Here is a 220,813-nt window from a genome sequence, read left to right as displayed (position 1 = left end):
GCACGGGCGACGTGCTGGCGGGCGCCATCGCCGCGATGCTGGCCCAGTCGAGCGTGGATGCGCTGGGCGCCGCCAGCGCGGGCGTGTGGTTGCACGGCACGGCGGCGCGCATGCTCGACCGATGCTTCCTCGCCGACGAACTGGCGGACGCGCTCGCGCTTGCCTATGAGCGCGCACGATGAGCGATGACGAGATGATCGTGCGCGTCGCCGCACGGGGCGACGGGGTGACTGCGGACGGGCGGCATGCCGCGTTGGCGGCACCCGGAGACCGGCTGCGGATCGACGGCAGCATCGAGCGCGGGCCGCGCCATGTCGAGCCGCCGTGCCGCCATTTCCCCGAATGCGGCGGGTGCCAGCTCCAGCATCTCGACGACGCAGCCTATGCCGAGTTTCTGACGATGCGGATCGCGGGGGCGCTGGCGCAGCATGGGCTGACCGCCGAGGTGCGCGCGCCGATCCTCTCGCCGCCGCGGACCCGCCGCCGCGCCGCGCTGCATGCCGAGCGGCGCGGGCGGCAGGTTCATCTGGGCTTTACCGAACAGGCGAGCCACCGGCTGATCGACCTGCAGCAATGCGAGGTGCTCGACCCCTGGCTGTTCGCGCTGCTCCAGCCGCTGCGCGGGCTGCTGGCGTCGCACCTGCCCGCCAGCCGTCGGGTCAATGTGCATATGGCGCTGACCGATCAGGGGCCGGACATCCTGGTCGAGGGACTGGTGACCGACAGCCTGAAGGCGGTCGAGGCGGTGACCGCGTTCGCCATGCGCCATGCGCTTGGGCGGCTGAGCGTCGACGACGGGCTGGGGCCCGAGGCGCGGTGGGAACCCGACCCGGTGACGGTCACCTTTGGCGGGGTGGCGGTGCCGTTTCCGCCCGCAAGCTTCCTGCAGGCGACCCCCGAGGGGGAGGCGGCACTGGTGGCCGCGGTGCGCGAGGCGGTGGGCGGCGCGACGACGATCGCCGACCTGTTCGCCGGCCTCGGCACGTTCACATTTGCGATGGCACCGACCGCCAAGGTCTATGCCGGCGAGGGCGCGCGCGATGCGATCCTCTCGCTCAAGGCGGCCGCCGGGCGCGCGCAGCGACAGATATTCGCCGAGCATCGCGACCTGTTCCGCCGGCCGCTGACCGCGAAGGAGCTCGACCTGTTCGATGCGGTGATCCTCGATCCGCCGCGCGCCGGGGCGAAGGAACAGGCGGTCGAGCTGGCCGCGAGCAAGGCACCGGTGATCGCCTATGTCTCGTGCAACCCGGCGACCTTTGCGCGCGATGCGGAGACGCTGGTCAAGGGCGGCTACAAGCTCGACTGGGTGCAGCCGGTGGGGCAGTTCCGCTGGTCGACCCATGCCGAGCTGGCGGCGCGGTTCAGCCGCTAGGGTAGTCGGCCTTCACGAAGTACAGCCCGTCCGACGGGGCGTTGAGTCCCAACCGTGCGCGGTCTTTCGCTTCCAGCGCATCGCGCAGGTCGTCGGCGCTCCACCGGCCGCGCCCGACCATCGACAGGCATCCGACCATCGAGCGCACCTGATGGTGGAGGAACGAGCGCGCCGAGGCGTGGATCGCGATCTCGTCTCCTTCCCGTACCACATCGAGTCGGTCGAGCGATTTGAGCGGACTCGCGGACTGGCAATGCACCGATCGGAAGGTGGTGAAGTCGTGCGTCCCGACAAGGATCTGCGCGGCTTCGTGCATCGCATCCGCGTCGAGCGGATGGGGGACGCGCCATTTCAGCCCCTTGTCGAAGGTCAGCGGGGCGCGGCGGGAAACGATGCGATAGACATAATGGCGCGCGATGCACGAGAAACGCGCATGCCAGTCGTCCGGCACCACCGCGCACGCCAGGATCGCGACGGGGACGTTGCGCAGATGGGCGTTGAGCGCCTCCATCAACCGGAACGGGGCGATGTCCTTCTCGATCTCGGTATGCGCGCGCATGCCGAGTGCATGGACCCCGGCATCCGTCCGCCCGGCGGCGTGGACCAGCGCATCCTCGCCGGTGATGCCGTGCAGCGCATCCTCGATCGCCCCCTGCACGCTGGGGCCGTGGTCCTGATATTGCCAGCCCATGAAGGGGCGGCCGTCATATTCGATGGTCAGCGCGAAGCGGGTCACAGTTGCGTGCCCGGCGGGATCGGGAAGCCATTGAGCAGTTCGTGGGTGGTCACGACGCCGCGCCCGGCCCGCTGGACGCGGGTGGGGCGGATCGCGCCCGTGGCGCAGGCGATGGTGAGCTCTCCATCCACGACCACGCCGCCATCCCCGCTTTCGCTGGAGTCTTTTGCAGCAAGCTGGTCGCTACCACTCGAAAGACCCCAGCTTTCGCTGGGGTGACGGATGGATGCGTCCAGCACCCGGATGCGCTCGCCGCCATGTTCGAACCACGCGCCCGGCGGGTTGAAGGCGCGGATCTGGCGCTCGACCTGCTCGGCGGGCTGGGTAAAATCGAGCCGGGTTTCGGCCTTGTCGATCTTGGAGGCGTAGGTAACGCCGTCCTCGCGCTGTGTCACGGGTGGATGCGCCTCAGGGTCAGCCAGCACCCGCACCATCAGCCGGGCGCCGATCGCCGCCAGCTCGGCGGTCAGTTCGCCTGCCGTCTTGCCATCGACCGGCGTGCGTCCCTCCAGCCGCACCGGGCCGGTGTCGAGGCCGGCCTCCATCTGCATGATCCCGACGCCGGTTTCTCTGTCGCCCGCAAGGATTGCGCGCTGGATCGGCGCGGCGCCGCGCCAGCGGGGGAGGAGCGAGGCATGGACGTTGAGGCAGCCAAGGCGCGGCGCCTCCAGCACGCTCACCGGGAGGATCAGGCCATAGGCGGCGACCACGGCGACATCGGCATCCAGCGCGGCGAAGGCAGCGACTGCCTCCGGCTCCTTCCTGAACGACAGCGGGGTGCGCACGTCGATGCCCAGGTCGTGGGCGCGGGCATGGACGGGGGAAGGGGTCAGCGCCTTGCCGCGCCGCCCGCCGGGACGCGGCGGCTGGCTGTATGCCGCGACGATCGTGTGGCCCGCTTGGACCAGCGCGTCGAGAGTCGGCACCGCGAATTCGGGGGTCCCCATGAAGATGATCCGCATGGAACGCGCGTGTAGTGCCGATGGGCGGGCTTGGGAATGCCGCGTGCGGTCGACTCACGCGGATGCGGCGCGCGTTGCGCGCAGGGTCAGCAGGATCCCGAACCCGATCTCGATCCCCGCGAACCAGAAGGGCAGCGGCATCAGCGGCAGCGGATGGAAGACGGCGAGCGTGCCGGCACCGGTCAGCAGCGCGGCCAGCAGCCAATAGGTGCGGTCGCCATAGGCCGTGTTGAACGCGGCATAATGCGTCCCCACCGCGATCGCCGCGACGGGAAGGGCGAGATCGGGGCGCGATTCGAGCAGCAGCCAGGCGGCGAACAGTCCGCCGATCATCGCCACGGTGCTTTCGAGCGCGACCACCGGCAGCCGGTTGCCGGCGGCTTCGCCCGCGCGGCGGAACAATGTCGTGACGGCAAGCTTGCTCAGCGGAAAGATCAGCATGCCAGCGAAGAACAGCACGGCGAACGCCACGCGAGTTCCGCTGTGCGCCTCGACCAACCCGGCCGCCAGCCAGACGAACCCCGAAACGATCGCGCCCGGCCCACCACCGACATAGGCACGCCGTACATCGGCCTGTGCTTCGCTCAACTTCATCGACCGGTCCTCGCTGCTGGAGTGTGTTGCTCAACTATAACAGCATATATCTGCGATGTCCGCACTGTTTTCTTTGGCGGCGGTCCGCCCTATCTCCCGGGCATGGCATCGCCCGAGATCGAAACCCTGACACAGGCGCTGTCGCGCCTCCCCGGCCTAGGCCCGCGATCGGCGCGGCGCGCGGTGCTGCATCTGCTCAAGAAGCGCGAGACCGCGCTCGACCCGCTGCTGCGCGCGTTGGAGGCGGTGAGCGCGCGGCTGGCGACCTGCGCGATCTGCGGCAATGTCGACACGTCTGATCCGTGCGCGATCTGTGCCGATCCGCGCCGGGATACGCGCCAGCTGTGCGTGGTCGAGGAAGTGGCGGACCTGTGGGCGCTGGAGCGGTCGCGGCTGTTCCCGGGGAAATTCCATGTGCTGGGCGGGAAGCTGTCGGCGCTCGATGGCGTGCGGCCCGAGGATCTGGCGATCGACAGCCTCGTCAGCCGCATCGCGGCGGGCGGCGTGGACGAGGTGGTGCTGGCGATGAATGCGACGCTGGAGGGGCAGACCACCGCGCATTACATCGCCGAGCGGCTGGAGAGCTATCCGGTGCGGCTCACGCAGCTGGCGCACGGCCTGCCGGTGGGGGGCGAGCTCGACTATCTCGACGAGGGGACGCTGGCGCAAGCGCTGCGCGCGCGGCGGCCGGTGGCTTGATCCAATCTTGCGACGGCCCCGCCGATTGACTAAATTGGGGGCATGGCCATTCTCCCGATCCTCGAAGTTCCCGATCCGCGTCTCAAGACCGTCTCCACCCCCGTCGAGAAGGTCGATGACGATCTGCGCGCGCTGATCGCCGACATGTTCGAGACGATGTACGCCGCGCCCGGCATCGGCCTTGCCGCGATCCAGGTGGGGGTGCCAAAGCGCGTGCTGGTCATGGACCTGCAGGAGGAAGAGGACGAGGACGGCAAGCCGATCAAGGCGCCGCGCGTCTTCATCAACCCCGAGATCCTCGACCCCGCCGAGGAGATGAACACCTATACCGAGGGGTGCCTGTCGGTGCCGGACCAGTTCGCGGATGTCGACCGGCCCGCGACCTGCCGCGTCAAGTGGCTGGACGAGCATGGCGCGGCGCATGACGAGGTTTTCACCGGGCTGCTCGCGACGTGCATCCAGCATGAGATGGATCATCTCGAGGGGATCGTGTTCCTCGACCACCTGTCGCGGCTGAAGCGCCAGATGATCATGAAGAAGCTGGACAAGGCGCGGCGTCTGGCGGCTTGAGGGTTTTGTTACTCGGGGTGAGGTTCCCGGGGTGACGGGATGTCAGGCGGACCACCCGCCGTTCGACAGCGCTGCGATGCGCGCTTTGGCGGCGCGATACTCGGTGTCTAGCCGATCCACGAATTCGGACACGGGCTGAACCGCGTGCACCGCGCCGATGCCCTGGCCCGAGCCCCAGATGTCGCGCCACGCCTTCGCCTTGCTATTCCCGCCGGAGCCGAAGTTCATCTTGCTCGGATCGCTTTCGGGCAGGTTGTCGGGATCGAGCCCGGCCGCTTCGATCGAGCGGCGCAGATAGTTGCCGTGCACGCCGGTGAACAGGTTGGTGTAGACGATGTCCGATGCGCCGCTTTCGACGATGCCCTGCTTGTAGCTCGCTTCGGCATTGGCCTCCGCCGTCGCGATGAAGGGTGAGCCGATATAGGCGAGGTCGGCGCCCATTGCCTGCGCTGCGAGGATCGCGCCGCCATTGGCGATCGATCCCGACAGGATGATCGGGCCGTCGAACCAGGCGCGGGTTTCCTGGACGAAGGCGAAGGGGCTGAGCTGGCCGGCATGGCCGCCGGCGCCGGTGCAGACGAGGATCAGGCCGTCCGCGCCCTTTTCGACAGCCTTGTGCGCGAAACGGTCGTTGATGACGTCGTGGAGCGCGATGCCGCCCCAGCCGTGGACGGCGTGGTTGACCTGTTCCTGCGCGCCGAGCGAGGTGATCACGATCGGCACCTGCCACTTGGCGCAGGTGGTCAGGTCGGCCTCGAGCCGGTCGTTGGAGCGGTGGACGATCTGGTTGACCGCATAGGGCGCGGCGGGACGGTCGGGATTGTCGCGGTTCCACGCAGCCAGTTCCTCGGTGATCTGGTGCAGCCATTCGTCGAGCTGGCTCTGCGGCCGCGCATTGAGCGCCGGAAACGAGCCGACGATGCCGGCCTTGCACTGGGCGATGACCAGTTCGGGACCGGAGACGATGAAGAGCGGCGACCCGATGACGGGCAGGCGCAGGCGATCGAAGAGAGCGGGCAGTGCCATACCCGTTTCATAGACGAACCGAATTACCTGTCCAGATGCTTTACGTAAACGGCAAGCGCTGCCGTACCCAAACCTCGAATCAATCGATCCGGCGCAGCCCGTCGCGAAAGCGCTGCTGGCGCTCTGCATAATTCTGCGCGGATAGCAGCAGCCCTGCGCGGGTGGTGTCGTCGATCTCGCGCACCGCGCGCGCGGGGCTGCCGATGATCAGGCTGCCCGGGGGGAATAGCTTGCCTTCGGTGACGAGGGCGCCGGCCCCGATCAGGCAATCCGCACCGATGACCGCGCGATTGAGGATGACCGCGCCCATGCCGACGAGCACGCGATCGCCCAATGTGCAGCCGTGCAGGATGGCGTGGTGTCCGATCGTGCAATCCTCACCGACCGTCAGCGGTGCGCCGGGGTCGGAGTGGAGCATCGCCCCTTCCTGGACGTTGCTGCGCGCGCCGAGACTGATCGGCGTGTTGTCGGCGCGGATCACGGCACCGAACCACACGCTTGCCCCCGCGGCGATGCGCGCGTCGCCGATCACGTCGGCGCTCGGCGCGATCCAGGCGTCTGCGGCGATTGCCGGTTCGGCGTTCTCGAAGGCATAGACAGGCATGTCGATCTCCCTGACGCACAGTGTCACAAGTGAAACAAAGTTGTACGGACGCGGAACGTCCAGCCTTCTCAACCGTATATCGCCTGACTCGGTAATGCCGAGGCTGAATACGGGAGACGGCAAATGATCAACCTTATCATTCTTCTTGTGGTGGGCGGTGTCCTTGGCTGGCTGGCCAGCATCGTGATGCGGACCGACGCCCAGCAGGGCATTTTCCTCAACATCGTGGTCGGCATCGTCGGCGCGCTGCTGGCAGGCCTGCTGATTACCCCGCTGATCGGCGGTTCTTCGATTACCCAGGGTTCGTTCAGCGCGACCTCGCTGCTGATCTCGTTCCTGGGCGCGGTCGTGTTGCTTGCGATCGTGAACCTGGTTCGTCGCGGTTCGGTTCGCTAAGCACCGACCGGGACATTGGTTCCCAAGCCCTCACGGGGTGGCCGATCGGCCGCCCCGTTTTTTTTATGTGACCGGCAGGTCGGGGATATGCACGCCGAACGCAAGCGCCAAGGATACGGCGCCGAACAGGACCGCCAGCGTCGAGGACATCGAGAACAGCCCCCAACCGACGACGGTCACCATGGCCGGGTTGGGCCGCGCCATGCGACGATTCTGCTCCGCCACCATCAGGACGAAGGCCGACAACAGTCCGTAGAGAAACACCGTGAATTCGATCATGTGCGATAGTCCCGCCCCCAGGAAATCGCGGTCGATGCTACCGGCCAAAAGTTAACCATTCAATGCCGGACGGTAGGTGTTTGCCGCAGTGCAGCGTGCATTCATCGCAACGCTCGACCCCTGTTCAACTTGAAAGTCGGTTCAGGTTCGCTTGACCGCACGACACCGCTGCGACTATCGCGCCGCCCAAGGACGAGAGGAGAGAATCGCAGCGATGAAGAAGCTCTATCCGAACGCCGAGGCTGCCCTGCAGGGGTTGCTCCACGATGGAATGCTGATCTGCGCGGGCGGGTTCGGCCTGTGCGGCATTCCCGAGCGACTGATCGACGCGATCGAGGCGTCGGGCGTCAAGGACCTGACGATCGCCAGCAACAATGCCGGAATCGATGGCGAAGGCCTGGGTAAGCTGCTGCGCAGCCGCCAGGTGCGCAAGATGATCTCCTCCTATGTCGGCGAGAACAAGGAGTTCGAGCGGCAGTATCTGTCGGGCGAACTCGAGGTCGAATTCTGCCCGCAGGGCACGCTGGCCGAGCGCTGCCGCGCGGGCGGCGCCGGCATCCCCGGTTTCTACACCAAGACCGGGGTCGGGACGAAGGTGGCCGAGGGCAAGGAAGTGAAGATGTTCGATGGCGAGGAATATATCCTCGAACGCGGCATCCGCGCCGACCTGTCGATCATCAAGGGCTGGAAAGCCGATGAGGCGGGCAACCTCATCTTTCGCAAGACCGCGCGCAACTTCAACCAGCCGATGGCGACTGCCGGCCAGGTCTGCGTCGCCGAGGTCGAGGAGGTGGTCCCGGTCGGCACGCTCGACCCCGATCAGATTCATCTGCCCGGCATCTATGTGAAGCGGATGATCATCGGCGCGCCGTACGACAAGAAGATCGAGTTCCGCACCGTCCGGCAGCGCGCCGAAACCGTCGCCGCGTGACGCGGGCGGGCGCCATTGCGGCGCTGACCGCGGCGTCGCTCCTGACCGGGGGCTGCGCGGCGGCGGCGATCCCGGTGCTGGCAGGCGGAATGATCGCCCGGGGCAAGTCCGATGGCGGCGACAAGCCGGCGGAAGCCGCGCAGCAAGCGGTGCCGCGCCAAAGCGCCCAAAAAGCCCCCGAGGCGCGTGCCGAGGATCCGCCGCTCGCGACCGAACGCGCGCAGGCGATGATGCGCAGTGCGGAAGAGGGCGGCGTTGTGCCCGTCGAGGGTATGACTGCGCCGGGCGGCGTGACCGCGCCCGAAGTCGCTGATGCCCCGGCGGCCGGAGCGGGCGAGGCGGCTGCCCTCAGCCTGCAAGCCTATCAGACGCTGTGGACCCATGTCGCGGCGCAGGTCGCGGTGCGGAAGGCGGGGGGCACGCCGCGATCGGTGGTGCTGGCCGCGGGGGCGCGGCTCGACGCGCCGCGCTACGTGGACTGCGGGACCAAGTCGCTCGCGATCCTGTTCGATCTCGATGAAAATGCCGAGGGAAGCGATCCCGAGGCACGCTGGCGCCGCTGGAACGGCGACGGCACCGATCTGGTCGTGGCGGTGCCCGGCGCGGTCGAGGGGGTGGAAGCGGTTCGGCGCGAGGGCGTGCAGGCGATCTTTACCAGCGCCCGCGCGCGCAGCGGTGCGGCAGGCGTGTCCGCGCTGATCGCCAGACTGGGGCTGGGCGATACGGTAGCGGGAAAGACGCTATTCCTGCGCGGGGGCGAGCCGCCGATCTCGGGCGATCAGATGCGCCGCACGATCGCGGCGAGCTATTGCGTGATCGCGATCGTCGGGGACTCGCTAGGCGAGTTCAGCGACGCGTTCGACGCCGCCGGCGACGCCGCCCGCCGTCCCACCGCCGCGACCGAAACGATGGTCGCCCCGCTGTGGGGCGCGGGCTGGTTTCTGCTGCCCAATCCGGTTCGCAGCACCGCGAAGTCGGGATCGACGCGATGACCCACCCGAATGCACTGGACCTGTCACAGGGCGATGTGCTGACCGGCGAGTCGCATGAAGTGATGCGCGTGTGGGTCACGAACGGAGCCGGAAGCAGCGTCTGGATCGACGCGCGGCTTCTGGAAGACCCGAAAATCTTCGGATATCTGATGTCCGACACCATCCGCCACGCCGCGCGCGCCTATGCCACCACCTGGGGCAAGGACGAGCGTGTGATGCTGGAACAGATCGTCGCTGGCCTCAGCGAAGAGCTTCGCCATCAGGAAGGCGAGATCACCACCATCCAAGAGGGGAGCCTCGATTAATGCCCTGGACCCGCGACGAAATGGCCGCGCGCGCCGCGAAGGAACTCAAGGACGGGTTTTACGTCAATCTCGGCATCGGTATTCCGACGCTGGTTGCGAACCATATCCCCGAGGGGGTCGAGGTCACGCTGCAGTCGGAAAACGGCATGCTGGGCATCGGGCCGTTCCCGTTCGAGGGCGAGGAGGACCCAGACCTGATCAACGCCGGCAAGCAGACGATCAGCGAGCTGCCGCAATCGGTCTATTTCAGCAGCGCGGACAGCTTTGCGATGATCCGCGGCGGGCATATCGACCTTACCGTGCTGGGCGCGATGGAGATCAGCCAGACCGGCGACATCGCCAACTGGATGATTCCGGGCAAGATGATCAAGGGCATGGGCGGCGCGATGGATCTGGTCGCCGGGGTCAAGAAGATCATCGTCGTGATGGAGCATAGCTCGAAGAACGGCGACCCCAAGTTCATCCCGGAATGTTCGTTGCCGCTTACAGGCAAGAATGTGGTCGACATGATCATCACCGACCTGGCGGTATTCCAGCGGCCCGATCACGCGTCGCCGTTCCGCCTGATCGAATTGGCGCCGGGCGTGACCGAGGAAGAGGTCGCCGCCAAGACGACGGCGCAGTATGAGGTGGCGCTGGCGACGGCCTGACCCCGGGCGCCTAACCGCCCGGCTGCGCCGCCTGTCGGAACAGCGCGGCGGCGATCAGGTACAGCGTGGCGAAGAAGACCGTCACGCCGATCGGGAATCCGCGTCCGGTCAGCCAGATGAACAGCATCACGCCGACCTGCACCAGTGCGGCGAGCGCAGCCGCGCGGGCCAGTGCCCGCGGGCGGAAGGCACCGACGATGCCGCCGCCAATGACCGCGAGCGGGGCGATGAAGAAGAGTGCATTCACGGGATTGTTCTCGTTCCCGACGATCCCGACCGCGAGGTTGATCCAGATGGTGAGGAATCCCGCCGCGAGCGCGAGCGCGACGCCTGCGCGATACGCGGTGTTCGGGAAGGCCCGTACTGCCAGTTCCATCGCCAGGCCGACGCTGCCCAGCATCAGAGCGGCGACGACGAAGTCGCCCGGCGACCAGTGCACTTCGCCGGTAAATTGCATCGCGATGGCGGGCGCGATCAGCAGCGCGGCGATGGTTCCCCATCCCAGCAGCCGCAGACGGCTGCGCCACAGATATTCACTCTTCGCTTGTTCGGTCACGTGCTTGTCTCCATGCTTTTGTCGATGTGCGTCCCTTCGCGTGTGAGCGGGGTGAGCGACATGAGCGGAAACTGAGGCTTTGCTGAAATCGTCCATGGAACCCGATTGCTATCGTTTCGACGCGTTCGAACTCGACCGGGTCGAGCGCCAGTTGCGACGGGGCGGGGACGTGCTGGCGCTCAACGCCCGCTATCTCGACGCGCTGATCCTGTTGGTGCGCGAGCGCGGGGGGCTCGTCACCAAGGACCGGTTCATGGACGAGGTGTGGCGCGGGGTGCCGGTGACCGACGAAGCGCTGACGCAATGTATCCGCACGCTGCGCCGCGTGCTGGGGGACGAGGCGGGGGCGCCACGGTTCATCGCAACGGTGCCGAAATATGGCTATCGCTTCGTCGCGCCGGTCGCGGGAGAGGGTGTCGCGCCGCCTGCCGGTCCGGCTTCGGAAGCCGCGCGGTCGCTGCTGTGGCGGCTGGGCGCGGGCGGGACGCGCGGCGCGATCGGCGCCGGCCTGGCGGGCGGGTTGATTTATGGTATTCTGGGCGCGTCGCTGGCGTCACCGGCGGAGAGTGGCGCGCTCTCGATCGTCCTGGTGCTGATGGCGATCACGGTCGGCATCGCCGCGATCGGCGGGAGCGCGGTCGCGTTTGGTGTCGCGGCGGGCGTACGGCGCGGTGGTGAAGGATCGCCGCTCGCACTCGTCGGGGGCGCTGGTGCCGGATTGGCGGTCGGCGCCCTCGCCAAGTTGCTCGGGATCGACGCCTTCACGCTGCTGCTGGGCCGCTCGCCGCAAGGGATCACCGGCGGGCCGGAGGGACTGGCGTTGGGGGGCGCGGTCGGGCTGGCATGGTATCTCGCGGTGCGCGTTCGAACGGGCGATGTTCGCGGCGCGGCGATCATCGGGATGGTGTGCGGGGCGCTAGCCGGCCTGGTCATCGCCGTGCTGGGCGGGCGGTTGCTCGCCGGAAGCCTCGACGTGCTGACCCAGGCGGCGGACGGGGCGCGGCTCGACCTGGGCCGGATCGGGGCGTTGCTGGGCGAGCGCGGGTTCGGGCTGCGCAGTCGCGTGCTGACCAGCGTTCTGGAGGGCGGATTGTTCGGCGGGCTGACCGTGGCCGGGCTGTGGCGGGGGCGCGAAGAGGCTTCGCGCACCCCGGCCGAGCGCTAGGGCGTCATCGCGCGGCTTGGATCACGCCGCCTTGCGCCGCTCGGCCATTTCCTCGTTGAGCATTTCCGCCAGCAGGAATGCCAGCTCGATGCTCTGGCCCGCATTGAGGCGCGGGTCGCAATGGGTGTGGTAGCGGTCGGCGAGGTCGTGCTCGCTGACGTCGATCATGCCGCCGGTGCATTCGGTGACGTTCTGGCCGGTCATCTCGGCATGGATGCCGCCGGCATAGGTCCCCTCCGCGCGGTGCACGGCGAAGAAGCCGCGTACCTCGTCGAGGATGCGATCGAACGGGCGCGTCTTATAGCCATTGGCCGCCTTGACGACGTTGCCGTGCATCGGATCGCAGCTCCACACGACCGGATGCCCCTCGCGCTTCACCGCACGGACCAGCTTGGGCAGGCCGTCCTCGATCTTGTCATGACCGTAGCGGGTGATGAGGGTGATGCGGCCGGGCGTACGCGTCGGGTTGAGCGTGTCGAGCAGGCGCAGCAGCGCGTCCGGCTCGAGGCTGGGGCCGCATTTCATGCCGATCGGATTGCCGATGCCGCGCAGAAATTCGACATGGGCGGAGCCGTCGAACCGCGTGCGGTCGCCGATCCACAGGAAATGCGCGCTGGTGTCGTACCAGTCCCCGGTGAGACTGTCCTGCCGCGTGAGTGCCTGCTCATAGGGGAGCAACAGCGCCTCGTGGCTGGTGTAGAAGTCGGTGCGCTTGAGTTGGGGCACGGTGTCGGGGTTGATCCCGCAGGCTTCCATGAACTCGAGCGATTCGCCGATGCGGTCGGCTACGGCCTCGAAGCGCTTGGACCAGGGGCTGCGGCCCATGAAGTCGAGCGTCCACTTATGCACCTGGTGCAGGTTGGCATAGCCGCCGCTGGCAAAGGCGCGGAGCAGGTTCAGCGTCGCCGCCGACTGGGTATAGCCCCGGATCAGGCGCTGGGGGTCGGGGATGCGCGCTTCGGGGGTGAAGGCGATGTCGTTGACGATGTCGCCGCGATAGCTGGGCAGTTCGACGCCGTCGATCGTCTCGGTCGGAGCCGAACGGGGCTTGGCGAACTGCCCGGCCATGCGGCCCAGCTTCACCGTCGGGAGCTTTGACGCGAAGGTGAGCACGACGGCCATCTGGAGGATGACGCGGAAGGTGTCGCGGATGTTGTTGGGGTGGAACTCGGCAAAGCTCTCGGCGCAGTCGCCGCCCTGAAGCAGGAACGCCTCGCCGCGCGACACGCGGGCGAGTTCCTGGGTCAGCGCGCGCGCCTCGCCCGCGAAGACGAGCGGGGGGAAGCTGGCGAGCTGATCGGTCGCGGCACGCAGTGCGGTATCGTCGGGGTAAACGGGCAACTGGCGCGCCTCGGCCCGGGTCCAGCTGTCGGGGCTCCAGTCCATGGCCTGCTCCACATTGCGGACATGGACGTACCAGTCCTGATGATGCGCGATCCCGTTCGCGGCGATCTGATTGAGCACGCCGGGGGAGGCGCGCTTGCCGTCTTCTTCCCAGCCCTGAACCGTCGACCCGGGCGTGTCGAACCAGGCGCCGAATGCGGCACGGGACATGGAGCGTTCCTCGCGGAAGCGGCGGATCTTGGAACCGGCTAACGTCGTCATGGGGCGGCCTTACCCCCGTCGGGTAAATCGATGCAAGCCTGAATTTCACCCTGTCGGGGTAAATCCAATGTTTGGCGGGCGCTACGGTTCATTCGGGCTTCATCCGCGGCGGTGTGATACCCATATTCGCCCGGAGGAGTTGCGTATGTCCCGCCTGTTGATGCTTGTCTTGCTCGCTGCCGTGCCCGCCGCGGCGCAGGATGCCCCCGACGGCGAGCCGGATGCGCTGCCGCAGCGGGTGCGCAGCGTGCTTTTGTATGGCGAGGATACATGTCCGAAGCCGACCAGCCCGGACGAGGTCGTGGTATGTGCCAAAGTCGGGGAATCGCCGTTTCGCATTCCCAAATCGCTGCGAAAGAGCGAGCCGGGGCCGGGTGGGACGAGCTGGGTGCGGCGTGCCGAACTCGTCGACGAAGTCAACCGCGCGACCCTGCCGGGTGCGTGCAACCCGATCGGCAGCTTTGGCCAGAGCGGATGTACGCTGCAGATGATCCAGCGCTGGAAAGCCGAGCAGCGTGAGAAAAAGGCCGAGGAAGCCGCAATCCCCGGCGGCGAGGACTAAGCGCCGGCAGCGGACTGCCGGCGCTTTCCCCCGTCAGAATTTGCGACTGACCCGCAGGCCGATGCGCCGCGGCGGCGCGACGAACGTGCCATAGGTGCGGACATAGACCGGATCGCCATTCGCGTCGGCGACCGACTGGTCGAACAGCGGCGTGCCGCGAACCCCGGTCTCGGCATATTCGTTGAACAGATTCTCGCCATAGACGGTGAACTTCCAGCCGCCCTTTTCGAGGCGAAGCTGGGCTTGGTGCATATCGAATCCCGGAAGCGTGAGCCCGCCTGCACGGCCGCCGGTGCGGGAGAGCACGTCGCTCTGAAGATAGACGCCATATGCCGCACCCAGCGTCCAGTCGCCGCTGAGCGGGGTTTCATAGTCGATGAAGAAGCTGCCTTGATGCTCCGGGCTGCCGGGCAGGCGATCGCCCTTCTGGCCATCGACATAGACGGTGGAGAAGCCGGGCGGGGTCAGGATCTGCAGCAGGTTGGGCGAGAGTTCGGTTAGTTCGGCATTGGTGTAGGAATAGGTCGCGCGGATCGACAGACCCTCGGCAAGCCGGGCGGAGCCGTAGAGTTCCACGCCGCGTGACCGTGCGCCGGCTCCGTTGATGATGATCGGGCTGAGCCCCACCTGCGACGCGGCGGCGACCTGCGGCCCTTCCCAGTCGATATAGTAGACCGCGCCGTTGAGCGTGACGCGCTTGTCGAGGAACTGCGTCTTGAAGCCGATTTCGTAATTGTTGGTCTTGTCGGCGGTGTAGAACAGCTCGTTGGGCTGTGCGCACACCGTCTGCGAGCCCGAGGGCGGGACCTCGCACGCTTCGAGACCGTTCGAGTTGCCGATGCGGTAGCCCTGGCTGAACGTTGCATAGACCATGATGCTGGGCGTGAACTTGTACGATGTGTTCGCCTTGAACAGGAAGCCGTTGTCCTTTTGTCCGCCCGGCGTGAAATCGAGGTCGATGCTGTAGGGATCTCGGCCCAGGAAGACCGAATAGAGCAGCGGGAAGTCGGTGGCGGACTGGGTCTTCAGGTCATAGTCGTAATAGCGGATGCCGCCGGTCACCTGCCAGCGGTCGGTGATCTGGAAGGTCGCTTCGCCATAGCCGGCGACTTCGCGCAGGTCCGAGCGGTTGACCGAATAATATTCGAGTGCGTCGGGGCGCAGGCCGCCGTTGAACTCGGCATAGCCGGGGGTGAATTCCTTGCTGTACCCGTCGACCTTCTGCTTGTTGTAGAATGCGCCGGCGATGAAGCTGAACGGGCCGTCGAACTGCGACACCAGCCGAACTTCCTGCGTCCAGGTGCGCTCGCGGCTCTTCTCCTCGGTAAACGAGGTGAAGGAGGGGAACTGTTCATAGCTGTATTCGAGGCCGATCAGCAGATCGGTCTGGTCGCGCTGGCCCAAGTCATGGAACGTCGAATAGCCGGTCGCGGAGACGAGCTTGGCGAAACCGAGATCAAGCTCGGCTTCGAGCGCCACCAGCTGGGTTTCGCGGCTGTTGAATTCGGGGACGCGGAGCGCGTTTTCGTACTTGCCGATTGGCACGGGGTAATTGGTCAGCCGCGCCTGCGAGAACTGGCGGCCATCGGTCGCCTGGTCCTGATAATAATAGCTGAGCGTGGCGTCGAACGTGTCCGACGGGTTGAAGCGCAGCGCGGCGCGGGCGCTGAACGTATCGTCGGTGTTGAGGTCGCGCGCACGCTTGAGATTGGCGGCATAGGCGGCCGGATCGGCCGGATTTGCGTTGGGGTTCGAGACGCCGACCTGCTGGACGAGAAACGGATAGTCGATGAAGCCCCGGTCGTTCATCAGATCCGCCGAAGCGCGAAACGCGAAGGCGTTTCCGATCGGCAGGTTGACCGTGATCCCGGTATCGGTGCTGACGCCCTTGCCGTGCGAATAGCTCCAGCCATCGCCGCGGATCTCGCCTTCGAACGTGCCGAGTTGCGGGCGGCGGGGAATGTAGCGGATCGCACCACCCAGCGTGCCTGCACCGTACAGCGTACCCTGGGGACCGAGGAGGAATTCGACGCGCTCCATGTCGTTGAGGCGCAGATCCACGTAGAGCGGAATGTCGCCGACATAGGTCGCGACCGCGCCGCCCCCGGTGTTGTTGCCGTCGAAGCTGGACAGGCCGGTGGCGTTGAGGCCGCGAAACACGATCGGCGTGCCCGCGCGATTGCCCTGATCGAGGATGTACACGCCGGGCACGGCGCGCGCGAAATCGCGCAGATTCTGAAGGCCGAGCATTTCGATCGCTTCGCCATCGACCGCGGAGATGTTGATCGGGGCGGTCTGGACCGTTTCGTCGCGGCGCGTGGCGGTGACCACGACGTCATCGTCGGTGGCGGTCACCTCTTGCCCGAATGCCGTACCGGACAGTGCGGTCGAGGCGAGCAGTGCGAACCAGGGGAGCGAGGTCTTACGATGCAGGGACATACTGGACACCTTTCGCGCGACGGTGAAGACTGATCGAAAGTTACAGTTTCGGGACCCGTCGGCAATGATAAATGCTGCATCGCAAAATTGGCTGATGACGGAAGTCCGACAGTTGTTGCGCGCGGGCAACATTGTCGAAGTCCATCGCTCGGCGATACTGCGACTGAACGCCGATCGCGACGACCCGGGCGCGTGGATCGCCCTCGCCACGGTAGCGATGGAGGGGGACAATCCGCGTAAGGCGATCGAACTGGCCGAGCGCGCGCGGGCCGTTGGCGCAGCGCATATCTGGCTGGACGTGATCGAGGGGCGAGCCTTGCTGGCACTCGGAAAAAGCGACCTCGCACGTAAAATCGCTGCACGCGCGTGCAGCAATATTAGCGATGCGCATCTGCTGGACAGCCTAGGCGTGTTGCGGGTTCGGACTGGGCTCCATGCTGAAGCATTGCCCTTGTTCGAGCGGGCGGTCGCAGCCGATCCCAAGGACGGCACCTATCGCTATAACCTGGCGACCACCCGGCAGTTCTTGGGCAACCTGTCGGGCGCGGCGGCGGACTATCGCGCGACGATCGCCGTCGATCCGGAGAATGACCGGGCGCGGCTGGCGCTGGCCCAGCTCGAAGCGGCGACTGCGGACCGGCTCGCCGAGCTCGCGCGCCGCTTCGAGGATGTTGCCGACCGTCCCGAGAACGCCTTGCAGGTCGGTCACGCTGCAGCCAAGCTGGCCGAGGATCTGGGAGATCCGCTGGCGGCGATGGCGTGGCTGGAGCGGGGCAAGGCGGCCAAGCGCAACTTGAGCCGCTATGATCGCGACTTTGCCGAGCGCCTGTTCGCCGCAGCGGCGGATGCGGCTGAATGCTTTGCGGCCTCGGCAGCCCGCCCGTCTCCGGAGGAGCCGCTGCAGCCGGTGTTCGTGGTCGGCATGCCGCGGAGCGGAACCACGCTGATCGAGCGGATCCTCGCCAGCCACCGCGACGTGGCTTCAGGCGGAGAACTTCCCGATTTCTCGCTGCTGCTCAAACGGATGAGCGGGACGCCGGGTGCACTGGTGCTCGATGCTGCGACGCTGGGCGCGACGCTGGACCTTTCGGCAGTCGGGGACGCGTATCTTGCGCGGGTCGGGATACTGGCGGGCGAGTCGTCGCGATTGACGGACAAGATGCCGTTCAACCTGTTCCTGTCGGCGCATATTCTTGCCGCATTGCCCGGGGCGCGGGTGGTCATGGTTCGGCGCGATCCGCGGGATACGGTGTTCGCCAATTTCCGGCAGCTGTTCGCGACCGGCTATGGCTATTACGACTATGCCTATTCGCTCGAAGATACGGCGGACTGGGTCGCGCGGTTTGAGGGGCTGGCGGATCGACAGGCGGCGCTGCTGGCCGGGTCGCGCTATACCGAAATCCGCTATGAGGCGATGATTGCGCAGCAGGAGCGCGAGAGCCGGCGGCTGATCGACTTTCTGGGCCTGCCATGGGACCCGACCTGCCTCGATTTCCATGCCAATCCGCAGCCGGTGACGACGGCAAGTTCGGTTCAGGTGCGCGCGCCGATCCATTCCGGGTCGGTCGGCAGGTGGCGCCGCTATGGCGCCTATGCCGAGCGGGTCGAGGCAGCGCTGCGCGAAAGCGGCTGGCGCGGGTGAGCTACTGGCCGAAGCCCGGTTCGCTGGCGCGCGCCACCGCTTCGCGGGCGGCGGCGAACAGCGCGCCGGCCTTTGCCTCACATTCGCGCTGTTCATAAGTGGGGTCGCTGTCGGCGACGATCCCGGCGCCGGCGGTGACGTGCATCGTCCCGTCCTTGACGATCGCGGTCCGCAACACGATGCAGCTGTCCATCGATCCGTCGGGCGAGAAATAGCCGACGCCGCCGGCATAGGGGCCGCGCTGGTCGCGTTCGAGCTCGGCGATGATCTCGCACGCGCGGACTTTGGGCGCGCCGCTGACGGTGCCGGCGGGGAAGCCGGCGAACAGTGCGTCGAGCGCATCGGCATCGGGGCGCAGCCGGCCGACGACGTTCGACACGATGTGCATCACATGGCTGTAGAATTCGACGGTGTAGCTGTCGGTGACCTTGACCGATCCGGCCTCGGCCACGCGCCCGGTGTCGTTGCGGCCAAGATCGAGCAGCATCAGATGCTCCGCACGCTCCTTCTGGTCGGCGAGCAGGCTGTCGCGGTTTGCCGCATCCTCCGCGGCGTCCTTTCCGCGGGGTCGGGTCCCGGCGATCGGGCGGATCGTGACCTCGCCATCGCGGACGCGGACGAGGATTTCAGGGCTGGATCCGGTCAGCGCAAAGCCGGGCAGGTCGAGGAAATAGAGGAAGGGCGAGGGGTTTACCCGGCGGAGCGCGCGGTAGAGCTCGATCGGCGGAAGCGGGAAGGGCGCGGTGAAGCGCTGGGCCAGCACGACCTGAAAGATGTCGCCCGCGGTGATATAGTCCTTCGCGCGCGCCACCCGCTCGGCATAGTCATCCGCCGCGACAGTCGGTTGCGGCACGATCTCCAGCGCATCGGCGGTCGCGCGCGGGGGCAGGGGCGCGGCGGACAGGCGCGCGGCGGTCGCCTCGATCCGGTCGGCAGCGGCGGCGATCAGCGTTTCGACATCGCGGGCGGGGTCGGGCCAGACCGGCGAGACGAGAAACAGCGAGTCCGCCAGCCGGTCGAAGATCAGGATCACGGTCGGCCGCACGAAGATCATGTCGGGAAGGCAGAGCGGGTCGTTTGCGGCGCGGGGCAGGCGTTCGACCAGCCCGATCGTCTCATAGCCGAAATAGCCCACCAGGCAGGCCAGCGCGCGGGGGATGTCGGCGGGGACCTCCATCCGGCAATCGGCGACGAGGCGGCGGAGCGCGTCGAGCGTCGGCGCGTCGGCGGGACGGAAGGCGTCGCGGTCGGTCAGCCAATCGGCGTTGATCTCTGCCGTCTCACCGTCCGCTCTGAAAACGAGGTCGGGGGCGAGGCCGATCATGCTGTGGCGGCCGCGGACCGCGCCGCCCTCGACCGACTCCAGCAAGAAGTCGCCGCGGCCCGGTTCGATCAGCTTGAGTGCGGCGGCGACCGGGGTGTCGGTATCCGCCAACTGGCGACGCCAGACCAGCGCTGGCTTTCCGGCGGCAAGCGCCGCGCGGGCGGCATCGATCCCTTCGATCCCGCCCGACATCGCGATCAGTTGCCGCCCGTCGCCTGGCCGCCGAGCTGCGCCTTGAGGCGGGCGATCGCCGCTTCGTTGCGCTCGACCTTCACCGCCTTGCGCGCGGCGGCGGCGAACTGTTCGACATATTCGTTGCCGACCAGCTGGCCGAGCTGGCCGCGAATCTGGGCGATCAGCGCGTCATTGCCCTTGGCGTTGCCCTCCTCGATATCCTCGAGCCAGACGATCCAGTAGCCGCCATTCTGCGGCGCCGCGGTCATCTTCGCCTTCTTTTCGGCCATGCTGAACATCAGGCGGACGGGCGGGGGAAGCTGGTCGCCCATCTGCGACAGCTGGCCGCGCGAGGCGTCGAGCGGCTGGGGCGGGGGGACGCGCAGGCCGCTTTCCTGGATCGCCTGTGCCATGGGCACGCCCTTGTTCAGCTTGGCGAGGATCGCCGAGGCGGCCTTGCGGGCGCCCTGAAGCTGGCGGTCGCGGATGAAGTCCGCCGTCACCTGATCCCGGATTTCGGCGAGCGGGCGGGGCGCGGCGGGGATGACACGTTCGGCCTTTACCAGCGCGAAGGCGCCGTCCTGGCCGATCGGGGTCAACTGCGGATCGTCGCTGGTTTCCATCGCGAAGCCGGCGGTGGCGATCTGCGCGAGCGCCGGATCGGGCGCCTCGCCATCCATCGCGGCGCGGCCGTCGGCGTAGAGCGGCGCGCTGGTCTCCGCCTTCAGCTTGGCCTCGGCGACCGCTTCGTCGAAGGTCGAATTATCGGCGATGGCGCCATCGATCTTGCCGCGCAGGTCGGCGAGCGCTTCGGCTTCCTTGCGCTTGGTGATCTCTGCGGCGAGTTCGCCGCGGACCTGGTCGAGGCTCTTGCCAGCGACCTGTTCGATCCCCTCGACCCGGACGATATGCCAGCCGAGCTGGGACTTGAGCGGGCCGACCACCGCGCCCTGATCTGCGGCGAAGGCGGCGTTGGCGATCGCATCGCTGCTGGCGCGGGCAAAGGCGGCCTTTTCGGCATTGTCGACGTTGGACGCTGCCAGTCCCGCGGCCTTGGCGGCGTCGGCCATGCTGGCGCCCCCCTTCACCTTCGCGGCGATTCCCTTGGCGGCGTTTTCGTCGGCGACGATGATCTGCGCCAGGTTGCGGCGGGTGCTGGCGGCATATTGCGCGGCATTCGCCTTGTACGCCGCGGCGATCTCCGCCTCGGTTGCCTTGGCCGCCTCGACGAACTGTTCGGGGCGGACGATGGCGTAGCGGACGACGCGGCGTTCGGGCAGCGTGTAGCGGGCGGTGTTCTTCTTGTAGAAGCCCTCGACCTCCGCGGCGGTCGGCGTCTTGCCGGCATCGATCGCGCCGGTGGGGATATAGCCGACAAGGCCCTTGCGCCGCTCGAGCTGGAGCGAGGCATAGGGCAGCGCAAGCCGGGTCGGCACCTGGCTGGCGCCGATCGTCGGGCCGACCAGCCACTGAACCAGCGTTTCGCGGCGGAAATCGGCGCGGACCTGATCGGCGGTGATGTTCTGCTGCTTCAGAAGGTCGTCGAAGCGCTGCTGGCTGAACTTGCCGTCGAAGCCCTGGAAGGCGGGGAGCGAGGCGATCTGGCCGTCGATCGCGGCCTTGGACACGGTCATCCCCTGTTGCTGGGCATATTCCTCGAGCGCCATGCCGTTGATCACCTGATCGAGCACCTGTTCGAACCCGCCGGTGTTCACGAACTGCGTCATGTCGAGCATCGGCTGCTGCTCGCGGACGCGGTTCAGCGCGTTCTTGAGGCGATCCTGCAGCTCCTGCTCGGTCAGCTTCTTGTCGCCGACGGTGACCAGCGTGCTGCTCGACGCGGTCCCGCCGCCGATGCCGGTGATGTCGGCCATGCCGAAGGCGACGGCGATGACGACTAGGACGATCAGGGCGATGATCTTGCCGGGGGTCGAGAAGATGGCGCGCCGGAGGTTGGTGAGCATGGATACCCGCTGAAGAGGGATGGATTGCGGTCGCTTTAGGGGGCGCGGGGACGGGCATCAAGCGACAACGGACGGGAGCGGGTGGCAAGGTGCTTGTGCGGCCTGACGGCGCGGCCTATCGCCGATGTCCAATAGTGGACAGGCAGGGGAAGCGGGATGCGGCGCAAGCTGGTGGCGGGAAACTGGAAGATGAACGGCGTCACCGATTCGCTGGGCGAGGTGGCGAAGATCGCCAAGGCCGCAGCGGCCAATCCCGGCATCGATGTCGCATTGTGCCCCCCGGCGACGCTGATCGCTCCGGCGGTGGCGGTCGCCGGCGGCATGCCGATCGGCGGGCAGGATTGCCATGAGAACGACAGCGGCGCGCATACCGGCTGCATCTCCGCGCCGATGCTCAAGGATGCCGGGGCGACGCTGACCATCGTCGGGCACAGCGAGCGGCGCGCGGACCAGAACGAGACCAGCCACGACGCCTGGGCCAAGGCGGCGGCGGCGCATCGCCATGGCCTGAACGTCATCCTGTGCGTCGGCGAGACCGAGGCGGAGCGCAATGCCGGTCGCGCCGAGCGGGTGGTGCAGGCGCAGATCGAGAAATCGGTGCCCGAGGATGCCGAAGGCAGCTGGTTCACACTGGCGTACGAGCCGCGCTGGGCGATCGGCACCGGACGCACCCCGACGCTGGAGGATATCGCGTCGATACACGCCATCGCCCGCGCCAAGCTGGGCACGATGATCGGCGACGATCGCGCGCAGGGGATCCGCATCCTGTATGGCGGATCGGTCACCGGCGCGAATGCGGCGAGCATCCTGGCGGTCGACAATGTCGACGGCGCGCTGGTCGGCGGGGCGAGCCTGACCGCCGAGAAGTTCGTGCCGATCATCGAAGCCGCCGCGAAGCTGTAAGGCGATGGACGAGACGCGCCCCGATGTGCCGGAGACGCGGGCGCGGCGGATCGGGCGGTGGGCGCTGGCGCTGTTCTACGGGGCGGCTGGCGTGGCGCATTTCCTGTACACCGACGCGATGGTGCGGATCGTGCCTTCATGGGTGCCGTGGGATGCGCGGGAGGTGGTGCTGACCACCGGCGCGGCCGAGCTGATCTGCGCCGCCGCGCTGATGACCCGGAAGTGGCGGCTGGCGGCGGGCTGGGCGCTGGCGCTGTATGCGCTGTGCGTGTGGCCGGCCAATGTGAAGCACGCGATGATCGACCTCGCCTGGCTGGGCGGGAGCGGGACGGGGCTGTCGGCGTGGTACCATGTGCCGCGCCTGCTGGCGCAGCCATTGTTGATCGCGTGGGCGTTGTGGGCGGTCGGCGCGGTGCGGATGGAGCAGCGTGCGGTGCCTCCGCGAAACTGACGAAGTTCCGCGCAACGCGCTTCATTCTGTCAGCTTCGGACGACGCTGCGGCGGTGCGGGAGGCTCGGCCAGCGCGGCCATTGCCATGCGGAAATCGGGGCGGGTGATCGTGCCGATCTGACGCCCGCGATAATAGCGCGGACGGGTGACGCCATTGGGCGCGCGGTCCATCGCCATGCTGAACATGCGGTCATAGCCCATCATCAGCGCCGCATCCCATGCACGGGCGAAGTCGGCCGCCTCGGGCCGCTCGCGCAATTTGTACGCGGTCTGGCGGCTCATGCCGACGGCTTTGCAGGCGCGGGTGACGGTGCCCATGACGGCGAGGGCGTGGATGAAGTCCGTTTGTCGGCGCGCAGTCCAGCCATCGGCGCGGCCACAGGTGGGGGCGGGCGTGAAGGCGAGGATGGCTTCATCCTCGTCGGACGCGGCGGGCGGGGTGGGTGAGTCGTTCATTCACCAGTTTATGTGCTGAACGGGGGCTTGTAGGAAAGGGGGCACTTATCCCCTTTGGACATGTAGCCCCAAATCCAGTAGGAGGCATCCTGTGACCCGGCTCGCGTGTGAGTCGGTGGGGGTGGAATCGTGCTGCCAAAATTCGTTCGTCGCGTTCGCGCTTCAGTCCGAATATCGACCGGCGTTTACAGCACGTCTGCAGGGGCCGTTCTCGCGGGAATTGGCAGCATGCTAAGCGGGCAGTCTGAAATCGGGCTTGCGCTGATAGTTTTTGGCGGCTTGCTATTTGCGTGGGGTATTCAAATCCATGGAATGCGCCTTTGGCAGACTTGGTGGCGGGGACGCCCTTGTCCGTTCGGTGTTAATGCAGGGGTTTTGAATTTCGACTACAAGGAGGGGGCCTCGGTCGCCGGAATAACTTGGAAGCGCGGTTTTTCGCATGTGTTTGTGGACATACGAAACGAAAGCGCCAAAACGGTGCAAGACATAGACGTTTTGTTTATACCAGAGCATCCCATTATTCACTCAAGCGCGTCTTCTGAATTTGCGGATTGCCGGATCGGCCCGTTAATGGCTGAGTCGCAAATAACTGTGATATATGAAGGAGCGGACGGCAATAGGCTCGCGGAACCGATTGACCGCAGCAAGCCGGGAAACTTTCTCATAGGGCCATTTCACCGAATGAGGTGCGATAGCTTACCCAGTGGTGCGAGAATTCGGGTTAACCTAGCTACCGTCGTGGTGGTCACCCCGCCCGTTGAAGGCAGGCTATGGGCGCGCAAAAGGTCCGATCCAAAAAACATCCGAATAGTGATAAACTGGAGCGAGAACGGTTGGGATTATGTCGCCGAACAAGAAATGCTCCTGACAGGGAATGCGAATGCATAAAGACCCCAACACCCGCTTCGACCGCCTCCTAGACGCGATGGCCCACGGCCACGCGCCTGTCACCGGGCGAAAGAAAACATCAGCCGATCAAGCATCAGGTGAGGCGTCTGACGCATGTTCCAGCGATACTCGAACTCGCCGAGATACTTCGGAAGGTGACGACCGCTGACGTGAATGTGCGTGCCGTTGATGCCGCGCTTTAGCTGCGCCCAGAAGCCCTCGATCGCGTTCACGGTCGCGCCGGTCTTGCCGCAGACATACTGGTCGATCGAGTGGTTCACGGTGGCGTGCTGATAGCCCATCGTGCCGACGCCACCGTAGCCCAGCCAATCGTCGGTATGGACCTTGCTGGGGCGCTTCACCGTCGCGCGGATGATCGGAAGCAGGGTGCCGCTCTTGCGGTCGGGAACAACGTGCGTGACCAGATCGCCGCCATGCTCAAGCATCCCGAAAACGACCGTCTTGTTCGTCGCACCAGCATCGCGCTTGTCCTGTGCGCTCTGATAGCCGCCGATGAACGTTTCATCGATCTGCACGGTACGGCCTAGGCCGCCAATCGGGGCGCTACCGTCGACCGCGCCCATGTACTCGCGGATTTGATGGCACATGCGCCAAGCCGTCTTGTACGTGACGCCAAGCTGACGCTCGACTTCCTTCGCCGCCACACCGTTCCGCGATGCGCAGAACTGGAACATCACAAAGAACCAGTCGCGCAGCGGAGTGCGGGTGCGATCGAACGGCGTGCCAGCGGTCGGATAGACCTGATAGGCACACCACTGGCACTGATACGAACGGCGAGCCTTTACGCGGGTGAACTTCGCCGGACGGTCGCAACCGGGGCAATTGAAGTCGGTGCCGTAGCGAACCTGAAACAGGTGATCCAGGCATGCGTCTTCGGTCGGGAAGCGGTCCTGAAACTGACGGAGCGTAGGGGCTTTGTTCGACATAGGGATTGTATGCCACAAACCCTTACATGTCGCAAGGGGATAAGTGCCGGAAAGGGGTTTGTTCACTTAATGTTCTGATCCGTGTTGCACCGCTCGCATGAGTTGAGGGCTCTAACGATTGAAAAGGTCCTCGGGCGGAGCGGGCGGCTTACGAATTTTGAGTACGCCGCCGCCGGGTAATGAAATCTTGCCGTCTAACTTCAATAGTTTATCGTCGAACGTGTGGAATTCAGAAACCTCGGCAACTACGGCAGTTGCGAGGTGGACGGCATCCGGTGGCTTGAGACCTGCGTAACCGGCTTGCATATACTCTCGTGCAAGCGTTCCAACATATCGATCTACAGGTACAATTAAGATGTATTCGTTCCTGAAAAAGTCCTGCAGCGTGTCGCCATCTTGAGATTTAACCTCGTCATTTTTGCAGACTTCGGCAAGTGCCAAGCCCGAGGTGGCTATCTCGACATTACGACGAGTCGCTAGCTCGATAACGTGATTACAAAGACGAGCGCGATCTTCGATGCTGCCATCCTTGAGAGGTGACTGCTCCTGAGTAATTGTCGCGATCCATGCACATGAATCCCAAGCGTAACGTCTAGGTTTCGCCATTCCGCAGCCTCTCTAGGAACTCCTCCGAAGGGAGGCCACCCGTAAATTGTGGGTCGATTATATCTGCAAGTTGAGGGAGCTTTTCTGAATGAAATGAGAAATCCAAACGATTGATCTCAGCTTGGCTAAGGCGACCGAGCGATCGAAACTTCAATACACCGGTAGCAAGTACCCGACGTTTGCGCCAGACAACTTCAGCGACTGGCTCCTGTTCAAGCGCCTCCAAAGCCGCTCCCCGTAGAAAACACTTAACATCGGCGTCGGTTAGCCGGCTCTTGATGACAATATATGGTCGTCCCCATCCATCGGTACCGACGTTTTCGATGTGGCCTTCAAAGCTACCTAGTTCACGATACGGGTGAATTGGATCACTCGTGAGGACCAAGCCAATATTGGAGATTGCAGGAATTGCATCGACTGGCTTGAATGAAACCGGCCCAATTTTGCTTTCATGGATAATTGTTTCCGATAGATTGCGCGCAATTCGACGCACAAACCTGTCTGCCGCTTCCAGCACGTTGTCAGTGAAATGAACGGGCCGGGCATCATCGGACTTTAGTTGAACGAGCCCCACGGCGGCTTGGTCGCGGGCTCGAGCGGCAAGTTCGGCACCGTCGCTGAAACCAGCTAGCGGAATAGCTTCGACAGTTATGCTCGCGGGGCTGTTCTTACTGAGACCAATTACCCGCCATTCGAAATGATCTGCATCATCGCCAGCGATCGAGGCGGCCACCCCGTTCAATATCTCGAAGAAATCTTGGATCTGATCGAGCAGATCGCCAAGCAACGGAGCGTCCTCAGGCCCGCGGCCCGCAATGCTGAGCTGGACGGTGGTCATCTCATAACCTTCACGCCAATGCTCGCTCCCCCAGGCAGCATAAAGCCCTACAATTTCGTTTTCGTAAAGCTACGAAAAGTCACCCCAAACTCACAAAGCTATCCATCACCCGTTTCCGCCCGGCGGTTTCGAACTCGATCTCCAGCTTGTTGCCTTCGATCTCGACGATTTCGCCATAGCCGAGTTTCTGGTGGAAGACGCGTTTGCTTGAACCGCCCCGCCTTCCAGCATACCATCCCGGCATAGCGCCAGAGGCCCTCCGATGGAATCCACCCGCCGCCTTGATATCGAACTGCCCGAAGATCTGGCCGATGCCGTTGAGGCGCGGGTCAGTGCGGGGGAGTATGCGAGTGTGAGTGAAGTCGTGGAGGAGGGCCTTCGCGCGTTGGCAACGCGCGACGACGATCCCGCGCGGATGGCGTGGGAGCGGGAGGAACTGGCGGCGGCCTATGATGCGTGGAAGGCTGATCCGGGTGCGGTGATGACGGTCGATGAGGTGCGGCGGAAGCTGGCGGACGCGCGGCGCGCGGACGGATGAAGCGATACCGCGTCGTGTTCGCGCCGCGCGTCTGGCGGCAGCTGGATGCGTTGCGGGTCTATGTGACGCAGGAGGCTTCAGCAGAGGTCGCCGATGTCCTTGCGAATGATCTGGTCGACCGATGCCTGACGCTCAGCGAGTTCGCGCATCGCGGGACGCCGCGCGACGATCTTCGACCAGGATTGCGGACGATCCCGTTTCGGCGGCGCGCCACGATTGGTTATGTGGTGTCAGACGATGATGTGGTGATCCTGACCGTTGCCTATGCCGGGCAGGATTTGGCGGGAATGTTGCGGGGCGATTAAGGTGCCTCGGATTGCCAAGACTCCTCCACCCCAACCCCTCCTCTGAAGAGGAGGGGCTTTTTTTTAGGCGTCGATGGTGACGAAGCTGTCCATCACCCGCTTCCGCCCGGCTGTCTCGAATTCGATCTCCAGCTTGTTGCCTTCGATCTCGACGATCTCGCCATAGCCGAATTTCTGGTGGAAGACCCGCATGCCCAGTGACAGGTCGTCGCGGCCCTTGTTGCCAAGGCTCACCGCGCTGCCGCGGCTTTCGATCACGCGCTTGGGGGCGGTGGTGAAGCTGGAGCTGGGGGCGGCGGCGCGTTGCCAGCCGGGGCCGCGGCCGGTGCCGCGACCGACATGGGCGAAGGGGTCGGCGTGCTCGCTCCAGTTGGCGCGCCACAGCGAGGCGCCGCCGGTCATCGTGCTTTCCTCCTCGACATGGTCCTTGGGCAGCTCGCCGACGAAGCGGCTCGGGATGGAGCTGGTCCACTGGCCGTAGATGCGGCGGTTGGCGGCGTGGAGGATCGTGGCGAGGCGGCGCGCGCGGGTGATCGCGACATAGGCGAGGCGGCGTTCCTCTTCGAGCGATGCGAGCCCGCCTTCGTCGAGCGAGCGCTGGCTGGGGAAGACGCCTTCCTCCCAACCGGCGAGGAAGACGGTGTCGAATTCGAGGCCCTTGGCGGCGTGGATCGTCATGATCGTGACCTTGGCCTCGTCGGCGTTGTTCTCGTTATCCATGACGAGGCTGACATGTTCGAGGAACGCGCCGAGCGTCTCATACTCCTCCATCGCGCGGACGAGTTCGGAGAGGTTTTCGAGGCGGCCGGCGGCTTCGGCGGTGCGGTCGGCCTGCCACATCGCGGTGTAGCCGGATTCGTCGAGGATGATCTGGGCGAGTTCGGTGTGGGGCAGCTGGCCGATGCGGGTTTCGGGGGCCGTATCGTCTTCCACCGCGACGGGGGCACGCAGCGCGCTGCTCCAGCGGGCGACGTCGCCGACGAAATTGCCGAGCGCGCGGCGCGCCTGCGGGGTGAGTTCGTCGGTGTCGAGGATGCGTGCGGCGGCGGCGAGCAGGGGGATGCCCTCGGCGCGGGCGAGCATGTGGATCTTGGCGATCGCCTTGTCGCCGAGGCCGCGCTTGGGGACGTTGACGATGCGTTCGAAGGCGAGGTCGTCCGACGGCTGGTGGACGAGGCGGAGATAGGCGAGCGCGTCGCGGATCTCGGCGCGTTCGTAGAAGCGGAAGCCGCCGACGATGCGATAGGGCAGGCCGATGGCGATGAAGCGATCTTCGAACTCGCGCGTCTGGTGCTGTGCGCGGACGAGGATGGCGAAGTCGTCGAGCGACTTGCCGGTGCGGATGCGCGCGGATTCGATATCCTCGCCGACGCGGCGCGCTTCCTCGGGGCCGTCCCAGACGCCGATGACGCGGACCTTCTCGCCCTCGTCGATCTCGGTCCACAGCTCCTTGCCGAGGCGGCCGGAGTTGTTTGCGATCACCGCGCCGGCGGCGGCGAGGATGTGCGGGGTGGAGCGGTAATTCTGTTCGAGGCGGATGACCTTGGCGCCGGGGAAATCCTTTTCGAACTTTAGGATGTTTTCGACCTGCGCGCCGCGCCATGAGTAGATCGACTGGTCGTCGTCGCCGACGCAGCAGATGTTCTTGCGCTCCTGCGCCAGCAGGCGGAGCCAGAGATACTGGACGCTGTTGGTGTCCTGATACTCGTCGACCATGATGTAGCGGAAGCGCTGCTGATAGGTTTCGAGCACGTCGCGGTGGGTGCGCAGGATGGTGAGCATGTGGAGCAGCAGGTCGCCGAAGTCGCAGGCGTTGAGCGCGCGCAGCCGGTCCTGGTACTGCTGATAGAGCGATTGCCCCTTGCCGTTGGCGAACTGCTCGGCCTCGCCCGCGTCGAGCATGTCGGGGGTCAGCCCCTTGTTCTTCCATCCGTCGATCAGCCCGCCGAGCTGGCGCGCGGGCCAGCGTTTTTCGTCGAGATCGTTAGCCTGGATCAGCTGCTTGAGCAGGCGCAGCTGGTCGTCGGTGTCGAGGATGGTGAAGTTGCTCTGCAGGCCGACGAGCTCGGCGTGGCGGCGCAGCATCTTGGCGCCGATCGCGTGGAAGGTGCCGAGCCAGGGCATCCCCTCGACGGCGTCGCCGACATGGTGGCGCACGCGCTCGCGCATCTCGCGCGCGGCCTTGTTGGTGAAGGTGACCGACAGGATTTCGGACGGATAGGCGCGGCGGGTCCACAGCAGGTGCGCGAGGCGCGCGGTGAGCGCGGCGGTCTTTCCCGTGCCGGCGCCGGCGAGGACGAGGACGGGGCCGTCGAGCGTGAGCACGGCTTCGCGCTGCGGCGCGTTGAGCCCGCGCAGATAGGGGAGATCGTCGGTGGATGGCTGGGGAACGGACATTGCGAACAGGTAGGGAACGGTGTGCGTCGGGGCAAGCATGATCGCCGTCTTGCTATTGTCATCAAGGCAGGGGAGACTTCCTCAACAGGATCAAGGAGATCGGCATTGATGATCGGACGGCGGCCGCTGTTGGCCGGGGCGACGGCGGCGCTGCTGGGCAGCGCGACGCGCGCGGTGGCGGCGCCACCCTACAACGTGCCGATTCGGCTCACCGACAGTCGGATCCTGGTGGAAGCCACATTCGGTGGCGACCGCGCGTTCCTGCTCGTACTCGATACGGGCGGGCAGATGGGGTTGATCAACACCGGGGTTGCCGACGCGATCGGCCTCAAGAAGATCGGCAGCCGGCGGTTGAGGCTTGCCTGGGGCCATACCGACTACCCGGTCTTCCAGTCGAAGAATGTTATGCTGGGCGGGCGCATCAACCTCGCGTCCTTCGACATGGCGGGGATCGAGCGCGATCTGGGCGATGGGGCGGTCGGGTCGCTTCCGGCCTGGGTGCTGACGCTGGTCGACGGCGAGCTCGATCTCGATGCGAGCGTGTGGCGCGCGCATGAGGGGGGGCTGCCCGCGCTTCCCGGCGCGACGCGGTTCGACAAGGCGATCGTCCAGAAGGGCGCGACGGCGGACAAGCGCTTCCTGTTCGCCGATGCCGCGCTGAATGGTCGCAGCTTCCGGTTCGGACTCGATACCGGGATGCCGAACTATTCGCGCATCTATCGCAAGACCGCCGAGGCGGCGGGGCTGTGGGACGCGCCGCGCTGGACCCCGGCTGCTCCAAACGGCGAGACCCGCGTCATCCGGCCGGATCGGATCGAGCTGGCCGGCGCGACGATCGAGCGGCCGTTGATCCAGCTGCGCGACAAGCCCGATTGGGAGGAGTTCGAGACCGGCATCATCGGTCTGCCGATCCTGCGGCTGTTCAACATCGCGACCAGCAATCGCGACGGCGCGGTGTTCCTCACCCGCAATCGCCAGGAGCCGCAGCCGGCGCAGTATAACCGGGCCGGGCTCTGGGTCGATCGCGCGGGATCGGGGGTGGTCGCGGGCGTGGTCGGCGCGGGCAGCCCGGCGGAAAAGGCGGGAATCAAGGCAGGGGACCGGCTGTCGGGAATGACGTTCGAGAGCCTGATCCAGCAGACGTCGGGGCCGGTCGGCGCGGTGCTGCCGCTGACGGTCGAGCGCGGCGGAAGCAGTCGATCGGTCTCGCTGGTGCTGGAGGATTTCCTCTAACCCTGCGCGCACGTCAACGGACGCGTTGCGCGCTGTTCCCGGTTGGGGCAGGGAGGCAACATGCTCGAGAAACTGAAGCGCAGGTTCGATAAACGCAGGCTGGTGCTGATCGCGGCGCTGGCGCTGGTGGCATTGTATGTCGGCTGGCGGACGGGGGCGTTCGAGACCCAGCCCGAACAGAAGCCGTGCGTCGCAGGGCGCAACGAGATCAAGGATAGTAGCGGGAAGGTGGTGCAGGTGACGCGCACGACCTGTTTCGAGGACAAGGCGGGCTGACGACGGGCGCCGCCGCGGGGAGAGGAATCGATGGACGCTGACCGGACGCGGCGACGGCGCGCGCTGTGGGCGAGCTTCGTGGGGACGGGGATCGAGTTCTACGATTTCTACATCTACGCGACCGCGGCGAGCCTGGTGTTCGGGCAGATCTTCTTTCCCAAGGGCGATCCCGGGGTGCAGCAGATGGCGGCGTTCGCGACGCTGGCGGTGGCGTTCTTTGCGCGGCCAGTGGGCGCGGCGGTGTTCGGCCATTATGGCGACCGGGTCGGACGCAAGGCGACCTTGGTCGCGTCGCTGCTGACGATGGGGCTGTCGACGACGTTGGTGGCGTTCCTGCCGACCTACGAGACCGCCGGGTGGGTGGCGCCGTTCGCGCTGTGCGTGCTGCGCTTCGGACAGGGCTTCGGCTTGGGCGGCGAGTGGGGCGGGGCGGCGCTGCTGGCGGTGGAGAATGCGCCGCCGGGCTGGCGCGCGCGGTTCGGGAGCGCGCCGCAGATGGGCGCGCCGGCCGGGTTCATCGCGGCGAACGGACTGTTCCTGCTGCTCGGGTTATGGCTGTCGCCGGCCGAGTTCGCGGCGTGGGGCTGGCGGTTGCCGTTCCTGCTGTCCGCCGCGTTGGTGCTGGTCGGGCTGTGGGTGCGGCTCAAGCTGACCGAGACGCCGGAGTTCAAGGCCGCGCTTGCGCAAGCCCCGCCGGCGAAAGTGCCGCTGGGCGAGGTGGTCGGGCGGCATGGCGGGGTGCTGATCGGCGGGACGCTGGGCGCGGTGTGCTGTTTCGCGACCTATTATATCGCGACCGCGTTTCTGCTCGGCTGGGGGACCAAGTCGCTGGGCTATCCGATGCAGGACTTCCTCGCCTGTCAGCTGATCGCGATCCTGTTCATGGCCGGTGGCATCTACCTTGCCGCCTGGACCGCGGACGCGCGCTGGGACCCGCGCCGAGTGCTGGCCGGCGGATGCGTGCTGGTGGCGGCGAGCGGGTTCGTCATCGCTCCGCTGATGGGAGCCGGGCTGGGCGGAGTGTTCGTGTTCCTGTCGCTGCTGCTGTTCGCGATGGGGTTCGTCTATGGACCGCTCAGCGCGTGGCTGACCGACCTGTTCCCGGCGCGGGTGCGCTATACCGGGGTGTCGATGGCGTTCAACATCGCCGGGGTGATCGGCGGCGGGCTGACCCCGGTCGCCGCACAAAAGCTGGCGATGGACCATGGGCTGGCGGCGGTCGGCTGGTATCTGAGCGCGATGGCGGTGCTGAGCCTGGTCGCGCTGCTGGCGCTGCGCGGGGCAGCCGATTAGGGATAACGCTGGCGGGTGTGGCGGATGATCGCGCCAATTTCCGCCATGTCCTGCCCATGCGGGACGTCTGGCTCGGTCGAATGAAGTGCCGCCTCCACCTGGGTGCGAGACCAGCTATCATCGGCTTGCGCCGCTTCCCCGGTGTCGAATTCCGAGTAGCTCGGGTCGAGCTTTTCTATCGGCCGAATTTGCGCCGTCAGGCGGCCAGTCGCAGGATCGTCAGCATCGCCTTGCCGTGGACCCGCTCGGTATCGGTTTCGAACCCGTCGACGTCGATGCGCTCACCCTTGGCAGTTTCGATGCTGACCCAGGTTGCCGGGCCGATCCAGCCGAGCCGGGCGAGCTTGTCGAGCGCGACCGCGCCTGCACCGGTGCCATAGGGCGGATCCATCATGATCAGGTCGAGCGGTTCGGGCGCCGGGCCGAGCGAAAGGACCGAGGTGGCGCGGACATCGGCCCGTACGCCGAGTTTGTCCGCATTGGCCCGCAAGGCGTCGAGCGCGGCGCGGTCCTGTTCGACGAACAGGCAAGAGGCGGCGCCGCGCGACAGCGCCTCGAACCCGAGCGCGCCCGAACCCGCGAACAGATCGGCGACGGCCAGACCTTCGAAGCTGCCGACGCGGCTGGTGAGCATCGAGAACAGCGCCTCACGCGTGCGATCGGCGGTGGGACGAGTGGCGTCGCCCCTGGGCGCGACGAGCGGGCGACCACGCCAGGTGCCGGCGATGATCCTCATGTACGGGGGCCTCGCTTTGCAGGGGGGCGAGGACGGCGGTCGCTGGGACGATAGCGGCGCTTGGGCCGATAGAGCAGCGGGCTGCCGTCGTCATCGTCGCGCGGGGGCTTGGGCGCGCGCTGGGGCTGGGCGGACTTGGCATCACGGCGCGGGTCGCGCTGTGGCCGTGACGCGTCCGGCGCGGCGTCGCGCCGTGGTTTGCGCTGCCCGGCTGCTTCGCCCTCCCCGGCAGGAGCGGGCTTGCTGTTCTTGTTCGCCACGACGCGGTGGCGACGGCGCTGGCCCACGCCGAATTTTTCCTGGCCCTTGGCCGCGGGTTTGGCTGGGGACGGGCGTGCGGGCCTGTCAGTGCCGGGTCTTTTTGCGGGGGCAGGCCTGTTGCGACGCTCGGCGCGGTTCGCGGGGGCGGGATCGCTCGGTTCGGCCGGGGCCTCCGCCACGTCTTCGTCGATCGCCTTCACCCTGCCCGACAATTGCAGGTTCGATGCGGCCTTGCCGCCGCCCGGGCCGGTCAGCGCCTTGCGAAAGACGATCAGGTCGTGCTGGCGCACCTCGTCCACCGCGCCGACCGGCATGTCGCCGAGATGGAACGGGCCGTAGCGCGTGCGGATGAGGCGGCTGACCTTGAGCCCGAGATGTTCGAGCACGCGGCGGACCTCGCGGTTCTTGCCCTCGGCCAGCGTCAGTTCGATCCACACGTTGGCGCCGGTGCGGCGTTCGAGATTGGCGTTGATCGAGCCGTAGCGCACGCCGTCGATCTCGACGCCGAGCATCAGCTCCTCGAGCTGCTCCTGGGACACCTGGCCATAGGCGCGGGCACGGTAGCTGCGCTCGACCCCGGTCGCAGGCAGCTCGAGCTGGCGCTTGAGCTCGCCATCGGTGGTCATCAGCAACAGCCCCTCGGTCGAGAGGTCGAGGCGGCCGACCGGCATCAGGCGGGGCAGGCCCTTGGGCAAGCGGCTGTAGATGGTCGGGCGACCGGCCGGATCGCGTTCGGTGGTGAGCAGCCCGGCGGGCTTGTGGAAGCGGAACAGCCGCGCCGGGGCGGGAGCCGCGACCGGATTGCCGTCGACCGTCACCCCGTGCAGCGAGGTCAGCACGGTGGCGGGGGTCGTCAGGATATGACCGTCGAGCGCGACGCGGCCATTGGCGATCATGCGCTCGATCTCGCGCCGCGACGCGATTCCCGCGCGGGCGAGCAGCTTGGCAATCCGCTCGCCGGCCCTGGTCGGCTGCGGTTCAGATTCGGTGTTGGATGAGGGGGGCATTGGCGCGCGATACAGCGGGTTGGGCCGGGGCGCAAAAATCTTGTGCGTGCGGACCCGCAAAGCCGGATAGCGCGTTCATCGACCGTAACAGTTGGGCGGGTGAAGCGTGTTCGGGAAGAAGAAGCGGCGGTTTGTACGGGTTCTGATCGTCGAGGACGAACCCTTGGTCGCGTTCGACACCGAACATTTCCTGTCCGAAGAAGGCTTTACCGTGGTCGCCACGACCGATTCGGTGGGCGAGGCGATCGGCTATATCATCGCGCCGGAAAAGCCCGACATCGTCCTGGTCGACCTGGGCCTGCGCGACGGTAGCGGCGCCGATGTCGCGCATGCGGCGTGCGCCGAGAATATCCCCGTCCTGATCGTGAGCGGCCGCAACCCCGACGAGTTCGACGCGATCGGGATCGGTTGCCTGAGCAAGCCGTACAAGCAGCGCGATCTGATCACGGCGATCGATATCTGCGAGGCGCTGACCGACGGGCGCAAGCCGAAGCGCCTTCCGTCCGCCCTGCGCCTGTTTCAGCACGCCGCGCAATAATCCGTCGCCGGGCTTTGCAGCGCGAATTTTGCCGCTAGGGTCTGCCTCCAGATGAGGGGGATTGCATGAGCGACGCGGTGAAGGCGGCAGGAAGCGGGTCGTTGATCGACGGCATCCGGCCCTATTTCGAAAAGGCGCCGCTCGCCGCCCTCGCGCTGGGCATCTCGTCCGGCTTCCCGTTCGCGATGATCGGCGCGACGCTGACCACGCGGCTGGCGCAGGACGGGATTACCAAATCGGCGGTGACCGCGTTCGCGCTGACCTTCCTCGCCTATAACCTCAAATGGGCGTGGGCGCCGGTGGTGGACAAGTTCCGCATCCCCGTGCTCGGCGCGATCGGCGCGCGGCGCAGCTGGCTGATCGTCACCGGCGCGCTGGTGGCGGCGGCGGTGATCTTCCTCGGCAGCCTCGATCCCAAGGCATCGCTCGGCTGGGTGGCGGCGGCGGCGATCATGGTCGGGCTGGCCGGAGCGACGTTCGATATCGTCATCGACGCCTATCGCATCGAATTGCTGGAGCCGCGCCAACTCGGCGTGGGCTCGGGCATGTCGCAATATGGCTGGCGGATCGGATCGGCGGCGGCGGGCGGGCTCGCGCTCTATGTCGCCGAGGGGGCGGGCTGGGGCGTCGCCTATGCCGTGTGCGCGGTGTTCGCGCTGCCCGCGGTTCTGGCCGGGCTGATCGTCGGCGAGCCCGAGCGCAAGGTGTTCCGCGAATGGCCCGAGCGCATGGGGCAGAAGCCGTATCTCGCCTTCATCCTCGCCTTCGTGCCGGTCTATCTCGCGGCGCGCTGGATGGACCAGGTGCTGGAGGTCAACATCCTCTCCAACATGGTGCTGGTCGGCTATCTGTTCCCGCTGTTCGACCTGACCGCGCGGCGGGCGCGCGACGGGGGCAAGCCGAGCGCGTTGGCGTGGCTGGGGCTGGTGCCGGTGGCGGGCGTGGCGGCGGGGCTGTGGTTCGGCTGGGCCGATCCGGTCGCGATCGCGCTGGTTGTGGTCGGCGGGGTGCTGCTGATGGGCATCGCGCTGCTCAAGCCGATTTCGATGACGGCGGTCGAGAGCGGGAAGGTCGGCCCGCTGATCGAGTTCTTCAAGCGCGAGGGCGGCGCGGTCGTGCTGCTGTTCGTGCTGGTCCACAAGCTGGGCGACACGCTCGCGAACCTGACGCTGCGGCTGCTGTTCAACGATCTCGGCTACACCAACAGCGAGATCGCATTCTACGACGTCTTCGTCGGCTTCATCGCGCTGATGGTCGGCATTTTCGTTGGCGGGGTGGTCTATGTGAAGCTGGGCATGAAGCGCTCGGTGCTGCTCAGCCTGTTCCTGATGATGATCTCCAACGCCGGCTTCGCGTGGCTCGCAGCGAGCGGCAAGGGCAATATCGGTCTGGCGCTGGCGATGGGGTTCGAGAATTTCGCGAGCGGCGTCGGCGGGGTGTGCGTCGTCGCCTACCTCTCGGCGCTGTGCAACCTGAGCTTCACCGCGACGCAGTTCGCGCTGCTGTCCGCGGCCGCCAGCATCCTCGGGCGCTTCCTCTCGGGCACCAGCGCGGGTCGGCTGATCGAGGGCATGGGCTACGTGAACTATTATTTGTTCACGACGCTGCTGGCGCTGCCCGGGGTGGTGATCTTCTGGTGGATGATGCGCACGGGGCTGGCCGACAAGTCGATCGGCAATGCCGGTACCGAGGGTGAGGGCGATGCGCGGGCCGAGGACGAAGCCGATGCGCCGGTGATCCGGAGCTAGACCTCGACCGGCATTCCGGCATCGGCGAAGGCGGCGGCGAGGGCGTTGGCGGTTGCCAACACGCCATCGACGCGGCGGAGGCCGAGCAGGTCGGAGAGCAGGAAGCGCGCCCGCTCGGAATCGCGTTCGACCAGCGCGATCAGGTCGAGCAGCGCGCCCTCCGACGCGGTCATGCGCGCGCAGCACCAGGGCGCGATCTGGATCGGGCCGGTGCTGGTGGCCGACATCTCTGCCATCAGCGTGCGGAGCAGGAGGAGCGGGCGGCGGAAGCCCTTGCCGAAGGCGGTGACGAAGGCGTGTGCCGTGGCAGCGTCACCCAGACCGTGTGCGCCGAGCTGCCGGATGCCGAACAGCAGCAGGCGCGCGGCGGGGTCCTCCGGCTGGACACGGGGAAGCGTATGGCCGAGTGCTTCGGCGGCGAGGTGGCGGGCGGGTGATTGGCGCACAGTCGACTCCTTGCTCAGGAGGACCAGTCTGCCGATCTTATATTGATAGTCAATCGCAATAACAGTCAGTCGGGGAGCTCGTCGTTCTCCCGGAGCACTTCGCCTGCCAGGTAGAGCGAGCCGAGGATGAGGACGAGCGGTGGCTCGGCGTCGTGGGCGAGCATGGCTAGCGCGGCGGGTACGTCGGGCGCCGTGGCGGTGCGGGCGATGCCGAGCGCGCGGGCGGTGGCGGTGAGCGCCTCTGGATCGTGATGCGCGTGACCGGGGACGGGGACGGCGGTGAAGCTGGCGGCGAGCGGCGCGAAGGGGGCGAGCAGCCCGTTCGCGTCCTTGTTCGACAACATGCCGAGGATGAGGTGCGCGGGGCGGCCATTGGCGACCTGCGCCAGCGTGGCGCTGACCGATTGCGCGGCGGCTTCGTTATGGCCGCCGTCGAGCCAGAGTTCGGCCCCGGCGGGCAGGCGCGCGTGGAGCGGGCCGGGGGTCAGACGCTGCATCCGCGCGGGCCAGCGCGCGGCGGTGGCGGCGCTGGCGAAGGCGGCGTCGGGAATTGCGAGCCGGGACTGGTGGCGCAGCGTGGCGATGGCGAGCGCGAGATTGCTCGGCTGATGGGGGCCGGCGAGCGCGGGGAGCGGCGTTGCAACCTCGCCGCGTGCGTCGCGGTATGTCAGACTGTCGGGGGTGATCGCGTAGTCCCAGGCGGTACCGCGCGCGTGGACCGGCGCGTCCGCAGCGGCCGCGACCTGTGCGATGCGGGCGGTGACGCTGTCGCCATAGGACATGGTAACGAGCGGGACGCCGGGCTTGGCGATGCCGGCCTTTTCGCCCGCGATCGCTTCGGCGGTGTCTCCGAGAAACGCCTGATGGTCGATGCCGAGCTGGGCGATGGCGCAGGCGGCGGGGGCGGGGATGACGTTGGTGGCGTCGAGGCGGCCGCCCAGCCCGACTTCGATGATGCAGGCATCCGCCGGGGTGCGGGCGAAGGCGAGGAAGGCGGCGGCGGTGGTGACCTCGAAAAAGCTCGCGCCGATGTCTCCCCCGGCGTCGAGCACCTGTTCGAGGAGGGTGGCGAGGGTGTCGTCGTCGATCAACCGGCCGGCGAGGCGAATGCGCTCGTTGAAGCGGACGAGGTGGGGGCTGGAATAGACATGCGCGGTGAGGCCGGCGGCCTCGACCGCGGCGCGCAGGAAGGCACAGGTCGAGCCCTTGCCGTTGGTCCCCGCGACGTGGAACACGGGGGGGAGGCGCAGGTGCGGGTTGCCGATCCGATCGAGCAGCGCGGTGATGCGGCTGAGCCCGAGGACGTCGGCACCCGGGCCGAGCGCCCAGAGGCGGTCGAGCTGGCGTTGGACGGCGGGGGAGGAGGAGGTCGCGTGGTCGGGCATGGCGGGGGTGTATAGCGGGTGTGGGGGTGGTGAGGAGGGGGCCGGCCGAAGTTTTGGCGCGCTGTTTGTGGTTAGAATCGGCCCGCCGAACGCCTCTTCGAGGCTGCCCGAATGCCTAGGGACGAATTTCGATTTCGACATTGTCCGGCACGGTGCGCCAAATCTCCTCAACCTCCGCATTGGTCACCGCGATGCACCCTTGCGTCCAATCCAGTCGCCGGTGCTGGGCACCGATCCAACCGAGCCCGTTTCGAATGCCGTGGATCATGATGTCGCCGCCGGGATCGGTGCCAACCTTGCGAGCGGCGGACGCTTGCGCTGGTGTCGGATAGCTGATCCGCAGCGACAGGTGGTAAGCACTGTCCGGGTTGCGGCCGCTGATCCTGTAAATCCCCTCGGGCACGCGGTTGTCGCCCGATCGCGTTTTGGGCTCCGGCCCACCACGCCCGAGGGCAATGCGATAGGTTTTGACGACCTGCCCCTGCTTGAGCATCGTCATGCGATGTGCGCGCTTTTCTACGATGATCCGGTCGGCGGTCGGCGTAATCGGATCGCGGCGGGGCGTTTGTAGGAAGGAGAAAAGGCACAACGTGACGAAGGCCACTGAGATGAGTGCAATCCCGATCAATACCCATCGCCGCAGTCGCATCTCGCGCCCCCTCTCAGGCCCTATGCTGGCCGCATATCAATCGCCTGTCAGCAGGTAATGATTGTAGAAATAAACCTCCCGCAACAAGAACCCGGTCTTCGATCTTCAGCTGCGATACCGCGTCGTCGGTGTGGGTGCGCCATAAGCGGTGATCCCGGCGTCGCGCGCGATGCTGAGTGAGCGCTTCATGTGCAGCGGGTCGCTGACGATCAGGGCGCTGGACAGGCGGTGAGTGGGGAAGCAGCCAGCGGAGGGCGCGGGGGATGCGGTGGGATGCGGGGGTCTGGGTTGGCATTAAGCCCTCTCCCCTCCGGGGAGAGGGTTTGGGAGAGGGGCAGTGGCGAGGGCTTCGCTCAAGGCGTCCAGCACGCCCTCGAGATTGGTCATCACGTCGTTGTTCCAGAAGCGGACGACGCGATAGCCTTGCCCTTCGAGGAATGTGGTGCGCTGATCGTCGCGACTTGCGTCGTCATGCGTAGCACCGTCGAGTTCGATGATCAGTTTGCGGGAGCGGCAGACGAAGTCAGCGATGTAGGGGCCGATCACAACCTGGCGGGTGAACTTGATGCCGTCGAAGCGTTTGGCGCGCAGGGCGATCCAGAGCTCGCGTTCGGGCTGTGTCATCTCGCTGCGCATCTGGCGGGCGCGTTCGAGGAGTTTGGGGTTGGTTCTTGGCATTCGCCGTTCTCCCCCGCCTTGGCGTTCTGCCCCTCTCCCAACCCTCTCCCCGGAGGGGAGAGGGCTTTTAGATAGCCTAAGCCGCCGCCTTTTCCTCCACCAGCAACCCGATCAGGGCGCCGAGCTTTTCGCGCAGCTCCTTGCGGTGGACGACCATGTCGATCAGGCCGTGCTCGAGATAATATTCGCTGGTCTGGAAATCGTCGGGCAGCTTTTCGCGGATCGTGCTTTCGATGACGCGGCGGCCGGTGAAGGCGAGGGTGGCCTTGGGCTCGGCGATCTGGACGTCGCCGAGCATGGCATAGGCGGCCATCACGCCGCCCGAGGTCGGGTCGGTCAGCACGACGATATAGGGCAGGCCCGCGTCGCGGAGCATCGAGATCGCGACGGTGGTGCGGGGCATCTGCATGAGGCTGAGGATGCCCTCCTGCATCCGCGCGCCGCCGCTGGCGGTGAAGACGATATAGGGGGCGCGGGCGCCGATCGCGGCTTCGACGCCGGCGATGAACGCCTCGCCGACCGCTTGGCCCATCGACCCGCCCATGAAGGCGAAGTCCTGCACGCCGATCACCGCCTTGTGACCCAGGATCGTGCCGCTGGCGTTGAGAAAGGCATCCTGCTCGCCGGTGCTGGCGCGCGCGGCCTTGATGCGGGCGGGATAGGGCTTCTGGTCGCGGAACTTGAGCGGGTCCTCGGCGACCTTGGGGTTCGGAAGGACGGTGTAGCTGCCCGCGTCGAACAGCTGCTCGAACCGCGCCTTGCCGCCGATGCGCTCATGATGGTCGCAGATCGGGCAGACCGACTGGTTTTCCTCGAGCTCCTTGACGAACACCATCTGCCCGCAGCCCTTGCACTTGTGCCACAGATTGTCGGGCGTCTCCGCCTTGTTGGGGATGACGAGCGAGATCGCGTTGCGGACGCGGGTGAGCCAGCTCATGCGGCGGTTTCCTTTCGTGCGGCGGCGAGCGCCGTGCTGAGGCTTTCAATATAGGTGCGGACGGCGGCGGGTGCATCCGCGCCCTTGTCCGCGATGATGTCGATGATCGCCGATCCGACGACGACGCCATCGGCGACGCGGCCGATCGCGGCGGCCTGTTCGGGCGTGCGGACGCCGAAACCGACCGCGACGGGGAGGTCGGTCGCGGCTTTCAAGCGGGCGACGGCGGCTTCGATGCTGTCCTGTGCCGCCTGTTGCTTGCCGGTGATGCCGGCGACCGAGACGTAATAGAGAAAGCCACTCGCGCCATCGAGCACGGCGGGCAGGCGCGCGGCGTCGGTGGTCGGGGTGGCGAGGCGGATGGTGGCGATGCCGTGCGGGGCGAAGGCGGCGATCTCGTCGGCTTCCTCCGCCGGGATATCGACGATGATCGCGCCGTCGACGCCTGCGTCTGCCGCCTTCTGCGCGAAGGCTTCGGGCGTCGGGCGGGTCATGGTGTTGGCGTAGCCCATCAGCACCAGCGGAGTGCCCGGATGGCGCTGGCGGAAGGCGGCGGCGATGGCGAGCACGTCGGTGGTGCGCGTGCCAGCGGCAAGGCTGCGCAGGTTCGCGGCCTGAATCGCCGGGCCGTCGGCCATCGGATCGGTGAAGGGCATGCCGAGCTCGATCACGTCGGCCCCGCCCGCGACGAGCGCGTCGAGGATCGCGGCGGTGTTGCCGTCACCCGCGGTGACGAAGGTGACGAGCGCGGCGCGGTGGTCGCGCGCGGCGGCGGCGAAGGTGGTGGCGAGGCGGGTCACTTAGCGAGGACTTCCTACTTCGGCTTGAGATGCGCGGCGTGCGATCCGTCGCTGGTCGAGCATTAGCGCCGCCCAGAACAGGATGACGAATATAGGGAATAGAACTGCCATCTGTTGGATGGTCGCAACCGATTTCCCAACGATCCAATTGATGCAGCTTAATCCGATCAACAGGTACATCGCGTAAGCGACAGCACGAACGACGATGCCGCCCCTCATATCTCCGCCCCCATCACTTCCCCAGCATCGTCACCCCGGACTTGTTCCGGGGTCCACTCCGCCGCACGGGCGACGCAAGAGGCTCGGGCCGATGCGCCTGACGGGCGGTGGATCCCGGCACAAGGCCGGGATGACGGGGTGAGGGAGGGACTCATATCTCGACCCCCAGCGCCTCGGCGACGGTGAAGATGTCCTTGTCGCCGCGGCCGCAGAGGTTTGCGAGGATCACCTGATCTGCACGCATTTCCCGGGCCTTGACCGCGACCGCTGCGATGGCGTGTGAAGGTTCGAGCGCGGGGATGATGCCTTCTGTGCGGCAGAGGAGCTGGAAGGCGTCGAGTGCTTCGGTGTCGGTTACGCTCGTGTACTCGACGCGGCCGATGTCCTTGAGCCAGGCGTGTTCGGGGCCGATGCCGGGATAGTCGAGGCCGGCGCTGATCGAATGCGCTTCGGTGATCTGGCCGTCCTCGTCCTGCAACAGATAGGTCTTGTTGCCGTGCAGGATGCCGGGTTCGCCGCCCGCGAGGCTGGCGGCGTGCTTGGCGTCGAGCCCTTCGCCCGCCGCCTCGACGCCGAGCATCGCGACATCGGCGTCGTCGAGGAACGGGTGGAACAGGCCGATCGCGTTGCTGCCCCCGCCGATCGCGGCGACGAGCAGGTCGGGGAGGCGGCCGGTGCGGGCGAGCATCTGCGCGCGCGCTTCCTTGCCGATCACGCTCTGGAAGTCGCGGACCAGTTCGGGATAGGGGTGCGGGCCGGCGGCGGTGCCGATGATGTAGAAGGTGTCGTGGACGTTGGCGACCCAGTCGCGCAGCGCTTCGTTCATCGCGTCCTTGAGCGTGCCCGCGCCGCTCGCGACGGGGCGGACTTCGGCGCCGAGCAGCTTCATGCGGAAGACGTTGGGCTGCTGGCGCGCGGCGTCCTTGGCACCCATGAAGATGGTGCAGGGCAGGCCGAAGCGCGCGCAGACGGTGGCGGTGGCCACGCCGTGCTGGCCCGCGCCGGTCTCGGCGATGATCCGCGTCTTGCCCATGCGGATCGCGAGCAGGATCTGGCCGATGCAATTGTTGATCTTGTGTGCGCCGGTGTGGTTGAGCTCGTCGCGCTTGAACCAGATTTCGGCACCCATGCCGTCGGGCGCGTCCTTGCGCAGCGCTTCGGTCAGGCGCTCGGCGTAGTAGAGCGGGCTCGGGCGGCCGACATAATGTTCGAGCAGGTCGTCGAACTGCGCGGCGAAGGCAGGGTCGGCCTTGGCAGCCTTGTACTCGCGCTCGAGGTCGAGGACGAGCGGCATCAGCGTCTCGGCGACGTAGCGGCCGCCGAACTGGCCGAAATGCCCGCGATCGTCGGGCTGGGCGCGGAAGCTGTTGGGTGCGTTCATGATGAGCGGCGTTTAGGACGGGCGAGCGCGAACGCCAACCCTTGTTACCTTGCCCGCGTTACAGGGCGCCGACGGTTCTCAGGAAAGCGGCGATCTTGTCCGGATCCTTCACGCCCGGGGCGCTTTCGACGCCGGAAGAGACGTCGACCAGGCGGGCGCCGCTGATCGCCGCGGCCTCGGTAACATTGCCCGCGTCGAGGCCGCCGGAGAGCGCCCAAGGCAGCGGGTGGGCAAAGCCCTGGAGCAGCGTCCAGTCGAAGCGCAGGCCCATTCCGCCGGGAAGCTTGGCATCCTCCGGGGTCTTGGCGTCGTACAGGATGCGCTGCGCCGCGCCGCGAAAGGCGTGCGCGGTGTCGAGATCGGTGCGGGTCTTGACCGCTACCGCCGCCCAGACGGGTAGGCGGGTGCGCGCGCCGATCGCGGCGGCGCGTTCCGGAGTGGCGCGGTGCAGCTGGATCGCGTCGAGCCGTGCGGCGGCGATCGCCTGGTCGAGCAAAGCGTCCTCCGGGTCGACGAAAACGCCGACGCGGCCGACGGCGTCCGGCACGCGGGCGGCGAGCGCGGCCGACTTCTCGAACGTGACATGGCGGGGCGAGGGCGGGAAGAACACGAAGCCGACATGGCTCGCGCCCCCGGCAATCGCAGCGTCGAGCGTCGCGGGCGTCGAGAGTCCGCAGATCTTGGCTGTGACGGGCATCGACCGTCCCTTTGGCGCTATCGGAGCGGTTTGACCAGCACCGTCATCGTCAGTGGCGGATCGATCGGTACGGGGAAGGGGCGGATTTCGGGGGTACGGACATAGCCGTGGCGTTCGTACCACGCGATCAGCTCGGTGCGCTTGTCGATCACCGTCATCTCGATCCGGTCGGCGGCGAACGTATCGCGCGCGGCGGCTTCGGCGGCGGCGATGAGCTGTTTTCCGATGCCGCGTGCCTGGATGTCGGGATCGACGCACAGCAGGCCGAGATAGGCCAGACGCGCGCCTCGGCTGGCGATATTGACGCAGCCGAGGATCGTGGCGCCGTCCAGCGCGATCAGCAGGCGGCTGTCGCCCTCGATCAGCGTCGCAAGCGTGGCAAGATCGGTGCGCGGATCGACCAGCAGATCGGCCTCATGCGTCCAGCCCTGCCGTGCGGTGTCGCCGCGATAGGCGCGTTCGACCACCGGGTGAAGACCGGGCAGGTCGGCAAGGGCGGCGGGGCGGATCAATACGGCGGGCACGGGTTCGGGCCTATATCGTGACGCGTCACCGTCGCAATTGTCCGTTGCATTGGACATCCGATCGGATAGCGTTTCGGACATGAAACCAGCCCTGTCCTGTGCGGCCATCGCCCTGATCGCTACGCCCGCCTGCGCAACCGACTGGCGCCCGGTCGTCGCGGATACCGGAACGCTGATCCATCTGATCGATGCCGAGACGCTGCCCGGCACGGCGCAGGCGCAACCCAAGGTGCGCACATTGACGGTCTTCGCGCCGGGCGAGCGGACCGATTTCCAGGCGCTGGAGATGACCAGCGATTTCGACTGCGTGAGCAATCGCGTGCGGATGGTCCGCACGGTGGGCTATGACGAGGCCGGCAAGCCGATCGGGGACGAAACGCCGGCCAACGCGCAGTGGGAGGCGATCGAGCCGGATACGGGCTATGCCGGGCTGGCCGAGGTGGTCTGCGGCAAGCGTCCGGTGTCGTCGATGAAGCTGGCGGGCGCGGTGCCGATCGCCGCTGCGCGGGACCTGATCGGAGACGCGCCGGCGGACGAGTAGCCGAGCGCTAAAGCGTCGCTTCGATCTCGCGCGCCGCCTGATCGGGGTCTTGGGCCTGGGTGATCGGGCGACCGATGACGAGGATCGAAGCCCCGGCATCGAGCGCGGCGCGGGGGGTGACGACGCGCTTCTGGTCGCCTGCAGTGCCGTTGGCGGGGCGGACACCGGGGACGACGAAGAAGCCGTCCTTCCACGCGGCATGCGCGGCCTTCACTTCCTCGCCCGAGCAGACGATGCCGTCGACGCCCGCCGATTTGGCGAGTTCGGCGAGGCGGACGACCTGTTCGTGCGGATCGGGGCTGAGGCCGATCGAGCGCAGGTCGTTGGCGTCGAGGCTGGTCAGCATCGTCACCGCGACGACCTTGGTACCGGTCGGTGCGGCGGCCTTGGCATCCTCGAGCATCGCGCGACCGCCCGCGGCGTGGACGGTGATGATCGCGGGTTCGAGCGGGCGGAGCGCCTGCACCGCCTTGCCCACCGTATTGGGGATGTCGTGGAATTTGAGGTCGAGAAAGATCGGCAGCCCGATCTCCGCAATCTCGTGCACGCCGTGACGGCCGTTCGCCATGAAGAATTCGAGGCCGAGCTTGAGCCCGCCGACATGATGGCGAACGCGCGTGGCGATCGCCTTGGCGCGCTCGATGTCGGGGGTGTCGAGGGCGACGAAAACCGGGCTCATGACGCCACCGATGGCGTGGTCGCGGGGGCTTCCGGTGGGGCAGGGGGAGCCGGCTCTGGGTCGGCGACCGGCACCGGCGCGGGCGATGGAGCCGGGCGAAGATCCTCGATCGTGCGTTCGAGCATCGCGATCCGGCTGCGGTTTCGCCAGCGGACGGTGTGGTAGATGGCGAGGACCGGCAGCAGCCCGCCGAGATAGACGATCAGCAGCAGGAAGGGGAGGTTCACATCGGCGACGAGGCCGCTCCACAGGTGGATTTCGACCGGATGCCAGTTGGTGACTGCGAACGCCGCCACCAGGCCCAGGATCAGGAACCAGAACAAAGCCTTCAGAAACTGCATCCGCCGCGATCACCCCGATTAATTCATATCAGCTTTAGGGCGGCTTGAGCCGATTGGCCAGAGTCAGCCGATTTCGGCGCGCAGTTGCTCGAACAGGCCCGGAATCGTGGTGAGCCGAGGCTGCTCTTCGTCGAGGATCGCGAGGAAGATATCGCGCTTGATCGTCGCGATCCGGCCGGGGGGAAGGCGGGTATTCGCCGGAAGGGTCGAGAGGATGATGTCGATCAAACGCTCGGCGCCGTGCAGGCGCCCCCAGAGATAGTCGTTCTCGCGATAGGAGCGGCTGAAGAATGCGCCGAAATTGTGGAACTGGATGCCCTTGAGCGTCGCCTGCGCGCCTCCGCTGCGGATCGCGGTGGCGTCGTCCGGGGAAATGCGGTCGACGCGGATCGGGTCGAACTCGTTGAGCCCCTCCCCCTGGAGCATCGGCAGCGTGGCGATGTCGAAAAAGGGGAAGCCAAGATAGGCGAGCAGCATGGGGCGGCGCAGGTCGCGGGGAAGCTGGCTCAGCCCTTCGGAAAGCTGCTGATCGGTATCGGCATCGAGCGTGCGCAGATCCATGCGCGAGGCGAGTTCGTCGATCAGCGCGCCGATATCGGCATCGGCGGAGCGGATCGATTCGCGCATGCCGAGGAACGGGTCGGCGCGCTGGCATTCGAGATAGCCGGCGAGCGATTCGTAGATCGCGTTGCGGATCGGCCCCAGCTCGGCGCGCTTATGTTCCTGATCCAGTTCGGTCGCACGGCGTGCGAGCAGGCGCAGACGGCGGATGCGGAAGCCGACGTCGTGCGCGCGCAGCAGGTCCAGCGTGGCTGCGCTCGCCGAGCCACTATGGTGCGATCCGAAGTCGTCCGCGCCGCGCGCGACGATTTCCCGCCAGATGCGGTCGCGCAGCCGCTGCCATCTGTCCTGCCCGCGCTGATCGCCGATCTGATGGAGATGCGTCGCGATGCGATCCGCGACGCCCTCGACCTTCAGCAAACCATAGGCGGCATGGCCATAACCGGCGCGCGATGCCGCCGCGACCTGCGCCCGGCCGCGCCATGCGGACAGCCGCTTGGGCGTCGGATAGTCGAGAAACAGCGTGTAGCCGAACAGCGATTCGACCTGGGATTCGACCTCGGCGCGGATGCGATCGATCACCCCCAGCATGCGCTCGATCCGTTCCGAGCGCTGGCTGATCGCATCGAGATTGTCGCGGATCGGCTGTTGTCGGGGCAGTTCGGACAAGGCGCCGATAATCGTCTGGAAGAAGCCAGGCGCCTCGGGCGGGCGGTCATTGTAGAATCCGATGCGATAGCCGGGCGTCGGATCGATGAAGACGAAGCGGCGGTCGATCTGGCGGCGCGCGGGGCGTTCCCTGAGCGCGTCGATCGCCGGCCGGAACGGCGCGTTGGCGAGCACCGATCCGTCGATCAGCGCCGCCTTGTCGACCGCCCCCGCCGCGAACTGGCGGGGCAGGATATGTTCAAGGAACGCGCTGCGGCCCGGCCAGCTCATCTCGCGATCGGCGAGCACGCCGTCGATCTCGGCGACGGTTGCGGGCGGGAAGGCGCCGGGAAAGCTGGAGGTGGCACGCGCCGCAAAAGCCAGTTCGGCGACGTGCGCGAAGGGTTCTGCGTCGCGACCGCTGTCGCTGAACGAGAAGACCAGGCGATGTTCGGTCTCGACCACTTCGGGCGGTGAATTGAGTTTCAGCCGCTCGGGATGGCCGCCGAAATCGGTGACGGTGACGAACAGGTCGAGCGGCTGGCCGGGGGGGAGCAGCCGCGGGCCGGACGGTGCCTTTTCCATCGCGTCGAACGCGTCGAGCATCATGTCGAGCAGCTGCTTGCCGCCGAACGGGGGTTCGAACCAGCGCGAGCGGACGAAGCGTTCGAGCTTGGCGCGCACCTCGGCGCGGGCGCCGGGCTCGACGGTCTCGTCCACGTCGGAGTCGCGGCCCGCGACCATCCAGGCGATCGGCAACGCCCAGACCTTCGCCAGGCGGTGCGACGGTCCGTGTTCCGGGTTCAGCAACGCCTCGACATCCGCGACTTCCAGCCACAGATCGGTCAGCGGATCGAGCGACTGGCCGGTCGCAAGCGCCTGCGACAGAAATACGCCGTTGATTCCGCCCGCGCTCGCTCCCGCGACGATATCGACCATGACGCGCAGATGCATGTCGGCATGGGTGCCGATCTCGTCCAGCAGGGCGTGGTAGATGCGCTCGCTCGGCCCCGGCGACGACTCGCCGTCGCGATGCGCGCGGCTGGCGCGGGAGAGGTGCCAGATCTCCTTGGTGATGCCGTGCATGTATACGGCGAGGCTGATCCCGCCATAGCAGACGAGTGCCAGGCGTAGCTCCTTGTCCTGCAACGCCTTTCAGCCCCTCTTGATTCGCGCCCATACGGGCAGATGGTCGGATGCGGTGCGCGCTGCTGCGCTGTCGTTCACTCCGCAATCCTCGATCGCCAGATCGCTGGACACCATGATCCGGTCAAGCCGCGCGACCGGACGGCGCGCGTGAAAGGACCGGCCGGTCGGCGCGAAGGTGAAATCGCGTCCGAAATCGCGCAGGCATCCCGATTGCGCGCTCCAGTCGTTGAGGTCGCCCATCATCACGGTCGGCATCGCGCGGGCGCATGCGCCGATATGGGTGAGGATGGCATGCGCCTGCCGCCGCCGCCACAGCCCGGACAGGTCGAGATGCATGCCGACCACGCGCAGCAACTGACCATCGATGCGCAGATCTGCCATGACCGCGCCGCGCGGTTCGAGCGCGGGGAGATGGACGACCTCGCAATCGAGGATCTGCGCGTCCTTTCGCACCAGGATTGCATTGCCGTGCCACCCCATGCTGCCATGGCGCACGCCGAACGACACTGCCTTCCAGGGACTGTGCTCGTCGAGCATGTGCGGGGTGATCACACCCTGGCGCTGGCCGAAGCGACGGTCGCACTCCTGCAATGCGACGACATCGGCGTCAATCTCTCGCAACACCTCGAGCGTCCGCTCAGGCCGGCGGCGGCGATCGGTGCCGATCGCCTTGCGCATATTGTAGCTGGCAACTTTCAGCATCGGCCCTGTTTGGGGCTCCGGAGGCGTTGAGGCAAGCGCGCGGTCAGATGCGGATCGAGGGCGACTGGATCGGACGCTGCCCGCGCGCTTCCAGCGCGGCGGCATCGAGGCTGCGGGCGGTCGCCTCGGCAGCATCCGGGGTCAGCGCCACTGCGACGCCCCCGGGCCCTTCCAGCAGGACGATGCCCGATTCCGCGCTTGCCGTTCCACCTTGACGATGAGGTTCCAGTCCATGGCCATTCATGCCGCGATCTTTCCCTGTTGCGGTGATCGGGTTTAACGCGGAAACTGAACGAAATATCCCTGAAATCCGTCACTTCATCGGCCAAGTACGGATCAGCGGCCGCCGACTTCGAGCAGGCGCCGGGGAGCAACCAGCTCCCAGCTGATCGCAACGCGGTCGCCGACGCGATCCCAGTCGGTCTCGGGCCGGTCGAGATGGATGCCGACCCAGCCCGATGGACCGAAATAGGGCGGACGGTAGTAAAGGTCCGGCTCCATCTCGATCAGCATCGCCTGTTCCTCGGGTCCGCTGGTCTTGACGATCGCCGCGGTGACGTCGTCGCCATGATGCGCGTGCCAGAAATAGGCGAACATCTTGCCCTTGGTGATGGAGAAGGCCGGCATGCCGTGCGACAGCTTCTCGTCCGCTTCGGGCAGGGCGAGTGCGATCGCGCGGAGCTTGTCCAGCGCGGCGCTCGCCTGGGGGGTCATCTGCTGAGCCATTCCGCGACAATGCGGGGATAGAGTTTGTGTTCCTCCGCGAGCACGCGTTGCGCGAGGCTGTCGGCGGTGTCGCCGGGGCGGATCGGAACGCGCGCCTGGCCGAGCACGGTGCCTCCGTCGAGTTCCTCGGTCACGAGGTGGACCGAGCAGCCGCCATGGCCGTCGCCCGCGTCGATCGCGCGCTGGTGCGTGTCGAGTCCCTTGTAGAGCGGTAGCAGCGAGGGGTGGATGTTGACGATCCGGCCGCGCCAGCGCGCGACGAAATCGTCGGTGAGCAGGCGCATATAGCCGGCGAGCGCGATCGCCTCGACCCCGGCGTTGCGGAGCGCGGTGTCGATTTGCCTCTCATAGTCGGCCTTGGCCAAACCCTTGGGCGAGAGTGCGAAGGTGGCGACGCCCTGTTGCGCGGCCCAGGCGAGGCCGGGGGCTGCGGGCTTGTCCGATGCGACCAATGCGACCGAATAAGGCGCATCGGCGTTGCGCGACGCTTCAACCAGCGCCTGCATGTTGGAGCCGCGACCGGAGATCAGGATGCCGAGCTTGCGTTTCACCTGCTTGCACTCCTGCGAAGGCAGGGACCCAGGATCTTCTTGGCCATGCCTTTGTGACCCTGGGCTCCTGCCTGCGCAGGAGCACTGGTCGGGTCAGGCATTGTGCGTCGCTTCCCAGTCGGCGCGCGCGCTCCACGTCTCGGCGCTGCCTGACACGGTGCAGCCGCGTTGGCCGGCCTCGATCGCGCCGATGCGGTGGACGGTTTCGCCCGCCGCTTCCAGCTCGGCCGCGACCGCATCCGCCTGATCCGCTGCGACCACCGCCACCATGCCGATGCCGCAGTTGAAGGTGCGCGCCATTTCCTGCGGCTCGATATTCCCCTGCGCCTGCAGGAACGCCATCAGACGGGGCTGCGTCCAGCTGTCGGCATCGACGCGGGCGTGGCAGCCTTCGGGCAGGACGCGCGGGATATTCTCAAGCAGCCCGCCGCCGGTGATGTGCGCAAGGCCGTGAATGCGGCCCGCCTTGAGCAGTGGCAGCAGCGACTTCACATAGATGCGGGTCGGCGCCATCAGCGCGTCGAGCAGGATCGTGTCCTGGTCGAACAGCGCGGGGCGGTCGAGCTTCCAGCCCTTGTCCGCAGCGAGGCGGCGGACCAGCGAGAAGCCGTTCGAGTGGACACCGGTCGAGCCGAGGCCGAGCATCACGTCGCCGGGCACGATCGTCTTGCCGTCGAGTAGCTGGTCGCGCTCGACCGCGCCGACGCAGAAACCGGCAAGATCATAGTCGCCATCGGCGTACATGCCCGGCATTTCGGCCGTCTCTCCGCCGATCAGCGCGCAGCCGGCCTGCTTGCACCCTTCTGCGATGCTGGCGATCACGCGCTCGGCGACGCCGTTCACGAGCTTGCCGGTCGCGAAATAGTCGAGGAAGAACAGCGGCTCGGCGCCCTGGACGATCAGATCGTTGGCGCACATCGCGACAAGATCGATGCCGACGCCGTCATGGCTGTCATGCTCGATCGCCAGCTTGAGCTTGGTCCCCACGCCATCGTTCGCCGCCACCAACAGCGGATCGGTGAACCCTGCCGCCTTGAGGTCGAACAGGCCGCCGAACCCGCCAAGATCGGCGTCGGCGCCGGGACGGCGGGTGGAGCGGGCGAGCGGGGCGATGGCGCGGACCAGCGCATTGCCTGCGTCAATCGAGACGCCGGCCTGGGCATAGGTGTAGGACTTGGAGTCGGTCATGTGAGGCGCCTAGCCATATCGCGCTTGGTTTTCCACGTCCTCTTCGCCAAAAGGGCGCGGAATGTCTGTTCGTATCTCCCCCGCCGCTTCCGCGATCGCCATTCTGGCGCTGCTCGCCTCTGCCGGTTTCGCGGTCGCGCAATCGGGCAAGGGTGCCGCCAAGGCCGATTCGAGTCGTGATGCGGGCAATAGCTCGGGCAGTTTCGAAGTGAGCGGCGTTGATGTCGACGTGCGCGGCAAGACCGCCGAGGCCGCGCGGCTGGGCGGTTGGCGCCTGGCGCAGCGCCAGGCGTGGGGGATGCTGGCGCAGCGGCTGACGGGGCGCAGTTCCAGCCTGTCCGATTCGACGCTAGACGGCATGGTCACCGGCATCGTCGTCGAGGATGAACAGATCGGCCCCAATCGCTACGTCGCGCGGCTGGGCGTCCTGTTCGATCGTGGCCGCGCGGCATCAATCCTGGGCGTGGGCGGGACGCTGATGCGATCGCCACCGATGCTGCTGGTTCCCGTACAGGTTTCGGGCGGCGCGCATCGCGTGTTCGAAGGTAATAGTGCGTTCGCCGACGGCTGGGGGCGGTTTCGCACCGGCAACAGTTCGATCGACTATGTCCGGCCCAACGGTACCGGTCCCGACCGGTTGCTGATGAATGCGGGCCAGGTGGCGCGGCGCGGGCGCGGCTGGTGGCGATCGATCCTCGACCAATATGGTGCGCACGATATCCTGATCCCGACCGTCGAGCTGCGCCGCGCCTATCCCGGCGGACCGATCACGGGCGTGTTCACGGCCGGTCACGGGCCGGACAACCGGATGCTGGCGCAGTTCGTGCTGCGCGTGAACGACGGCAACGCGCTCCCCGCGCTCATCGACGCGGGCATCGCGCGCATCGACAAGGCTTATCAGGACGCGCTGCGCGCGGGCGTGCTCAAGGCCGACCGGCTGCTCGTGACCGAACCGCCCAAGCCGGAGGTTCCGGTGGAAGAGACCGGTGAGGAAGTGCCGATCGAAAGCGGCGAGACGCCGGTCGTGCCGACCGGTGCGGTCTACACGATCCAGTTCGACACGCCGACGGTGGGCGCGCTGACCGGTGGCGAGGCCGCGCTGCGGGGCGTGCCGGGCGTGAGCTCTGCCATCACCACCAGCACCGCGCTGGGCGGCGTGTCGCTGATGCGGGTCACCTATGACGGCAGCCAGGCTTCGCTGCGCTCGGCGCTGCAGGCGCGCGGCTGGCAGGTCGAGGAAGGATCGGGCGTGCTGCGCATCCGGCGCGGTGGTGCGACTCCGCCGACCCCGCCGCCACCGGCGTCGACCCCGGTCCCGATCCCGGAGCCAGGAGCAGACGGTCCGGGATGAGCCAGCTTTCCCTGCCGCTCGCCCGATATCCCGGCGCGCGTGAGGACAGGTTCCTGATCGGCGAGTCGAATGCCGACGCGGTCCGGATGCTGGAGCGCTGGGCGACCTGGCCGGTGATGGCCGGCATCATCACTGGGCCGCGCAAGTCCGGGCGCAGCACGCTGGCGCGCACCATGGCTGCGCGGAGCGGCGGGACGATGATCGACGAAGCCGACCGGCATGACGAGATTGCGCTGTTCCACGCGTGGAACGCGGCGCAGGCCGATCACAAGCCGCTGTTCCTGGTTGCGGACCATGTCCCGCCGGCGTGGAGCGTGCGGCTGCCCGACCTGCGTTCGCGGTTGGGCGCCAGCGTCGTGGCGCGGATCGAACCGCCCGACGATGCGCTGGCACACGATATCTTCGCACTTTTGCTGGAACGTCACGAACTTGTCGCGACTCCCGATCTAGTGGCGTGGGTCGTCCGCCGGATCGAGCGAACCCATCTCGCGATCCTGCGTTCGTCCGAGGCGCTCGAAGAGGATGCGAGCCGCCGCAGAAACCGGCGCTTGTCGATCCCGACGGCGCGGGCCACATTGACCGCAGCCGGATTGCTTCGTGAAGCGTCGGCTGACAGCTGAACGAGGACGCATGTCGACCCGCGCGCACGTCACCCAGGATCTGCCTTCCGCGAGCGGCGGAGAGCCGTCGACCTTCGCTGTCCCCGAAGCGCGCTATTTCAACCGCGAATTGTCATGGCTCGCCTTCAACCGCCGCGTGATGGAGGAAGCCTGTAACACCGCGCATCCGCTGCTCGAGCGGTTGCGATTCCTGTCGATTTCGGGGTCGAACCTCGACGAATTCTTCATGGTGCGCGTGGCGGGTCTGAAGGGCCAGCAGTTGCAGGAGGTGGACGCGCATTCCACGGACGGTCTGACCCCGGCGCAGCAGCTGGCGGCGATCGTCGCCGATGCGAGCGATCTAGTCGACAGCCAGCAGGCGGTGTGGAACGACATTCGCGGCGCGCTGGCGGAGCGCGGGATCGAGGTGCTGGACGGTGACGCCATCTCCGGCGATCTGGTCGATTGGGTCGAAGAGCATTTCCGGCTGCAGATCTTTCCGATCCTGACTCCGCAAGCGCTCGATCCGTCGCACCCGTTTCCGTTCATTCCGAACAAGGGGCTGAGCGTCATTTTCGACCTTGTCCGCACGAGCGACGGGGAAGTGGTGCGCGAGCTGGTGCTGCTCCCGGCCGCGACCCCGCGCTTCGTGCGCGTGCCCGGCGAACCTGCGCGCTATGTGTCGGTCGAGGCGCTGGTCCGGCGCTTTGCCCCGCAGCTGTTTCCGGGGTTCGAGATCCGCAAGTCGGCGACGTTCCGCGTGCTGCGCGACAGCGACATCGAGCTGGAGGAAGAGGCCGAGGACCTGGTCCTGTATTTCCGCACCGCGATCAAGCGCCGCCGTCGTGGGCGCGTGATCCGGCTGGAGATGGAGGAGGGTATCGATCCGGGGCTGGAGGCGGTGCTCAAGGAAGAGCTTGGCGGGAGCGAGGCGCTGCTGACCGAAACCGGCGGGTTCCTGGGTATCGGCGATCTGGCGCTGATCGTCGACGAGGATCGGCCTGATCTAAAATTCTCGCCTTTTTCCGCGCGTTTCCCGGAGCGCATCCGCGAATATGACGGCGATTGCTTCGCGGCGATCAAGGCGAAGGACATCGTCGTCCACCACCCGTACGAGACGTTCGACGTCGTGCTCGCCTTCCTGAAACAGGCGGCAAGTGACCCGGATGTCGTTGCGATCAAGCAGACGCTGTATCGCGCAGGCAAGCAGTCGGCAGTGATCCAGGCGCTGATCGCCGCAGCCGAGGCGGGCAAGTCGGTGACCGCGGTGGTCGAGATCAAGGCCCGGTTCGACGAGGAGCAGAATCTGCTATGGGCCAGCGCGCTGGAGCGTGCGGGCGTGCAGGTCATCTATGGCTTCACCAGCTGGAAAACCCACGCCAAGGTGTCGATGGTGGTGCGGCGCGAGGGTGACGAGTTCCGCACCTACTGCCATTTCGGCACGGGCAATTATCACCCGATCACCGCGCGCATCTATACCGACCTCAGCTTCTTCACCGCCGACCCGCGCGTCGGGCGCGATGCGGCGAAGATCTTCAACTACGTCACCGGCTATGTCGAACCGCAGAATCTGGAGCTGATGACCGTATCGCCCCGCCATCTGCGCGAACGGCTGATCGAACTGACCGACCGCGAGATCGGACATGCGCTGGCGGGCCGGCCGGCGGCGATCTGGGCCAAGATGAACAGCCTGGTCGATCCGGTGATGATCGAGAAATTGTACGAAGCGAGCAATGCAGGCGTGGAGATCGACCTGATCATCCGCGGCATCTGTTGCCTGCGGCCGGGTGTCCCCGGCATGTCCGAGCATATCCACGTCAAATCCGTGGTCGGTCGATTCCTGGAGCACAGCCGCATCTGGGCGTTCGGCAACGGCAAGCCGCTGCCCAATGACGGCGCGGAGGTGTATATCTCCTCCGCCGACTGGATGCCGCGCAACTTCGACCGGCGGGTCGAGTTCATGCTTCCGATCCTGAACCCCACGGTGCACGATCAGGTGCTCGATCAGGTGATGGTCGCGAACCTGATCGACACCGAGCAAAGCTGGGACCTGCAGCCTGATGGCCGATATGCACGCGACGAGCCCGGCGAGAAGCCGTTCAACCTGCACCGCTATTTCATGACGAATCCGTCGCTGTCCGGGCGCGGTGCCGCGCTCGAATCGAGCGGGGCGGTGCCGAAGCTGTCGCTGCGCCGCTGGCGTGCGGAGCGCAGCGCTTGAGCGTTTCCCCCCTGATCTTTCGCCGTCCGCGCAGCGACACGTCGCCGCAGGCGCGCCGCACCGGGATCATCGATATCGGGTCGAACTCGATCCGTCTGGTCGTCTACGACGGATCGGCGCGGCTCCCCGCGACATTGTTCAACGAGAAAGTGATGGCGGGGCTTGGCCGCTCGCTCGCCGAAACGGGCGCGATCGGTGAGGATGGGCTGGCGCTCGCGACGACGGCGCTGGCGCGCTTTTCCAGCCTGGCCCGCGAGATGGCGGTCGATTCGCTTCGCACAGTCGCGACCGCCGCGGTGCGCGAGGCGAGCAATGGCGCGCATCTGATCGCAATCGCCGAAGCTCTGGGCCTCCAGGTCGAATTGCTGTCGGGCGAGGCGGAGGCGCTGGCGGCGGGCTGTGGCGTGCTGTCGGGCATCCCGGATGCCGACGGTGTCGTCGGCGATCTTGGCGGCGGATCGCTCGAGCTGGTGCGTGTGGTCGCTGGAACGGTGACCGATCGCGTGTCCTTTCCGCTCGGCGTGCTGCGTCTCGAAGCGATTCGGTCGCAGGGCAAGGGGGCGCTCGACAAGACCGTCGAGCGGATGCTCGCCGATGCAGGATGGAGCAAGCGCGGCGAGGGGCTGCCCTTCTATCTGGTCGGCGGGTCGTGGCGCGCGTTGGCGCGGCTCGACATGCATCTGACCGGCTATCCGCTGCCGGTGATTCATGAATATGCGATGCCCGCTGCGACGGTGACGCGGCTGCAGCGGACGATCGCGCAGCTGGGCAAGAGCCGCATCCGCGCGGTGCCGAACCTGTCGTCGGGCCGCGTGGCGACGATGGAGCATGCCGCCGCGTTGCTCGGCGTGCTCATCCGCCATCTGGGCAGTTCCGAAACCGTCGCATCCGCATTCGGGCTACGCGAGGGGCTGCTCTATGGCGAGTTGAGCGCCGAGGAGCGGCGCGAGGACCCGCTGATCGTTGCCGCACGCGACGAGGCGCGGCGATCGGGTCGGTTTCCCGAGCATGGCGACCTGCTCGATACATGGGTCGCGCCGATGTTCGCGGACGATGGCGAGGAACTGGCGCGGCTGCGCCATGCCGCATGCCTGCTCGCCGATGTCGGATGGCGGGCCAATCCCGAATTTCGTGCCGAACGCGGACTCGAGATCGCATTGCATGGCAATTGGGTCGGGATCGATGCGCGCGGGCGCGCGATCGTGGCGCAGGCGCTGTTCACGTCATTGGGGGGCGGGCTGGAATCGCCCGCGCCGGTCGGACAGCTGGCATTGCCCGACGATCTGGAGCGTGCGCGCCTGTGGGGCCTGGCGATGCGGCTGGGACAGCGGCTGTCGGGCGGCATCGCCGGACCGCTGCGGCGATCGTCGATCGCGGTGGAGGACGAGCGGCTGGTGCTCAGGTTCGGCGAGGACGACGCGGCGCTGTATGGCGAGGCGGTGGAGAAGCGCCACCGCGCGCTCGCCGGTGCATTGGGCCTGACCGCCGACGTGGCGGTCGGCGACTAGGCTAGCCGCAACGCGCGGCGGTGATCGTGTTGACGTCGTCGACGTCGAGATTCAGCCGGTCGCTGCGGAAATCCATCGTCACCGCCATGCCGGGCTTGATCACGCGCACGGTGCGCGCACCCGAACGGGCCTTTGCCCGGTCGATCACGCGCGGACGGGCTTCGCGACCGACCAGCGCCTGGACGCGATCGGCATTGCACGTCGCCGGGCCGGGCAGCGGCGCGGGCCGCTCGTCCATGCAGGCGGCAAGCCCGAGCGGGAGAGTCAGGGCGAGCGTTGCGATCATCGGCTTCATGGCGTGGGCTCCTCGGTTCGCGTCATCTTGAGCTTACCATTGCGCACGGTGAACCCAAGCTGACCCTCGACCAGCGCGAGCGCGTCGCGTCCGAATTGTTCGAACCGCCAACCGTTGAGGATCGACAGCCCCTCGCGCTGACCGGCCGCCAGCGCCTCGAGATCGTCAGACCGGGCGAGCAGGCGGGCCGCGACATTGATGTCGCGCGCGCGAATCTTGAGCAGGAGCTTGAGCAGGTCGGCGACCAATGCGCCCTCCTTGCCGAGCGGGAGCTTGCGATCGTCGCGCGAGGGGAGTTCGTCGCTGCTCATCGGGGTCGCGGCTTCGAGCGCGGCCATGAGCCGACCGCCGATATCGTTGCCGCCCCAAGATGCGGAAAGGCCGCGCACGCGGGTGAGATCGGCCTGCTTGCGCGGCGGATTGCCGGCGAGATCGGCGATGGTCTCGTCCTTGACGATGCGGCCGCGCGGCAGGTTCTTCTGCTGCGCTTCCTTTTCCCGCCATGCCGCGAGCGCCTTGAGGCGGCCAAGAACCTCCGCCTTGCGGCTGGAGATGCGGATCCGCTGCCACGCCTGTTCGGGGTCGTTGCGATAGTTTTCGGGATCGGCGATCCGCTCCATCTCCTCGTCCAGCCAGGCGCCGCGCCCGGTCTTCTTGAGCCTAGCGAGCATCTTCGGGAAGATTTCGGAGAGGTGCGTCACGTCCGCGATCGCATAGTCGATCTGGCGCTTGTCGAGGGGGCGGCGGCTCCAGTCGGTGAAGCGCGCGCCCTTGTCGACGGTGATGCCGAGATAGGTTTCGACCAGGTTGGAATAGCCGATCTGCTCGCCCTGACCGAGCGCCATCGCCGCGACCTGCGTGTCGAACAGCGGATGGGGCGTCTTGCCGGTGAGGTTATAGACGATCTCGAGGTCCTGACCGCCGGCGTGGAAGACCTTGAGCACGTCCTCGTTATTGACGAGCAGGTCGAGCAGCGGGGTCATGTCCAGGCCGGGCGCCATCGGATCGATCGCCGCAGCCTCATTGGTGTCGGCGATCTGGATCAGGCACAGCTCGGGGTAGAAGGTATTCTCCCGCATGAACTCGGTATCGACCGTGATGAACGGTTGCTGCGCGAGGCGGGTGCAGAGATTGGCGAGGCTGGCCGAGTCCGTGATCAGGTCGTGAATATGCATCGCAGGCCCATAGCCGCGCCCGCGCGGGTTGACAAAGGGGCGCGTGAGGGGGAAGCGCGCGACCTGATATTTTCACCTGAAACCGTTGGAACTTGCTCATGCACGCCTATCGTTCGCACACTTGCGGCCAGCTGACTGCCGATCAGGTCGGCGAGACCGTCCGCCTGTCGGGCTGGATCCATCGCAAGCGCGACCATGGCGGCGTGCTCTTCGTCGATCTGCGCGACCATTATGGCGTGACGCAGATCGTCGCCGACAGCGATTCGCCGGCGCTGCCGGTGCTGGAATCGCTGCGCGTCGAATCGGTCGTGACGATCGACGGGCTGGTCAAGGCGCGCAGCGAGGCGACGGTGAACTCGAACCTCGCGACCGGTGCGATCGAGGTGTTTGCCAAGGGCGTGACCGTCCAGTCGTCGGCGCAGGAGCTGCCGATGCCGGTGTTCGGCGACAGCGACTATCCCGAGGAGATCCGCCTGCGGAACCGCTTCCTCGACCTGCGGCGCGATCAGCTGCACGCAAACATCATGCTACGCAGCCATGTCATCGCCAGCCTGCGCAAGCGGATGATCGACCAGGGCTTTACCGAGTTTCAGACGCCGATCCTGACCGCGTCGAGCCCCGAGGGCGCGCGTGACTATCTGGTGCCTAGCCGCGTGCATCCGGGCAAGTTCTACGCGCTCCCCCAGGCGCCGCAGATGTTCAAGCAGCTGCTGATGGTCGCGGGATTCGACCGCTATTTCCAGATCGCGCCCTGCTTCCGCGACGAGGACGCGCGCGCCGACCGCTCGCCGGGCGAGTTCTATCAGCTCGATTTCGAGATGAGCTATGTCACGCAGGACGATGTGTTCGCGGCGATCGAGCCGGTGCTGCATGGCGTGTTCGAGGAGTTCGCGAACTGGCAGGGCAAGGGGCGCACGGTCAGCCCGCTGCCGTTCAAGCGCATTCCGTACCGCGAATCGATGCTGAAATACGGCAACGACAAGCCTGATCTGCGCAACCCGATCCTCATTTCCGATGTCAGCAAGCACTTCGAGGGTTCTGGTTTCGGCCGCTTTGCCTCGATCGTTGAGGCCGGCGACGTCGTGCGCGCGATCCCGGCGCCGGGGACGGCGGACAAGAGCCGCAAGTTCTTCGACGACATGAATGCCTGGGCGCAGGGTGAGGGCTTTGCGGGCCTTGGCTATGCGACGCGCAAGGGCGGCGAATGGGGCGGCCCGATCGCCAAGAACCATGGCGAGGACAAGATGTCGGCGCTGGGTGATGAGCTCGGCCTCGGCCCGGACGACGGCATCTTCTTTGCCGCGGGCAAGGAAGCGCAGGCGGCGAAGCTGGCTGGCCTCGCACGGACCCGGGTCGGCGAGCAGCTCGGTCTGATCGACCAGAGCCGGTTCGAATTCTGCTGGATCGTCGATTTCCCGATGTTCGAATATGACGAGGACGCGAAGAAGATCGACTTCAGCCACAACCCGTTCAGCATGCCGCAGGGCGAGCTGGAGGCGCTGGAGACTAAGGACCCGCTCGACATCCTCGCCTGGCAGTATGACATCGTCTGCAACGGCATCGAGCTGTCGTCGGGCGCGATCCGGAACCACCGCCCGGAGATCATGTACAAGGCGTTCGAGATCGCCGGCTATTCGCAGGCGCAGGTCGACAGCAACTTCGCGGGCATGATCAACGCGTTCAAATATGGCGCGCCGCCGCACGGCGGTTCGGCGCCGGGTGTCGACCGGATCGTGATGCTGCTGGCCGACCAGCCGAACATCCGCGAGGTCATTCTGTTCCCCATGAACCAGAAGGCGGAAGACCTGATGATGCAGGCGCCGTCGATGGTGAGCGAGAAGCAGCTGAAGGAACTGCACATCCGCCTCGCCCCGCAAGTCGCGGCCGATCAGGCGAAGAAGGACCCGGCCTCGGCCGTCGATCCGTCGGCCGGATGACGAGGGCCGCTCAGCGGAGCGGCATTCGCTGAACCGGAATTGGTAGAATAGGCCTTTGCCCGGCCGTCCTTTCGTGTATTGCACGCGTAATACACGTACGGGGGCGGGAATGCTGGAACTTCGGGGCGTTGCGAAACACTATCGGCGGAAGGACGTCCTTCGCGACGTCACGCACAGCTTTCCGGTCGGGCTGACGCTGCTGGAAGGCCCCAGTGGTGCGGGCAAGTCGACGCTGTTGCGCCTGATCGCGACTGCCGAGCGGCCGAGCGCCGGTCAGATCCTCTGGCAAGGGAAAGCGCTGCCGGGCGGACGCGCGGCATTGCGCCGTGTGCTCGGCTACGCGCCGCAGGCGGTCGACCTGCCCGAGGAGCTGACCGCGCGCGAATTTGCGGCCTATATCGGCGCGTTGAAGGGCCTCGCCCGGGCGGGAGTCGACGCCCAGTTCGGCGCGATCACGACCGCGATCGGGCTCCATGCCGATATCGACAACCGCATCTCGACCTTTTCGGGCGGGATGCGGCGGCGGCTGATCTTTGCGCAGGCGTTGCTCGGCGACCCGCAGCTTATCGCGCTCGACGAGCCGACCGCGGAACTCGACGATGCGACCGCCGACAAGCTTGGGGCCTTCTGATCGAACGGGCGAAGACCGCGACGGTCGTGATGACCACCCATCTTGCCGCAGCGCTGGCTCCGCGTGCCGTGGCGTCGCTTTGGGTCGAGGGTGGACGGGTCGAAAGCCGTCCGGCGAAGGCGCAATGATCGCGACGCTGGCGGCGACCACGCAGGCCGCGCTGCGCCGCTATACGCGCAGCTGGGGATTGTGGGCGGTGCTGCTGATCGGGCCGATCGCCGCGCGCTGGTGGATCCCGCGCGACGATGCGACCACTGCCGTGATCGCGATCGACGGCCATGCTCCGATCCTCAGCTCAGCGATGCTGGGGGTCACGCTCGGCGTGGTCGTTTCCACCCTGCTGCTGCCGGTGGGGTTCATCTATCTGCGATCGAATGTGACCCGGCGCCAGCCCTGGCAGGTCGACAGCGTGACACCGGCCTCGCGCGTCGGAATCGCGCTCGGACAGTTTTTCGCCGATGCGCTCGTATTTGCTGGGGTCCTTGCCGGGTTGAGCTGCGCCGGGTTGATCATCGGCGCACTTCTGCTGTCGCCACACGCGTTTCGCCCGATCGAGATACTCGGCCCGCTGTGGCTTATCGCGGGCCCCTCGCTGCTGGTGGTGGCGGGGGTTCGGACGCTGTTCGCTGCGCGTCCGCGGTTGCGCGGCGCATTGGGCGAAGTCGCCTTCTTCTGCTTGTGGATGGCGTCGCTGGTGATGGCGATCGGAGCCGGGGAGGGCGGCCAGACGGACTTTCGGCATAATATGGCCGACATGGCAGGGTTTCTGCGTCCGCTGACGGCGGAGCTCAATCCGGGCGATCCGGTCAACCTGTCGATCGGATCATCGGTGCTGGTGGGCGCGGAGCGGATCGCGATCGACCCGGTGGTCGGGATCACATCGCCCGGTTACGTCGCGTCCCGCCTTGGCTGGGCGGGCATTGCGCTGGTGCTCGCCGCGCTGGGCGGGCTGGTGTACCGGTCGCCGGTTCGGGGCCAGAGCGTCGTGCGGCCGGGTCGCTTTGCGCGGTGGAACCGGCCTGCGCCGACGCGACCGGCGGACCCCGATGCGCCCGCTGCCCGACGGGTGGCAATGGCGCTGCCGGGGTTGCTGCGCAGCGAAGCTGGACTGATCGTGCGGGGGCGGATGGCGCGCGTCGCCGTCGCGGTGATCGCGGTTGCGGGGCTGCTGGTCGACTTCCGACACGTGGCCAGTCCGGCGATCCTGTTGCTGCTGATCTTTGGCGCGACGGCGCATGCCGGGCGGAGCGAACAGGCAAAGCTGATCGCGCTGACCGCCACGATGCGCGTCTCTCCCTGGGCCCGGCGCGCCGCCTTCGTGCTCGCAACAACCGGGTGGAGCGTGGCGGCTGGGCTCCCGGCGATTGCGCGCGGCCTGACGATGGGATTGGTCGAGCCGCTGTGGCTTTCGCTCGGTACCGGCGCGGTGGTCGGCGCGGTGACGATGGCGCTGGCACGCGTGTCGCGATCGGCGTTCGCGCCGCGGCTCGTCCTGCTGCTCGCGTGGTACGGCTATATCTCGGTGTGAGCGGCGGCGGCGTGGACCGGCGATGCCGGGCGCGCTATGCGGGGACATGAAGATCGATCTTGGCGATTTCGAAGCTGGCGACCCGTTCGACGGTCATTACAAGAAGGCGCTGCGCAAGCTGCAAAAGCGCCTCAGCCACATTCAGACCGCGCACATCATCCACAAGCGGCGCGCGATCATCCTGTTCGAAGGCTGGGATGCGGCGGGGAAGGGCGGGATCATCCGCCGGCTGACCGCCGACTGGGACCCGCGCTATTTCGAGGTGTGGCCGATCTCTGCGCCGACGCCCGAGGAACTGTCGCACCATTTCCTGTGGCGCTTCTGGCGGCGGCTCCCCGCGCAGCACAATATCGCGGTGTTCGACCGCAGCTGGTACGGGCGGGTGCTGGTCGAGCGGGTCGAGGGCTTCGCCAGCGACGCCGAATGGAAGCGCGGCTTTGACGAGATCAACGACTTCGAGGCGCAGCAGGCGGAAACGGGCGCCACGCTGATCAAGATCTTTGTCCATGTGACGCAGAAGACCCAGGACAAGCGACTGCGCGATCGGATCGACCACCCGTGGAAGCGGTGGAAGACGGGTCTCGACGACTATCGCAACCGCGCCAAGCGCGATGCCTACCTCGCCGCCATGCACGACATGTTCGAAAAGACGAGCACCGAGGCAGCCCCCTGGGTCGTCGTGGATGGCAACAACAAGAAAGCGGCGCGCATCGCTGCCCTCACCGCCATTGCCGACGCACTGGAAGCAAAGGTCCCGATGGAGCCACCTGCGCTGGACCCGGAGGTCGAAGCTGCGGCGCGCGGGGCAGGCGTGATCGACTGAACCGCTGGACGGTGCGGGCCGAGCGTATTAGGCCGGATCAAACGATACCAAATGCCTGAGAGAGTGATGTCCGAAACCCGCAGCCTGCCCGTGTCCGACCGTGCGCAGGCCCAGATCGGCATCGCCGATCTGTTCACCATCGGAATCGGACCATCCAGTTCGCATACCGTAGGGCCGATGCGCGCGGGGTTTCGCTTTGTCGAAGCCGCGCTCGATCGGGGTACTCCGGTGTCTGTTTCGTGCGAACTTTTCGGATCGCTGGCGCTGACGGGCAAGGGGCACGCGACTGATATTGCGGTCATGCTGGGCCTTGCCGGCTACCGACCCGAAAGCGTTGATCCCGATGCGGTGCCGACGATCACCGAGACGATCCGTGCGGAGCAGCAGTTGAAGCTGGGCGGGCATGTCGCCGTGCCGTTCGTCGAGGGCACGCATCTGGTCTTTCACGACGACCGCTTCCTTCCAGCACATCCCAACGGCATGCGCTTCGTCGCGCATTATGCCGAGGGCGAGCCGTACGAGACTTTCTGGTACTCGATCGGCGGCGGCGCGGTGGCCGAGGGCGGGTGCGAGCCGCCGCAGACCAACGTGAAGCTGCCGATGCCCTTCTCGTCCGGGGCGGAATTGCTGTCGGTCGCCGAGGCGCAGGGGGCGAGCATTGCCGACATCGTCCGCGCGAACGAGGCGGCGTGGCGCGACGACACCGAGACCGACGCATTCATCGACTCGCTGCGCGGTGCGATGTCCGCCTGTATCGAGCGGGGGATGCGCGGCGAGGGCGAACTGCCCGGGGGGCTGAAGGTCAAGCGTCGCGCGCGCGATCTGCACGCGCGGCTGATCGCACGCGGCCCGCGCAGCGATCCGTCGCTGGTGTTCGATTGGGTCAGCCTGTGGGCGCTGGCGGTGAACGAGGAGAATGCCGCGGGCGGACGCGTCGTCACCGCGCCGACCAATGGCGCGGCCGGGGTGATCCCGGCGGTGCTGCGTTATTACGAGACCTTCTGCGCCTCGCCGACCCCGGCCGGATCGCGCACGTTTCTGCTCACCGCGGCGGCGATCGGGTTCCTGTACAAGAAACGCGCGTCGATCTCAGCTGCGGAGATGGGGTGCCAGGGCGAGGTCGGCGTCGCCTGCTCGATGGCGGCGGCTGGCCTGGCGGCGGCGCTGGGCGCGACCAATGCGCAGATCGAGAATGCCGCCGAAATCGGGATGGAGCATAATCTGGGCCTGACCTGCGACCCGATCGGCGGGCTGGTCCAGATCCCGTGCATCGAGCGCAACACGATGGGCGCGATCAAGGCGATCAACGCCGCCTATCTCGCGATGCATGGCGACGGCAGCCACATCGTCAGCTTGGACGCGGTGATCGAGACGATGCGCCAGACCGGCGAGGACATGCGCTCGAAGTACAAGGAAACCGCGCAGGGTGGGTTGGCCGTGAACGTGGTCGCGTGCTGATCCCGTCTACCTAGGCGGACAGGTGCTTTCGCATCGCGAAACGTTCCAGCGACTGATCGGCGATCGCGACGACTTCGCGTTCGACAGTTTCGAAACCGACCGCCGTGAATGCCCCGAGCGCCATGCGGCTAGCGTGCACGTTGAGCACTGGCGTGCCGCGAGCCAGCGCCTGCGCCTCGATCTGTTGATACAGCGCGCGGAAAAGGCCGCTGCCCTGCGCTGAGGGGTGAATAAAGGCGAGATCGATATACCCTGCCGGATCAATGCTCATCAAACCCCGCAGGCCGGTCTCATCCTCGCCGAGCAGGATGGTCTGCCGACCCAGCCGCACATCCCATTCCGGACCGCCGCGTTGCTGTGGCATCCAGGCGGCGCGCTCCGCTCCGCTTACAGGCTCGGGCCAGTGCGAACCGCATCGAAGATCAGTCGGGCGATCGCCGGGGAGTCCGCGCGTTGTGCGATCCGGAATCCGGTGACGCCCGCGAGACGTTCGCGGGATGAGGGCCGCGCGCTCACGGGTAGCCGATCTCCATCACCTCATAGTCCTTGTCGCCCGCAGGGAGCGTGACCCGGCGCAGGTCGCCGACTGCGGCGCCGCGCAGCGCGCGAGCAAGGGGGGCGTTCCAGCCGATCCGGCCCGCGCCCGCATCCGCCTCGTCGTCGCCGACCAGGGTCAGCGTGCGGTGGTTATCATCCTCGTCGGCGATGGTGACGGTCGCGCCGAACCAGACCCTGGACCGGTCCTCCTGTCGTGCCGGATCGACCACTTTCGCCGCTTTCATGCGCCGCGCGAGGAAGCCGAGCCGCCGGTCGATCTCGCGCAGCCGCTTGCGGCCGTAGATATAGTCGCCATTCTCGCTGCGGTCGCCATTGCCCGCGGCCCAGGCGATCGTCTCGACCAAGGCTGGACGCTCGGTGCCGAACAGAGCGTCATATTCGGCCTTGAGCGCCGAATAGCCCGATGGGGTGATGTAGTTCGGACGGTCGTTCAAAGCGTGCGGCCCATGCTGATTCGCGGCTCGACCGCATAGCCCATATGCGCCCAGAAGGCGGCGGCGTCGCGATTGGTATCGCGGACCTGAAGATTGACCTTCGTACAGCCAAGGTCGGCAAGCGCCCGCTCGGCACCGCGGACGAGCGCGCGTGCGATGCCGCAGCCGCGCGCCTTTGGGTGCACCGCGAGCTTGTAGAGCCAGCCGCGATGCCCGTCATAGCCCGCCATGATCGTGCCGAGGACATGGCCGTCCTCCTGCGCGACGAGCAGCAGATCGCGCTGCACTGCCAATTTTTGCGGGATCGCGACCGCCGCATGGCTGTGCGGCGGGTCTTCCGGAAACACGGTGCGCCACAGCGCGTCCACCTCCGCGAACTGCGCCTCGGCATAGGGGAGGATCGCGATCACCCCGGCCGGTTCTTCCCCAGATACCAGCTGATCCGGTGCGGGCCGCGCGAGCGGGAGCGCTGGGGGTGGAGCATGTCGTACACCACGGCATTCTCGAGTACGCGCTGGACATAATTCTTGGTCTCGTAGATCGGGATATTCTCGACCCATTCGAGCATGTCGACGCCGGGGGTGCGCGGATCGCCATTGGCGCGGATCCACTTGTTCACATTGCCCGGCCCGGCATTGTAGGCGGCTACGGCGAGCGGATAGCTGCCGCCGTAATAGTCGAGCATGCGCTGGATATAGCTGGAGCCGAGCCGGATGTTGTAATCTGTGTCGGTCGTCAGCGCGGCGCGGTCGTAGCTGAGGCCGAGCTTGCCCGCCACTTCGCGTGCGGTACCGGGCATGAGCTGCATCAGCCCGCGCGCGCCGGCATGGCTGATCGCGGCCTTGTCGAACTGGCTTTCCTGCCGGGCGATGGCATGGATGATCGTGAAGTTGGTCTCCTGCCCCGGCGGGACCGAGACCGAAGGGTAGCCGGCGACGGTATAGTCGCTGAGGCCATTGAGCAGCGCGCTGCGGCCGACCATGACGCCAAGGTCGGGACGGCCGATGGTGCGCGACAGCTCGGTGGCGAGGACGTGGTCCTCCTCGCTGGTCGCGTCGGCCGCGATCTGGCGGAGGAAATAGCCCTGGTCCTCGGTACGTCCGAGCGTGCCGAGCATCTGTGCGGCGCGGACCACCTCGCGATTGTAGAAGGCGGTGCGGGCCTCGCCGCTGACCTTGCGGGTATCGACGGGCGGGGGCGCCTTGAGGTCGCGTCCGAGGCGCTCGGCGGCGAGCTGGCCGTAATAGAGGTCCGAATAGGCCGCCGCGCGCTCATAATAGGCGCGGGCGGCGGCGTCCTGCCCGGCGGCTTCGGCGGCGCGCCCCGCCCAGTAGATGCCCTTGGACTGCGTCGTGGGGGTGCGCGATCCGCGCGAATAGCGGTCGAACATGCCGACCGCGTCGGCGGGGCGGTTCAGCTTCTGCATCGCCACCGTGCCGGCCAGCCAGACGAGGCTGGTATAATCGTCGCGGATGCCGAGCCCCATGTCGGAGACGTCGGTGCCGGGCGCGAAGGCGTCATCGACCTGGCTCGCGATCGCATAGGCGAGCGCATATTGGCGGTCGGACTCGGCGGCGCGCGCGTTGGTTAGCAGCACCTCGTACCATTCCTCGACATTGCCGGGGCGGCTGTCGAGCGAGCGGCTGCGCGAAAGCAGCGAGCGGGCGGAATGGCTGGCACCATTTGCGCGGTACCACATTGCGCGATCGGCGATGAAACCGGGGTCGCGCGCACCGAGCGCCTCAACCGCGGCAGCCTTGGCCGATGCATCGGGCGCGTTGGATCGAAGCGCCAGCCGCGCCTCGAACAGCGCGCGCCGCTGGGGCGAGGTGAAGCCGAGCTGGCGCGCGGCGGCGGCGCGCGAATCCTGCCACAGCAGCGCATCCATGCGCGCGTCATGGTCGGCGGGCGAAAGCGCTGCGGAAAAGGCACCGATCAACGCAGTTTCATCATCGGGCCGCATCGCGCCGCTGCGCCAGGCGCGGCGCGCCTGCTCATCGGCTTCCGCGCGACGACCCGAAATGGCGAGCGCCTCGGCATAGCGCGTGCGCCCCGCGGCGGTGAGCGGCGGAAAGCGGTCGAAAAAGCGGACGACCAGCGACGGGGCGTCGGTTCCGGACCCCAACGACGTCTCCGCAGCGGCGCGACGGCTCGTCTCCCCCGGCCAGCCGGGATGCGCGAGCATGAAGTTGGCATAATCGCTGAACGGCCAGCGATCCGACTGCTGGAGCCGTTTCCACTGGTCGATATTATACTGGAGCGCGGATGCGGAGGGCGGGGCGGCGGGCAGCACCTGCGCCGCAAGCGCAGCGAACTGCGCCCGATACCATTCGGCTCCATCCTGCACGACCTGTGAGGAGACCGCGACACCCGATACGCCGGCGAGCAAGAGCCCGCTCTTGAATACAGAAGCAAGCATGCTGGACATGATACGCGAACGCACCCTATTGGCCACCCCGAATTTCCGACGATTGGGGCATTTTGACGCATATGTTTTCCGGCTCGATCCCCGCACTCATCACCCCGTTCCGTAACGGCAGCTTCGACGAGGGCGTTTTCCGCGACTTCGTCGAGTGGCAGATCGGCGAGGGATCGTCGGCGCTGGTGCCGGTTGGCACCACCGGCGAGGCGGCGACACTGAGCAAGGACGAGCATTTCGAGGTGGTCCGCGTGTGCGCCGATCAGGTGCGCGGGCGCGTGCCGGTGATCGCGGGCGCAGGGTCGAACGACACCCGCGTCGCGATCGGCAACGTTCAGGCGGCGAAGGACGCCGGGGCCGATGCGGTGCTGATGGTCCCGCCCTATTACAACCGCCCGAGCCAGGAGGGCATTTTCCAGCATTTCGCGGCGGTTGCTGCGGAGTGCGCGCTGCCGATCATTCTCTACAACGTCCCCGGCCGCACCGCGACCGATATCCAGCCGGAGACGGTGATCCGCATCGTTCAGGCGTTCCCGGACAAGTTCGTCGCGATCAAGGACGCGAGCGGCGATCTGGCACGCGTGTCGAAGCACCGCGCTGTGCTACGCGCGGGCTTCGCGCAGCTATCGGGCAATGACGAGACTGCGCTCGCCTTCAATGCGATGGGCGGGTTGGGGTGCATCTCGGTCGCGGCGAATGTCGCGCCGAAGCTGTGCGCGCAGTTCCAGGCGGCCTGGGCCGAGGGCGACACGGCAGTTGCGCTGGCGCTGCACGACCGGCTGTTCGCGCTGCACCTGGCGCTGTTCACCGATGCCTCGCCGGGGCCGGTGAAGTATGCGGTCAACAAGCTGCGTCCCGAGATTTCGACCGAACTGCGCCTGCCGATGGTCGCCCCGAGCGCGTCGAGCAAGGCGGCGGTCGATGCGGCGATGACGGCGGCGGGGATTATCTGACGCCGTCCGCTTCCCTTTAGGGCCGCGCGCGCCTACATCGCGCGTCCCATGGCACGTCCCCGTCCCCTTGAATTCGACAAGAAGAAGATCGTCGCGGAGAACCGCAAGGCGCGGTACGAGTATTTCCTCGAGGAATTTTTCGAGGCCGGCATCGCACTGCACGGCACCGAGGTGAAGGCGCTGCGTTTCGGCGAGGGGTCGATCGCGGAAAGCTATGCCGAAGTGCGGAACGGCGAGGCGTGGCTGGTCAACGCGAACATCCCGGAATTTTCGCACGGAAACCGCTTTAATCACGAACCGAAGCGTCCCCGTAAATTGCTCCTTCATGAACGCCAGGTAGAGAAGCTGCATGGCGCGGTTGCGCGGGAAGGCATGACGCTGATCCCGATGTCGATCTACTTCAACGGCCGCGGCCGGGCGAAGGTCGAACTCGCGCTGGCGAAGGGCAAGAAGACTCACGACAAGCGCGAGTCCATCAAGGAGCGGGACTGGAAGCGTGAACAAGGCAGGCTCCTCCGCGATCGAGGCTGACGGGACCATGTGGGGACGCATTCACGGCTGGGTGCGCCGCAACATGCCCACGCGTGACAGCATGGAGGCGAACCGCTGGCTGCGGCCGGTGTCGCATCGCGTGCTCGCGCCCGAACTGTGGCGCTTCACGCGCCGTTCGGTGCCGCGCGGCGTGGCGCTGGGGATGGTGACCGGCATCATGATTCCGGTGGGACAGATCGCGCTCGCTGCCGTGCTCGCGCTGCCGTTCCGCGCCAATGTCCCGACCGCTGCGCTGACCACCTTTCTCACCAACCCGGTGACCACCCCGCCACTGTGGGCGTTCGCCTATTGGGTCGGGCGCAAGATCCTGCAGCTCGATGCGACGGTGCCCGGCCAGCCGATCACGACGCATGTCGCCAATGACAGCTGGCTCAACTGGCTGTGGTCCGAAGCCGGGCCGGCGCTGATCACCGGACTGGTCACGATCACGATCGTGTCCGCTATCCTGGGCTATCTGATGAGTGCGGTCGGGTGGCGGATGTGGATCGCGCGCAAATGGCGCAAGCGGGTCCAGGCACGCAGGAAAGTTTCCATAGAGACTTGATCCACCGTATGAGGGGCGTAAGACACGCGCATCCAATTACCCCGAAAGGTATATGATGCGTCTCCTCATCCTCCCCGCACTTCTCGCCGGCACCGCACTTGCGGGCTGCGCGTCGACGGCAACGTCCGAAGCCCCCGCGGTCGCCCCGGTGACTGCCAAGCCGGAAATCGGCGCCTTCGGCTTCGATGTGGCGGGGATGGATCGCAGCGTCACGCCGGGCAACGACTTCTACGAATTCGCCAACGGGGCGTGGGCGAAGAACACGCCGATCCCGGCCGACAAGTCCAACTATGGCATGTTCACCGCGCTGGCCGACCTGTCGAACGAGCGCGTTCGCGGCATCCTCGACGAGGTGAAGGACGATCCCGACAATATGGTCGGGCGGACCTATGCCAGCTATCTCGACACCGCGACGGTCGAGGCGCGCGGACTGGCACCGATTCAGCCCTGGCTCGCACAGGTCAAGGCGCTCGACAGTAAGGCCGGTTATTCGGCGCTGGTCGTCGAAGCGGCGAAGAACGGCGTGAGCGGACCCGTTGGCGGCTATGTCGGTCAGGATGACAAATTCCCGGACCGCTACATCTTCAGCATGTATCAGGGCGGCACCGGCCTGCCCGATCGTGACATGTACCTGGTCGACAACGACAAGATGAAGTCGATCCGCACTGCCTATGTCGCGTATCTGACCAAGATGCTGACGCTGGCGGGAGAGGCCAATGCCGCGGCGCGGGCGCAGGCGGTCATGGATCTGGAGACAAAGATCGCGAAGGTCCAGTGGACCCGCGAGGAGTCCTCCGATGCGGTCAAGACCTACAACAAATATGCGCTGGCCGACACGGCGAAGCTGTCGAGTGCGACGCTCGACTTCCCGGCGATGCTGAAGGCGCTGAGCCCGAAGATCACCGAGGTGCTGGTCGGGCAGCCGAGCGCGATCAAGGGGACCGCCGATATTCTCGACGCGGCGCCGCTCGGCGTGCTCAAGGACCAGATGATCCTGCGCAGCATGAGCAGCCTGTCCAACTATCTGCCGGACGCGGTGTCCGACACGCAGTTCGCCTTTTATGGCACGGTGCTGCAGGGCACGCCGCAGCGTGAGGAGCGCTGGAAGCGTGGCGTCGCTTTTGCCGAGGGCACGGTCGGCGAGGCGGTCGGCAAGGAATATGCCGCGCGCTATTTCCCGCCCGAATACAAGGCCGAGATGAACAAGCTGGTCGCCAACGTGCTCGACGCGATGGGGCGGCGGATCGACGCGCTGGAGTGGATGCAGCCGCAGACCAAGGCCCGCGCGAAGGCCAAGCTCGCCAACTTCACCGTCAAGGTCGGCTATCCCGACAAGTGGCGTGATTATACCGGCCTGGAGATCAAGCGCGACGACCTGTTCGGGAATGCGATTCGCTCCAACCGCTTCGACTATCAGTATATGCTCGACAAGCTGGGCGAGCCGGTGCGCAAGTGGGAGTGGGGCATGCTGCCCCAGACCGTGAACGCCTATGCCAATTTCGGCATGATGGAAGTGGTGTTCCCCGCCGCGATCCTTCAGCCGCCCTTCTTCGATCCCAAGGCGGACCCGGCGATCAACTATGGCGGCATCGGCGCGGTGATCGGCCATGAGATCAGCCACCATTTCGACGACCAGGGCGCGAAGTATAACGAGAAGGGCGAGCTGTCCGACTGGTGGACTCCGGCCGACGTCAAGGCGTTCGAAGCGGCGAGCAAGCAGCTGGTCGCGCAATATGACGCGTATGAAGCCCTGCCGGGCGAGCATGTGAAGGGCGAGTTCACGCTGGGCGAGAATATTGGCGACCTCGCGGGGCTCACCATCGCTTATGACGCCTACAAGCATTCGCTTGAGGGGAAGGAAGCACCCGTGATCGACGGCTTTACCGGCGATCAGCGCTTCTATCTCGGCTGGGCGCAGGTGTGGCGGCGCAACTATCGCGAGGCGAATCTGCGCGCGCGCCTGCTGACCGATCCGCACTCGCCGTCGATCCAGCGCGCCTGGGTCGTGCGCAATCTCGACCCCTGGTATGGTGCATTCGACGCAAAGCCGGGCGAGACGCTGTATCTCGACCCCGCCAAGCGCGTCCGCATCTGGTGAATGCTTGACGGCCCGTCGGGGGCGCGGGAAAGGGGGCGATGCCCGCCATTTCCGCTGCCCCTGACGAGTCTTCGAATACGTCAACCGCGCTGATCGTCACGCTGGTCGCGGGGACGGTCGCGGCGGGAATTGTGCTGTGGACCATTGGTTCGATTCCTGTGGCCGGCGGCTTTGCCGCGGCCGCGGTGCTGATCGGGCTCGCGACGCAGCTTCTGCGGCCCCGGACCATCGCAGTCGAGAGCGAAGGGGGCGAGGGCGATTGGGCCGTCGCGCATGTCCTCGCGTCGATGAGCCCTGACGCGATCGCAGTGACCGATCGCGCGGGTCGAATGGTGTGCGCAAACGAACGGTTTGGGACGCTGTTTCCCGGCTATCCCGCGCCGCCCGGCGTCGTGATCGGCGACTGGGCCGCCTCGCAGCTTGGCAGTGCAGGGCGCGCGGCATGGCGCGACGGACAGGCCTCCAGCGGAACGTTCGATGCCGCCGGCACCAAGCTCAGCGCCCATGTCACCCGTGTCGGCGATTCGATGCTCGTATGGCGGTTTGCCGGGGTCGATGCGATCGATCTTGCCAAACAGGCACAGGGACTGGTCGCGGGCAAGTCCGGCGACCGGCTGGGGCAGGCGGGGGTCATGATGGCTCTGGTCGGTGCCGATGGGCGGGTGCGCGCGGCGAACCGAGTGTTGCGATTGCGCGCAGCGGGCGACGAACAGGCGATGATCGAGGGGCGTGACCTCACGCGGTTTCTCATCACCGATAATCGCGGTACCGTGCGGTTCGAGCGCGAAGGCCTGTCGGGGACGCCGGTCCGCGTGCTCGAAATCCCGTTTCTCGATGGCGACCATTCGCCGATGCTCGTCGCGTTGCTGGACGAGGAATATGCGCCACCGACCGACGAGATCGGGGCTGAGTCGGCGGCGCACGTCCGCTCGCTGATCGCGCTGTTGCCCACTGGTATCGCGCTGGTCGGTGGCGATGGCCGGTTCGTGTATATGAACGATGCCTTTGTCCGCGCCGCGCACGTCAATACCGACGCGCCGCCGCTCTATCCCGGCGACCTCGTCGTGCGCGAGGACAAGAGCGCGCTCGCCGATGCGGTGCGCCGCTTTGCCGCCGGCGCGGCGCATTCGATGGATCTCACCGTTCGCTTCACGCCCGCACCGGACGAGGCGGCGTCGATCTCGATCGCTTCGGCGCGGGGGCTGGGCGATTCCGCCGTGCTGCTGAGCCTGCGCGACGCGGGGGAAGAGGGGCAGCTCAAGCGCCAGGTGGCGCAGGCGACCAAGATGCAGGCGGTGGGCCAGCTCGCCGGCGGAGTCGCGCACGACTTTAACAACATCCTGACCGCGATCATCGGCCATTGCGACCTGATGCTGATGCGCCACGCGCCGGGCGATAGCGATTATGACGACATCCAGCAGATTCTGCTGAATTCCAATCGCGCCGCGGCGCTGACGCGTCAGTTGCTTGCCTTTTCGCGGCAGCAGACGCTGCGGCCGCAAGTCCTGCAGATTCCCGACGTCATTTCCGAGGTGTCGAACCTGCTCAAGCGGCTGTTGGGCGAAACGGTCGAGCTGGTCGTCAATCACGGGCGCAATCTCGGCCCGGTCCGCGCCGATCCCGGCCAGCTGGAGCAGGTAGTCGTGAACCTGGCGGTCAATGCGCGCGACGCGATGCTTGCCAAGAACCCGCGCGGCGGCGGGACGTTGACGATCGAGACCCTGAGCGTCCCGGCGCACGAGGTGCGGGCGATGGATGACGAGGTTCTGCCGGTCGGCGACTATACCGCGCTGCGCGTTTCGGACACCGGCACCGGCATCGCGCAGGACGCGCTTGCCCATATCTGGGAGCCGTTCTTCACCACCAAGGAGGTGGGGAAGGGTACGGGACTGGGCCTTTCGACCGTCTACGGTATCATCAAGCAGTCGGGCGGCTACATCTTCGCCGAGAGCGAGGCGGGGAAGGGGGCGACCTTCACGATCTACTTGCCGGTTCACGCCGCCGCCGAACCCGCCGCGCAACTGAGTGCGGCAAAGGCGGTGCAGGGCGATCTGTGGGGGACCGGCACGGTCTTGCTGGTCGAAGACGAGGCGATGGTCCGCGCGGTCGCCGAGCGCGCGCTGGCGCGGCAGGGCTATACGGTGCTGACCGCCGAGAATGGCGAGGCGGCTCTCGAGTTGCTCGAGACGAGCGACAAGCCCGATCTGCTGATCAGCGACGTGGTGATGCCGACGATGGACGGCCCGACGATGGTCCGCCACGCGCGCAAGAAATATCCCGACCTCAAGATCATCTTCATGTCGGGCTATGCCGAGGAGCAGCTGCGCAAGTCGATCGATATCGACAAGGTCGCGTTTCTTCCCAAACCATTTTCGGTGCAGCAGCTCGCCGAGCTCGCGCGATCCGTTATGACTGCGAAATAGCGTTCGGAAAATAAGGGCTTGGCGAGGCCGCAAGACTGCGGCAAGCGTGCACCATGACCTCTCCCCAGCGTATTCTCATTGTCGAAGACGAGCCCCTGATTGCCATGATGCTCGAGGATTTCCTCGAGATGCTCGGCAAGGATCTGGCCGGCTCGGCCGATAGCGTCGCGACGGCCCTGTCGGTGATCGAGACCGGGGAGGTCGAAGCCGCGATCCTCGACGTCAACCTGTCCGGCGGCGAGAAAAGCTGGCCGGTGGCCGATGCGCTGGCGGCGGCGGGGATTCCGTTTGTCCTGGCGACGGGCGGCAGCGGCGACATGGTCGCCGATGGCTACAAGGATCGCCCGGTCCTTCCCAAACCGTTCACGATGGACGCGGTGGAGAAGGCGCTCGACGCGCTCTGAGTTCGTGCCGAGCGGCCACCCGGGTGGCTCACGGCACTGAGACCCCAGACCGACTAGGGCTGCGCAGCTGCAGCGACCCGCGCGGCCGCGCTTGGCGGGGCCGGCGCGGCTGCGCGCATCGTCCTCCACGTCCAGAACAAAAAAAGATCGTTCCTCACTTGTTCCTGTGGAACAAATGGTATACGCAGCAGATCAGGATCGGCGAGAGCGTGTTGAAGACAGCGCGCAAAGCCTCTAGCGACGGAGACTTCTGATGGCGGCTTCCCTCAAGGTGATCGAAGGAAAGATGGGCATTTCTCCGGACAAGCAAAAGGCGCTCGACGCGGCGCTGGCACAGATCGACCGCGCATTCGGCAAGGGTAGCGCGATGAAGCTCGGCTCGAAGGAGACGATGCAGGTCGAGGCGATCTCGACCGGCTCGCTCGGGCTCGACATCGCACTTGGCGTCGGCGGTTTGCCGCGCGGCCGCGTCATCGAAGTCTACGGTCCGGAAAGCTCGGGCAAGACGACGCTGGCGCTGCATGTCATCGCCGAGGCGCAGAAGAATGGCGGCACCGCTGCGTTCGTCGACGCAGAGCATGCGCTCGACCCGGTCTATGCCAAGAAGCTGGGCGTCAACATCGACGAACTGATCGTCTCACAGCCCGATACCGGCGAGCAGGCGCTGGAGATCACCGACACGCTGGTGCGGTCGAATGCGATCGACGTGCTGGTGGTCGATTCGGTCGCCGCGCTGGTACCGCGCGCCGAAATCGAGGGCGAGATGGGCGACAGCCATGTCGGTCTGCAGGCACGCCTGATGTCGCAATCGCTGCGCAAGCTGACCGGTTCGATCAGCCGCTCGCGCTGCATGGTGATCTTCATCAACCAGCTGCGCATGAAGATCGGCGTGATGTACGGCAACCCCGAGACCACGACCGGCGGCAATGCGCTGAAGTTCTACGCCTCGGTCCGCCTCGACATCCGTCGCACCGGACAGATCAAGGATCGCGACGACATCATCGGCAACGCGACGCGCGTGAAGGTGGTGAAGAACAAGGTCGCCCCGCCGTTCAAGCAGGTCGAATTCGACATCATGTATGGCGAGGGGATCTCCAAGATCGGTGAGATCCTCGATCTCGGCGTCAAGGCCGGGCTGGTCGAGAAGGCCGGCGCCTGGTTCAGCTATGACAGCATCCGCATCGGCCAGGGGCGTGAGAACGCAAAGACGTTCCTCAAGGAGAATCCCGATGTCTGCGCCAGGCTGGAAGCGGCCATTCGCGGACGCACCGAGCAGGTCGCCGAAGAGATGATGACCGGACCGGATGCCGAGGACGATCTCTAAGCGCGGGATTTACGGATAGCGGGGTTAAGGCCCCGGCAAGGATGAGCGGGCAGGATTGCCTGTATCGCGGGCCGTGCCGATCCGAGCTGGACGGCGGCGGTCAAGGGACGAGCATCCCACTGGAAGGCCCGGCGCAGTGCGCCGGGCCTTTCCATTTGTGCCGCATCCGCGCACGCTATGCTTCGATCATCACCTGTCCGAGCGGAGCTTGCCATGATTACCGTCCATCACCTCGAAAACTCGCGTTCGCAGCGTGTGCTCTGGCTGCTCGAGGAGCTGGGACTTCCCTACGAGATCCGCCGCTATGAGCGGAACCCCAGGACGATGCTGGCTCCGCCCGAACTGCGTGCGGTGCACCCGCTCGGCAAGTCGCCCGTCATCGTCGATACCGGCACCAGCGGCGGGGACCCGCGCACCGTCGCCGAGACCGGTGCGATCATCGAATATCTGGTGGAAGCGGCGGACGGGCGGCTCGGGCCGCCGGCGCACCGCGAGTCGGCGCTGCGCTACCGCCATTTCATGCACTATGCCGAAGGGTCGCTGATGCCGCCCTTGCTGGTCAAGCTGGTGCTGATGGGCGTCCCGATCTTCGGCAAGGCGGCACAGAAGCGCATTCAGCCCATGATCGACGTCCATCTCGATTTCGTCGAGACCGAGCTGAGCGCCCGCCCCTGGTTCGCGGGCGATGCATTCACCGCCGCCGATGTGATGATGAGCTTCCCGCTGGAAGCGGCGCGATCCCGCGGCGGACTGAATGAGGCGCGGCCCGCGACGATTGCCTGGCTCAACAAGATCCATGCGCGGTCCGCCTATCAGACGGCACTCGCCAAAGGCGGTCCCTATGCCTATGCCTGACCGCGCAACAATCTGAGGGGCAAGCATGGCGGGCGACGAGGCGATGACGGAGGTGCGGCGCGAATCGACGCTGCAGTGGCAGATGCTGGGCGGCTTCGTGCTCGGCCTGGCACTGGGATTGTTCGTTCACTTCACCGCGGCGGACGCCAAATGGGTCGGCACGGTGACGACCTATGTCACCGGCCCGATCGGCCAGATCTTCCTGCGCCTGCTGTTCATGCTGGTGATCCCGCTGCTGTTCTCCGCGCTCGTCGTCGGAATCGCCGAAATGGGCGAGATCCGCGCGCTCAAGCGCGTCGGGCTGCGCACCTTGGTCCTCACCATCTGCGTGTCCAGCATTGCCGTGATCGTCAGCCTCGCGCTGGTGAACCTGTTCCAGCCCGGGGCCGGTGTCGACCGCGGCGAAGCGCAGGCGTTGCTGGCGGCGTCGGGCGACAGCGCGGGGGCGATCCTGGACCGTACCGCAACCACCCCGAGCGGCATCGACGCGATCCTGAACATCGTTCCCAGCAACGTCGTCGCCGCGATGACCGCGAACGATATTCTCGCGATCATGTTCTTCGCGCTGTTCTTCGGGATCGGTATTCTGCTGACGCTCGACAAGCCGCACGTCCAGACGCTGAAGACCGGCATCGAGGGGATTTTCGAAGTCTCGATGCGGCTGATCGGCATCGTCATCCGCCTCGCGCCGATCGCGGTGTTCTGCTTCATGTTCAACCTAGCTGCCTTGTTCGGCTGGGATCTGCTGGTGCGGCTGCTCGCGTTCGTCGGCGTGGTGCTTGCGGCGCTCGGCACGCAGATGTTCATCGTCTTCCCGATCCTGCTCCTGCTGCTCGCGCGCAAGAGCCCGCTGGCGTTCTTCCGCGAGACGCAGGAGGCGGCGGTGATGGCGTTCTCCACCGCCTCGTCCAACGCGACGCTGCCTACCGCGCTGCGCGTCGCCGAGAACAAGCTCAAGCTGCCGCCCAAGGTGTCGCGCTTCGTGCTGACGATCGGCGCCACCGCGAACCAGAACGGCACCGCGATGTTCGAGGGCGTCACGGTGATCTTCCTCGCGCAGTTCTTCGGTGTCGACCTGACGCTGGGGCAGCAGGTCACGGTGATGCTGGTCTGCATCCTGGGCGGCATCGGCACCGCAGGCGTTCCGGCTGGCTCGCTGCCGGTGATCGCGCTGATCCTCGGCATGGTCGGCGTGCCGCCTGCAGGTATCGGGCTGGTGCTCGGCGTCGACCGTTTCCTCGACATGTGCCGCACCGTCCTCAACGTCATCGGCGATCTGGTGCTCGCGACGATCGTGTCCGCGGGCGAGAAGGAGCCGGTGGAGACCCCGGCGTGAGGCTGACGCGGCGCGGCATGATCGCGGCGGGCGCGCTCGCGCCGATCGGCTTCTCGGCGATGGCGCGCGCGGCCGAACCCGATCTGTCCGAATTGAAGTCGATCACCGGCGATGCGGTGCCGATCGGGCGCGAGGAGCGGGCCGCGCGGCTTGCGCGGGCCCAGGCGCTGATGAAGGCGAACGGCATCGGCGCGGTGCTGATCGAGCCGGGGGCAAGCCTGGTCTATTTCACCGGTGTGCGCTGGTGGCGCAGCGAGCGCCTGACCGCCGCGATCATCCCAGTCGAGGGCGATCCGGTGATCGTCACGCCCTTCTTCGAGGAACCGTCGGTCCGCGAATCGCTCGGCATTCCGGCGGACGTGCGCGTGTGGCAGGAGCATGAGGACCCCTTCGCGGTGGTGGCCGGCTTCCTGCGCGAGAAGAAGCTGCTCGGCCGTCCGCTGGGGATCGAGGAGACCGCGCGCTTCTTCGCGGTCGACGGCATGTGGCGCGCGCTGGCGGGGGTGAAGATCGTCTCGGCCAATCCGGTCGTGCGCGGTTGCCGGATGATCAAGACCCCGGCCGAGATCGCGCTGATGCAGAAGGCGGCCGACGTGACCATGGCCGCCTATCGCTGGACCCATCCGCGGATCGAGGCGGGGATGGCGCCCAAGGACATCGCCGCCTTGATGAGCGCCGCGACGGTCAAGCTCGGCGGGCAGGTGGCGTTCAACCTGATCCTGCTGGGCGAGGCTTCGGCCTATCCGCACGGATCGGGCAAGCCGCAACAGGTGGTGAAGGACGAGATGGTGCTGATGGACTGCGGCGCGGTGGTCCATGACTATGAGAGCGACATCAGCCGCACCTTCGTTCACGGCACGCCGAATGCCGAGCAGCGCAAGGTGTGGGAACAGGTGCGCATGGGCCAGCAGCGCGCTTTCGCTGCGGCAAAGGTCGGTGCGAGCGCGGGCAGCGTCGATGACGCGGTGCGTGGGTGGTACGCGACGCTCGGCTATGGCCCCGACTACAAGCTCCCCGGCCTGTCGCACCGTACTGGCCACGGCATCGGCATGGATGGGCACGAGCCGATCAACCTCGTGCGCGGTGAGATGACCAAGCTGGCTCCGGGCATGTGCTTTTCGAACGAACCCGGCCTGTACCTGCCGGGCAAGTTCGGCGTGCGGCTGGAGGATTGCTTCCACATGACCGCGAGCGGGCCGAAATGGTTCAGCGTACCGCCGACGTCGATCGAAGCGCCGATCGGGTAGCGGCGGTGGTTTGTCCCGGCTCATAATCAGATCACAAGGCTATTCGACGTTTCAATGCCACTCGGCGCAATCTGCTCATCACAATGCTCTTGTATGTGATATAGGGTAGTAATACACTATATCAGTAGATTTGCGAGGGGTTCGGCGATGGCACATGTAACGAGGCGGCATATCCTGGGAGGTGCCGCTGTGTCGGCCGTCGGCATCAGCTCCGCTCTCGACGCGCGGCAGCCGCGCCGTAGTACCGGTCGTGGCGCTAAGGCGGCGAGGCAGATCATGGTGCGTGCGATCGAGTCGAAGGCGGCGCCCGCGCTTTCCGTGGCGGTCGCCGACGAGCACGGGCTGCGCTGGGCGGACGCGGCTGGACAGGCCGATCTGGAACGCGCGGTCGCAGCGACGCCGGCGCATCTCTTCCCGCTCGGATCGGTGAGCAAGCTCCTCACGGCGACCGTCGCGGCGAAATTGACGACGCGTGGGGTGATCGATCTCGATGGGCCGATTGCCCGCTGGATGCCGGGCCTGCCCGTACAGCACCGCCAGACGACGCTGCGCCAGCTGCTTACCCATCGCGGCGGAATTCGCCATTACGACAGGGCCGAAACAGACATGGGCAGTGCGGGCGGCGCCGTCTATATGCGGTTCTATGCTTCCGAGCAGGATGCGCTGAAGCTCTTCATCGGAGATCCGCTGGTCGCCACGCCGGGCGCCGAAGTCCGCTATTCGTCCTATGGCTACACGCTCGCATCGGCGGTGATGGCTGCCGCCGCGCAAGCGCCATTCCTCGATCTCGTCGCGCGCGAGGTCGCGGTGCCCTTCGGCCTGGCGAGCCTGAAGCCGAACGATCCCTGGGCGATCACGCCCGGGCGCGCAGGCCGATATATGAATGACATGGACGTGAAACTGCTCTGCGCGAGCCTCGCCGAATCGGCGAAGCCGCAGCTGACGGATGGCTGGGCGAAGCTTCCGTTCGACAACCCGGCCTATTGCTGGGCCGGGGCCGGCTTCCTGATGACGCCATCTGATGCCGCCCGGTTCGGAGCCGCGATGATGGGATCGGCGGAGACGGCGGTCACGCGTGCGGAACGTGAGCTGCTGCTTACGCCTGTCACCGCAGCCACCAAGGGCGCGCCGCCGCTCGGCCTGGGCTGGCGGATCGATGCCGACAAGAAGGGGCGGCGACGTTGGCACCATGCAGGTGCCACGCCGGGGGGCTGCTATCTGCTCGCGGCCTATCCCGATCAGCGGCTGTCGGTCGCACTGGCGGGCAACGTGATGACGATGAAGATGAACGTGCTTCAGACCGCTTCGGACCTCGTCGACGGCTTTGCGGGCTGACCTGCCAGCGTCACCCCTCCGATCCGGCGGGCCGCAACTTCCCAATATCGCACCCTTTCGCTTGAGCGAACGCGCCGGCGTGCTTAAGTCGCAGCCATGACCTCGACCAACGATATCCGCCGTTCCTTCCTCGACTATTTCGAGAGCCAGGGGCATGCGCGTGTTCCGTCCGCTCCGCTGGTGCCGCACAACGATCCGACGCTGATGTTCGTCAACGCGGGCATGGTGCCGTTCAAGAACGTGTTCACCGGGCTCGAGACGCGGCCCTACAGCACGGCGGCGAGCAGCCAGAAGTGCGTGCGCGCGGGCGGCAAGCATAACGATCTCGACAATGTCGGCTATACCGCGCGGCATCATACCTTCTTCGAGATGCTGGGGAATTTCAGCTTTGGCGACTATTTCAAGGAGCAGGCGATCACGCATGCGTGGACGCTGCTGACCAAGGAATGGGGAATTCCGGCCGAAAAGTTGACCGCGACCGTTTATCACACCGACGATCAGGCATTCGACCTGTGGAAGAAGATCGCGGGCCTGCCCGAAGAGCGCATCATCCGCATTGCGACCAAGGATAATTTCTGGGCGATGGGATCGGACGGGCCGTGTGGGCCGTGCTCGGAAATCTTCTACGACCATGGCGACCATATCTGGGGCGGTCCGCCGGGATCGCCGGAAGAGGATGGCGACCGCTTCGTCGAGATCTGGAACCTCGTCTTCATGCAGTATCTGCAGGAGAATGACGAGATTCAGGGCGAGCTGCCCAAGCCGAGCATCGACACCGGCATGGGGCTGGAGCGCGTTGCGGCAGTGCTGCAGGGAGTGCACGACAATTACGACACCGACACGTTCAAGGCGCTGATCGCCGAGAGCGGCGCGCTGACCGGCGCGGCGACCACCGGCGCGCATCAGGCGAGCCATCGCGTGATCGCCGATCACCTGCGCTCGTCGGGCTTCCTCGTCGCCGACGGCGTGCTGCCCGCAAACGAAGGCCGCGGCTATGTACTGCGCCGGATCATGCGCCGTGCGATGCGCCACGCGCACATCCTGGGCGCCAAGGAGCCGCTGATGCACCGTATGGTGCCGTCGCTTGTCGCCGAGATGGGCGGCGCCTTCCCCGAACTGGTCCGCGCCCAACCGCTGATCGAAGCGACGCTGCTGCAAGAGGAAACCCGGTTCCGCCAGACGCTCGCGAACGGGCTCAAGCTGCTCGACGAGGCGACCGCGACGATGGGCGAGGGCGATACACTGCCCGGTGAGACCGCGTTCAAGCTCTACGACACCTATGGCTTCCCCTATGACCTGACCGAGGACGCGCTGCGTCCGCAGGGCATGTCGGTGGATCGCGACGGGTTCGACGCGGCGATGGCGCAGCAAAAGGCCGCCGCGCGCGCCGCGTGGAAAGGCTCCGGCGCGAAGGCCAGCGACGACCTGTGGTTCGACATCGCCGAGGAACTGGGGAGCACCGAATTCACCGGCTATTCCGCGACGGAGGGCGAGGGCCAAGTCGTGGCGCTGGTCAAGGGCGGCGCGCGGGTCGAGTCCGCCGGTGCGGGCGATGAGGTCATCATCCTCACCAACCAGACGCCCTTCTATGGCGAGAGCGGCGGTCAGATGGGCGATGCCGGCACGATCGGCAACGACGTGGCCGAGGCGATCGTCAGCGACACCAGCAAGCCGCTCGGCCGCCTGCACGCGCATCATTCGACGCTGGCGCGCGGAGAGATCAAGGTCGGCGATACGGTGAAACTGGCGATCGACGTCACGCGCCGTGATGCGATCCGTGCGAACCACTCGGCCACGCACCTGCTCCACGCGGCGCTGCGCGAGCGGCTGGGCGGGCATGTTACGCAGAAGGGCTCGCTGGTCGCGCCGGATCGGCTGCGCTTCGACTTCTCGCACCCATCGGCGTTGAGCGCGGACGAGATCGCGGCGATCGAAGCCGATGTGAACGCCGAAATCCGCGCGAACGAGGCGGTCGGCACGCGGCTGATGACCCCTGATGACGCGATTGCGGCGGGCGCGATGGCGCTGTTCGGCGAAAAATATGGCGACGAGGTGCGCGTGCTGTCGATGGGCCGGCTGACCGACAAGCATTATTCGGTCGAGCTGTGCGGCGGCACCCATGTCAATGCGACGGGCGACATCGCGATCTTCAAGATCGTCAGCGAGAGCGCGGTGTCGAGCGGCGTGCGGCGGATCGAGGCGCTGACCGGCGAAGCCGCGCGGCTCTGGCTGGTCGATCGCGATGCCAAGCTGCGCGAGGTCGCGGCGAGCCTCAAGACCTCGCCCGACGAAGTCGCGGCGCGGGTCACGGCGCTGGTGGACGAACGCCGCAAGCTCGAAAAGGAACTGGCCGAGGCGAAGAAGGCGCTGGCACTGGGCGGCGGTGGCGCAGCGGCACCTGCCGGACCAGAGCTGATCGGTGGCGTCAATTTCGTCGGCCAGATCCTCGACGGTCTCGATCCCAAGGCGCTGCGTGGCGCGGTCGACGAGGCCAAGGGCCGGATCGGTTCAGCTGTGGTAGCTTTTGTTGCGGTAAATGAAGGGCGTGCAGCGATCGCGGTGGGTGTCACCGACGACCTGACCGGCGCCTGGAGCGCCGTCGAGCTGGTCAAGCGTGGCGTCGCCGCGCTGGGCGGGCAGGGCGGCGGCGGGCGTCCGGACATGGCGCAGGGTGGCGGACCCGAGGGCGGCAACGCCCAGGCCGCGCTCGACGCTGTGAAGGGTGCGCTTGCCGAGGAGAAAGAAGCTGCGTGATCATGTTCTGAAGGCCGCCGCGATCGCCGCGGCCCTCATCGCCGCCCCCGCCATCGCGGCGCAGGGCAAACTGCCCCCCTATCCCGAGGCGCTGAACTGCGCCGCGTTGACCCACGCTGCATCCAAGATCGGCAAGGGTACGCCGCAGGAATCGCAGCTGTTCGACCATCTGATCTACTGGGGCATGGCCGCTGCGGACTCGGGTCGCGCGGCTGGCAAGACATCGAAGGCGGTGGATACCGAAGTTGCCGCGCAATCTGCTGCACTCGAATCCAAGCTGCGCGCGCAGGACGGCGCGACCACCGCAGCGCTTGCGAGCTGCGTCGCCCGTGTTCCCGCACTCGACAACTGATCCGGAGTAGCCCCGCCCGATGACCCTGCGTCGCCGCTCGTTCGTCCAGTCCATCGGCGCGGCGGCGCTGGCGGGCGCTCTCCCCGCGTCGGCGCGCGAAGCCGGGCAAAAGGCGGGAGCGAGCGATGCGGCGCTGCGCGCATTGCTCGACCGGATTTTCAACGATCGGCTGACGGAAAGCCCCGAAGGCGCGACCGCGCTGGGGCTGGATACCGGCAAGAATGCGGCGCTAAAATCGCAGCTGTCGGGACGCAGCGCGGCGGATTCGGCGCGTGATCTTGCGCGATCGAAGCGCGAGCTGGCTGCGATCAAGGCGATCGATCCGGCCACCCTCGGCGAGAATGCCCGGCTCGATTACGACATCGTCACCTACCAGCTCGAGCGCAGCATCGCGGGGCGGGAGACCTTCACGTATGGCTCTGCCGGCGGACGTTATGCCCCTTATCGGCTGAGCCAGCTTTCCGGCGCCTATCAGGATGTGCCCGACTTCCTCGATGCGCAGCATCGGGTGCGTTCGGCCGGCGATGCCGACGCTTATCTCGCGCGTCTCGAGGCCTTCGCGACCGTGCTGGACCAGGAGAGCGCGCGCCAGCGCGCGGATGCGGCGCGCGGCGTGTTTGCGCCGGACTATGTTCTGGATACCACGCTCAAGCAGTTCGCCGCCCTGCGCGACAAGGCGCCGCGGGAGACCGGATTGGTCACGTCCTTCGCGGCGAAGCTGCAGTCTGCGGGGTTGGCTGCGGATCGCGTCGCGAAGGCGGAAAAGATCGTCGCGGACAAGGTGTTCCCTGCGCTCGATCGCCAGCGTGCGCTTATCCGCGATTTGCGGGGGCGGGCGGTGCACGATGCCGGCGTGTGGCGGCTTCCGGACGGTGCGGCCTATTATGCCGCCGCGGCGGAGGCCGCGACCACGACCAAACTGACCGGGGACGAAATCCATAGGCTGGGCCTCGAACAGGTTGCGGAGATTAGCGCGCGGATCGACGCCATTTTGAAGGCGCAGGGCATCGCCAAAGGCAGCGTCGGCGCGCGACTGGTCGCGCTGAACGAGCGGCCCGACCAGCTATTCCCGAACACCGACGCCGGGCGCGAGGCCCTGCTCGAGGCCTTGCGCGGGCAGGTGCGTGCGATGGAGAAACGGCTGCCCGAGCAGTTCGCCACGCTGCCCAAGGCACCGGTCGAGGTGCGCCGCGTGCCCGAAGCGATCCAGGCGGGCGCGCCGGGGGGCTATTATCAGGCTGCAACGCTCGATGGATCGCGCCCGGGCATCTACTTCATCAACTTGCGCGATACGTTCGACCGGCCGAAGTTCGGGCTGGCGACGCTCAGTCATCATGAAGCAGTGCCCGGTCATCATCTTCAGGTCATGCTGGCGCTCGAATCGCAGGATATCCCGCTGATCCGTCGGCGCGGCGGGTTCAGCGGCTATAGCGAGGGCTGGGCGCTCTATACCGAACAGCTGGCGGACGAGATGGGGATGTACGAAGGCGACCCGCTCGGACAGGTCGGCTATCTGCAGTCGTTGCTGTTTCGCGCGACGCGGCTTGTGGTCGACAGCGGGATGCACGCCAAGCGCTGGAGCCGCGAAAAGGCGACCGACTATTTTATCGCCACCACCGGCATCGCGCGCGGCCGCAGCCAGGGCGAGATCGATCGCTACACCGTCTGGCCGGGACAGGCGTGCAGCTACAAGATCGGCCACACGGTGTGGGTGCAACTGCGCGACGAGGCAAGGGCGAAAGCCGGCGCGAACTGGGATCCGCGCCGTTTCCACGACGTGCTGCGCAAGGGGGCGATGCCGCTCGATGTACTGAAGCGCGTGGTGCGGGAGCAGACGGCCTAGGCTTCGGCTTTGTCCTGGCGCACCCGCCGGATTCGCGGTTCGCGCTCAAGCCCTGCGGCGTCCTTGATCGACTTGCGCATCTCGTCGCGCTTTTCGTGGATCGAGGCGATCACCGGACCGACCGCAACGCCCAGATCGACGAGCGCCGCCTCAGCCAGCTGCAACGAGCTTTCCAGCGTTTCGGGTACGGCATCGGTCGCCCCGGCCTTGTACAGTTCGGCGGCGTGCGCGGCGTCGCGCGAACGCGCGATGATCGGGATGCCCGGCACCCAGCTTCGGACGCGCCGGGTCAGCCGCACGGTCAGCACCGGATCGTCCATCGTCAGAATCAGCGCCTTGGCATGGCCGAGGTTCAGTCGATCAACGAGTTCCGCGCGCGATACGTCGCCGAACATTACCGAATAGCCTTCCCGACGGGCCTGCGCGACGCCGTCGATATCCGCATCGACCGCCAGATAGGGCTGGTTATGCGCGGCAAGCATCTCTGCCACGGTGCGCCCGACCCGACCGAACCCGATGATGACGGTACCGCCCAGCACGACGTCGGGGCCCGCCGCCTGCTCGCGATCGGAATCGCGCTCCTCGATCTTGCGCGAGGCGTAGCGACCGGCGGTCGCGAGAACCGGCGTGATCGTCAGGCCGATCGCGGTGACCGTGGTCCAGAACGCGGCGGTCGACGGTTGGATCAGCCCCGCCGTCGCGGCGACGCCCAGGACGATCAGCGTGGTTTCGGATGGGCTGGCCATCAGCACGCCGACCTCGGCCGCCGTGCCGGTCCGTGCGCCCGACAGCTTTAGCAGTGCCGTCGTCACCCCGACCTTGATCGCCATCACCCCCAGGATCGCCGCGAGCAACAGTCCCCAATCCTTCATCACCATTCGCAGGTCGAGCTGCATCCCGACCGTGATGAGGAACACGCCGAGAGCCAGCCCCTTAAACGGGGCGGTGATGACCTCGACCTCGCTGTGATATTCGGTTTCGGCGATCAGCAACCCGGCGAGCAGCGCACCGACGATCGGCGAGAGGCCGACGGCCGTCGTCGCCAGGCTGGCGACGATCACTACCAGCAGACTGGCGGCGAGGAACAGTTCGGGCGACTTGGTCCGCGCAGCCTGCGCGAACAGGCGCGGCAGGAAAAAGCGACCGCCCAGGAACAGCAGCACGACGACGACGCCCCCGCGCAGCAGAGTCATCATGAAATCGCCAAAGCCGGCGTCGCCAGCGGCGGGAGCCAGCGCGCCGAGCAGAAAGACGATCGGCACGAGCGCGAGATCCTCGAACAGAAGCATGGCGAAGGCCGAGCGGCCCACCGCACTGGTGGTCCCGGCGATCGGCAGCACCAGGGCGGTCGAGGACAGCGCGAGCGCGAGCCCCAGTCCGAGCGCGCCCGCCCAGGGCTGGCCGATCATATAAAGCCCGGCTCCGATCAGCGCGCCGGCGCCCAGCAATTCGGCCGCCCCCACTCCGAACACGAGCCCACGCATCGACCATAGGCGTTTGAACGAGAGCTCCAGTCCGATCGAAAACAGCAGCAAGATGATGCCGAATTCGGCGAAAGGCTCGATCGATTCCGGGTCGGTGATCGTCAGATAGAAGAGCCAGGGCATCCTATCGACGAGCTGCCCCAGGCCGGCCGGGCCGACCAGCACGCCGACCAGGATGAACCCGATCACCGGGCTGATGCGAAAGCGGGTGAATGCCGGAATGACCAGTCCCGCCGCGCCGAGGACGACGAGCGTGTCGCTGAAACCGCTGTTGGACAGGTCGAGGGCCATGACCTACCCTAGTCGGCGCGGAAACACTTTGTCACCGGGCTTGTGCGATGCAGTACGATGTTTGTGTTGCCGGCGGCGGCCCGGCAGGAATGATGGCGGGGCTGTTGTTCGCACGTGCGGGGCTACAGACCGTGGTGCTGGAGAAGCATGGCGACTTCCTGCGCGACTTCCGCGGGGATACTGTCCATCCCTCGACGCTCAACCTGTTCGACGAGCTTGGATTGCTTGACGCGCTGCTCGCGCGACCGCATGATCGGGTCGATCGGATCGGCGCGGTGATCGGCGGGCAAAGCTTCGATATCGCCGATTTCCGCCATCTTCCGGGGCGCGGGCGCTTCGTCGCGATGATGCCGCAATGGGAGTTCCTCGACTTCGTCGCCGATACCGCGCGACGCTACTCAGCCTTCGAACTGCGGATGAATGCGCAGGTCGATGGCCTTGTCGAGCATGCAGGCCGGGTCGAGGGGGTGACGCTGGCTGGCGCGGATCCGGTGGAGGCTCGGCTGGTGATCGCAGCCGACGGCCGCGGATCAGTGCTGCGCAGTGCGGGGGCGCTGCCGCTCGAGAATCTGGGCGCACCGATCGACGTGTTCTGGTTCCGCGTGCCCAAGCCCCGCACCGGCCAAAACGAGACACAGGGCTATATCGATGGCGGCGAGATGATCGTCGCGATTGATCGGGGCGACTATTTCCAGGGTGCACGCGTGATCGCCAAAGGGCAGGCCGATGCCATCCGCTCGCGCGGGATCGCGACCTTCCGGCGCGAGGTGGCGGCGACCGCGCCGGCAATGGCGGAGGGTGTCTCGGCGCTGACCGACTGGGACCAGATCAAACTGCTCAATGTCTCGCTCGACCGGCTCACGCGATGGTCGCGACCGGGCCTGCTCGCGATCGGCGATGCCGCCCACGCGATGTCTCCGGTGGCGGGGGTCGGGATCAATCTGGCGATCCAGGACGCGGTGGCGGCCGCGAACATCCTGGCGGCGCCGATGCTGCGTGGCGAGGATCCCGATCCGCTGCTGGAGCAGGTTCAGCACCGGCGGATGCTGCCGGTGCGCATGATCCAGGGGATGCAGCGGATTGCGCATCAGCGGGTGATCGGCGCGGCGCTGGGCGGCAGTATCCAGGCGCCGGCGCTGCTACGCCTGATCGATCGAATTCCGCTGCTGCAACGCATTCCCGCTCGAGTCATCGGGCTGGGCGTTCGGCGCGAGCATATTCGGTCGCCCGCCGCCAGCTGAGGCAAGCGGTAAAGAAGAGGCAAGCGGTAAAGAAAAGGCCGCGTCCCAGCGAGGAACGCGGCCCTTTCGAAAGTCTATGGCGGGGCGGCTTACGCCCAGCTAGCCATTTCGGTCTCGAGGTTCTGGCGGATCGCCTCGAAGAACTGCTCGGTGGTCATCCACGGCTGGTCCGGGCCGATCAGCAGCGCCAGATCCTTCGTCATCTTGCCGCTCTCGACGGTCTCGATGCAGACGCGCTCGAGCGTCTCGGCGAACTTCACCACATCGGGCGTCTCGTCGAACTTGCCGCGGAACTTGAGGCCCCCGGTCCAGGCGAAGATCGACGCGATCGGGTTGGTCGACGTCGCCTTGCCCTGCTGGTGCTGGCGATAGTGGCGCGTGACGGTGCCGTGCGCGGCTTCGGCCTCGACCGTCTTGCCGTCGGGCGAGAGCAGGACCGAGGTCATCAGGCCGAGCGAGCCGAAGCCCTGAGCGACCTGGTCCGACTGGACGTCGCCGTCATAGTTCTTGCACGCCCAGACGAACTCGCCGCTCCACTTGAGCGCGGAGGCGACCATGTCGTCGATCAGGCGATGTTCGTAGACGATCCCTGCGTCCTTGAACTTCTGCGCGAAGCCCTCGCTGTCGAACACTTCCTGGAACAGGTCCTTGAAGCGGCCGTCATAGGCCTTGAGGATCGTGTTCTTGGTCGACAGATAGACCGGCCAGCCGAGGTTGAGGCCGTAGTTGAACGAGGCGCGCGCGAAATCGCGGATCGATTCATCGAGGTTGTACATCGCCATCGCGACGCCGCCGCCCGGGAAGTTGAACACTTCGCGGTCGATCGTCTCGCCATTCTCGCCCTCGAACACCAGGCGCAGCTTGCCCGGGCCGGGAACGCGGAAATCGGTCGCGCGATACTGGTCGCCGAACGCGTGGCGGCCGACGACGATCGGCTTGGTCCAGCCGGGGATCAGGCGCGGCACGTTGCTGATCACGATCGGCTCGCGGAAGACGACGCCGCCCAGGATGTTGCGGATCGTGCCGTTGGGCGACTTCCACATTTCCTTGAGGCCGAATTCCTCGACGCGCTGTTCGTCCGGGGTGATCGTCGCGCACTTCACGCCGACGCCGTACTGCTTGATCGCATTGGCCGAATCGATCGTGATCTGGTCGTTGGTCTCGTCGCGCTTCTCGACCGAAAGGTCGTAATATTTGAGGTCGATGTCGAGATAGGGGAGGATCAGGCGTTCACGAATCCACTCCCAGATGATCCGGGTCATTTCATCGCCGTCGATTTCGACGACCGGGTTCTTCACCTTGATCTTCGCCATGCTTCGCTTTCCTGTTCAACTGATCGGGAGGATGGGGTTGGCGCCGCGTCTAGGAGCAAGCGCGCTTGCGATCAAGCATGCGGGCGCGCGGCGGGCCCGCGGCAGCAACGCAGGATTGTGTTGCGGGGGTGACACAGCTAGACCCCCGCCCATGCCATCGCTCGAAACCCCGCCCGCCGTGACCAACACCGTCAAGTGGCGCTTCCCCGCCGTCCATCCCGAGGGACGCAAATATGTGCTGATCTCGGCCGCAATCACGACGCTGTTCCTGTTCGCCATCTGGGACGAACTCGGCTTTGCCCTGATCGGGGTGACGATCTGGGTCGCGGCGTTCTTCCGCGATCCGATCCGCGTGACGCCGCAGGGGGAGGGAATGATCATCTCGCCCGCAGACGGTCTGGTCACGATGATCGAGCGTGTTCCGGTGCCGCGCGAGATCGCCGGGCCGGAGGGATTGAACGAAGCGACGCGGATACGCGTTTCGATCTTCATGTCCGTGTTCGATGTCCATATCAATCGCACCCCGATGGCCGGGACGATCCGTCAGGTCGTCTATATCGCGGGCAAGTTCCTGAACGCTGACCTGGACAAGGCGAGCGACGAGAATGAGCGACAGCATTTCGTGATGGAGACGCGCGACGGGACCCGTGTCGGCTTCACCCAGATCGCCGGGCTCGTCGCGCGGCGGATCGTGACCTTCGTCAAGCCGGGCGACATCGTTGCGGCCGGACAGCGCTTTGGCCTGATCCGCTTCGGCAGCCGCGTCGACGTGTTCCTGCCCGACGATTACGCGCCGCAGGTTGCGCTGGGTCAGCGCTGCCTGGCGGGCGAGACGCTTGTCGGACTCAAGAACGGCACCGCCGCTACCGGTGTAGCGCAGTGAGTTTGCGGCCGCGACCGATGCGCCGCGGCATCCCGCTGCGCGCGATCGCGCCGAATGCGGTGACCGCGCTGGCGCTGTGTTCGGGCCTGACCGGCGTGCGCTTCGCGATCAGCGAGAATTGGGAGCGCGCGGTCCTGATGATCATGATCGCGGCCGCGCTCGACGGGATCGACGGACAGATCGCGCGCATGGTTCGCGGCGAGAGCCGGTTCGGCGCCGAGCTCGACAGCCTGTCCGATGCCATTTCCTTCGGCGTGGCGCCCGCGCTGATCCTCTATCTGTGGGCGTTAATGTACGCTCCCAAGGTCGGCTGGATCGTCGCGCTGCTCTACGCGGTGTTCTGCGCGCTGCGCCTCGCGCGGTTCAATGCGCAGATCGACAATGCCGAGCAGCCGCGCAAGCTCGCGGGGTTCTTCACCGGCATCCCGGCGCCGGCGGGCGCGGCCCTTGCCATGCTGCCGCTCTACATCTGGCTGTGGAGCGAGGAGCCGCTGGCGCGCTCGCCCTGGCTAGTGACGCCATGGGTCGCGTTCGTCGGCTTTCTGATGGTGTCGAGCCTTGCGACCTATTCGTGGAAATCGCTGCGTCTGCGCCGCAACGTCCGGTTCGAGGCGCTGGTGGTCATGGCGATCCTGCTGGCCGCACTGGTCACCGTGCCGTGGCAGACATTGACGCTGGTCTGTGTCGCCTATCTCGCGACGCTTCCGTTCAGCATTCGCGCCTACCGCCGCTCGCGCGTCACGCCGCCGCGCGAAGCTGCCGCACGGCGCGATTCGACGCCGGACGCGGCATAGCACGCCCACGCGCTGCGACTGCCGGCACGAGTTCCGGCACGTCCCGCCCGAACATCAGCGCGCGCATATAGCCGATGCGCGGCTGGATCGTGGCGTAGATCGTCCAGAGCGACACCGCCATGGCGGTCGAGAACAAGAGGGTCACGAGAAGAACAGCCATCAAAGCCTCCCGGATTCGTTAAGCGACTGGAATCCAATGATTCCCCGACGCATGATGGCAGCTCTGGTTCCCAGTGCGCCGTGTGAACCCTTTATGTTCCGTTAACGTTCCGCGGTCAAGAGCGTTATTCTGCTTTTGTTCACTTGCGCTGAACGCCGTTCCCGCGTATGCGCCCCGCCTCAACCCCACATGGGAAGCATCATAACCCGGTGCCGCGGGCCGCTCAGGCCTTTGGTCACTCGCTTCCCAGAGGAACAACCGGAAGGAGTTATCCCTATGGCGGCACCCGTCGTCTCCATGCAGCAGCTGCTCGAATCGGGCGCGCACTTCGGTCACCAGACCCATCGCTGGAACCCGAAGATGAAGCCGTATATCTTCGGCGATCGCAACGGCGTCCACATCATCGACCTGTCGCAGACCGTGCCGCTGTTCGCGCGCGCACTCGATTTCATCAGCTCGACCGTCGCCTCGGGCGGCAAGGTGCTGTTCGTCGGCACCAAGCGCCAGGCGCAGGAAGCGATTGCCGATGCGGCACGCAAGTCGGGCCAGCATTTCGTTAACCATCGCTGGCTGGGCGGCATGCTCACCAACTGGAAGACCATCAGCAACTCGATCAAGCGCCTCAAGACGCTCGAGGAGCAGCTCGCGGGCGATACGCACGGCCTGACCAAGAAGGAAGTGCTCAACCTGACCCGCGAGCGCGACAAGCTCGAGCTGTCGCTGGGCGGCATCCGCGATCTGGGCGGCATTCCGGACATCATGTTCGTGATCGATGCCAACAAGGAAGAGCTGGCGATCAAGGAAGCCAACACGCTGGGCATCCCCGTCGTCGCGATCCTAGATTCGAACGTGTCGCCCGACGGCATCGCATTCCCGGTTCCGGCGAATGACGACGCCAGCCGCGCGATCCGCCTGTATTGCGAAGCCGTCGCCATCGCGGCGACCCGCGGCAACCAGAACGCGCAGATGAGCAGCGGCGACTTCGGTGCGGCCGAAGTTCCGCCGACCGAGGCCGCGCTGGCCGAGCCGGAAGCACCTGCCGCTGCAGCCGAGCCGGAAGCGCCCGCCGCTTCGACCGAGCCGGAAACGGCTGCCGAGGGCGAGCGTCAGATCGACGCGTAAGCGCCGTCATCCAGACGTAATGGGGGCGGGGCAGGGCGTTTTCGCATTGCTCCGCCCGCACCATATTCAAGACATTCAGCTCAACATTTGAGGAAATAGACATGGCCGAGATCACTGCAGCAGCCGTCAAGGAACTGCGCGAGAAGAGCGGCGCCGGCATGATGGACTGCAAGAAGGCGCTTGCGGAGAACAATGGCGACATCGAGGCAGCGGCCGACTGGCTGCGCGCCAAGGGCCTTGCCGCCGCCGCCAAGAAGTCGAGCCGCACCGCGGCCGAGGGCCTGGTCGGCGTCGCCGTCGCGGGCACCAAGGGCGTAGCCGTCGAAGTCAACTCGCAGACCGACTTCGTCGCCAAGAACGAGATCTTCCAGGGCTTCGTCCGCAACGTGACTGCGGTCGCGCTCGAGCAGGGCATCGACGATGTCGACGCGCTGAAGGCGGCGAAGATCGAGGGTGGTTCGGTCGAGGAAGTCCTGACCAACAACATCTCGACGATCGGCGAGAACCAGGTGCTGCGTCGCGCGAAGAAGGTCGAAGTGACCAACGGCGCGGTGATCCCGTACGTCCACAACGCGGTCGCGCCGGGCCTCGGCAAGATCGGCGTGCTGGTCGCGCTGGAATCGGACGCGGGCGTCGACGTGCTGGAGCCGCTGGGCAAGCAGGTCGCAATGCACATCGCAGCTGCCTTCCCGCTGGCGCTGGACGAGAGCGGTCTGGATCAGGACGTGCTGGAGCGCGAGCGCGCGATCGGTCGCGAAAAGGCGGCAGAGAGCGGCAAGCCGGCCGACATCATCGAGAAGATGGTCGAGGGCGCGGTGAAGAAGTTCGCCAAGGAGAACGCGCTGCTGAGCCAGCTGTTCGTGATGGACGGCAAGACCCCGGTCGCCGACGTCATCGCCAAGGCGGCTAAGGACGCCGGCACCGCGATCACGCTCAAGGACTATGTCCGCTTCCAGCTCGGCGAGGGCATCGAGAAGGAAGAGAGCGACTTCGCAGCCGAAGTCGCGGCGACGGCGGGCCTGAACCGCTAAGCCGGTTTCCGGATCGGAACAGAAAGGGCGCGGCCAGCGATGGCCGCGCCTTTTTTTGGTGGTCAGTCGTAGCGTTGGCGGCCGTGCTTGATGTCGTTGATAAAGACGCGCTGCCCTTTCACCAGATAGCGAATGACGTAGGGTGGAACGGTCGCCAGCTCGCGACGTCCTCGCTCGGCAGGGCGTCCGCGATGTGGAAAATCGCGGAGGCTGTTCGCGGCGTCCATCAGTCGGCTGGCCAATAGCCCTGCGGCTTCGGGATCAAACTGCTCTACATAGACGCGGATCAGGCGCAGGCGAGTAAGCGCGCGCCGTGTCCAGACTATTTGAACCATTCTTCCGGCGCTGGCTTCTCATCGGGTTTGCCCCAGGTCGCCAGCCACGCGGCCACTTCCTCATGATCCACGAAGCGCCCTGCAGCGATATCCGCGTCGGCTTCCGCATCGGAAAGCCGGTCGGCTTCCGCCTCATCCGGGCGATCGAAGATTTCGCGTTCGGCGTTCATGCGTGCCATATACCATCACATCGAAGGCGACGCGAGGGGCGGGAATCAGAGACGCGATATCCACGTTGACCGACTTCGATGAGCGGATTCGCGGTGGGACGAAAGATATGAAGAAGGCGGCTTCACGTTGGTTCGGCTCCACATAGAGCGGCACAGGTAATCGACAGACGGCGGACATGCCCACCGCGGTACCTGAATGGGGGCTGCCACCTTGCGCGAGATACGCCAACGCGGTCGCATCGTGCATTCCCCGGTTTCCCCGCTTGGCTTCCCGGGCGCCCGCGCCTAAGGTCCGCGCCGCTCCCAACCCCCAATAGACCATAGGGCCAGATGACCGCGCCACGCTTCAAACGCATCCTTCTCAAACTCTCCGGCGAAGTGCTGATGGGGCAGGGGCAGTTCGGGATCGATCCCGCCACCTGCGAGCGCGTCGCGCGTGAGGTGAAGGCGGCGACCGAGGCGGGGTTCGAGATCTGCATGGTCGTCGGCGGCGGCAACATCTTCCGTGGGCTCGCCGGTGCGGCGCAGGGATTCGAGCGGGCGAGCGCCGATTATATGGGCATGCTCGCCACGGTGATGAACGCGCTGGCGATGCAGAACACGCTCGAGCGCCTCGGCGTCGATACCCGCGTCCAGTCGGCGATCCCGATGGCGAGCGTTTCCGAACCCTATATCCGGCGCAAGGCGATGCGGCATATGGAGAAGGGGCGCGTGGTGATCTTTGCCGCGGGTACCGGCTTGCCGTTCTTCACCACCGACACCACCGCCGCGCTGCGCGCCGCCGAGATGAACTGCGACGCGCTGTTCAAGGGGACCAGCGTCGATGGCGTCTACAATGCCGACCCCAAGAAGGTGACGAGCGCGACGCGCTATGACGCGCTGAGCTTCGACCGCGTGCTGGTCGACAACCTCAAGGTCATGGACGCGACCGCAGTTGCGCTGTGCCGCGACAACGATATTCCGATCGTGGTGTTCAACATCCGCGACGAAGGCAATCTGGAGGCGGTGTTGCGCGGCGAAGGCACGTCGACCATCGTGCGCAACGATCCCGCCACCGCCTGAACCAACTCAAGATCGAACAAGAGGAACCTGAACCATGGCCGCATATGACAAGGCCGATCTGGAGCGCCGGATGGCCGGCGCCGTCGAAGCGCTCAAGCACGACCTGGCGGGCCTGCGCACCGGGCGCGCCAGCACCACGCTGCTCGATCCGGTGACCGTCGAGGTTTATGGCGCGCACATGCCGCTGAACCAGGTGGCGACGGTGTCGGCGCCCGAGCCACGCATGCTGAGCGTGCAGGTGTGGGACAAGTCGAACGTCGGCCCGGTCGACAAGGCGATCCGCTCCGCCGGCCTCGGCCTCAACCCGATCGTCGACGGCCAGACGCTGCGCCTCCCGATCCCGGACCTGACCGAGGAGCGCCGCAAGGAGCTGGCCAAGCTGGCGAGCAAATATGCCGAAAATGCCCGTATCGCCGCGCGCAACGTGCGCCGCGACGGCATGGACAATCTCAAGACCGACGAGAAGAAGGGTGAGTTCGGCGAGGATGAGCGCAAGCGCCACGAGGCCGAAGTGCAGAAGCTGACCGACGCCACCATCGCGGACATCGACGCCGCCGCGACGGCGAAGGAAAAGGAAATTCTCGGCAAGTGACCCCGGCCTCTGCGCCTCTTCCGGCGGGTCCGGAAGACGGGGCCGTCCCCCGTCATGTCGCCATCATCATGGATGGGAATGGCCGCTGGGCGAAGGCCCGGCGGTTGCCGCGGCTTGCCGGGCACAAGCAGGGCGTGGAGGCGGTGCGGCGCGTGTCCAAGGCCGCGCGCGAGCAGGGCATCGAGGTCCTGACGCTCTACGCCTTTTCGTCGGAGAACTGGCGGCGGCCGGAAGAGGAAGTGCGCGACCTGATGGGGTTGCTGCGCCATTTCCTGAAGAACGAGCTCAAGGATCTGGTTGCCGAGAATGTGCGGCTGCGGGTGATCGGCGATTATCGCGCGCTGTCGGGCGATCTGGTCGCGATGATCGACGAGGCGATCGCGCGCACCTCTGTCAACACCGGCGCGACGCTGGTGATCGCGCTCAATTACGGTGCGCAGGCGGAGATCGTCGCGGCGGCGCGCAGGCTGGCGACGGCGGCGACGGCGGGCGAGATCGCGCCCGATGCAATCGACGAGGCGATGTTCAGCGACGCGCTGACCACCCATGACCTCCCCCCGCTCGACCTGCTGATCCGCACCTCGGGCGAACAGAGACTGTCCAACTTCCTGCTGTGGCAGGCGGCCTACGCGGAATTGCTGTTCGTCGACACGCTGTGGCCCGATTTCGATGGGGCGGCGCTGGCCGACGCGCTGGCGCAATTCGGGCGGCGGCAGCGCCGTTTCGGCGGCCTGTGAGCGAGGTTCCGCCCCGCAAGAACGCCGATCTGCCGGTGCGCGCGGCGGTCGGGATCGCACTGATCGCCGTGGCGGGGCTCGCGCTGTGGTTGGGCGGATTCGCCTTCTGGCTGCTCGCGACCGTCGCGGGGATCGTGATGATCGACGAATGGGGCAAGCTGCACGGTGCGATGCCCGCCCGGCGCAAGCTGGCGCAGTACGCGTTGATGGTGCCGCTCGCGATCATGGCACCGGTCGCCGCTGGGGCGAGTTTCCTCGCGCTGGGCCTGGTGTTTGGTGCATTCTTCTTTCTTGCGATCGTCACCCGCAGCGGCGCGCTGGGGGCCGGGGCGGTCTATGTCGGCCTGCCGGTGCTGGCGCTGGTCTTCCTGCGCGAACAGGGGCTGCTCGTCGCCTTCTGGGCGATGGCGCTGGTCTGGGCGTGCGATATCGGCGCCTATTTCGCCGGGCGCGCGATCGGCGGGCCCAAGCTGATCCCCGCGGTCAGCCCCAACAAGACCTGGGCCGGGCTGGGCGGTGGCGTGGTGGCGGCCGGGTCGTTCGGACTGGCCCTGACGGTTTGGGGGCTTCCGCTCGCGCTGGCCGTCTCGTCCCCGCTGCTGGCGGTGCTCGCCCAGGCGGGCGACCTGTATGAAAGCTGGCTGAAGCGCCGGGCTGGGGTCAAGGATTCGGGCAACATCCTGCCCGGGCATGGCGGTGTGCTCGACCGGCTCGACGGGCTGGTCCCGGTGGCGCCGGTTGCGGCGGTGCTCGTTCTTCTGCTGGGGGCCGCATGAGGAGCGTCACGATCCTGGGCGCGACCGGATCGGTCGGCACGTCGACGCTCGACCTGATCGAACGCGATCCCGAGGGATTCAAGGTGGTCGCGCTGACCGCAAATTGCGATGTCGCCAAGCTTGCCGACGCCGCGCGACGCACCGGCGCGCGGCGCGCGGTGGTGGCGGATGAGAGCTGCCTGCCCGACTTGCGCGAGGCGCTGCGCGACACCGATGTCGAGTGTGCCGGCGGCGCAGACGCAGTGTGCGAAGCCGCGCGGATGGGGGCGGACTGGACGATGGCCGCGATCGTCGGGACTGCGGGACTGAAGCCGGTGCTCGCCGCGCTCGAAGGCGGCGGGGCGGTGGCGCTGGCCAACAAGGAATCGTTGGTGTCGGCGGGCGCCGTCGTGACGGACGCCGCCACCCGCCACGGCGCGACACTGTTGCCGGTGGATTCCGAACATAATGCCGTGTTTCAATGTCTTGAGACGCGAAATGCCGACAAGGTCTCACGCATCATCCTGACCGCGAGCGGCGGGCCGTTTCGCGAGCGATCGCTGGAGGAGATGCGCGCGATCACCCCCGAACAGGCGGTGGCGCATCCCAACTGGTCGATGGGCGCGAAGATCAGCGTCGATTCGGCGACGATGATGAACAAGGGTCTGGAGCTGATCGAGGCGTATCACCTGTTCCCGGTGACCCCCGACCAGCTCGACGTGATCGTCCATCGCCAGTCGGTGATCCATTCGATGGTCGAATATGTCGACGGATCGGTGCTGGCGCAGCTCGGCTCGCCCGACATGCGCGTGCCGATCGCGCACGCGCTGGCATGGCCGGCGCGGATGGAAACTCCGTGCCAGCGCCTTGATCTCGCCACCATCGGCCGGCTCGATTTCGAGGCGCCCGACTATGATCGCTTCCCGTGCCTTAAGCTGGCGCGCGAGGCGCTGGCGGCGGGTGGCGCGCGCCCGGCCATCCTGAATGCAGTGAATGAGGTGGCGGTGGCCGCGTTCCTGGCGCGGCGGATCGGCTTTCTTGAAATTGCCGCAATCGTCGCGGATATCCTCGATCGCTACGACCCGGCCGCGCCGGAAACGCTCGATCAGGTACTGGCGATCGATGCGCAGGCGCGGCAGCTGGCGGGCGAGCGTGTGAAGGATTGCGTCGCTTGACCGATAACCCCGGTTTCCTGCTGTATCTGTTCGGCTTCGTGCTGCTGATCGGGCCGCTCGTCTTCGTGCACGAGCTGGGCCATTACGCCGCGGGCCGCTGGTTCGGGATCAAGGCCGAGGCGTTTTCGATCGGATTCGGGCGCGAGATCGCCGGGTTCACCGACAAGCGCGGGACGCGGTGGAAGTTCGGCTGGCTGCCGCTGGGCGGCTATGTGAAGTTTGCGGGCGACATGAACCCCGCAGGGCAGCCGACGCCGGAATGGCTGTCGCTTCCGGCGGCGGAGCGGGCGCAGACGTTCCAGGCCAAGCCGCTGTGGCAACGCGCGATCGTGGTGGCGGCGGGGCCGGTCACCAATTTCATCGTCGCGATCCTGATCCTGGGCGTGTTCGCCGGCATCTATGGCGAAGCGAAGATCCCTCCCGTCGCGGGCTCGATCGAAGCCGGGACACCGGCCGCCGCTGCGGGACTGAAGCCGGGCGACCGGTTCGTCGCGATCGGCGGACGGCCGGTCGATAGTTTCGAAGACATGATGCGGTTCACGTCGCTCCGGGCCGGCATGCCGGTGCGGATCGACTATGTCCGCGACGGCCGCGCGGCGAGCACGGATGCGGTGATCGGACGCCTGGTCGAGAAGGATCGGTTCGGGAACGAGTCGAGCCGGGGCTATCTGGGTGTGGCGGGCACCGATGAGGTCGTCCGCACACCCGTCGCGTGGTGGCAGGCGCCGCTCGTCGGGTTCAAGCGGACGGTATCGCTTGTCAAGACGATGATCGACGGCCTGGGGCAGCTCGTCATGGGACGGGTTCCCGTCAGCGAGCTCGGCGGACCGCTGCGAATCGCCAAGATTTCGGGGGAGATGCTGTCGCTCGGCTTCGAGCAGTTCGTCATCATGGCGGCACTCATCTCGATTAATCTGGGATTCATCAACCTGTTGCCAGTCCCGGTGCTGGATGGCGGCCATCTTCTGTTCTATGCGGTCGAGGCGGTACGCCGGAAACCCGTCGAGCCTGAGGTGATGGAATGGGCATTTCGTGGCGGGATGATCGCAATCCTGGCATTGATGCTTCTGGTGACGTTCAACGATCTGGGCGCCTTTGGCGTGTGGAGAAATCTGGCCGGGTTGATCGGCTGACGCGGTTGGGGCAGGGCAGGGCATCTGCCCGTGCTGCGGCCAGAATATTCTCAAATCCGACTGGGGTGGGATGGTGACGGCAATCAAGGTTACGAAAATTGGCGTGCGCGCCTCCGCGGTTCTGATGGCCGGCACGACATTGTTCGCGCTCGCCACCGCGGCCCATGCGCAGCAGGCAAGCCCGCCGGCGACCGCCGCACAGCAGCCCGCGCCCGCCCCGGTGGCTGCGCAGGCGGAAACCCGCACCATCCGCACGTTGCGGGTCGAGGGAACCCAGCGTCTCGAGCCGGAGACGGTGCTGTCCTATACCCGCCTGCGCGTCGGCCAGCCCTATACGACCGAAAGCCTGGACCAGGCGATCCGCGACGTGCTGGCGAGCGAATTGCTGGCCGACGTGACGATCGAGGGCGTGGAGACGGGCGACATCGTCCTGCGTATCCGTGAGAACCCGGTCATCAACCGCGTGATCCTGGAGGGCAACAAGCGCCTTAAGAACGACAAGATCGTCAAGGAAATCAAGCTGGCGCCGCGCCAGATGTTCACCCGCACCGCAGTGCGGGCGGACGTCGCCCGCATCGTCGAGCTGTATCGGCGCCAGGGCCGCTTCGCCGCCTCGGTCGAGCCGAAGATGGTCAGCCTCGACCAGAATCGCGTCGATATCGTGTTCGAGATCCGCGAGGGGCCGAAGTCGAAGGTCCGCCAGATCAACATCATCGGCAACGAGCAGTTTTCGGACGGCAAGCTGCGCGGCGAGATGGCGACCAAGCAGTCGCGCCTGACCAGCATCTTCAGCTCCAACACCAGCTACGACCAGGACCGCCTGGCCTATGACCAGCAGAAGCTGCGGCAATTCTATCTGACCGAGGGCTATGCCGACTTCCGCGTGGTTTCGGCCGTCGCCGAGCTGACGCCGGACAAGAAGGACTTCATCATCACCTACGTGATCGAGGAAGGCCCGCGCTACAAGTTCGGCCCGGTCACGGTCGACAGCAATATCCGCGACTTCGACGATGTAACGCTCGCCAAGAATCTCGCGATCAAGGAAGGTGACTGGTACAACGCCAAGCTGGTCGAGGACACGGTCGACCGGCTCTCCGAGACCGCGGGTGCGTTCGGCTATGCCTTCGCCAATGTCAGCCCGGAGTTCCAGCGGGACCGCGAGAAGTTGACGATGACGCTCAACTTCAACATCGCCGAAGCACGCCGGACCTATGTCGAGCGGATCGACATCACCGGCAACACGCAGACGCAGGACAAGGTCATCCGTCGCGAGATGCGTCTGGCGGAAGGCGACGCCTTCAACACCTTCCTGGTCAAGCGGTCGCAGGATCGCATCAATTCGCTCGGCTATTTCGACGAGAAGTTCGAGATCGAGCAGAAGGAAGGATCGGCGCCGGATCGCGTGATCCTCACCGCCAATGTCGAGGAGAAGTCGACCGGCGAGCTGACGCTGTCGGCGGGGTTCTCCAGCCTCGAGCGCTTCATCTTCCAGGGCTCGGTGCGTCAGCGCAATTTCCGCGGCAAGGGGCAGGATCTGCGACTGTCGGCCGATTATTCGAGCTATTCGAAGTCGGTCGAGCTGGGCTTTACGGAGCCCTATCTGTTCGACCAGAATGTCGCGCTGGGCGGTACCATCTTCCGTCGCGACTATAACTCGTTCAACTATCTCGGCACCGATCGTCGTACCACGTATCAGCAGGTATCGACCGGCGGGCAGGTCGTTCTGGGCGTGCCGCTGACCGAATACTGGACCGCATCGGGCCGCTATTCGCTGACCCACGATTCGGTGACGCTCGACGAGAATACCTTCTTCACCAATGGCGCGTGCGACCCGCTCAAGGCCGGACGCTATCTGTGCGAGGCGATCGGCAAGCGCTGGACTTCGGCGGTGGGCCTGTCTCTCATCTATGACAGCCTGAACAGCCGCCTGCGTCCGACATCCGGCCAGCGGCTTGTGGTCGGCGGCGATTTCGCGGGCCTTGGCGGCGACGTCAAATATCTGCGCGGCCGTTTTGACGGCGACAAATATTGGAATGTCGGCGGCGGCTTTATCTTCTCGGCCGGGCTCGAAGGTGGCTATATCCACAGCCTCGAAGATGGCGCCCCCGGAGTGGATCCTGTCCGGATCACCGACCGCTTTTTCCTGGGCGAACCGCAGTTCCGCGGCTTCGACATCCGCGGTGTGGGCCCGCGCATCCAGCGCATCGGCTACACCGGAACCGTGGCGGCAGGAAACCAGACGCTGATCACCAACGAAGACCAGATCTTCGACGATGCGATCGGCGGCCGCGCCTATTATCTGGGCAAGCTGGAGCTTGAAATTCCGCTGGGAGCGGGCGCGCGCGAGATGGGCATCCGCCCGTCGATCTTCGTGATGGCGGGTGCCAACTGGGGCATCCGCACGCCGAACAAGACGGCGACCTTCACCCAGGCGACCGACGGCGCGGGCAATCCGCTGTTCAACGCGGACGGTTCGCCGTCGCTGCTGCCGATCCAGACCCCGCAGTTTGATTCGGAAGGCCGTCCGCTCTATGCCGTGCCCTTCACCGATGCGGTCGCGCCGGGACAGCTTACGACCTGTAGCGTCGGCTATTCGGCAACCGCGGGTGGACCCTGTTCCGGCACGTCGATCAACAGCCGTTACAACATCACGACCGACCCGTTCCTCGAACAGTTCCTGGGCAATTCGCCCAAGCCGCGGCTGTCGGTAGGCATCGGGGTCAACTGGAACTCGCCGTTCGGCCCGCTGCGGCTCGATCTGGCCCACGCCTTCCTGACCCAGAAAGGCGACGACACGAAACTCTTCACCTTCAACGTAGGGACTGCATTCTAATGCGTAACACCAAAACCCTTATCGCCGCGATCGCGGTTGCCGGCGCGACGTTCGGTGCGGGCGCCGCGACCGCGCAGGCGCTTGCCGACGCCAAGATCGCCACCGTCGATACCGAGCGCGTCATGCGCGAGTGCACCGCATGCGTCGCCGCCAACACGCAGCTCCAGACCCAGCTGACCCAGCTGCAGCAGTTCGCGCAGCAGCAGGGAGCCCCGCTCCAGACCGAGGAAGCCTCGCTCGAAGCGGCGCTGAAGGCTGCAAACGGCAAGCCCGATGCGGCGCTGACCCAGCGTATCCAGGCGTTCCAGACGCGTCAGGGTACCGCCCAGCGCCAGGTCAACGAGCGTCAGGCGACCTTCCAGCGGAACGTCCAGTATGTTCGCCAGCAGATTGCCGAAAAGATGGTCCCCGCCGTTCAGCAGGTGGCGCAGCAGCGTGGCGCGACCGTCGCACTCGATCGCGGCAACGTCCTGTTCGCCGCGACGACGGTCGACATCACCGCGCAGGTGCTGACGACGCTCAACCAGCAGCTGCCGAGCGTGCAGACCGTGGCACCCCCGCCGCAGCAGCCGGCCCAGCAGCCCGCGCAGCCCACGCAGCCGGCGCCCACCGGCCGGTGAGCGACGCCGCCGAAGGAAAGGCCGCCATCGGCCCGCTCGACGTGACGCGGGTGATGGCGGCGTTGCCGCACCGTTACCCGATGCTGCTCGTCGATCGGGTCGAGCAGCTGATCCCAGACGAGAAGATCGTCGCGATCAAGGCGGTGTCGATCAACGAGGAATTCTTCCAGGGGCATTTCCCGGGCAGGCCGATCATGCCCGGAGTCCTGCAGGTCGAGGCGCTGGCACAGGCAGCAGGCGTGCTCGCGGTCGAGAGCCTGGGCCTCGCCGGGACCGGCAAGCTGGTCTATTTCATGTCGATCGACGGGGTGAAGTTCCGCAAGCCGGTCGAGCCTGGCATATTGCTGCGGCTCGAGGTCGAGTTCGTGCAGAAGCGCGCGCGCATCTGCAAGTTTGCGGGCAAGGCATATCTGGGCGACGATCTGGCGACCGAATGCGAATTCACCGCGATGATCGCCGACCCGCCGAGCGCGTGATTTGGATCCGGCACCGGCCGGCTCTCCCACCCGGCCACTCACGAACGTAATTTGATCGGTGGCCGGGTGGGGGAGCGGGCCGGTGCCGAAGTCCATTGCATGAACGCCGCAGCTCTGTTAGGGGCCGCGCCGTCTTGTTGCCGGTCGGAAACCGGCGCTCAAACTCAAGGAACAGACCCGTGAAGGCCGATACGCACCCCGATTATCACATGATCAAGGTCCAGATGACCGACGGCACCGTCTATGAGACGCGTTCGACGTGGGGCAAGGAAGGCGATCTGATGCAGCTGGAAATCGATCCGCTGGCGCACCCGGCATGGACCGGCGGCCGCGGCCAGATGCTCGATTCGGGTGGTCAGGTCGCGCGCTTCAACAAGCGTTTCGGTGGGCTCTCGCTTTCCAAGAAGTGAGCGGCACGGGCGACGCGCCCGGCCCATTGATCTGCAACGGCTCGCTCCGAACCCCGGGGCGGGCCGTTTGCATATGGACACGCCGAGAAGGCGTTAACGTGCGATTAGGCGTCTCGGCCTTAGGCTCGCCCCATGATTTCAACGGACAAGCGCAGCTTCGCAGCAGAATTCGAACCCGCCGTCCTCGGGCGGCGGCGCAGCCCGCGTGCGCCGGTGTCGCTCGACGCCAAAGTCGGCCGCGGCGGCCTCGACCGTGCCTTGTGCAAGGTGGTCGACCTGTCGATGCACGGGGCGAAGATCGAAACCTATTCCGCGCTGCGCCGCGACGCCGTGATCTGGCTGACACTTCCCGTGATCGGTCATTGGGCGGCACGCGTCGCCTGGGCCAGCGACTTCGAAGCCGGGCTGGAGTTCCAGATCGCGCTGAGCGAGGACGAGTTCGAGCGGCTGACCGCGGCCGGGTGACACGGCGCCGCGTCGAAGGCTTGGACAGGCGGCGGCTTCTCGCTTAAAGGCGGCGCAACGCCGTGATCCATGCTCTCGCCAACCCTACGCGCTTCCTGCGACTAGCGCGCCCGTTGACGCCCATCCTCTACTGGAGCGGGCTGGTGCTGGTGCTGGTCGGCGCCTGGGGCGGCCTCACGCAGACGCCGCCGGATTATCTGCAGAAGGAAAGCGTTCGCATCCTCTACATCCACGTTCCCGCCGCCTGGCTGGGGATGGGGGGCTGGAGCGCGCTGGCGATCGCCTGTTTCACCTATCTCGTCTGGCGCCATCCGCTCGCGGCGCTGGCGTCGCGGGCGATTGCGCCGGTGGGGGCGGTGTTCGCGGCGCTGTGCCTGATCACCGGATCGATCTGGGGGCGTCCGACCTGGGGGACCTGGTGGCAATGGGACGGGCGGCTGACGTCGATGCTGCTGTTGTTCTTCGTCTATATCGGCTGGATCGCGCTCGAGCGTGCCGATCGCGAGCGGGGCGGGGACGGGCGGATACCGGCGCTGTTCGGGATGGCGGGGACGGTGCTGCTGCCGGTGATCCGTTATTCGGTGATCTGGTGGAATACGCTGCACCAGGGGCAGAGCCTGACGCTGACGAGTTCGACCATCCATGATTCGATGCTGTGGCCGTTGCTGATGACGCTGACCGGCTTTTCGCTGCTGTTCGGCGGCATCGTGCTGATGCGGATGCGGGCGATCCTGGCCGAGCAGCGCGTCGAGGCGCGGATGCGGCGGATGGCCGCATGAACCACTGGCCGTTCATCATCGCAGCGTATGCCATCGTCGCCGCCGCAGTCGGTGGGCTGTCGTTCGGCAGCTGGCGCGCGATGCGCCGCGCCGAAACGGCTGCAGAACTGCTGAGAGAGCGCCGATGAAGCCCAAGCATCAAAGGCTGCTGCTGGGCCTCGCCGCGCTCGTCGCGGTGGGTGGGGCGAGCGGCCTCGCGCTGTCCGCCCTGCGCGACCAGGCCGCGTTCTTCTACACGCCCAGCGATCTTGCCAGCAAAGCGCCCACAGTCGGCAAGGCGGTGCGGCTGGGCGGCATGGTGGAGACGGGGTCGGTCAAACGGCTGCCCGACGGCGTCAGCATCAATTTCGTGGTGACGGACAAGGGCGGGCGGGTGCCGGTTCGCTTCACCGGCGTCGCTCCCGATCTGTTCAAGGAAGGGTCGGGCGTGGTCGCCGAGGGCAAGTTCGAGGCCGATGGCAGCTTCACCGCGGACAATCTGCTCGCCAAGCATGACGAGCGCTACATGCCGCCCGAAATCGCCGACAAGATGCCCGCACCCGAGACCGTCACGCGATGATTGCGGAGGCAGGGCTCGCCGCCTTGTGGCTGGCGGCGGCGCTTGCGCTGCTCCAGCTCGTAGCCGCGGGGCTCGCGCTGCGCGTTGGCGACGCGACGGTCCGTGGCCAGCTGTTCGCAACCGTCCGGCCTGTTGCGATCGTTCAGGGCGTGCTCGCGGCGCTGTCCTTTGCACTGCTGATCACGCTGTTCGTGCGCTCCGACATGTCGGTGCTGCTCGTTGCGCAGAACAGCCACTCGGCCAAGCCGCTGATCTACAAGATCGCCGGCGCCTGGGGGAACCATGAGGGCTCGATGCTGCTGTGGGTCACCGTGCTCGCACTGTCGGGCGCAGCGATCGGATGGCTCGAGCGGCAGCTCGAATGGCGCACGCTGATTGCAACGCTGGGCGCGCAGGCGGCGATCGCGCTCGGCTTCTACGCGTTTCTGCTGATCGCCTCCAACCCCTTCACCCGCCTCGATCCGGCGGCGGTCGACGGGCTCGGCCTCAATCCGCTGTTGCAGGACCCCGGCCTCGCCTTCCACCCGCCGACCCTTTATTTCGGCTATGTCGGCCTTTCGGTCGCCTTTTCCTTTGCGGTCGGCGCGATGGTGACGCGCGATGTCGGGCCAGCCTTTGCCCGCGCGATGCGGCCTTGGGTGCTGGTGGCGTGGATCTTCCTGACGATCGGGATCACCGCGGGAAGCTACTGGGCCTATTACGAGTTGGGCTGGGGCGGCTGGTGGTTCTGGGATCCGGTCGAGAACGCGTCGCTGATGCCCTGGCTCGCCGCCACCGCCTTGCTCCATTCGGTCAATGTGCTCGCCGCGCGCGACGGCCTTCGCGCCTGGACGCTGATGCTCGCCGTCGTCGCCTTCTCGATGTCGATGCTCGGCACCTTCCTGGTCCGATCGGGGATTCTGACCAGCGTCCACGCCTTTGCCGTCGATCCGCAGCGCGGCACCTTCATCCTGATCCTGCTCGCGCTGTATATCGGCGGCGCGCTCGCACTGTTCGGCGCGCGGGTCGGGACGGTGAAGGCGGGGCAGGGGTTCGATCCGTTGAGCCGCGAGGGCGGGCTGGTGCTCAACAATCTGCTGCTCACCGTGATCCTCGGCATCGTGCTGATCGGCACGCTCTATCCGATCGTGGCGCAGGCGATGGGCGAGCAATTGTCGGTTGGCCCGCCCTTCTTCAACAAGACCGCAGGGCCGATCGCACTGGCGCTGGTGGGGGCGATGCTGGTCGGACCGCTGCTGCGCTGGCGCCGGGACGAGGCCAACACCGTGCTGACCAGACTGACCGTACCGATCGCCGCGACGATGCTGGCGATGGCGGCGGTGTTCGTGCTCGCGCCGGGAACGGGCTGGATGGAAATCGCGGGGCTGGGCCTTGCCGCCGGCCTTGCCATCGCCAGCTTCGCGCCGCTCTGGAAACGCAATCTCCTGCGCACCCCGCTGTTCACCTGGGGCATGATCGTCGCGCATTTCGGCGTCGCCGTCAGCCTCGCCGGGATGGCGGCGGACAGCGCGTTCACCGACGAACGCCTCGTCGCCGCCGAATATGGTCAGCCCTATTATGTCGGGCCGTGGCGGGTGGTGCTGAACGGTGTATCGCCTGCGATCGGCGACAACTGGTCGGCGGTCGAGGGACGGGTGACCGCGAGCCGCGGGTCGCTCGATGGGCCGGGGCTGCTGTTGCGCCCGCAACGGCGCTTCTATGCGTCGCCCCCCACCGATACTGCCGAGGCGGCGATATCGACGCGGTTCGACGGGCAGCTGTACGCCGTGCTCGGGCATCAGGATGCACAGGGGCGCTGGCAGCTTCGGCTGTGGTGGAAACCCTGGGTCACGCTGATCTGGCTGGGCGGCGGCCTGATCGCGCTGGGCGGGGCGCTGTCGCTGGTCGGGCGACTGGTCCGCGAACGGCGCAATGCGCGACGCAGGGAGGAAGCCGAATGAAGCGCTGGCTTCCGCTTCTTGCCTTTTCCGTGCTGGTCGTCCTGGTTGGCTATGGGCTGACGCGCCCGTCGGACGCGCCGGTGCGCTCGGCGCTGGTCGGCAAGCCGCTGCCCGACTTCGCGCTGCCGGCGATGGTGCCGGGCAAGCCGGGCCTGGTCCGCGCAGACCTGGCGACGGGTAAACCCCGACTGCTCAATGTCTTCGCCAGCTGGTGCGTGCCCTGCATCGCCGAGGCGCCGCAGCTGATGAAGCTCAAGGCGGCGGGGGTTCAGATCGACGCGGTGGCGATCCGCGACACGCCTGAGGCAGTCGCTGCGTTTCTCGCCCGGCACGGCGATCCCTATGCGCGGATCGGCAACGATGCCCAGCGGGTCGTGCAGATCGGCATCGGATCGTCCGGAGTGCCCGAAACCTTCGTCATCGACGGGCAGGGGCGGATCGCGATGCAGCATATCGGCGATATCCGCGAAGAGGATGTTCCCAAGCTGCTCAAGGCGCTGGAGGATGCGCGATGAGCCTGATTATCGCCCTCGCGCTCGCCGCCGGCGCGCCCGCCGATCTCGGCTACGCCCAGCTGCCCGATGCGAAGCGTGAGGCGCAAGCCGCCGAACTGATGGGCGAATTGCGCTGCCTTGTGTGCCAGGGCCAGTCGATCGCCGATAGTGACGTCGACATGGCGGCCGACATGCGGCGCATCGTGCGGCAGAAGATCGCGGCGGGGGAGAAACCTGATGTCGTTCGGCAGTGGCTGATCGACCGCTATGGCAGCTACGTGACCTATGATCCGCCGCTGAGCTGGTCGACGGCGCCGCTGTGGCTCGCGCCGCTGCTGCTGCTGGGTGCCGGCGCGTGGCTTGCGCGCGGGACGTTGCGGCGGAGGCGTCGATGATGAGCTGGATCATCCTCGCCGCGCTTGGAGCGATCGCGCTCGGCCTTTTGTGGTTGCTCGGCGCGCCGCGTGCACTGTGGACCTTCGGCGCGGCCGCGCTGATGCTCGGCGCGGCGGGCTATGCGTTGCAGGCGCGCCCGGGCCTGCCCGGAGCGCCGGTTTCAGCCGCCAAGAAGACCCGGCCCGACGACGCGGCGTTGCGCGACCTGCGCGGCGCGATGTTCGGCCGGTTCACCTCGATCGACGCCTCCTTCTTCGCCGCCGATGCCCTGGTGCGCGGGGGAAATGCCGAAAAGGCGGCACGGCTGATGCTGGGCAGCGTTCGGGCGTCGCCCAACGATGCGGCGCTGTGGACCTGGCTCGGCATGACGCTGGTCGAGGCGGACGACCAGACGGTGTCGCCCGCAGCCGGGGTCGCATTCCGCCGCGCGATGGTGCTGGCGCCGGCGCATCCGGGCCCGCCCTTCTTCTATGGCCTCGCGCAGGTTCGCGCCGGGAATTTTGCCGCGGCCCGGCCGCTCTGGCGCAAGGCGCTTGCCCTGGCGCCCGAGGGGGCGGGCTATCAGCGTGATATCGCGATACGGCTGGCGCTGTTGGAGCAGCTGCTGGAAATGCAGCGAAGCGGCGAACAGACGGCGCCGCAACCGCAACCGGTCAGGTAAGCTCCCGCTTGCGCGCCAGCTGCGTCTCGACCAGCTGGATCGCCTTGAGGATAGCGGATTCGATCGAGAGAAAGCTCGTGTCCAGCACGGCCGCGTCCGGCGCTGCGACGAGCGGCGCCTGCGCACGGGTGCTGTCGCGGTCGTCGCGCGCGCGGATGTCCGACAGCACCCGGTCGAGGCTGACGGTCGATCCGATCTTCTGAAGCTCGGCATGGCGCCGCCGCGCGCGGATCATCGGCGTCGCCTTGACGAACAGCTTGGCGTCCGCGTCGGGCGCGATCACCGTCCCGATGTCGCGCCCGTCGAGGATCGCGCCATTGGGCTGCGCCGCGAACCGCTTCTGCCGCTGGAGCAGGGCCGAGCGGACCAGCGGGTGGGCCGAGACGACCGACGCGGCCTTGCCCACCTCATCGGAGCGCAGCCATTCGTCGGCGAGCAGCAGATCGTCGAAGCTCGTCGCCGCCACCGCATCGGCCTCCTGCGCCGGATCGAGTTCGTCGCGCAGCACAGTCGCCGCGACCGCGCGATAGAGCAGCCCGGTATCGAGATGCGGAAGCCCGTAATGGCGGGCGAGAGCGCGGGCGATGGTGCCTTTGCCCGAAGCGGCGGGTCCGTCGACGGCAATGATCATGGCTGGACTTCGGTCAGTCTGTCGAGAGTGGGGAAGAAGCCCGGATAGCTGGTGGCGACCGGGCTGACGTCGTCGATCGTCACTTCATTGCGCGCGCCGAGTCCAGCGACGGTCATGCTCATCGCGATGCGATGATCCAGATTCGAGGCGATCCGTGCGCCACCGGGGAGCAGGTCGCCATCGTTGCCGGTCACGGCCAGCCCATCCTCGAATTCCTCGAGCCGAACGCCATTGGGCGCAAGCGCGGCAACCATCGCGGCGATGCGATCCGATTCCTTGACGCGCAGTTCTTCCGCGCCCCGCGCAACGGTGCGTCCCTTGGCAAAGGCGGCGGCGACGAACAGCACCGGATATTCGTCGATCATGCTCGGCGCGAGGTCCGGCGGTACGTCGATCGCCGACAGCCGAGCATGGCGGACGCGCAGGTCCGCGACCGGCTCGCCACCGACGGTGCGTTCGCCCTGCGCGACGATATCGGCGCCCATCATCCTGAGCGCGGTGAGGAGTCCGATGCGGGTCGGGTTCATGCCGACATTGGCGATGACGATGTCCGAGTCGGGCACGATCGACGCGGCAACCATCCAGAAGGCGGCCGACGACGGATCTCCGGGAACCGTGATCTGCTGGGCCACGAGTTCCGCCTCGCCGCGAATCGCGATGATCCGGCCGTCCGCCGTTTCCTCGACGGTCAGCTCGGCGCCGAACCCGCGCAGCATGCGCTCGCTGTGATCGCGGGTCGGCACGGGCTCGATGACCCGGGTGATGCCCGGGGTGTTGAGCCCGGCGAGCAGCACCGCCGACTTGACCTGTGCGGAGGCCACCGGAAGGCGGTATTCAATCGGCACCGCCGGGCACAGGCCGCGCATCGTCAGCGGCAGGCGCCCGCCGGGACTCGACGTGAACTCCGCGCCCATCGCCGACAACGGATCGATCACGCGGCCCATCGGTCGCTTCGAGAGCGAAGCATCGCCGGTGAAGGTCGCGGTGATCGGATGGCTGGCGATCAGTCCCATCAGCAATCGGGTCGAGGTGCCCGAATTGCCCATCTCGAGCGCGGTGTGCGGCTGGAGCAGTCCGCCCACGCCGACGCCGGCGACGTGCCATATCCCATCTGCGTCACGCTCGATCTGCGCGCCCATCGCGCGCATCGCCGCGGCCGTCGCGAGGACATCTTCCCCCTCCAGCAGCCCTTCGATGCGGCTTTCGCCCACCGCCAGCCCCGCGAACATCAGCGAACGGTGGCTGATCGACTTGTCGCCCGGAACGGTCACGGTGCCGCGCAGCGGGCCGCGTGCGGAAATGGCAAGGGGTCGGGGAGAATGTGCGCTCATCGGCGGCGGCTTTGACAGGGGGCTTGCGCTATGGCAAGGCGCCCGCCACTTCAGCGGGGACAAGTTTCCCGTCATCCCTGTAATTACGAACAAAAGGCATAGAGCGGCACATGGTGAAGCCGGAATGGGGCACGAAGCGGACCTGCCCGAAATGCGCAACGCGCTTTTACGATCTGACCAAGGACGAACCGGTCACCTGCATCAACTGCGGTTATGCATGGGAGCCCGAGCCGATTCTCAAGTCGAAGCAGCCGCTTCCGTTCGAGGCGGTGAAGGACGTGGCCGAGAAGCCCAAGAAGGACGATAGCGATCTCGGCGACGACGATCTGGACATCGACGAGGATGCGGAGGGTTCGCCCGACGATGACGTCGATCTGGGCGGCGACGACGACCTGGGCGTCGACACCGGCGACGACGACGAAGAAAGCTGAGAAAAACGGGTTGCACACCGCGCGATGGCTGCTAAAGGCCATCGCCTTCCCGGAACGGATGGGGCCGTAGCTCAGCTGGGAGAGCGTCGCAATGGCATTGCGAAGGTCAGGGGTTCGATCCCCCTCGGCTCCACCAACTCCTTGAAGAACAGGCCGGGCGCGCTTCGCGACCCGGCCTTTTCTTTGCCTGAGGCACGGCGCGACCGAGTCCCGCATCGGTACAGTCGTTAACGATCCTTTAGGGGTGGCCGATATCGTTACCGGCGCGTTAACTTCTTGCCATGCGACGCGAACTCATCCTCTCCGGCGCCAGCCGCAGCCACCCGTTCCGTGCCACCCTGCCCAAGGTCCGCGCCGAAGTGCGCAGGCGCGAGGACGACAGCGACATCAAGCTGTTCGCGCTGAGCTTCACCGCATTCTTCGTGTGTATCTACACCTTCATCTTCTGAAGGCGCCGCCTGCGCTCAGTCGCAGGCGCGGTGCAGCTTCTGCGCCAGCCAGGCGGAGATCACGGCCATGCCGGCCACGAACAACAGCTGATTCGACGGCCCGACGCCGAGCGCCGTGATCGCGATCACCATCAGCGCGCCCAGCACCATCCCGAATGCGTTGACGATATTGTTCGCGGCCACGGTGCGCGCGGTCTGATCCTTCGTCACGGTGGTGGTCAGGAAGGCATAGAGCGGCACCACGAACATTCCGCCGGCGATCGCGATCGCGATCAGCGTGGCGAGCACGATCCATGCCTGCGGCATGACGATGAACGCCATCATGTCGTAAAGCCCGCCATCCGGCGCGGGGACCCAGAAACGCGATTCGAACGAGAATGCGACGACGAAGCCCGCCATCGCGATGACCGAGATCGGGGAGAATTTGGCCGAAATCTCTCCCCTCAGCATGGCGTTGATGATGACCGATCCGATCGCCACGCCGACCGAGAAGGTGGCGATCATCAGGCTCGCTACCCGTTCGTCGGACGTCAGTACGTTCTTCGCCAGCGGGGTGAAGATGACGATCAGCACCGATCCCATCGTCCAGAAGAAGCTGATCGCGCAGATCGCCCAGAACAGCCGCGGGATGTGCATGGTGTTGGCGATCAGCCGCCACGAAGCGGTGAAGGGATTGAAGTTGAGCTTGAGCTTCGCACCCTGACGGGGGGCCGGGGGGACCATCCGCCCCGTGAACCAGCCGATGATCGCCACGATCAGCGTCAGCCACCCGGCGGTCTCGATCGATACCCAGCCGGCGATCACGGTGCCGAGCAGGATCGACAGATAGGTGGCGGCTTCCACCATGCCGGTGCCGCCCAGCACCTCGTCTTCCTTCAGATGCTGCGGCAGGATCGCGTATTTGATCGGGCCGAAAAAGGTCGAATGCGTGCCCAGCATCAGCACGGCGCCGAGCATCATGCCGACGCCGACCATCGGATAGCCGAAATGCGCGACGACGATCCCCGCGCCGCCGAACAGCATGATGCCGATCTCCGCGGTCTTCACGATGCGGATGATCTGCGCCTTGTCGTATGTGTCGGCGAGCTGGCCGGAGAGGGCGGACAGAAACACGAAGGGAACCAGCGCCATGCCGGTGGCGAGCGCGTTGAAGACGAACTCGGTCTCCGGATCGTTCAGCACCTGATAGGTCGCGAACAGCACCATCGCCGTCTTGAACAGATTGTCGTTGAACGCCCCCAGGAACTGCGTGACGAAAAGGGGCAGAAACCGGCGCTCCTTGAGCAATCCGAGCGCGTTGTTCATATGCGTGGCGGGCCTTCGACCGTCAAAACCGGCACCCGCATAGCCCCGGGGCGCGGGGCGCGGCAACCGCTATCGCGCGCGTCGGCATCGTGGGGGTGTTCGCGGCGCCGGGCGGTGCTAGAGCGAAGACATGCTGACGCTGCCCAATGTCCTGACGCTGTCGCGAATCGTCACCGTGCCGTTGCTGGTGTTCTTCCTGTGGTGGCCGGAATGGCAGGCCGGGTACGCCCTTGGCTTTGCGACCTACTGCCTGATGGGCATTACCGACTATTTCGATGGCTATCTCGCCCGATCGCGCGGAACCGTATCGAAGCTGGGGGTCTTTCTGGATCCGATTGCCGACAAGATCATGGTCGCGGCAGTCATCCTGATCCTGTGTGCGAAGGAGCTGATTCCCGGGGTCCATATGATCGCGGCCCTGGTCATCCTGTTGCGCGAGATCGCGGTGTCCGGGCTGCGTGAGTTCCTCGGCGGCATCCAGGTATCGGTACCGGTGTCTGCGCTCGCCAAGTGGAAGACTGCGTTGCAGCTCACGTCGCTGGGGGGCCTGATCCTGGCCGGCGCGCTTCCGGAATGGGTCTGGATCCATGACGTCAGTCTCGCGATGCTATGGGGCGGGGCGGTTCTGACGCTGCTGACCGGCTGGGATTATCTGCGCGTCGGCCTCAGGCATATGGACAGCTGATGCAGCTGCTCTACTTCGCCTGGGTGCGCGAGACGATCGGAATGGCCGAGGAGACGGTCGAGCCGCCCGGCGCGGTGCGTACCGTCGCCGATCTGGTCGAGTGGCTGCGTGGGCAGAGTACGGCGCATGATCGGGCGTTTTCGGACATGACCCGGCTGCGCGCCGCGGTCGACCAGAAATTCGTGCCGCTCGATCATGAACTGGGAGCGGTGCGGGAGGTCGCGATCTTCCCCCCGGTGACCGGCGGATGATCCGCGTTTCGGTCGATCCCGCGCCGATCGATGTCGGTGTCGAGCTTGCCGGGATCGAAGAGACCGGGGCGGGGGCGGTGGCGAGCTTCATTGGGGTGGTGCGCGGCGATGACGGCGTCACCTGCCTCGAGCTCGAACATTATCCCGGCATGACCGAAGCGGTGCTGTGCGATCTGGCCGAACAGGCCATGCAACGCTGGTCGCTCATCTCGGCGGTGGTGATCCACCGGGTGGGGCCGATGGAGCCTGGCGAGCGCATCGTGCTGGTCGCGACCGCAGCGGCGCATCGCGGCGCAGCGCTCGATGCCTGTGCATTCCTGATCGACCGGCTGAAGACCGACGCCCCCTTCTGGAAACGCGAGCATCGCAGCGGGGCGGCCAGCTGGGTCGAAACACGCAGCAGCGACGCGGCTGCCGCAGCGCGCTGGGACGATCAGGCCGTGACCGGCGCCGACTGAGCCAGCACCTCGGCGAGCAGGCGGAAATCCCGCTCCCGCGGCGACGCCTTGCGCCACACTAGGGCGATGCGGCGCGAGGGATTGTCGGCCTGAAGCGGGCGCGCGGTGATGTGGGTGTGATCGAGAATGCCCGCATCGATCGCCATTTCGGGCAGCATCGTCACGCCGAGCCCATTGTCGACCATCTGGACCATCGTGTGCAGCGACGTGCCGAGCATCGTCGCTTCTGCACGCAGCTCGGGGCGGTTGCACGCCGCCAGCGCATGATCTTTCAGGCAATGCCCGTCTTCGAGCAGGAGCAGGCGGGTTTCGTCGATCTCGTTGGCGGTGACCACCTTGTGGTCGAGTTCGAACTCGCCCTGCGGGAAAGCGACGAACAGGCGGTCTTCGAACAGCGGGGCGGTCTCGACATCGCCACAGGCATAGGGAAGGGCGAGCAGCACGCAGTCGGTGCGTCCGGTATGCAGGCTTTCGCAGGCAGCACCGCTCGGTTCCTCGCGCAGAAACAGCTTGAGGTCGGGATAGCCGCGCCGCAGCCGGGGCAGGATGCGCGGCAGCAGGAAGGGCGCGATGGTGGGGATCACGCTCATCCGCATTTCACCCGACAGCGGCCGCCCGGCGGCGCGTGCGAGGTCGGCGAGCTCCTCCGCCTCGCGCAAGACACGCCGCGCCTTCTCGACGATCCGCTCGCCGAGCGGGGTGAAGCGGACTACCCGCCGCGTGCGCTCGACCAGCACGACCCCGATCAGCGTTTCGAGCTCGCGCAGGCCCGCGGACAGAGTCGATTGGGTGACGAAACACGCCTCCGCCGCGCGACCGAAATGGCCGTGATCCTTCAGCGCGACCAGATACTGAAGTTGCTTGAGCGTAGGCAGGTAGGTTTGCGCCATTGATCGATCCAGCCGATTGATGGCGCCGATATAAGTGGCAGGCGCGATAACGCCACCCCCGCATTCTGCGGGGGTGGCGCTCCGCCGCTTACGCGGCAGCGGCCTCGATCTCTTCGGCAGGGAGCCGGATGAGATAGTCGAAGGCCGACAGGCCGGCGGTCGATCCCGCGCCCATCGCGATCACGATCTGCTTGTACGGCACCGTCGTGCAGTCTCCGGCGGCGAAGATGCCGGGCTGGCTGGTCTCACCGCGCGAATCGATCTCGATCTCGCCGCGCGGCGTGAGCGCGATCGTATCCTTGAGCCATTCGGTGTTGGGGACGAGGCCGATCTGGACGAAGATCCCTTCGAGAGCGATGTCGTGCTCCTCACCGGAATTGCGGTCCTTGTAGGTCAGGCCGGTGACCTTCTCCGCGCCGTTGACGCGCGTCGTCATCGCCGACGTGATCACCTGGACATTGGCAAGGCTGCCAAGCTTGCGCTGAAGCACCGCGTCGGCGCGCAACTGGCTGTCATATTCGATCAGCGTGACATGGCCGACGATGCCGGCCAGGTCGATCGCCGCCTCGACACCCGAATTGCCGCCGCCGATCACCGCGACGCGCTTGCCTTTGAACAAAGGACCGTCGCAATGCGGGCAATAGGCCACGCCTTTGTTGCGATACTCCTCCTCGCCGGGAACACCCATCTGCCGCCACCGCGCGCCAGTCGACAGGATCACGGTCTTCCCCTTCAGGCTGGCGCCATTGGCGAGCACCACCTCGTGCAACCCGCCTTCGCGCGTCGCCGGGACGAGCTTGTCGGCACGCTGGAGGTTCATCACGTCGACTTCATTGTCCTTGACGTGCGCTTCGAGCTGGGCGGCGAGCTTGGGCCCTTCGGTGTAGGGGACCGAGATGAAGTTCTCGATGCCCATCGTGTCGAGCACCTGGCCGCCGAAGCGCTCGGCGGCGACGCCGACGCGCAGGCCCTTGCGGGCGGTGTAGATGGCGGAGGCTGCGCCGGCGGGACCGCCGCCGACGATCAGCACGTCGAACGGATCTTTGGCGGCGAGCTTTTCGGCTGCCTTGGCCTCGGCGCCGCTGTCGAGCTTGGCGACGATCTGCTCAAGCTCCATCCGGCCCGATCCGAACAATTCGCCATTGAGATAGACGGTCGGGACGGCGAGCACCTGACGCGCGTCGACCTCTTCCTTGAACAGCGCGCCGTCGATCGCGACGTGGCTGATCCTGGGGTTGAGCACCGCCATCAGGTTGAGCGCCTGCACGACATCGGGGCAGTTCTGGCAGCTGAGCGAGAAATAGGTCTCGAAGTGCAGGTCGCCGTCGAGGCCCTTCACCGCCTCGATCAGCTCCTGCGCCGCCTTGGACGGGTGGCCCCCGACCTGGAGCAGCGCGAGCACGAGGCTGGTGAATTCATGCCCCATCGGGATGCCGGCGAAGCGCACGCCGATATCGGTCCCGGCGCGGCGGATCATGAAGCTGGGGGTGCGCTTGTCGTCATTCTGGCGGACGAGCGTGATCTTGCCGGACAGCGCGGCAATCTCGGTGAGCAGCGTTTCCAGTTCGCGCGACTTGGGATCGTCGCCCAGGCTGGCGACGAGCTCCACGGACTCGCGGATATGCACGAGATAGGCTTCAAGCTGTTGCGTCAGATGGGCGTCGAGCATGGGGAATTCCTATAGATATGAAGGCAAAACGGCCCGGGGCGGCGGGAAGTCCACCCCGGGCCGCATCAGGCACCCGCAGAGGGAGGGGTGCTTAGATCTTGCCGACGAGGTCGAGCGACGGGGCGAGCGTGGTTTCGCCCTCTTCCCACTTGGCCGGGCACACTTCGCCCGGGTGCGCCGCAATATATTGCGCCGCCTTGATCTTCCGGAGAAGTTCGGTCGCGTTGCGGCCGACGCCTTCGCTGGTGATCTCGACCAGCTGGATCACGCCTTCTGGGTCGATCACGAACGTCCCGCGGTCCGCCAGACCCTGACCCTCACGCAGAACGTCGAAATTCTTCGCCAGTACGTGGTTCTGGTCGCCGAGCATGTAATAGTCGATCTTGCCGATCGCCGGCGAGGTGTCGTGCCATGCCTTGTGGCTGAAATGCGTGTCGGTCGATACCGAATAGACCTCGACACCCATCTTCTGCAGAGTCGGGTAGATATCGGCCAGATCCTCGAGCTCGGTCGGGCAGACGAAGGTGAAGTCGGCCGGATAGAAGAAGAACACGGCCCACTTTCCGCGCACATCGGCGTCAGTGACGTCGACGAACTTGCCCTGCTTGAACGCGGTGGCCGTGAACGGCTTCAGTGAGCTTCCGATAAGCGCCATGTGTTGTTCTCCTGTGAATGGTGCAATGCAGCTTGTGCAATGCGGCATATAGGTAGCGTGCGCTCACAGGGAAATGGGAAGTGTCGCTCTACGTGATCGATACAATCACTCAATCGGCTTGCATTGATCGGATTTAGATCAGTGCGCGATAGACGCTGTAGCTGCTGGTCAAGGTCAAGACGATGCCGACGAGGATGAGCAGCGTCTTGGTCGGCATCCGCTTTGCCAGGATCGCCCCGAATGGGGCAGCGATTACGCCGCCGATCAACAAGCCCACGACCGCTTCGGTGAAGGCCGAGAGGCCGAGGTGGAGGATGAATGTGATCGATACGGAGAGGGTCAGGAAGAATTCGACGCTGTTTACCGTTCCAATCGTGTAGCGCGGCTGCGTGCCCTGGATCAAAAGGTTGCTGGTGACGACCGGACCCCAGCCACCGCCGCCGGCCGCGTCGAGAAAGCCGCCGGCGAGGCCGAGCGGCGCCACGATCTTAGGCTCGCTATGGTGACGCGTCGGAAAGCTGATCCCGCGCCACAAGAGATAGACGCCGATCAGCGCGAGATAGCCCATCACGAATGGTCGCGTGATCGACGCATCGAGCGAGGTCAGCAGATAGGCCCCGGTGACGCCGCCGATGATTCCGGGAACGAGCAGCCGGAAGAAAAGCTTCCAGTTCACATTCTTGTGCAGCGCGTGGCTGATGCCCGAGACGCCAGTCGTGAAGCATTCCGCGAGATGGACCCCGGCCGAGGCTGTGGCGGGGGGCACGCCCAGGACGCTGACCAACAGCGTGGTCGAAATGACGCCGAACGCCATGCCAAGCGCGCCGTCGACAATCTGCGCCGCTGCGCCGACCGCGATATAGGGAAGCAGCGCCTGGAAATCGATTGCCTCGAACATTCGGTCACTTTCGCTTTCGTCTCGAGTGCCCGGTTTGGGGCCGCGCCGCAATCCCCACAAGATACATAGTGTTTAGCGCGCGCAAGACATAACCGCGCCACGCTGGAAAAGGGAGATGGGACGGCCTAAATAGCGCGACAGACAATAGGGGCCTGTGAATGATTGGCGGCTTGAGAGCCTATCTCGCTTCGATCCGCGCGCGCGATCCCGCGCCGCGCAGCAACATGGAAATCCTGTTGTATCCGGGCGTGTGGGCATTGTTCTGGCACCGCGTCGCGCACCGGCTGTTCCGGTCCCGGCTGTTCTTTCTGGCGCGCGCGGTCAATCATCTGTCGCGCTGGCTGACCGCGATCGACATCCACCCCGGGGCGAAGATCGGCCGCAACTTCTTCATCGACCATGGCTTCGTCGTGATCGGGGAAACGGCTGAGATTGGCGACGACGTCACGATCTATCAGTGCGTGACGCTGGGCGGAACCAGTCCGGACAACGGGGTGGCGGGAAAGCGGCATCCGACACTGTCGAATGGAGTAATCATCGGCTCCGGAGCTCAGGTGCTCGGCCCGATCACCGTCGGCCCGCGCGCCCGTGTCGGTGCCAACGCCGTGGTGACCCGCGATGTGCCCGAGGGTGCCGTCATGGTCGGCATCCCCGCGAAGTCGACGCTGGTCGAGGCGGAAGCGTGGAAGAAGGATTTCGTCCCCTATGGCACGCCGTGCAGCGAGGTGTACGACCCGGCGACCCAGAAACTGGAGATCATGCGCTGCGAACTCGAGACGATGCGCAAGCGGCTGGACGCGTTGCTGGCCGAGCGCCAGTCCGATGCGGAGCGGCGTGACCGGGCGTGAGCGCTAGCATCACCCCGTTCCCCGGCGCGGGCAGGCCGACCCAGGTCGGCTTCGACCGTGCCGAGCTGACCCGTATCCTCGATCTCTATGGCCGCATGGTCGCCGCCGGGCACTGGAAGGACTATGCGATCGACCTGGGTCGCGATGCTGCCATCTTCGCCGCCTTTCGCCGAACCGCGGAACGACCCGAGTTCCGGGTCGAAAAGCGTCCTGCGCTGCGCAACCGCCAGGGGATGTGGGCGCTCGTCAACGAATCCGGTGCCGTGCTGAAACGCGGCCATGAGCTCGGCCCGGTGCTGGCACCGGTCGAACGACGGTTGATGAAGCTGGTCGAATAGCGGCAGCGTTCAGGCGGTGAAGCGCTTGGTGAAGCCCTTCACATTCCCCAATTCGGTCGGATGCGTATCGACGCGCTCGACCGTCGCCATAGTCGGTCCCTCGCGACACCGCTCGACGAATGTGTCGAGCGCGCCATCATCGCCGTCAGCCAGGATTTCGACCCGCCCATCCTGAAGATTGCGCACCCATCCGGTGACGCCCAGTTGGCGGGCCGTCCGCACCGCCCAGTCACGATAGCCTACGCGCTGAACGCGCCCTTCGATCAGCAAACGCTGTGCCGTCATTTCCATGATCCCCGCATACACACGCGCCTACGCTGCGCGCGGGAATTCAATAAGCCAGGTTAGCAGGCGGCGCACAGGCCCCTCCGGCGCGGCTATGGGGCGGCTCGGCGTGCTTTGCAGGACGCGCGCCGAACACAGCGGCGCGCGCCTTCGCCATTCGATCAGCCCGGGGTTCGTTCGCCGTGGTTGATCTCGTCCTGCTTATCGACGCCTTCCTGCGCCTCCGGATCGCGGACCCGCTGCATCGCCGCGTCGGTCCCGACATCGCGCGCCAGATTTCCGCCGGCGCGGCCCTGCTCCTGCGGGGTCTTTTCGATGCGGTCGATCATGGCGCTGTCGTCGTGATCGCGTGCGGTTTCGGTACGGTCGTTCGTCATCATGTCTCTCCTCTTCCCATTCAAATGGGCGAGGGGAGGAGGATGTTCCGATCAGGCCGGCAGGAAATCGCCCTGATCGTCCATGAGATGGAGTACACCATCGCTGATCGCGAAATAGGCGCCGTGGATCGTGAGCTTGCCCGCGGCCTCCCGCTCCGGGACGAACGGGAAGGTGCGCAGGTTGGCGATCGAGGTGCGCACCGTTTCGAGTTCCATCTCACGCGTCGCCGCCGGCCCCTTGCCGTATTTCGCTTTGACGCGGTCGCGCGCGTCGTCGAGCAGGCTGACCCAGGCGTGGACGAAGCCGCCGTCGCCCGGAGGACTGTCCTGGAACATCTCGGTCAGCGCGGCGTGCGCACCACCGCACATGCCATGCCCGAGCACGACCAGCTCCTCGACCTCCAGCTTGGTGACGGCGAATTCCAGCGCCGCGGAGACGCCGTGGCGTCCCCCGTCATTCTCGAAAGGCGGCACGAGGTTGGCGACGTTGCGAACCACGAAGATTTCTCCGGGCAGCGTATCGAAAATCTGCGCAGGCTCGACACGGCTGTCCGAGCAGGCGATCACCATCACCTTGGGGCTCTGACCCTCGGCCAGTTGCGCCCAGCGTTCGTGCTGGCGGCGATAATCCGCGGTGCGAAAACGGCGATAGCCGTCGACGAGATCGTTGAAGTGCGTCATGCGCTATTCCTTGCCGCGCTCTTACGGGACTGGCAAGCGGGGGTCATCATCGCTATCTGCGCGGCATGAACGATCCGACTCCCGTCGCGCGCCAGCGCAAGCCTGACTGGATCCGCGTCAAGGCGCCTACCTCCGCCGGCTTTGCCGCTACGCGTGCGTTGATGCGCTCCAAGAGCCTCACGACGGTGTGCGAGGAAGCCGCCTGCCCGAATATCGGCGAGTGCTGGAGCAAGAAGCACGCGACGGTGATGATCCTGGGGGACACCTGCACCCGGGCCTGCGCCTTTTGCAACGTCAAGACCGGCATGCCGCGCGCGGTCGATCCGATGGAGCCGAACAACGTCGCCGATGCGGCGGTGCAGATGGGGCTGGAGCATATCGTCATCACCTCGGTCGATCGCGACGATCTGCCCGACGGCGGGGCGAAGCAGTTCGTCAAGGTGATCGAGGCGATCCGCAAGGCCTCGCCGACCACGACGATCGAGATCCTGACTCCCGATTTCCGCAACAAGCATGAGGCGGCGGTGGAGATGATCGTCGCGGCGCGGCCCGACGTCTACAACCACAATCTCGAGACCGTCCCGCGTCTCTATCCGACGATCCGGCCGGGTGCGCGCTATTATGCGTCGATCCGCCTGCTCGAGCAGGTCAAGAAGCTCGATCCGTCGATCTTCACCAAGTCGGGCATCATGCTGGGCCTCGGCGAGGAGCGGCTGGAGGTGCATCAGGTGATGGACGATATGCGCAGCGCCGATATCGATTTCCTGACCATGGGCCAGTATCTGCAGCCGACGCCGCGTCACGCCAAGGTGCAGGATTTCGTGACCCCGGCGGCGTTCGATGCCTATGCGGCGATCGCCCGGGCCAAGGGCTTTCTGCTGGTCGCATCCTCGCCGCTGACCCGGTCGAGCTATCATGCCGGCGACGATTTCGCGAAGATGAAGGCGGCGCGGGACGCCAAGCTGGCAAAGGCGGTGGTTACCGCCTGATGCCCCGTCACGCCGAAACCCGCCGACTGCCTTATACTCCGGAACAGATGTTCGACCTGGTCGCCGATGTCGGGCGCTATGGCGAATTCCTGCCCTGGGTCAGCGCGGTGCGGGTCCGATCCGATAGCGAGACCGAGATGGTCGCTGACCTGATGGTCGGGTTCAAGGGGCTGCGGGAGACCTTTACCAGCCGGGTCCAGAAGCAGCGGCCGGAGCATATCCGGGTCGACTATCTCGAAGGGCCGCTGAAGTATCTGCACAACGACTGGAAGTTCCGGCCCGACGGCGAAGGCGGGGTGCTGGTCGATTTCGAGGTCGATTTCGCGTTCAAGAACCGGATGTTCGAGATGCTGGCGGGGCAGGTGTTCGACCGCGCGCTGCGCATGATGATCGGCGCCTTCGAAACGCGCGCGGCGGCGCTTTACGGCGACTCCGCGACCGGAGCGGCGGGTTCGCCGGGCAGCAGCAGTTCGAGCGCGCACAGCGCCGCCTGAAGCCGCACGCCGCCGCGGCCGATATCGCCGAAGTCGCGGGTGTCGGCGACGACGACATCGGGGTCGGCATTCTTTTCCGCCCTGGCGAAGACGACGCGGCCGACCGGCTTCTTGTCGGTGCCGCCACCGGGGCCGGCGATCCCGGTGATCGCGACGGCGACATCGGCCCCGCTTTCCTCGAGCGCGCCCTGCGCCATGCTCCATGCGGTGGCGATGGAGACGGCACCGAAGGTTGCGAGCACGTCTTCGCTGACGTTCAGCTCCTTGATCTTGGCTTCGTTGGAATAGGTGACGAAGCCGGAGACCAGCACTTCGGAGGATCCGGGGATTTCGGTGAGCGCGGCGCTGACCAGACCGCCGGTGCAGCTTTCGGCCATGGCGACGGTACGCCCGGCGGCGCGATTGGCGTCGACCACGCGGCGCGCGGCGTCAACCAGCTGTTTGGGGAGAATCGTGTCCATCATTTGGGGCGGCCCATAGGGCAAAGCGGAAGCCTTGGCCCGCTTTTTTGACGATCGGCGTTCAACTGGGCGAGGCCGACGAACACGCCCGCCAGGTTGCGCGGGGGCAGGGGGGCGAGATTCGAGACGATCTTGTCGAGCTTGGGACAGTCGTTCGCCTCGATCTGTTGCGCCGCGACCGGGACGATCAGAACCTTGAGCGCCGGAATGACGAATTGCGATTCGGCCAGCCCCTGCATCTGCGGGCCGAGCAGCTTGGCGATCCCGCTGCGCGCGGCGGGAAGCGCGGGGGCGACGCCGGACTGAATCCGGGCGGCGAAGGCGGGATTGGAGCGGCGCAGGAACGCCGAGGGGGGCAAGGTCGCGCAAACCCGGCCCATCTCCGCCACCATGTCGGGCAACAGCACCTGGAACAGCGCCTCCGCCTCGGTATCGGTGAGGCAGGGACGGGCCTGGGCCTGCGCGGCTCCGGACGCGGCGACGCCCGCCCAGAGCAGGGCAGTGGCGGCTAGGTGGCGGATACGCATGGGCTACTCCGGTAAACGCACGGTGGCGACGGCCTGTGCCGCGATGCCTTCGCCGCGGCCGGTGAAGCCCAGCCGCTCGGTCGTGGTCGCCTTGAGGCTAACCCGGGAGACCGGCAGCTTCAATATCGCGGCAATACGGGTGCGGATCGCGTCGCGGTGCGGGCCGATCTTGGGCGCCTCGCAGATCAGGGTGAGGTCGATGAAGTCGATGATGCCGCCCGCTGTTCGGACCAGCGATGCCGCGTGGTCGAGGAAGCGGTCGGACGCGGCGCCGCGCCACTGCGGGTCGCTGGGCGGGAAATACATGCCGATATCCCCGGCGCCGATGGTGCCGAGCAGCGCGTCGGTAATCGCGTGGAGCGCGACATCGGCGTCGCTATGCCCGGCCAGCCCCTTGTCGTGCGGAATCAGCACGCCGCCGAGCCAGAGTTCTTCGCCCGCCTGGAGGCGATGTACATCGTAACCCATCGCGCTGCGGGAGATGAGGGTGGCGGCATGACGTGCCTCGGCGGCGGCGAAATCGGCGGGGTGGGTGATCTTTTCGAGCATCGGGTCTCCGGGGACCAGGCTGACGTCATGACCCGCACGGCGCAGCATCTGGGCGTCGTCGGTGGCTTCCTCGTCGGCGGGCCAGGCGCGGTGGGCGGCGAGGATCGCGTCGAAGTGGAACGCCTGCGGCGTCTGGATGCGGTGGAGTCCGGCGCGGGGGACGTTGTCGCCAAGTGTGTCGGCGCCCTTCGCCAGCGTGTCGGCGATGGGGAGCGCGGGGACTGCGCCGGGGGCATGGTCGAGCGCTACGAGGAGGGCGTCGATCACGGTCGTTGGGATGAAAGGACGGGCGGCGTCGTGGATCAGGACGCGGGTCACGCCTTTGCCCTCCAGCGCCTCAAGTCCGGCACGGACTGAGTCGCGGCGTTCGGCTCCGCCCTGGACGATGCTGACGTTTTCGAGGGGTATGGCGTGGACGTGATCCTGCTGACCTTCGCCGATGACGATGATGGTTTGGGTTATCATCGGGTAGGAGGATAGTGCAGTAACGCTATGGGAAAACATGGGCTTTCCGCAGAGGGGGGCGAATTGTTTGGGAACGGTTCCGCCCGCGCGGACGCCCTTTCCGGCGGCGACGATGATCGCGGCGACTGTCACGACGCGACACCGAGGCGACTGCCAAGCGATACTGGGGCGACGGGTTTGAACGGGTAGGCGACGGTCGCGCTACGACAGCGCGACGCTGTTGATACGAGCCTGCGCGGCGACGCGACCGTGCGGCGGCGGCCCAGCGACGGGCAAGCGACGCGTCGGGCGGGCCGGAAGATGGACGACAGCGAGAGCATCCGGTCTGCCTAGCGATTAGGGAGCTTGTAGGAAAGCAACTCGGACAATTGTCGAACTGGCAGAGGCGTGCGACGTTCAGAGCCATGCGACACTTACAAGGTGCCCTTTTGCTGCTGTCTCTGACCGGCTGCTTTGAGCCTCAAACGCCAGCATTTGATAGCATCGAGCTTCGAGCGCCGGGGCTTGAGGTCGCGATCGACGGCAAAGGGAAGGGCACCTTTACCCGGTCGAATTTCCACAATCGGCAGTTCGATCGCGGTAAATTCTCGCTTTCCAATGAACGATATGACCTATTGGTGGAGCGTCTCGAACAATTTCGTCGGTCGGATGAAACGGTCAACGAGTCCGAGGCTGCGGCCCTGCTGGAGCGAACGTGCAGGGGTGAGGACGTGACCGATCAGGGCGGGGTGACGATCCACTGGCGCGGTTCATATGGCGGGCAATGGTATCTTGCCGATTTCGGCTGTGAGCCAAAGCGGTACGCAGAGCGGAATCGCGAGTTGCGCGCGGTGTTGGCTTCATTGCCAGTCCCGAAGGTGGTCCCGCTACCCTAGTCTCCGTCCATGAAGAAGAAGACCCTCCCCAACCCCTCCCGCGAAGGCGGGAGGGGCTAAAAAGGTAGCAAGGGCTTACGCACCACCACTGACTTGCATCCCCGCCCTTGCCGCTGTATCGGCCCGTGCCTAAATTTCAGGCACAGATGAGCATGTTGAACCCCATCCAGGTCGGGCCGGTGACGGTCGAGACGCCGGTGATTCTGGCGCCGATGACGGGCGTTACCGATCTGCCGTTCCGGCGGCTGGTGCGGCGCTATGGGTCGGGGCTCAACGTCACCGAGATGATCGCGAGCCAGGCGGCGATCCGCGAGACGCGGCAGTCGGTGCAGAAGGCGGCATGGGATCCGATCGAAGAGCCGGTGTCGATGCAGCTGGTCGGCTGTACCCCCTATGAAATGGGCGAGGCGGCGAAGCTGAACGAGGATCGCGGCGCGGCGATCATCGACATCAACATGGGCTGTCCGGTGCGCAAGGTCACCAATGGCGATGCCGGGTCGGCGCTGATGCGGGTGCCCGACCTCGCCGCGAAGCTGATCGAGGCCTGCGTCAAGGCGGTCTCCGTGCCGGTGACGGTCAAGATGCGCATGGGGTGGTGCCATGACAGCCTGAATGCGCCCGAGCTGGCGCGCGTCGCCGAAGAGCTGGGCGCGAAGATGGTGACGGTGCACGGCCGCACCCGCAACCAGATGTACAAGGGCAGCGCCGACTGGGCGTTCGTGCGCAAGGTGAAGGACGCGGTTTCGATCCCGGTTATCGTCAATGGCGACATCTGCACCGTCGAGGATGCGCGGACGGCGCTCGCGCAGTCGGGCGCGGATGGCGTGATGATCGGGCGCGGTGCGTACGGCAAGCCGTGGGTGCTGCGGCAGGTGATGGATGCGCTGAGCGGGCAGGGCGAGCGCCCCGATCCGGACATCGACGAGCAATATGCCCTGATCGCAGAGCATTACGCGATGATGCTCGATCATTATGGCGAGATGACCGGCGTCAACCTGATGCGCAAGCATATCGGCTGGTACACCAAGGGGCTGCCCGGTTCGGCCGAGTTCCGCAACAAGGTGAACCAGGAGCCGAAGGCGGCGACCGTGCTGGGAATGCTCGACGAATTCTACGCGCCGCTGCGTGGCCAGACCGCGCAGGAAGCCCGAACCGCGCAGGACAGATGGTCATCGCGCGCAGCGGCCTGAGGCCGCCGCCCGTTGCGGGCGAGCCCGACCTCACCGAAATCTTCGGAGGGCTGCCCGTCGCCGCACTCGTGCTCGACCCGCAGGACCGCGTCGCCCGCGCCAACATGGCGTGCGAGCATCTGCTCAATCACAGCGAAAAGGCGATGCTGGGCCAGCGGATCGACCGCATTTTCGCGCCGCCCGAAGGCTATGCGACGCGGCGCGACGGGCATGGCTTTGCCGCGTTCGATGTCGAGATCGAGCCGACGCGCTCGCCCCGGACGCGCGTCGATTTCATCGAACAGCCGATTACCGAACATCCCGGCTGGCGGATCGTCACGCTGCACCAGGCACCGACATCGCGCCGCCTGTCGGTGGGGGCGGATCGCAGCGCGGGCGCGCGTGCCGCGATCGGCGCGGCGGCGATGCTGGCGCACGAGATCAAGAACCCGCTGTCGGGCATTCGCGGCGCGGCGCAGTTGCTGTCGGGCGATGACGGCACCGACGATGCCGAGGGGCGGGCGGAACTGACTCAGCTCATCACCACCGAGGTCGATCGCATCGCGGCGCTGATCGACCGGATGCAGGATTTCACCGACACGCGCCCGCCCAAGCTGGCGCCGCACAATATCTATCCGCTGCTCGACCATGCGCGGCGCGTGGCGCTGGCAGGGTTCGCGCGCGGGATCACGATCGAGGAGCGGTTCGATCCGTCGCTGCCGCCGGTGATGATGGACAAGGACGCATTCCTGCAGGTTGCGATGAACCTGCTCAAGAATGCGGCCGAGGCGCTGCGCCATGTGCCCGAGCCGCGGATCATCCTCTCTACCCAATACCGTCATGGCGTCGCGATGCGCCCGGCACCGGACCAGCCGCGCCGGTGGCTGCCGATCGAATTCTCCGTGACCGACAATGGTCCCGGCGCGCCGGCCGATATCGCCAGCCATCTGTTCGAGCCGTTCGTGTCAGGCAAGCCCGAGGGCAAGGGGCTGGGGCTGCCGCTGGTCGAGAAGCTGGTGCGCGACATGGGCGGGGTGGTCGAATATGCGCGGTCAGGGGATCCGGAGATGACGGTGTTTCGCGTGAATCTGCCGAGGGCGGACGGGTGAGCGACGCCTCCATCCTGATCTGCGACGACGATTCGGCGATCCGCACCGTGGTGACGCAGGCGCTGCGCCGGGCGGGACATCGCGTGACGGCGGCGGCCACGCTGGCCGAGTTGCGGCGCGAGTTGGCGACGTCGCGGCCCGATGTGCTGGTGACCGATGTGGTGCTGCCCGACGGCAACGGGCTCGATTTCGTGGCGACCTTTACCGGGGAGAATCCCGATCTGCCGGTGATCGTGCTGTCGGCGCAGAATACGCTGTCGACCGCGGTGCGCGCGACCGAGGCGGGGGCGTTCGACTATCTGCCCAAGCCGTTCGACCTCGACGTGCTGACCGCGACGGTGGCGAGCGCGCTGGCGCGGGGGCGGCGGCTGGTCGACGATCTGCCCGCCGCCGAGGAACATGCCGTCGCGCTGATCGGGCGTTCGCCGGCGATGCAGGAAGTGTATCGCGTGATCGCGCGGGTCGTCTCGAACGAACTGACGGTGCTGATCACCGGGGAGAGCGGGACCGGCAAGGAGCTGGTGGCGCAGGCGATCCACGATCTGGGGCCGCGGCGGCGCGCGCCGTTTGTCGCGATCAACATGGCGGCGATCCCGCGCGAGCTGATCGAGGCCGAGCTGTTCGGGCATGAGAAGGGCGCGTTTACCGGAGCCGCGGCGCGGGTCGCGGGGAAGTTCGAGCAGGCGAGCGGGGGGACGCTGTTCCTCGACGAGATCGGCGACATGCCGATGGAGGCGCAGACGCGGCTGCTGCGCGTGCTGCAATCGGGCGAGTTCACCACGGTCGGCGGGGCGCGGGCGATCCGCGCGGACGTGCGCATTGTCGCGGCGACGAACAAGGATCTGATGAGCCAGGTGGTGTCGGGGCAGTTCCGCGAGGATCTGTTCTATCGCCTCAACGTCGTGCCGATCGCGCTGCCGTCGTTGCGCGAGCGGCGGCAGGATATCCGGCTGCTGGCGCGGCACTTCCTCGATCGTGCGGCCGAGGACGGGTTGCCGCGCAAGGCAGTGGGCGACGAGGCGGTCGCAGTCTTAGAGGCGTATGACTGGCCGGGCAATGTCCGCGAGCTGGAGAATCTGATGCGTCGCATGGCAGCGCTGCATCGCGACGAGTGGATCGGCGCCGATGCGGTGCGCGCGATGCTGGGCGAGGGGAGCGGTCTTGCCGCGCCGACGCGCGATGCGGGGATCGAGGCGGCGGTGCTGACGCGGCTGAGCCGGCTGGCGGCGGAGGAGCCTGGCGTCATGGAGGACGGCACGCTGTACGACCGCATCATCGGCGAGGTCGAGCGGCCGCTGATCGAGGCGATGCTGGCGCGGCACGGACATAACCAGTTGCGCGCGGCGCGGGCGCTGGGGATCAACCGCAACACGCTGCGCAAGCGGCTGGATACGCTGGGGATCGATGTCGGCGGACGGCAGGACGATCCCGCCTAGCGACGGTTCGTGCGACAAGTGTGTTTTCAAGGCAACGCTTCTGTTGTAGCCATGCAACGATGGATGCCGTTTCCGAGCCGCTGACGCACACCGGACTGCGCCGCTGGCGGCTGAGCATCAATCCTTTCGTCGAGCTGGCGGTGCTGGGGGTCGCGGTCGCGATCGTTGTCGCGAGCTATTTCGTCATCAACGGCAATAGCGGAACGCAGCGGTTGCTGACGCCGCCGCTGGTCGCGCTGCTGCTGGTGGCGAACCTGATCCCGTTCGTCGCGCTGATCGTGCTGGCGGGGCGGCGCGTGGCGATGCGTCGTGCGGCGCGATCGCCGCTGGGCGGGCGCGCAAGGCTGCATGTGCGGCTGGTGGCGATTTTTTCGATCCTCGCGAGCGTGCCGACGATCTTTGTATCGATCGTGGCGTCGCTGTTGTTTCAATATGGGGTGGAGTTCTGGTTTTCCGACCGCGCGCGATCGATGCTTGAGAATGCGTCGGCGGTTGCCGCCGCCAGCTTTAACGATCTTCAGGAACGCGTTGGCGCGAATACCGAGACGATGGCGATGGATTTGGCTAGGGAACTAGCCGACGGCATGCCGATCGACAGCCAAGATTTTTTCAATACGCTTTTTGTCCAAACTACACAGCGCGAACTATCCGAAGCGGCGATTGTGCGACAGTCCGCCAATGGCGAAATCCTGACCCTCATCATCCTCAATCCGTACGAGGCTCTTATCGAGGAGCAGGTAAGCAAGACGGCGATCCAGCGACTAAAGACAGGGCGAACAAAGGTTGTGGTGGAATATGCAGGCGGGCGGGTTCGCGCGCTGACTCCATTCCCCGGCAACCCGGACACCTATCTCTATGCGGCCCGAATCATCGATCCAGAGTTGCGGAGACGCGCGATTCGTGCGGATGCCGTGGTGCGCGACTATACATCGCTGACCCAGCGATCTCGTACGCTCCAGCTTCAGTTCAACGTGGCGTTGCTGTTGCTGTCACTGCTGATCGTCGGGCTGGCCGTGTGGGTCGCGTTGGCGATTGCTGACCGCCTCGTCCGTCCGGTGGGAGACTTGGTCAATGCGGCGCGTGATGTTGCGGCCGGAAACCTCGCTACGCGGGTGCCGACGCCGAAGGCTGATGACGAGATCGGCACGCTGGCCACCGCGTTCAACCGGATGACCGACCGGCTACAGGAGCAGACCAACGCGCTGGTCGATGCCAATGCCGAGTCCGAGAGCCGCCGCGCGCTGATCGAGGCGGTGATGTCGGGGGTGACGGCGGGCGTGCTGTCGATCGATGCCGAGCGGCGCATCCGCCTGATCAACAGTTCGGCGATGGCGCTGTTGCAGCCGGGGGAGGCACCGGTTGGCAAGCTGCTGGTCGAAGTCTCGCCCGAACTCGACGCCGTGCTGGGCGGGGAGACGCGCGAGGATATCGTTCAGGTTACCAGCGGGGGCGATGCGCGCACGCTGGCGGTGAAGATCACCCGCGACGAAGCCGGGCAGGTGCTGACGTTCGACGACATCACGCAGCAACTGCTCGACCAGCGCCGCGCCGCCTGGTCCGACGTCGCGCGCCGCATCGCGCACGAGATCAAGAACCCGTTGACCCCGATCCAGCTCGCCGCCGAGCGGCTGCAGCGCCGCTATGGCAAGAAGATCGAGAGCGACGATGGCACCTTTGCCAAGCTGACCGACACGATCGTGCGGCAGGTGGGCGATCTGCGGCGGATGGTGGACGAATTCTCGTCCTTCGCGCGGATGCCAAAGCCGATCTTCCGCAAGGAATCGCTGATCGACATCGCGCGCCAGACGATGTTCCTGCACGAGGTGGCGAAGCCCGACATCCGCTTCCGCTTCGAGGCGCCGCCCGACCTGGAGCCGCTGGTGTGCGACCGGCGCCAGCTGGGGCAGGCGCTGACCAACCTGGTCAAGAATGCGGTTGAGGCGGTCGAGTCACGGGATGGCGGCGAGCCGGGCGAGATCGATATCGCGATCCGCGAGGAAGCCGACGCGCAGCTGCTGCTCGAGATTTCGGACAATGGCATCGGCCTGCCCGCCGAGCGCGAGCGGATCGTCGAACCCTATATGACGACGCGCAGCCGGGGCACCGGCCTTGGCCTCGCGATCGTCAAGAAGATCGTCGAGGAGCATTTCGGCACCATGGCGTTCGCCGACCGTCCCGGCGGGGGAACCATCGTGACGCTGTGCTTCGATACCGCGACGCTGGAGCGGCTGGCCGGAACGGGGAGCAATGACGAAGAGCCGGGTGCGGCGCCGCCGGCCGCGCTGACCCGCACCAAGAACGGACAAGATCAATGACACTCGATATCCTGGTCGTCGACGACGAGAGCGACATCCGCGAGCTGGTCGCAGGTGTGCTGGAGGACGAGGGCTATGAAACCCGCAGCGCCGCCGACAGCGACGCCGCGCTGGAGGCGATCGCCGAGCGGCGGCCGAGCCTGGTGCTGCTCGACGTGTGGCTGCAGGGGTCGCGGCTCGACGGGCTCGACCTGCTCGACGAGATCAAGCGGCGCGATCCGTCGATCCCGGTGCTGGTGATCTCGGGCCATGGCAATCTCGACACCGCAGTGGCAGCGATCCGGCGCGGGGCGTCCGATTTCATCGAAAAGCCGTTCGAAGCCGAGCGCCTGTTGCTGCTGGTCGCGCGTGCGACCGAGACCGAGCGGCTCAAGCGCGAGGTCGCTTCGCTGCGCGCGACGGTGGGGCGGGGGACCGACCTCAACGGCACGTCGGGATCGATAAATGCGGTGCGCGCGACGCTGAAGCGCGTCGCCGCGACCGGCAGCCGGGTGATGATCACCGGCGGTCCGGGAACGGGCAAAGAGGTCGCCGCGCGGCTGCTGCACGAGTGGAGCCATCGCGCCACCGCCCCCTTCGTCATCGTCAGCGCGGCGCGGATGACGCCCGAGCGCGTCGAGGAGGAGCTGTTCGGCGTCGAGGACGGCGATCTGGTCCACCCCGGCCTGCTCGAACAGGCGCATGGCGGGACGCTGTTCCTGGACGAGATCGCGGATATGCCGATCGCGACGCAAGGGCGCATCCTGCGGGTGCTGACCGAGCAGAAGTTCAGTCGCGTCGGCGGGCAGCGGCAGGTGAAGGTCGATGTGCGCGTCGTGTCGGCCACCGCGCGCGACCTGACGGCGGAAATCGCCGAGGGGCGGTTCCGCGAGGACCTGTTCTACCGCCTCAACGTCGTGCCCGTCGCCATTCCGCCGCTGACGGAGCGGCGCGAGGACATTCCTTCGCTGGTCGAGCATTTCGTGGCGCACTACGCCACCGAGCGTCGTGTGCCGACGCCCGAAGTGGCGCCCGACGCCATGGTGGCACTGCAAAGCTATGAATGGCCGGGCAATGTCCGCCAGCTGCGCAACGTGGTCGAGGCGACCGTGATCCTGGCGCCGGGCGACCGGATCGGCCGGATCGACATCGACCTGTTGCCGACCGAGATCCTGGGCCGGCGCGGCGACGACGGGGGGATGGGCGCGGCGACGATCATGGGCGCTCCGCTCAAGGAGGCACGCGAGAGCTTCGAGCGCGAATATCTGCGCGTCCAGATCAAGCGCTTTTCGGGCAATATCTCGCGCACCGCGCACTTCATCGGGATGGAGCGATCGGCGCTCCACCGCAAATTGAAGCTGCTCGGCATCAACGAGAGCCGCGACGAGGGCGAATAGCCCCCGCGCGGCGCTCGCTTGTGCGCGCGATCGATCAGGCCGGTGCGGCCTTCATCAGCGCGATTCCCGCCACGATCAGCGCAGCGGCGACCAGGCGACCGAGCGACACGCTCTCGCCCAGCCACAGAATCCCGACGAGAAAGGCGCCGATCGCGCCGATGCCGGTCCAGATCATATAGGCCGTGCCGAGTGGCAGATGGCGCATCGCGGTGGCAAGCAGCGCGAAGCTCGCGATCATCGTAGCAATGGTAACGCTAGCGGCGAGGGGGCGGGTGAACCCGTCCGAGAGTTTCATCGCCGTCGCCCAGACGATTTCGAGTAGTCCGGCGGCAAGCAGCAATATCCAGGCCATTGGGCCCTCCTTTCGAAGAGCCGGGCCGTCCCGGACATGACCCCGCAAGCGCGAGCGGGGACGTGGCCCCGTCGGCGCCAGATAGGAATAGGCGAGCGCGGCGTCAAGCGCATGCACTGGACCTCGCCCGGTGGACATCCTACATTGCGGTCAAGCGCCGGGGTGGCGCCGATCCGACGCCGGGGAACGGCGCCAATTGCGGGAAAAATCCTGCCAAGAACAGCGGAGCCGCACATGGCCGACAAGCAGACCTCGCTTCAGGACCTGTTCCTGAACGCCGTTCGCAAATCCAAGACTCCGGTGACCATGTTCCTGGTCAAGGGCGTCAAACTGCAGGGCATCGTCACCTGGTTCGACAATTTTTCGGTACTGCTGCGTCGCGACGGCCAGTCGCAGCTGATCTACAAGCACGCGATTTCGACGATCATGCCGGGCGGCGCGATCGACGTCGCGTCGATCGTTGATGCGATTCCGGAAAGCGCGTCGAAGAATCCGGTGCTGCAGGAGATTTTTCTGGGTGCGGTGAAGCGGCAGCAGGAAAACGTCACGATGTTCCTGGTCAACGGCGTGATGCTGCAGGGCGGGATCGCAGCGTTCGACCTGTTCTGCATGCTGCTGCAGCGCGATGGCGTGTATCAGCTGGTCTACAAGCACGCCGTGTCGACGATCCAGCCGGCGCACCCACTCGACCTGACCGATCAGGGCGAAGACAGCTGAAGGCATTTTCATGAGTACCGGTTTCGATCGCGATCCCGACGAGTTTTCGCGCGGGGCGCGCGCGGTGGTTGTCTATCCCGACATGGGCGGATCGAGCCGCGATCCCGAGGCGCGGCTGGAAGAGACCGCCGGGCTGGCGCTGGCGATCGGCGTCGACGTGGTCGAGCGCGCGGCACTGCGCATCCGCGCGCCCAAGCCCGGCACGCTGATCGGATCGGGGCAGGTCGATGCGCTTGCGGAAACGGTCCGCGATCGCGAGATCGGGCTTGCCGTGTTCGACGCCGCGCTTTCGCCGGTGCAGCAGCGCAATCTCGAGACGGCGCTCGGCTGCAAGGTGATCGATCGCACCGGGCTGATCCTCGAGATTTTCGGCGAACGCGCGCGGACCGCCGAAGGGCGATTGCAGGTCGAGCTGGCGCATCTCGACTATCAGGCCGGGCGGCTGGTGCGCAGCTGGACCCATCTCGAGCGGCAGCGCGGCGGCTTCGGCTTTCTTGGCGGCCCCGGCGAAACGCAGATCGAGGCCGACCGCCGGCTGATCCGCGACCGCATGGCGCGGCTGCGCCGCGAGCTCGATTCGGTGACGCGTACGCGCGGCTTGCATCGCGAACGGCGCCAGCGCGCGCCATGGCCGGTGATCGCGCTCGTGGGCTATACCAACGCCGGAAAATCGACGCTGTTCAATCGCTTGACCGGCGCCGACGTCATGGCGGAGAACCTGTTGTTCGCGACGCTCGACCCGACGCTGCGCCAGATTTCGCTGCCGGGGATCGACAAGGCGATCCTGTCCGACACGGTGGGATTTGTGTCCGAACTGCCGACGCAGCTGGTCGCCGCATTCAAGGCGACGCTGGAAGAGGTGATCTCGGCCGACCTGTTGATCCATGTCCGCGATATCGCCCATCCCGACAGCGAGGCGCAGCGCGACGATGTCGAAGCAGTGCTGACCGAGATCGGCGTGGATCCCGAGACCCCGCGGTTCGAGGCGTGGAACAAGCTCGACCTGCTCGACGACGAGCGCCGTTCCGCCGTTCGGGACGAGGCGGCGCGGCGCGAGGATGTGCTCGCCGTGTCGGCGCTGAGCGGGGAAGGGGTCGACGCGCTGATCGAGGCCGTCGCCGGGCGCCTGACCGAAGGGCATCGCCGCTATCGCGTGAGGCTGGACGCGAGCGACGGCGCGGGCGCCGCCTGGCTGCACCAGCACGGCGAAGTGCTCGATCACTGGATCGAGGATGAAGCGGCGATCTATGAAGTGCGGTTGGCGCCGAAGGACCATGAGCGGTTCGAGGTTCGCAACGGATGATCCTGAAGCGCGTGGCGTTTCTGTCGCTTGCCGGCCTCATCCTACTGTCGGCCGCACCGCCCGAGCCGGCGACGGTTCGGGTCCGGCTGGTCACCGACGCGGGGGCGATCACGCTGGCGCTGGATGCGCGGCGCGCGCCGCGTACGGTCGCGAACTTCCTCAACTATGTCGATGACGGACGGTTCGAGGGGACCTATTTCTATCGCGCGGCACGGCGAAAGGGCGACCCGAAGCTGGGGTTCGTGCAGGGCGGGATCGGGACCGACGCCCGGCGGATCCTGCCCGCGCTGCCGCTGGAACCGACCAGCCGTACCGGGCTGCGGCATCTCGACGGGACGGTTTCGATGGCGCATGGCGCCGACCCCAATTCGGCGAACGGGAATTTCTCGATCATGGTGGGGGACAATCCTGCGCTGGACGCCCGGCCCGGAAGTCCGGGATATGCCGCATTTGGGCGCGTGATCGCGGGGATGCCCGTCGTGCGGAAAATCCTGTCGCTGCCGAGCGGCGGCGGGCGCGGCGCGATGCGCGGTCAGATGATCCTGGAACGCGTGAGGATCGTGCGGGCCGACCGGATCGACGGGGTCGCAAAGCCAACGGGCCGGGCGAAGCCGTGGCTGATCAAGCTGCCCTGGCGCAAAGACTGATAGTTTTACGCTATACGTATTCGTCCGCCCTTGCTGCAGCGCAGCAATATTGGCATATGGTGACGATGGATACCGAAGACGGGGCCGCAGCGCCGGCCAACTCGACGCCGATCGTGCTGGAGGGGATCGTGAGGCAACGCTGCCTCAACGCCATCTACAACCGCACGCGCATGGTCCTAGCGCCGCACATCCTGTATATGCGCGGCGGTTCGCTTTACGTCGACGCACAGGTGATATCGCGCGACTTCATCATGCCGCGAGAGGAAAAGTTCGGGACGTTCAAGCTGGACGGTCTTAAGGAGCTGGCGCTGACCGATCGTGTGTTCAGGATCAGCAGCCTGTTTCTGCCCGAGTCCGAGAAATATGTCGGGACCGCGTTGATGGCGGTCGAACCGGGCGAACCGGTCGCGGCCTGATCGCGTCGGATCAGCGGCGCTTCACTTCATCCCACAAGGCTTCCTTGGCCGCGAGGTCGAGTCCTGCAAAGGCATCGCCGGCCTGCGCCTCCATCGCGCGAAAGCGGGTTTCGAACTTCGTATTGGCGCCGCGCAACGCGGCTTCCGGGTCTATGCCCAGCTTGCGCGACCAGTTGACCACGGCGAGCAGCAGGTCGCCGACTTCCTCGGTGCGATCGGCGTCGGTTTCGGCCGCCTCGACCTCGGCCAGTTCCTCGTCGATCTTGGCGCGGGCGCCTGACGGATCGGGCCAGTCGAACCCCGTGCGCGCGGCGCGCTTCTGCAGCTTTTCGGCACGGGTGAGGGCGGGGAGGCCGATCGCGACGCCATCGAGCGCGCCTTCTGCCCCCTTGCTCCCCCGCTCTTCGGCCTTGATTTGTTCCCACAGGTGATGCCCGCCATCCGGCGCGCCGCGGAAGATGTGCGGGTGGCGGCGCTCCATCTTGTCGCAGATGCCCGCGATGACGTCGGACAGGTCGAACGCGCCGGCTTCCTCGGCCATGCGGCTGTGGAAGATCACCTGGAGCAGCAGATCGCCGAGCTCGTCTTTGAGATCGGTCAGGTCGTTGCGCGCGATTGCGTCGGCGACCTCATAGGCTTCCTCGATCGTATAGGGCGCGATCGAGGCGAAGGTCTGGACCGTATCCCATTCGCAGCCCGCGACCGGATCGCGCAGCCGGGCCATGATCGCCATCAGCCGCTCGATGCCGGGAGACTCGATAGTGTCGCTGTTCCGTGCGGGGGAGACCGCCTGCTCGCTCATGGCTTAAGTCCGATAATATACATTATGTTAAATCAGGATTGCTATTCGGTTCGAGGATCAGGACGTTCCCTTCCACCCGCCAGGATTTGAGCCGCGAGAGAAAGTTCATGCCGATAACGTCGAGGTCGCCGAAATTCGGTGCGACGAAGACGGTCAGGTCCTCGGTGCTCACCGATCCTACCGCGACACGCTCGGCCTTTGCGCGGCGCGCGTCGATCGTCCCGTTGGCCGTCGACACCTGCACCGGCATACCGCGCGTGTAATCGATGCCCGCGGCTTCGGCCGTAGCCTGGCTGATCGCGCTGACCGTCGCGCCGCTGTCGATCAGCATCCGGCGTTCGACGCCGTTGACGGTCGCACGCGCCCAGAAATGCCCGTCCGGGGACAGGCGGATGCGCACGGTTTCTCCCGCGGTAACCTGGGCCGGCTCGGTCAGCCCGCTGCTGGCGGCGATCGTCTGGAACTGGTCGAGGATGCGATCCTTGTTGATCACGACGAGGTAGATCACGCCCGCGATGACTGCCCAGCCGATCACCGTCTTCACGATGAAGGCGAATTGCAGGTTGCGGACGCTGAGCGACCCCAGCACCAGCGCCAGAAAGCCGACCAGCCCGATCAGCTGAACGATCTGCATTTCGTTCAAACCGCGATCTCCATGCCGTCATGACCGGGCTCGACCCCGTCGGGCAGCTCGGCAGACAGCGACCTATAATCCATCGAATGATCCATATGCATCAGGACGGTGCGGCGCGCACGGCATTGTTTGGACCAGGCGAGCGTTTGGGCGAGATGTGGATGCGTCGGATGCGGCTCGCGGCGCAGCGCATCGGCGACCCACAGGTCGAGATCGCTGTAGAGTGACGCCATCTCGTCGGTGAATATATTGAAATCAGTGGCATAGCCGACCGATTTGCCGCCATGTTCGAAGCGCAGCCCGGCGGATGTGATCCCGCCATGCGGCTGATCGACGGTGCGCACGACGATATCGCCCAGCGTCATGCCGTCACGCAGCGGCTCGATCGTTGCGGTCGGGCGGTACGGCCCTCCCCCGTCGAAGACGTAGCGGAAGCGTTCGCGCAGCCGTTCGAGCGTCTTCCAGTCCGCCAGCCCCCGGACCGGAGCACCGCGCAGGTGCATCAGCTGGCGTAGATCGTCGATGCCGTGGCAGTGATCGGCGTGGTCGTGGGTCCAGATCACCGCGTCGACATCCGCGACATCGGCCGCGATCAGCTGTTCGCGGAGGTCCGGGCTGGTATCGACCAGGATCCGCGTCGCGCCGGCCTCGACCAAGATCGACGCGCGGGTGCGGCGGTTGCGCGGATCGGTCGGATCGCAGGCGCCCCAGTCGTTCCCGATCCGCGGGACGCCGGAGGATGTTCCAGAGCCGAGGATGCGGACCTTCACGCGGTCGCCAGTGTCTTTGCGAACAGGCGGTGAAAGTTTTCGCGGGTCGCCTCGGCCAGTTCTTCGGCATCCATGCCGCGCAGCTGCGCGAGGAATCGGCAGGTGTCCGCAACGAAGGCCGGTTCGCCGGTCTTGCCGCGATGGGGGACCGGGGCGAGGAAGGGGGCGTCGGTCTCGATCAGCAGCCGATCCAGCGGCAGCCGCGCGGCGGTTTCCTGGAGATCACGGGCGTTCTTGAACGTCACGATCCCCGATATGGAGATATAAAAGCCCAATTCCAGTGCCTTGTCGGCAAAGTCTCCACTCGCTGTGAAGCAGTGGATGACGCCGGGATAGGCCCCCTTCCCCATTTCCTCCGCCAGAATCGCAGCGGTATCCGCCTCCGCATCGCGGGTGTGGACGATCAGCGGGAGGCCGGTCTCGCGGCTCGCGGCGATATGCGCGCGGAAGCTCTTCTGCTGCTGCGCGCGGTCGCTGTGGTCGTAATAATAGTCCAGCCCGGTCTCACCGATGCCGACGACGCGGGGGTGCTGGGCGCGCGACACCAGCTTGGCGGTATCGATGTGCGGATGCTCGTCGGCTTCGTGCGGGTGGATGCCGACGGTGGACCACACATCGGCCTCGCGCTCGGCGGTGGCGAGCACCTCGTCCCATTCGCTCTCGCGCGTCGCAATGTTGAGCATCGCCACCACGCCGCTGTCGCGCGCACGGGCGAGAACGGCTTCCTGATCCTCGGCCAGCCCCTTGTAGTTGAGGTGGCAATGGCTGTCGGCGAGTCTCATGCCGGCGCCTCCTCGGCGAGCACGAGCCGGGGGAACACACCGGTCGGCAGTGCGAGGCGGAAGCCTGACGTCACGGCGGCATCGTACCAGCCCTTGTCGTCGAGCGCTGCATGGTCACGCGCGTCCTGCCCGAGCTGGTCGAGGATCTTGCCTGCCGACTCCGGGATCACCGGCAGGACCAGAATGGCGAGATCGCGGATCGCGCGCACCAGCGTGCCGAGCACGGCGTGCATCCGATCGGGATCGGTCTTGCGCAGCGCCCAGGGCGCCTGAACGTCGATATACTGGTTGCAGGCGAAGACGGCGCGCATCCACGCCTCGAGCGCCTGATTGAGCGCGAGGCTTTCGAAGGCGCTGCGGAACTCGCGTCCCGCTTCGTCGATCGTCGCCAGTAGCTCGGCATCGGCTGGATCGCCGCGGCCGGTTTCGGGGAGCGCGCCTTCCAGATTCTTGGCGATGAATGACAGCGTCCGCTGCGCCAAATTGCCGAAGCTGTTTGCCAGATCGGCATTGGCGCGCGTCACGATCGCTTCGTCGCTGAAGCTGCCGTCATTGCCGAACGCGACTTCGCGCAGCAGGAAATAGCGCAGCGCATCGACGCCATAGAGGCGCGTCAGCTCCATCGGATCAGCGACATTGCCGGTCGATTTCGACATCTTCTCGCCGCGGTTGAGGATGAAGCCGTGCGCGAAGACCTGCTTGGGCAGCGGAATCTCGGCCGACATCAGGAAGGCGGGCCAGTAGACGGCGTGGAAGCGCGTGATGTCCTTGCCGATCAGGTGCAGGTTTGCCGGCCAGTAGCGCGCGAGCGCGCTGCCCTTGTCCGGATAGCCGGTGCCGGTGAGATAGTTGGTCAGCGCGTCGACCCAAACATACATGACGTGGCCGGGCGAATTGGGCACCGGGACGCCCCAGTCGAAGCTGGTGCGCGAGACCGACAGATCGACCAGCCCGCCTTCGACGAACTTCACCACCTCGTTGCGCGAGCGCTCCGGGCGGATGAAGTCGGGATTGGCGGCGTAGAGATCGAGCAAGGGCTGCTGATATTTGGACAGGCGGAAGAACCAGGTTTCCTCGGCGGTCCACTCGACCGGCGTGCCCTGGGGCGACAGCTTGACGCCGCCCTCCCCCTCGGTCAGCTCCTTTTCCTCGTAGAACGCTTCGTCGCGGACCGAATACCAGCCTTCGTAGCGGTCGAGATACAGGTCGCCCTTGGCCTCCATCGCCTCCCAGATCGCTTGGCTCGCAGCGTAATGATCGGCGTCGACGGTGCGGATGAAGCGATCATACGAAATATTTAGATCGTTCGCCATATCACTGAAATAGGCGGACATTTCATCGGCGAGCTGGCGGGGGGTGAGGTCGCGCGCGCGCGCGGTCTGCGCGATCTTGAGGCCATGCTCGTCGGTGCCGGTCTGGAAGCGCACGTCGCGCCCCGCCTGCCGCTGGAAGCGGGCGATCGCGTCGGCGGCGATCATCTCATAGGCGTGGCCGATATGCGGCTTGCCGTTCGGATAGTGGATCGCGGTGGTGATGTAATAGCGTTCGGACATGGGGCGGCTCTAGCGGCTTCTGCGCTGCGGCGAAAGCAGTCAGCGCTTCGCCAGCCGTGCCAGGATCCCGCCCATCTCGAACACCGTGGCCTGCGCATCGAGCGACTGGGCGAGCGCGATCGGGCCGAGCTGCGATGCGGCCTCATACACCGCGATCGCCTCGGCCAGTGCTGTGCCCTGCCGACCGCGCGCCTCGGCGAGCGCGAAGGCGGGGACGCGGGCGAGGAACGCCTCGTAGCGTGGCTGCGCCGCCTTGGTGCCCAATGTCTTGGCGAGGCGGGCGCGAATGGCGTTGTCCAGATCGCCGCGCTCGGCGATCGCCGCCATCTCGCCGTCGAGCGTCGCGAGGTCGAGCCCGGCAAAGCCGAGCGCCTTGCCCGGCGAGCCGTTGCCTGCGCGGACCAGCGCGTCGATCTCCGCCGCGCTCGCCTCGGGCAGCTGTCCACGCAGCACAGCCGCGACCTCGCTATCGGCCAGCGGGTCGAAGCGGAGCACGCGGCAGCGCGAGCGGATTGTCGGAAGCAGGCGCCCCGGCGAATGGCTGACGAGCAGGAAGATCGTGCCGGCCGGCGGCTCCTCGAGATTCTTGAGCAGCGCGTTGGCGGCGCCCGGCCGTTCGACATCGTCGATCGCATCGATGATGATGACGCGCCGGCTCGACATGCTCGGCTTGGTCGCGAACATCGGATTGAGTGCGCGGACCTGCGCAATCGTGATCGAGCGCGCGAGATTCTCGCCCGGCTTGTCGGCATCCTTGGGCAGGCGGGTCAGCACGCGATAATCGGGATGCGCGCCGGACTCGATCAGACGGCGGGTGGGGTTGTCCTCCGGCAGGTTGAAATCGTCCGTGGGCGGTTCCTGTCCCGCCCCTTCAGCCAGCATCCGCGCGGCTGCGGCCCGGGCGAAAGCGGCTTTGCCGAGACCTTCCGGGCCGGTGAACAGCCATGCGTGGTGCAACTGGCCGCCCGACATGGCGGCGCGAAACGCGGCCTTTGCGGCGGCGTTGCCGGGCATTGACGTCATGGCAGCAGGTCGGCGAGCGCGTCCATGAGTGACGTCGTGACGTCATCCATGCTGCCCGATGCATCGATCAGCCGCACGCGATCGGGTTCGGCCGCGGCGATGCGGCGGAACTGCGCGGCGACCGCGTTGTGAAAGTCCGGCCCGCGCGCGCCGAAGCGGTCGGCGGCGCCCCCGTCGCGCGCGATCGAGCGGGCATGGCCGGCGCCGTCGGGCAGGTCGAGGATCAGCGTGCGGTCGGGCAACAGCCCCTTAGACCCGAACCCGTGCAGCGCCAGGATCGCGGCGTCGTCGATATCCTGCGCACCCTGATAGGCGCGGGTCGAATCGACATAGCGGTCGCACAGCACCCAGCTGCCCGCCTCCACCGCGGGCCGGATCAGCTTTTCGACATGATCGGCGCGCGCGGCGGCGAACAGGAGGGTTTCGGTATGCGCGCTCCAGCGGTTGACCGCGCCCTGCATCAGCAGCCCGCGGATCGCCTCCGCACCCTCGGTCCCGCCCGGTTCGCGGGTCAGGACGACGTGGACGCCGCGCGCCTCCAGCGCCGCTGCCAGCCGCTTCGCCTGGGTCGACTTGCCCGCCCCCTCCCCGCCTTCGAGGCTGAGGAAGCGCCCCCTCACGCGCCGAACAGCGACATCAGGCCGGCCCAGATGCGGCCGAAGAAGCCGGCCTCACCGACATCGGCGGCGGCGACCAGCGGCAGGCGCTGCTCGGGCAGGCCGGGCGAGGTGACGACGAGGTCGGCGATATGCTGGCCGGCCTTGATCGGCGCCTTGATTGGGCCCCGATAGACCACGGTCGCGCGTAGATCGGGGCTGGCGCCCGAGGGGATGGCGATGGCGAGGTCGCGCGGGGCGACGAGGCCAACCTGCGATGCATCACCCAGCTGGACGGCGGCCTGCTCGACCGTGCGGCCCTTGCTTACCAGCTTGCGCGACGACCATGCGCGGAAGCCCCAGTCCATGAACTTGACCGATTCCTCGATCCGCTGATTGAAGCTGGTCAGGCCGGCGACGACCATCACCAGGCGGCGGCCATTCTGCTCGGCCGACCCGGTGAAGCCGTAGCCCGCTTCCTCGGTATGCCCGGTCTTTAGGCCATCGGCGCCCCGGACGCGACCGAGCAGCGGATCGCGGTTCGCCTGGGTGATCGGCGCGCCGCCCATGGTGGTGCCGAAGGTGAAGCTCTCCTTGGAGTAGAAGCGCTTGTAGAGATCGGGGTGATTGACGATCGTCGCCTTGGCCAGCTTCGCCAGATCGCGCGCGGTGACGTAGGTGCGCCCCTCGTCGGGCCAGCCGTTCGACGTGCCGAAGCGGCTGCCGGTGAGGCCGATTTCCTTGGCCTTCTGGTTCATCAGGTTGACGAACGCCTCTTCGGTACCGGCGATATGTTCGGCCAACACCACGCAGGCATCGTTACCCGAAACGACCATGATGCCGTTGAGCAGATTTTCGACGCTGACCTTCTGACCCGGCGACAGGAACATCGTCGAACCCGCTGAAGGACCATGCCATTTCCGCCACGTCTCGGGCCGGACATCGGCCATGGTGTCGAGCTTGAGCTTGCCCTGCTTGATCAGGTCGAACGCGACATAGGCGGTCATCATCTTCGCCATCGATGCCGGTGGCATGCGACGATCGGCGTCCTTGGCGAACAGCACCGCGTCGGACGAAAGATCCTCGAGATAGGCGACCGGCGCAGCGGTCTCGAACGGAGGGGTCTGCGCGGAGCCGGGCGCGACGGTGAACGAAAGCGCGATGGTGGCGAGGAGGAACTTCTTCATGGGTCGTTATCGGTCCAACGCTGGAGTTACGGAACGGAGATGATGCGGGCGTCGCCAAAACCGCGTCGCGCCACATCGGCGCGGGCGCGCTCGGCGGCGGCGCTGCTGGTATAGGGGCCGAGCTGGATGCGATAGACCCCACCCCCGGGGCGCACGATGCCGCCGAGCTGGTCGGCGAGCGCCTTTGCGCGGGCGGCGCTGGAGAGCGCGGCAACCTGCACGAACAGGCCGCGGCTCGGCCGTGCGGCGGGTTGTGCCGGCTGGCGGGCCGGACGGGCCGGACGCTCGGGCGGGGGCGCGGCGGCTTCCTCGCGGGGGGTGGCACCAAGGCGACGGCGCAGGCCGGCGAGCAAGGCGGGCGGGGCGTCTGCGCGGGGCGGCACCGGCTGCCCGGCGGCGAGCGCGGTTGCATCCTGCGCGGTCACGGAGGTGCGGCGCACGCGGACCGGCGGGGTGCCGGTGACGCCAAGCTGTCGCGCGGCGGCGCCGGATAGCTCGATCAGACCCTGGCCGGGCCCGCGGATCAGGATCAGGATGGTCTTGCCGGTATCGAGCGCGGTGACTTCGGCATGGCTGCCCTGCGGCAGGACCGAGCTGAGCGCGAACACGCCCTCCCCTGCGCCCGCATAACCGGCATAGCCGACGCGGTCATAGCGCTCCTCGCCCGGACGCAGGCGCGAGCTGCCCTGCGGCCCATCGCCGGTAGCGGGAGCACCTTCGCCAGCGGCGGGCGCGGGATAGGCGGGCGGCAGGTTGGCCTCGGGCGCCGGACCGGCTGCCGCCGGCGGCAGTTCCTGAAGATCGCCCCCGCCCCCGCTGCACGCCGCGAGCAGCGCGGCGGCGACCAGGCTAATTCTCGACTTCATCGGCCAGCAACCCCACCGAAAGCGCATAGAAATTGGAGCAATTGTAATCGAGGATCACGCGGTAGTTGCCGGTGAGCAGATAGGCGGTCCTGCCAGGCCCATCGGGCTCGAGCAGCGTCGCCTGGATATTGCCGTCCGGCCAGCGGCCCGATTGCGGGACCACGCCCAGCGCACGCCATTCGGACATCGTCCGCCACTGCGAATGCCGCTCGAACACGCGCGAGCAGCGCGTCGGTACGGTGCGGTTCTCCAGCGCACGGCGGTCGAGGCTCGCCGGAACGGTGACCGCGATGCCCCAGGGCTGGCCCGGACGCCACCCGGCGTTGACGAAGTAATTGGCGATCGACGCGAGCGTATCTGCCTCGTTCGACCAGATATTGGCGACACCGTCCCCGTCCCCGTCGCGCGCGAGGCGCAGATAGACCGACGGAAGGAACTGCGGATAGCCGAACGCGCCCGCCCAGCTGCCCTTCAGCCGGTCGCGCGGGACGCCGCGATCGACCATCTTCATCGTCGCGATGAATTCGCCGGCGAACAGGCTGCGGCGGCGGCCTTCATAGGCGAGCGTGGCGAGGCTGCGCGGCAGATCGAAGCCGCCGGTATAGCTTCCGTAATTTGTTTCATGCCCGAAGATCGCAACCATGATCGATTCGGGCACGCCGGTTTCGCGCTCGACCCGCTCCAATTTGGTGCGCAACCGGCGATAGGTCTCGCGCCCCCGCCCGATCCGTGCGGCATCGACATGGCGCGCCTTGTAGGGCGCGAAATTGGGGATCGGCGCGTTCGAGCTTCCGCCTGGCTGGTCGCGATCCAGTTCGATCACGCGCGGGTTGTAGGTGAGCGATGGGAGCACGGCGTCGAGCGTGCGTGCGCTCACCCCTTCGGCCAGCGCCTGCTGGCGCAGTGGCCCGTTGATATAGGCCTGGAACCCGGCCTCGTCCTGCGCCACCGCCGGTGCGCCCGCGGCGCCGAGCGCCACGACCGCCGTGCCAACCAAAACGAACCGCCGCATCAGGCCCTTGGATCCTCGCATTGCGCCTCTCTGCCACAGGCGACGGCGGGCATGAACCCCCCGCATCGGGGAAATCGCTAGGCTCTTGCGGAAAACGCGGCGAAAGCCCTAAGGCGCATGCCGCGCGGAGAGGTGGCCGAGTGGTTTAAGGCAGCGGTCTTGAAAACCGCCGTAGGTGCAAGCCTACCGTGGGTTCGAATCCCACCCTCTCCGCCACAGGCCTAAATCAGCGCTATCCGTCGCTCAGCTCGAGATACGGGACCACGTCATTCTCGGTCGCGAGCCACAGGCCGGACTGGACGTCTTCGGTCTGCTGGCTCGCGATCGCCAGCGCTTCGCTGAGCGGTCCGTAGAACAGGGTGTGCGCCGCGGCATCCTGATCGCTGAGGTGATAGAGGCGCACGCTGGCGGTCCCGAAGACGGTGCGCATGCCCGGTCTATCCCCGCCCGATCAGCCGCATTGCGATGCGGTCCGCGACTTCGCTCGCCGGGTCGCCGGTGCGATCGCTCTCGTCCCACACTTCGGCGAGGCGATCGGGGATGCGGGCGATGCGCGCCTCCACCTCGGCGCGGTCGCCCTGGCCGAGATATTCGAGGCCGACATTGATGATGCCGCCCGCGTTGATAACGTAATCGGGTGCGTAGAGGATGCCGCGCGCATGGATGCGGGCGCCGTCTTGCGGCGTCGCGAGCTGATTGTTGGCGCCGCCCGCGACGACCTTGCAGGTCAGCGCGGCGATGCTCGCCTCGGTCAGGATCGCGCCGAGTGCGTTGGGGCTGAAGATCTCGGCCTCGACGCCCAGGATCGCGTCGGCGGCGACCGTATCGGCGCCAAGTTCCGCGGCGAGCGCGCTGGCCCGATCGGCGTTCACGTCGGCGAGGGTCAGCTTCGCGCCGTCCGCAGCGAGGCGGCGGGCGAGACCGCCGCCGACGCTGCCCACGCCCTGGATCGCGACATGGACGCCGTCCATGCTGTCGGCGCCCAGCGCGCGCTTCGCCGCCGCCTTGACGCCGAGATAGATGCCGAGCGCGGTGAACGGCCCGGGATCGCCGCCGGCATCGCCGCCCGCGACCGGCAGGCCCGAGACATGGCGGGTGCGCGTGGCGATCACCTTCATCCGCGCTTCGGACATGCCGACGTCTTCGGCGGTGACATAGCGGCCGCCGAGCGACTCGACGGCCTCGCCGAATGCGATCAGCTGTGCCTCGCTGATCGTCGCGCCCGGCTCGGAGGCAAGCACGACGCCCTTGCCGCCGCCCAAAGGCAGGCTGGCCATGGCGTTCTTGAAGCTCATGCCGCGCGACAGGCGCAGCGCATCGGTGATCGCCGCATTGCCGTCGGCATAGTGCCAGAAACGCACGCCGCCCGCGGCGGGGCCAAGATTGGTCGAATGGACCGCGATCACCGCGCGCAGGCCGCTGGCGGGATCGGTGATGAGGTGCACGCCCTCATGGGCATCGAAATCGGGCAGGTCCCAAACCGCGGTCATGGCGCTTCCAGTCGAATAACAATATTTCGAGGGCGCGTAATATTCTTCCGCGCAGCCCAGCGCCAGTCCAAAATGTCAGCGGTGGGAAAATGGGGCGATCGACGGGACTTGAACCCGCAACCCCCGGCATCACAAGCCGGTGCTCTAACCAATTGAACTACGATCGCCGTGGAGGCGCGCGCTTAGCGGCGAGAAGGGCCCGGCGTCAAGTCGCTGTGTGTTCGAGGGCAGAAGATGGGGATGCAAGCCGGTCCCGCTGACCCCCGCGCGCCCCGCCTCACGCGTGATCGCGATCGCGGCATCGACCGAAATCTGCCCCTCGCGCGCCATGCCCCGCGCCGACGCGGCAAGCGTGGGGCAGTGCATGAAAGCGTGCCGCGCCAGCATAGTGGCATCGCCCCCCTCCACCAGCAGGCGGCGCAGGTCATTGTCGATCGCGACGGTTTCGAACAGCAATGCGGTGCCGTCGAAACCGCTGTGACCGCAGGCGGCGCATCCGCCCGGCCGATAGATGACCGTGCCCGGATCGACGCCAAGCAGTGCGGCATCCGATCCGCGGGCCTGCGCGGGATTGCTACAGGCGCTGCACAAGCGGCGCTCGGGCCGGACCGCGATCAGCGCGCGCAGCCCGAGCGCGATCCCATAGCGGTTCACGCGCCATGCGCGCAGCTGCGTGATCGCCGCGACGATCGTTTCGGCGTCGATCCCGATCACCACCCGGCGGCCCTGCTGCGCCAGATCGAAAGCGGTATCGATCGCCGCACGATCCGTGCACGGGCCGAGCAGGATCGAGTCGCAGTCCATCCGCCCCGCACGCTCCAGATCGTCGCGACCGCCCGGCACGCGGGCGACATATCGCTCCCCCGGCGCTTGGGCTGCGGCGGCCATGACGCGGCGCAGGGCATCGGCATCCTGCGACGCAATCAGCAACGCGCCGCCGCCGGCGCGCAGGGCACCCCGGAGGCGGCCGAGCATGTCTTCCGGCATGGCCAGCGCAGCCAGCCCGCAATCGGCGTGCGCCGCGCCAGACAGATCGATCACGATGCGATCATCGTCACGCGTCGCGAGCGGATGGGCGGCCGCATGCGCGAACCATTCGGCCGGCGCGGGCGCGGGCGCGGGCGCGGCGCGAAAGCGGCTGAGTTCTCCGCCGATCCGCGCCAGTATCGTGAGGCCGTCGTCGCCCTGCACGACATGCAGCGCCGTGGCCCGCGCGTGCTTCGCTGCCAGAACCAGTTTTTCGAAGCCTGCCGCGTCGCGCATGTTGCTGCGCTATGGCGGTCAGATGACGCCGATCTTGCGTTTGTGTGACGCTTTTAAGTCGTCGCCAGATGCTGGCGAGGCCCCTCACCTTCTGGCAAAAGCGCGGCATGACGACCCCCTACCCCGCCTGCGGCTTTCCGATCGAGCCGGTGATCGAACGGCTCGGCGCGCAGCCGGGCGTTCAGAAAGTCCCGACGCCCAAGCTGACGCTGTTCATCCGTAAGAGCTTTCTCGACGCCCCTTTCTGTGCGGAGCTGATGGGAATGATCGACCGCGACCGGCGTCCGTCGCTGGTGTCCGACTATAATGGCGACGCGGTGTTCCGCACGAGCGAGACGTGCGACCTGCCGGTGGACGGCGACCTGTCGCGGCGGCTCGATGCGCTGATCTGCGACTTTATCGGCCTCGATCCCGCGCATGGCGAGCCGCTGCAGGGCCAGCGCTATGCCGTGGGGCAGGAGTTCAAGGCGCACACCGACTATTTCGAGCCGACCGGCGTCGACTTCGACAAATTCTGCTCGGTCGCCGGGCAGCGTACCTGGACGGTGATGATCTATCTCAACGCCGTCGAAGCGGGTGGCGCGACGCGGTTCAAGGCGATCGACAAGATCATCCAGCCCGAGCCGGGCAAGCTGCTGGCCTGGAGCAACCTGCGTCCCGACGGCACCCCCAACCCCACCACGCTCCACCACGCGATGAAGGTGCGCGCCGGGACGAAGTACGTCATCACCAAATGGTTTCGCGAGCGACCCTGGGGGTGATACGAAAAGGGCCGCCCCCACGGGACGGCCCTTTCCGCGTTCGATGCCGCCGATCAGAACTTGGCGCTGAGCCCGACCGTGAACTTGCGGCCGACATCATAGGTGTTGGTGTCGACGCGCACGTCGTTCGGGAAGGACTGATATTCCTGGTACCGTGTCTTTGTGAGGTTGCGTCCCTCGAACTTCAGCTCGAACTCCGCCCCCGCCAGCTTGAAGCCCTGCCGGGCCACGACGTCGATCGTCAGGCCGGGCTTTTCGACGATGTCGGGCAGGCGCACGCCCTCGACCACCGGACCGCGGTTGGTGACGCGCTCGCTCGCATAGTTGAACAGCACCGTCAGCTGCGAAAGCGAGGCGGTGTCCTCGATCCCGAGCTGGAAGTTGACGAGGTGATCCGACTGGCCGACCAGCGGGGCACCGTCATCGAACAGCAGCGAGGATTGCACCGCCGGCGCGCCCAGGATCGGGCTTGGGACCAGCTCATCGCCCGTTTCCAGCTTCGACTTGGTGTAGGTGTAGTTGCCGATCAGCACGAGCCGCTTGGTGGCGAAGAAACCGTCGCCCAGGGTATCGAGCGGGATGTACTTCACCGCTTCGATCTCACCGCCGTACAGCTTCGCGCTGGGCGCGTTGGAGAAGCCGGTCTGGAGCGAGGTCGAGCCTGCGGCGACGAACGCCACCGCTTCGATCGGATTGTCGATCTTCTTGAAGAAGCCGGCGAGCGAGATGCGCTGGTCACGCGCATAATACCATTCGTAGCGCGCTTCGGCATTGTACAGCTGCGAGTCGATCAGCAGCGGGTTGCCGATGAACTGGCGGCTGCTCTCGAAGTCCTGGTACAGCTGCGGAGCGAGCTCGCGGAACTGCGGGCGGGCGATCGTCTTCGATCCGTGCACGCGCAGCTGCATGTCGGGCGCGAAATTCCACGTCACCGTCGCGGCGGGCAGGAAATAGTCGTTGTCGAGATTGGTCCCCGCGACCGCACCGGTGGGCAGCACGCGCTGCTTGGCGGTTTCGTAGCGCACACCGACCGAGGCACGCAGGCCGTCGAGCAGTTCGGCCTCACCCTGCACATAGCCGGCATGAACCTTGAGCGAGGCGTCATAGGCGGCCGCGCCAGTCCCGGTCGATTCGTTGCGCAGCGTGATGCCGTAGGTCTGGATGTTGTAGTCCGACAGCAGATAGTCGGGGCGCTGCTGCGATACCGCCAGGTTCACCGGCCCGTTGTTCGGCCCGACGAAGCGGAAGAAATAACGGCTCGAAGTGCGGAAGGTGTCGGTATAGGCATAGCCCGCCGACACGGTGATCGGGCGCGCGCTGTCGAACTCATAGGCGAAGTCCGCGGCACCGGCCCACAGATCCTCGTTCAGGTCGCTGAACGCGATCGTCGCGCCGCTGGGGGCGCTGAGCGAGTTGGTATAGTCGTTGACCGTCGGATTGAATTCGTAGCGGAACGCGCGCTCATAGGGCGCCTTGCGCTTGGTATTGGCATAGGCGCCGCGCAGGTCGACATCGAGCGCACCGAAATCCAGCTCGGCGACGACCTGGCTGGTGAACAGCTGGCGTTCGAACCAGTTGGTGTTCTGGGTGGAGAAGGACGGGACGCCATATTGGCCCGGAATGCCGTAATTCTCTTCGTCGTACAGGCCGATGATCGCCTGCTTCAGCGTGTCGTGGATATAGACGTTGGTGAAGCGGATGACATGCTCGCCGGTCTCGATGCCGATCCCGAGCATGCCGTTGGCGATGATGCGGTTGTCAGTGGTCACCTGGTTGCCGTCGCTGGCGAGGCCGCCATCGGCGCCGATCGCGACCTGCTGCTTCTGGGCGCGCGTCTGCCAGCTGTTCGACAGGCCGCCCGCGCCGATCACGCCGATGCGGAAATTGCCGGTGTCGAAGGTCTTGCCGAAGCTCGTACCGACCGACCAGTTGGCGGGGATGTGATAGTTTTCGAACACCACCGTGGTCGGCGCGTTCGACAGCTGGATCAGCTGTGACGGATCGCTGATCGACGTGCCGTCGGCGCCGGCTGCCTTGATGAAACCGGGCACGGTACGCTCGCCATCGTCATAGCCGAACACATCGGCGCCGCCGCCGTCATAGGTGTAGCCGAGCTCGCTGGTGGTCACCGTGTCGAAACCGACCGACCCCTCGACCTCGAAAAAGCCGTCGCGCGGCGCGGCACGGGTGGTAATGTTGATCGCGCCGCCGCCGAATTCGCCCGGATAGTTCGCCGAATAGCTCTTCTGCACCAGCGCCGATCCGACGATGTTGGTCGGGAACAGGTCGAGCGGCACGACGCGGCGCAGCGGCTCGGGGCTGGGCAGCGGCAGGCCGTTGAGCAGCGAGGAGGAATAGCGGTCGCCAAGGCCGCGGACATAGACGAAGCCGTTGCCGACGACGCTGAGGCCGGTGACGCGGGTGAGCGCGCCCGCGATGTCGCCCTCGCCGGAGCGCGCGATGTCCGCGCTCGACAGCACCGACACGACCTGCGGGGTCGCCTTGATGACGTTGGGAATGTTGCGGCCGATCACGACGATCTCGTCGCTGGTATCGCCCGCGCCGGGGGCGGAGATTTCGACCTCTTCCTCTTGCGCCGCAGGATCGTCCTGGCCCGGCGATACGACGGCGGGATCCTGCGCAGCCCGCGCGAGCGCGTGCGGCGCGACGAGTTGCGTGGTCAGAAGCAGCAGACTTCCGAAGGCGGTGCTCTTTTTCATCTTTTGACGTCCGTTTTCAGAGGCTGGCGTTTTCAGAGCCCTGCGCTTGCGGAGGCTGGCGCCTTCAGAAGCTGGTCCCGCCAAGGAAGGACCGGAACCGGCGGCCCCTTTTCCGCCGGTTCCGGTGGGTCGATCACGCTCCGATCAGGTGACCGGAACGGTCGTGCACGCGCTGCCCGCCGCGCCGAAGTTCGCGCGGTTCGAGTTGCAGGTCCAACCCTGGTACCAGGTGTCGCTCGGGCCGCTGATCGCGCCGATATAGCTGGTGTTGACCAGGAACGAGGTGCCCGAAGGGTTGAGCGTCGCCGCGTTGAAGGCGGTCACGCCCGCGGCCCCGCTGCCCGGCAGATAGCCCGACGTCAGCGCATTCGCCGCAGTGCCGTTCTTAACGTTATTGGTACCGGCATCGACCAGGGCTTCCTGCTCGGCGTTGGTCACGGTGATGCTGTTCACCGCGCTTTCGGCCGACAGCGCGCCGGTGCAGGCGAAATACACCGAGTTGAACTGCGGCGGACCCTGCTCGTCGATCGCCGGGTTCGCCGGTCGGATCGTCGACTTCCCGCCGTTGTCCGTGGTGCCTGCGAGCACGTTGAGGCAGGGCTTACCCGAAACGAGGATGCCGTTCACGAAGTTGAAGTCGGCACCGCCGCGGATGCGCAGACCGGCATTGGTCGCGCTCGAGGTGTGGACGAAGGTGAAGTTGGCGATGCGACCGAACTGACGCGGGGTCGCGTCTTCGTTGTTGTTCGAGTCGATTTCCATGACATAGTTGTCGCCGGTGCTGTTCGACGGCTTCTGGATCGCGATCGCGAACTGGATGAAGCCCTTCCAGCCCACATCCGTGTCGAAGCTGTCGTCATCGGCGCCGGTAACGATGAAATAGCGGGCGTTGTGCGTGCCGCCGAAGATTTCGATGCCGTCGTCCGAGCTGTTGTGGACCTGAACATATTCAATGCGGGTGCCGTTGCCGACGCCGCCGGTGGTCAGGCCCTGCAGCTCGTTGTTCGGGCTGATGACCGTGCCCGAATAGCGGATCTGGACATAGCGCATCACGCCCGAATTGTCGCCCGGGCTGGCGCCGCCGTACAGCGCGTTGCCGGTGCCTTCGACGACGTTCTCGCAGTTCACCGACCCGCCGGTGACGCCCGCGAGGTTGCAGTTCGAGATCGGTGCGCGGCCGGCGAGGATGATGCCGCCCCACAAACCCTGCGATTCGTCGGTCACGCCGCCGGTCAGGTTCTGCTGCGCGGTGAAGATGATCGGCTGGGCCGCGGTACCCTCGGCATTAATGGTCGAGCCGCGGTTGACGACCAGGAAGTCGTTGTCGGCGTTGGTCGTGTTGGCATAGACGATCACGCCCGGCTGAATCGTCAGGCTGGCGGCGGTGCCGCCGGTGCCGGCGCCACCACGATCGACGCCGACGTCGACGCGGCCGTTCATCTCATAGGCGACGCCCGGCAGCTTCTGCAGCGTGACGGCGGTATTGATCAGCGAGGGAATGCGGCAGCCGCGGAAGCTGCCGACGATGCCGGCATCGGTGAAGCCCGACGGGCAGCTGGCGGCCGGGGTTCCTGGGGTCGGCGTCGGCGACGGGCTCGGCGAGGGGGACGGTGCCGGGGTCGGCGCCGGAACCACGATCACGCCCTCACCGGGCGAGGCGACGCTGCTCGCGCCGTCGCAGGCGGCAAGGGTCGCGCCGGCGACGCCGGTCATCAGAATGAGGCTGAAACGCTTGAAGTCGGCCATGAAAATCTCCGTCCGGTTCGATCCGGTTTGCAGGATGATGGGCGGGCGCCCCGGATCGACTCGGAAGCTCCCCCTGCCGATCACAAGGGCCGCGCTACGAGGCAACGATGACGGAGCGATGGGATTTGGGAGAAAGTTCGATGACGTTGAAATGACGGTTTCGTGACGACGATGACAGACGCGTTACGATCCGCGCCCCGGCCGCCCGCGAACGACGCGTACAGCAAAAAACCCGCCGGATCGGGTCCGGCGGGTCTTTGAAATGGTGGGCGCGGCTGGGATTGAACCAGCGACCCCTGCGGTGTGAACACAGTGCTCTACCACTGAGCTACGCGCCCGATGCCCCGACGCGCGTGCGGCGCGCCGATGACGGTTCCGACGGATCGGAACTCCCCGGAGTGGCCCGGGGAGCGGAGCCTCTAAAAGGACGGAACCGGCTTGTCCAGCCCCGTCCTGCTCCGTTTAGTTGACCGCGTCCTTCAGGCCCTTGCCAGCCTTGAACTTGGGCTGCGACGACGCCTTGATCGTCATCGGCTCGCCCGTGCGCGGGTTGCGGCCCGTCGAAGCCTTGCGCTTCGAGACCGAGAATGTGCCAAAGCCCACCAGACGGACCTCGTCGCCCTTCTTGAGCGAGGTGGTGACCGCGTCGAACACCGCTTCCACGGCCTTGCTGGCGTCCCCCTTGCTCAGGCCTGCCGTGTCGGCGACCGTCGCGATCAGTTCCTGCTTGTTCATGCCCTTTGAACCCCTGCTTATTTTGGTAGGCGTAGATAATGGAATCACGGCACCGGGATGCCGGTTGATTAGCAAAACGCCTCCCGGCCCCGCTGTAAAGCGGAAAGCGGCAAGATTTGGACGAATCCGATCAGATTCGGCGTTTACGCGGCATCAACCGTCAATGGCGCAGCGGATCGCTCCCCGCTCCACCGACCACGGCCGGCGGTTGCGCGGCCAATTCATCGGCATCGGTCCAGTCGATCGCGGTCAGCGGTCCGGTGAGTGCCAGTTTCAGCACCTCGTCGACATGCGCGACGGGCACGATGTCCAGCCCCTCGCGGATATTCGCCGGAATTTCCGCCAGATCCTTCTCGTTCTCCTGCGGGATCAGCACCATCTTGATGCCGCCGCGCAGCGCGGCGAGCAGCTTCTCCTTGAGCCCGCCGATCGGCAGCACGCGACCGCGCAACGTAACCTCGCCGGTCATCGCGATGTCCTTGCGCACCGGCACGCCGGTCAGCGTCGACACGATCGCGGTCACCAGCCCGATGCCCGCCGAGGGCCCGTCCTTGGGCACCGCGCCCTCGGGAAGGTGGACGTGGATGTCCTTGCGCGCGAAGATGCTGGGCTTGATCCCATAGCTCGGGCTGCGGGCGCGGATGAAGCTGAACGCCGCATCGACGCTCTCCTTCATGACGTCGCCCAGCTTGCCGGTGGTCTTGATCGCGCCCTTGCCGGGCACGGTCACGCTTTCGATCGTGAGCAGCTCGCCGCCGACCTCGGTCCAGGCGAGGCCGGTGACCGCGCCGATCTGATGCTCCTCCTCGCCGATGCCGAAGCGATATTTGCGCACCCCGGCGAACTCGTGGAGATTCTCGGGCGTGACGACGACGCTTTCCGCCTTGCCCTCGAGGATGCGACGCAGCGCCTTGCGCGCAAGCTTCGCGATCTCGCGCTCGAGCGTACGGACGCCCGCTTCGCGCGTGTAATAGCGGATCAGGTCGCGCAGACCGTCCTCGGTCAGCTCGAATTCGCCGTCCTTGAGGCCATGCGCGTCGATTTGCTTGGCGAGGAGATGGCCCTGGGCGATCTCGACCTTCTCGTCCTCGGTATAGCCTTCGAGCCGGATGATCTCCATGCGGTCGAGCAACGGCTGCGGCAGGTTGAGCGAGTTGGCGGTCGTCACGAACATGATGTCCGACAGATCGACGTCGATCTCCAGATAATGGTCCTGGAACTTGCCGTTCTGCTCGGGATCGAGCACCTCGAGCAGCGCGCTCGCGGGGTCGCCGCGGAAATCCTGGCCGAGCTTGTCAATCTCGTCGAGCAGGAACAGCGGATTGCTGGTCCCCGCCTTTTTCAGGTTGGTGACGATCTTGCCCGGCAACGATCCGATATAGGTGCGGCGATGGCCGCGAATCTCGGCCTCGTCGCGCACGCCGCCAAGCGACTGGCGGATGAACTCGCGCCCCGTCGCCTTGGCGATCGACTTGCCCAGGCTGGTCTTGCCGACGCCGGGCGGGCCGACGAGGCACAGGATCGGGCCCTTGAGCTTGTTGGTGCGCGCCTGCACCGCGAGATATTCGATGATCCGGTCCTTGACCTTCTCCAGCCCGTAATGATCCGCGTCGAGCACTGCCTCGGCCTCGACCAGATCCTTTTTGAGCTTCGACTTCTTGCCCCACGGCAGGCCGAGCAGCACGTCGAGATAGTTGCGCACCACCGTCGCCTCGGCGCTCATCGGCGCCATGGTCTTGAGCTTCTTGAGTTCGGCCTGCGCCTTGCCGCGCGCTTCCTTGCTAAGCTTGAGCGTGGCGATCTTCTGGGTCAGCTCGGCGATCTCGTCGCCCTCGCCTTCCTCATTCTCGTTGCCGAGTTCGCGCTGGATCGCCTTCAACTGCTCGTTGAGATAATATTCGCGCTGGGTCTTCTCCATCTGGCGCTTCACGCGCGAGCGGATCTTCTTCTCGACCTGCAGCACGCCGAGCTCGCCCTCCATGAAGGCGAACACCATCTCCAGCCGCTTCTGCGGATCGGTCTCGACCAGCAGGCTTTGCTTGTCGGCGACCTTGACCGCGATGTTCCCCGCGACCGCGTCGGCCAGGCGCGAGGCTTCCTCGATCTCGCCGAGCTGCACGGCGGTCTCGGCCGGCAGCTTGCGGTTGAGCTTGGCGTAATTCTCGAACTGGTCGATCACCGACCGCATCAGCGCCTGAACCTCGGTGCCCTCGGTCTGCTTTTCCGCGACCGGCGAGACCGTCGCGGTCAGATATCCACCGGTCTCGTTCATCGCCTCCAGCTTGCCGCGCTCCTTGCCCGCGACGAGCACGCGCACGGTGCCGTCGGGTAGCTTGAGCAGCTGCATCACTTCGGCGGACACGCCGGTATCGTACAGATCCTCGCGACCGGGATCGTCATTGGCAGGATCGAGCTGCGCGACCAGGAAAATCTCCTTGTCGTCGGCCATTGCGGCCTCCAGCGCGGCGACCGACTTGTCGCGGCCGACGAACAGCGGCACGATCATGTGCGGAAACACGACGATGTCGCGCAGCGGCAATACGGGATAGGTAGTCTTCATGAACACTCCGGTGCTGCCCGCATGGGGCAGAGTCGCCCATCTATATGGGGAGCAGGGGCGACGCATCAATGCAGTGTTCGCCGCGATCGCCATCCTCGGCTGCAGCGCGGGCGCGCTGGCGCAAAAGGGCGAGCCGCCGATCACGGCGCTGACGGCGACATCGGGTGGACCGATCGAGCCGGAGCGGGCGGCACTGCGGCTCGAGCATGTCGATCTGGCCGTGAGGGTCGAACCGGCGAAGAAGCTTCTGGATGGCGTTGCGACGTTGCGGCTGTCGACCCGCATCCGACAGACGCGGCTGTTGCTCGACCTCGACCGGAATTTTCCGGTCAGTGCGATTTCGGTCGATGGACTTGCGCTGCGACCGAACGCATGGCGCAATCCCGAAGGGCGGCTGATCGTCGACCTCCCCGCCCCGCTTCCTGCCGGTGGCCAGACCAGCGTGCGGATCGCCTATGCGGGCCGCCCGCACGAGGCGGTCAACGCGCCGTGGGACGACGGGTTCGTCTGGTCGAGCTGGATGGGCAAGCCCTGGGCCGCGACGACGGCGCAGGGCTATGGCTGCGACCTGTTCTGGCCATGCCTCGACTTTCCGGCGGGCGAGGTGCCTTCGATACGCATCGCGATCACCGTGCCCGACGGCGTCTCCGCGATTTCGAACGGCGTGCTGAAATCGGTCGAGCGGGAAGCCGGCGGGCGGCGCTGGACGTGGGAAGCGAAGAACATCAACCCATATCTCGTCGCGCTCAACATCGGCCCCTATCGCGAGATCAAGGGCGCCTATGCCAGCCGCTATGGAAACAAGGTGCCGCTCCAGCTGTGGCATCTCGAAGGAAAGGCGCGGCAGGCGGCCGGGCTGTTCGCCGAATTCGCGCCGACGCTCGATTTTTACGAGATGGTGATCGGCCCCTACCCGTTCGCCGACGAAAAGCTGGGCGTGGTCGAAACGCCGCACCTCGGCATGGAGCACCAGACGGTCAATGCCTATGGCAATGACTATCGCAAGGATGAGACCGGCTTCGACTGGCTGTTCCATCACGAGCTCGCGCATGAATGGTTCGGCAACCAGATGACCGTCGCCAACTGGGACGATTTCTGGCTCCATGAAGGCTATGGCCAGTATATGCAGCCGCTCTACGGCCAGTGGCGCGAGGGCGAGGCACGCTACGCGGCGATGATGGCAGCGCAGCGCCGAAATATCGTCAATCTGCGGCCGCTCGTGTCGGGGCAGGTTCGCACGACGGAGCAGGTCTATCAGTCGGAACAGGGCGGGCCGGCGCAGGATATCTACTACAAAGGCGCGTGGGTGCTGCACACGCTGCGCTATCTGATCGGGGACAAGCCGTTCTTCGATGCGACACGCCGGCTGGTCTATGGTCGCCCCGATCCCAGGCCGGGCAACTTCACACCCCGCTTCTCCTCGACCGCCGAGTTCGAGACGTTGATGAGTGCCGCCGCGCAACGCGATCTCGGCTGGTTCTTCGACGTATATCTGCGCCAGTCGGCCCTGCCCGAACTCGTGCAGACGCGCTCGGGGGACCGGCTGACGCTGGAATGGAAGACAGCCGGGTCCCGCCCCTTCCCCCTCCCGGTCGACGTGCAGATCGATGGAACGGTAAGACGCGTGGCGATGGCCGGGGGGCGGGAGACGATCACTGTCCCGGCCGACGCCCATATCGTCATCGACCCGATGGCCCGGATCCTGCGCCGCAACGAGGCGATCGAGGCCATGCAGCGGCGGTGACGCGTCAATCGACGCGCATATGCTCGGCGCCGACGCGCAGCTGGTTGCGGCCCCCTGCCTTCGCGGCATAGAGCGCCGTATCGGCACGGGTGATCGCGCGCGCCAGCGTGTCCCCGTCCAGCGCGACGACGCCTCCCGAACAGGTCACCGGCTTGCCATCCGGACGATCGATCAGCCCGGCATCCATGCGGCGCGCGACGCGGCGGAGGATCCCAGCGGCTTCATCCTCGCTGGTATCCGGAAACAGGACGACGAACTCTTCGCCGCCCCAGCGCGCGACGCGATCCGCCCTGCGCACCCCGCGTGCCAGAAATGCGGCGAAGTCCTTGAGGATATCGTCGCCGACATCGTGTCCGAACTCGTCGTTCACCGACTTGAAGTGATCGAGATCGATCAGCGCGACCGTGCCATCCGCAACGTCCTCGGACCGGGCCATGAAGCCGCGGCGGTTGAGCAGGCCGGTCAGCGGATCGCGATGCGCGGCGTTGTCGAGTGTCGCGATCCGGACCTGCGTCGCTTCGGTCGCGCGGCCGACACCGGCGAGCAGATCGGCCAGGACATCACCATCCTGCACCGATTCCAGCGCGGCGGTCTGTTCCTGTTCCAGGGCGGCGACGGCGCGCGTGGCAAAGCGGATCGGCGCCATCAGCGCGTCGATGCAGAACAGCGTGAACCCCGTCCCGACAAGGGTCGCCGCAAGAACGACGCTCAAGCCCGCCAGATCGACGCGTCCGCTCAGATACTGCCACCCCGCAAAGCTCAGCAGCGGGATATGCGTGCCCACGAAACAGATGGTAAACATCCGCAGGCGCAGGCTGCTTGGAAACAGAAATCGGGTTGCCTGATAGAAGCGCACATCATTCCCCTCATTGCTGGCGACGGGCCGACAAGTCAGTCCCGCGCGTTAACGAGGTACGAACGATCATGGTTAAGCCTGTGGACAACGGGGTGACACATGCCGACCCGAGCAAAAAGGGCGCCGGCTGCCCGACGCCCTTGATTCAATTCGAAACGGAACGCGATCAGGCGGCGTCGCCGGCGCCCGCCTTTTTCTTTTCGGCGTAGACGCGCACGGGATCCTTGGTCCCCAGCACCACGTCCTTGTCGATCATCACCTCGTCCACCCCGTCCATGCTGGGCAGGTCGAACATCGTGTCGAGCAGGATGCCCTCCAGGATCGATCGCAGGCCGCGCGCGCCGGTCTTGCGTTCGATCGCCTTCTTGGCGACCGCGACCAGCGCGTCCTCGGTGAAGCTGAGCTTCACATTCTCCATCTCGAACAGCTTCTGATACTGTTTCACCAGCGCGTTCTTCGGCTCGGTCAGGATCTTGACCAGCGCCTCGATGTCGAGATCCTCGAGCGTCGCGACCACCGGCAGGCGGCCGACGAATTCGGGGATAAGGCCGAACTTGAGCAAATCCTCCGGTTCGGTCTGGCGCAGCGTCTCACCCGTGCGGCGCTCCTCGGGCGCGGCGACATAGGCGCCGAAGCCGATCGACTTGCCCTGTAGGCGGTCGCCGATGATCTTCTCCAGCCCGCTGAACGCGCCGCCGCAGATGAACAGGATGTTGGTCGTGTCGACCTGCAGGAACTCCTGCTGGGGATGCTTGCGCCCACCCTGCGGCGGAACCGACGCCGTGGTGCCTTCCATCAGCTTGAGCAGCGCCTGCTGGACGCCCTCGCCCGACACATCGCGCGTGATCGAGGGATTCTCGGCCTTGCGGCTGATCTTGTCGATCTCGTCGATATAGACGATGCCGCGCTGCGCCCGCTCGACATTATAGTCCGACGCCTGGAGCAGCTTGAGGATGATGTTCTCGACATCCTCGCCGACATAACCGGCCTCGGTCAGCGTCGTCGCGTCGGCCATGGTGAAGGGCACGTCGAGGATGCGGGCCAGCGTCTGCGCCAGCAGCGTCTTGCCGCAACCGGTCGGCCCGACGAGCAGGATGTTCGACTTGGAAAGTTCGACATCCGCGCCCTTCGCGCCATGATTTAACCGCTTGTAATGGTTGTGCACCGCGACCGACAGGACGCGCTTCGCGCGCTTCTGGCCGATGACATAATCGTCGAGCACGTCGCAGATTTCCTGCGGCGTCGGAACACCGCCGTCCTTCTTGCTGACCAGCGCCGACTTGGTCTCTTCACGAATGATATCGTTACAGAGTTCGACGCACTCGTCGCAGATGAACACGGTCGGTCCGGCGATCAGCTTGCGCACCTCGTGCTGCGACTTGCCGCAGAACGAGCAGTAGAGCGTGCTTTTCGAATCGCCGCCGCTTAACTTCGTCATTCAGTCTTCCTTTGCGTGCCGTGCGGTTGCGCAACACGGCATCCTACACCCGGGGCAAAATCCCCGGCAATCCAAATTCGCGTCCTACCCCGCCAAGGGTGAGCGCCAGATTAAGACGCCCCGCCCTCGCTGTCAGCCGCCTGCGGGCGCTTTTCATACACTTCATCGACAAGACCGAACGCCTTGGCTTCGTCAGCCTCGAGGAAGGTATCGCGATCCATCGCGCGCTCGATCTCTTCGAGCGGCTTTCCGGTGTACTTCACGTACAGATCGTTCATCCGCCGCTTGATCCGCAGGATTTCCTTGGCCTGGATCTCGATGTCCGACGCCATGCCCTGCGCTCCGCCCGAAGGCTGATGGATCATGATCCGCGCATTGGTGAGCGCCACGCGCAGGCCCGGTTCGCCCGCGGCCAGCAGGAAGCTGCCCATCGACGCGGCCTGGCCGATGCACACCGTGCCGACGCGCGGACGGATATACTGCATCGTATCGTGGATCGCCATGCCGGCGGTCACCACGCCGCCCGGCGAGTTGATGTACATCCAGATGTCCTTCTTCGGGTTCTCGGACTCGAGGAAGAGCAGCTGGGCGGTGATCAGCGAGGCCATGTGATCCTCGACCGGACCCACCACGAAGATGATCCGCTCGCGCAGCAGGCGCGAATAGATGTCGAAGCTGCGCTCTCCGCGGCTCGACTGCTCGATGACGATGGGAACGAGCGCTCCGGTCACGGGATCGCGCGTAAAGCCTTCAGGGGTCAGGTTACCGGCAAGGGGGTGCATGTGGGAATGTCTCGTCAAATCTGTTTTTGCCCGCAGGCTACATCGGGCCTCGCACCGCCCGGCGCAAGGGGGGAAGAGGGTGAACGCACGCCAATGCCACGCGGCCTTCCCCGGGGCAGCGGCTCAACCATTTCTGAACCCTTCCGCTTCAAACTATCCCTAGACCGGCAAATGGAGGCGGCGCAGATGCGCCAGAACGCCCATACCCTGACCCTGTTCGGCGTGTCCTACGCCGCGCTGGTCGCTGTCAGCTTGATTCCGCTCTTTGCAGTGGGCGGGCTGCACGATGCGACCTTCGGGATCGGCATGGTGATCGGCATTGCGCTGATCCCGGTTTCCGCGATCGTGGTGACGATATTCGGCGGATTGCTCCCCCGCCGTCGCGCCGTTCCATCGGGCGTCGAGGTCGCTGCGCGCCCGGCGATGCCGGCTGTAGCCCGAGAACCCTTTGAATTCGCATTTGCGGCCTGGAACGGAATCGAATCGCGCGAAGCGGTTGCGCGCCTGTCGAAACGCCTGTTCGCGCTGGAAATCGTCCATCGGTACGAGACCGGGGCGATCGCGGTCGAGGACGGCGCGGTCCGATGGGCGGTCGCGCCGGTGCGTGGAGCGCTCCGCATCGCAGGCTGGATCGAGGCCGAAGACGCCGAGACCCGGGCGATGATCCGCGCGGCGATCGAGGAATTCCTGATCGACGAGCTGGGGATCAGGCTGGAGAGCCTCGCCGCCTGAGGGCGCAATTCCGTGCAACGGACCCAGTCCAGAACGACGCGGCCTACTCCGCCATCGGCGCGGGTTGCGCCAGATAGGCCAGCCGCCGCATCTCGCGCCGCCCCCGCACGACGGTGTCGAGGATCAGTCCGGCAAACAGGCTGAGCGCGGACAGGATGACCAGCCCCGTCGCCAGGATGGCGGTCGGGAAACGCGGCACCAACCCGGTTTCCATATAGGTCATCGCGAGCGGCACGGCGAGGATCACCGCCAGACCGGCAAGCGCCAGCGCGATCCATCCGAAGAACAACATCGGCTTCTCGATCCGGTAGAGCGTCACGATCGTACGGGCGATGCGCGCGCCGTCGCGATAGGTCGACAGCTTCGATGCCGACCCCTCGGGCCGCGCAAGATAGCGGGTTTCGATTTCGCCCACCGGCATCTTGAGCTCGAGCGCATGGACGCTAATCTCGGTCTCGATCTCGAACCCCGCCGACAGGACCGGAAAGCTCTTCACGAAGCGGCGCGAGAAGACGCGATAGCCGGAAAAGATGTCGGTGAAACTGCGGCCGAACAGCTGCGCGAGCAACCCGGTCATCGCGCGATTGCCGAGGACATGGCCGCGGCGATACGCGTCCGCCGCTTCATGGATGCGGGTACCGACGACCATGTCGAGCCCCTCCTCCCGGAGCTTCGCGATCATCGCGGATGCGGCGGCAGGGTCATAGGTCGCGTCGCCATCGGCCATGACATAGATGTCGGCATCGACGTCGGCGAACATCCGGCGCACGACATTGCCCTTGCCCTGCATACGCTCTGTGCGGACGACGGCGCCGGCCGCTCGCGCGACCTCGACCGTCCGGTCGGCACTGTTGTTGTCGTAGACGTAGATCGCGGCATCCGGAAGGGCCGCGCGAAAGCCCGCGACCGTCTGCGCGATCGCGGCTTCCTCGTTATAGCAGGGCAGGATTACTGCGATGCGCGGTTCGATCACGCCATTCCCCACCATGTCACGCCGGACCTGATCCCCTGCCGGTCGGGAAGCCCGGCACGTCGCGGAAGCAGATTGCGGCGAGTGTGCGACACCACTTGCCCCGGCACAACCCATGAGAAGGGCCGGGGCAAGGATGGCCGTCGACGGAGCGGTTAGTCCGCCTTCTTCTTGGCCGGAGCCTTCTTCTTCGGGGCGGGCTTGGCTTCGCCGTCGGCGTCATCCTTTGCCGCTGCCTTCTTGGCGGGAGCCTTCTTTGCGGGCGCCTCTGCGTCCTCGGCCTTGGCCTCCTTCTTGGGGGCGGCCTTCTTCGCCGGCTTCACCTCTTCGGCGGCGGCTTCGGGCTCGGCGTCGGCCTTCTTTGCCTTGGCCTTCTTTGCAGGCTTGTGGTCGTGATCATGGTCGCAGTCGGGACCATGGACGTGCGGGACCGCGCCCTCTTCGCTTTCGATCGCGGCTTCCAGTTCCTCGCGGGTCACTTCGCGGTCGCTGATCTCCGCCTTTTCGAACAGGAAGTCGACGACCTTGTCCTCATAGAGCGGCGCGCGCAGCTGGGCTGCCGCCATCGGCTCCTGACGGATATATTCGAAGAAGCGCTGCTGGTCTTCGGGGCGGTACTGCTGTGCGGCCTGCGCGATCAGGCGGTTCATCTCCGCCTGGGTCACCTCGACGCCGTTCGCCTGGCCGATTTCCGAGAGCAGCAGGCCCAGACGCACGCGGCGCTCGGCGATCGCGCGGTAATCGTCCTTTTCCTTTTCCAGCTCGGCCTTGGCGGCCTCGGGATCTTCCTCATGGCCGGCTTCATGCTGAAGCTGCGCCCAGATCTGCTGGAACTCGGCTTCGACCATCGACGGCGGGACCGGGAAATCATGGCCCGCGGCGAGCTGGTCGAGCAGCTTGCGCTTCATATAGGTGCGCGTCAGGCCGCCGGTCTCGCTCTCCATCTGGCCGCGCAGGATGGTGCGCAGCTGGTCGAGGCTTTCGAGGCCGAGATTCTTCGCCAGATCCTCGTCGATCTTGGTTTCGCCGGCGGTCTTCACCGCAGTGATCTTGAGGTCGAAGGTCGCGGGCTTGCCGGCCAGCGTGTCGACGCCATAATCCTCGGGGAAGGTCACTTCGATCTGCTTCTCGTCGCCGGCCTTCACGCCGACGAGCTGGTCCTCGAAGCCCGGGATCAGGCGGCCGGTGCCGATCTCGACGGCCATGGCTTCGCCGGTGCCGCCCTCGAACGCCTCGCCGTCGACCTTGCCGACGAAGTCCATGGTGACCTGGTCGCCCTGCTTGGCCTTGTAGCTCGCCTTGGCGTCTTCCCAGGCCTTTTGCTGGCCGGCGATCTGCTGGATCTGCTCATCGATGGCTTCGTCGCCCACAGGCACGGTCAGCCGCTCGAGCTTCAGGCCCTCGATCGACGGGGTCGGAACATCGGGGAGCACTTCCAGCTCGACCTTGACCTCGGCGTCGCCGCCGGGGGCGAATTCGCCGTCGAGGCTGACCGAGGGCTGCATCGCGGGACGCAGCTTGTTATCGGCGATGATCTTCTGCACGCCTTCCTGGATCGTCGTGTTCAGCGCGTCCTGGGTCAGCGCTTCGCCATGCATCTTGCGGACGAGATTGGCGGGTACCTTGCCGGGGCGGAAGCCGGGCATGCGGATCTGCGGAGCCACGCGCTTCACCTCGGCATCGACTCGCGAGTCGATGTCCTTGGCGGTGATCTTCAGGGTGTAGGCGCGCTTCAGGCCCTCGTTCAACGTCTCGACAGTCTGCATTTCTATCAGGCTTCCTGCTCTGGAAGTGGAATCGGATGCGCGGCGTCCAATCCTGCACCCAAATCTCGGGCGCCGCGTGACGGACTGGTGCGGGCGAAGGGACTCGAACCCCCACATCTTTCGATACTGGTACCTAAAACCAGCGCGTCTACCAGTTCCGCCACGCCCGCATTCAGGGACACCGCAAGTCGGGCGCGTCTATAGCAATGCGGGTGCCGGGGGCAAGGGTGATGCGACTCGGCGGCGAAAGAGGCGGCCGGGTCGCTCCCATCAGGCTCACTCCGCGGGTGTCAACGGCTCCTCGCCCTCGACCGGCGCGCTGGCGTGGCTGGCGAGCAATTCGACCGGCGCCACGCTTTCGATTTCGCGCGCGCCGGTCTCGATGTTGAGATCCTTGAGCTTGCGCGCCGAAACCAGCGCCCGGCTCTCCATCGAGCTGGCGAAGGCGTTGAAATTCTTGACCGCCGTGTTCAGTCCGCTGCCGACGGTGCGCAGGTCCTGCATCGCCTTGGCAAGCCGGTCGTACAGTTCCTTGCCGAGCGAGCCGATCTGCGCCGCTTCCTTGGCGAGCATTTCCTGGCGCCATACCGCCGCGACCGTGCGCGCGATCGCGATCAGATTGGTCGGCGTCGCAAGCAGCACGCGCTTGTCGAAGGCGAAGTCCCACAGCGTCGGATCGTGCTCGAGCGCGGCCGACAGGAAATGCTCGCCCGGAACGAACATGATCACATAGTCGGGCGCGTCGTCGAACTGCGTCCAATACGCCTTGTTGCCCAGCTGGTTGACGTGGCTCTTCATCGCGGCGGCATGCTGCGCCAGTCCGGTCTGGCGCTCGCTCTCGTCCGCCGCGCCGAACGCATCCTGATAGGCGTTGAGCGAAACCTTGGCGTCGATGACCAGCGCCTTGCCGCCGGGCACCCGCACGATCGCATCGGGACGCAACCGCCCGCCATCCTCTTGCGTGACGCTCACTTCGGTCATGAAGTCGGTGTGTTCGGAGAGGCCGCAGGTTTCGAGCACGTTGCGCAACTGCTGCTCGCCCCAGCGCCCGCGCGACTTGGGAGCGTTGCGCAGCGAGTTGACCAGCTTCGCCGCCTCTTGGCTCACCCGCTCCTGCCCGATCCGCATCTGTTCGATCTGGCCCTTGAGCTCGCCGAACGCATCCCTTCGCTCGGCCTCGACCTTGGCGACCCCCTCCTCATAGCGCTGAAGTCGTTCGCTGACGGGTTGCAACAGCGCCCTCAGATTCTGCCCCGCGACCGTTTCCGATTCCTTGAACCGATCCTCGGCGCGCTTGAGGAACGCCTCCTGCGTTTCGGTCAGCATCGCCCCCGCAAGCTCCCGGAATTGCCCGGCCATCGTTTCGCGCGCAGCCTTGAACTCGGCGAGCCGTTCCTCGAACCCCTCCGCCTTGGCGCGCAGTTCGGTCAGCTGGAGCCGGGCCAGGTCACGCTCATCGCGGATCTCGTCGATCTGATCGCGCAACTGGGGCAGCTCCCGCGCCCGCTCCTCCGCAGCGGCAAGGTCTGCGATCGCCGACTTGAAATCGGCCTCGCGCCGGTCGCGCTCGATCCGCAATGCGGCCGCCGCGCGGCTCCCCAGAAACCAGCCCAGCAACGCGCCCACTGCCAACGCTACGATCAGCACAATTCCGATTTCGATCGACACCCGATACCCCGCTCAACGTTCACGCCCGACAATTTGCACCCGGCGAAAAAACGGAACATAGCTTGAACGAGGCGACCGCAACAGGGCCAATACGCTCGGCTCGCCCCATCCGGGGAGCGAGGTGCCGGGTTCAGAAGGCGTGGGCCAACCGATCGAGCATCGATCGCGCCGGACTGGTGACGGGTATGATCTGCTCCTGCGTCGCATCGAGACGGGCGACCCGGCGATACAGGTCGATGCTGGCGCCGATCAGATGTTGCGCCGCGACCGGCATCGCGTTTAGCGCCGCGTCCTCGGTCAGAGGCGCATCGCCCAGCCTGCGCGACGGATCATGCGCGTCGCGCTCGGCGATTTCCCCGGCAGCCACCGCACGCTGGGTCAGCAACCACGCGATGACGTGCATCAACCGTGTCGTCACCTTGAGCGATTCGCAGGAGAACACCACCCGGTCCATCGCCCCCAGCAGATCGCGCTGCTCGCGGCCGATCTCGTCGAAATAGCTTCGCGCCTCATCCGCGAGCAGCATCGCTTCGGTATAAAGCGAGTCGATCAAACGGCGATGCACCCGCGTCGCCGCACCCTCGACAGCCATGGCCCCGATCCCTGTCATAGGATGGACGCTGACAGAAAGAGTTCATTAACGAAACAGGATTTTGCACCGTCCTGCTGTCCCAAAGCGGCGCGACCGGTTCAGGCGATGATATCGGGGATCAACTGGTCCTCGAGCATCGCGATCTCATCGCGCAGCAGCAGCTTGCGCTTCTTCAGCCGGGCAATCTGCAACTGATCCGGCGTCACCGTGGAGACGAGCGCGTCGATTGCCACGTCCAGGTCGCGATGCTCGACCCGCAGCAGTTCGAGTCGGCGCAGAATATCGTTGTCGTCCATCAGCCCCTGCCATCGTCGAACTCGACCCGTCGCAGAACGCCGTTGCCTTGTCGATGGGGCGATTCGCAAGGGGCGACAAAGCCGGCGAATCGTGATTTACTCCCAAATCCCCCAACCAAGAGCAGGAGGATTGCTTCCATGCAAAACGCGCATCTCTCGGCATTGGAGGCCAAGCACGCGTCGCTCGATCAAAAGATCAGCGCCGAGTCGCGCCGGCCCCGCCCCGATCAGATGATTATCGCCGACCTGAAGCGTCGAAAGCTCAAAGTGAAAGAGGAAATCGCGCTGTCCTGAACTGTGCGCCGGGTTGCTCCGCTCCGGCGGGGCGGCCCTAGGGCACGCGGGACGCCGATCGATCGATGGCGCTCGCGATCACCGTTATCCTGCTACGAAAGACCGAAACAGCTAAACCCGGCTCAACCGCGAAACAGACGCGGTTTGGCGTAGGTCGGCGTGTGCTCGCCATTGCCAACCGGTTTGCGGGCCAGAAGCGGATCGATCTCACGATCGAAGGCGACCCCGATGCGCCCCTCGGCGCTCCAGGCGATTCGCCCGGGCGTCCAGCCGATACCACGCACGTTGATCTCGACCGGGGTGCCGTTCGTCACCCGCGCCGCATATTCGGCCATCAGCCCACCAGGGGACAGGTTGCGAACGCGCACCGGCACATCCGTCCCGTCTATCCGCAACGTCGCCGCCAGAAACAGGCTGTCTCGCGCAGCCGTTCGCTGGCTCGCGGGATCTTCGCTGTTATGGGCATTCAGGGGATCGGTGGAAAACTGGTCCATGTGCCGCTCTTGGTCGCTCCAATGCGCGATAGTAGAGCAGCAATCGCTATCCAAAGCGTTAACCGGCGCGGAAATTCCGAGCGCCGCGCGCAGATCATTCCTCGCGCGAAACCTTTTCATTCCGCTCGTGCCGTTCCTGCGCTTCTACGGTCATCGTCGCGATCGGGCGCGCTTCGAGCCGCGCGAGGCTGATCGGCTCGCCCGACACTTCGCAATAGCCATATTCGCCGTCCTCGATCCGGCGCAGCGCCGAATCGATTTTCGAAATCAGCTTGCGCTGGCGATCGCGGGTCCGCAGCTCGATCGACCAGTCGGTTTCGCTCGATGCGCGATCGGTCAGATCCGCCTCACGCAATGAATCGACCTGAAGCTGCGTCAGCGTGCCGGCGGCTTCGCGATGGATCGCATCCTTCCACGCCAGCAGCTTCTCGCGGAAATACTGGAGCTGTCGGGCATTCATGAACGGCTCGTCCGCGCTCGGCCGATAGCCGTCCGGCAGATCGTTCGCGGCCTGCGGCGTCTTTTCCGGATCGTCACGGTGATCGTAAACGGTCGCCATCCCACTCTCCACATCCGGAACCGGAAGGCGAAGCCGACGCGATCCCGCAATTGCCCGCGGGCCCTATATCCGGCCCAATTCAGTACCACAAGCTACCGAATCTTCAGATTCATGCGGCAAGCCGTTCATGCCGCGCGGGAAATTGACACGCCCTGAACCGGATCGCTCCGGTTTCCGCAGCGCGCGGAGACTATGGTTAATAGAAGCGTAAACAAAATGGGCATTGTGTCCCCCGGCGGAACATTAACCATAATATAGGCCAGCTGCCACCAAATATTCCCGCCGGAGCACCGTCAAAACTGGTTAACGCAGTTGAACTTAATAGTTTGTTCTGCACTTGTAGGCCAATGAGCCGCCCGGGTGTGGCAGGTGCAACCCCTGATTGGCTTTCTAGGACAAGAGAGTAGGCGATATGTCGGTTCGGATGGCCTTGGCGAAATTATGTGCATGCGCATGTGGCGGCGCAGTGATCGGCGGCGGCGCCGTCCACGTTGCCGAAACGCGTGCCGAGCGCGGCGTCGAACAGCGGCGGTCGGTCAAGCAGGCCGTGGTCAAGCGGCGCGTCGTCAAGCGCCCGCTGCGCAAACGTATCGTCAAGCGTACCGTGACGACCACCGCGCAGTGCCAACCCCAGGTCGTGACGGTGACGACGCAGGGAAGCGCGATCCCGCTCCCCCCGCCCACCTACGCGTCGAGCGGTGAAATGCCGATCGTCGGCGGCGGCGGTGGTGGCGGTGCGGCGGCGGCGACCGGCGTTACCGGCGGCGGCGGCGGCGGATTCGCCGGCGGATTTTTCGCAGGCGGATTCTTCGGCGGGTCGGGCGGCAGCAGCGCGTCGGGCAGCGGCGGCATCGTGATTTCGTCGACCTCCAGCTCCAGCGGCGGATCGACTTCCACCGGTGGGTCGTCGAGCGGCAATGTCAGCTCGACCTCGTCGGGCGATGTGTCATCGTCGACCGGGGGCTCGTCCTCGTCGACTTCCACCGGCGGACTTTCGAGCACCAGCACGTCGTCGACCGGTGGGTCCTCGACCAGCTCCGCTTCGGGCGGATCTTCGGGCAACGTGTCTTCCGCGTCTGGCGGTTCGTCGGGCAACGTATCGACCTCGGCCTCGTCTTCGGGCGATGTTTCCTCCTCGACCTCAGCTTCGTCGTCGGGCGACGTGTCCTCGTCGACATCGACCTCGGCAAGCTCGTCGGGTGACGTATCCACGTCCTCGTCCAACTCGTCGGCGTCGTCGAGCTCGGCTTCGTCGTCGGGCGACGTGTCGTCCTCGACCTCGAGCGGGTGGAGCACGTCGAGCGGCTGGAGCACGTCGACGTCGAGCAGCACGTCGACTTCGTCCGGAACGTCGAGCGGTACCTCGTCGGGCGGCCCGGAGCCGGTCCCCGCGCCGCCGATGGTTCTGCTGTTCGGTGCCGCCGCAGCGGCGCTGGTGGTGCGCAAGCGCTTCCAGAACCGCAAGGCGAAGGACGCCGCCGCCGAATAATCGGCAGCGGCGACCCGGGATCACTCGGCGTCGACCAGTGCCTTCTCGATGTCCGCGATCGGATGGCCGGTGAGGGTCTTGTCGATCTCCCCGGTCAGCCGCTCGCTGACTTCCTTGTGATAGTGTTTGCGTAGCTCGCCCAGCGTGCGGGGCGGCGCGACGATGATCAGCGATTCGAAATCATTCTCCAGCGCGCGCTTCTTCAGCAGCTCTGCGGTTTCAGCGGCGAACCGGTCCTCCTCCAGCTGGTGGAAATCGGTCTCCTCATAGGCGCTTCGACCTGGGCCGACGCTTGAGAAGCTGCGGCCCGGCGTATCGGTGCCCTGTTCGCGATCGGGCGGATTGTCCTGAACCCGCTTGCGCTCGACCTGAAGGTTGAGATGCACCGCATCGCCCTCGTTCCTCAGGAACAGCATCTTGCGGCCGTCGGCGACCACGATCATGGCGTTATGGGGAACCTGCATCGGCGTTTCTCCTTGTTATGGTGTATCCGATGAACGCACGCCGCGCGCTCCGGGTTGCCTCCGCCCGCGTGCCTCGCCATAGCCTGCCCCCATGCACGACATCCGCGCCATCCGTGAGAACCCCGAGGCGTTCGACGCCGCCCTCGCCCGCCGCGGCACCGAGCCGCAGGCCGAAATGCTCGTCGCGCTCGACGAAGCCCGCCGGGCGCTGACCACCCAGCAGCAGGAGGCGCAGAGCCGCCGCAACGAGTTGTCGAAACAGGTCGGACAGGCCAAGGCCGCGAAGGACGAGGCGCGCGCGCAGGCATTGATGGCCGAAGTCACCGGGCTGAAGGAGACGCTGGAAAATCTCAATCTGGCGCAAGGCGCGGCGGACGAAGCACTGCGCACCGCGCTCGCCGCGATCCCGAACCTTCCCGCCGCGGACGTGCCCGACGGCGCTGACGAGGATGACAACCAGCTTGTCCACGTCATCGGCACCCAGCCGACCTTCGACTTCGCCGCGCGCGAGCACGACGGCTTCGGCCCCGCACTCGGCCTCGATTTCGAGACCGGCGCGACGCTGGGTGGTTCGCGCTTCACCTTTTTGCGGGGGCCTGCTGCCCGCCTGCACCGCGCACTCGGCCAGTTCATGCTCGACACGCTGACCGGCGACCATGGCTATGACGAGTGCGTGCCGCCGGTGCTGGTGCGCGACGAGATCATGTTCGGCACCGGCCAACTGCCCAAGTTCGCCGAGGATTCGTTTCGCACCACCGACGGTCGCTGGCTGATCCCGACATCCGAAGTCAGCCTGACCAACAGCGTGCGCGAGCAGATCCTGAGCGGTGAGGAGTTGCCGCTGCGCCTCACCGCGCTCACCCCGTGTTTCCGCTCGGAGGCGGGCGCTGCCGGCCGCGACACGCGCGGTTTCATTCGCCAGCATCAGTTCGAAAAGGTCGAGATGGTCTCGATCACCGCTCCCGACCAGTCCGAAGCCGAGCATGAGCGGATGACCGCCTGTGCCGAGGATATCCTGACGCGACTCGGCCTCTCCTTCCGCCGGATGTTGCTGTGCGCGGGCGACATGGGGTTCAGCGCGACGCGGACCTATGACCTGGAGGTGTGGCTGCCCGGACAGGCGCGCTATCGCGAAATCTCGTCCTGCTCGACCTGCGGCGATTTCCAGGCGCGCCGGATGAACACGCGCTTTCGCACGGCCGAGGGCAAGCCCGCCTTCGTCCACACGCTCAACGGGTCAGGGCTCGCGGTCGGCCGCACGCTCGTCGCGGTGCTGGAGAATTACCAGCAGGAGGACGGAGCGGTCGCGGTGCCCGAGGTGCTTCAGCCGTATCTGCGCGGCGTCGACCGGCTCGAACCGGCGAAGTGAAGATCCTCCTCACCAACGACGACGGCGTCCATGCGCGTGGTCTCGAGGTGCTGGAGGCGATCGCCCGCACCCTGTCCGACGACATCACCATCGTCGCGCCGTTGGAGGAACAATCGGGCAAGGGCCGCTCGCTCAGCCTGACCGAGCCGGTGCGGCTGCGTCGCTTCGGCGAGCGCCGCTTCGCGGTCACCGGGACACCGACGGACGCGGTGATGATGGCGCTGGCGGAGATCATGAGGGATGCTCCGCCCGATCTGATCCTCTCCGGCGTCAATCGCGGCGCCAATCTGGGCGAAGACGTCAGCTATTCGGGCACCGTCTCCGCGGCGATGGAGGGTGCATTGGCGGGCATTCGCTCGATCGCGCTCAGCCAGCGCTACGCCACGCTCGCGCCCGGCGAGCGGGTCAGTTTCGACGCGGCGGAAGCGTGGGGCGAGCGCGTGCTGCGCCCGCTGATCGAAGCGACCTGGGCGCCGCGCACGCTGATGAACGTCAATTTCCCGCCTATTCCTGCGGCGGAAGTTCGCGGGATCAGGCCGGTGGGTCAGGGCCTGCGCGACTATGGGCGGCTCAAGCTCGACAAGCGAACCGACCCGCGCGGCTTCGATTATTACTGGTTCGGCCTTGGCCGTGTGCCCCACTCGCCGGTCGCCGATACCGACCTCGAAGCGATCGAACAGGGCTATATCACCGTCACCCCGCTGCATCTGGACCTGACGCATCGCGAATCCCTTGATATGCTAAACGCGACGTTTAGCTGATCCTGGGGAGGATATGGGGGGTAAGGTTCGTTTGAAGGCTGTGGTGGCGGTGCTTGCGCTGGCACCGGTGGTATCGGCGTGCATTCCGCAGCGGGCCGGCCCCGGCACCGGATATCGCGAGGTCGATCCTACCGCGGCCCCGCGCCGGGAAGCGGACGTCCCGGCCTTGCCCGCGCCGCGATCGGCCTGGGAAGCTCAGCCGGTCACGCCTGACGCCCGCGCGATCCCTGCCTCGACCTATATCGTCGCGCGCGGCGATACGCTGCGGGGGATCGCCAACAAGACCGGCGCCGGATCCGAAGCGATCGCCCGCGCGAATAACATCGCTCCGCCCTATGTCATCCAGATCGGCCAGCGCCTCTCCATCCCGGGCGGTCGCTATCACCTTGTCCGCGCGGGCGAGACCGGCATCGCGATCGCGCGCGCCTATGGCGTCGACTGGAGTCGGGTGGTGACCGAGAACGATCTCGCCGAGCCCTATATCCTGCGCACCGGCATGCGCCTGCTGATCCCCGGCGATCCGCGCACCATGACGCTGGAAGAGCGCGCCGCGGCGTTCCGGCTCGACATCGACGACATCGTCACCGGCGGCCAACCCGCGATCGCCGAGCGCGCCCGCCCGACCAAGCCGACCGCATCATCCGCACGCATCCTGCCGCCGAGCGCCGCTGTCGCCCCGCCGACGACGCTGACCGGGGGCTTCCAGTGGCCGGTGCGCGGCACGATCGTCCGCCGATTCGGCCCGATCGCCAGCGGCGAGCGCAGCGATGGCCTCAAGATCGCGGTGCCGCTCGACACGCCGATCCTGGCGGCAGCCGACGGCACCGTCGCCTATGTCGGCAGCGAAATCCCGGCGCTGGGCGGGCTAGTCATCCTTCAGCATGGCAGCGGCTGGACCAGCGTCTATGGCCATGCCGGGCAGTTGCTCGTCCAGCGCGGCCAGGCGGTGAAGCGCGGGCAGATGATCGCGCTGTCGGGTGACAGCGGAACGAACCGCCCGCAGTTGCATTTCGAACTGCGTCAGGGGCGCACCCCCGTCGATCCGTTGCCGAGATTGCCCCGCCGTTGAACCGTCGCAACCTTCCCACCCATGCCCCGCTCCGGCGCAAGTCGGGCGTGTCCCCGTGGGTCTCGATCGCCTGGCGCGTCGCCGCGGTGCTCGGCCTCTATGCCTTCGCCGTCGCCTTCCACTGGTTCGACCGCGAGGGGCTGCGCGACAATTTCGACGGGCAGATCAGCTTCCTCGACATCATCTATTTCACGATGATCTCGATCACCACGACCGGCTATGGCGACATCGTGCCGATTTCGACCGGGGCGCGGATGTTCGACGCGCTGGTGGTGACGCCGATCCGGATCTTCGTGATCCTGATCTTTATCGGCACGACCTATCAGTTCATCCTCAAACGCACATGGGACAAGTGGCGCATGGCGCAGATCCAGAAAACGCTGACCGACCACATCATTGTCGCGGGGTTCGGCAAGACCGGGTCCGATGCGGTCAACGAACTGATCGCGCGCGGCGCCCATCCCAACTCGATCGTCGTGGTCGATGGCAGCGAACAGGCGCTGATGCGCGCGGAGGAAGCCGGGTGCAACGTGATCGTGGGCGACGCCACGCGCGATCAGACGCTGCAGGAAGTGCGGATCGACCGTGCCCGCACACTGATCGTCGCCACCGGTCGCGACGACACGTCGATCCTCGTCACCCTGACCGCCCGCCATCTTGCGCCCAAGGTTCCGATCTCGATCATAATCAAGGCCGACGACAATGAATTCCCCGCGCGCGCGGCCGGCGCAAACACCGTCATCAATCCGGTCAGCTTCGCCGGACTGCTGCTCGCCGGATCGGTCCAGGGCACGCACGTCGCCGATTACATGCTCGACCTCGCCTCGGTGGACGGGCGCGTGCACCTGTCGGAGCGGTGCGTGACGCCGGACGAACTCGGCAAGCCGCTTTCCGCGATCACCACCGGACTTGGCGTCCGCCTCTATCGGGACGGGGCGCCCTTCGGCTTCTTCGAGCAGGAGGCTCAGAGCCTGCGTGAAGGCGACGTCATCGTCGAGATCGTCCCTGCGCAAGCGAATTGATCACCGGCGCGCAGCGAGCGACCATGAGGCGGCAACCTGGAACTTGAAGATCGGCGAATATTGGCGAGTCTCCTTCTGCGCCGCCGCGTCGAAATCGCTGTAGCTCGCCAGCCGCATCATCAGCAAATCCCCCGCATCGGACAGGAATGGGTACGCACGCCCGGGCTGGCCGGTCAGCAAAAGGCTGGTTCCCGCATACATCTGGTAATCGATCAGCAGCCGATCGCTCCCCGCGCCCGATTGCTTCGCGAGTGTTACGAGACGCTCGATCACGGGCACGACCCGATCCAGCCGTTGGGGGTACCTCTTGATCGTCAGAACGACCTGCCCGATCAGCAACTTGATGCGGAAAGACGCCGGGTTGGCAGGATTGATTGCCGCAGCCTCCAGCCGCTGGACATAGGGCTCCGCCTCGGCGAGCTTGCCTGCGTCGATCAAGGCCACGCCGAGCGTCGCCGCGGCCATATCGGTCACCGGTGACGTCGCTCCATATTGCCTCTCCACACTGGCGAGTTCTGTGCGCGCCGCTGCGACCGGGTCCGCCGCAGGGATGCTCGACCACCAGGCAACCCGCTCGCGCGCCTTTGAACCGGGTCTGGCCAACTTGTCGATCCGCGCGGCCAGCAATCGGGCTTCATCGATCCGATCCAGTCGACGGAGGGTGTTTGTAAGGCTGGCCATCGCGTCGAGGGCCAGCTCGCCGCTTTCCCCCTCCGCGCGCTCGAATAGCGCGAGCGCCTTGCGGAAAGCCGGCTCAGCCTCTCGATCGCGATCCATCGAATAATAGGCCATGCCGAGACACTCATGGACTCGACCGGACAACACCGCCGCTTCGGGGGTGTTGTCCGGTAGTTGGCCCGCGATTGGCGACAACAGATCGACCGCTGCCTGCCCCTGCCCCAAATTCCACTGCACGATACAAAGACCAACGGCCGAAATCACCGTGACGCGACCCGTCGGCCCTTGCAGTTTGCGCGCAACCGCCAGTCGCCGCTCCGCAGCCGGAAGATATTTCTGGAAGTTCGTCAGGCGGTCATAATAGCTGGTCACGGCCCCCAGCATTGCGAGCGCATCGATGCTTTCCGGCCCGACATTGCGGTCGATATATTGCTGAGCCCCAAGGATCACGTCTTCGACCTTGTCATTGCCCGCCGTAGCGACAAGCACCGCGACCGCCTTTGCCAGTTCGGCGCAGGCGTCACCGGTGGGACGCTCGGCCTTGCAGCGCTCGAATGCGGGAACGAAGCTTTCCGCCGCCGTGCCATAGTCGCGCCGTTCGAATGCGGCGATGCCCTCGGGCGGAACCGGCAGGCGCGCGGACTGATATGCCGTCGCAGGCGGGGACTGCACAGACCAACCGAGGCATAGCGCAGCGAGTGCCGCCCTTCTCCGCCATTGAACCGGAACCATCATCGCTCGTCCATCCGATACCGGACCTAGCCGGGTGAGACGTCACGCATTTACACCAGCCGCAAATGTGACCGTTCGCGCTGGTCGCGACAACTGACAATTGAGGGCAGGGCCGGACGCACGAGCGCCCCGCCCCTATCTTTTTCCACAGAATTGCCTATGTGCGCGGCCAATCATGGCAACGCGACTCCCCGAAGCCCCCAAGGTGGGCATGGTGTCGCTCGGCTGTCCCAAGAATCTGGTCGACTCCGAGCGTATCCTGACCAAGCTCCGTTCCGACGGCTATGCCATGTCGGCCGACTATGCCGGCGCCGACGTGGTGTTGGTCAACACCTGCGGCTTCCTCGACAGCGCCAAGGAAGAATCGCTCGAGGCGATCGGCGAGGCGATTGCCGAGAATGGCCGCGTGATCGTCACCGGCTGCATGGGCAAGGAGGCGGAGACGATCCGCGCCCGCTTCCCGAACGTCCTCGCCGTCACCGGCGCGCACCAATATGAGGAAGTGGTGGGCGCCGTGCACGACGCCGCGCCGATGCCTCCCAACGCTTTTCTGAATCTCGTCCCCGACAGCGGGCTCAAGCTCACGCCGCGCCACTACAGCTATCTGAAGATTTCCGAAGGCTGCAACCATCGCTGCGCCTTCTGCATCATCCCGGCGCTGCGTGGCGATCTGGTCAGTCGCCGCCCCGACGCGATCCTGCGCGAAGCGGAGAAGCTGGTCGCGGCGGGGACCAGGGAACTCCTCGTCATCAGCCAGGACACCTCGGCCTATGGAGTCGACATCCGCAAGGAGCCGCGGATGTGGAAGGGCAGCGAAGTCGTGCCCCACATGACCGATCTCGCCCGCGAACTCGGAAAGATCGCGCCGTGGGTGCGCCTCCATTACGTCTATCCCTACCCGCATGTCGATCAGGTCATCCCGCTGATGGCCGAGGGACTGATCCTCCCCTATCTCGACATTCCCTTCCAGCATGCCGCCCCCTCGGTGCTGCGCACGATGCGCCGCCCGGCCAACGAGGCGAAGGTGCTCGAACGCATCCACAAATGGCGTGAGATCGCTCCGGATATCGCGATCCGGTCGACCTTCGTCGTCGGCTTCCCGGGTGAGACCGAGGCCGATTTCCAGTATCTGCTCGACTGGTTGGATGAGGCGCAGCTCGATCGCGTCGGCGCCTTCTGCTTCGAACCGGTCGAGGGTGCCGCCGCCAACGACCTGCCCGGCGCCGTGCCGGAAGAGGTCAAGGAAGAGCGCTACGCCCGGATCATGGAAAAGACCGCAGCGATCAGTGCCGCGAAGCTGCAGGCCAAGATCGGCCGCACGCTGGAGGTCATCGTCGACGAGGTCGAGGACGACGGGGCCAACGCACGATCGCAGGCCGATGCGCCCGAGATCGACGGCACGGTTTTCCTGCGCGACGCCGGTCATCTCAAACAGGGCGACATCGTCCGCGTCGCGATCGAGGATGCGGACGAGCACGATCTTTACGGCGCGCCGCTGGCCTGAATTTCCGCCGCCTCCATTTCTCGCACCGCCAGCAGCGCGCCTTCCAGCGCGGCCAGCGCGGCGGGATTAGTCGGCTGGGCTCCATCGGTGAAATGCGGGGCGGCCATGCGATAGATCGCCTCGGCCAGCGCGCGCGGCGAATGCGCGACCGCGTCGAGTTCGACCTGCGCGTCCGCACCGCTGAAATGGTCGATCTCCTGCACGCGCACCCGGCAGCCGTGGACCGCGCGCGCCGACAGGCGCGTGCCACCGACGACACGCAAATCCACGCGCTCGAACGTCACGCGCGTCAGCCCCGGCTCGGCATTGCACGTGAATTCGAATCGGTGCGCCCCCGCCAGCATCGCCAGCGCGCCACGCAGCATGTCCCCCATCGCATCGGTGAGATAGCCGCCACCGAATTCGCCGGTGGCATCGCCAATGCGCACCTCGACGCCGTACCAGCCATAGCCGTCGATTTCGTAGCGGAAGGTGACATCGCCGGTCTCGATCCCCGAATCCCAATCCTCGATCCGGTCGTCGCTCGCGGGCTGCGGCACCTTGATCGGCTCCGGCGTGCCGGCCGGATCGGCGGCGATCGTGGCGAGCAATCTGGGGCGCCACCCCCTGCCCGCGTTCTCCAGCCGCTGCATCGTCGCGCGGGCACCGGCGACCGCCTCGTTCAACGCGTCCTGCCCGATGCCGAAGGTGAAATTATGCTCGACATGGCCCCAGCGCAGCCAGACATGCAGCCGCATCCAACCCGGCTCCGATCGCGACAATTTCAAATGCAGTGAGCCGCCCTGAGAGCGCAGCGCCGCAGCATCCACCGATCCTGCGGCAAACGCTTCGAGATCGCCCGCATAGGCGATGAAGTCCGAGCGCTGGACCATAGGGCCGCGAAACGCGAGGATGTCGAAGCTGCTTTCCCGCACCTCCGCAGCCATGTCGAGCCAAGTCTGCTTGCCGCCCTCTGCGATCCACAGCGACAGCCAGCCAAGTTTCAGATCGGGCGGCAATGCCGCTCTTCGCTCTGCGCCCGTCTCGATGCCCGCCACCGCGTTGCTCCCCGCCGCTTTTCCTTGAACTGCCACGTTCGGGCCCTAGGGTCCAAGCCATGATGCCGCGCACGCTCGCACTCGCCGCCCTGCCCGCGGTCTGGCTGACATTGAGCGGGGTTCAGCGCGAAGCGGGTATCCGCGGCGAGCGGGTCGATCCCCTGACGATTTCGGACGATGACTTCGCCCGGCATCGCGACCCGGCGACGTGGCGCGGACTCGCTGTGACGCGGATCGAATTTCGCGAGGAAAGAGGTGCCTGGCGCCTGTTCCGCATCGTCAATCTGAAGAAACCAGGCGGCCCGCTGTGGTTCGTACCGCACGATAATGAGAATGCCGGTTTCGAGGCCGCACTGGCTGGCGTTCGCACCTATGGCGGCGTGGTCATCGCGGTCGATTCGGGCATTGCGGAGGATGGCGTGCGCCGGAACGGAGCGGTCGATCGCGGGCGGCCGATCGACCCGAACCGTAATTTCCGCGACGGCACACCGCTCTACGCCAATACCATCCTCGCGGATTATCATCGCGGCGCCAGCCCGATCATCGCGCTGCACACCAATTCGGCCGGGTTCGACACCAGCGGATCGCGGTGCAACCGCTCCGATCCACCCGGGCGCGGTGAGGTATCGATCCGCTTCTGCGACGACATCATGCAGCCGCACCCGTCGCAGGCGCGCGACTGGCCGTTCGACGATAACGACACGCTCGCCTATGTTCCCTATCGCAACGGCACTTCGCCATTCTCCGCCTGGTGCGGGAAGGCGCTGGCGCTTGCCGACTTCAATGTCGTGTTCGAACGCGTGCGGGTCAGCGACGGATCGCTGTCCAACTATGCCCTGCTGCGCGGTATGCCCTATGTGAATTTCGAGACGCAGGAGCGCGGCCTCGACCCCGCCCGGCTCGCCGAAAGCCGCAATCGGCTGGTCGCGATGATCGACCGCGCGATGGAGCGCTGCACGGCGCCCACCACGCGTCTCGCCCGCTAGTTGCCGTCGCTCGGTCGCCGCCCTAGATCATCGGCGATGACCAATCTCTCCGCCCTGCTGCAGCCCGATCGCGGCCAACCTGCCCGCACCATCCACGTCGTGCATCCCGATACCTGGCAGGACTGGCTGAAAGGCCAGCCGCCGCGCGTGCGCGCCACGGTCGCCGCGCACAAGCTGACCGGCAAGGCGGGCAACCGCGCAGTGCTCCCGGGAGAGGCCGCGGACGACTGGTCGATGCTGCTGGTGTGCGACGAGGCGGAAACGTCGCCCTTCCGCATCGCCTCGCTTGGCGAACAGCTTCCCGAGGGCGTCTATCGCCTGGCATCGGGCGAGCCGGGTGCCGCGATGCTGGGCTGGGTGCTCGCCCAGTATCGCTTCGATCGCTACCGCAAGGACGGCGCCGCTCAGGGGCCCCGCGTCCTCCTGACCGGCGAGCCGGGGCGGATCGACGAAACCCTCCGTCTCGCCGAAGCGACATTCAAGGTCCGCGATCTCGTCAATACGCCCGCGGCGGATATGGGACCGGCGGATCTCGAGGCGGAAGTCGAAGCGATCGGCAAGGCGAACGGCGCCACCGTGACGGTGACGCGCGGCGATGCGCTGGAACAGGGCTATCCGATGATCCACGCCGTCGGCATGGCCGCAGCACGCGGGCGCGAGCCGCGGCTGATCGAGCTTGAATGGGGCGATCCCAGCCACCCGTGTCTCGCACTGGTGGGCAAGGGCGTCTGCTTCGACACCGGCGGGCTCGACATCAAGCCGAGCGCAGGCATGCGGCTGATGAAAAAGGATATGGGTGGCGCGGCTCACGCGCTGGCGCTCGCGGCGGTGGTGATGGCGCAGCGCCTGCCGGTCCGTCTCCACCTGCTCGTCGCCGCAGTCGAAAATTCGGTCGCGGGCAACGCTTTTCGTCCGGGCGACGTCCTCCGCACGCGCAAGGGGCTGACGGTCGAGAATACCAATACCGACGCCGAGGGTCGCCTGATTCTGGGCGATGCACTGACCAAGGCCGTCGAGGGCAAGCCCGACCTGATCCTTGACTTCGCGACCCTCACCGGCGCCGCGCGCGTCGCGCTCGGTCCCGACTTGCCGGCGCTGTTCGCGAATGACGACGCGCTCGCCGCGGCGATGCTCGATGCGGGCGATGGGGCGAAGGACCCGCTGTGGCGGCTGCCCTTGTGGGACGGCTATGACGAGATGCTGAAGTCGGACATCGCCGATATGGTCAATTCCCCCGACGGCCCCTTTGCCGGCCCGATCACGGCCGCGCTGTTCCTGCGCCGCTTCGTGCCGAAGGAGATCGCCTGGGCGCATCTTGACCTGTTCGCCTGGCGCCCTGCGGCCAAGCCCGGTCGGCCCAAGGGGGGCGACGCTATGGGGTTGCGCGCCGTCTGGGCGATGCTGAAGAAACGCTATGGCGCCTAGTCGGGACCCAGAACCGGCGCGTCGACCGTAACCCAGTCGAACTTGCGATCTTCATAGACCTGATAGGTGGGCGGTCCGAACGCGTGCGGATCGGCAAAGGCGCCCAGCGGGATCGCCACCTGATCGGGGACGCTCCGCGCGACATAGGCGATCGTCGCGCCGCACAGCAGGCAGAATCGGAAGTCGGCGAGCGCGCCGCTGTCGCTGGTAGCCGTATAGGTACGGGTGTCCCCGTTCACCGCCACAGCATCGGCGGGAAAGCGCGCCTGCGCTGCGAACGCGCTTCCCGACCGCAGCTGACAGGACAGGCAGTGACACACCGAAATCCGGATCGGCTCACCCTGGCATGTCGCCGTCACCGCACCGCACCGGCAACTCGCCTCGCGCATGTCTCGCTCTCCTGCTGCACCGCTACGGCTCGACTTCGCCGCACGCGGGCGGCAAGGTGAAGCGTATGACATCTCAACGCAATGGTGGCCGCATCCTGGTCGACAACCTCGTGGCCCAGGGCTGCGATCGTATTTTCCACGTTCCGGGCGAGAGCTTCCTGGCGGTGCTCGACGCGCTGCACGATGTGCCTCAGGTCGATCTGGTGACCTGTCGTCAGGAAGGCGGAGCGGCGTTCATGGCCTGCGCCGACGGGGCGATGACCGGGAAGCCGGGCATCTGCTTCGTCACCCGCGGCCCGGGTGCGACCAATGCCAGCATCGGCGTGCATGTCGCGATGCAAGATTCGATCCCGATGCTTCTGTTCATCGGCGATGTCGACCGCTCGATGCGCGACCGCGAAGGGTTTCAGGAAGTCGATTTCCCCGCATTCTTCGCCCCTCTCGCCAAATGGGCGACGCGGATCGAGGATGCGGCGCGGATTCCCGAATATGTCACGCGCGCCTGGAACGTCGCGATCAGCGGGCGGCCGGGGCCGGTCGTGATCGCGCTGCCAGAGGACATGCTGCTCGATGTCGTCGAGACGCTCGACCGCCCTCGCCTCACCCGCCACAGCGCCGGGCTCGATCCGGAGGACTTCACCGACGTCCTCGATCTGCTGCGTACCGCCGAGCGGCCGGTCGCGATCGTCGGCGGCGCGGGCTGGGATGTCGCGACCGGCGCGGCGTTCGATGCCTTTGCGCGCAGCTGGGGCATTCCGGTGGCAGGTGCGTTCCGGCGGCAGGATGCGATCCCGAACACGTCCCCGGCCTGGGCCGGAAATCTCGGCTATGGCCCCAACCCCAAACTGGTGGAGCGGATCAAGGCCGCCGACCTGCTGCTGGTGGTGGGCGCGCGGCTCGGCGAGGCGACGACCGATGGCTACACGCTCGTCACGCCCGATCATCCGGGCCAGACCCTGATCCACGTCCATCCCGATGCGAACGAGCTCAACCGGGTGTACCGTGCCGATTTCGGTATCGCCGCCCCAATCTTCGAATTCGCCGCGATGCTCGCCGCCGCCGATGCTCCCGAAACCCCGCATCCTGCCGCTGCTCAGGCGCACGACGCATGGCTCGACTGGTCGACGCCGCGTCCCCGCGCCGATGTGCCGCTCGACCTTGGCCAATGCGTCGCCGCGATGCGTGACCGGCTGAGCCCCGAACAGGCGATCATCTGCAACGGTGCCGGCAATTTCTCGGGCTGGTGGCACCGCTACTGGCGTTATGGCGCGCAGCCCGCCCAGTTGGCGCCGACGGCCGGCGCGATGGGATACGGCACTCCCGCCGCCATCGCCGCGGCGCTGCGCCGCAAGGACAGGCTTGCCGTCGCCCTGGCGGGAGACGGCGACTTCCTGATGAACGGCCAGGAACTCGCGACCGCCGTCCAACATGGCGTGGACATGCTCGTGCTCGTCATCGATAACGGCGCATACGGGACGATCCGCATGCACCAGGAACGCGAGTTTCCCGCGCGTCTGTGCGGCACCACGCTGCGCAATCCCGATTTTGCGGCGCTGGCACGCGCCTATGGTTGCTGGTCGGAAATCGTCGATCGCACGGAAGATTTCGCCCCGGCGCTGGACCGCGCTCTGGGGGAGCGCGGCGTGCGCCTGCTCCATCTGAAGACCGATGTCGAGTTCATTACCCCCGCGACGACGATCGCAGCGATCCGGGAATCGTCAGGCTGAGGCCGGGCGACGCGCGCTGAGCGCGGCGGTGATTGCGTCCATGGCCCAGCGTTCGCACAGCCCGACGGCTCGGGCGAACGCCTTCACGAAACCCTTGAGGTAGATGACCCCGGGGATGACGTCGAACCGTTCCGCCTCGATCGCGGCGAGATAGCGGATTGGCACCCGCGTCGTTTCGGCAACCTGCTCGATCGTCATCGCGCATCGCCGCCGCGCTTCGGCCAGCACGATCCCCACGCTGCCACGCGGTTCCACGCGCCAATCGCCTTTAGCGAATGGAAGTATCGGTTGTTCAGTCGTCGCGTTCATCGGCGTCAAGCCCCCCGGCTGGCTGACTATGCCCGGGTTTGTCCCGGACCATGGCCGCAACATGACTCGAATCGGTTGGCGAGTCGATACGACTCACCCAAGAAAAAGGGCCGTTTCCCGCAGAAAACGGCCCTAATTCGGGTTAACGCTGTTTCGAAGCGATCAGATGTCGTCGCCCAGGGCGCCCTTGACCTTGCCGGCGAACTGCTGGGCCTTGCCCTTGCCTTCCTGCTCGGCACCCTCGGCGCGGGTTTCGGGGTTGTTGCTCTCCTGCTTCGCCTTGCCGATCGCTTCGTTGACGTTGCCTTTGATCTTGTCGGTCAGTTCGCCCATGATGGCCTCCATCGAAAATGGTTTGCGTTCGGAGCATCAACCCGTGGAGATAGCGGGAAGTTCCGGAATTCACGCCAGAAATCGGGGATGAGACGCGTGCCGGACCGTATCTCCGGATTATATCAACGGCACGCCGCGGCATTTGACGCCGCGCGGCGCGGTAGTTTCCCCGAACGCATCTGGCTTGAGCGATTCGAACGGCATCTGCCCGCAGGGGCTGAGGTCCTGGACCTGGGCTGTGGCGGCGGCGAACCCATCGCCCGGTTCCTGGTCGATCACGGACACCATGTCACCGGGGTGGACAGCGCGATCACGCTGATCGAGCTCGCCCGCACCCGCTTCCCGCGCCACAAATGGATCGAGGCGGACATGATGCGCTTCGGCGCGGAGAGCTCCGCCTATGATGGTATCCTCGCCTGGTGCAGCCTGTTTCACCTCGAGGTGGAGCGGCAGGAAAAGCTGATCCGGCGGATGAGCGTCTGGTTGCGCAAGGGCGGCGTCGCGATGTTCAATACCGGTCCCGCACATCGCGTGGCGATCGGGCAGTTCGAAGGCGAGGAACTATATCATGCCAGCCTCGCCCCCGAGGAATATCGCGCAATCTTCGCCGAATGCGGGCTGAGCGTGATCAACAATGTGATCGAGGACGCCAGCTGCGGCGGCTTTACGGTGTGGTTGGTGGGGCGGACCTGACGCCAATTCCGCCAGCTTCGCTGATCATCCGCTAGATCAGCCCCGCCAGCGGGCTCGAGGGATCGGCATAGCGCCGCTGGCCCATCCGCCCGCTGCGATAGGCCATCCGCCCGCTCTCGACCGCCAGCCGCATCGCGCGCGCCATCAGGATCGGGTCCTTGGCTTCGGCGATCGCGGTGTTCATCAGCACGCCGTCGCAGCCAAGCTCCATCGCCACCGCCGCGTCGCTCGCGGTGCCCACGCCCGCATCGACTAGCACCGGCACCTTGGCGCCCTCGACGATCAGGCGGATGGTCACGCGGTTCTGGATGCCCAGCCCCGACCCGATCGGGGCGCCCAGCGGCATGATGGCGACCGCACCGACGTCTTCCAGACGCTTCGCCGCGATCGGATCGTCGACGCAATAGACCATCGGGAGGAACCCCTCCTTGGCCAGGATTTCGGTTGCGCGCAGCGTCTCGTGCATGTCCGGGTAGAGCGTCTTCGCCTCGCCCAGCACCTCCAGCTTGACCAGATCCCATCCCCCCGCCTCGCGCGCCAGCCGCAACGTACGGATCGCGCTTTCCGCGTCGAAACAGCCGGCGGTGTTGGGAAGGTAGGTGATCTTCTTGGGGTCGATGAAGTCGGTCAGCATCGGCGCATTGGGGTCGCTGACATTGACCCGGCGCACCGCGACCGTGACGATTTCCGCGCCCGACGCCTCGACCGCCGCGGCGTTCTGCGCGAAATCCTTGTACTTGCCGGTCCCGACGATCAGCCGCGACCGGAAGGTGCGCCCCGCAACGGTCCAGCTGTCGTCGCTGGTGGCGACATGATCGCCGCCACCGACGAAATGCACGATTTCGATCTCGTCGCCGTCACGCACCTGCACCTGCGCCAGCGTCGAGCGCGGCACCACCTCCAGATTGCGCTCAACCGCCACTTTCTCCGGGACCAGCCCTAGTTCACGGGCAAGATCGGCGAGTGAGAGCCCAGCCATGACGCGGCGATGCTCGCCATTGACGATGATGGTGATGGTGCCGTCGGCGTGCATGATTGCTCCTGCGCGGTTGAAACCTTGCCGCGCATATAGGAAGCATTGGGCGCGGCCAACACCGCCGCAGACAATGGAAGGATCGGCATGCCGCCCCTCTCCCGACGTCGCTTCATCGAAGGCGCCGCCTCGCTCACCGCCATCGCTCCGATGTCGGGCCGCGCGCAAACGATTACGCCGGACGCCGCCCCGACTGCTGCGCTGCCCGATCCGCGCCTGCTCCTCGCGATCCGCGACCATCTCGGCTATTCGGTCGGCTTCCGCCGCAAGTTTGGCACCGGCATCTATTCAGCGCCGGGGCGCGTCGTCCCCCAAAGCCAGTTGCTGATGACAGTCCGGTCGATAGCGCATCGATTACGCCTGCTCTCGACCGAGCAGCCGACATGCGCCCTGATCCACTGGCGCGAACCGGGCGGGAGGCTGCATGGCTGGCTGTTCGACGATACCGGTGCGATCGCGACGGGCAGCAGCGCGGAGTCCTACGACAGCATGGCATTCCTGCTCGACGCGCTGCGTGTCGATGCGCGCACCGCGACGCGCGCGCCGATCAAGCGTGGGGCAACGCGACCGCCGCCCCCGTCGGTCACCGCGCCGACCGATCCGCGCGCACAATTCGCCTGCGCCCGGGATCAGCTGCTTCCAGGCGCAATCGGAAAGGTGCTCGCGCAAGGGCGCGGCCGCCTGCTCATCCTTCCCGTCCGCGACACCGGATCGGCGCCGTATGCAGCGATGCCGCTGGGTGATGCGATGCTCGCCGACCGCTGGTCCACGGTGATCCTGCCCGATACCGAAATGCTCGCAGACCCGCGACGTGTGTTCGAAACCCGGCTGAATCCGCGCAACGCGCTCGTCGTCGGCAACCCCGACCTATCCACGGACCCGGCCTATCTATGGAGCGACCTGCCCGGCGCCGCGGAGGAAGCCACCGCGTTCGCCAAGATTTTCGAAGTACCGCCCACCCGGGTACTGACGGGCAAGGCCGCCACGCGCGAACGGGTGCTGGCGGGGATCGACGATTACGGCGAGGCGAGCATCGTCTATCTCGCCACCCATGGCCTGGCCAATTCGGTGAACCCCATGGACGGCAGTTTCATCGCGCTGGCCGACGGGCATCTCTACGGACGTGACCTGCGCACCAAGCGACTCGAGGCCTGGGCCGCATGGCATCCGCTCGTGATCCTCAGCGCTTGCCAGACCGCGCTCGGCAAGACGTTCGACGGGGGTACCTATGGCGTCGCGCGCGGCTGGGTAGCGGCGGGTGCGGGACAAGTCGTCGCGAGCCTATGGAATGTGAGCGACACCGCTACGCAGTTGCTGATGCTCCGTTTTGCCGATCACGCCTTCGTCAAGCGCAAGCTGCCCGAAGAGGCGCTCCGCCTCGCCCAGCTCGACGCGCGCAGCGCATTTGGCAACGATCCAGCGGCTTGGGCGAGCTTCACCCTCTTTGGCGCGCCTTCCGCCGTGGGCTAACTCCTCGACCTTCCACATCGACGGCGCTACAGCACGGCCACAATTTCGCGAGTGCAACGATGCCAGACTCCGCCACCAACATGATTTTCGTCCTCAACGGCCCGAACCTCAACCTGCTCGGCACCCGCGAACCGGAAATCTATGGATCGGATACGCTCGACGATATTGCCGGCATGCTCGAGGATCGTGGTCGCGAACTCGGCCTGACCATCGACATGCGCCAGTCGAATCACGAGGGGCATCTGATCGACTGGATGCACGAGGCGCAGGCAACCGGGGCTAAGGCGGTCCTGCTCAACGCTGCTGCGTTCACCCATACCAGCATCGCACTGCACGATTGCATCAAGGGCATTCGCACGCCGGTGATCGAGGTGCATCTGTCGAACCCGCACACGCGCGAGGAATTCCGCCATTTGAGCTATGTCGGTCGCGCCGCGAAGGGAACCATCGCCGGGTTCAGCGCGCTTTCCTACCTGCTCGCGCTCGAAGCCGCCGCGCGACTGTGATCCGGGACCCGTTTGCAAGCGGGTCCATCTTGACTAATAGGCGCGGTTTCCGGCGCGCCGGCTTGGGGCACGGGCGCGCGCACAGAATATTCGAGGTCGCATGAGCGAAGAACAGAAAAAGGGGATGCACGTCGATATCGAGCTGGTTCGCCAGCTCGCCGCCGTGCTGGACGACACCAACCTGACCGAGATCGAGGTCGAGGACGGCGACCGCAAGGTGCGCGTCGCACGCAAGGTCAGCAGCGCACCGGTCGCCTATGCTGCGCCTGCGCCGCTTCCGGCTCCCGCCGCTTCCGCCACCCCGGCAGCGATGCCGTCGGACCCCGCGTCGATCACCCCCGCGCACGAGAATGCGGTCAAGTCGCCGATGGTCGGCACCACCTATCTAGCCGCCGAACCCGGCGCCAAGCCGTTCGTCACGGTGGGGCAGCAGGTCAAGGCCGGCGATACGCTGGTGATCGTCGAGGCGATGAAGGTGATGAACCCGATCGCGGCGCCGCACGGGGGCACCGTCAAGGCGATCCTGGTCGAAAACGGCCAGCCGGTCGAGTTCGACCAGCCGCTCGTCGTCGTCGAGTAAGCCTGTGCCGGAGATCAAGAAGCTCCTGATCGCCAATCGCGGCGAGATCGCGCTGCGCATCCATCGCGCATGTCATGAAATGGGGATCAAGACGGTCGCGGTGCACTCCACTGCGGACGCAGACGCGATGCACGTCCGGCTCGCGGACGAGGCAATCTGCATCGGCCCGCCGGCGGCAGCGGAAAGCTATCTCAACATCCCCAACATCATCTCGGCGGCCGAGATCAGCGGCGCCGACGCGATCCACCCGGGCTACGGCTTCCTCAGCGAAAACGCCAAGTTCGCCGAGATCGTCGAGCTGCATAACCTGATCTTCGTTGGCCCCAAGCCCGAACATATCCGTACCATGGGCGACAAGGTCGAGGCGAAGCGGACCGCGGGCGCGCTCGGCCTCCCGCTCGTCCCCGGTTCCGACGGCGCGATCAGCGACGTGACCGAGGCGAAGGCGCTGGCGGAACGCATCGGCTATCCGGTCATCATCAAGGCCGCATCGGGTGGCGGCGGTCGCGGCATGAAGGTGTGCACCGACCCCGACCAGTTCGAGACGCTGATGCAGCAGGCCGGCAGCGAGGCGAAGGCCGCGTTCGGCGACGCAACCGTCTATCTCGAAAAATATCTCGGCAACCCGCGTCACATCGAGATCCAGGTGTTCGGCGACGGCAACGGCAACGCCATCCATCTCGGCGAGCGCGACTGTTCGCTCCAGCGTCGGCACCAGAAGGTGCTCGAGGAAGCCCCCTCCCCCGTGCTCGGCCAGGCCGATCGCGACCGCATCGGCAACATCTGCGCCAAGGCGATGGCCGACATGGGCTATCGCGGCGCGGGAACGATCGAGTTCCTGTGGGAAGACGGCGAATTCTACTTCATCGAGATGAACACGCGGCTTCAGGTCGAGCATCCGGTGACCGAAGCGATCACCGGCCTCGACCTGGTCCGCGAACAGATTCGCATCGCCGAAGGCCATGGCCTGACGCTCCGGCAGGAAGACGTCCAGTTCCGTGGCCATGCGATCGAATGCCGCATCAATGCCGAAGATCCCCGCACCTTCGCGCCGTCGCCGGGCCGGGTTAAGCAATATCACGCCCCGGGGGGCATGAACGTGCGCGTCGATAGCGGCCTGTATTCGGGCTACAAGGTGCCACCCTATTACGACAGCATGATCGCCAAGCTGATCGTATACGGCACCACTCGGCAGGGCGCGCTCCGCCGCCTGCGCCGCGCGCTCGAGGAGTTCGTGATCGAGGGCGACGGGATGAAGACCACCATCCCGCTGCATCAGGCGCTGCTCGACGTGCCGGAGTTCCAGCAGGGCGACTACACGATCAAGTGGCTTGAGGAATGGCTGGTGCAGCAGGACGCGGAGTGATCGCGCGACCGCTTGGCGCCCCGCGACCGACCATGGGGCGACGTCGCTGAACGCCCGCGCGTTCGACCCGCGGCTGGTCGCGCTCACCATGGCGTGGCTCGTGGGCCTGCTCTGGTCGGGGTGGAGCCCGTTCGATCGCACCACATGGGCGCTCGAGGTCGCGCCGGTCGTCATCGCGCTTCCGCTGCTCTGGCTGACGCGCGATCGCTTCCCGCTTTCGGGCCTCGCGCTGCTGCTGATCGGCATCCACGGCGCGATCCTGATGCTTGGAGGCGCGTATAGCTACGCCCGGGTACCGCTCGGCGACTGGCTGCAGTCCGCGATGGCGCTTGAGCGAAACCCATATGATCGCATCGGCCATTTCGCGCAGGGCTTCGTGCCGGCGATCGTCGTGCGGGAACTGCTCTGGCGTATCGGTGATATACGCGGCCGGCTGCTCACCATGTTGGTCCTGTGCTGCTGCCTCGCGATCAGCGCCATGTACGAGCTTGTCGAGTTCGGCGCGGCGGTCGCGCTCGGACAGGGCGCCGACGAGTTCCTCGGAACCCAGGGGGATCCGTGGGATACCCAGTGGGATATGCTGATGTGCCTTGTCGGCGCAGTCACGGCACTTGTATTTCTGGGCGGGGTGCACGATCGCGCGCTCGAACATCTGGGCCGAACACAAAGCGAGACGGAGCGATGAACGCCACCATCTATCACAACACCCGCTGCTCCAAGTCGCGCGAGGCGCTGGCGATCCTGACCGCTGCCGGCGCAGACGTCACCGTGATCGAATACCTCAAGACCCCGCCGACGCGCGCCGAACTGGCGCGGCTCTATGCGAAGGGCGGCATGTCCCCGCGTGACGGATTGCGAAAGGCGGAGGCCGGCGCAAAAGCGCTAAAGGACGCGTCGGACGACGCCATCCTCGACGCGATGGCCGCTGATCCGATCCTGATCGAGCGTCCGCTGGTCGAGACCGACAACGGCGTGCGTCTCGGGCGCCCGCCCGAAGCGATCCGCGAAATCCTCTAGGCCGCGTCGGCGGTACGCCGCGCCATCTCTTCGGTCACATCCAACTTCGTCCCATAGAGCGTCCGCGCGACGCCATTTTCCACGACGACATCCGCGGTGACGCGCATCCAGCGAATTTCTCCATCGGTGCGCCGAATCCGCGCCTCGAACGTGAAGCTGCCGCAGGTCGCGATCGCCTCGGCGCGCAGGCGCGCAAGTTCCGCGTGCGATTCCGGAAGATACATCTTCAGGATTTCATCGCGCGTGATCGGGCTGCCCCGTTCCAGCCCGAACAGATCATAGACCCCGTCGCTCCAGCGCAGCGCGTTATCGGAAAGATCGCACTCCCAGCGCGCCTGCAAAGGGGTCAGATGGTGTGAGTTTCCAGCCGCATCGGTCATGTCGGTGCGTTACCGCAACATTCATCAAAGTCCAGTGAACGCGGACGTGACCTGCGCCCGTTCACGGGCTATCGGACCCCCATGGCTAACGGCTCGCCCGACTCCTTGCTCTTCGAACCGGGTCGCAATTGCTGGCGCGTCGAACCTGCCGACAAGCTGTCGGTCATCGTCGATGCCGACGATTATTTTCGCGCCGCCCGGGCCGCGATGCTGACCGCAAAGAAGCAGATTTTGCTGATCGGCTGGGATTTCGATTCGCGCATCCTGCTCACGCACGAAGATCCGCCCGATCATCCCGAAGCCCCGCGCGAAGTCGGTGCCTTCATCTCCTGGCTCGTCAGGCGCAACCCGGATCTCCAGGTTCATATTCTGCGCTGGGACTTCGGCGCGCTTGCGACGCTGCTGCGCGGACGCACGCTGCAGACGCTGATCAAGTGGAAGCTGGCGAAGCGTATCCATCTGCTGCTCGACGCGACCCACCCGCCCGGCGCGTCGCATCACCAGAAGATCGTCGTGGTGGACGATTGCCTCGCCTTTTGCGGCGGGATCGACATGACGCTGGGTCGCTGGGACACCCGCGCGCACGGCGATGGCGACCCGGGGCGGATCAATCCGGGCGGCGACCGCTACATGCCGTGGCACGACGCTACCACCGCGATCACCGGCCCGGCGGCCCGCGCGCTCGGGGAGCTGTGCCGCCAGCGCTGGCACCGCGCGGGTGGCGCCCCGATCGCGGCGCCGCAGGTGGATCAGGATTGCTGGCCGAAGATGCTGTCCGCCGATTTCACCGATACGCGCGTCGCCATCGCCCGTACCCAGCCCAAGCTGAACGGCGAGGAGCCGGTGCAGGAGATCGAGGCACTCTATCTCGACCTGATCGCGACGGCGCGCCGGTTCATCTATGCCGAAAGTCAGTATTTCGCCTCGCGCAAGATCGCCGAGGCCATCGCCCGCCGCCTTGCCGAACCCGATGGTCCGGAGTTCGTCATCGTCAATCCCGCCCATGCCGATGGCTGGCTGGAGCAGGAGGCGATGGACACCGCACGCGCCCGCATTTTCCAGGCGCTGAAACAGCGCGACCCGCACGATCGGCTGCGGCTCTATCATCCGATCACCGCCGCAGGTGACCCGATCTATGTTCATGCCAAGGTGCTGGCGGTCGACGATCGGCTGCTGCGGATCGGCTCGTCCAACTTCAATAACCGCTCGCTCGGTCTCGACACCGAGTGCGATGTCGCGCTCGCCGCAAGCGATGAGGATGAGCGATTTCGGATCGCCGCCATCCGGAACGGCCTGATCGCCGAACATCTCGGCACCGATTCGCTGACCGTGGCCGATCGCATTGCGCAAACCGGCTCGCTGATCGCCGCGATCGAAGGGCTGCGGTGCGCCGGGCGCTCGCTCCGGCCGTATCGCGTGCCTGATCTGACTGCGGTCGAGGAATGGCTCGCAGAAAATCAGGTGCTCGACGCCGGGGACGAATCCCCGGTGGAAGCGATGGCGAAGGGCGGTCTGTTGCGGCGTCTGAAGGTCCGTTAATCCTCGGCCGGAAGGCGCTCGAACACCCATTCATGGCTCTCGCGAATCCACGCGGGAACGGGTTTTCCCGCACCGGTGCGGGAGGGGCGGAAACGGAACCGCTCGCGAATCAGCCGGCAGGTCAGGGCATCCAGTTGTGGCGTTCCGCTCGAGCCGACCACATCGCATTCGCCGACCCGCCCGTCGACCTCGACGAGATATAGCACGGTAACCCGCCCGCCGATCCCGGCATCCGCGAGGTCTTCGGGATAGTCCGAATCGCGCAGTCTGCCCCGCACCCAGCGCGGCGGTGTCTCGCCCGGATCGCCCGCGCCGTCCCCGTCCCCGCGCCCGCCCGAGCCTGTCCCCTCGCCCACCCCGCCCGCGCCGGTGCCAGGGCCGACGATGTCCGCCGCACCGCTGGTGGCATCCGGGCCATCCGCGGGCGTCACGCTCACGGGAACGATGGGAGGGACTTGGATCTGCACCTGTGGAATCGGAGCAGCGACCTCGGTCGCGCGCGACCGCAGGTTGGGGGGCGCTGCCGCCCCCTCCGGCCGGGTGTCGCGTTGGGGCGCGCGCTCCGTCTCGACAGGGGGTGGCGGCGGGTCCGGCGCGATGTCGAACACGACCATCTCCGGATCCGCCTCGCCCCCATTCGATCGCACTGCCAGCCCGAGCGCGAGCAGCAAACCGAGCGCTCCGGTCAGCGCCAGCGCCGCCGTTGCAAAGCCCATCCGCTCACGCGGGCGCGAAAGCCTGGCGATGCCCATAACTTCCTAACGCACAAGGTCGATGAACCGCTGCTTGCCGCGGGGGGATGACGAAGCGCGCCCACCCCGCTATGCGCGCGGCCATGACTCAGATCACGCCCGAAATCGTCGCCGAACACGGCCTCTCGCCCGAGGAATATGATCGCGTCCTGCACGCGCTCGGGCGTGAGCCGAACCTGACCGAGCTGGGCATCTTTTCGGTGATGTGGTCCGAGCATTGCAGTTACAAGTCGAGCCGCATTCATCTGAAGAAGCTCCCGACCGAGGCGCCCTGGGTGATCTGCGGCCCCGGCGAGAACGCCGGCGTGATCGATATCGGGGACGGCCAGGCGGCGATCTTCAAGATGGAGAGCCACAACCACCCGTCCTATATCGAGCCCTATCAGGGCGCGGCGACCGGGGTCGGCGGCATCCTGCGCGACGTGTTCACCATGGGTGCGCGTCCGATTGCGAACATGAACGCGTTGCGCTTCGGTCGCCCCGACCATCCCAAGATGAAGCACCTCATCTCCGGCGTGGTCCATGGCATCGGCGGCTATGGCAATTGCGTCGGCGTGCCGACCGTCGGTGGCGAGGTCAATTTTCACAAGGCCTATGACGGCAATATCCTGGTCAATGCGATGACCGTCGGCGTCGCGCAGCAGGACAAGATCTTCTACAGCGCCGCCGCTGGCATCGGTAATCCGGTGGTCTATGTCGGTTCGAAGACCGGCCGCGACGGTATCCACGGCGCGACCATGGCGTCGGCCGATTTCGACGAGCATAGCGACGAGAAGCGCCCGACCGTGCAGGTCGGCGATCCCTTCACCGAAAAGCTGCTGATCGAGGCGTGCCTCGAACTGATGGCGAGCGACGCGATCGTCGCGATCCAGGACATGGGCGCGGCCGGCCTCACCTCGTCCAGCGTCGAGATGGCGTCGAAGGGCGGCGTCGGGATCGAGATGATCATGGACGACGTCCCCCAGCGCGAAACCGGCATGACGCCGTACGAGATGATGCTGTCGGAATCGCAGGAGCGCATGCTGATGGTGCTCAAGCCGGGCCGCGAGGCCGAGGCGGAGGCGATCTTCCGCAAATGGGAACTCGACTTTGCGGTCATCGGCACCGTCACGGATACCGGCCGCATGGTGCTCAAGTGGAAGGGCGAGGTCGTCGCGGATATCCCGCTCGCCCCGCTGGCAGACGAAGCGCCGCTGTACGATCGTCCGCATGTCCCGACGCCGAAGCCCGCCGACCTGTCGGACGAACCCGAATCGACCGACATTGCGGCCGATCTGGTCAAGCTGATGGGCTCGCCCGACATCGCCTCGCGCCGCTGGATCTGGGAACAGTATGACCACATGGTCGGCGCCGACACCGTCCAGCGCCCCGGCGGCGACGCAGCGGTCGTCCGCGTCCACGGTACCGACAAGGCGCTGGCGATCACCACCGACTGCACGCCACGCTATTGCTTCGCTGACCCGGTCGAGGGCGGGAAGCAGGCGATCGCCGAGGCATGGCGCAACCTCACCAGCGTCGGCGCGACCCCGCTCGCCGTCACCAACTGCCTCAACTTCGCCAATCCGCAGCGCCCCGAGATCATGGGCCAGATCGTCGGCTGCCTCGAAGGCATGGGCGACGCGTGCCGCACGCTCGATTTCCCGATCGTGTCGGGCAACGTCTCGCTCTACAATGAATCGAAGGCGACCGGCGGCGGTTCAGCGATCCTCCCCACCCCCGCGATCGGCGGCGTCGGCATCCTCGCCGACTGGTCGAAGTCGATGACGATTGGCTTCAAGGCAACCGGCGACGCGATCATCGCGGTCGGCGAGCGGATGGGCCATCTCGGCCAGTCGATCTGGCTGCGCGAGATCCACGGCCGCGAGGAGGGTCCGCCCCCGCCGGTCGATCTCAGGGCCGAGAAGCGCACCGGCGACTTCGTCCGCGACATGATCGCCCGCGGCCTCGTCAACGCCGTGCACGACGTGTCGGACGGCGGGGTCGCCGTGACGATCGCCGAAATGGCACTGGCAAGCGGCATCGGCGCGATGATCGATCAGGCGCAGCCGTTCGGTGTCGCAGGCAGCTTCTTCGGCGAGGATCAGGGGTTGTACATCGTCACCGTTCCCGACGAGGCGCTGACCGAATTCCTCACCGCCGCGTCCGAAGCCGACGTCCCCGCCGACCCGCTCGGCCGAACGATCAAGGACCGGCTGATCTTCGAACTCGACGAAGGCGACTGGTGCGTGAAGATCGATACGCTTCGGCACGCGCACGAGGGATTTTTCCCCGCGCTGATGGGGTCTGACACGACGGTCGCGTGACGACACGCCATCCCCCGGGGGGGGAAGCTCCGCCACCCACCAGCATAGTGTTTTCCCGCAGGGCGTTTCTGTGTCACCCTCGGTCGCAAGGCGACTGGCCACCCGCGCGCCGCTCGCGCGTTGAAGCCATGACTTGCGACGTTTCAGCCATTGGAGGGGCTCATGACCGCCGGCTATTCTACCACCCCGCTCGCCGACAAGCTCGGCTTCAAATCGGGCATGCGGCTGTTCGTCGCCGACATGCCCGACAGCGTCCGCGCAGAGGCGCGGATCGACCAGCTCGGCGTTGAGCTGCTCGCCGCGCCGAGCACGGGGATCGACGCTGCGCACATCTTCGTGACCGCGCGCGATCGGCTCGAATGCGAGCTCAAGGCGCTCCGCCAGCTGATCGCGCCCAGCGGCTTCGTCTGGGTCTCGTGGCCCAAACAGGCGGCGAGGGTCGAGACCGACATCACCGAGGACACGATCCGCGGGGTGGCCCTGCCACTCGACTTCGTCGATGTGAAGGTGTGCGCGGTGGACGCGACCTGGTCGGGCCTCAAGCTGATGATCCGCAAGGAATTGCGCACCGATGTCTGAGGTGCCGTCGGTACCCTGGCGCCCCTACCCCGCCCTGACCGACGACCAACGCATTGCCGCCTCCCGTTCCGCGTACGAACGGCTTGCGACACGTCGCTCGTGCCGCGCATTCTCGGCGCAGCCCGTCCCGCGCGAAGTCATCGAATGGGCGATTCGCGCGGCCGGCACCGCGCCGAGCGGGGCCAATCATCAGCCATGGCACTTCGCCGTGGTCGAAAGTTCAGCGGTCAAGGCGCAGATTCGCGCCGGCGCCGAAGCGGAAGAGCGGGAATTCTATGCCGGCAAGGCGGGGACGGAGTGGCTGCGCGCGCTCGCCCCGCTCGGGACCGACGCGGACAAGGCCTATCTCGAGATCGCGCCCTGGCTGATCGTCATCTTCGGCCAGCGGCGCGGCGGGATCGATCCTGGCCACGACTTCCAGAACTATTACGTCACGGAAAGCGTCGGTATCGCGACAGGCCTGTTGCTGGCTGCATTGCATGAAGCGGGCATCGCGACGCTGACGCATACGCCGAACCCGATGAAGTTCCTGAACGCCGTCTGCGCCCGCCCGGAAAGCGAGAAGCCGGTGATGATCGTGGCGCTCGGCCACCCCGCGCCGGACGCGGTCGTCCCGCAGCACGCGCTGAGGAAAAAGCCGCTCAGCGACATCGCCAGCTGGTTGTGACCCGGGTGGCGCGCGGCCGCGCCTGCGTGTAGACGGGAGCGACTTCGGGGGGAGACAATCGATGGCCACGACCGCGGCGGGTGACCGCTATCTGACGCTCGACACCGTGCGCGGCGTCGCCGTGCTCGGGATCCTCCTGCTCAATATCATCGCATTCTCGATGCCGGCGCCTGCCTATATGAACCCTGCAGCCTATGGCGGCGCGCAGGGTGCCGATCTGGCGGTCTGGCTCGGCAATTTCATCCTGTTCGACAGCAAGATGCGCGGCCTGTTCTCGTTCCTGTTCGGCGCGTCCACGCTGCTCGTGATCGACCGGGCGACCGCTAAGGGGGAAAGTCCTGGTCGGGTCCACTATGCGCGGATGATCTGGCTGCTCGTCTTCGGTCTGCTCCATCTCTGGCTGGTCTGGTGGGGGGATATCCTCAGCAACTATGCCCTGATGGGCATGATCGCATTTTTCTTCCGGGGTGCGCGGATCAAGACGTTGCTGATCGTCGGATGCATCCTGTTGGGCGTGCAATTCCTCGTTGCGTCGTCACTGGTGCTGGTTTCGGGAATGGCACAGGCGATGCCCGACAGTCCCGAATGGCGCGAAGCGGCGCTCGCGTTGGAGCGCGGCTTCGGCCAGCCCCCTCAGCAATGGCTCGCCGAGGACGTCGCGCTGCATCGGGACGGATGGTGGAGCCTGACGACCGAACAGTTCCGAGAGACCTCCTTCGCTCCGATCGCAGGTGTGTTCCAATATGGCTGGGAAACGCTTGCCTATATGCTGTTCGGCATGGCGGCGTTTCGGAACGGAATGTTGGCGGGCCGGTGGGAGCGGCGGCGCTACTGGCGCTGGGTCGCGATCGGATTTGGTATTGGCATAGCCGCCTACGGAACACTCGCGCTGTGGATCATCGGGTCGGGCTTCGAGATGACCCGTGTCATCGCGGGTACAATGGTCCTGACGGTGCCGCTCCGCCCGCTGATGATCATGGGCTGGGCCAGCCTGATCATCTTGCTGCTGCGTCCGGGCGGCCTGCTCACCTCCCGCCTCGCCGCCGCGGGGCGGATGGCATTCACCAACTATCTCGCGACCAGCCTGATCTGCACCTTCATCTTCTACGGCTGGGGGTTGGGCTGGTACGGCGAACTGTCGCGCGCCGAGGTCTACCTCGTCGTGTTCGGCGTCTGGGCGCTGATCCTGCTCTGGTCGAAGCCGTGGCTCGAACGCTTCGCCTATGGCCCGCTCGAATGGCTCTGGCGTAGCCTCGCCCGCGGACGCCCGCAAACTATGGCGGGGGGCGTCCTGGTCAAAGCTTGAGCGCGCCGCGCATATTTTCGCGAATGCGTCGCAAGAAGGATTGCGAATCACTCTCAATCGCCCTAGCTTACAGCTACAGCGAGAGGGTTTCATGGTCGTCTGCGTCTGCAACGCTATTCGTGAGAAGGATGTACGCGCCGCGGCGCGTGAGGGCGCGATGAGCGCTTGCCAGGCCTATCGGGCGCTGGGACGCCAGCCCAAATGCGGTCAGTGCGTTCCGTTTGCGCGAGCCATTATCGATTCCGAACGCGCGGCTGCGTGACGTTCGCAACTTAGAAACTCCCAGAAATCCGCCATTTTTCGACTGTCTGATGCGCCGCTTTGGCGCTATGCTCGCATCCGAAACAAATACGGAAGGTGCGACAGGTCATGAAGGGCGATCCCAAGGTCATCGATTTCCTGAACGAGGTGCTCAAGGGCGAGCTGACCGCGGTCAATCAATATTGGCTCCACTATCGCCTGCTCAACCACTGGGGGGTGAAGAAGCTCGCCGCCTTCGAGCGTCACGAATCGATCGACGAGATGAAGCACGCCGACTGGCTGGCGGAGCGCATCCTGTTTCTCGACGGCTTGCCCAATTTCCAGCTGCTCGGCCGCCTGCGCATCGGCGAAACGGTGGAGGAAGTGCTCAAGGCCGATCTCGATCTCGAATATGAAGCCGTGGCGCTGCTCAAGGACGCGATCGAACATTGCGAAAAGGTGCGCGACTATGGCAGCCGCGACCTGTTCCAGCGCATTCTCGACAGCGAGGAAGAGCATGTCGATACGCTCGAGACCCAGTTCGAGATGATCGAACGCATGGGCCTCCAGAATTACATCCAGCTCAATTCGAAGCCCGAAGAAGCCGAATAGCGCGGCTCAGGCGGCAGGGCGGCGTCCGAAGGCAGGGCGCCGCTCCACCAGCGGGTTCGCCTCCCGCTCCAGCAACGCCAGCGTCGCTTCGAACAGCGGCCGCAACTCGACCACATGTTTCAGCGCTTCGCTCGGCTCGTAGCGGTTCTCGACGCAATGGCGCGCGATGCTCTCGATCGCCGCTGCGCACTCGGCGAGCGGCTCGGCCCCGAACTGATGCGCCTCACCCTTCAACGTATGCGCGGGCAGCACCAGCGCGGCCGCATTTGCGGCACGCATGGCGTCTTCGATCTGCGCGACAGACTTGACCCCGTCCTCGTGAAAATAGCCGAGAATCCGAACGAAATTTCCGCCAAGCTGCGAACGGGCCTGCGCGAACGCGGTCCAGTCCACCAACTTGTCCAGATCCATCGTCGCCACGCCGCCCTCCAAGCCATAACAGCTGTCCCGTCACAGATATGGGTAATCGGGTAAACGTGGAGTTGACGTGGGAGCGCTAATCCGACCGAAAATCGCCCGCTTGTTCGACTTGAAGTCCCGGTGTCCAGCCTCGCGGCAACACCGGTGGCGCCCCTTCACTCGCGGTCGAACGGGTTTTTCGAAGGGCGCATCGTGAGCCGCACGGGCACCGCGCCGAAGTCGAATTCCTTGCGCATGCTGTTGACCAGATAGCGCTCATAGCTTTTCGGAAGCTGGTCCACTCGGGTTCCGAACAGGATGAAGCTGGGCGGCCGCGTCTTCGCCTGGGTCACGTAACGTGGCTTGATCCGCTTGCCGCCCGGCGCCGGCGGGGGGTTGGCCTCGATCGCCCGCTCGAACCAGCGGTTGAGCTGGCCGGTGGTGATCCGCCGCGACCACGCCTCGCGGGTTTCGAAGGCTACCCTGATCAACGTGTCGAGCCCCTTCCCCGTCGCGGCGGAGACCGTGAGCAGCGGCACGCCCTTGACCTGCGCCAGCCCCTCTTCGAGCGCGCCCTTGACGCCATTGAACAGGCTCGACTGGTTCTCGGCGACATCCCATTTGTTCAACGCGATGACGAGCGCGCGACCTTCCTGAAGCACCTTGTCGGCGATCTTGAGATCCTGCGCCTCCAGCCCCTTGGTCGCATCGAGCAGCAGGACCACGACCTCGGCAAAATCCACCGCGCGCAGCGCATCGGCGACGGAGAGCTTCTCGAGCTTTTCCTGCACCTTGGCGCGCTTGCGCATGCCGGCCGTGTCGATCAGCCGCACCGGGCGCTCATTGCCCTCTCCGTCGGTCCACAGCCATTCGATCGCGATCGAATCGCGCGTGATCCCGGCTTCGGGTCCGGTGATCAGGCGATCCTGGCCGAGTATCTTGTTGATCAGCGTCGATTTGCCCGCATTGGGACGCCCGACGACGGCCAGCTTCAACGGCGCGTCGGGTGCCTCGGGGTCGTCGTCATCCCCCTCCGCCGCATCCTCGCGTTCGATATGCGGGCGCAGCGCCTCGAACAGATCGACGATGCCCTCGCCATGTTCGGCGGAGAAGGGGACCGGATCGCCCAGCCCCATCGCCATCGCCTCGTGAATGCCCGGTTCGGCCGCGCGACCCTCGGCCTTATTGGCGAGCAGCACGATCGGCGTGCCGGAGGTGCGCAGCCAGCGCGCCACTTCCTCGTCCAGCGGGGTCACGCCCGCCCGCGCATCGATCATGAACAGCGCGACGTCCGCCTCACGCACCGCCGCCTCGGTCTGCACGCGCATGCGACCGGGCAGGCTCGCGGCATCCTCATCCTCGAACCCGGCGGTGTCGATCAGTCGAAAGCTGAGGCCCAGCAATTCGCCATCGCCCTCCCGCCGGTCGCGCGTGACGCCGGGCTGGTCATCGACCAGCGCCAGCCGCTTGCCGACAAGGCGATTGAACAGCGTCGATTTGCCGACATTGGGTCGGCCGATAATGGCAACGGTTGGAAGGCGCATGCGCGCCCTCTATCCCAACTGCCGCCTCAGCGATAGGCGCTGATCTCGCCCTTGTCGGACAGGACGTACAAGGTGTTGTTCGCCACGAGCAGGGGCAGGCTGACCGAAGCCCCGACATCGATCGTCGAACCGGCACTTCCGTCCGACGGAGAGACCGACATCAGCGCACCGCGCGAATTGGCCACCCACAGCCGGTTGCCGGCCAGAATTGGTCCGACCCAGGCGATCGGCCCCTTCTTGTCCTCGACGTTCCGCCATGCCGGCAGCTGCGAGATCCAGCGGATCTTGCCGGTTCCGCGCGCGATGCAGACGAGCCGCGCATCGTCGGTCATCACGAACAGCCATTCGCCCGCAATCCATGGCGTCGAAATCCCCGCCAGGCTCTGCTCCCATACGCGCTGCCCCGTCGCCAGCTCGATCGCGGCCATGCGCTCGCCCTGACCAACGGCATAGACCCGGCCCTGATCGATTACCGGTTCGGCATCGATATCGACCAGGCTCGACACCGAGGTCGAGATGGTCGAACGCGACAGCGTGTCGGACCACAAGGGTCGACCATTTTCGTACCGATAGGCGTTCAGCTCGCCCGAGGAGAAACCGGCGACGATCGTCCCTTGCGCAGCTGCAGGCGCCGCGACGCCGAACACGCCCTGCGTTTCCGGCGTTCCGGACTGGGTCCACACCACCGCGCCATCGTTCTGGCTCAGCGCGAACAGCTGATTGTCCTGCGACACAACATAGACATTGCCGTTGAACACCGACGGTGCGCCGCGCAGCGGGCCGCCCGGCTTCTTGCGCCAGATCTCGGTCCCGGCATTGGCATCGACCGCGACGACTTCGCCGAGGCCGTTGGTCGCGAACACGCGGCCATTCTCGAAGCTCACGCCACCGCCGAAGCGGGCGTTGCGGTTCTCCTTGTCGGCGGACGTCGCCAATTGCCACTGGCGGCTGCCGGTCGCAGCGTCGAAGGCATGGAGCACCGCGTCGGTGTCGACGACGAACAGCTTGCCGTCGGCCACCACCGGCGCCGCCGCCAGCCGCACCCGGCCGCTGGTTCCGGCGATCTTCGACGACCACACGCGCGACGGGGATTCGCTCAGCGCCAGATGGCCCATCGCCTTTGCGGCATTGCCGCCGGGCTGGGTCCAGTCGGGATTGACCACCGCCATCGGGAGCACCACCGCGACCTCGGCGATCGTCGGATCGGCCTTGATCCCGGTTTCGGAGGCGAGGATCGGCACGCGCTGGCCGATCGTCGGGGTCTTCTTGTCACCGCCCTTGAAAATGCCGCACGCGCTGAGCGCCGCCAGCGCCGCGATCGCGACGGGGATACGAACCGACTTCATCATTGTGCCTTCTTGTCCTCACCCTCATCGACGATAGCGTCGACACCCAGTACGCCCGCCATCTGAACCGCACGTTGACGTATAGAGCGCGGAACGCTTTCGTCCTTGGCGATCTCGCCATACAGCTTGCCCGCGTCGCCGCGCTTGCCCTGGCGCAGATAGGCGCCGGCGACCATCTCGCCCGCGCTGCCGTACCAGGCATTGCCCTTGACCGCGAGCGGCTGGAGCCGCGCGACGACCTGCTCGGGCTTCAGCGTGTCATATTCGGCCATGGTCTGGCGGACCAGCGCCAGGTCGCGGAATTCCTGGGGCAGATCCTTGTCGGCCGCCATCGCGCCCAATATCGCCGCCGCGCCCTTGAGGTCGTTCTTCTCCAGCAGCACGTCGGCCTGAGTGAAGCGCGCCATCGCGTTGAACCCCGGCGTACGCGACGCGGCCAGCTCCTTCAGCGGCGTTTCCGCCAGCTGCGGCTTGTTCTCGCCCAGCGCCTTGAATGCCGCCTGGAACTTCTCGCCCTCCAGTCCGCGCTGCCCCTCGTGATGCGTCAGCCAATAGAGCCAGCCGCCGAACGCGACCAGCGCGGCGATCACCGCGACGATGATCCAGCGGCCGTAATTCTGCCAGACGTGCAACGCCTGGTCCTTGCGGAGCTCTTCATCGACCTCACGCAGAAAGGCTTCGTTGCTTTGCGGGCTCAGCGCCAAGGTTAACTCCATCAGGGAACAGGGGGGGTGCGGGCGCGGACCTTAGCCGCGCCGAACGGGAAACGAAAGCGGGTCAGTCCTTCGGTTTATAGACTTGTTCGTCACCCGGAAAACTGCGGTCGCGAACCGCCGCTGCATAGGTCTCGACAGCGGCGGAAATGCGGCCAGCCATGTCGTCGAACTTCTTCACGAAACGCGGCGTGCGCTCGAACATGCCGAGCATGTCCTCGGTCACCAAAACCTGGCCATCGCACTGTGCCGACGCGCCGATCCCGATCACCGGGCAGGGCACCGCCGCGACGATCTCGTTCGCCAGCGTCTCGACCACGCCCTCGGCAACGACCGCGAATGCGCCCGCCTCGGCCACCGCCTTCGCGTCACCGATTATCTTGGCATATTCGGCGTTCCCGCGCCCGCGCGCGCCATAGCCGCCCAGCGCGTTCACCGCCTGCGGCGTCAGACCGATATGCCCCATCACGGGAATGCCGCGGCGGGTCAGGAACGCGACCGTCTCGGCCATCGCCTCCCCGCCCTCCAGCTTGACCGCCGCAGCGCCGGTCTCGGCCATGATCCGCGATGCCGACTCAAAGGCTTGCTGTGGGCTCGCCTCATAGCTGCCGAACGGCATGTCGATCACCACCACCGCATGATAGCTTCCCCGCACCACCGCGGCGCCGTGCGCACACATTATGTCGAGCGTCACCGACAGCGTCGACGGCAGGCCGTAGATCACCTGCCCCAGGCTGTCGCCGACCAGCAGCACGTCGCAATGCGGGTCGAGCAGCTGCGCCATGCGGGCGGTATATGCGGTCAGCATCACCACCGGATCCTTTCCCTTACGGTTCTGGATCGCGGGGACGGTCAGCCGCTTCATCGGGGCTGGTGTCGGCGTTGCCCGGCTGGTCGAGGTGTCGATGGTGAAGGTCGTGGACATGATGCGCGCTCTAGCGGCGTCATTGCGGCCACGCCAGCGACCTCAACGTTGATGTCATTCGCTCTTGACTAGATGTAATGTATACATAACATTGAGTCATACAGCTTTGACGCGGAGGTCTTATGGCGTTTCGGGAAAAGATTGCATGGGTGGCGTTCCTGAGCACGGTGCTGATCTGGGGCGCGTTCTTCATTCTCCTGGCCATGGTTCCGCACGCGGCACGCGGCCTTGCAATGCTAGGACCATTTATCGCTGCGACGATCGCGCAGGGGGCCGTGATGGTCGCGGCCGCAGTGACCTGGGCGATCGCGGCCCCAAAAGAGGCGAACGCTCCGGTCGATGAGCGCGACCGCGCCGTAGGTCGCCGCGCAACCGGATTTGCCTATCTCACGCTGATCCTGGGAGTCGTTGCCATAATCGTCTGGCTGCATCTCGGCCTGCACGGGCCGGACATCATCTTCGCACTGGCAGGCGCCTTCATTCTAGCCGAGGCGGTGCGATTCGGCGCCACGGCGATCGGCTATCGCAAGGGGGTCTGAACATGGCCTATCGCGACAGGTTCGCGGCGCCGTCCGCGATCATCGCCGCCGGGTTGGTCCGGGAAATGGTTATGGCCGTCAGCTATTGGCGGGGTCGGCATGCCTAAACCCCCGGTCAGCAATCAGATCCGCACTTTGCGCTTCATGGCGGGCGAGATGACCCAAGCCGACCTTGGCGATCGCGTCGGTGTCACCCGCCAGACGATCGCGGCGATCGAGCAGGGCAAATACTCGCCCACGCTCGAAACCGCCTTCCGCATCGCCCGCGCGTTCGAGAAACCGCTCGAAGAGGTATTTCAGTGGGAGGGGGAGTGATCCCCCTCCGCCGGATCAGCGGAGCAGTCCCCTGCCCTTCGCCCTGCTGGCGAACCAAAGCTGGAACAGCTGCACCGCGATGATCAACGCCGGGAAATAGGTCGTCCAAACGCCCTTCACCGCGATGATGTCGGTGGCCAGGAACATCCAGCCAAACTGGATGGTCACCAGCACGACTGAAAGCGCGGAGAGCAACACCGCCCCGCGATTTCGCACAAGCAGTTCGATAGCGCCGATCAGCCCGCAGGAGACCGCGGCCACATAGACGATATTCAGCCAGATCGGCAGCGACGCATAAAGCTGTCGGTCATAGTCGGTGGCATTTGGATCGAACTCCGGACCCAGCGCGAAATGCATGTACAGCGACGCGCAGCCCAACAGCCCCCAGAGGATCAGCACCACCACCGTCACGGTAAACCATCGCGGTGCCTTCGAAGTCCCTCCGGTCATCGAACCTCTCCCCTGTCTCGATCGGAGAGCCTATCCTAAATCGCGATTTTGCCAATCATTTCGTCAGAGCAACGCTTCGGCCCACGCGTCGGGCTTGAAGCCGACCAGCAGCCCGCCGCGATACTCGACCACCGGCCGCTTGATCGACGAAGGGTGCGCGGCCATCAGTGCGAGTGCCTTGGGCAAGTCGATATCCGCCTTGTCGGCTTCGTCCAGCTTGCGGAACGTGGTCCCGGCGCGGTTCAGCAGCGGCTCCCAGCCGACCGTATCGGCCCATTTCGCCAGCCGCGCGGGGTCAGCGCCTTCCTTCTTATAGTCGTGGAAGCTGTACGCGAGCCCGTTGGTGTCGAGCCACGCGCGCGCCTTCTTGATCGTGTCGCAATTGGGGATGCCGTAGAGGTCGATCATCGGAAGATGCACGCGTGACCGGACCACAGCGTGGTCACCTTGGCTGCGTCGCCAGGCCCGTCGAGAAGTCCGGAGAAGGAGCCGCTCTCGGTCGTGAACTCGCGCCCCAGCGAGCTTTCGGGAACATCGCTGATCGCCAGCCCATCGGCGACCTGCGCGCGGGTCGAGCCGATGCCCGCGCCCGTTCCGGTGGTCAGCTTCGGCTGCGCCCCGTCGAGGAACCAGCCGACCAGCTTGCCGCCCTGGAACCACAGGCGCAGCCCGTCGAACTTGGCGAAGTCCATCGCGCCTTCGCCGCATTCGCCGCTGCGACCGGACTCGTCCGGCGCCCCCAGCGCAGCCTCGGCGCCACGCATAACCATTGCGCGCTCAGTCCCGAAGGTCAGCTGGCGCGCGCGCCCGTTGGTCGGATCGATGAGGGTTAGACCGCCCGGTGCCAGGTTGAGCAACGGCGCGGTCGATGCCTGCGCGGCCGGCGTCTCCGCGACATTCCCGACCTCGATGCCATTTTCCATGGCGGGCGCGGGCTCGACGCTCGCATTGGCCGCGACCTCATTCGCCGCCTCGGGCGTCGACGTTCCGCAGGCCGAGAGCAGCGCGAGCGCGGGCAGGATGGCGGTACGGATCATTCCCATTCGATCGTCCCCGGCGGCTTGGAGGTATAGTCGTACACCACGCGGTTCACGCCCTTCACCTCGTTGACAATCCGCGTCGCGACGCGGGTCAGGAAGCTCGCGTCGAACGGATAGACGTCGGCGGTCATCCCGTCGGTGCTGGTCACCGCGCGCAGGCCGCACACGCAGTCATAGGTGCGTCCGTCGCCCATCACGCCGACCGTCTTGACCGGCAGCAGCACCGCAAACGCCTGCCAGATCGCATCGTAAAGCCCGGCGTTGCGGATTTCCTCGAGATATACCGCATCCGCCTTGCGCAGGATGTCGCAGCGCTCCTTGGTCACCTCGCCCGGGATGCGGATCGCGAGGCCGGGTCCGGGGAAAGGGTGACGTCCGACAAACACGTCGGGCAGCCCCAATTCGCGGCCGAGCGCGCGGACCTCGTCCTTGAACAGCTCGCGCAGCGGCTCGACCAGCTTCATGTTCATGCGTTCGGGCAGGCCGCCGACATTGTGGTGGCTCTTGATCGTCACCGACGGGCCGCCGGTGAAGCTCACGCTTTCGATCACGTCGGGATAGAGCGTCCCCTGCGCCAGGAACTCCGCACCGCCGATCTTGCGCGCCTCTTCCTCGAACACGTCGATGAACGTCTTGCCGATGAACTTGCGCTTCGCCTCGGGATCGGTGACCCCGGCGAGGCCGTTGAGGAACAGCGTCTCCGCGTTCACATGCACCAGCGGGATGTTGTAATGCCCGCGGAACAGCGAGACGACCTGGTCCGCCTCGCCGCTACGCATCAGCCCGTGGTCGACGAACACGCAGGTCAGCTGCTCGCCGATTGCCTCGTGAATCAGCACCGCCGCAACGGCGCTGTCGACCCCGCCCGAAAGGCCGCAGATGACCTTGCCGCTGCCGACCTGCTTGCGGATCTCGTCGATCTTGGCCTGGCGGAACTCCGCCATCGTCCAGTCGCCCTTGAGGCCGCAGACATGGCGCACGAAATTGGCAAGCAGGCGCGCGCCATCGGGGGTGTGCACCACCTCCGGGTGGAACTGCATTGCGTAATAGCGACGGCTGTCGTCGGCGATCACCGCGAACGGCGCGCCCGAACTTGCCGCGACCGGACGGAAGCCCGGTGCCAGCTCGGTCACCTTGTCGCCATGGCTCATCCACACTTGGTGGGTCTCGCCCTCGCTCCATAGCCCGTCGAACAGCACGCAACTGTCGGCGATGTCGATGAACGCGCGCCCGAACTCGCCGCTGTCGCCCAGCTGTACGGTCCCGCCGAGCTGCTGCATCATCACCTGTTGTCCGTAACAGATGCCCAGCACCGGCAAGCCGCTGTCGAAGATCGCCTGCGGAACGCGCGGCGACCCGTCGTCGAGCACCGAGGCTGGCGATCCGGACAGGATCACCCCGCCCGGCTTCATCCGCTCGAATGCCTCGGCGGCGGTGGTGAAGGGAGCGATCTCGCTATAGACGCCCGCCTCTCGCACGCGCCGTGCGATAAGCTGGGTCACCTGGCTGCCGAAATCGACGATGAGGATGGATTCGCTTGGGCCAGTCATGGCGAGCCGATAGGCAGCGGGGCCGCGGGTGTAAAGACGCGGAACCAACTGCGGCGGCGTGGATTCCATCCCAGCCATGGTCACCGCGCGCTTAACCCCGTCCGCAAAGCATTCTGAAGCGCTCCCCGCCTATTCTCGGCGTATGCAGTCGAACCGGACCCCCCGCCGGATCGTGCTGCCGATCCTGGGCGCCGCGGCACTGTTCGCGGCGCCTGCTTCGGCATCGATCCTCAACTATGTCGGCGAATGCGTGCCGTTCGCGCGCGCCGCCTCCGGCATCCAGATCTGGGGCGATGCCTGGACCTGGTGGCGCCAGGCCGAGGCCAAATATGAGCGCGGCCAGACCCCGGAGATCGGTGCCGTGGTCGCGTTCGCCAAATCCTCCGCGCTTCCCCTCGGCCACGTCTCCGTCGTCAGCCGGATCATCGAACCGCGCGTTCTCATGGTGACCCATGCCAACTGGTCGCGATTCGACGGCAAGCGCGGGCAGGTGGAGCAGGACGTGACGCTGTTTGATGTGTCACCCCAGGGTGACTGGAGCCAGGTCAAGGTGTGGTATCGCGACAATCGCGGTCTTGGCTCGACCACCTACCCCGTTCACGGCTTCATCTATGGCCGTCCGGTCAGCGGCGCCAAGGTTGCCAAGGCCCGCCCCGCCCCCGAACTCACCGGTGACCAACCCGATTATGTCGGATCGCTGATCGACGCCTACGCGCGGTAAGTCTGGACGCGGACGACGACGCGCGCCACACTCGCCCCATGTTCTTCTCCTTCGTCGACGAGCTCCGCGCTGCGGGCATCCCCGCCAGCATGAAAGAGCACCTGATCCTGCTCGAAGCGCTGGAGCGCGACGTCATCGATCGCACGCCCGAGGCGTTCTACTACCTCGCCCGCGCGACCTTCGTGAAGGACGAGGGGCTGCTCGACCGGTTCGACCAGGTGTTCGCCAAGGTGTTCAAGGGCATCGCATCGACCTACGGCGTCCAAACGGCGGAGATTCCCGAGGACTGGCTCAAGGCGATCGCGGAGAAGTACCTGACCCCCGAGGAGATGGAGGCGATCAAGTCGCTCGGCTCGTGGGAAGAGATCATGGAGACGCTCAAGCAGCGGCTCGAGGAGCAGCAGGAGCGCCATCAGGGCGGCAACAAGTGGATCGGCACTGGCGGCACCTCTCCCTATGGCAATTCGGGCTATAATCCCGAGGGCGTGCGCATCGGCGGCGAGAGCCAGCACAAGCGCGCGCTGAAGGTCTGGGAAGGCCGCGAGTTCAAGAACCTCGATTCGACCCGCGAGCTCGGCACCCGCAACATCAAGGTCGCGATGCGCCGCTTGCGCCGCTTCGCTCGCGAGGGTGCGGCGGACGAGCTCGACATCGACGGGACGATCGACGGTACCGCGCGGCAGGGCTGGCTCGACATCCGCATGCGGCCCGAGCGGCACAATGCGGTCAAATTGCTGCTGTTCCTCGATGTCGGCGGATCAATGGACCCATGGGTCAAGCTCTGCGAGGAGCTGTTCAGCGCCGCGACCGCCGAATTCAAGAATCTCGAATTCTTCTACTTCCACAACTGCCTCTACGAAGGCGTGTGGAAGGACAATCGTCGCCGCTTTCAGGAGCGCACCCCGACCTGGGACGTGCTCCACAAATTCGGCCACGACTATAAGGTGATCTTCGTCGGCGACGCGTCGATGTCGCCCTATGAGATCAGCCATCCCGGCGGATCGGTCGAGCATTTCAACGAGGAAGCGGGCGTCACCTGGATGCAGCGGGTGACCAACACCTATCCCGCGACGATCTGGCTCAACCCGATCCCCGAGGAGCAATGGGGCTATTCGCACTCGGTCCGCATCATGCGCGAGTTGGTCAACGACCGCATGTATCCGCTGACGCTCGCTGGTCTCGATGACGCGATGCGGGAATTGAGCCGCAAGACGTGAGCGGCGCTCCCACCCTCCTCTCCGGCGGCAATCCGCAGATTCCCAAGGGCTATGGCAACGCCCCGGTCCAGGCGTACATTTCCGCGATGCCCGGCTGGAAACGCGATGTCGGTCGCCGCATCGACGCGCTGGTCGAGCGGATCGTGCCCGGCGTCGAGAAAGCGATCAAGTGGAACTCGCCTTTCTATGGCGTCGAAAGGGACTGCTGGTTCCTGAGCCTTCACTGCTTCGACGGCTACATCAAACTCACCTTCTTCCGCGGCCAGTCGCTCGATCCGACACCGCCCAAGCCGTCGAAGGGCGGCGACACCCGCTATTTCCACATCCATGAGGGTGATGACTTTGAGGAGCGCCTTGCGGGCTGGATCGCGCAGGCGAGCGAGCTGCCCGGGGAAAGGCTGTGACCGAAGAAGATCCTTCGGCGCTGATCGACGCGCGGATCGCCAGCCTTGGCGACTGGCGTGGCGAAACGCTCGCCGCGATGCGCGCGCTGATCCGTGAGGCGGACCCGGAGGTGGTCGAGACGGTGAAGTGGCGCAAGCCCAGCAATCCCAACGGCGTGCCGGTCTGGGAACATGCCGGGATCCTGTGCACCGGCGAAGTGTACAAGGGCTATGTCAAGCTGACTTTCGCCAACGGCGCGTCGCTCGACGATCCGACGAAACTGTTCAACGCCAGCCTAGATGGCGGCACGCGCCGTGCGATCGATCTCCGCGAGGGCGATATGCCGGACGCCGCCGCGTTTCGCGCGCTGATCGGTGAAGCCGTCGCGTTCAACCTGGCGAAACCGAAAAAACGCTAGAGCCGCTCGACCGCGCGCTCCAGCTTGCGCAGCACCGCCCGGTCGCCCGCCTGTGCATCCGCCGCATCCTGTGCCAGCGCCATCAGCCGCACCGCGCCGAAGCTCGCCGCCAGCCCCTTCAGCCGCAGCGCCCCGCCGCGCCACGCTGCCGGGTCTTCGCCGGCTTCGGACAGGGTCTTCAGCGCGCGCTTGGCGCTGTCGAGAAAGGCCTCGCGCAGCTCGGCGATCAGCCCGGGCTCGTCGCCCACAGCCGCCGCCAGCGTTGCATCGATTGCACCGGGATCATACGCCATGCCCGATCCTAGATTCGGCGTGCTTAATGAGTGGTTTCACAGTGCTAGGCGGGTAACGCGCACTTGTGCTAAACCGGGACAATGAACGGGGGCACGCAGAAGGTCGGACCGCGACCGCTTGACGACGACGAGCTGTTGCTGGTCGACGAGGAAACGCTACGCGCAGACGACCGATCGGTCGAGGACGCGATCGTCGAGGACGATGTCGACGCCGAAGCGTCCCCCGCCCGGCTGCGGCGCAACTGGGCGCTCCCGACCTTTGCGATCGGCTTGATCCTCGTCTGGATCGGCGTCGCCGGGTGGCTGCTCCAGCCGATGCTGCGCACCCCGCCCCCGCCGGCCGAACTGATCCAGCTGATCGCGGCGCTGTGCGTCCCGCCTGCGCTGATCGGCATATTCTGGCTGCTCGCGCTGCGCACCAGCGCGGCCGAGGCACGGCGCTTCGGCAAGACCGCCCGGGCAATGCGCGCGGAGGCTGCGAGCCTCGAGCGCGTCGTCGCCACCCTGTCGCGCAAGATCGAGGCGAACCGTGCCGAGCTTGCCGAACAGACCACCGCGCTGATGGCGATGGGCGATACCGCCGCCGAGCGGCTACAGGCGATCTCCAACGGCATGGCGGCCGAGGCGCGTGCCGTCGCCGCCAGCGCCCAGACGCTGGTCGAAAGCGGCGCCGCTGCGGAAAAGAGCGTGGGCATCGTCCTCGCCTCGCTTCCGAAGGCGCATGACGATATGACCGGAATGGCCGCGACGCTCGACGCGGCGGGCATGAAAGCCAGCGAGCACGCCTCCGCGCTCGACGCGCAGCTCGTCGCGCTCGGCGAACGCGGGCGTGAGGCTGATACGATCGCCGGGGGCGCCGCCCAGCGGCTCGCCGCGCATATCGCCCGGATGGAAGCGACCAGCGAATCCGCAGGCACCCGGCTCGAGGGTGTCGCCGCGAGCATGTCCGAAACGGTCGACGCGATGCTCGACCGCGCCGCCGCAGCGGTGGACGAGGCGCGCAAGGGCATAGCCGCGCAGGGCGAGGCGATGCTGGCGATGCTCGCGGCCAACCAGGCCTCGCTCGACAAGGCGGGCCGCGACAGCATCGACACCGTCAGCACCCGCATCACCGAGGTCGAAGGGACGATCGAGCGCATCGGCGAGCGGCTGGGCGAGGAACAGACGCGCATTGACATCCTGCTCGCCTCGGTCACCGGCGGCATCGCACAGGCCGACGGCCAAATGGCGGCGCTCCATTCGAGCGGCATGGAGCGCACGCAAGCGCTGTCCGCGTCGCTCAGCGCGCTCGACAGTTCGGCGGGCGCGATGACCGAGACGCTGAAGATCGGCGACGAGACCGCGCGGCGCGTGATCGCGACTGCGGAGGATCTGCTGACCGCGCTCGACGCCTCTGCGCGCGAGATGGACGAGACGATGCCCGAGGCATTGTCGCGCCTCGAAGATCGCATCGGCGCGACGCGCGGCGTCATCGCCGCGTCCAAGCCCGAACTGCTCGCGCTCGTCACCGCCGCAGAAAGCACGCACGACGCGATCGAAGCGATTGCGGATGTCGTCCGCAAGCAGCGCGAGACGCTGGCCAAGACGCAGGCGTCGCTGCTCGATTCGCTCGAGGATGGCCAGGCCAAGACCGGCGAGCTGGAGGAGGTAGTCGATCGCGCCATCGCCAATGCTCGCCGCTTCGCCGACGAGGCCGCGCCACAGCTGGTCGACGCGCTGCTCCGCATCCGCGAAACCGCCAATTCCGCCACCGATCAGGCGCGCGCCGCGCTCGCGGGGCTCGTGCCGGAGGCCGCACGCCAGCTCGAAGAGGCCGGTAATGCTGCGCTCCGCCGCGCGATGGATGCCAGCGTCCGCACCCAGCTGATCGAACTCGGCGAAGTGACCGAGGGCGCGGTCAATGCCGCCGCCCGCGCTGCCGAGCGGCTGTCGCACCAGATGCTCGGCATCAACGAAGCCTCCGCCGCGGTCGAGGCGCGCATCGAGGAAGCGCGGATCGAGCGCGAACAGGCCGACCGCGACAATTTCGCGCGTCGCGTTTCACTGTTGGTCGAAGCGCTCAACTCAGCTTCGATCGACATCTCCAAGGCATTCGCGCACGAAGTGTCCGACAGCGCCTGGGCCGCCTATCTCAAGGGCGACCGCGGCGTCTTCACCCGCCGTGCCGTCCGCCTCCTCGACAGCGGGCAGGCACGCGAAGTCTCCAGCCTGTACGAGGGCGACCCGGACTTCCGCGAGCAGGTGAACCGCTACATCCACGATTTCGAGGCGATGCTGCGTCAGGTGCTCGCCCTGCGTGACGGCGCGCCGCTCGGCGTCACCCTGCTCTCCTCCGACATGGGCAAGCTTTACGTCGCGCTCGCCCAGGCGATCGAGCGGCTGCGCGGATAGACTATCGCTTCGCGGCGGCGAGCACCGTCATCGCAAAGGCCAGCCGCTGCTGCGACAGGTCGCGATCGGTCGCCTTGGGCCATGCGCTGCTGGTGACCATCACCAGCTTGCTCGCCGGATCGACCAGGATGACCTGCCCGAAAATCCCCTGCGCGGCATAATAGCCGCCGGGGATCGTCCACCACTGGTAACCATAGCCCCCGCCGGGAAAGGTCGTCTGAGTCTTGGTCGCCTCGGCGAACCACCCATCCGGCACGATCCCCTTGCCGCCATCCAAGGTCAGCTGGCCGATCCGGGCATAATCGCGCAGCGACACCGACAGGCAGCAGCCAGAAACCTCCGCCCCGGTCTGGTCGATCATCCAGAAGGCATCGCGCTCCATCCCGTAGCGCCGCCACACCTTTTCGGAGAGATAGGCCGCCAGCGTCTTGCCCGTCGCCCGCCGCACCAGCACGCCGATCAGATTGGTCTCGCCGGTCTTGTAGACGAACTTCGATCCCGGAGCGTCCACGCGCGGGAGCTTGCGCATATAGGCGACGGTCGGATCCTGACCCTCCGGCACCGGCTCGGCAAACATCCGCGCCACGTCGCTGTTGGGATCGGTATAATCCTCGTTCCAGCGCACCCCCGACGTCATCGTCAGCAACTGGCGGATCGTGACCCCGTCATAGCCCGCCCCGCCAAGATCGGGGATGTAGCGGGTGACCGGATCGTCGATCGACTTGATGAAACCGTCGCGGATCGCAGCGCCGACCAGCGTCGACGTCACCGACTTGGCAACCGAAAAGCTCGTCCAGCGCCCCTCCGGGCCATAGCCCATCGCATAGCGCTCGAGCCGGACCTTGCCGTCCTGAAGCACGATCAGCCCGGCGACCTTCTGTGCCGCCATGAACGCGTCGATCTCGGCTTCCGCGAGCGGCAGCGGCGCACCCTTCGGCAAAGCGCGGACCTTATCGCCGGCCTTCACCACATGGCCCGGGAAGATCTTCTCCATCGCCGGAAAATTGCGCTCACGCTCTTCCTGCGACCAGAACAGGATCGCCGCGCCCACCTGACGCAGCCGCGCCGACTCCTCTGCTGAAATGGCGGCGGGTGACGCGGCGGCAGGGGGTTCGGTCCGCGGCATGCACGCGCTCAGCGCCAATGCCCCCGCCGCCAGCCAGATCGCACGCTTGCCCATCGTCCCTCTCCCTCGGTCTAGTCCCGGACCAGCGTCACCTGCGCAACCCAGATGCCACCGCCGCGAAACCCGCCTTCGCAATACATGAGATAATAGCGCCACAGATCGATGAAATGTCGATCGAATTCGGCGGGCAGCCGGCCCTCCGCAACCGCCGCATCGAACGCCTCGCGCCACAGCCGTAGCGTCTCGGCATAGTCGCCACCGAATTCCACGCGGTCTTCCCAGCGCAGCCCGTGCCGCTCGGCAATCGCGCGAAAGCGCGGCTCCGACAGCAGCATCCCGCCCGGGAACACATAGGTTTGGATGAAATCGACGTTGCGCGCGTAGGAATCGAAGATCGCGTCGTCGATCGCGATATACTGGATCGCCGCCCGCCCCCCGGGCTTCAGCACGCGGGCGATGGTCGCGAGATAGTCGGACCAGTAATCCTGTCCCACCGCCTCGACCATCTCGATACTCGCCACGGCGTCATAGGTCCCGATGACGTCGCGATAGTCGGTCAGCGACACATCGACCCCGCCCAGCCCCGCGCGCACCATCCGCGCCTCGACATGCGCCTTCTGCTCGGTCGACAGGGTGATGCCGTGCACCTGCCGCCCGGCCCGCGCGGCGAGTTCGACGAACGAGCCCCAGCCGCAGCCGATCTCGAGGATGCGTTCTCCCGGGAGCGTCCCTGTGCGCTCGAGAATCGCGGCGAGCTTGGCCTGCTGCGCCTCGGCGAGCGTCGCCGTGCCCGGCGCGAACAGCGCGCTCGAATAGGTCATGCTCGCGTCGAGCCAGGGCGCGTAGAAATCGTTTCCCAGGTCGTAATGATAGGCGATGTTGCGCCGCGACCCGGTGCGCGAATTGCGATGCAGCCAGTGCCAGAGGCGCTTGGCGAAGCGCATCGGTCCCCGCGCCCGTCCCGCCTCGCCCAGCGACGCGCGGTTGCGGACGAACAGGTCGAACAGCGGGACCGGGTCGGGGCTGGTCCACTCGCCCGCCTGCCACGCCTCGTACCATCCGGCCGACCCGCCAGTGGCGAGCCGCCACAGCGCGCGCCAGTTGCGGATTTCGACCACCGCTTCCGGACCCGGCCTGCGCCCGCCCAGCCGCCGTCGCATGCCACCCGGCAGCGTGGCGTCGATCGCGCCTTCGGAAAGGCCCGCGTCGATCCGATCGAGCAGTCTGCGTAACATGGGCGCAAGGACTGCCGGGAGCAGCCAGCCCTGCGGGGCCCGTCCAGCCTCGTCCCAGCCGTCCCGGCGGCCCCTATTGCGTGCCGGTGCATGCATCGCGGCGCAACAACCACGGCGCACCGAGTCGGGCAAGCGCCAAGTGACGCCGCCGCTCAGATTGCCCGACCGGCCTCCAGCGCTCGCTCGCGCGCCGCCTTGTGCGCGATGATCTTGCGCGGATAGTCGCGCGGCCGGCAATCATGTGCGTCGGGATCGTGAATCACATCATCGCCTAGCCGCTCGAGTTCGGGCACCCAGCGCCGGATATAGCCCGCCGCGTCGAACTTCTCTGATTGCGACAGCGGCGCCATGATCCGGCTCCACATGTTCGAATCGATTCCCGTGCCGGCGATCCATTGCCAGTTGACGCTGTTGTTGCCGTAATCGGCGTCGACCAGCGTGTCCCAGAACCAGCGCTCGCCTTCGCGCCAGTCGATCAGCAGATGCTTGATGAGAAAGCTTGCCGCGATCATCCGCACGCGGTTGTGCATCCACCCGGTCGCCCATAGCTGGCGCATCCCGGCATCGACGATCGGATAGCCGGTCCGCCCCTTCGTCCAAGCGTCGAACTCTTCGCGCACCGTCGACGAACGGAAATCGCGCCACGGCAGCGCGTCATATTTGTCCCGTGCATTGCGCGCCGCATAGTCGGGATATTGCAGGATCACATTCTGCGCATAGTCGCGCCAGGCGATCTCGCTCAGGAATATATCGACCGATCCGCCCGCGTCGGCGACCCTGTGCCAGACATAGGCGGGCGACACCTCGCCGAAATGGAGATGGGGCGACAGCCGCGAGCTTCCATCGATCGAGGGCAGGTTGCGCGTACGGTCATAGTCGCTCGCCGCGTCGACGAAAGCGGCGACCCGCTTGCGCGCGCCCGCTTCTCCGGGCTCCCAGTCGGAAAAGCCGCCCGCCCAATTGGGCTTGGTCGGCAACAGCTCCCAATCCTCCAGCCGATCCGACTCCGGCCAGCGCGATGGCGCCGGAATTTCACGCGGCCGGTTCGCCGGCTCGGCGGGTGGCATCCGTTCGCGCAGCGCGCGCCAGAAGGGGGTGTAGATCTTGTACGGATCGCCCGCGCCGGTCGTCACCGACCCGGGCGGGGCAAGGTAATTGCCGTCATGGCAGACCAGCTCCAACTGCTTCGCCACCGCTCGCTCGGCATTGCGCCACCACGGCTCGTAATGGCGAATGCAATGAATGCGCTGCGTCCCGACCTCGTCCGCCAGCGTCGTCAGCACCTCGTCCGACTTCCCGCGACGCAGGATCAGCCGCGAACCTTTCTCGCGCAGCGCCGCATCGAGGCTGGCAAGGCTATGGTGCAGCCACCACCTCGAAGCGCCGCCCATCGCGCGATGCTTGGGTGTCTCATCATCGAGAATATAGACCGGCACGACCGGCCCTTCGCCCGCGGCGGCGATCAGCGCCGCTTGGTCGGACAGCCGCAGATCGCGGCGAAACCACAGGATACTCGTCAATCGCCTTCCCCGGCCGGTGCAATCCGCACACTGATCCGGCTGCGCGTCATCTCGTTCCCGAACCGCTGGTCACCGATCAGGATGCTGCCGTCGGGCTGCGCCTCCGCAAAGGGCATCCGCGACCAGAAGAGGAAAGCGCGCACTGCGGGATCGCGCGCTGCCGCGGACGCGATGCGCGGATCGTCCATCCCGATCGGCGCAGGCGCGTCGGTCTCGAGTGCGAAGATCGACGGCAATACGCCATCGGCCATGTTGATCACCCGCCGCCCGCGCTTGCCCTCCCCGCGCCACAGCATCTCGCGCTGCCAGAAGGCGAGCGGCAGCGGGCTTGCGACCACGAGTTCCGGGGCGATCCCATAGGTTGCCCGCACCCAGGCCGCCGTCCGCGCTTCCGCCACACCGGTCAACACGCCGTTGCCAAGGATATAGGCCGAGAGCGCAGTCACCAGCACCCTGCCCCGCCGCCGCCAGTCCCCGCCCCGCCGGTCCGCCGCGCGCGACCAGAGATAGCCGCCGATCAGCATTGCCCACATCCACACGTCGATGATGAAGATGCTGTCGCCATGATACCAGGTCGACGAAAACGGCTCGAGCAGCCGGACGCCGTAATTGTTGAGCCAGTCGAACGCGGGATGGCTGAGCGTGCCGATGAACGCGAGCAACAGCAATTGCCACGGCCGTACCGGAGCACGCTTCTCCGGTCGCTTGCCGCGCCGCGCCTGCCACCGGTCGAAGCCGATCATCAGCCCGGCCAGCAGCACCGGCAGCACCACCATCGCGATCGGACCATGGGTCAGCCCACGCCGCATCTCGAGCGACTGGATGCCATAGACGGTGCACGCCGCATCGATATCGGGAATGTTCGCCGCGATGATCAGCGTCGGCATGCCCAAGCCCGACAGCCTCTTCAGCCCCGTCTGCCCCAGCGCAGCCCCGATCAGGCTGTGCGTCAGATTATCCATGCAGCAACCGCCCCCGCGCTATGCCTCACGCGGTTCCTTTTCGACCTGCCAGGTCTGACCTTTGCTCACCAGCTTCTGCAGGTCGGCGACCTTGCCTTCGCTCGCCGCCGCATTCTGTGCGATCACCGCGCTTTCGAAGGTGGGGGCGGGATCGTCATAGATCACGCCCAATGCCATCGGGAACGGCCCGAACGGCATCTCGACCAGCATATGCGCCAGGCTGCGGTTGGTCTGATCGTGCACCATCACCCCCGACACATCGCCATCGACGATATCGACGACCTTGAGCGTCAGTCGCTCGACATCGAGCGCCAGCCCCTTGGTCCCGCCGGCGAAGACCAGCGGCTGGCCGTGCTCGACCCACAGCTGGTGCCCGGCATTCGCCTTGTCGACGAACGGCGCGAACACGTCGGCATTGTAGACGATACAGTTCTGGAAGATCTCGACGAACGCGGCGCCCTGATGCGCGTGTGCCGCCTTCAGCACCGCGGGCAGATTCTTGTTCACGTCGATCCCGCGCGCGATGAACCGCGCGCCCGATCCCAGCGCGAATGCGCACGGCTTGGCCGGGTGATCCACCGACCCGAACGGGGTGGAGGGCGATCGGGTGCCCTCGCGCGAAGTCGGCGAATATTGCCCCTTGGTCAGGCCATAGATCTCGTTGTTGAACAGCA

Annotated in this window: 235 protein-coding genes and 5 tRNA genes (2 of these 240 cut by a window edge); 123 read left to right on the top strand and 117 right to left on the bottom strand. The window is 66.3% G+C overall.

The features are described 5' to 3' along the window. Together ABS767_RS14705 and ABS767_RS14700 are read left to right on the top strand one after the other, a co-directional pair. Positions 1–182, top strand: the end of a protein-coding gene (locus ABS767_RS14705) for an NAD(P)H-hydrate dehydratase (RefSeq protein ID WP_408079655.1). The gene continues 1,219 nt to the left of window position 1, outside the view; only the last 182 of its 1,401 coding nucleotides appear in the window; its start codon lies off the left edge, out of view; its stop codon occupies positions 180–182. Next, complete coding sequence (locus ABS767_RS14700) at positions 179–1,375, top strand: class I SAM-dependent RNA methyltransferase (RefSeq protein WP_408079653.1); 1,197 nt, start codon at positions 179–181, stop codon at positions 1,373–1,375. Before ABS767_RS14705 ends, ABS767_RS14700 begins: the two co-directional genes overlap by 4 nt. Here ABS767_RS14700 and truA read toward each other — a convergent pair. Genes truA through ABS767_RS14685 form a run of 3 tightly spaced genes read right to left on the bottom strand, consistent with a single transcriptional unit; the run spans position 1,365 to position 3,667 of the window. After that, positions 1,365–2,111, bottom strand: a complete 747-nt coding sequence (truA, locus tag ABS767_RS14695; RefSeq protein ID WP_408079651.1) for a tRNA pseudouridine(38-40) synthase TruA — start codon at positions 2,109–2,111, stop codon at positions 1,365–1,367. The two genes, ABS767_RS14700 and truA, sit on opposite strands and share 11 nt — an antisense overlap. Further along, positions 2,108–3,073 (bottom strand): methionyl-tRNA formyltransferase, encoded by a 966-nt coding sequence (gene fmt / locus ABS767_RS14690; RefSeq protein ID WP_408079649.1) that lies wholly within the window; start codon positions 3,071–3,073, stop codon positions 2,108–2,110. Before fmt ends, truA begins: the two co-directional genes overlap by 4 nt. A gap of 54 nt (positions 3,074–3,127) precedes the next feature. Beyond that, positions 3,128–3,667 carry a DUF7010 family protein gene (locus ABS767_RS14685; RefSeq protein ID WP_408079647.1) on the bottom strand — a complete coding sequence of 180 codons (540 nt, stop codon included), beginning with the start codon at positions 3,665–3,667 and terminating at the stop codon, positions 3,128–3,130. A gap of 102 nt (positions 3,668–3,769) precedes the next feature. Between ABS767_RS14685 and recR the strand changes: the two genes are divergently transcribed. Then, positions 3,770–4,366 (top strand): recombination mediator RecR, encoded by a 597-nt coding sequence (recR, locus tag ABS767_RS14680; protein ID WP_408079645.1) that lies wholly within the window; start codon positions 3,770–3,772, stop codon positions 4,364–4,366. Positions 4,367–4,408: 42 nt separating this feature from the next. After that, a complete protein-coding gene (gene def / locus ABS767_RS14675; protein ID WP_408079643.1) occupies positions 4,409–4,936 on the top strand; it encodes a peptide deformylase in 528 nt (175 codons plus the stop codon). Positions 4,937–4,978: 42 nt separating this feature from the next. On the opposite strand, the gene ABS767_RS14670 is transcribed toward def, so the two are convergent. Together ABS767_RS14670 and ABS767_RS14665 are read right to left on the bottom strand one after the other, a co-directional pair. Then, the gene (locus ABS767_RS14670; RefSeq protein ID WP_408079641.1) at positions 4,979–5,962 is read right to left on the bottom strand and encodes an NAD(P)H-dependent flavin oxidoreductase; all 984 of its coding nucleotides are present in this window, start codon (positions 5,960–5,962) and stop codon (positions 4,979–4,981) included. Between the two features lie 79 nt (positions 5,963–6,041). Continuing rightward, positions 6,042–6,566 (bottom strand): gamma carbonic anhydrase family protein, encoded by a 525-nt coding sequence (locus ABS767_RS14665; RefSeq protein ID WP_408079639.1) that lies wholly within the window; start codon positions 6,564–6,566, stop codon positions 6,042–6,044. Between the two features lie 123 nt (positions 6,567–6,689). Here ABS767_RS14665 and ABS767_RS14660 point away from each other — a divergent pair, with 123 nt between their 5' ends. Beyond that, the gene (locus tag ABS767_RS14660) at positions 6,690–6,962 is read left to right on the top strand and encodes a GlsB/YeaQ/YmgE family stress response membrane protein (RefSeq protein ID WP_408079637.1); all 273 of its coding nucleotides are present in this window, start codon (positions 6,690–6,692) and stop codon (positions 6,960–6,962) included. Positions 6,963–7,025: 63 nt separating this feature from the next. On the opposite strand, the gene ABS767_RS14655 is transcribed toward ABS767_RS14660, so the two are convergent. After that, positions 7,026–7,241, bottom strand: coding sequence for a hypothetical protein (locus ABS767_RS14655; RefSeq protein WP_408079635.1), 216 nt, complete (start codon positions 7,239–7,241; stop codon positions 7,026–7,028). A 214-nt stretch (positions 7,242–7,455) separates the two neighbouring features. Here ABS767_RS14655 and ABS767_RS14650 point away from each other — a divergent pair, with 214 nt between their 5' ends. From ABS767_RS14650 to ABS767_RS14635, 4 genes are read left to right on the top strand one after another with little or no spacing between them, the layout of a single operon-like run. Further along, on the top strand, positions 7,456–8,172 hold the full coding sequence (locus tag ABS767_RS14650; protein ID WP_408079633.1) for a CoA transferase subunit A: 717 nt from the start codon (positions 7,456–7,458) through the stop codon (positions 8,170–8,172). Beyond that, complete coding sequence (locus tag ABS767_RS14645) at positions 8,169–9,164, top strand: acid phosphatase (protein WP_408079631.1); 996 nt, start codon at positions 8,169–8,171, stop codon at positions 9,162–9,164. Before ABS767_RS14650 ends, ABS767_RS14645 begins: the two co-directional genes overlap by 4 nt. Then, positions 9,161–9,469, top strand: coding sequence for a DUF5076 domain-containing protein (locus ABS767_RS14640; protein ID WP_408079629.1), 309 nt, complete (start codon positions 9,161–9,163; stop codon positions 9,467–9,469). Before ABS767_RS14645 ends, ABS767_RS14640 begins: the two co-directional genes overlap by 4 nt. Further along, complete coding sequence (locus tag ABS767_RS14635; protein WP_408079627.1) at positions 9,469–10,119, top strand: CoA transferase subunit B; 651 nt, start codon at positions 9,469–9,471, stop codon at positions 10,117–10,119. Before ABS767_RS14640 ends, ABS767_RS14635 begins: the two co-directional genes overlap by 1 nt. A 10-nt stretch (positions 10,120–10,129) precedes the next feature. Here the strand turns inward: ABS767_RS14635 and ABS767_RS14630 are convergent, their stop codons facing one another. Next, positions 10,130–10,675: a hypothetical protein gene (locus ABS767_RS14630; RefSeq protein WP_408079625.1), complete on the bottom strand. Its 546-nt coding sequence runs from the start codon at positions 10,673–10,675 to the stop codon at positions 10,130–10,132. Positions 10,676–10,769: 94 nt separating this feature from the next. Between ABS767_RS14630 and ABS767_RS14625 the strand changes: the two genes are divergently transcribed. After that, complete coding sequence (locus ABS767_RS14625; RefSeq protein WP_408079623.1) at positions 10,770–11,840, top strand: winged helix-turn-helix domain-containing protein; 1,071 nt, start codon at positions 10,770–10,772, stop codon at positions 11,838–11,840. 21 nt (positions 11,841–11,861) lie between these two features. Here the strand turns inward: ABS767_RS14625 and ABS767_RS14620 are convergent, their stop codons facing one another. Then, on the bottom strand, positions 11,862–13,445 hold the full coding sequence (locus ABS767_RS14620; RefSeq protein ID WP_408079621.1) for a class II 3-deoxy-7-phosphoheptulonate synthase: 1,584 nt from the start codon (positions 13,443–13,445) through the stop codon (positions 11,862–11,864). 145 nt (positions 13,446–13,590) lie between these two features. On the opposite strand from ABS767_RS14620, the gene ABS767_RS14615 reads away from it, so the two are divergent. Next, positions 13,591–14,007, top strand: a complete 417-nt coding sequence (locus ABS767_RS14615; RefSeq protein ID WP_408079619.1) for a hypothetical protein — start codon at positions 13,591–13,593, stop codon at positions 14,005–14,007. 33 nt (positions 14,008–14,040) lie between these two features. On the opposite strand, the gene ABS767_RS14610 is transcribed toward ABS767_RS14615, so the two are convergent. Further along, complete coding sequence (locus tag ABS767_RS14610) at positions 14,041–16,446, bottom strand: TonB-dependent receptor (protein WP_408079617.1); 2,406 nt, start codon at positions 16,444–16,446, stop codon at positions 14,041–14,043. Positions 16,447–16,540: 94 nt separating this feature from the next. Here ABS767_RS14610 and ABS767_RS14605 point away from each other — a divergent pair, with 94 nt between their 5' ends. Then, positions 16,541–18,088: a tetratricopeptide repeat-containing sulfotransferase family protein gene (locus tag ABS767_RS14605; RefSeq protein WP_408079615.1), complete on the top strand. Its 1,548-nt coding sequence runs from the start codon at positions 16,541–16,543 to the stop codon at positions 18,086–18,088. A 1-nt stretch (position 18,089) separates the two neighbouring features. Here the strand turns inward: ABS767_RS14605 and trpE are convergent, their stop codons facing one another. Both trpE and ABS767_RS14595 read right to left on the bottom strand, forming a co-directional pair. Further along, on the bottom strand, positions 18,090–19,604 hold the full coding sequence (trpE, locus tag ABS767_RS14600) for an anthranilate synthase component I (protein ID WP_408079613.1): 1,515 nt from the start codon (positions 19,602–19,604) through the stop codon (positions 18,090–18,092). A gap of 5 nt (positions 19,605–19,609) precedes the next feature. Further along, complete coding sequence (locus tag ABS767_RS14595) at positions 19,610–21,550, bottom strand: peptidylprolyl isomerase (RefSeq protein WP_408079611.1); 1,941 nt, start codon at positions 21,548–21,550, stop codon at positions 19,610–19,612. A 156-nt stretch (positions 21,551–21,706) separates the two neighbouring features. On the opposite strand from ABS767_RS14595, the gene tpiA reads away from it, so the two are divergent. Together tpiA and ABS767_RS14585 are read left to right on the top strand one after the other, a co-directional pair. Next, positions 21,707–22,453, top strand: coding sequence for a triose-phosphate isomerase (tpiA, locus tag ABS767_RS14590; protein ID WP_408079609.1), 747 nt, complete (start codon positions 21,707–21,709; stop codon positions 22,451–22,453). 4 nt (positions 22,454–22,457) lie between these two features. Further along, a complete protein-coding gene (locus tag ABS767_RS14585) occupies positions 22,458–22,904 on the top strand; it encodes a DoxX family protein (protein WP_408079607.1) in 447 nt (148 codons plus the stop codon). A 21-nt stretch (positions 22,905–22,925) separates the two neighbouring features. Here the strand turns inward: ABS767_RS14585 and ABS767_RS14580 are convergent, their stop codons facing one another. After that, a complete protein-coding gene (locus ABS767_RS14580; RefSeq protein ID WP_408079605.1) occupies positions 22,926–23,360 on the bottom strand; it encodes a hypothetical protein in 435 nt (144 codons plus the stop codon). 228 nt (positions 23,361–23,588) lie between these two features. On the opposite strand from ABS767_RS14580, the gene ABS767_RS14575 reads away from it, so the two are divergent. After that, positions 23,589–24,248, top strand: coding sequence for a hypothetical protein (locus ABS767_RS14575; protein WP_408079603.1), 660 nt, complete (start codon positions 23,589–23,591; stop codon positions 24,246–24,248). Between the two features lie 59 nt (positions 24,249–24,307). Here ABS767_RS14575 and ABS767_RS14570 read toward each other — a convergent pair whose 3' ends face one another. The 4 genes from ABS767_RS14570 to ABS767_RS14555 all read right to left on the bottom strand — a co-directional run bounded on the left by ABS767_RS14570 (position 24,308) and on the right by ABS767_RS14555 (position 26,883). Beyond that, complete coding sequence (locus ABS767_RS14570; protein WP_408079601.1) at positions 24,308–25,195, bottom strand: IS1595 family transposase; 888 nt, start codon at positions 25,193–25,195, stop codon at positions 24,308–24,310. Between the two features lie 111 nt (positions 25,196–25,306). Then, positions 25,307–25,801 carry a type II toxin-antitoxin system VapC family toxin gene (locus ABS767_RS14565; RefSeq protein ID WP_408079599.1) on the bottom strand — a complete coding sequence of 165 codons (495 nt, stop codon included), beginning with the start codon at positions 25,799–25,801 and terminating at the stop codon, positions 25,307–25,309. Continuing rightward, on the bottom strand, positions 25,788–26,639 hold the full coding sequence (locus tag ABS767_RS14560) for a hypothetical protein (protein ID WP_408079597.1): 852 nt from the start codon (positions 26,637–26,639) through the stop codon (positions 25,788–25,790). The genes ABS767_RS14565 and ABS767_RS14560 overlap by 14 nt, the downstream gene beginning before the upstream one ends. 79 nt (positions 26,640–26,718) lie before the next feature. Then, positions 26,719–26,883, bottom strand: a complete 165-nt coding sequence (locus ABS767_RS14555) for a hypothetical protein (protein ID WP_408079753.1) — start codon at positions 26,881–26,883, stop codon at positions 26,719–26,721. 18 nt (positions 26,884–26,901) lie between these two features. On the opposite strand from ABS767_RS14555, the gene ABS767_RS14550 reads away from it, so the two are divergent. After that, positions 26,902–27,177 (top strand): ribbon-helix-helix domain-containing protein, encoded by a 276-nt coding sequence (locus tag ABS767_RS14550; protein WP_408079595.1) that lies wholly within the window; start codon positions 26,902–26,904, stop codon positions 27,175–27,177. Continuing rightward, a complete protein-coding gene (locus tag ABS767_RS14545; RefSeq protein WP_408079593.1) occupies positions 27,174–27,482 on the top strand; it encodes a type II toxin-antitoxin system RelE/ParE family toxin in 309 nt (102 codons plus the stop codon). The genes ABS767_RS14550 and ABS767_RS14545 overlap by 4 nt, the downstream gene beginning before the upstream one ends. Positions 27,483–27,545: 63 nt before the next feature. Here ABS767_RS14545 and ABS767_RS14540 read toward each other — a convergent pair whose 3' ends face one another. Then, positions 27,546–29,879 (bottom strand): ATP-dependent helicase, encoded by a 2,334-nt coding sequence (locus ABS767_RS14540; RefSeq protein WP_408079591.1) that lies wholly within the window; start codon positions 29,877–29,879, stop codon positions 27,546–27,548. A gap of 108 nt (positions 29,880–29,987) precedes the next feature. Between ABS767_RS14540 and ABS767_RS14535 the strand changes: the two genes are divergently transcribed. From ABS767_RS14535 to ABS767_RS14525, 3 genes are read left to right on the top strand one after another with little or no spacing between them, the layout of a single operon-like run. Continuing rightward, positions 29,988–31,112 carry an aspartyl protease family protein gene (locus ABS767_RS14535; RefSeq protein WP_408079589.1) on the top strand — a complete coding sequence of 375 codons (1,125 nt, stop codon included), beginning with the start codon at positions 29,988–29,990 and terminating at the stop codon, positions 31,110–31,112. Between the two features lie 60 nt (positions 31,113–31,172). Next, positions 31,173–31,388, top strand: a complete 216-nt coding sequence (locus ABS767_RS14530; RefSeq protein WP_408079587.1) for a hypothetical protein — start codon at positions 31,173–31,175, stop codon at positions 31,386–31,388. Positions 31,389–31,418: 30 nt separating this feature from the next. Next, positions 31,419–32,681, top strand: a complete 1,263-nt coding sequence (locus tag ABS767_RS14525) for an MFS transporter (protein WP_408079585.1) — start codon at positions 31,419–31,421, stop codon at positions 32,679–32,681. A gap of 196 nt (positions 32,682–32,877) precedes the next feature. Here the strand turns inward: ABS767_RS14525 and rsmD are convergent, their stop codons facing one another. Together rsmD and ABS767_RS14515 are read right to left on the bottom strand one after the other, a co-directional pair. After that, positions 32,878–33,417, bottom strand: coding sequence for a 16S rRNA (guanine(966)-N(2))-methyltransferase RsmD (gene rsmD / locus ABS767_RS14520; RefSeq protein ID WP_408079583.1), 540 nt, complete (start codon positions 33,415–33,417; stop codon positions 32,878–32,880). After that, the gene (locus tag ABS767_RS14515) at positions 33,414–34,685 is read right to left on the bottom strand and encodes a pseudouridine synthase (protein WP_408079581.1); all 1,272 of its coding nucleotides are present in this window, start codon (positions 34,683–34,685) and stop codon (positions 33,414–33,416) included. The genes rsmD and ABS767_RS14515 overlap by 4 nt, the downstream gene beginning before the upstream one ends. Before the next feature lie 106 nt (positions 34,686–34,791). Here ABS767_RS14515 and ABS767_RS14510 point away from each other — a divergent pair, with 106 nt between their 5' ends. Beyond that, positions 34,792–35,223 carry a response regulator gene (locus ABS767_RS14510; protein WP_408079579.1) on the top strand — a complete coding sequence of 144 codons (432 nt, stop codon included), beginning with the start codon at positions 34,792–34,794 and terminating at the stop codon, positions 35,221–35,223. 65 nt (positions 35,224–35,288) lie between these two features. Then, entirely contained in the window at positions 35,289–36,971 is a 1,683-nt protein-coding gene (locus tag ABS767_RS14505; RefSeq protein WP_408079577.1) for an AmpG family muropeptide MFS transporter, read from the top strand. On the opposite strand, the gene ABS767_RS14500 is transcribed toward ABS767_RS14505, so the two are convergent. From ABS767_RS14500 to ABS767_RS14460, 9 genes are all read right to left on the bottom strand, one after another. Further along, entirely contained in the window at positions 36,968–37,417 is a 450-nt protein-coding gene (locus tag ABS767_RS14500; protein WP_408079575.1) for a DUF6628 family protein, read from the bottom strand. The two genes, ABS767_RS14505 and ABS767_RS14500, sit on opposite strands and share 4 nt — an antisense overlap. Before the next feature lie 65 nt (positions 37,418–37,482). Next, complete coding sequence (locus ABS767_RS14495) at positions 37,483–38,802, bottom strand: bifunctional folylpolyglutamate synthase/dihydrofolate synthase (protein ID WP_408079573.1); 1,320 nt, start codon at positions 38,800–38,802, stop codon at positions 37,483–37,485. A gap of 115 nt (positions 38,803–38,917) precedes the next feature. Continuing rightward, positions 38,918–39,451 (bottom strand): L,D-transpeptidase family protein, encoded by a 534-nt coding sequence (locus ABS767_RS14490; RefSeq protein ID WP_408079571.1) that lies wholly within the window; start codon positions 39,449–39,451, stop codon positions 38,918–38,920. Between the two features lie 294 nt (positions 39,452–39,745). Continuing rightward, positions 39,746–40,129 carry an endonuclease domain-containing protein gene (locus tag ABS767_RS14485; protein ID WP_408079569.1) on the bottom strand — a complete coding sequence of 128 codons (384 nt, stop codon included), beginning with the start codon at positions 40,127–40,129 and terminating at the stop codon, positions 39,746–39,748. A 76-nt stretch (positions 40,130–40,205) separates the two neighbouring features. Further along, positions 40,206–41,066 carry an acetyl-CoA carboxylase, carboxyltransferase subunit beta gene (gene accD, locus ABS767_RS14480; protein ID WP_408079567.1) on the bottom strand — a complete coding sequence of 287 codons (861 nt, stop codon included), beginning with the start codon at positions 41,064–41,066 and terminating at the stop codon, positions 40,206–40,208. Continuing rightward, a complete protein-coding gene (gene trpA, locus ABS767_RS14475; RefSeq protein ID WP_408079565.1) occupies positions 41,063–41,866 on the bottom strand; it encodes a tryptophan synthase subunit alpha in 804 nt (267 codons plus the stop codon). Before trpA ends, accD begins: the two co-directional genes overlap by 4 nt. A gap of 370 nt (positions 41,867–42,236) precedes the next feature. Beyond that, positions 42,237–43,466, bottom strand: coding sequence for a tryptophan synthase subunit beta (trpB, locus tag ABS767_RS14470; protein ID WP_408079563.1), 1,230 nt, complete (start codon positions 43,464–43,466; stop codon positions 42,237–42,239). A 58-nt stretch (positions 43,467–43,524) separates the two neighbouring features. Then, positions 43,525–44,163 (bottom strand): phosphoribosylanthranilate isomerase, encoded by a 639-nt coding sequence (locus ABS767_RS14465; protein ID WP_408079561.1) that lies wholly within the window; start codon positions 44,161–44,163, stop codon positions 43,525–43,527. Positions 44,164–44,180: 17 nt separating this feature from the next. Continuing rightward, the gene (locus ABS767_RS14460; protein WP_408079559.1) at positions 44,181–44,687 is read right to left on the bottom strand and encodes a GNAT family N-acetyltransferase; all 507 of its coding nucleotides are present in this window, start codon (positions 44,685–44,687) and stop codon (positions 44,181–44,183) included. Between the two features lie 79 nt (positions 44,688–44,766). On the opposite strand from ABS767_RS14460, the gene ABS767_RS14455 reads away from it, so the two are divergent. After that, on the top strand, positions 44,767–45,228 hold the full coding sequence (locus ABS767_RS14455) for a surface-adhesin E family protein (protein WP_408079557.1): 462 nt from the start codon (positions 44,767–44,769) through the stop codon (positions 45,226–45,228). Positions 45,229–45,235: 7 nt separating this feature from the next. On the opposite strand, the gene pyrF is transcribed toward ABS767_RS14455, so the two are convergent. From pyrF to purM, 8 genes are all read right to left on the bottom strand, one after another. Further along, complete coding sequence (gene pyrF, locus ABS767_RS14450; RefSeq protein ID WP_408079555.1) at positions 45,236–45,907, bottom strand: orotidine-5'-phosphate decarboxylase; 672 nt, start codon at positions 45,905–45,907, stop codon at positions 45,236–45,238. Then, a complete protein-coding gene (locus ABS767_RS14445) occupies positions 45,904–46,248 on the bottom strand; it encodes a LapA family protein (protein WP_408079553.1) in 345 nt (114 codons plus the stop codon). The genes pyrF and ABS767_RS14445 overlap by 4 nt, the downstream gene beginning before the upstream one ends. A gap of 63 nt (positions 46,249–46,311) precedes the next feature. After that, a complete protein-coding gene (locus ABS767_RS14440; RefSeq protein WP_408079551.1) occupies positions 46,312–48,606 on the bottom strand; it encodes a patatin-like protein in 2,295 nt (764 codons plus the stop codon). Positions 48,607–48,612: 6 nt separating this feature from the next. Next, complete coding sequence (locus tag ABS767_RS14435) at positions 48,613–49,308, bottom strand: endonuclease/exonuclease/phosphatase family protein (protein WP_408079549.1); 696 nt, start codon at positions 49,306–49,308, stop codon at positions 48,613–48,615. 43 nt (positions 49,309–49,351) lie between these two features. Beyond that, on the bottom strand, positions 49,352–49,552 hold the full coding sequence (locus tag ABS767_RS14430) for a hypothetical protein (RefSeq protein WP_408079547.1): 201 nt from the start codon (positions 49,550–49,552) through the stop codon (positions 49,352–49,354). A 92-nt stretch (positions 49,553–49,644) separates the two neighbouring features. After that, positions 49,645–50,022, bottom strand: a complete 378-nt coding sequence (locus tag ABS767_RS14425) for an MmcQ/YjbR family DNA-binding protein (protein WP_408079545.1) — start codon at positions 50,020–50,022, stop codon at positions 49,645–49,647. Further along, a complete protein-coding gene (gene purN / locus ABS767_RS14420; RefSeq protein ID WP_408079749.1) occupies positions 50,019–50,540 on the bottom strand; it encodes a phosphoribosylglycinamide formyltransferase in 522 nt (173 codons plus the stop codon). The genes ABS767_RS14425 and purN overlap by 4 nt, the downstream gene beginning before the upstream one ends. Before the next feature lie 138 nt (positions 50,541–50,678). Next, complete coding sequence (purM, locus tag ABS767_RS14415; RefSeq protein ID WP_408079543.1) at positions 50,679–51,773, bottom strand: phosphoribosylformylglycinamidine cyclo-ligase; 1,095 nt, start codon at positions 51,771–51,773, stop codon at positions 50,679–50,681. Between the two features lie 61 nt (positions 51,774–51,834). On the opposite strand from purM, the gene ABS767_RS14410 reads away from it, so the two are divergent. Genes ABS767_RS14410 through ABS767_RS14395 form a run of 4 tightly spaced genes read left to right on the top strand, consistent with a single transcriptional unit; the run spans position 51,835 to position 57,452 of the window. Beyond that, positions 51,835–53,124: a heavy-metal-associated domain-containing protein gene (locus ABS767_RS14410; protein WP_408079541.1), complete on the top strand. Its 1,290-nt coding sequence runs from the start codon at positions 51,835–51,837 to the stop codon at positions 53,122–53,124. After that, positions 53,121–53,744: a P-loop NTPase family protein gene (locus ABS767_RS14405; protein ID WP_408079539.1), complete on the top strand. Its 624-nt coding sequence runs from the start codon at positions 53,121–53,123 to the stop codon at positions 53,742–53,744. The genes ABS767_RS14410 and ABS767_RS14405 overlap by 4 nt, the downstream gene beginning before the upstream one ends. A gap of 10 nt (positions 53,745–53,754) precedes the next feature. Further along, on the top strand, positions 53,755–55,944 hold the full coding sequence (locus ABS767_RS14400) for an RNA degradosome polyphosphate kinase (RefSeq protein ID WP_408079537.1): 2,190 nt from the start codon (positions 53,755–53,757) through the stop codon (positions 55,942–55,944). Continuing rightward, positions 55,941–57,452, top strand: a complete 1,512-nt coding sequence (locus tag ABS767_RS14395; RefSeq protein WP_408079535.1) for a Ppx/GppA phosphatase family protein — start codon at positions 55,941–55,943, stop codon at positions 57,450–57,452. Before ABS767_RS14400 ends, ABS767_RS14395 begins: the two co-directional genes overlap by 4 nt. Position 57,453: 1 nt before the next feature. Here the strand turns inward: ABS767_RS14395 and ABS767_RS14390 are convergent, their stop codons facing one another. Both ABS767_RS14390 and rnd read right to left on the bottom strand, forming a co-directional pair. Next, the gene (locus ABS767_RS14390) at positions 57,454–57,747 is read right to left on the bottom strand and encodes an I78 family peptidase inhibitor (RefSeq protein WP_408079533.1); all 294 of its coding nucleotides are present in this window, start codon (positions 57,745–57,747) and stop codon (positions 57,454–57,456) included. Continuing rightward, positions 57,744–58,922: a ribonuclease D gene (rnd, locus tag ABS767_RS14385; RefSeq protein WP_408079531.1), complete on the bottom strand. Its 1,179-nt coding sequence runs from the start codon at positions 58,920–58,922 to the stop codon at positions 57,744–57,746. The genes ABS767_RS14390 and rnd overlap by 4 nt, the downstream gene beginning before the upstream one ends. Positions 58,923–59,020: 98 nt before the next feature. On the opposite strand from rnd, the gene aspS reads away from it, so the two are divergent. The 5 genes from aspS (at position 59,021) to ABS767_RS14360 (ending at position 65,299) form a co-directional block, all read left to right on the top strand. Next, a complete protein-coding gene (aspS, locus tag ABS767_RS14380) occupies positions 59,021–60,859 on the top strand; it encodes an aspartate--tRNA ligase (RefSeq protein WP_408079529.1) in 1,839 nt (612 codons plus the stop codon). Between the two features lie 109 nt (positions 60,860–60,968). After that, positions 60,969–61,490 (top strand): ATP-binding cassette domain-containing protein, encoded by a 522-nt coding sequence (locus ABS767_RS14375; RefSeq protein WP_408079527.1) that lies wholly within the window; start codon positions 60,969–60,971, stop codon positions 61,488–61,490. A 124-nt stretch (positions 61,491–61,614) separates the two neighbouring features. Further along, positions 61,615–63,018, top strand: a complete 1,404-nt coding sequence (locus ABS767_RS14370; protein WP_408079525.1) for a hypothetical protein — start codon at positions 61,615–61,617, stop codon at positions 63,016–63,018. A 46-nt stretch (positions 63,019–63,064) separates the two neighbouring features. Beyond that, complete coding sequence (locus tag ABS767_RS14365) at positions 63,065–63,841, top strand: polyphosphate kinase 2 family protein (RefSeq protein WP_408079523.1); 777 nt, start codon at positions 63,065–63,067, stop codon at positions 63,839–63,841. A 66-nt stretch (positions 63,842–63,907) separates the two neighbouring features. Further along, positions 63,908–65,299: an L-serine ammonia-lyase gene (locus tag ABS767_RS14360; protein ID WP_408079521.1), complete on the top strand. Its 1,392-nt coding sequence runs from the start codon at positions 63,908–63,910 to the stop codon at positions 65,297–65,299. Between the two features lie 10 nt (positions 65,300–65,309). Here the strand turns inward: ABS767_RS14360 and ABS767_RS14355 are convergent, their stop codons facing one another. From ABS767_RS14355 to ABS767_RS14340, 4 genes are all read right to left on the bottom strand, one after another. Beyond that, the gene (locus ABS767_RS14355) at positions 65,310–65,663 is read right to left on the bottom strand and encodes a GNAT family N-acetyltransferase (protein ID WP_408079519.1); all 354 of its coding nucleotides are present in this window, start codon (positions 65,661–65,663) and stop codon (positions 65,310–65,312) included. A gap of 148 nt (positions 65,664–65,811) precedes the next feature. Beyond that, entirely contained in the window at positions 65,812–66,291 is a 480-nt protein-coding gene (greB, locus tag ABS767_RS14350; protein ID WP_408079517.1) for a transcription elongation factor GreB, read from the bottom strand. Then, a complete protein-coding gene (locus ABS767_RS14345; protein ID WP_408079515.1) occupies positions 66,288–66,701 on the bottom strand; it encodes a GNAT family acetyltransferase in 414 nt (137 codons plus the stop codon). Before ABS767_RS14345 ends, greB begins: the two co-directional genes overlap by 4 nt. Continuing rightward, positions 66,698–68,710 (bottom strand): lytic transglycosylase domain-containing protein, encoded by a 2,013-nt coding sequence (locus ABS767_RS14340; RefSeq protein WP_408079513.1) that lies wholly within the window; start codon positions 68,708–68,710, stop codon positions 66,698–66,700. The genes ABS767_RS14345 and ABS767_RS14340 overlap by 4 nt, the downstream gene beginning before the upstream one ends. 71 nt (positions 68,711–68,781) lie before the next feature. Here ABS767_RS14340 and dapA point away from each other — a divergent pair, with 71 nt between their 5' ends. The 14 genes from dapA to ABS767_RS14270 all read left to right on the top strand — a co-directional run bounded on the left by dapA (position 68,782) and on the right by ABS767_RS14270 (position 86,730). Continuing rightward, positions 68,782–69,663, top strand: coding sequence for a 4-hydroxy-tetrahydrodipicolinate synthase (gene dapA / locus ABS767_RS14335; RefSeq protein ID WP_408079511.1), 882 nt, complete (start codon positions 68,782–68,784; stop codon positions 69,661–69,663). Between the two features lie 48 nt (positions 69,664–69,711). Beyond that, positions 69,712–70,194 carry an SsrA-binding protein SmpB gene (gene smpB / locus ABS767_RS14330; protein WP_408079509.1) on the top strand — a complete coding sequence of 161 codons (483 nt, stop codon included), beginning with the start codon at positions 69,712–69,714 and terminating at the stop codon, positions 70,192–70,194. Positions 70,195–70,201: 7 nt separating this feature from the next. Then, the gene (locus tag ABS767_RS14325) at positions 70,202–70,759 is read left to right on the top strand and encodes a DUF2062 domain-containing protein (protein ID WP_408079747.1); all 558 of its coding nucleotides are present in this window, start codon (positions 70,202–70,204) and stop codon (positions 70,757–70,759) included. A 55-nt stretch (positions 70,760–70,814) separates the two neighbouring features. Beyond that, on the top strand, positions 70,815–72,857 hold the full coding sequence (locus ABS767_RS14320; protein ID WP_408079507.1) for a M13 family metallopeptidase: 2,043 nt from the start codon (positions 70,815–70,817) through the stop codon (positions 72,855–72,857). A gap of 38 nt (positions 72,858–72,895) precedes the next feature. Further along, on the top strand, positions 72,896–75,280 hold the full coding sequence (locus tag ABS767_RS14315) for a hybrid sensor histidine kinase/response regulator (protein ID WP_408079505.1): 2,385 nt from the start codon (positions 72,896–72,898) through the stop codon (positions 75,278–75,280). Between the two features lie 53 nt (positions 75,281–75,333). Next, positions 75,334–75,684, top strand: coding sequence for a response regulator (locus ABS767_RS14310; RefSeq protein WP_408079503.1), 351 nt, complete (start codon positions 75,334–75,336; stop codon positions 75,682–75,684). Positions 75,685–75,937: 253 nt separating this feature from the next. Then, positions 75,938–77,008 (top strand): recombinase RecA, encoded by a 1,071-nt coding sequence (gene recA / locus ABS767_RS14305; protein WP_408079501.1) that lies wholly within the window; start codon positions 75,938–75,940, stop codon positions 77,006–77,008. A gap of 213 nt (positions 77,009–77,221) precedes the next feature. Further along, positions 77,222–77,863: a glutathione S-transferase family protein gene (locus tag ABS767_RS14300; RefSeq protein WP_408079499.1), complete on the top strand. Its 642-nt coding sequence runs from the start codon at positions 77,222–77,224 to the stop codon at positions 77,861–77,863. A gap of 25 nt (positions 77,864–77,888) precedes the next feature. After that, entirely contained in the window at positions 77,889–79,199 is a 1,311-nt protein-coding gene (locus ABS767_RS14295; RefSeq protein WP_408079497.1) for a dicarboxylate/amino acid:cation symporter, read from the top strand. A gap of 17 nt (positions 79,200–79,216) precedes the next feature. Then, a complete protein-coding gene (locus ABS767_RS14290; protein ID WP_408079745.1) occupies positions 79,217–80,446 on the top strand; it encodes a M24 family metallopeptidase in 1,230 nt (409 codons plus the stop codon). 276 nt (positions 80,447–80,722) lie between these two features. Then, positions 80,723–81,781, top strand: coding sequence for a serine hydrolase domain-containing protein (locus tag ABS767_RS14285; RefSeq protein ID WP_408079495.1), 1,059 nt, complete (start codon positions 80,723–80,725; stop codon positions 81,779–81,781). 96 nt (positions 81,782–81,877) lie between these two features. After that, positions 81,878–84,535 carry an alanine--tRNA ligase gene (gene alaS, locus ABS767_RS14280; protein ID WP_408079493.1) on the top strand — a complete coding sequence of 886 codons (2,658 nt, stop codon included), beginning with the start codon at positions 81,878–81,880 and terminating at the stop codon, positions 84,533–84,535. Continuing rightward, entirely contained in the window at positions 84,510–84,887 is a 378-nt protein-coding gene (locus ABS767_RS14275) for a hypothetical protein (protein ID WP_408079491.1), read from the top strand. Before alaS ends, ABS767_RS14275 begins: the two co-directional genes overlap by 26 nt. Before the next feature lie 25 nt (positions 84,888–84,912). Beyond that, positions 84,913–86,730: a DUF885 domain-containing protein gene (locus ABS767_RS14270; RefSeq protein ID WP_408079743.1), complete on the top strand. Its 1,818-nt coding sequence runs from the start codon at positions 84,913–84,915 to the stop codon at positions 86,728–86,730. Here ABS767_RS14270 and ABS767_RS14265 read toward each other — a convergent pair. Then, positions 86,727–88,505, bottom strand: a complete 1,779-nt coding sequence (locus tag ABS767_RS14265; protein ID WP_408079489.1) for a cation:proton antiporter domain-containing protein — start codon at positions 88,503–88,505, stop codon at positions 86,727–86,729. The two genes, ABS767_RS14270 and ABS767_RS14265, sit on opposite strands and share 4 nt — an antisense overlap. Positions 88,506–88,552: 47 nt before the next feature. On the opposite strand from ABS767_RS14265, the gene ABS767_RS14260 reads away from it, so the two are divergent. Beyond that, a complete protein-coding gene (locus tag ABS767_RS14260) occupies positions 88,553–89,746 on the top strand; it encodes an FAD-dependent oxidoreductase (protein WP_408079487.1) in 1,194 nt (397 codons plus the stop codon). Between the two features lie 89 nt (positions 89,747–89,835). Here ABS767_RS14260 and ABS767_RS14255 read toward each other — a convergent pair whose 3' ends face one another. Beyond that, positions 89,836–91,059, bottom strand: a complete 1,224-nt coding sequence (locus ABS767_RS14255; protein WP_408079485.1) for an NADP-dependent isocitrate dehydrogenase — start codon at positions 91,057–91,059, stop codon at positions 89,836–89,838. A 151-nt stretch (positions 91,060–91,210) separates the two neighbouring features. Between ABS767_RS14255 and ABS767_RS14250 the strand changes: the two genes are divergently transcribed. Beyond that, positions 91,211–91,942: a phosphatidylserine decarboxylase gene (locus ABS767_RS14250; RefSeq protein WP_408079483.1), complete on the top strand. Its 732-nt coding sequence runs from the start codon at positions 91,211–91,213 to the stop codon at positions 91,940–91,942. 17 nt (positions 91,943–91,959) lie between these two features. Beyond that, positions 91,960–92,736 (top strand): CDP-diacylglycerol--serine O-phosphatidyltransferase, encoded by a 777-nt coding sequence (pssA, locus tag ABS767_RS14245; RefSeq protein ID WP_408079481.1) that lies wholly within the window; start codon positions 91,960–91,962, stop codon positions 92,734–92,736. Here the strand turns inward: pssA and ABS767_RS14240 are convergent. Beyond that, positions 92,681–92,896, bottom strand: coding sequence for a hypothetical protein (locus ABS767_RS14240; protein WP_408079479.1), 216 nt, complete (start codon positions 92,894–92,896; stop codon positions 92,681–92,683). The two genes, pssA and ABS767_RS14240, sit on opposite strands and share 56 nt — an antisense overlap. Positions 92,897–93,172: 276 nt before the next feature. Between ABS767_RS14240 and rpsB the strand changes: the two genes are divergently transcribed. Both rpsB and tsf read left to right on the top strand, forming a co-directional pair. Further along, positions 93,173–94,018: a 30S ribosomal protein S2 gene (gene rpsB / locus ABS767_RS14235; RefSeq protein WP_408079477.1), complete on the top strand. Its 846-nt coding sequence runs from the start codon at positions 93,173–93,175 to the stop codon at positions 94,016–94,018. A 101-nt stretch (positions 94,019–94,119) separates the two neighbouring features. Further along, positions 94,120–95,049: a translation elongation factor Ts gene (tsf, locus tag ABS767_RS14230; protein WP_408079475.1), complete on the top strand. Its 930-nt coding sequence runs from the start codon at positions 94,120–94,122 to the stop codon at positions 95,047–95,049. A 62-nt stretch (positions 95,050–95,111) separates the two neighbouring features. Here the strand turns inward: tsf and ABS767_RS14225 are convergent, their stop codons facing one another. Beyond that, positions 95,112–95,384 carry a type II toxin-antitoxin system RelE/ParE family toxin gene (locus tag ABS767_RS14225; RefSeq protein WP_408079473.1) on the bottom strand — a complete coding sequence of 91 codons (273 nt, stop codon included), beginning with the start codon at positions 95,382–95,384 and terminating at the stop codon, positions 95,112–95,114. Further along, positions 95,372–95,554: an antitoxin gene (locus ABS767_RS14220; RefSeq protein ID WP_408079471.1), complete on the bottom strand. Its 183-nt coding sequence runs from the start codon at positions 95,552–95,554 to the stop codon at positions 95,372–95,374. Before ABS767_RS14220 ends, ABS767_RS14225 begins: the two co-directional genes overlap by 13 nt. A gap of 330 nt (positions 95,555–95,884) precedes the next feature. On the opposite strand from ABS767_RS14220, the gene pyrH reads away from it, so the two are divergent. From pyrH to ABS767_RS14130, 18 genes are all read left to right on the top strand, one after another. Beyond that, positions 95,885–96,616: a UMP kinase gene (pyrH, locus tag ABS767_RS14215; RefSeq protein WP_408079469.1), complete on the top strand. Its 732-nt coding sequence runs from the start codon at positions 95,885–95,887 to the stop codon at positions 96,614–96,616. A gap of 34 nt (positions 96,617–96,650) precedes the next feature. Beyond that, entirely contained in the window at positions 96,651–97,208 is a 558-nt protein-coding gene (frr, locus tag ABS767_RS14210) for a ribosome recycling factor (RefSeq protein ID WP_408079467.1), read from the top strand. Next, positions 97,205–97,945: an isoprenyl transferase gene (locus ABS767_RS14205; protein ID WP_408079465.1), complete on the top strand. Its 741-nt coding sequence runs from the start codon at positions 97,205–97,207 to the stop codon at positions 97,943–97,945. The genes frr and ABS767_RS14205 overlap by 4 nt, the downstream gene beginning before the upstream one ends. Further along, positions 97,942–98,721: a phosphatidate cytidylyltransferase gene (locus ABS767_RS14200; RefSeq protein WP_408079463.1), complete on the top strand. Its 780-nt coding sequence runs from the start codon at positions 97,942–97,944 to the stop codon at positions 98,719–98,721. Before ABS767_RS14205 ends, ABS767_RS14200 begins: the two co-directional genes overlap by 4 nt. Beyond that, positions 98,718–99,875, top strand: coding sequence for a 1-deoxy-D-xylulose-5-phosphate reductoisomerase (locus ABS767_RS14195; protein WP_408079461.1), 1,158 nt, complete (start codon positions 98,718–98,720; stop codon positions 99,873–99,875). Before ABS767_RS14200 ends, ABS767_RS14195 begins: the two co-directional genes overlap by 4 nt. Further along, positions 99,872–101,008 (top strand): M50 family metallopeptidase, encoded by a 1,137-nt coding sequence (locus tag ABS767_RS14190; protein ID WP_408079459.1) that lies wholly within the window; start codon positions 99,872–99,874, stop codon positions 101,006–101,008. Before ABS767_RS14195 ends, ABS767_RS14190 begins: the two co-directional genes overlap by 4 nt. A gap of 70 nt (positions 101,009–101,078) precedes the next feature. Continuing rightward, positions 101,079–103,841, top strand: coding sequence for an outer membrane protein assembly factor BamA (gene bamA / locus ABS767_RS14185; RefSeq protein WP_408079457.1), 2,763 nt, complete (start codon positions 101,079–101,081; stop codon positions 103,839–103,841). Then, positions 103,841–104,461 carry an OmpH family outer membrane protein gene (locus ABS767_RS14180; protein ID WP_408079455.1) on the top strand — a complete coding sequence of 207 codons (621 nt, stop codon included), beginning with the start codon at positions 103,841–103,843 and terminating at the stop codon, positions 104,459–104,461. The genes bamA and ABS767_RS14180 overlap by 1 nt, the downstream gene beginning before the upstream one ends. Next, positions 104,458–104,937 carry a 3-hydroxyacyl-ACP dehydratase FabZ gene (gene fabZ, locus ABS767_RS14175; RefSeq protein WP_408079453.1) on the top strand — a complete coding sequence of 160 codons (480 nt, stop codon included), beginning with the start codon at positions 104,458–104,460 and terminating at the stop codon, positions 104,935–104,937. The genes ABS767_RS14180 and fabZ overlap by 4 nt, the downstream gene beginning before the upstream one ends. Before the next feature lie 179 nt (positions 104,938–105,116). After that, entirely contained in the window at positions 105,117–105,347 is a 231-nt protein-coding gene (gene rpmE, locus ABS767_RS14170) for a 50S ribosomal protein L31 (protein WP_145845438.1), read from the top strand. A 132-nt stretch (positions 105,348–105,479) separates the two neighbouring features. Beyond that, complete coding sequence (locus ABS767_RS14165) at positions 105,480–105,812, top strand: PilZ domain-containing protein (RefSeq protein WP_408079450.1); 333 nt, start codon at positions 105,480–105,482, stop codon at positions 105,810–105,812. Positions 105,813–105,874: 62 nt separating this feature from the next. Continuing rightward, complete coding sequence (ccmC, locus tag ABS767_RS14160; protein ID WP_408079448.1) at positions 105,875–106,591, top strand: heme ABC transporter permease CcmC; 717 nt, start codon at positions 105,875–105,877, stop codon at positions 106,589–106,591. Then, the gene (gene ccmD / locus ABS767_RS14155; protein WP_408079446.1) at positions 106,588–106,719 is read left to right on the top strand and encodes a heme exporter protein CcmD; all 132 of its coding nucleotides are present in this window, start codon (positions 106,588–106,590) and stop codon (positions 106,717–106,719) included. Before ccmC ends, ccmD begins: the two co-directional genes overlap by 4 nt. Next, positions 106,716–107,150, top strand: coding sequence for a cytochrome c maturation protein CcmE (ccmE, locus tag ABS767_RS14150; RefSeq protein WP_408079444.1), 435 nt, complete (start codon positions 106,716–106,718; stop codon positions 107,148–107,150). The genes ccmD and ccmE overlap by 4 nt, the downstream gene beginning before the upstream one ends. Next, positions 107,147–109,090, top strand: a complete 1,944-nt coding sequence (locus ABS767_RS14145; RefSeq protein ID WP_408079442.1) for a heme lyase CcmF/NrfE family subunit — start codon at positions 107,147–107,149, stop codon at positions 109,088–109,090. Before ccmE ends, ABS767_RS14145 begins: the two co-directional genes overlap by 4 nt. Next, positions 109,087–109,605, top strand: coding sequence for a DsbE family thiol:disulfide interchange protein (locus ABS767_RS14140; protein ID WP_408079440.1), 519 nt, complete (start codon positions 109,087–109,089; stop codon positions 109,603–109,605). Before ABS767_RS14145 ends, ABS767_RS14140 begins: the two co-directional genes overlap by 4 nt. Then, positions 109,602–109,979, top strand: a complete 378-nt coding sequence (locus ABS767_RS14135; protein WP_408079438.1) for a cytochrome c-type biogenesis protein — start codon at positions 109,602–109,604, stop codon at positions 109,977–109,979. Before ABS767_RS14140 ends, ABS767_RS14135 begins: the two co-directional genes overlap by 4 nt. Next, a complete protein-coding gene (locus ABS767_RS14130) occupies positions 109,979–110,641 on the top strand; it encodes a tetratricopeptide repeat protein (RefSeq protein ID WP_408079436.1) in 663 nt (220 codons plus the stop codon). Before ABS767_RS14135 ends, ABS767_RS14130 begins: the two co-directional genes overlap by 1 nt. On the opposite strand, the gene cmk is transcribed toward ABS767_RS14130, so the two are convergent. Next, positions 110,634–111,272, bottom strand: a complete 639-nt coding sequence (cmk, locus tag ABS767_RS14125) for a (d)CMP kinase (RefSeq protein ID WP_408079434.1) — start codon at positions 111,270–111,272, stop codon at positions 110,634–110,636. The two genes, ABS767_RS14130 and cmk, sit on opposite strands and share 8 nt — an antisense overlap. Next, positions 111,269–112,603 carry a 3-phosphoshikimate 1-carboxyvinyltransferase gene (gene aroA, locus ABS767_RS14120; protein WP_408079432.1) on the bottom strand — a complete coding sequence of 445 codons (1,335 nt, stop codon included), beginning with the start codon at positions 112,601–112,603 and terminating at the stop codon, positions 111,269–111,271. Before aroA ends, cmk begins: the two co-directional genes overlap by 4 nt. A gap of 110 nt (positions 112,604–112,713) precedes the next feature. On the opposite strand from aroA, the gene ABS767_RS14115 reads away from it, so the two are divergent. The 3 genes from ABS767_RS14115 to ABS767_RS14105 all read left to right on the top strand — a co-directional run bounded on the left by ABS767_RS14115 (position 112,714) and on the right by ABS767_RS14105 (position 113,483). After that, the gene (locus ABS767_RS14115) at positions 112,714–113,034 is read left to right on the top strand and encodes an FYDLN acid domain-containing protein (protein WP_408079430.1); all 321 of its coding nucleotides are present in this window, start codon (positions 112,714–112,716) and stop codon (positions 113,032–113,034) included. A 60-nt stretch (positions 113,035–113,094) separates the two neighbouring features. Next, positions 113,095–113,170 (top strand) — tRNA-Ala (locus ABS767_RS14110). 145 nt (positions 113,171–113,315) lie between these two features. After that, positions 113,316–113,483 carry a hypothetical protein gene (locus tag ABS767_RS14105; protein ID WP_408079428.1) on the top strand — a complete coding sequence of 56 codons (168 nt, stop codon included), beginning with the start codon at positions 113,316–113,318 and terminating at the stop codon, positions 113,481–113,483. A 15-nt stretch (positions 113,484–113,498) separates the two neighbouring features. Here ABS767_RS14105 and ABS767_RS14100 read toward each other — a convergent pair whose 3' ends face one another. Continuing rightward, positions 113,499–114,788: an MFS transporter gene (locus ABS767_RS14100; RefSeq protein WP_408079426.1), complete on the bottom strand. Its 1,290-nt coding sequence runs from the start codon at positions 114,786–114,788 to the stop codon at positions 113,499–113,501. A 130-nt stretch (positions 114,789–114,918) separates the two neighbouring features. On the opposite strand from ABS767_RS14100, the gene pgsA reads away from it, so the two are divergent. Genes pgsA through ABS767_RS14085 form a run of 3 tightly spaced genes read left to right on the top strand, consistent with a single transcriptional unit; the run spans position 114,919 to position 116,182 of the window. Beyond that, a complete protein-coding gene (gene pgsA, locus ABS767_RS14095) occupies positions 114,919–115,473 on the top strand; it encodes a CDP-diacylglycerol--glycerol-3-phosphate 3-phosphatidyltransferase (RefSeq protein WP_408079424.1) in 555 nt (184 codons plus the stop codon). Continuing rightward, positions 115,473–115,724: a molybdopterin converting factor subunit 1 gene (gene moaD / locus ABS767_RS14090; protein WP_408079422.1), complete on the top strand. Its 252-nt coding sequence runs from the start codon at positions 115,473–115,475 to the stop codon at positions 115,722–115,724. Before pgsA ends, moaD begins: the two co-directional genes overlap by 1 nt. After that, positions 115,721–116,182: a molybdenum cofactor biosynthesis protein MoaE gene (locus ABS767_RS14085; protein WP_408079420.1), complete on the top strand. Its 462-nt coding sequence runs from the start codon at positions 115,721–115,723 to the stop codon at positions 116,180–116,182. The genes moaD and ABS767_RS14085 overlap by 4 nt, the downstream gene beginning before the upstream one ends. Here the strand turns inward: ABS767_RS14085 and ABS767_RS14080 are convergent. The 4 genes from ABS767_RS14080 to ABS767_RS14065 form a co-directional block, all read right to left on the bottom strand. After that, positions 116,158–117,072 carry a hydrogen peroxide-inducible genes activator gene (locus tag ABS767_RS14080; protein WP_408079418.1) on the bottom strand — a complete coding sequence of 305 codons (915 nt, stop codon included), beginning with the start codon at positions 117,070–117,072 and terminating at the stop codon, positions 116,158–116,160. The genes ABS767_RS14085 and ABS767_RS14080 overlap by 25 nt on opposite strands. 88 nt (positions 117,073–117,160) lie before the next feature. Then, the gene (gene ahpF / locus ABS767_RS14075; protein WP_408079416.1) at positions 117,161–118,741 is read right to left on the bottom strand and encodes an alkyl hydroperoxide reductase subunit F; all 1,581 of its coding nucleotides are present in this window, start codon (positions 118,739–118,741) and stop codon (positions 117,161–117,163) included. Between the two features lie 91 nt (positions 118,742–118,832). Continuing rightward, positions 118,833–119,396, bottom strand: a complete 564-nt coding sequence (gene ahpC, locus ABS767_RS14070; protein ID WP_408079414.1) for an alkyl hydroperoxide reductase subunit C — start codon at positions 119,394–119,396, stop codon at positions 118,833–118,835. A 133-nt stretch (positions 119,397–119,529) separates the two neighbouring features. Beyond that, positions 119,530–120,294 carry a sulfite exporter TauE/SafE family protein gene (locus tag ABS767_RS14065; protein WP_408079412.1) on the bottom strand — a complete coding sequence of 255 codons (765 nt, stop codon included), beginning with the start codon at positions 120,292–120,294 and terminating at the stop codon, positions 119,530–119,532. Positions 120,295–120,452: 158 nt separating this feature from the next. Between ABS767_RS14065 and epsC the strand changes: the two genes are divergently transcribed. Beyond that, entirely contained in the window at positions 120,453–121,142 is a 690-nt protein-coding gene (gene epsC / locus ABS767_RS14060) for a serine O-acetyltransferase EpsC (RefSeq protein WP_408079410.1), read from the top strand. Next, positions 121,139–121,480 (top strand): DUF2794 domain-containing protein, encoded by a 342-nt coding sequence (locus ABS767_RS14055; RefSeq protein WP_408079408.1) that lies wholly within the window; start codon positions 121,139–121,141, stop codon positions 121,478–121,480. Before epsC ends, ABS767_RS14055 begins: the two co-directional genes overlap by 4 nt. A gap of 9 nt (positions 121,481–121,489) precedes the next feature. Here the strand turns inward: ABS767_RS14055 and ABS767_RS14050 are convergent, their stop codons facing one another. The 3 genes from ABS767_RS14050 to ABS767_RS14040 form a co-directional block, all read right to left on the bottom strand. Beyond that, positions 121,490–121,765 (bottom strand): acylphosphatase, encoded by a 276-nt coding sequence (locus ABS767_RS14050; protein ID WP_408079406.1) that lies wholly within the window; start codon positions 121,763–121,765, stop codon positions 121,490–121,492. 161 nt (positions 121,766–121,926) lie between these two features. After that, entirely contained in the window at positions 121,927–122,142 is a 216-nt protein-coding gene (locus tag ABS767_RS14045) for a hypothetical protein (RefSeq protein ID WP_408079404.1), read from the bottom strand. Positions 122,143–122,193: 51 nt separating this feature from the next. Continuing rightward, positions 122,194–122,823 (bottom strand): carbonic anhydrase, encoded by a 630-nt coding sequence (locus ABS767_RS14040; protein ID WP_408079402.1) that lies wholly within the window; start codon positions 122,821–122,823, stop codon positions 122,194–122,196. A 65-nt stretch (positions 122,824–122,888) separates the two neighbouring features. On the opposite strand from ABS767_RS14040, the gene lipA reads away from it, so the two are divergent. Next, entirely contained in the window at positions 122,889–123,812 is a 924-nt protein-coding gene (gene lipA / locus ABS767_RS14035; protein ID WP_408079400.1) for a lipoyl synthase, read from the top strand. Then, complete coding sequence (locus tag ABS767_RS14030) at positions 123,812–124,306, top strand: type II toxin-antitoxin system RatA family toxin (protein WP_408079398.1); 495 nt, start codon at positions 123,812–123,814, stop codon at positions 124,304–124,306. Before lipA ends, ABS767_RS14030 begins: the two co-directional genes overlap by 1 nt. Here ABS767_RS14030 and ABS767_RS14025 read toward each other — a convergent pair. From ABS767_RS14025 to ABS767_RS14015, 3 genes are read right to left on the bottom strand one after another with little or no spacing between them, the layout of a single operon-like run. After that, positions 124,234–124,770: a CinA family protein gene (locus ABS767_RS14025; RefSeq protein ID WP_408079396.1), complete on the bottom strand. Its 537-nt coding sequence runs from the start codon at positions 124,768–124,770 to the stop codon at positions 124,234–124,236. The genes ABS767_RS14030 and ABS767_RS14025 overlap by 73 nt on opposite strands. Continuing rightward, positions 124,767–125,294: a hypothetical protein gene (locus tag ABS767_RS14020; protein ID WP_408079394.1), complete on the bottom strand. Its 528-nt coding sequence runs from the start codon at positions 125,292–125,294 to the stop codon at positions 124,767–124,769. Before ABS767_RS14020 ends, ABS767_RS14025 begins: the two co-directional genes overlap by 4 nt. Positions 125,295–125,297: 3 nt before the next feature. Continuing rightward, positions 125,298–126,440, bottom strand: coding sequence for a bifunctional 2-C-methyl-D-erythritol 4-phosphate cytidylyltransferase/2-C-methyl-D-erythritol 2,4-cyclodiphosphate synthase (locus ABS767_RS14015; protein ID WP_408079392.1), 1,143 nt, complete (start codon positions 126,438–126,440; stop codon positions 125,298–125,300). A gap of 296 nt (positions 126,441–126,736) precedes the next feature. Here ABS767_RS14015 and ABS767_RS14010 point away from each other — a divergent pair, with 296 nt between their 5' ends. From ABS767_RS14010 to ntrX, 6 genes are all read left to right on the top strand, one after another. After that, on the top strand, positions 126,737–127,183 hold the full coding sequence (locus ABS767_RS14010) for a hypothetical protein (RefSeq protein ID WP_408079390.1): 447 nt from the start codon (positions 126,737–126,739) through the stop codon (positions 127,181–127,183). Positions 127,184–127,329: 146 nt separating this feature from the next. Continuing rightward, entirely contained in the window at positions 127,330–128,373 is a 1,044-nt protein-coding gene (gene dusB / locus ABS767_RS14005) for a tRNA dihydrouridine synthase DusB (RefSeq protein WP_408079388.1), read from the top strand. After that, a complete protein-coding gene (locus ABS767_RS14000; protein WP_408079386.1) occupies positions 128,349–129,461 on the top strand; it encodes a two-component system sensor histidine kinase NtrB in 1,113 nt (370 codons plus the stop codon). Before dusB ends, ABS767_RS14000 begins: the two co-directional genes overlap by 25 nt. Next, the gene (ntrC, locus tag ABS767_RS13995) at positions 129,458–130,897 is read left to right on the top strand and encodes a nitrogen regulation protein NR(I) (RefSeq protein WP_408079384.1); all 1,440 of its coding nucleotides are present in this window, start codon (positions 129,458–129,460) and stop codon (positions 130,895–130,897) included. Before ABS767_RS14000 ends, ntrC begins: the two co-directional genes overlap by 4 nt. Before the next feature lie 59 nt (positions 130,898–130,956). Beyond that, positions 130,957–133,212, top strand: coding sequence for a sensor histidine kinase NtrY-like (locus ABS767_RS13990; protein WP_408079382.1), 2,256 nt, complete (start codon positions 130,957–130,959; stop codon positions 133,210–133,212). Next, positions 133,209–134,588: a nitrogen assimilation response regulator NtrX gene (ntrX, locus tag ABS767_RS13985; RefSeq protein ID WP_408079380.1), complete on the top strand. Its 1,380-nt coding sequence runs from the start codon at positions 133,209–133,211 to the stop codon at positions 134,586–134,588. The genes ABS767_RS13990 and ntrX overlap by 4 nt, the downstream gene beginning before the upstream one ends. 34 nt (positions 134,589–134,622) lie before the next feature. On the opposite strand, the gene ABS767_RS13980 is transcribed toward ntrX, so the two are convergent. Then, positions 134,623–134,940: a DMT family transporter gene (locus tag ABS767_RS13980; RefSeq protein ID WP_408079378.1), complete on the bottom strand. Its 318-nt coding sequence runs from the start codon at positions 134,938–134,940 to the stop codon at positions 134,623–134,625. A gap of 36 nt (positions 134,941–134,976) precedes the next feature. On the opposite strand from ABS767_RS13980, the gene hfq reads away from it, so the two are divergent. The 4 genes from hfq to ABS767_RS13960 all read left to right on the top strand — a co-directional run bounded on the left by hfq (position 134,977) and on the right by ABS767_RS13960 (position 138,023). After that, a complete protein-coding gene (gene hfq, locus ABS767_RS13975; protein WP_408079376.1) occupies positions 134,977–135,657 on the top strand; it encodes an RNA chaperone Hfq in 681 nt (226 codons plus the stop codon). A gap of 10 nt (positions 135,658–135,667) precedes the next feature. Beyond that, positions 135,668–136,960: a GTPase HflX gene (gene hflX / locus ABS767_RS13970; RefSeq protein WP_408079374.1), complete on the top strand. Its 1,293-nt coding sequence runs from the start codon at positions 135,668–135,670 to the stop codon at positions 136,958–136,960. Beyond that, positions 136,957–137,607 (top strand): peptidylprolyl isomerase, encoded by a 651-nt coding sequence (locus ABS767_RS13965; RefSeq protein ID WP_408079372.1) that lies wholly within the window; start codon positions 136,957–136,959, stop codon positions 137,605–137,607. The genes hflX and ABS767_RS13965 overlap by 4 nt, the downstream gene beginning before the upstream one ends. Positions 137,608–137,672: 65 nt before the next feature. After that, positions 137,673–138,023, top strand: coding sequence for a WYL domain-containing protein (locus ABS767_RS13960; protein ID WP_408079370.1), 351 nt, complete (start codon positions 137,673–137,675; stop codon positions 138,021–138,023). Between the two features lie 10 nt (positions 138,024–138,033). Here ABS767_RS13960 and mazG read toward each other — a convergent pair whose 3' ends face one another. Genes mazG through ABS767_RS13910 form a run of 10 tightly spaced genes read right to left on the bottom strand, consistent with a single transcriptional unit; the run spans position 138,034 to position 147,248 of the window. Next, positions 138,034–138,825 carry a nucleoside triphosphate pyrophosphohydrolase gene (gene mazG / locus ABS767_RS13955; RefSeq protein ID WP_408079368.1) on the bottom strand — a complete coding sequence of 264 codons (792 nt, stop codon included), beginning with the start codon at positions 138,823–138,825 and terminating at the stop codon, positions 138,034–138,036. Positions 138,826–138,847: 22 nt separating this feature from the next. After that, on the bottom strand, positions 138,848–139,459 hold the full coding sequence (locus ABS767_RS13950) for a retropepsin-like aspartic protease family protein (protein ID WP_408079741.1): 612 nt from the start codon (positions 139,457–139,459) through the stop codon (positions 138,848–138,850). A gap of 5 nt (positions 139,460–139,464) precedes the next feature. Continuing rightward, positions 139,465–140,229, bottom strand: coding sequence for an MBL fold metallo-hydrolase (locus ABS767_RS13945; RefSeq protein WP_408079366.1), 765 nt, complete (start codon positions 140,227–140,229; stop codon positions 139,465–139,467). Continuing rightward, the gene (locus ABS767_RS13940; protein WP_408079364.1) at positions 140,226–141,011 is read right to left on the bottom strand and encodes a TatD family hydrolase; all 786 of its coding nucleotides are present in this window, start codon (positions 141,009–141,011) and stop codon (positions 140,226–140,228) included. The genes ABS767_RS13945 and ABS767_RS13940 overlap by 4 nt, the downstream gene beginning before the upstream one ends. Beyond that, the gene (gene metG, locus ABS767_RS13935) at positions 141,008–142,564 is read right to left on the bottom strand and encodes a methionine--tRNA ligase (RefSeq protein ID WP_408079362.1); all 1,557 of its coding nucleotides are present in this window, start codon (positions 142,562–142,564) and stop codon (positions 141,008–141,010) included. Before metG ends, ABS767_RS13940 begins: the two co-directional genes overlap by 4 nt. A 39-nt stretch (positions 142,565–142,603) precedes the next feature. After that, a complete protein-coding gene (locus tag ABS767_RS13930) occupies positions 142,604–143,587 on the bottom strand; it encodes an AAA family ATPase (RefSeq protein ID WP_408079360.1) in 984 nt (327 codons plus the stop codon). Continuing rightward, positions 143,584–144,207, bottom strand: coding sequence for a dTMP kinase (tmk, locus tag ABS767_RS13925; protein WP_408079358.1), 624 nt, complete (start codon positions 144,205–144,207; stop codon positions 143,584–143,586). The genes ABS767_RS13930 and tmk overlap by 4 nt, the downstream gene beginning before the upstream one ends. Then, positions 144,204–145,370, bottom strand: coding sequence for a D-alanyl-D-alanine carboxypeptidase family protein (locus ABS767_RS13920; RefSeq protein WP_408079356.1), 1,167 nt, complete (start codon positions 145,368–145,370; stop codon positions 144,204–144,206). Before ABS767_RS13920 ends, tmk begins: the two co-directional genes overlap by 4 nt. 26 nt (positions 145,371–145,396) lie before the next feature. Continuing rightward, positions 145,397–146,236, bottom strand: a complete 840-nt coding sequence (locus tag ABS767_RS13915; RefSeq protein ID WP_408079354.1) for an SPOR domain-containing protein — start codon at positions 146,234–146,236, stop codon at positions 145,397–145,399. Continuing rightward, positions 146,220–147,248, bottom strand: a complete 1,029-nt coding sequence (locus ABS767_RS13910; protein WP_408079352.1) for a lytic murein transglycosylase — start codon at positions 147,246–147,248, stop codon at positions 146,220–146,222. Before ABS767_RS13910 ends, ABS767_RS13915 begins: the two co-directional genes overlap by 17 nt. 126 nt (positions 147,249–147,374) lie before the next feature. On the opposite strand from ABS767_RS13910, the gene ABS767_RS13905 reads away from it, so the two are divergent. Then, a tRNA-Ser gene (locus ABS767_RS13905) sits at positions 147,375–147,464 on the top strand. A gap of 16 nt (positions 147,465–147,480) precedes the next feature. Here the strand turns inward: ABS767_RS13905 and ABS767_RS13900 are convergent. The 4 genes from ABS767_RS13900 to ABS767_RS13885 form a co-directional block, all read right to left on the bottom strand. Then, positions 147,481–147,678 (bottom strand): hypothetical protein, encoded by a 198-nt coding sequence (locus ABS767_RS13900; RefSeq protein WP_408079350.1) that lies wholly within the window; start codon positions 147,676–147,678, stop codon positions 147,481–147,483. A 7-nt stretch (positions 147,679–147,685) separates the two neighbouring features. After that, a complete protein-coding gene (locus tag ABS767_RS13895; RefSeq protein ID WP_408079348.1) occupies positions 147,686–148,738 on the bottom strand; it encodes a Leu/Phe/Val dehydrogenase in 1,053 nt (350 codons plus the stop codon). Positions 148,739–148,828: 90 nt separating this feature from the next. Further along, positions 148,829–148,905, bottom strand: a tRNA-His gene (locus tag ABS767_RS13890). Further along, positions 148,883–150,001: an ATPase, T2SS/T4P/T4SS family gene (locus tag ABS767_RS13885; RefSeq protein ID WP_408079346.1), complete on the bottom strand. Its 1,119-nt coding sequence runs from the start codon at positions 149,999–150,001 to the stop codon at positions 148,883–148,885. Before ABS767_RS13885 ends, ABS767_RS13890 begins: the two co-directional genes overlap by 23 nt. A gap of 107 nt (positions 150,002–150,108) precedes the next feature. On the opposite strand from ABS767_RS13885, the gene ABS767_RS13880 reads away from it, so the two are divergent. After that, complete coding sequence (locus ABS767_RS13880) at positions 150,109–150,762, top strand: prolyl hydroxylase family protein (protein WP_408079344.1); 654 nt, start codon at positions 150,109–150,111, stop codon at positions 150,760–150,762. A gap of 53 nt (positions 150,763–150,815) precedes the next feature. On the opposite strand, the gene ABS767_RS13875 is transcribed toward ABS767_RS13880, so the two are convergent. The 5 genes from ABS767_RS13875 to lon form a co-directional block, all read right to left on the bottom strand. Further along, positions 150,816–153,482: a TonB-dependent receptor domain-containing protein gene (locus tag ABS767_RS13875; protein WP_408079342.1), complete on the bottom strand. Its 2,667-nt coding sequence runs from the start codon at positions 153,480–153,482 to the stop codon at positions 150,816–150,818. 144 nt (positions 153,483–153,626) lie between these two features. Continuing rightward, on the bottom strand, positions 153,627–155,228 hold the full coding sequence (locus tag ABS767_RS13870; protein ID WP_408079340.1) for a hypothetical protein: 1,602 nt from the start codon (positions 155,226–155,228) through the stop codon (positions 153,627–153,629). A 263-nt stretch (positions 155,229–155,491) separates the two neighbouring features. Next, positions 155,492–155,566, bottom strand: a tRNA-Val gene (locus ABS767_RS13865). A 124-nt stretch (positions 155,567–155,690) separates the two neighbouring features. Further along, entirely contained in the window at positions 155,691–155,963 is a 273-nt protein-coding gene (locus ABS767_RS13860) for an HU family DNA-binding protein (RefSeq protein WP_145845335.1), read from the bottom strand. A 160-nt stretch (positions 155,964–156,123) separates the two neighbouring features. Next, entirely contained in the window at positions 156,124–158,523 is a 2,400-nt protein-coding gene (gene lon / locus ABS767_RS13855) for an endopeptidase La (RefSeq protein ID WP_408079338.1), read from the bottom strand. Here lon and ABS767_RS13850 point away from each other — a divergent pair. Next, complete coding sequence (locus tag ABS767_RS13850; RefSeq protein ID WP_408079336.1) at positions 158,522–160,267, top strand: M1 family metallopeptidase; 1,746 nt, start codon at positions 158,522–158,524, stop codon at positions 160,265–160,267. The two genes, lon and ABS767_RS13850, sit on opposite strands and share 2 nt — an antisense overlap. 4 nt (positions 160,268–160,271) lie before the next feature. Here ABS767_RS13850 and ABS767_RS13845 read toward each other — a convergent pair whose 3' ends face one another. The 3 genes from ABS767_RS13845 to ABS767_RS13835 all read right to left on the bottom strand — a co-directional run bounded on the left by ABS767_RS13845 (position 160,272) and on the right by ABS767_RS13835 (position 163,343). Further along, positions 160,272–161,069 (bottom strand): GGDEF domain-containing protein, encoded by a 798-nt coding sequence (locus ABS767_RS13845; protein ID WP_408079334.1) that lies wholly within the window; start codon positions 161,067–161,069, stop codon positions 160,272–160,274. A gap of 220 nt (positions 161,070–161,289) precedes the next feature. Continuing rightward, entirely contained in the window at positions 161,290–162,561 is a 1,272-nt protein-coding gene (gene clpX, locus ABS767_RS13840; protein ID WP_408079332.1) for an ATP-dependent Clp protease ATP-binding subunit ClpX, read from the bottom strand. A 110-nt stretch (positions 162,562–162,671) separates the two neighbouring features. Beyond that, positions 162,672–163,343, bottom strand: a complete 672-nt coding sequence (locus ABS767_RS13835; RefSeq protein ID WP_408079330.1) for an ATP-dependent Clp protease proteolytic subunit — start codon at positions 163,341–163,343, stop codon at positions 162,672–162,674. A gap of 186 nt (positions 163,344–163,529) precedes the next feature. Between ABS767_RS13835 and ABS767_RS13830 the strand changes: the two genes are divergently transcribed. Next, positions 163,530–164,075 carry a hypothetical protein gene (locus tag ABS767_RS13830; RefSeq protein WP_408079328.1) on the top strand — a complete coding sequence of 182 codons (546 nt, stop codon included), beginning with the start codon at positions 163,530–163,532 and terminating at the stop codon, positions 164,073–164,075. A 43-nt stretch (positions 164,076–164,118) separates the two neighbouring features. Here ABS767_RS13830 and ABS767_RS13825 read toward each other — a convergent pair whose 3' ends face one another. The 6 genes from ABS767_RS13825 to ABS767_RS13800 form a co-directional block, all read right to left on the bottom strand. Then, on the bottom strand, positions 164,119–165,045 hold the full coding sequence (locus tag ABS767_RS13825; protein WP_408079739.1) for a glycosyltransferase family 2 protein: 927 nt from the start codon (positions 165,043–165,045) through the stop codon (positions 164,119–164,121). Between the two features lie 155 nt (positions 165,046–165,200). Beyond that, entirely contained in the window at positions 165,201–166,811 is a 1,611-nt protein-coding gene (gene tig / locus ABS767_RS13820; protein WP_408079326.1) for a trigger factor, read from the bottom strand. An 85-nt stretch (positions 166,812–166,896) separates the two neighbouring features. Beyond that, a tRNA-Leu gene (locus ABS767_RS13815) sits at positions 166,897–166,981 on the bottom strand. Between the two features lie 106 nt (positions 166,982–167,087). Further along, positions 167,088–168,479 (bottom strand): DNA recombination protein RmuC, encoded by a 1,392-nt coding sequence (rmuC, locus tag ABS767_RS13810; RefSeq protein ID WP_408079324.1) that lies wholly within the window; start codon positions 168,477–168,479, stop codon positions 167,088–167,090. Positions 168,480–168,609: 130 nt separating this feature from the next. Then, positions 168,610–169,071 carry a DUF1465 family protein gene (locus ABS767_RS13805; RefSeq protein ID WP_408079322.1) on the bottom strand — a complete coding sequence of 154 codons (462 nt, stop codon included), beginning with the start codon at positions 169,069–169,071 and terminating at the stop codon, positions 168,610–168,612. A 98-nt stretch (positions 169,072–169,169) separates the two neighbouring features. Further along, complete coding sequence (locus ABS767_RS13800; protein ID WP_408079320.1) at positions 169,170–169,367, bottom strand: YdcH family protein; 198 nt, start codon at positions 169,365–169,367, stop codon at positions 169,170–169,172. 138 nt (positions 169,368–169,505) lie between these two features. Here ABS767_RS13800 and ABS767_RS13795 point away from each other — a divergent pair, with 138 nt between their 5' ends. Beyond that, positions 169,506–169,661: a YdcH family protein gene (locus ABS767_RS13795; protein ID WP_408079318.1), complete on the top strand. Its 156-nt coding sequence runs from the start codon at positions 169,506–169,508 to the stop codon at positions 169,659–169,661. 122 nt (positions 169,662–169,783) lie between these two features. On the opposite strand, the gene ABS767_RS13790 is transcribed toward ABS767_RS13795, so the two are convergent. The 5 genes from ABS767_RS13790 to ABS767_RS13770 form a co-directional block, all read right to left on the bottom strand. After that, positions 169,784–170,155 carry a PilZ domain-containing protein gene (locus ABS767_RS13790; protein WP_408079316.1) on the bottom strand — a complete coding sequence of 124 codons (372 nt, stop codon included), beginning with the start codon at positions 170,153–170,155 and terminating at the stop codon, positions 169,784–169,786. A 94-nt stretch (positions 170,156–170,249) separates the two neighbouring features. After that, a complete protein-coding gene (gene dksA / locus ABS767_RS13785; RefSeq protein ID WP_408079314.1) occupies positions 170,250–170,714 on the bottom strand; it encodes an RNA polymerase-binding protein DksA in 465 nt (154 codons plus the stop codon). Between the two features lie 439 nt (positions 170,715–171,153). After that, entirely contained in the window at positions 171,154–171,342 is a 189-nt protein-coding gene (locus ABS767_RS13780) for a hypothetical protein (RefSeq protein WP_408079312.1), read from the bottom strand. Positions 171,343–171,398: 56 nt separating this feature from the next. After that, positions 171,399–172,160 carry a hypothetical protein gene (locus ABS767_RS13775; RefSeq protein ID WP_408079310.1) on the bottom strand — a complete coding sequence of 254 codons (762 nt, stop codon included), beginning with the start codon at positions 172,158–172,160 and terminating at the stop codon, positions 171,399–171,401. Positions 172,161–172,223: 63 nt separating this feature from the next. After that, positions 172,224–172,667 carry a host attachment family protein gene (locus tag ABS767_RS13770; protein WP_408079308.1) on the bottom strand — a complete coding sequence of 148 codons (444 nt, stop codon included), beginning with the start codon at positions 172,665–172,667 and terminating at the stop codon, positions 172,224–172,226. Between the two features lie 91 nt (positions 172,668–172,758). Here ABS767_RS13770 and serS point away from each other — a divergent pair, with 91 nt between their 5' ends. From serS to ABS767_RS13750, 4 genes are read left to right on the top strand one after another with little or no spacing between them, the layout of a single operon-like run. Continuing rightward, positions 172,759–174,036: a serine--tRNA ligase gene (gene serS / locus ABS767_RS13765; protein ID WP_408079306.1), complete on the top strand. Its 1,278-nt coding sequence runs from the start codon at positions 172,759–172,761 to the stop codon at positions 174,034–174,036. Then, the gene (gene surE / locus ABS767_RS13760; protein ID WP_408079304.1) at positions 174,033–174,797 is read left to right on the top strand and encodes a 5'/3'-nucleotidase SurE; all 765 of its coding nucleotides are present in this window, start codon (positions 174,033–174,035) and stop codon (positions 174,795–174,797) included. The genes serS and surE overlap by 4 nt, the downstream gene beginning before the upstream one ends. 13 nt (positions 174,798–174,810) lie before the next feature. After that, positions 174,811–175,866 (top strand): peptidoglycan DD-metalloendopeptidase family protein, encoded by a 1,056-nt coding sequence (locus ABS767_RS13755; RefSeq protein ID WP_408079302.1) that lies wholly within the window; start codon positions 174,811–174,813, stop codon positions 175,864–175,866. Continuing rightward, a complete protein-coding gene (locus tag ABS767_RS13750; RefSeq protein WP_408079300.1) occupies positions 175,863–176,888 on the top strand; it encodes a potassium channel family protein in 1,026 nt (341 codons plus the stop codon). Before ABS767_RS13755 ends, ABS767_RS13750 begins: the two co-directional genes overlap by 4 nt. On the opposite strand, the gene ABS767_RS13745 is transcribed toward ABS767_RS13750, so the two are convergent. After that, positions 176,889–178,238, bottom strand: coding sequence for a tetratricopeptide repeat protein (locus tag ABS767_RS13745; protein ID WP_408079298.1), 1,350 nt, complete (start codon positions 178,236–178,238; stop codon positions 176,889–176,891). Positions 178,239–178,473: 235 nt separating this feature from the next. Here ABS767_RS13745 and rimO point away from each other — a divergent pair, with 235 nt between their 5' ends. Continuing rightward, positions 178,474–179,802 (top strand): 30S ribosomal protein S12 methylthiotransferase RimO, encoded by a 1,329-nt coding sequence (rimO, locus tag ABS767_RS13740; protein WP_408079296.1) that lies wholly within the window; start codon positions 178,474–178,476, stop codon positions 179,800–179,802. On the opposite strand, the gene ABS767_RS13735 is transcribed toward rimO, so the two are convergent. Next, positions 179,781–180,839 (bottom strand): hypothetical protein, encoded by a 1,059-nt coding sequence (locus tag ABS767_RS13735; protein ID WP_408079294.1) that lies wholly within the window; start codon positions 180,837–180,839, stop codon positions 179,781–179,783. The genes rimO and ABS767_RS13735 overlap by 22 nt on opposite strands. Positions 180,840–180,898: 59 nt before the next feature. Here ABS767_RS13735 and ABS767_RS13730 point away from each other — a divergent pair, with 59 nt between their 5' ends. Then, positions 180,899–181,825 carry a hypothetical protein gene (locus ABS767_RS13730; RefSeq protein ID WP_408079292.1) on the top strand — a complete coding sequence of 309 codons (927 nt, stop codon included), beginning with the start codon at positions 180,899–180,901 and terminating at the stop codon, positions 181,823–181,825. A 36-nt stretch (positions 181,826–181,861) separates the two neighbouring features. Beyond that, positions 181,862–183,250 carry a leucyl aminopeptidase family protein gene (locus ABS767_RS13725; protein WP_408079290.1) on the top strand — a complete coding sequence of 463 codons (1,389 nt, stop codon included), beginning with the start codon at positions 181,862–181,864 and terminating at the stop codon, positions 183,248–183,250. On the opposite strand, the gene ABS767_RS13720 is transcribed toward ABS767_RS13725, so the two are convergent. After that, the gene (locus ABS767_RS13720) at positions 183,247–183,639 is read right to left on the bottom strand and encodes a GFA family protein (protein ID WP_408079288.1); all 393 of its coding nucleotides are present in this window, start codon (positions 183,637–183,639) and stop codon (positions 183,247–183,249) included. The two genes, ABS767_RS13725 and ABS767_RS13720, sit on opposite strands and share 4 nt — an antisense overlap. 65 nt (positions 183,640–183,704) lie before the next feature. Between ABS767_RS13720 and ABS767_RS13715 the strand changes: the two genes are divergently transcribed. Further along, positions 183,705–185,366 (top strand): thiamine pyrophosphate-binding protein, encoded by a 1,662-nt coding sequence (locus ABS767_RS13715; RefSeq protein WP_408079286.1) that lies wholly within the window; start codon positions 183,705–183,707, stop codon positions 185,364–185,366. Here the strand turns inward: ABS767_RS13715 and ABS767_RS13710 are convergent. Both ABS767_RS13710 and ABS767_RS13705 read right to left on the bottom strand, forming a co-directional pair. Continuing rightward, the gene (locus tag ABS767_RS13710) at positions 185,358–185,621 is read right to left on the bottom strand and encodes a helix-turn-helix domain-containing protein (RefSeq protein WP_408079284.1); all 264 of its coding nucleotides are present in this window, start codon (positions 185,619–185,621) and stop codon (positions 185,358–185,360) included. The two genes, ABS767_RS13715 and ABS767_RS13710, sit on opposite strands and share 9 nt — an antisense overlap. A 216-nt stretch (positions 185,622–185,837) precedes the next feature. Continuing rightward, entirely contained in the window at positions 185,838–186,008 is a 171-nt protein-coding gene (locus ABS767_RS13705; protein ID WP_408079282.1) for a CsbD family protein, read from the bottom strand. 96 nt (positions 186,009–186,104) lie between these two features. Here ABS767_RS13705 and ABS767_RS13700 point away from each other — a divergent pair, with 96 nt between their 5' ends. Beyond that, positions 186,105–186,701, top strand: coding sequence for a class I SAM-dependent DNA methyltransferase (locus tag ABS767_RS13700; protein WP_408079280.1), 597 nt, complete (start codon positions 186,105–186,107; stop codon positions 186,699–186,701). Between the two features lie 31 nt (positions 186,702–186,732). Here the strand turns inward: ABS767_RS13700 and thiS are convergent, their stop codons facing one another. Next, entirely contained in the window at positions 186,733–187,734 is a 1,002-nt protein-coding gene (gene thiS, locus ABS767_RS13695; RefSeq protein ID WP_408079278.1) for a sulfur carrier protein ThiS, read from the bottom strand. 87 nt (positions 187,735–187,821) lie between these two features. Here thiS and ABS767_RS13690 point away from each other — a divergent pair, with 87 nt between their 5' ends. The 6 genes from ABS767_RS13690 (at position 187,822) to arsC (ending at position 192,673) form a co-directional block, all read left to right on the top strand. Then, the gene (locus ABS767_RS13690) at positions 187,822–189,204 is read left to right on the top strand and encodes a CHAT domain-containing protein (protein ID WP_408079276.1); all 1,383 of its coding nucleotides are present in this window, start codon (positions 187,822–187,824) and stop codon (positions 189,202–189,204) included. A gap of 59 nt (positions 189,205–189,263) precedes the next feature. Continuing rightward, a complete protein-coding gene (gene aroQ, locus ABS767_RS13685; RefSeq protein ID WP_408079274.1) occupies positions 189,264–189,710 on the top strand; it encodes a type II 3-dehydroquinate dehydratase in 447 nt (148 codons plus the stop codon). A 100-nt stretch (positions 189,711–189,810) separates the two neighbouring features. Beyond that, positions 189,811–190,290: an acetyl-CoA carboxylase biotin carboxyl carrier protein gene (accB, locus tag ABS767_RS13680; RefSeq protein WP_408079272.1), complete on the top strand. Its 480-nt coding sequence runs from the start codon at positions 189,811–189,813 to the stop codon at positions 190,288–190,290. A gap of 4 nt (positions 190,291–190,294) precedes the next feature. After that, the gene (gene accC, locus ABS767_RS13675) at positions 190,295–191,656 is read left to right on the top strand and encodes an acetyl-CoA carboxylase biotin carboxylase subunit (RefSeq protein WP_408079270.1); all 1,362 of its coding nucleotides are present in this window, start codon (positions 190,295–190,297) and stop codon (positions 191,654–191,656) included. Positions 191,657–191,744: 88 nt separating this feature from the next. Continuing rightward, the gene (locus ABS767_RS13670) at positions 191,745–192,341 is read left to right on the top strand and encodes a DUF2238 domain-containing protein (RefSeq protein WP_408079268.1); all 597 of its coding nucleotides are present in this window, start codon (positions 191,745–191,747) and stop codon (positions 192,339–192,341) included. After that, positions 192,338–192,673 (top strand): arsenate reductase (glutaredoxin), encoded by a 336-nt coding sequence (gene arsC, locus ABS767_RS13665; protein ID WP_408079266.1) that lies wholly within the window; start codon positions 192,338–192,340, stop codon positions 192,671–192,673. The genes ABS767_RS13670 and arsC overlap by 4 nt, the downstream gene beginning before the upstream one ends. Here arsC and ABS767_RS13660 read toward each other — a convergent pair. Then, positions 192,670–193,053, bottom strand: a complete 384-nt coding sequence (locus ABS767_RS13660) for a PAS domain-containing protein (RefSeq protein WP_408079264.1) — start codon at positions 193,051–193,053, stop codon at positions 192,670–192,672. The genes arsC and ABS767_RS13660 overlap by 4 nt on opposite strands. A gap of 81 nt (positions 193,054–193,134) precedes the next feature. Between ABS767_RS13660 and ABS767_RS13655 the strand changes: the two genes are divergently transcribed. After that, the gene (locus ABS767_RS13655; RefSeq protein ID WP_408079262.1) at positions 193,135–194,592 is read left to right on the top strand and encodes a phospholipase D-like domain-containing protein; all 1,458 of its coding nucleotides are present in this window, start codon (positions 193,135–193,137) and stop codon (positions 194,590–194,592) included. Here ABS767_RS13655 and ABS767_RS13650 read toward each other — a convergent pair. Beyond that, entirely contained in the window at positions 194,589–195,308 is a 720-nt protein-coding gene (locus tag ABS767_RS13650; protein WP_408079260.1) for an energy transducer TonB, read from the bottom strand. The two genes, ABS767_RS13655 and ABS767_RS13650, sit on opposite strands and share 4 nt — an antisense overlap. 119 nt (positions 195,309–195,427) lie before the next feature. Here ABS767_RS13650 and purL point away from each other — a divergent pair, with 119 nt between their 5' ends. The 6 genes from purL (at position 195,428) to bfr (ending at position 201,051) form a co-directional block, all read left to right on the top strand. Then, positions 195,428–197,647, top strand: a complete 2,220-nt coding sequence (purL, locus tag ABS767_RS13645; protein ID WP_408079258.1) for a phosphoribosylformylglycinamidine synthase subunit PurL — start codon at positions 195,428–195,430, stop codon at positions 197,645–197,647. 162 nt (positions 197,648–197,809) lie between these two features. After that, the gene (locus tag ABS767_RS13640) at positions 197,810–198,226 is read left to right on the top strand and encodes a hypothetical protein (RefSeq protein WP_408079256.1); all 417 of its coding nucleotides are present in this window, start codon (positions 197,810–197,812) and stop codon (positions 198,224–198,226) included. Beyond that, on the top strand, positions 198,219–198,893 hold the full coding sequence (locus ABS767_RS13635; RefSeq protein WP_408079254.1) for a nitroreductase family protein: 675 nt from the start codon (positions 198,219–198,221) through the stop codon (positions 198,891–198,893). Before ABS767_RS13640 ends, ABS767_RS13635 begins: the two co-directional genes overlap by 8 nt. Before the next feature lie 61 nt (positions 198,894–198,954). Continuing rightward, positions 198,955–200,199 (top strand): DUF418 domain-containing protein, encoded by a 1,245-nt coding sequence (locus ABS767_RS13630; protein ID WP_408079252.1) that lies wholly within the window; start codon positions 198,955–198,957, stop codon positions 200,197–200,199. Between the two features lie 91 nt (positions 200,200–200,290). Next, the gene (locus ABS767_RS13625) at positions 200,291–200,461 is read left to right on the top strand and encodes a (2Fe-2S)-binding protein (RefSeq protein ID WP_408079250.1); all 171 of its coding nucleotides are present in this window, start codon (positions 200,291–200,293) and stop codon (positions 200,459–200,461) included. Between the two features lie 107 nt (positions 200,462–200,568). Further along, complete coding sequence (gene bfr, locus ABS767_RS13620) at positions 200,569–201,051, top strand: bacterioferritin (protein ID WP_408079737.1); 483 nt, start codon at positions 200,569–200,571, stop codon at positions 201,049–201,051. A gap of 6 nt (positions 201,052–201,057) precedes the next feature. On the opposite strand, the gene ABS767_RS13615 is transcribed toward bfr, so the two are convergent. The 5 genes from ABS767_RS13615 to panB all read right to left on the bottom strand — a co-directional run bounded on the left by ABS767_RS13615 (position 201,058) and on the right by panB (position 205,978). Continuing rightward, positions 201,058–201,462 carry an Hpt domain-containing protein gene (locus tag ABS767_RS13615; RefSeq protein ID WP_408079735.1) on the bottom strand — a complete coding sequence of 135 codons (405 nt, stop codon included), beginning with the start codon at positions 201,460–201,462 and terminating at the stop codon, positions 201,058–201,060. 164 nt (positions 201,463–201,626) lie between these two features. Then, on the bottom strand, positions 201,627–202,994 hold the full coding sequence (der, locus tag ABS767_RS13610; RefSeq protein WP_408079248.1) for a ribosome biogenesis GTPase Der: 1,368 nt from the start codon (positions 202,992–202,994) through the stop codon (positions 201,627–201,629). A gap of 26 nt (positions 202,995–203,020) precedes the next feature. After that, the gene (locus ABS767_RS13605; RefSeq protein ID WP_408079246.1) at positions 203,021–204,343 is read right to left on the bottom strand and encodes a PQQ-like beta-propeller repeat protein; all 1,323 of its coding nucleotides are present in this window, start codon (positions 204,341–204,343) and stop codon (positions 203,021–203,023) included. Next, positions 204,340–205,044 (bottom strand): tetratricopeptide repeat protein, encoded by a 705-nt coding sequence (locus tag ABS767_RS13600; RefSeq protein ID WP_408079244.1) that lies wholly within the window; start codon positions 205,042–205,044, stop codon positions 204,340–204,342. Before ABS767_RS13600 ends, ABS767_RS13605 begins: the two co-directional genes overlap by 4 nt. Positions 205,045–205,117: 73 nt before the next feature. Next, positions 205,118–205,978, bottom strand: a complete 861-nt coding sequence (gene panB / locus ABS767_RS13595; RefSeq protein ID WP_408079242.1) for a 3-methyl-2-oxobutanoate hydroxymethyltransferase — start codon at positions 205,976–205,978, stop codon at positions 205,118–205,120. Positions 205,979–206,100: 122 nt separating this feature from the next. Here panB and ABS767_RS13590 point away from each other — a divergent pair, with 122 nt between their 5' ends. Then, complete coding sequence (locus ABS767_RS13590) at positions 206,101–206,517, top strand: hypothetical protein (protein ID WP_408079240.1); 417 nt, start codon at positions 206,101–206,103, stop codon at positions 206,515–206,517. A gap of 99 nt (positions 206,518–206,616) precedes the next feature. Then, a complete protein-coding gene (locus ABS767_RS13585; protein ID WP_408079238.1) occupies positions 206,617–206,832 on the top strand; it encodes a helix-turn-helix transcriptional regulator in 216 nt (71 codons plus the stop codon). A 15-nt stretch (positions 206,833–206,847) separates the two neighbouring features. Here ABS767_RS13585 and ABS767_RS13580 read toward each other — a convergent pair whose 3' ends face one another. The 4 genes from ABS767_RS13580 to guaA form a co-directional block, all read right to left on the bottom strand. After that, entirely contained in the window at positions 206,848–207,234 is a 387-nt protein-coding gene (locus ABS767_RS13580; RefSeq protein WP_408079236.1) for a hypothetical protein, read from the bottom strand. A gap of 111 nt (positions 207,235–207,345) precedes the next feature. Beyond that, complete coding sequence (locus ABS767_RS13575) at positions 207,346–207,690, bottom strand: arsenate reductase (RefSeq protein WP_408079733.1); 345 nt, start codon at positions 207,688–207,690, stop codon at positions 207,346–207,348. After that, the gene (locus tag ABS767_RS13570; RefSeq protein WP_408079234.1) at positions 207,687–208,319 is read right to left on the bottom strand and encodes a hypothetical protein; all 633 of its coding nucleotides are present in this window, start codon (positions 208,317–208,319) and stop codon (positions 207,687–207,689) included. Before ABS767_RS13570 ends, ABS767_RS13575 begins: the two co-directional genes overlap by 4 nt. Continuing rightward, the gene (gene guaA / locus ABS767_RS13565) at positions 208,316–209,872 is read right to left on the bottom strand and encodes a glutamine-hydrolyzing GMP synthase (RefSeq protein WP_408079232.1); all 1,557 of its coding nucleotides are present in this window, start codon (positions 209,870–209,872) and stop codon (positions 208,316–208,318) included. Before guaA ends, ABS767_RS13570 begins: the two co-directional genes overlap by 4 nt. Positions 209,873–210,014: 142 nt before the next feature. On the opposite strand from guaA, the gene ABS767_RS13560 reads away from it, so the two are divergent. From ABS767_RS13560 to ABS767_RS13545, 4 genes are read left to right on the top strand one after another with little or no spacing between them, the layout of a single operon-like run. Further along, positions 210,015–210,593: a CHAP domain-containing protein gene (locus ABS767_RS13560; RefSeq protein ID WP_408079230.1), complete on the top strand. Its 579-nt coding sequence runs from the start codon at positions 210,015–210,017 to the stop codon at positions 210,591–210,593. Positions 210,594–210,631: 38 nt separating this feature from the next. Further along, positions 210,632–211,810: a vWA domain-containing protein gene (locus ABS767_RS13555; RefSeq protein WP_408079228.1), complete on the top strand. Its 1,179-nt coding sequence runs from the start codon at positions 210,632–210,634 to the stop codon at positions 211,808–211,810. Then, a complete protein-coding gene (locus tag ABS767_RS13550; protein ID WP_408079226.1) occupies positions 211,807–212,214 on the top strand; it encodes a DUF1801 domain-containing protein in 408 nt (135 codons plus the stop codon). Before ABS767_RS13555 ends, ABS767_RS13550 begins: the two co-directional genes overlap by 4 nt. After that, complete coding sequence (locus tag ABS767_RS13545) at positions 212,211–212,612, top strand: DUF1801 domain-containing protein (RefSeq protein ID WP_408079224.1); 402 nt, start codon at positions 212,211–212,213, stop codon at positions 212,610–212,612. The genes ABS767_RS13550 and ABS767_RS13545 overlap by 4 nt, the downstream gene beginning before the upstream one ends. Here the strand turns inward: ABS767_RS13545 and ABS767_RS13540 are convergent. Further along, a complete protein-coding gene (locus ABS767_RS13540) occupies positions 212,609–212,905 on the bottom strand; it encodes an Hpt domain-containing protein (RefSeq protein ID WP_408079222.1) in 297 nt (98 codons plus the stop codon). The two genes, ABS767_RS13545 and ABS767_RS13540, sit on opposite strands and share 4 nt — an antisense overlap. Before the next feature lie 81 nt (positions 212,906–212,986). On the opposite strand from ABS767_RS13540, the gene ABS767_RS13535 reads away from it, so the two are divergent. Further along, complete coding sequence (locus ABS767_RS13535) at positions 212,987–215,296, top strand: coiled-coil domain-containing protein (RefSeq protein ID WP_408079220.1); 2,310 nt, start codon at positions 212,987–212,989, stop codon at positions 215,294–215,296. Position 215,297: 1 nt separating this feature from the next. Here ABS767_RS13535 and ABS767_RS13530 read toward each other — a convergent pair whose 3' ends face one another. The 5 genes in view from ABS767_RS13530 to ABS767_RS13510 are tightly spaced (at most 56 nt apart) and all read right to left on the bottom strand, a layout consistent with a single transcriptional unit that may run on beyond the window. Next, entirely contained in the window at positions 215,298–216,476 is a 1,179-nt protein-coding gene (locus ABS767_RS13530) for a serine hydrolase domain-containing protein (protein WP_408079218.1), read from the bottom strand. Between the two features lie 17 nt (positions 216,477–216,493). Further along, a complete protein-coding gene (locus tag ABS767_RS13525) occupies positions 216,494–217,753 on the bottom strand; it encodes a class I SAM-dependent methyltransferase (RefSeq protein ID WP_408079216.1) in 1,260 nt (419 codons plus the stop codon). Between the two features lie 56 nt (positions 217,754–217,809). Next, positions 217,810–219,177: a cryptochrome/photolyase family protein gene (locus ABS767_RS13520; protein ID WP_408079214.1), complete on the bottom strand. Its 1,368-nt coding sequence runs from the start codon at positions 219,175–219,177 to the stop codon at positions 217,810–217,812. Then, complete coding sequence (locus ABS767_RS13515) at positions 219,174–220,139, bottom strand: metal-dependent hydrolase (protein ID WP_408079212.1); 966 nt, start codon at positions 220,137–220,139, stop codon at positions 219,174–219,176. Before ABS767_RS13515 ends, ABS767_RS13520 begins: the two co-directional genes overlap by 4 nt. Positions 220,140–220,157: 18 nt before the next feature. Then, on the bottom strand, positions 220,158–220,813 hold the 3' portion of the coding sequence (locus tag ABS767_RS13510; protein WP_408079210.1) for a 2-oxoacid:ferredoxin oxidoreductase subunit beta. 370 nt of this gene lie beyond the right edge of the window; only the last 656 of its 1,026 coding nucleotides appear in the window; the start codon falls outside the window, past its right edge — the gene reads right to left on this strand; its stop codon occupies positions 220,158–220,160.

Origin of the sequence: Sphingomonas plantiphila, from assembly GCF_046000505.1 — a bacterium.
GTDB lineage: Bacteria > Pseudomonadota > Alphaproteobacteria > Sphingomonadales > Sphingomonadaceae > Sphingomonas > Sphingomonas plantiphila.
The sequence above is the reverse complement of the archived record's forward strand: the minus strand, read 5'-3'. Positions and strand labels throughout refer to the sequence as shown.

Bases quoted from the DNA above. Each gene is read 5' to 3' on its own strand.
- pyrF (WP_408079555.1), bottom strand. From the start codon at position 45,907: ATGAGCCCGGTTTTCGTCGCCCTCGACACCCCCGACATCGAGCGCGCC.
- pyrH (WP_408079469.1), top strand. From the start codon at position 95,885: ATGACCGCGCCACGCTTCAAACGCATCCTTCTCAAACTCTCCGGCGAA.
- aroA (WP_408079432.1), bottom strand. From the start codon at position 112,603: ATGAGCGCACATTCTCCCCGACCCCTTGCCATTTCCGCACGCGGCCCG.
- ABS767_RS14400 (WP_408079537.1), top strand. From the start codon at position 53,755: ATGTCGACCCGCGCGCACGTCACCCAGGATCTGCCTTCCGCGAGCGGC.
- ABS767_RS13910 (WP_408079352.1), bottom strand. From the start codon at position 147,248: ATGCGGCGGTTCGTTTTGGTTGGCACGGCGGTCGTGGCGCTCGGCGCC.
- ABS767_RS13670 (WP_408079268.1), top strand. From the start codon at position 191,745: ATGGCGTGGCTCGTGGGCCTGCTCTGGTCGGGGTGGAGCCCGTTCGAT.
- pssA (WP_408079481.1), top strand. From the start codon at position 91,960: ATGCGCCGCGGCATCCCGCTGCGCGCGATCGCGCCGAATGCGGTGACC.
- ABS767_RS14195 (WP_408079461.1), top strand. From the start codon at position 98,718: ATGAGGAGCGTCACGATCCTGGGCGCGACCGGATCGGTCGGCACGTCG.
- metG (WP_408079362.1), bottom strand. From the start codon at position 142,564: ATGTCCGAACGCTATTACATCACCACCGCGATCCACTATCCGAACGGC.
- ABS767_RS14465 (WP_408079561.1), bottom strand. From the start codon at position 44,163: ATGCCCGTCACAGCCAAGATCTGCGGACTCTCGACGCCCGCGACGCTC.
- dksA (WP_408079314.1), bottom strand. From the start codon at position 170,714: ATGGCGACCGTTTACGATCACCGTGACGATCCGGAAAAGACGCCGCAG.
- ABS767_RS13585 (WP_408079238.1), top strand. From the start codon at position 206,617: ATGCCTAAACCCCCGGTCAGCAATCAGATCCGCACTTTGCGCTTCATG.
- ABS767_RS14020 (WP_408079394.1), bottom strand. From the start codon at position 125,294: ATGCGTATCCGCCACCTAGCCGCCACTGCCCTGCTCTGGGCGGGCGTC.
- ABS767_RS14310 (WP_408079503.1), top strand. From the start codon at position 75,334: ATGACCTCTCCCCAGCGTATTCTCATTGTCGAAGACGAGCCCCTGATT.
- ABS767_RS14290 (WP_408079745.1), top strand. From the start codon at position 79,217: ATGATCGCGGCGGGCGCGCTCGCGCCGATCGGCTTCTCGGCGATGGCG.
- ABS767_RS13915 (WP_408079354.1), bottom strand. From the start codon at position 146,236: ATGAAGTCGAGAATTAGCCTGGTCGCCGCCGCGCTGCTCGCGGCGTGC.
- ABS767_RS14660 (WP_408079637.1), top strand. From the start codon at position 6,690: ATGATCAACCTTATCATTCTTCTTGTGGTGGGCGGTGTCCTTGGCTGG.
- ABS767_RS14300 (WP_408079499.1), top strand. From the start codon at position 77,222: ATGATTACCGTCCATCACCTCGAAAACTCGCGTTCGCAGCGTGTGCTC.
- ABS767_RS14545 (WP_408079593.1), top strand. From the start codon at position 27,174: ATGAAGCGATACCGCGTCGTGTTCGCGCCGCGCGTCTGGCGGCAGCTG.
- ABS767_RS14325 (WP_408079747.1), top strand. From the start codon at position 70,202: ATGTGGGGACGCATTCACGGCTGGGTGCGCCGCAACATGCCCACGCGT.
- ABS767_RS14485 (WP_408079569.1), bottom strand. From the start codon at position 40,129: ATGCCAAGAACCAACCCCAAACTCCTCGAACGCGCCCGCCAGATGCGC.
- ABS767_RS13615 (WP_408079735.1), bottom strand. From the start codon at position 201,462: ATGGATCTGGACAAGTTGGTGGACTGGACCGCGTTCGCGCAGGCCCGT.
- ABS767_RS13555 (WP_408079228.1), top strand. From the start codon at position 210,632: ATGTTCTTCTCCTTCGTCGACGAGCTCCGCGCTGCGGGCATCCCCGCC.
- pgsA (WP_408079424.1), top strand. From the start codon at position 114,919: ATGCTGACGCTGCCCAATGTCCTGACGCTGTCGCGAATCGTCACCGTG.
- ABS767_RS13540 (WP_408079222.1), bottom strand. From the start codon at position 212,905: ATGGCGTATGATCCCGGTGCAATCGATGCAACGCTGGCGGCGGCTGTG.
- rimO (WP_408079296.1), top strand. From the start codon at position 178,474: ATGGCAACGCGACTCCCCGAAGCCCCCAAGGTGGGCATGGTGTCGCTC.
- ABS767_RS14665 (WP_408079639.1), bottom strand. From the start codon at position 6,566: ATGCCTGTCTATGCCTTCGAGAACGCCGAACCGGCAATCGCCGCAGAC.
- ABS767_RS14570 (WP_408079601.1), bottom strand. From the start codon at position 25,195: ATGTCGAACAAAGCCCCTACGCTCCGTCAGTTTCAGGACCGCTTCCCG.
- ABS767_RS14365 (WP_408079523.1), top strand. From the start codon at position 63,065: ATGAAGATCGATCTTGGCGATTTCGAAGCTGGCGACCCGTTCGACGGT.
- epsC (WP_408079410.1), top strand. From the start codon at position 120,453: ATGATTGGCGGCTTGAGAGCCTATCTCGCTTCGATCCGCGCGCGCGAT.
- ABS767_RS13835 (WP_408079330.1), bottom strand. From the start codon at position 163,343: ATGCACCCCCTTGCCGGTAACCTGACCCCTGAAGGCTTTACGCGCGAT.
- ABS767_RS13625 (WP_408079250.1), top strand. From the start codon at position 200,291: ATGGTCGTCTGCGTCTGCAACGCTATTCGTGAGAAGGATGTACGCGCC.
- recR (WP_408079645.1), top strand. From the start codon at position 3,770: ATGGCATCGCCCGAGATCGAAACCCTGACACAGGCGCTGTCGCGCCTC.
- ABS767_RS14040 (WP_408079402.1), bottom strand. From the start codon at position 122,823: ATGACGCACTTCAACGATCTCGTCGACGGCTATCGCCGTTTTCGCACC.
- ABS767_RS14425 (WP_408079545.1), bottom strand. From the start codon at position 50,022: ATGACCCCCCAGGCGAGCGCCGCGCTGGACAAGCTCCGCGCGATCGCA.
- ABS767_RS13705 (WP_408079282.1), bottom strand. From the start codon at position 186,008: ATGGGCGAACTGACCGACAAGATCAAAGGCAACGTCAACGAAGCGATC.
- trpB (WP_408079563.1), bottom strand. From the start codon at position 43,466: ATGAACGCACCCAACAGCTTCCGCGCCCAGCCCGACGATCGCGGGCAT.
- lon (WP_408079338.1), bottom strand. From the start codon at position 158,523: ATGAAGACTACCTATCCCGTATTGCCGCTGCGCGACATCGTCGTGTTT.
- ABS767_RS13960 (WP_408079370.1), top strand. From the start codon at position 137,673: ATGGATACCGAAGACGGGGCCGCAGCGCCGGCCAACTCGACGCCGATC.
- ABS767_RS14360 (WP_408079521.1), top strand. From the start codon at position 63,908: ATGTCCGAAACCCGCAGCCTGCCCGTGTCCGACCGTGCGCAGGCCCAG.
- lipA (WP_408079400.1), top strand. From the start codon at position 122,889: ATGAACGATCCGACTCCCGTCGCGCGCCAGCGCAAGCCTGACTGGATC.
- ABS767_RS14225 (WP_408079473.1), bottom strand. From the start codon at position 95,384: ATGGTTCAAATAGTCTGGACACGGCGCGCGCTTACTCGCCTGCGCCTG.
- ABS767_RS13590 (WP_408079240.1), top strand. From the start codon at position 206,101: ATGGCGTTTCGGGAAAAGATTGCATGGGTGGCGTTCCTGAGCACGGTG.
- ABS767_RS14580 (WP_408079605.1), bottom strand. From the start codon at position 23,360: ATGAACGACTCACCCACCCCGCCCGCCGCGTCCGACGAGGATGAAGCC.
- ABS767_RS13980 (WP_408079378.1), bottom strand. From the start codon at position 134,940: ATGGCCTGGATATTGCTGCTTGCCGCCGGACTACTCGAAATCGTCTGG.
- ABS767_RS14405 (WP_408079539.1), top strand. From the start codon at position 53,121: ATGAGCCAGCTTTCCCTGCCGCTCGCCCGATATCCCGGCGCGCGTGAG.
- ABS767_RS13535 (WP_408079220.1), top strand. From the start codon at position 212,987: ATGAACGGGGGCACGCAGAAGGTCGGACCGCGACCGCTTGACGACGAC.
- ABS767_RS13770 (WP_408079308.1), bottom strand. From the start codon at position 172,667: ATGCAGGTTCCCCATAACGCCATGATCGTGGTCGCCGACGGCCGCAAG.
- ABS767_RS14455 (WP_408079557.1), top strand. From the start codon at position 44,767: ATGAAACCAGCCCTGTCCTGTGCGGCCATCGCCCTGATCGCTACGCCC.
- cmk (WP_408079434.1), bottom strand. From the start codon at position 111,272: ATGATCATTGCCGTCGACGGACCCGCCGCTTCGGGCAAAGGCACCATC.
- ABS767_RS14555 (WP_408079753.1), bottom strand. From the start codon at position 26,883: ATGCCGGGATGGTATGCTGGAAGGCGGGGCGGTTCAAGCAAACGCGTC.
- clpX (WP_408079332.1), bottom strand. From the start codon at position 162,561: ATGACGAAGTTAAGCGGCGGCGATTCGAAAAGCACGCTCTACTGCTCG.
- ABS767_RS14085 (WP_408079420.1), top strand. From the start codon at position 115,721: ATGATCCGCGTTTCGGTCGATCCCGCGCCGATCGATGTCGGTGTCGAG.
- aroQ (WP_408079274.1), top strand. From the start codon at position 189,264: ATGCCAGACTCCGCCACCAACATGATTTTCGTCCTCAACGGCCCGAAC.
- dusB (WP_408079388.1), top strand. From the start codon at position 127,330: ATGAGCATGTTGAACCCCATCCAGGTCGGGCCGGTGACGGTCGAGACG.
- ABS767_RS14295 (WP_408079497.1), top strand. From the start codon at position 77,889: ATGGCGGGCGACGAGGCGATGACGGAGGTGCGGCGCGAATCGACGCTG.
- arsC (WP_408079266.1), top strand. From the start codon at position 192,338: ATGAACGCCACCATCTATCACAACACCCGCTGCTCCAAGTCGCGCGAG.
- ABS767_RS14565 (WP_408079599.1), bottom strand. From the start codon at position 25,801: ATGGCGAAACCTAGACGTTACGCTTGGGATTCATGTGCATGGATCGCG.
- ccmE (WP_408079444.1), top strand. From the start codon at position 106,716: ATGAAGCCCAAGCATCAAAGGCTGCTGCTGGGCCTCGCCGCGCTCGTC.
- rpsB (WP_408079477.1), top strand. From the start codon at position 93,173: ATGGCGGCACCCGTCGTCTCCATGCAGCAGCTGCTCGAATCGGGCGCG.
- hfq (WP_408079376.1), top strand. From the start codon at position 134,977: ATGACCCCGCAAGCGCGAGCGGGGACGTGGCCCCGTCGGCGCCAGATA.
- ABS767_RS14515 (WP_408079581.1), bottom strand. From the start codon at position 34,685: ATGCCCCCCTCATCCAACACCGAATCTGAACCGCAGCCGACCAGGGCC.
- ABS767_RS14575 (WP_408079603.1), top strand. From the start codon at position 23,589: ATGCTAAGCGGGCAGTCTGAAATCGGGCTTGCGCTGATAGTTTTTGGC.
- ABS767_RS14285 (WP_408079495.1), top strand. From the start codon at position 80,723: ATGGTGCGTGCGATCGAGTCGAAGGCGGCGCCCGCGCTTTCCGTGGCG.
- thiS (WP_408079278.1), bottom strand. From the start codon at position 187,734: ATGCACGCCGACGGCACCATCACCATCATCGTCAATGGCGAGCATCGC.
- rnd (WP_408079531.1), bottom strand. From the start codon at position 58,922: ATGCATATTCACGACCTGATCACGGACTCGGCCAGCCTCGCCAATCTC.
- ABS767_RS13860 (WP_145845335.1), bottom strand. From the start codon at position 155,963: ATGAACAAGCAGGAACTGATCGCGACGGTCGCCGACACGGCAGGCCTG.
- ABS767_RS13560 (WP_408079230.1), top strand. From the start codon at position 210,015: ATGCAGTCGAACCGGACCCCCCGCCGGATCGTGCTGCCGATCCTGGGC.
- dapA (WP_408079511.1), top strand. From the start codon at position 68,782: ATGTTTTCCGGCTCGATCCCCGCACTCATCACCCCGTTCCGTAACGGC.
- alaS (WP_408079493.1), top strand. From the start codon at position 81,878: ATGACCTCGACCAACGATATCCGCCGTTCCTTCCTCGACTATTTCGAG.
- ABS767_RS13630 (WP_408079252.1), top strand. From the start codon at position 198,955: ATGGCCACGACCGCGGCGGGTGACCGCTATCTGACGCTCGACACCGTG.
- ABS767_RS14605 (WP_408079615.1), top strand. From the start codon at position 16,541: ATGACGGAAGTCCGACAGTTGTTGCGCGCGGGCAACATTGTCGAAGTC.
- ABS767_RS14115 (WP_408079430.1), top strand. From the start codon at position 112,714: ATGGTGAAGCCGGAATGGGGCACGAAGCGGACCTGCCCGAAATGCGCA.
- ABS767_RS13880 (WP_408079344.1), top strand. From the start codon at position 150,109: ATGACGACCCCCTACCCCGCCTGCGGCTTTCCGATCGAGCCGGTGATC.
- ntrX (WP_408079380.1), top strand. From the start codon at position 133,209: ATGACACTCGATATCCTGGTCGTCGACGACGAGAGCGACATCCGCGAG.
- bfr (WP_408079737.1), top strand. From the start codon at position 200,569: ATGAAGGGCGATCCCAAGGTCATCGATTTCCTGAACGAGGTGCTCAAG.
- ABS767_RS14655 (WP_408079635.1), bottom strand. From the start codon at position 7,241: ATGATCGAATTCACGGTGTTTCTCTACGGACTGTTGTCGGCCTTCGTC.
- ABS767_RS14370 (WP_408079525.1), top strand. From the start codon at position 61,615: ATGATCGCGACGCTGGCGGCGACCACGCAGGCCGCGCTGCGCCGCTAT.
- tsf (WP_408079475.1), top strand. From the start codon at position 94,120: ATGGCCGAGATCACTGCAGCAGCCGTCAAGGAACTGCGCGAGAAGAGC.
- ABS767_RS14410 (WP_408079541.1), top strand. From the start codon at position 51,835: ATGTCTGTTCGTATCTCCCCCGCCGCTTCCGCGATCGCCATTCTGGCG.
- ABS767_RS13885 (WP_408079346.1), bottom strand. From the start codon at position 150,001: ATGCGCGACGCGGCAGGCTTCGAAAAACTGGTTCTGGCAGCGAAGCAC.
- ABS767_RS14430 (WP_408079547.1), bottom strand. From the start codon at position 49,552: ATGAATGGCCATGGACTGGAACCTCATCGTCAAGGTGGAACGGCAAGC.
- ABS767_RS14265 (WP_408079489.1), bottom strand. From the start codon at position 88,505: ATGGCCCTCGACCTGTCCAACAGCGGTTTCAGCGACACGCTCGTCGTC.
- ABS767_RS13900 (WP_408079350.1), bottom strand. From the start codon at position 147,678: ATGCGCACCGTCTTCGGGACCGCCAGCGTGCGCCTCTATCACCTCAGC.
- ABS767_RS13730 (WP_408079292.1), top strand. From the start codon at position 180,899: ATGATGCCGCGCACGCTCGCACTCGCCGCCCTGCCCGCGGTCTGGCTG.
- ABS767_RS14650 (WP_408079633.1), top strand. From the start codon at position 7,456: ATGAAGAAGCTCTATCCGAACGCCGAGGCTGCCCTGCAGGGGTTGCTC.
- ABS767_RS14435 (WP_408079549.1), bottom strand. From the start codon at position 49,308: ATGCTGAAAGTTGCCAGCTACAATATGCGCAAGGCGATCGGCACCGAT.
- ABS767_RS13895 (WP_408079348.1), bottom strand. From the start codon at position 148,738: ATGACCGCGGTTTGGGACCTGCCCGATTTCGATGCCCATGAGGGCGTG.
- tpiA (WP_408079609.1), top strand. From the start codon at position 21,707: ATGCGGCGCAAGCTGGTGGCGGGAAACTGGAAGATGAACGGCGTCACC.
- ABS767_RS13950 (WP_408079741.1), bottom strand. From the start codon at position 139,459: ATGCAGATCGTTCAGCTGATCGGGCTGGTCGGCTTTCTGGCGCTGGTG.
- ABS767_RS14445 (WP_408079553.1), bottom strand. From the start codon at position 46,248: ATGCAGTTTCTGAAGGCTTTGTTCTGGTTCCTGATCCTGGGCCTGGTG.
- trpE (WP_408079613.1), bottom strand. From the start codon at position 19,604: ATGTCGGGCGGGATCGAAGGGATCGATGCCGCCCGCGCGGCGCTTGCC.
- ABS767_RS14595 (WP_408079611.1), bottom strand. From the start codon at position 21,550: ATGCTCACCAACCTCCGGCGCGCCATCTTCTCGACCCCCGGCAAGATC.
- ABS767_RS13965 (WP_408079372.1), top strand. From the start codon at position 136,957: ATGATCCTGAAGCGCGTGGCGTTTCTGTCGCTTGCCGGCCTCATCCTA.
- ABS767_RS14610 (WP_408079617.1), bottom strand. From the start codon at position 16,446: ATGTCCCTGCATCGTAAGACCTCGCTCCCCTGGTTCGCACTGCTCGCC.
- ABS767_RS14315 (WP_408079505.1), top strand. From the start codon at position 72,896: ATGCCCGCCATTTCCGCTGCCCCTGACGAGTCTTCGAATACGTCAACC.
- accB (WP_408079272.1), top strand. From the start codon at position 189,811: ATGAGCGAAGAACAGAAAAAGGGGATGCACGTCGATATCGAGCTGGTT.
- ABS767_RS14130 (WP_408079436.1), top strand. From the start codon at position 109,979: ATGAGCTGGATCATCCTCGCCGCGCTTGGAGCGATCGCGCTCGGCCTT.
- ABS767_RS13660 (WP_408079264.1), bottom strand. From the start codon at position 193,053: ATGACCGATGCGGCTGGAAACTCACACCATCTGACCCCTTTGCAGGCG.
- ABS767_RS13715 (WP_408079286.1), top strand. From the start codon at position 183,705: ATGACATCTCAACGCAATGGTGGCCGCATCCTGGTCGACAACCTCGTG.
- ABS767_RS14585 (WP_408079607.1), top strand. From the start codon at position 22,458: ATGGACGAGACGCGCCCCGATGTGCCGGAGACGCGGGCGCGGCGGATC.
- ABS767_RS14050 (WP_408079406.1), bottom strand. From the start codon at position 121,765: ATGACGGCACAGCGTTTGCTGATCGAAGGGCGCGTTCAGCGCGTAGGC.
- recA (WP_408079501.1), top strand. From the start codon at position 75,938: ATGGCGGCTTCCCTCAAGGTGATCGAAGGAAAGATGGGCATTTCTCCG.
- ABS767_RS14025 (WP_408079396.1), bottom strand. From the start codon at position 124,770: ATGATGGACACGATTCTCCCCAAACAGCTGGTTGACGCCGCGCGCCGC.
- ABS767_RS14685 (WP_408079647.1), bottom strand. From the start codon at position 3,667: ATGAAGTTGAGCGAAGCACAGGCCGATGTACGGCGTGCCTATGTCGGT.
- ABS767_RS14240 (WP_408079479.1), bottom strand. From the start codon at position 92,896: ATGGCTGTTCTTCTCGTGACCCTCTTGTTCTCGACCGCCATGGCGGTG.
- ahpC (WP_408079414.1), bottom strand. From the start codon at position 119,396: ATGGCGCTTATCGGAAGCTCACTGAAGCCGTTCACGGCCACCGCGTTC.
- ABS767_RS14490 (WP_408079571.1), bottom strand. From the start codon at position 39,451: ATGCGACTGCGGCGATGGGTATTGATCGGGATTGCACTCATCTCAGTG.
- hflX (WP_408079374.1), top strand. From the start codon at position 135,668: ATGAGTACCGGTTTCGATCGCGATCCCGACGAGTTTTCGCGCGGGGCG.
- ABS767_RS14030 (WP_408079398.1), top strand. From the start codon at position 123,812: ATGCCCCGTCACGCCGAAACCCGCCGACTGCCTTATACTCCGGAACAG.
- ABS767_RS14255 (WP_408079485.1), bottom strand. From the start codon at position 91,059: ATGGCGAAGATCAAGGTGAAGAACCCGGTCGTCGAAATCGACGGCGAT.
- ABS767_RS14560 (WP_408079597.1), bottom strand. From the start codon at position 26,639: ATGACCACCGTCCAGCTCAGCATTGCGGGCCGCGGGCCTGAGGACGCT.
- ABS767_RS13755 (WP_408079302.1), top strand. From the start codon at position 174,811: ATGGGGGGTAAGGTTCGTTTGAAGGCTGTGGTGGCGGTGCTTGCGCTG.
- purL (WP_408079258.1), top strand. From the start codon at position 195,428: ATGACTCAGATCACGCCCGAAATCGTCGCCGAACACGGCCTCTCGCCC.
- der (WP_408079248.1), bottom strand. From the start codon at position 202,994: ATGCGCCTTCCAACCGTTGCCATTATCGGCCGACCCAATGTCGGCAAA.
- accD (WP_408079567.1), bottom strand. From the start codon at position 41,066: ATGAGCTGGCTCACCCGCGTCCGCAACGCGATCTCGCTCGTCATCCCC.
- ABS767_RS14390 (WP_408079533.1), bottom strand. From the start codon at position 57,747: ATGAAGCCGATGATCGCAACGCTCGCCCTGACTCTCCCGCTCGGGCTT.
- ABS767_RS14065 (WP_408079412.1), bottom strand. From the start codon at position 120,294: ATGTTCGAGGCAATCGATTTCCAGGCGCTGCTTCCCTATATCGCGGTC.
- ABS767_RS14135 (WP_408079438.1), top strand. From the start codon at position 109,602: ATGAGCCTGATTATCGCCCTCGCGCTCGCCGCCGGCGCGCCCGCCGAT.
- ABS767_RS14505 (WP_408079577.1), top strand. From the start codon at position 35,289: ATGAGCGACGCGGTGAAGGCGGCAGGAAGCGGGTCGTTGATCGACGGC.
- ABS767_RS14145 (WP_408079442.1), top strand. From the start codon at position 107,147: ATGATTGCGGAGGCAGGGCTCGCCGCCTTGTGGCTGGCGGCGGCGCTT.
- frr (WP_408079467.1), top strand. From the start codon at position 96,651: ATGGCCGCATATGACAAGGCCGATCTGGAGCGCCGGATGGCCGGCGCC.
- ABS767_RS14000 (WP_408079386.1), top strand. From the start codon at position 128,349: ATGGTCATCGCGCGCAGCGGCCTGAGGCCGCCGCCCGTTGCGGGCGAG.
- guaA (WP_408079232.1), bottom strand. From the start codon at position 209,872: ATGACTGGCCCAAGCGAATCCATCCTCATCGTCGATTTCGGCAGCCAG.
- ABS767_RS14180 (WP_408079455.1), top strand. From the start codon at position 103,841: ATGCGTAACACCAAAACCCTTATCGCCGCGATCGCGGTTGCCGGCGCG.
- ABS767_RS14635 (WP_408079627.1), top strand. From the start codon at position 9,469: ATGCCCTGGACCCGCGACGAAATGGCCGCGCGCGCCGCGAAGGAACTC.
- purN (WP_408079749.1), bottom strand. From the start codon at position 50,540: ATGCAGGCGCTGGTTGAAGCGTCGCGCAACGCCGATGCGCCTTATTCG.
- rsmD (WP_408079583.1), bottom strand. From the start codon at position 33,417: ATGAGGATCATCGCCGGCACCTGGCGTGGTCGCCCGCTCGTCGCGCCC.
- ABS767_RS14355 (WP_408079519.1), bottom strand. From the start codon at position 65,663: ATGCCACAGCAACGCGGCGGTCCGGAATGGGATGTGCGGCTGGGTCGG.
- ABS767_RS14340 (WP_408079513.1), bottom strand. From the start codon at position 68,710: ATGCTTGCTTCTGTATTCAAGAGCGGGCTCTTGCTCGCCGGCGTATCG.
- ABS767_RS13515 (WP_408079212.1), bottom strand. From the start codon at position 220,139: ATGGATAATCTGACGCACAGCCTGATCGGGGCTGCGCTGGGGCAGACG.
- ABS767_RS14495 (WP_408079573.1), bottom strand. From the start codon at position 38,802: ATGCCCGACCACGCGACCTCCTCCTCCCCCGCCGTCCAACGCCAGCTC.
- purM (WP_408079543.1), bottom strand. From the start codon at position 51,773: ATGACCGACTCCAAGTCCTACACCTATGCCCAGGCCGGCGTCTCGATT.
- ABS767_RS14260 (WP_408079487.1), top strand. From the start codon at position 88,553: ATGCAGTACGATGTTTGTGTTGCCGGCGGCGGCCCGGCAGGAATGATG.
- ABS767_RS14100 (WP_408079426.1), bottom strand. From the start codon at position 114,788: ATGAACAACGCGCTCGGATTGCTCAAGGAGCGCCGGTTTCTGCCCCTT.
- ABS767_RS13845 (WP_408079334.1), bottom strand. From the start codon at position 161,069: ATGTTTACCATCTGTTTCGTGGGCACGCATATCCCGCTGCTGAGCTTT.
- ahpF (WP_408079416.1), bottom strand. From the start codon at position 118,741: ATGCTCGACGCCCATCTGACGCAACAGCTTGAAGCCTATCTCGTGCAT.
- ABS767_RS13805 (WP_408079322.1), bottom strand. From the start codon at position 169,071: ATGGCTGTCGAGGGTGCGGCGACGCGGGTGCATCGCCGTTTGATCGAC.
- ABS767_RS13525 (WP_408079216.1), bottom strand. From the start codon at position 217,753: ATGCATGCACCGGCACGCAATAGGGGCCGCCGGGACGGCTGGGACGAG.
- ABS767_RS13530 (WP_408079218.1), bottom strand. From the start codon at position 216,476: ATGGGCAAGCGTGCGATCTGGCTGGCGGCGGGGGCATTGGCGCTGAGC.
- ABS767_RS13830 (WP_408079328.1), top strand. From the start codon at position 163,530: ATGCGCCAGAACGCCCATACCCTGACCCTGTTCGGCGTGTCCTACGCC.
- ABS767_RS13690 (WP_408079276.1), top strand. From the start codon at position 187,822: ATGCCGCCCCTCTCCCGACGTCGCTTCATCGAAGGCGCCGCCTCGCTC.
- ABS767_RS14625 (WP_408079623.1), top strand. From the start codon at position 10,770: ATGGAACCCGATTGCTATCGTTTCGACGCGTTCGAACTCGACCGGGTC.
- ABS767_RS14045 (WP_408079404.1), bottom strand. From the start codon at position 122,142: ATGACGAACGACCGTACCGAAACCGCACGCGATCACGACGACAGCGCC.
- ABS767_RS14140 (WP_408079440.1), top strand. From the start codon at position 109,087: ATGAAGCGCTGGCTTCCGCTTCTTGCCTTTTCCGTGCTGGTCGTCCTG.
- ABS767_RS13635 (WP_408079254.1), top strand. From the start codon at position 198,219: ATGTCTGAGGTGCCGTCGGTACCCTGGCGCCCCTACCCCGCCCTGACC.
- ccmD (WP_408079446.1), top strand. From the start codon at position 106,588: ATGAACCACTGGCCGTTCATCATCGCAGCGTATGCCATCGTCGCCGCC.
- ABS767_RS14525 (WP_408079585.1), top strand. From the start codon at position 31,419: ATGGACGCTGACCGGACGCGGCGACGGCGCGCGCTGTGGGCGAGCTTC.
- ABS767_RS14530 (WP_408079587.1), top strand. From the start codon at position 31,173: ATGCTCGAGAAACTGAAGCGCAGGTTCGATAAACGCAGGCTGGTGCTG.
- ABS767_RS13800 (WP_408079320.1), bottom strand. From the start codon at position 169,367: ATGGACGACAACGATATTCTGCGCCGACTCGAACTGCTGCGGGTCGAG.
- ABS767_RS14220 (WP_408079471.1), bottom strand. From the start codon at position 95,554: ATGAACGCCGAACGCGAAATCTTCGATCGCCCGGATGAGGCGGAAGCC.
- ABS767_RS14320 (WP_408079507.1), top strand. From the start codon at position 70,815: ATGCGTCTCCTCATCCTCCCCGCACTTCTCGCCGGCACCGCACTTGCG.
- ABS767_RS13990 (WP_408079382.1), top strand. From the start codon at position 130,957: ATGGATGCCGTTTCCGAGCCGCTGACGCACACCGGACTGCGCCGCTGG.
- fmt (WP_408079649.1), bottom strand. From the start codon at position 3,073: ATGCGGATCATCTTCATGGGGACCCCCGAATTCGCGGTGCCGACTCTC.
- ABS767_RS13930 (WP_408079360.1), bottom strand. From the start codon at position 143,587: ATGACGTCAATGCCCGGCAACGCCGCCGCAAAGGCCGCGTTTCGCGCC.
- mazG (WP_408079368.1), bottom strand. From the start codon at position 138,825: ATGAGCGAGCAGGCGGTCTCCCCCGCACGGAACAGCGACACTATCGAG.
- ABS767_RS14640 (WP_408079629.1), top strand. From the start codon at position 9,161: ATGACCCACCCGAATGCACTGGACCTGTCACAGGGCGATGTGCTGACC.
- ABS767_RS14105 (WP_408079428.1), top strand. From the start codon at position 113,316: ATGCGACGCGAACTCATCCTCTCCGGCGCCAGCCGCAGCCACCCGTTC.
- moaD (WP_408079422.1), top strand. From the start codon at position 115,473: ATGCAGCTGCTCTACTTCGCCTGGGTGCGCGAGACGATCGGAATGGCC.
- ABS767_RS13920 (WP_408079356.1), bottom strand. From the start codon at position 145,370: ATGAAGAAGTTCCTCCTCGCCACCATCGCGCTTTCGTTCACCGTCGCG.
- ABS767_RS13795 (WP_408079318.1), top strand. From the start codon at position 169,506: ATGCAAAACGCGCATCTCTCGGCATTGGAGGCCAAGCACGCGTCGCTC.
- ABS767_RS13875 (WP_408079342.1), bottom strand. From the start codon at position 153,482: ATGAAAAAGAGCACCGCCTTCGGAAGTCTGCTGCTTCTGACCACGCAA.
- ABS767_RS14615 (WP_408079619.1), top strand. From the start codon at position 13,591: ATGTCCCGCCTGTTGATGCTTGTCTTGCTCGCTGCCGTGCCCGCCGCG.
- ABS767_RS13575 (WP_408079733.1), bottom strand. From the start codon at position 207,690: ATGATCGACCTCTACGGCATCCCCAATTGCGACACGATCAAGAAGGCG.
- def (WP_408079643.1), top strand. From the start codon at position 4,409: ATGGCCATTCTCCCGATCCTCGAAGTTCCCGATCCGCGTCTCAAGACC.
- ABS767_RS13850 (WP_408079336.1), top strand. From the start codon at position 158,522: ATGAACACTCCGGTGCTGCCCGCATGGGGCAGAGTCGCCCATCTATAT.
- tig (WP_408079326.1), bottom strand. From the start codon at position 166,811: ATGCAGACTGTCGAGACGTTGAACGAGGGCCTGAAGCGCGCCTACACC.
- serS (WP_408079306.1), top strand. From the start codon at position 172,759: ATGCACGACATCCGCGCCATCCGTGAGAACCCCGAGGCGTTCGACGCC.
- ABS767_RS13870 (WP_408079340.1), bottom strand. From the start codon at position 155,228: ATGGCCGACTTCAAGCGTTTCAGCCTCATTCTGATGACCGGCGTCGCC.
- ABS767_RS14165 (WP_408079450.1), top strand. From the start codon at position 105,480: ATGATTTCAACGGACAAGCGCAGCTTCGCAGCAGAATTCGAACCCGCC.
- ABS767_RS13940 (WP_408079364.1), bottom strand. From the start codon at position 141,011: ATGAGACTCGCCGACAGCCATTGCCACCTCAACTACAAGGGGCTGGCC.
- ABS767_RS13640 (WP_408079256.1), top strand. From the start codon at position 197,810: ATGACCGCCGGCTATTCTACCACCCCGCTCGCCGACAAGCTCGGCTTC.
- ABS767_RS14540 (WP_408079591.1), bottom strand. From the start codon at position 29,879: ATGTCCGTTCCCCAGCCATCCACCGACGATCTCCCCTATCTGCGCGGG.
- ABS767_RS13650 (WP_408079260.1), bottom strand. From the start codon at position 195,308: ATGGGCTTTGCAACGGCGGCGCTGGCGCTGACCGGAGCGCTCGGTTTG.
- ABS767_RS13790 (WP_408079316.1), bottom strand. From the start codon at position 170,155: ATGGACCAGTTTTCCACCGATCCCCTGAATGCCCATAACAGCGAAGAT.
- ABS767_RS14620 (WP_408079621.1), bottom strand. From the start codon at position 13,445: ATGACGACGTTAGCCGGTTCCAAGATCCGCCGCTTCCGCGAGGAACGC.
- ABS767_RS13655 (WP_408079262.1), top strand. From the start codon at position 193,135: ATGGCTAACGGCTCGCCCGACTCCTTGCTCTTCGAACCGGGTCGCAAT.
- ABS767_RS14670 (WP_408079641.1), bottom strand. From the start codon at position 5,962: ATGGCACTGCCCGCTCTCTTCGATCGCCTGCGCCTGCCCGTCATCGGG.
- ABS767_RS13720 (WP_408079288.1), bottom strand. From the start codon at position 183,639: ATGCGCGAGGCGAGTTGCCGGTGCGGTGCGGTGACGGCGACATGCCAG.
- ABS767_RS14375 (WP_408079527.1), top strand. From the start codon at position 60,969: ATGCTGGAACTTCGGGGCGTTGCGAAACACTATCGGCGGAAGGACGTC.
- panB (WP_408079242.1), bottom strand. From the start codon at position 205,978: ATGTCCACGACCTTCACCATCGACACCTCGACCAGCCGGGCAACGCCG.
- ABS767_RS14700 (WP_408079653.1), top strand. From the start codon at position 179: ATGAGCGATGACGAGATGATCGTGCGCGTCGCCGCACGGGGCGACGGG.
- ABS767_RS13570 (WP_408079234.1), bottom strand. From the start codon at position 208,319: ATGATCCGTACCGCCATCCTGCCCGCGCTCGCGCTGCTCTCGGCCTGC.
- ABS767_RS13725 (WP_408079290.1), top strand. From the start codon at position 181,862: ATGACCAATCTCTCCGCCCTGCTGCAGCCCGATCGCGGCCAACCTGCC.
- bamA (WP_408079457.1), top strand. From the start codon at position 101,079: ATGGTGACGGCAATCAAGGTTACGAAAATTGGCGTGCGCGCCTCCGCG.
- ABS767_RS14550 (WP_408079595.1), top strand. From the start codon at position 26,902: ATGGAATCCACCCGCCGCCTTGATATCGAACTGCCCGAAGATCTGGCC.
- ABS767_RS14250 (WP_408079483.1), top strand. From the start codon at position 91,211: ATGCCATCGCTCGAAACCCCGCCCGCCGTGACCAACACCGTCAAGTGG.
- ABS767_RS13605 (WP_408079246.1), bottom strand. From the start codon at position 204,343: ATGATGAAGTCGGTTCGTATCCCCGTCGCGATCGCGGCGCTGGCGGCG.
- ABS767_RS14535 (WP_408079589.1), top strand. From the start codon at position 29,988: ATGATCGGACGGCGGCCGCTGTTGGCCGGGGCGACGGCGGCGCTGCTG.
- aspS (WP_408079529.1), top strand. From the start codon at position 59,021: ATGCACGCCTATCGTTCGCACACTTGCGGCCAGCTGACTGCCGATCAG.
- smpB (WP_408079509.1), top strand. From the start codon at position 69,712: ATGGCACGTCCCCGTCCCCTTGAATTCGACAAGAAGAAGATCGTCGCG.
- ABS767_RS14080 (WP_408079418.1), bottom strand. From the start codon at position 117,072: ATGGCGCAAACCTACCTGCCTACGCTCAAGCAACTTCAGTATCTGGTC.